Origin of the sequence: Paenibacillus sp. FSL R5-0519, from assembly GCF_037974275.1 — a bacterium.
GTDB lineage: Bacteria > Bacillota > Bacilli > Paenibacillales > Paenibacillaceae > Paenibacillus.
The window spans coordinates 980,413-1,211,098 of the sequence record NZ_CP150234.1 but is presented as its reverse complement, the minus strand read 5'-3'; the positions used below and the strand labels follow the sequence as shown (position 1 = coordinate 1,211,098).

Here is a 230,686-nt window from a genome sequence, read left to right as displayed (position 1 = left end):
GGGATCACATTTTCGCTGGCCGGAACACCGGGAGCGGCACCAACACCCATTGCTCCGTTAGTGCCTACACCACCCGCAGTATTATATGGTACCAATGGTACCATAACACGCGTGTCTCTACCTATCGCACTATCGAGTTGACCTACTTCCAAATGCTCTGTACGGAACGTCTGAAGTGAAGTTCTTGCTCCCTCCGCCTCGTCTTCGGTTCGAAAATACGCCTGAATATGTTTTGTCATGTCAAACCCTCCTTTTTCGGAATGAAATGCAAACGTGAAGTTTGTATAAGTCACGATGTAACGTAGTTACAATACTTCAATGTATGTCAGTTAAAACTGGTAAAGTTAAATCACTTTTAGCAGTTCACGCACAAATGCTGGCTCATCTTCAGGCGTTCGGGATGTAATATAGTTTCCATCCACAACAGCCTCATGATCCTTGAACTCTGCTCCTGCGTTTACCATGTCATCCTTGAGTGGTGGATAGGATGTAATGGTACGGCCTTTCAACAGACCGGCGCTAGCCAAAATCTGCGGACCATGGCAGATCGCTGCGATTGGTTTCTTCGCACTGTTGATCTCGGTGACAAACTTCAAGATGTGCGCATCACTTCGCAAATTCTCAGGGGATGATCCACCAGGAATCACGACTGCATCATACTCTGAAGCGGATGCGTCAGCGATCGCCTTATCTGTCGTATAGGAGGCTTTTCCTCCTTTACCTTTAAGGGTCTCACCGGCTTTTAAACCGATAATCTCCACTTCGTGTCCAGCTTTTTTTACTTCGTCATACGGCACCTGCATCTCCGAATCTTCAAAGTCATTCGCCAATAAAAAAGCAACTTTACTCATAATGTATGTTCTCCTTTCCGTGTTCGAACTTTCTTTATGAATCGGGCCTTGCAGTACATTGGCACTTCGTTGTGCCTCGTTTTGTTATTACCCTCACCAGAGCAATTTATAACAATCCGACGTAATTTCATTTTGTAGGAAAATCGACTAACGAGTATTTTATAAAAATCAACTCATGACAAAAAGACCTAATTCGGTGAGGAATCAGGTCTTTTTCAGAAGCTGTATAATCCAAATTTCAGATGTTTATACATGTGTGGAAAATTAAGATCGCGGAAGATGACTCTGTTTCCCTTTGTCGGAATCCTCAAGTGCCCAGATCGTTGCAACACACTCAGCCGCCGCACGGGCAAGATGCAATGATTCATACAGGTTGCCAGGGAGTAACAAAGGTTCTGTACGGATACGTGTTTCTTTCGCAGATTGGCGCATAATTGGCTGGATACTCCTTTGATCATGAAATAGTCATCAACGAATTATCCTTCATTATGGCCTGAATCCTAAGAAATTATGCGCGTGGTTCCTGACGAACCGGACTTTCGAGCATCAAAGTCACGGGTCCCCAGTTGGTAAATGTTACATCCATCATCGCTCCGAAACGGCCGGATTCAACCTGAATCCCTTTATCCCGCAAGAGTTGATTAAATGTCTCATACAAACGTTCTGCCGCTTCAGGTCGGGCCGCAGCTGCAAAGCTAGGACGCTTCCCTTTGCGACAATCCCCGTACAGGGTGAACTGGGAAACGGATAGTACAGCACCGCCTACATCAATTAGGCTGAGGTTCATCTTCTCCTGATCATCCTCAAATATCCGTAACCCGCTAATTTTGTCAGCCAGATACTGAGCATCCTTCTCCGTGTCCTCATGGGTAATACCTACGAGCAACATTAATCCGGATTCGATCTTACCCGTCAGTTCGTCTCCCACAGTCACCTGAGCCTCTTTACAGCGTTGAACAAGCACCCTCATCTTACAGGCTCCTTACTGCATAATCCGATGCACCGAATAGACATCTTTCACCCGTTTGATCCGATCTACAACGGATTGCAGATGATCCGTATTACGAATCAGAATGGTGACGTGCACCAATGCTAATTTATTTTTATCTGTCCGTCCGGTAACGGCAGAAATATTGGTTTTACTTTCAGATACAGCCTGAAGTACCTCGTTAAGCAAGCCATTCCGATCATGGCCTGTAATCTCAATATCCACACTGTAACTCGCTTCGATATTCTCTTCCCACTCAACCTCAATCACACGTGCTGCTTCTTCTCCGTCTGCACTTGTCGGAATATTCGGACAGTCACTACGGTGCACGGAAACACCGCGTCCGCGTGTAACGTATCCGATAATGTCATCCCCAGGCACAGGATTACAGCATCGTGCAAATCGAACAAGCAGATTATCGATGCCCTTGACACGAATGCCATTGGTTGGTCGATTTCTCCGTTCAGGTGCAGGTTTCAGCTCGCGCATCTCGGAATTCAATTCCAGCAAACTGGACTCTTCCTGCTCTTTACGGAGTTTTTCAGTTGCTTTCGTTACGATCTGTGCAGCAGTAATTCCACCGAAGCCAACAGCTGCAAGCATGTCCTCAATATCATTAAACGCATATTTTTTGGCAGCTTCCATCAACTTGTCATCCGTCATCCATGCAGAAGGATCAAGCCCCATGCGTTTCAGTTCACGCTCACAGCTCTCTCGACCTTTTTCAACGTTTTCTTCACGGCGTTCCTTCTTGAACCATTGTTTGATCTTCGCTCGTGCATGAGAAGATTTCGCAATTTTCAGCCAGTCCTGACTAGGTCCGTAAGAATGTTTGGACGTCAAAATTTCGATGATATCACCTGTCTTCAGATGATAGTCCAGCGGAACAATTCGACCGTTCACTTTGGCACCGATGGTCCGATTACCAACCTCCGTATGGATTCGATAAGCAAAATCCAAAGGAACAGACCCGATTGGCAATTCAATGACTTCTCCTTTTGGCGTAAATACAAATACCAGATCCGAGAAGAAATCCATTTTGAGCGATTCTACGAATTCTGACGCGTCCTGAGCTTCATTTTGAAGTTCAAGAATTTCGCGGAAGAACGTAATTTTATCTTCGAATTGCGGACCTGCCGCTGCGCCTTCCTTATATGCCCAATGAGCAGCGATACCAAATTCAGCAGTCCGGTGCATATCCCATGTCCGAATCTGTACCTCGGTTGGTTCGCCATTGGGACCGACTACGGTTGTATGCAGCGATTGATACATATTCGCCTTCGGCATTGCAATGTAGTCTTTAAAGCGTCCAGGCATCGGTTTCCATAACGTGTGTATAATTCCCAAGGTAGCATAACAATCCTTGATATTATCCACAATAATACGAATGGCAAGCAGATCATAAATTTCATTAAACTGCTTGTTTTTGGTCGTCATTTTCTTAAACACACTGTAGATATGCTTCGGACGGCCAGAAAGGTCTGCCTGAATGCCCATCTCATCGAGCTTGTTCGTAATTCCGTCCATAACCGTATCAATATATTGCTCACGTTCGGCACGCTTTTTGTGCATCAGGTTTGCAATACGGTAATATTGCTGCGGATTCAAATAACGGAGGGCGATGTCCTCCATTTCCCATTTGATCGCAGAGATACCCAGACGGTTCGCAATCGGACAGAAAATTTCCAGCGTCTCATATGAAATCCGGCGCTGGCTTTCTTCCGATTGAAACTTGAGTGTCCGCATATTATGCAGACGGTCAGCCAATTTAATCACGATGACACGGATGTCCTGCGCCATGGCGATGAACATTTTGCGGTAGTTCTCGTTCTGCTGTTCTTCCTTGGAGCGGAACTTAATACGTTCCAGCTTCGTCAAGCCGTCAACAAGCATGGCACACGTATTGCCGAAATGATTGCGGATCTCTTCAAGTGAGACCGTAGTATCCTCTACTACATCATGAAGAAGCGCTGCTATTATGGAGATGGTGTCCATCTGCATGTTCACAACAATGTCGGCAACCGCAAGCGGATGCAGAATATACGGTTCTCCCGATTTTCGCGTCTGTCCATGGTGGGCCTGATCAGCAAATTCGTAAGCTTCTCGTATGCGCACCAGATCGGGTTCTTTGATATATGCCCCGGCCTTCTCGAGTAATTGCTCTATGCCCATTCTGATCTGTTCCGTGTCCTTTCTATACCAAATGGAACCCGTGACATTGCTGCAACACAGGTTCCCCGTAAAAGTAATTTCCTATAATTATGACGCTTCGCCCGTTTCCCGTCAACTGCTGACGAATAAGAGCGCTTATCCATTTTTTATATTGGTGCTCTGTATTACTTTTAACCCGTTTCCCTATGACTCACAAGGGATTGAATGCATTTCTTATTTCTTATGTATTATTGCCGTTATTTGCTGAAATAGAAGGAAAATTCATGAAAATATAAATTCCATCGCTCTGCTGCGTCAAAAATGTTATTGCTTAATTAAGAGAAACTCTGTAATCTATTGAAAGTTTGTGTTTCGGAAAAGGAGATGAAATTCATTGCAACGCGAAATTCAGGTTAATCAAAAGATGCCACTTGGCTCAGGTTCACTGCTTAGCCTTCAGCATTTGTTCGCCATGTTTGGCAGTACGGTGCTTGTACCAAACCTGTTCGGTGTCGATCCAAGTATGATCCTGCTGATGAACGGAATTGGAACACTGTTGTACATACTGATGTGTAAAGGAAAGATACCCGCATATCTTGGTTCCAGTTTTGCCTTTATCGCACCGGTCACAATGGTATTAAAACAACATCCAGAGAACGGCTACTCCATGGCACTTGGAGCTTTTATCATAACAGGACTTGTTTTCTGTCTCGTGGCCCTCATTATTAAATTTGCGGGTACCGGATGGATCAATGTTGTATTCCCACCAGCGGTTATGGGTGCCATCGTTGCCCTGATCGGTCTTGAGCTTGTACCTGTTGCAGCTGGTATGGCTGGATTGATTAATTCTGATCCCGTGGCTAACCCCAATTGGGTGCCTCAAGCCAAACCCATTATTTTATCCTTGGCTACGCTTGGCATCACGGTCATTGGTGCCGTAACATTCCGTGGATTCCCCAAAATCATTCATATTCTAATCGGTATTGTAGTTGGTTATATTCTTGGTTACTCTATGGGTCTGGTTGATAAACAAGCTATCGGAAACGCAGATTTCATCTCACTGCCAACCGTAACCACACCTACATTTGACTGGTCCGTTATTTTCACCATTTTACCTGTAGCGCTTGTCGTTATCGTAGAGCATATCGGACATTTGCTTGTAACAAGCAGCATTGTGGGCAAGGATCTTTCGAAAGACCCGGGCCTTCATCGTTCCCTGCTTGGTAACGGGGTCTCCACCATTCTTTCCGGGTTTGTAGGATCTACTCCCAATACAACCTATGGTGAGAACATCGGTGTTATGGCACTGACTCGTGTCTACTCCACATATGTCATTGGTGGGGCAGCGGTTATTGCCATCGTGCTCTCCTTCTCAGGAACATTCTCGGCGCTTGTAGCCAACATTCCTGTACCTGTAATGGGTGGAGTATCCCTGCTTCTCTTCGGGGTTATTGCAGCATCGGGTCTGCGTATTTTGGTTGAACAGAAAGTCGACTTTGCCAAGCCAACCAATCTGCTTCTTACCACACTTGTACTGGTCATTGGACTGAGTGGTACTGAGGTTGTCTTCTACGGCGTTCATCTGAAAGGGATGGCACTGGCAACCATCGTCGGAATCCTGATGAGCTTGTTGTTCAAACTGTTTGAAGTAATGGGTTGGTTGAATGACGATTCGCAGAAACAGCCTATCACTGAAAAAACGCCTGATTAATTTCACCGTATCGTATATAAATCAAAAAAGCCTGTTCTATCCAACCTCAATGGTTGGATAGAACAGGCTTTTTTATAATCATTAATGCTGTATATTATTTCCCGGGAAAAGGGAAAAGCAATTCAGGTTTTAATCACAACACTCCAAGTGGAGATTTAAACTTAGTAGTTCATCAATGTGAATACATCGATTTTTTCAGGCAATTTAGCACGACCATTCAAATCAGTCAGCTCGATCAGGAATGCAGCACCGACAACGTTCCCACCCAATTGTTCAATCAAGTTGATGGAAGTTGCAATTGTTCCCCCCGTTGCGAGCAGATCATCTGCGATCAGGACATTTTGACCTTTCTCAATCGCATCTGTGTGCATAGCGAGTGTATCCTTGCCATACTCGAGATCATAACCGACTTCAATCGTCTCTCCAGGCAGTTTTCCACTTTTGCGAATCGGAGCAAAACCGACACCAAGAGCGTACGCCAGAGGGGCGCCCACAACGAAACCACGTGCTTCAGGTCCAGCAATGACGTCAATTTTGAGATCAGAAACCATCACTTTCAATTCATTGATCGCATTGCGGTACATTTCTCCATCTTTCAACAATGTCGTAATGTCCTTAAAGCTGATTCCCGGTTGTGGAAAGTCAGGAATGACACGAATATAATCTTTAAAATCCAAAATAATCTCCTCCTAAAATAAATACACAAACTTCCATCTAAGATACGCCCTTCATCCGGGATATCATCCATTGTGTCAGTTGCGGTGTGGCTGCATCCAGCATCACCTGTTCTATCTCGGCCATGTTTTCGAGCGCCTGATAGTGACGAGAAGCGGTTAGTTCACGCTTAGGCGGGTTATCCACAAACGCAATTTTGCCGTTATCACGGGTAATGAAGGAAAGCTCTTCGAATACATCCAACATCATCGTAATCATGCGCGGCGAACAACCACACTGACGACTGAGCACAGGAGTAATCTCTTGTTCCTCCACGGGTTCAGCTTTCCATTTCAACACCTGCATATAAATACGCTTAAAGAGATCTCTGGAAGGCATCTGAAGGCGATCTCGGCGGTTGCCTGATCCGTGCAGAAGGATGATATTCTCAGCTCCACTGAACAAAGCCAGCATGGCATCAAGTTGTTCCGGGGTTTCCGGCGTATCAAACACAAATAACGTCCGGACTTCTTCCTGTCCATAATGCTGTGCAGCAGCATTACACGGAAATAACCCGACCTTTCTATCATATACCCAAAGGCAAGGTTCATACAATGAATTTCCCTCGGAAACGTCTGTTTCTTTCCGAACAATAGCACCAACAGAACCTGATTTGTATCGCAGATGCACCTCAAGTGAGCTCAAAAATTGCTTCATCGCATTCAATGGCTCGGCATTACCACGCATATCAAACACTTGAACCTGAGGAACATGAATGTCCTGAAGCATCAGTTGCGGTTTTCTCATCCCATTCCATTCATTAATGGACAGTTCTCCCATTACATCAATAACGGAACCTGGGAGAAGGAACTCCGCTAATGCCCCCTTGCCAAAAGCGACAGTTTCCAGTTGCTGACCATCCTGTTCCAGAACCAGTTTCAAATGGCGTTTCTCTCGTCCCATCGTTCTGGTTTCCTTCACAGTCACGCTTCTCAGTACGAATCTTGGCGAAGGATTGCTCATCCCGAAAGGCTGCAATCTGTCGATCTCCTGGATCACTTTCAGCGGAACATCACTGATTCTGCATTCATCATCTGCAAGACGCTGAGGTACAAAGTCCTCTTCAGTCAATACAGATGCAGCAAACTCATTCAAGCCATCCTCAAGTTCTTTCAGCTGATCCCGATGCAAGGTCATACCTGCTGCAGCAGGATGGCCCCCGTAATGGTCCAGACTGTGTTTATTAACTGTGAGCGCCTCATAGATATCCAAGCCCTCAATGGAGCGCGCAGAGCCCTTACACACACCGCTCTCTGGATCAATTCCAAGAATAAGAGTAGGTCGGTAATAACGCTCCAACAACTTGGAAGCCACAATACCCACCACTCCAACATTCCAGCCTTCACCAGCCAATACGATAACATCCGGAACAGCTCCTGAACGTAGCTGTATCTTTTGTTCCAGCTGCGCAGTTGCTTCTTGTAGTATGCCCTCTACGACTTGCTGCCGCTCTCTGTTCAGTAGATCAAGTTGACCCGCGAGCGTATGAGCTTCATCCAGGTTCTCCGTGGTGAGAAGTGATACCGCTCTCCCGGCATGATCCAAACGTCCACTGGCATTAATACGAGGCGCCATGGCAAAGGCAATATTAATTGAAGTCACCTGACTTTGATCCACTCCACTGATTTCCAGTAATGCCCCCACACCTGGAAGACGTGAACCACGCATCGACTCTATTCCATAACTGACGATAACCCGGTTCTCCCCTTCCAAAGGCATCAGATCGGCCACGGTACCGATGGCAGCAATCTCCATCCATTCACCGGGCACTTCCCCGATCAGTGCCTGAGCAAGTTTCAGGGCTACTCCCGCTCCGGCCAAACCTTTAAAGGGATACGGACATCCCGGGAGTTTGGGATTAATAAGGGTAAAGGCTTCTGGCAAAATTTCAGGCGGCTCGTGATGGTCTGTCACAATGACTTCGATACCCAGTGTTGCCGCATAGGCAATCTGTTCAACAGCGCTGATTCCGGTATCCACGGTAATAATCAACGAAACACCTTGTTGATGGGCCCAATCCAATGCATGGTTGTGCAATCCATATCCTTCATTTGAGCGATGAGGGATATAGATATCGTACGAGGCACCAAGATGACGCATCAAATGGATCATGAGCGATGTGCTGGATACGCCATCGGCGTCATAATCACCATAGATCAAAATATGTTCTTCGCGCTCCAAAGCCAATTTGATGCGAGGCACAGCTTCATTCATGCCGAGTAGCAGATAGGGATCATGCATTTGATTCAGATCAGGATGCAGAAAACGTTCGGCCTCCTTCTCATTGTGCACGCCTCGACTCACAAGCAAACGTCCAACAAGTGGGGAAACGGAAAGCGCCTGCGAGAGTCCCGCAGCCGCCTCCAAATCGATATTCGGTGTATTCCACCGGTATTGCGAATAAAGCAAAGATAACGCTCCTTTCCTGATCTACTGGACCCGCGCTTCACTACTGAATTAATGTCGCTTCGTGATCGGGCAGTTCATGATTGGATTTATAGGGATAGCCTGGATCATAAGGCACCGCTTGAATCTGTACCTCTTTCACATGACTGAACCGGGTAAGCAATAGTGTCTTGGCCCGATTTGCAATTTCCTGTGCTTCCAGTATGGAGATTCTCGGATTCACACTAACGACTAACTCAATCGTAACGTCATGTTCCTGTTCCCGAGCAACCAAGTGCTCAATGGTAATAATGCCGTATACGCGCTGTACAGTCTCTTTGAAATCGGACGCATCCTCCTGCTCCAGTTCCTGAACAAGTGAACCATATACTGTGTCCACGATCATTCGGTAACCCTTATGAAGTACAAAACAAGAAGCAATCAAGGCAGCTGTAGGGTCCAGGTAGAGCAGCATGCTCAAACCCGTTTCTTCACCAGCCATCGATCCTATAATGCCGATCAACACGGTGAGAGAACAATAGAGCGCACGACGATGTTGCTGTGCATAGGATAAAGCCTGAGACTGGTTTCGTTTGCGAAAATATCTGTACTGAAATTGAAAAATCGCTTCTTTTACAGCCAGAGCTGCAACAGCCACCAAAAGTACCGACTTGCCGGGTGCTTCCGGTTCACTTCCGGAGAGACTACCCAATGCGGAGATGGCAAGCTGTAATCCACCCATGAGGATCAGCACAGATAACAATACGGAGATTCCCGGTCTGGCAACACGTGAGTGTTCTTTAAACCGCTCCCTGCGAGCCTTACCCTTATCACGTACAGACTTGGAGGGAAAGAGACCTGCCAGGGCAGAACCAGCTTCAGAAGCAGAATACAAGCCGTCAGCGAGCAATGATTTGCTGTTTGCCATATAACCGACTCCCGCTTTGATTACCGCAAGTCCCATATTACCAGCAATACCACTCCATGTGGCAGCCTGAGCAGATGGGATATGTTCTCTGGTCATGAATATTCCCCCTTATTTCTGTACATAAAGTTGCAAAACCGCGCCTGGCAGACGCGGCTTCACAATAAGATGTTTAGTTAGATTCTTTAGCCACTGTTTTTGGCTTGCTCGTTTGTTGTTTACCTTTAAGCGTAAACCATAATGGAGCTGCAATAAAGATCGAAGAATAGGCACCAAAGAATGTCCCGATCACCATCGCCAGAGAGAACATGCGAATAGACTCTCCACCAAAAATAAACAAACAGAGTGAAGCTATAAATACAGTAAATGTTGTGTTTAGCGAGCGCGTCATCGTTTGAGATAAACTCCGGTTTACCACTTCACGCAGATCAGCTTTTGTTGATTTTTTGGCAAAACGCAGATTTTCCCTAATCCGGTCAAAGATAACGATGGTATCGTTGATAGAGAATCCGACAATGGTTAGCACTGCCGTAATAAAGGTCAGATTCACTTCAAGACGGAATATAGAAAATACACTTATAACTACGAAGGCATCATGGAATATGGAAACAACTGCTGCCAAAGCGAATCGCCATTCGAATCGAATCGCAACATAGATCATGATTCCGATACTGGCAATCAGCACCGCATAGATTGCATTACGCTCAAGCTCTTTGGCCATCTCTGGATCAACGGTATTCACTTCATAAGAAGCAGTCTCATCCAGTTTGCTAAATTCTTGCTTGAATTTGCTTTCTTGGTTTTCATCCAGTACGTTCGAGAAACGAATATTAACCCGATCAGATCCTGTTGTAATCTGGACTTCCTTTGTGTCAACACCCAGTTCATTCACGATTGGATTAATTTGCTCCGCTGTAATGGCTTTGGATACGGTAATATCCACATTTGATCCTGAACGGAAGTCAACGGCGTAGTTTAATCCAAGTGAGAGCAAACTGATAATCCCTATTACAGTCAAAATAATCGAGAATGTATAGGCAATTTTACTCCCTTTAATATAATCGAAATTCCAATTAAAGCGCACGAATTTCACTCTCCTTCACTCCGAAGTACTTAGGCTTCTTCAACACGTTAGCCCGTACGAGCAGGGTCAGCAGGAAGCGGGAGAAGAAAATATTCGTGATAATACTGGTCACAATATCAAAAATCAGCACGAGGGCAAACCCTTTAACCGCACCTGTACCCAAGAAGAACATAACAGCGGCCGCAATAATGGTTGTGACATTGGAGTCGATGATTGTTCGGAAGGAATGTTTACCGCCCGCTTTAACCGAAGACAAGATCGACTTACCACTGCGCATTTCTTCTTTAATCCGTTCGTACGTGATGATATTGGCATCCACTGCCATTCCTATACCCAGGATAAACGCCGCAATACCTGGAAGGGTGAGCACGAATTCTCCTAAATAGAAGATTGCAAGTACCAGCCACGTATGTGTAATCAAGGCAAAACTCGCGATAATGCCAGGAATACGATAAAGCCCGATCATGAACACTAGAATAATAACGGAACCAATCAATCCCGCTTTAATCGTCTGATCCAGAGAAAGCTTACCGAGTGTTGCACCAACACTTTGTGAATACTTCTCTGTAAGTTTCAGTGGCAATGCACCCAGGTTAATGGTGTCACGAAGCTGATTTGCTTCATCACGAGTATAGGCACCCGAGATCTGAGCGGAACCATCTGTCAACTGTTGTCTAACGGTTGGAGCAGAGAGCAACTCATCGTCCAAATAAATAGCGAGAGGTTGTCCGATCAAGCGTTTGGTAATCTCTGAAAATTTGGCTTTGTCTTTCACTTGAATGTCAATCATCGGCTCATTCAATTGAGTGAATACAACTTTGGCTGCATTCTCAACAAATTCATTTCCGCGAAGTTCAATTTTGGTGTACTCGCCTTCCTTGTCATTCTCAGCTTTACTACGGAAGGTCAGAACAGCCGGTTCTTTCATTTTGGCTCTAACTTCAGCCTCATCCGTAACCCCTGCCAACTTCAATCGAATCCGGTTGCTTCCTTCAGTGGTTACCTCCGGTTCGCTTGTTCCGAGCGCATTGGCGCGGCTTTCAAGACTTTTGGCCGTTTGCACCAAAGATGCTTTGGTGACTTGTTGTCCTGCTTCGAGCGGCTCTGCTTCATATAAGATCTCGTAGCCTCCCTTTAAATCAAGGCCCAAGCGTATATTTTTGAGCAGTTCCGGGCTTGTTCCCACCATTACCCCTGTGGTGACAAGCACGACCAGAATGAAACTGATAATTCTTTTCATGCCGTTCCTAGATCCCCTTTCGTTCTCAATATTCCTATTATAGCGATGCCGTAAAAAGCAGTCAATTTTCAACAAAAAAGATCCCTTTCGTCTAGAAAGAGGACCCCCGGTATGCAGACACGGTCATAAAGTTCATAAAGCTTGTTGCTTTCAGTGACAAAATGTCGTTCACCAGCTGGTGAAGCGGTGGAATGCCCTGTTTTTCATATTTATGACTGACGCAATTCCAGACATCTTTGCTGGTGACATATTCGTAACCGACAAGCCTTAATTCCTCCGCCTTGCTTCGGCAGAGCATCTCTATTGACTGTTCCAACTCCACATCATTCATTTCTTCCAACGGGGAGCCTCCCTTCGTACATCCAAGCCTTTATGCGGCATCAATATTACATCATTCGACTTCGCCTGATCATATTCCTTCTTGCTGGTTATGGTTCTTTTTGTTAATCGTGTCCAAGTTGTCATGAGAAGATGAAGGACTGGCATAGGATGAAGAACAACGGCTTTGTCCCGTTTATGATGATAACCTGTACTTTCAACCGGGAAAGAGGGGTAGTCTTGAAGAAACAGACATTTATCCAGGGGGCCATGATCCTGCTCGCGGCAGGCATAATTAATCGAATACTTGGTTTCATCCCGCGTATTGCGCTGCCACGAGTCATCGGTGCAGAAGGTGTTGGCATCTACCAATTGAGCTATCCCTTTTTTATCGTACTGGTGACATTAATTACGGGTGGCATTCCGCTGGCCGTAGCCAAGCTCGTAGCCGAAGCTGACACTGGCGCCAATCGTTATTCCCCCCAGCGAATCCTGCAAGTAAGCTTAAGCTTTACGTTGACCCTGGGTGTGGTATTCATGTTTTTGTGCATCCTATTTGCACCCTGGGTTACCAAGTATGTGCTCACTGATGAGCGGGTGTATCATACGTTCGTCAGTATGAGCCCCATGATTGCCATTATCGCCGTATCAGCCGTCTACAGAGGGTACTTCCAAGGCAAGCAAAACATGATGCCTACTGCCATTTCATCCATTGTTGAAACGATTATTCGAATCGTCTGTGTCATTTGGTTTGCCTGGCTTCTCCTCCCCCACGGTATTGCACAAGCTGCTGCTGGTGCCATGCTCGGAGCCCTTGTTGGAGAATTTGGCGGGATGCTTGTACTCTTGTGGAAGTATAACAGGCAGAAGAAAGAGTTACCGCTCGTTATGCAACAGAACATGTCCAAACTCACAACCAAACCTTCAGCCAAAGCTTTAAACCCAGTTCCTTCAGTTATGAAAGAAACCACTACTCCACAGCCCGGTTTAATCCGGCGATTACTTGCAATCTCGATTCCCGTTACAGCAGGCCGATTGGTTGGTTCTCTATCCTATCTGGCCGAAACTATCGTTACTGCCCAGAGTCTGGCTCTGGCAGGCATATCCAAAGGAATCGCTACAGCACAATATGGTGCACTACAAGGTATGATTATTCCTTTGCTGCTGCTGCCGGGGGCACTGACTTCATCGCTTGCGACATCACTTGTGCCTTCACTGTCAGAAGCTTCTGCGCAGGGAGATCGCGCGCTGATTCACAAAAGAATGCATCAGGCATTACGTTTGGCGCTCGTGACTGGTGCTCCGTTTTCTGTGTTTATGTATGTGCTTGCCGAACCGATGTGTCTTGTTCTGTATAATGATGCATCGATTGGAAGCATGCTGAAGCTAATGGCTCCTTTTGCTTTATTCATTTATATTCAAGCTCCTCTTCAAGCTGCGTTGCAAGCCCTTGATCGTCCAGGTAAAGCACTGCTAAATACATTCATCGGTGCTGTTATCAAAATCACGTTAATTTTGACGCTCGCTTCCCGTCCTGAATATGGGATTTTCGGTGCAGTCATCGCCATCTGTGTGAATTCTACTGTCGTTACCTTGTTACACGCCCAAAGCGTTCGTAGTCTGCTACAGTTCCGCTTCAAAATTATGGATTGGGTCAAAACGGGTGCCGGAATGTTTATTATGGGAGCAGCGACCCTACTCGTGTACGAAGAGACTGCCATGATCTTGCCTTTTTGGCTCCGCATGATTCTCGCTCCTTTTGTCGGGCTTATTGTGTATTTCATCGTCATGGGCTGGACCAAAATGATTGACTTCCATGATCTGTCCCGTGCTCCTTTGATAGGTGCATGGTTCAAGCGTCGGTCAGGCAAATGAATTTCATTTTTTATCATCTTTTGGACTTACATAAATCTTACCATTATGGTCGATGGAGCATATAAATACATCTTTGAAATCCAGAATTCCATTATGTTGAATTTGATTCTTCAGCCAAAATCTTGTTTTCTGGATGATTTCCAGATTCTGATCCTGAACTTTACCGTCCATAATGAGGGGCAGCGGCAGACCTTCGTATTTGATATTTGTCAGTCCGTCAATCTGATTTTTCTCTGCTTTGGATTTACTGGAAGAAGTCCCTCCCGAATCAGAGCCTGAAGAATTGCTGTCGTTGGAAGCATTCTGATCCTTGGGAAAGACGGTCAACTTACCCGTAGTCTCCAAAATGGCATAATCCACCTCACCGATACTGTCAACATTCTGTTCGCGGAGTTGCTGCAATAGATCATCCAGATTATATCGTTGCTTCCGCATCTCATCTCGGTGAAGAACGCCTTTGGAGATCAAAACCGTAGGTTTGCCATCGATCATCAGGCGAAGACGCCGACTTTTAAGACCTATAAAGGCCATTCCGATCTGTACGATGATCAAGGTAAGCATGGGGGCAATCCCATGAGAGAGCGGTTTATCGATATCTTCAATGACAAAAGCAGCCATCTCGGCAAGCATAATGGACACGACAAGATCAAACATGGATAGCTTACCAATCTCACGTTTACCCATAACCCTCATTGCACAATACACCAGAAAGTACATGAGAATGGTTCGAAAGATATGTGATCCAACATCTGGGAAGTTCACAACAGGGCTCCTCCTTCGAAACTGAGTTATTAACAGTAGCTGAGTAGTGCAATCCATATTTTGACCTGAACCTTACAGGCTCATGCAGAAATAATCCGTTCATTTAATGGAAATCAGTTCATAAGTCAGAGGGCTTGACCATACACTGTATTAACTTCAAACTTGTACAAGGGGGTTGCTTCATGCAATTGATCCGCCGCTTGGTTTCGTTTCGAGTGTCCAATCCGATTCTGTCAGGCCTCTGTCAGGCTTTTGTATGGATGTTTATCGGAGCATTAATCCTCTCCTTTTTTCTCTGGGTGAGCGGAATGCGGGAACAGGACCTCTCGTTGTATACTTATGTTGTGCATGGCTTATCGTTATTGGTTGGTGGTTTTGTGGCAGGCAAACGTTCTGGTGAAAAAGGATGGTACTACGGAGGAATTACCGGAATCGTATACGGACTGCTCGTACTGTTAATCGGATTTCTAGCGTTGGATGCTTCATTTAATTGGAAAGATAGTTTGCAACTGCTCAGCGCTTTCTTCATTTCAGCTCTCGGTGGCATGTTCGGCGTTAATACACATCGCTCCTAGCAGACTGGTGAAGAACATCGACTTTCCCTCATAAAACAAAAAAAAGAGAACCGGGTCTCCAGGAGATCCGGTTCTCTGCCAGGGAATACGCCATATAAACGCACCCTCGTTATTCTATGTTACAGCAACTATTCAACAGCCGTATCACGAGTTACAGCACTGCTGATTGCATTACGATCAAACGTCAGTTTAGTTACATCGTTTACACGCAATACAACTACATCATCCGTAATCTCAGCGATTGTACCGTGAAGGCCGCCAATCGTTACAATTTTATCGCCCTTTTTCAATTGGCTCAGCATGGAATTCCGTTGCTTTTGCTTTTTGTTCTGTGGACGAATCATCAAGAAGTAGAAAATTGCAACCATGAGTACCAAAGGTACGATCAAAGATACAATGCCTCCGCCCGCTTGTGTTCCTGCTAGAGTCATTCCCTGAAACATTCAAACTCCCCCTTATCGACTATACGTACAGATATTGCTTGTTACGCAGGTTTCCCTAAAAACTCAATCAGAAACCTTTGTCATTGTCATGAAGACCATATTGATCGAAAAATTCATCCCGGAAATCAAGCAAACGATCTTCCATAATGGCTTTACGTACATTACGCATCAAATTCTGCAAGAAATGAAGATTATGGATCGTTGTCAAACGCAGGCCAAATGTTTCATCTGCTTTGATCAAATGACGCAGATAAGCTCTGGAATAGTTGCGACAAGTGTAGCAATCACATTCAGGATCTAATGGCCCAAAATCAGTTGCAAACTTGGCGTTGCGAACTACCAGACGTCCATGGCTGGTCATTGTTGTTCCGTTACGGGCAATCCGAGTAGGCAGAACACAATCGAACATGTCCACTCCACGAATGGATCCCTCAATCAACGCATCGGGCGAACCTACCCCCATCAAATAACGTGGTTTATTGGTTGGCAACAAAGGTAACGTATAATCCAATACTCCATACATCAAATGTTTCGGTTCTCCAACACTCAGTCCACCAATAGCATACCCCGGGAAATCCATGGAAGTCAAATCTGCGGCGCTCTGACGGCGAAGATCTTCATGCATGCCTCCCTGTACGATGGCAAATAGACCTTGGTCATGCGGACGAGCATGACTTTCGAGACAACGTTCTGCCCAGCGACTCGTTCGTTCGAGTGATTTTTTGACATATTCATATTCCGCTGGATACGGTGGACATTCATCAAATGCCATCATAATATCGGAGCCAAGTGCATTCTGGATTTCCATGGCCACTTCAGGAGAAAGGAACTTCTTATCTCCGTTCAGGTGAGAGCGGAAGTTAACGCCTTCTTCCGTAATTTTGCGCATCTCGCTGAGCGAGAACACTTGGAATCCGCCGCTGTCCGTCAGAATTGGACGATCCCAGTTCATGAACTTGTGCAATCCGCCAGCTTCACGAATGATTTCATGTCCTGGTCTCAGAAACAGGTGATACGTATTACTCAAAATAATCTGAGCATCCATGGCTTTTAACTCTTCAGGGCTCATTGTTTTGACGGTCGCCTGTGTACCTACAGGCATAAAGGTCGGTGTCTCAATCACACCGTGAGGTGTATGCACACGTCCCAGACGTGCGCCGGATTGTTTGCAAGTTTTGATATGTTCATACGTAATTGCTGCCATTGGTTTTAATCATCCTCTAAAAGTTAATCGTTATTCCGTTATATTAATATATCAACATGGCATCGCCGAAGCTGAAGAACCGGTATTGTTCTTGAATGGCTTCCTGATATGCCTGCATAATATGTTCCCTGCCTGCAAGTGCACTAACCAGCATAACCAATGTGGATTTTGGGAGATGAAAATTCGTAAGCATCCCATCGATCACTTTGAAGGAGTAGCCCGGATAGATAAAAATACTTGTCCATCCGCTGCTTGCTTGCAGTACTCCATCTTCAAACTTGCTGCCCACTGTTTCCAGAGTCCGGCAACTGGTTGTTCCAACCGCGAAAACACGGTGTCCATTCTCTTTGGTCTGGTTAATCAGATCTGCCGTTTCTTGTGACAAGGAGTAATACTCCTCATGCATGACATGATCTTCTACGTTGTCTACCGACATTGGTCTAAACGTCCCCAGTCCTACATGAAGCGTAATGAAAGCGACATTAACGCCCTTGGCACGAATCTGATCCAACAATTCATCCGTAAAATGCAATCCCGCTGTGGGTGCAGCCGCTGATCCTTCATGCTTGGCATACACGGTCTGATACCGTTCGCGGTCATCCAAAGTCTCTTTGATATACGGTGGCAACGGCATCTCACCCAGACGGTCCAGAATTTCCTGAAAGATTCCATCATACGTAAACGTAAGTGTACGTGCCCCCATCTCGCCTTCTTCTTCAATGATTGCCTTCAGTTCGTCTCCAAATACGATCACCGAACCGGCTTTCAGCTTTTTACCCGGCTTAACCAGTGCTTCCCACTTGTCGCCCTCCACATTTTTAAGCAATAAGACTTCCGCTTTTGCTCCGGTGTCTTCCTTTGTACCGAACAGACGGGCTGGAAGAACACGCGTATCATTCAGAATCAATGTATCCCCAGAATCCAGAAAATCGATAATATCAGGAAACGTTTGATGATTAATCTCACCACTATCTTTGTTCAAGGTAAGCAAACGGGAAGCCGTGCGATCAAGCAACGGCGTCTGTGCTATCAATTGCTCTGGTAATTCAAAATCATATAAGTTCACATTCATTTTAGTTTCATTCCTTAACAATAGTCGCATTTTGATAATAGTGTTTCAATATTGTCTGGTAATCATACCCTTCATCTGCCATGCCTTTGGCTCCCCATTGGGACAAGCCCAACCCATGACCATTGCCCTGGCCGATGAACATGAAGTTTTGACCCTGCGTTACCGCTCTCGCTTGACCATCACCATTCATCACCACAAGAGCATTACCGGATGATGAGCCTGTACCAGAAGCAGACATTACAGCAGCACCATTTGAACCGGTTTTGCTGGCTGTTTTGCCGTCAGCGCCTAATACAGTATAACTTCCGGTTCCTGCAATATCAAATAGAGTACTCGGTAATCCTCCAAGCGCAGAACGGTATGTATCAGCATATTTCACCGTCATAGCCTGACCGTTGGCAGTGACTTCAAGTGCTCTTCCAGAAGGTCCACGCTTGGTTACTTCCAAGGTTGAGATTGAAGCAGGAACAGGTGCTGTCGTTTTACCCTGAAGGGATTTAACCAACTGGGCAGACGTGAATGGTCCTCTCACCCAAGCATAGTCATTGGATTGAGCCACTTTTGCCAGTACAACAGCTTCATTGCCTGGATTCATTTTGGATACAGGTTCCACGGTGGACTGAATCAACGGAACAGGACGTACATTGGTGTTCTGAGCCGTTACCGTCACCTTTGCCAGACCCGCGTTGGTCTTGGTTGTTAATTCTTTGATGTTATCCTCACGAATGTACCCGCTAATGCCTGAACTGAGCAGCACATGGTACCACGTATGTAATCCTGCCTGCGCTGATGTATCCCCCGAGCTAATTACATTGGTGAACACACCTGCTCCGCCGTTCCATACCTCAGAAGGATGAGCCGTCTGACCGCCCGCATTGGAGGAGAATACAGCTTCGATGATTTTGCCACCGCTCTTAACCACTTCTCCGGCCGTTGCATCTACTGCACTGGTTACTTTATCGTTCTCCGAACCAATCCCGTTATAGGCTTGGCTGAGTGTCGTATCCACGACATTGGCAATTTTGAAACGATCTCCTTGTTGAAGCGCATAGGATCGAGCAGCTACTGCTTGAACTTTCAGAGCCTCAGCAGGCCAGGAGGAATATACCTCTGCCCCTACGACAGAGTACAGGTATTGTTCAAGTGGAACGACATTGACCAATGCCAGATCACCGCTGACGATGCTGATTTCCATATCTCCACGATACGTTCGCTGGGAACGTTCCACTACTTTGATGCCATTACTATTCCCTTGTACCAATGCTTTGGATTCAGTACCTGCAATCGTGTAATGCGGAGCTGTTTTAAGCGCATCCGCACTTAATCCCGCATCCTGACGGATGATGAGCCCTGCACTATTGTTAACAGGTAAAAGACTTATCCCTGGAGCTATGGCCTCCACACTTTTCTTCACTGAGGATAATTCCGCATCTGTTACAGCTTCACCTACCCATACCGCATATGCTTGGCTTCCTCCACTCAGTAGGAGGACCGGATAAGCACTACTAACTCCTGCTGATAAAAGGTTCGCTTGCATTGCCTCTGCTTCCTGAAGCGAACCATACGTTCCAGCAGACAGGCGCTTACTTCCGGTCACAGTTGGCTTTTGACCAGCCAATTGAGCTGCTGCTACCTTCTGTACCCGTGTAACAGCTTGTCCAGCCAGTGCCTCTGTTGCATAGTTACCTGTATAGAGTTGGTAGATGGCATTTCCATTCACAGACGTTGTAAACAGCAACGGCTTATCCGCGGTTGCCTGCAACAATTTGGCTGCTGCAGATGCTGCCTTGAAATCCCCTGTTTCCAACACTTTCACTCTGAATCCATCTGCACTGAAACGGACCTGTCCAGCCGGAAGACCTACATTTGCGCCACTTTCCGATTGGATACTCCATTGTCCCGTTGATTCAAGTGTAATAAGTGGTGTAGTTGATTTATACGTACTGCCCAGATTCGCAAACATGGCTACACGGATTGTCTGTCCATCATTACCTGCTGCATACGCAGGCACTTGAAGACAACCCACTGTCAAAAGAGCTGCCGCCAGTACCTTCAATCGACGACTCCACTTCTTCGTTCGTATTGCTTTTCCCACATTCAGACTCCTCTCCATGCAATGCCTTCACTTTATATCGGATTAACACACGTAATATTTCAATGTTTATGGTGAACCTTCAATTGGTAAATGTTCAAATCGTGAACTTTCACAAAATTCGATTATTTCCCGTCTCTTGGTGGAACAGGCAGACCTAAATGGTGATAGGCAAGATCTGTTACGATCCTCCCCCTTGGTGTACGCTGAATCATGCCAATCTGAAGCAGATACGGTTCATAAACATCCTCGATCGTCTGACTTTCTTCACCAATCGTAGCCGCAATGGTATCCAACCCTACGGGACCTCCCCGGAAGCTGTTGATCATCGATTTGAGCATCTTATGATCAATCTCATCCAGGCCACGTGGATCAATCTGGAGCCTTTGCAGTGCTTCTTCAGCCAATGTCTGCGTAATAATCCCGTCACCACGAACCTGTGCAAAGTCACGTACTCGTTTAAGCAAACGGTTGGCAATCCTCGGTGTCCCACGTGAGCGCAATGCAATCTCTTGCGCAGCATCTCCCACAATCTCCACACCCAAAATCTCGGTAGAACGCGAGACGATATAAGCCAGCTCATCAACCGTATAGAATTCCAAGCGGCTGATAACACCAAACCGATCTCGAAGTGGCGCAGACAGCAAGCCAGCACGTGTTGTAGCCCCAATCAGAGTGAATGGCGGCAGATCCAGCCGAACGGACCGAGCACTTGGACCTTTACCAATCATTATATCCAATGCCGAATCTTCCATGGCGGGGTACATGACTTCTTCAACCGTACGATGCAAACGATGAATCTCATCAATAAACAGCACATCGCCTTCCTGCAGATTGGTTAACAATGCTGCAAGATCACCCGGGCGTTCAATGGCCGGGCCTGACGTAGTTCGTAAATTAACGCCCAATTCGTTGGCAATAATATTGGCAAGTGTTGTCTTACCCAGTCCAGGTGGTCCATATAACAAAACGTGATCCAATGCCTCATTACGAAATTTGGCAGCTTCAATATATATCTTTAAATTTTCCTTCACCTGATTCTGCCCGATATATTCATTCAGATACCGGGGACGAAGACTCAACTCAACATTTTGGTCCTCCATCATCAGGTTCGCGGAAATAATCCGATCATCCATGTTCATCCCTACCTTTTTTGCAGGCTACAGCTATATTATAATATGCAATTTGTATTATCCCGTAAACAGCATTTGCAGCGCTTTTTTCATCAACACATCAACGGAATCCGCTGTAGTAACATCCTTTTTCAATATGAGCCATACTTTATCAAGTTCACTGTCAGTATATCCAAGTGCCTTGAGACCTTCACGTGCCTCATCCCAGGCTGAACCACTTCCCGATTCTTCCGATGGAGGAGCGAACAAACCTGTTGCATACGCTGCCGCCCCAAAACTATCCAGCTTGTCCTTGAGATCCAGAATCATGCGTTGTGCAGTCTTCTTGCCGATGCCTGGCAATTTGGTCAAGAACGTTAAATTCTCTTGGTAAATCGCTGTAACCACATGTTCTGGTGTACCTCCAGCGAGTATGCCCAGCGCCACTTTGGGACCAATACCGGATACTTCAATCAGTTTGCGGAACAAACGCTGTTCATCCCGTGTCACAAATCCAAACAGTAGCATCGCATCCTCACGCACATGATGGTGAGTGTACACGGTAATTTCGCCTTCTTGCTTAGCGAACGCAAATGGATTCGGACAAAATACGCGATACCCCACACCATGAACGTCCAGCACAATATAATCATTCTCTACATGAATGAACTGTCCTCTTAGAAAATCAATCATTTTCGCAATACCTCATTCAACTTGGAATTTAATGTATAAGAGTGCGCGTGGCACACAGCTACAGCTAATGCATCTGCTACGTCATCGGGTTTAGGAACGACTTGAAGACGCAAGAACATTTTGACCATCTCCTGTACCTGCTTCTTCTCTGCCTTACCGTACCCAACAACAGCCTGCTTGATCTGCATTGGCGTATACTCTGCAATAGGCAAACCCTTCTGTGCAGCAGCGAGTACCATGACTCCTCTGGCCTGACTAACAGACATCGCTGTTGTAACGTTCCGATTGAAAAAAAGTTTCTCCAGCGCTACTGCGTCCGGTTTGTATTTATCAATTAATTGCACCATACCTTCATATACATGAAGCAACCGTTCCTCTTCAGGGGTATGAGCTTCCGTCTGAATACATCCATATTGTACGGGTACCACTTTACTGCCGATTTTATCCACAAAACCAAAACCAACAATCGCAATCCCCGGGTCAATTCCCAAAAAACGCAAAACCATCTCTCCCTCACAAAAGCGAACATATGTATCGTTCATTTCATTATAACAAAAGATAGACCCTGCGGCAGGAAAAACTTTGTCTAACCCATTACTCGTCTTTATTCGTGATTTTTTTCATGTTTATTCGTAATTTTCATGTATTTCGGCACAAACGACAAAAAGGACATCGAAGAGATGTCCATCACCACATTCCACGTATATTGGATTTCTATCACTTAGTTTCGCGAAACACCAATGCCACTGGTCTCCAACCATCTAATTAGTACTACAGCATCTTAACGTTGTAAGTTAGCACAAAAGATTACCCGCCATTGCGGATTAAATGATGATCTTCATCCACCGCATAGTCACTAAACGTTGAGATTACGCTATCATACTCATCCTTGTCCTGAATCCGGATACCCTGCTGCAATTGCTCCAGCACCCCTTCAGGTAAAGAACTCTCCAACGTCCCCACATCCAATTGAAAAAACGTACGAATAACCTTCTCTTCTGCAGGCTTACCCTCGTACAAGTTAAGATTTCCTACAGCATCTATGCTAATATACGCCTGCTGTTTACAAAGCGGTGAAAGATCATCTACACGTTGCTTCAAATGCAACTCATCTGATGTTCCAACGGTAGCATCCCATTCCGGATGCTGAACCAGCAGCATCTTCAACTGTGGTCTAGCCATCTTGCCCAACTGTTCTGTCTCCACTCCGCAAATGTACTGTGTTTCCAAAACCACACTCGTTAAATGATCCGGATCAGTATTAAGTTGCCCTACTAACGCCTGAATCTCCTGATCAGATCTGGTCTCCGGCGTAACAGGTCCCATCACACTAGTTGCCTCACTAAAATTAGTGGTCAGCAAACGCTCAATCGCCGATGAGATAGACAATCCGCTGTATGCCAATATCGTAACTGCAAGCAAAGCAACCGTCATCCATACTGTTCGTTTCCACCGTCGCCAGCGTCTCTTGAATTGTTTCCTGAAGTTAAACGTGTTCACATGAACCCCTTCTATCACTTTTTAAACCTATTGTGACCTAAAGAACGAGGCTTTATGCAAAACTTGTCGTCTGAAGAGTAATCCGTATATTCATGAAGCAAGGGACCATGGGCCAATAGCTGATGGCATATTGAAAGTTATGTTAAGCACACATCTTAATCGTATTCCCTTTGTGATATCGCAACGTAATAAAGATAAACACAAAAAAAGTACTATCTATATGTTAGATAGTACTTTTTCGAGATCGGGATGACACGATTTGAACATGCGACCCCCTGGTCCCAAACCAGGTGCTCTACCAAGCTGAGCTACATCCCGTTATATATACCGGCGAGAGGACTCGAACCTCCACGGTTTCCCACTCGATTTTGAGTCGAGCGCGTCTGCCATTCCGCCACGCCGGCAAATTATGAAGTTATAATGGCGCGCCCTGAGAGATTCGAACTCCCGGCCTTTTGATTCGTAGTCAAACGCTCTATCCAGCTGAGCTAAGGGCGCAAATATTGGAGCGGAAGACGGGAATCGAACCCGCGACCCTCGCCTTGGCAAGGCGATGCTCTACCGCTGAGCCACTTCCGCATACGGTATTGATAGATATAAAATGGCGGAACCGACGGGATTCGAACCCGCGATCTCCTGCGTGACAGGCAGGCATGTTAGGCCAACTACACCACGGTTCCAGATCACTTTCCATTGGGAAAGTATAATTGCGGGGGCAGGATTTGAACCTGCGGCCTTCGGGTTATGAGCCCGACGAGCTACCGGGCTGCTCCACCCCGCGTCGTTATAAAAATCTTATGGTGGAGGCTGAGGGGATCGAACCCCCGACCCTCTGCTTGTAAGGCAGATGCTCTCCCAGCTGAGCTAAGCCTCCATAATATGACCGGTAGGGATACTCTCACTTCGTTCGAGACTGCGAAGCAGCTGCTAACGAAGTACATCCTCCGACGAACCTTTGGGATTCTCATCCCTTGTTGAAGCAATAGGTATTGCTATGACCCGTAGGGGATTCGAACCCCTGTTACCTCCGTGAAAGGGAGGTGTCTTAACCCCTTGACCAACGGGCCTTAATGGCTCCCCGAACAGGGCTCGAACCTGTGACAACTCGATTAACAGTCGAGTGCTCTACCAACTGAGCTATCAGGGAATAATATGCATTTGCAGGGCAAATGCAATCCATCGTACAATGTCCACATGCAGAGCTTGTTTTCTATGTATGATGAAAGAGTTCGCTTGGCGGCATCCTACTCTCCCAGGACCCTGCGGTCCAAGTACCATCGGCGCTAGAGGGCTTAACGGTCGTGTTCGGGATGGGTACGTGTGGAACCCCTCCGCCATCGCCACCAAACGCATAGCTTACATTTCAGAGTTCGTTCTCTGAAAACTAGATTCGAAACGAAACATGCGAATTATCACTTGCTATTGGATAAGCCCTCGACCGATTAGTACTGGTCAGCTCCATGCATTGCTGCACTTCCACCCCCAGCCTATCTACCTCGTCGTCTTCAAGGGGTCTTACATACTGGGAAATCTCATCTTGAGGGGGGCTTCACGCTTAGATGCTTTCAGCGTTTATCCCGTCCGTACATAGCTACCCAGCGGTGCTCCTGGCGGAACAACTGGTACACCAGCGGTACGTCCATCCCGGTCCTCTCGTACTAAGGACAGCTCCTCTCAAATTTCCTACGCCCACGACAGATAGGGACCGAACTGTCTCACGACGTTCTGAACCCAGCTCGCGTACCGCTTTAATGGGCGAACAGCCCAACCCTTGGGACCTACTTCAGCCCCAGGATGCGATGAGCCGACATCGAGGTGCCAAACCTCCCCGTCGATGTGGACTCTTGGGGGAGATAAGCCTGTTATCCCCAGGGTAGCTTTTATCCGTTGAGCGATGGCCCTTCCATGCGGTACCACCGGATCACTAAGCCCGACTTTCGTCCCTGCTCGACTTGTAGGTCTCGCAGTCAAGCTCCCTTATGCCTTTGCACTCTTCGAATGATTTCCAACCATTCTGAGGGAACCTTTGGGCGCCTCCGTTACTCTTTAGGAGGCGACCGCCCCAGTCAAACTGCCCACCTGACACTGTCCCCGCACCGGATTACGGTACCAGGTTAGAACCTAGATACGATCAGGGTGGTATCCCAACGTTGCCTCCACGCAAGCTGGCGCTCACGCTTCAAAGGCTCCCACCTATCCTGTACAGATCGTACCCAAATTCAATATCAAGCTGCAGTAAAGCTCCATGGGGTCTTTCCGTCTTGTCGCGGGTAACCTGCATCTTCACAGGTATTAAAATTTCACCGGATCTCTCGTTGAGACAGCGCCCAAGTCGTTACGCCATTCGTGCGGGTCAGAATTTACCTGACAAGGAATTTCGCTACCTTAGGACCGTTATAGTTACGGCCGCCGTTTACTGGGGCTTCGGTTCACAGCTTCGGATTGCTCCTAACCACTCCCCTTAACCTTCCAGCACCGGGCAGGCGTCAGCCCGTATACTTCGCCTTACGGCTTCGCACAGACCTGTGTTTTTGCTAAACAGTCGCTTGGGCCTTTTCACTGCGGCCCCCTCGTGCTATTCACACTACCGGGGCACCCCTTCTCCCGAAGTTACGGGGTCATTTTGCCGAGTTCCTTAACGAGAGTTCTTCCGCGCGCCTTAGAATACTCTTCTCGCCTACCTGTGTCGGTTTGCGGTACGGGCACCTTCACCTGGCTAGAGGCTTTTCTTGGCAGTGTGAGATCATGACCTTCGCTACTACAATTTTCGCTCCCCATCACAGCTCAGCCTTAATGATGTGCGGATTTGCCTACACATCAGCCTCACTGCTTAGACGGACATCCATCAGTCCGCGTCACTACCCTACTGCGTCCCCCCATTGCTCATAACGGCTTACGGTGGTACAGGAATTTCGACCTGTTGTCCTTCGACTACGCCTTTCGGCCTCGCCTTAGGTCCCGACTTACCCTGAGCGGACGAGCCTTCCTCAGGAACCCTTAGGCTTTCGGCGGATCAGATTCTCACTGATCTTTTCGTTACTCATACCGGCATTCTCACTTGTATAATGTCCAGCGCTCCTTACGGTACACCTTCAACCCTTATACAACGCTCCCCTACCCCTGATGCAAGCATCAAGCCATAGCTTCGGTGGTGTGTTTAGCCCCGTTACATTTTCGGCGCAGAGTCACTCGACCAGTGAGCTATTACGCACTCTTTCAATGGTGGCTGCTTCTAAGCCAACATCCTGGTTGTCTGTGCAACTCCACATCCTTTCCCACTTAACACACACTTGGGGACCTTAGCTGATGGTCTGGGCTGTTTCCCTTTTGACAATGGATCTTAGCACTCACTGTCTGACTCCCGGAAGTAAGTCTATGGCATTCGGAGTTTGACTGAGCTTGGTAACCCTTGCGGGCCCCGCACCCAATCAGTGCTCTACCTCCACGACTCTGTTTTCCGAGGCTAGCCCTAAAGCTATTTCGGGGAGAACCAGCTATCTCCGAGTTCGATTGGAATTTCTCCGCTACCCCCACCTCATCCCCGCACTTTTCAACGTGCGTGGGTTCGGGCCTCCAGTGCGTGTTACCGCACCTTCACCCTGGACAGGGGTAGATCACCCGGTTTCGGGTCTACGTCCACGTACTATGTCGCCCTATTCAGACTCGCTTTCGCTGCGGCTCCGGCTCTTCACCTTAACCTTGCACGGGAACGTAACTCGCCGGTTCATTCTACAAAAGGCACGCCATCACCCCTAAAACGGGCTCTGACTTTTTGTAAGCACACGGTTTCAGGTTCTATTTCACTCCCCTTCCGGGGTGCTTTTCACCTTTCCCTCACGGTACTGCTTCACTATCGGTCGCTAGGAAGTATTTAGCCTTGGCAGATGGTCCTGCCGGATTCATACGGGGTTTCACGTGCCCCGCACTACTCGGGATCCGTCTCGGAGGGAACAGACTTTCAATTACAGGGCTTTTACCTTCTTTGGCGGGCCTTTCCAGACCTCTTCGCTTAACCGGTTCCTTTGTAACTCCATGTGAGACGTCCCACAACCCCAAAGAGCAAGCTCTCTGGTTTGGGCTTCTCCGCGTTCGCTCGCCGCTACTGACGGAATCACTATTGTTTTCTCTTCCTCAGGGTACTTAGATGTTTCAGTTCCCCTGGTATGCCTCTACACAACCTATGTATTCAGTTGTGAGTAACTGGAAATTACCCCAGCTGGGTTTCCCCATTCGGACACCCCCGGATCAAAGCTTGCTTACAGCTCCCCGAGGCAGTTTCGTTGTTCGCCACGTCCTTCATCGGCTCCTAGCGCCTAGGCATCCTCCGTGTGCTCTTAGTAGCTTAACCAAATTGCTCCGGTTTCGATCGCTCGCTTCCCTTGTTTTGGACTGTGTCCAAAGCCAAAAGTCGCTCCCACTCGATACCATCGCAACAGCAATTAACTACCGTTTTTATTGAAACTTGTTATACACAAGTTCAGCTAAAAAGGAATGTTCTAATTCGCATTTACTTTCGTTTCGATATCTAGTTTTCAAAGAACAAGCTCCATGCAAAAGCAAGCTGTTTGAGAGTTTGAGCTCTCAAAACTGAGCAACGAGTGAGTGGTTTGCTCTTCATTTCATCCACACCGAAGTGATGGACCGAAATGAATCGCTGTGCAGGTTCGAAAGAACCTGCTTATTTGAATGTTTCCACGCGGGAAACGATTCTCCATAGAAAGGAGGTGATCCAGCCGCACCTTCCGATACGGCTACCTTGTTACGACTTCACCCCAATCATCTATCCCACCTTCGGCGGCTGGCTCCTTGCGGTTACCCCACCGACTTCGGGTGTTATAAACTCTCGTGGTGTGACGGGCGGTGTGTACAAGACCCGGGAACGTATTCACCGCGGCATGCTGATCCGCGATTACTAGCAATTCCGACTTCATGCAGGCGAGTTGCAGCCTGCAATCCGAACTGAGACCGGCTTTTTAGGATTCGTTCCACCTCGCGGCTTCACAGCCCGTTGTACCGGCCATTGTAGTACGTGTGTAGCCCAGGTCATAAGGGGCATGATGATTTGACGTCATCCCCACCTTCCTCCGGTTTGTCACCGGCAGTCACCTTAGAGTGCCCACCCGAAGTGCTGGCAACTAAGATCAAGGGTTGCGCTCGTTGCGGGACTTAACCCAACATCTCACGACACGAGCTGACGACAACCATGCACCACCTGTCTCCTCTGTCCCGAAGGAAAGATACATCTCTGTACCGATCAGAGGGATGTCAAGACCTGGTAAGGTTCTTCGCGTTGCTTCGAATTAAACCACATACTCCACTGCTTGTGCGGGTCCCCGTCAATTCCTTTGAGTTTCAGTCTTGCGACCGTACTCCCCAGGCGGAGTGCTTAATGTGTTAACTTCGGCACCAAGGGTATCGAAACCCCTAACACCTAGCACTCATCGTTTACGGCGTGGACTACCAGGGTATCTAATCCTGTTTGCTCCCCACGCTTTCGCGCCTCAGCGTCAGTTACAGCCCAGAGAGTCGCCTTCGCCACTGGTGTTCCTCCACATATCTACGCATTTCACCGCTACACGTGGAATTCCACTCTCCTCTTCTGCACTCAAGTCACCCAGTTTCCAGTGCGATCCGGGGTTGAGCCCCGGGATTAAACACCAGACTTAAATGACCGCCTGCGCGCGCTTTACGCCCAATAATTCCGGACAACGCTTGCCCCCTACGTATTACCGCGGCTGCTGGCACGTAGTTAGCCGGGGCTTTCTTCTCAGGTACCGTCACCTTGAGAGCAGTTACTCTCCCAAGCGTTCTTCCCTGGCAACAGAGCTTTACGATCCGAAAACCTTCATCACTCACGCGGCATTGCTCCGTCAGGCTTTCGCCCATTGCGGAAGATTCCCTACTGCTGCCTCCCGTAGGAGTCTGGGCCGTGTCTCAGTCCCAGTGTGGCCGATCACCCTCTCAGGTCGGCTACGCATCGTCGCCTTGGTGAGCCGTTACCCCACCAACTAGCTAATGCGCCGCAGGCCCATCCCCAAGTGACAGATTGCTCCGTCTTTCCAGTTTCCTTCAGGCGAAGAAAACAACTATTCGGTATTAGCTACCGTTTCCGGTAGTTGTCCCAAACTTGAGGGCAGGTTGCCTACGTGTTACTCACCCGTCCGCCGCTAAGTCTCAAAGAAGCAAGCTTCTTATCAACTCCGCTCGACTTGCATGTATTAGGCATGCCGCCAGCGTTCGTCCTGAGCCAGGATCAAACTCTCCAATAAAGTATTGAAAAGAGCGATAAGCTCATTTTGAATCTGACGAGATTAAAAATCTCATTTGTGCTCCAGCCGATCCAAGCCAAGGCTTGTTTCAAACTTTCGCGTTCATTCTGCAAGCAGAATGTTTACTCACTCGTTGTTCAGTTTTCAAAGATCAAACTTGTTTCTTCATTTATTGTGTTTCCCGTGTCAGCCGTGTGTTTCAGCGGCGACTTAAATAATATATCATACGGCTGAATCTAATGCAACAGTTTTTTTCATTTCTTTTCTTTACTAGTTTTGCATTAGCCAAAGCGATCATATCGGTTCCCTAACTTGTCCTATTATCGCGGTACGCTCATAGGGTACAACAAATATTTTAGCACATATATGAAAGGGTTTTCAACATTTCTCTACAAAATGCTCCCATTATTCCTGAAAAAATTATATCTCCTTTATATGCAATTCATTGTTCATTCAGAGTTAGCGGGAAGCCAGCTCCCTATTACAGAGTTAACTTCCCGCTAATATTATAGGTAACTTACTTCTCTATCAATCGCAGTCCTTTGGTTAGTTTTGTATCCATGGATTACGACGCTTTTTATTTGATTTCCGTTGGTTCGAAGTAGCTACACCTTCTCTGGATGTTTTTCCTGACACGGATACTTTGGATTTGTTCTTCAGAGGAGCCTTGCTCGTTCTGCGTTTTGCGGCTGCTGGCTTATTTCCGGTTTGCTTGGACTTCGCCACCGAATCTAATCCAACCTCTTCAATGCTTAACTGACTTAAGTTAGCGTCTTCACGCCCTCCCTTTTTTCCACCACTGCCTTGCCCTTGAGGAGGATACATTTCGCCAAATGCTCCAAGTGGGGACGGCGGAACCATGTTCTGTGTAGGATACGGATTCTGATATGCATACTCAATAGGCTGGTTTGGCATCGTTGATGTAGACATTTCAGGTGGCATACCATACGAAGGACCGTACATGTTCATGTTCCAAGCCGGTTCCTGATAACCATAAGAAGGATAAGTATACTGAGGAACATGTGTATGTGATCCACATCCGCATGGAGGATACGGAAGCATCGAGTATGGAGATATGAATGGTGGCTGATGATTCATATGACTAGGTGCTGCATACGTTGGAAATGGACTATTCACTTCGCCAGCTGGTGCAATCGGAAATGAGTTGTTTTGCATTTCTGGAGACAGATTTGGCATAACGTTATTGTGGTTATAGCCCTGCTCCGCACCAGTCCACGGGCTGTTAGTCATTTCACTGCCACTGTAAGGGCTAATTTCCGAAATCCCTGGAAACGGCGCATTATTACTCACTTCTGCCGTGTACATGTCTTGCTGGATACCATACACCTCTTGTGCAGGAACCGGAATTTGAACATAAGGATGCTCCGCTGGCGCATGATGCAACTTGTTACCACAACCACAGGGCTTTTTCGTTGCTGGTGCAACCTCAGTTGGAGGCTCGGTATTAGGCATTACAGGCAAAGGCATAATTTCAGGCGAAAGATTAGGCATGGTGTATTTCTTGGACTCCGCTACAGGTTTAACTTGAACTTCGGGTTTAACCTCTTCTTTTTTCGGCATTTCCTTTTCGGGTTTCACTTCAGGAAGCTCTGGCAACTGCGGTAGCACCTCCAGTTCAGGCTTCACATTCGGTTTTTCTGGATTAGCTGGTGGTGGAGCAGGTACTGGGACTGGAACCTCTGATACCGGAGCAGGAGGAGTTGGTGCAACTGGAGCAGGTTGTTCCGGTTCTTTGACTCCCGTGTATTCCTTACCTTCAGGCGACAATTTTTCATTTGCAGCAATGTTGCTGGCACCCGAGTTAGACATCGTGTTTCCTTGCGCATGCATCGAGGGAATGTAGACCGTTTCCCCCACCAGAAGAGCATTCGGATTTTTCAACTGTGGATTGGCATTGATCATATCTTTTAAAGGAACTCCCCAGGCTTGTGCCAACTTCCATAACGAATCTCCTTGCTGAACCTTGTGACTGTGGAGCATACCCTCCGGCTTCGGTGTTACTGGCTCTGCAGGGATTTTGACCTTCATGCCAATATCCAGCTTGTCGGGATTTGTGATTTGCGGATTAGCCGCGATCAATTTGTCCAGCGCAACATTGTATTTTTGGGACAGCAGATATAATGTGTCGCCTTTTTTCACCATGTGTATTTTCACAGGGAACTAACCTCCTAGACGTCATACTTGGGCAGTACATTCGCCCATACCGTTACTACATCCTATGCAGAAACCGGGCTAATGACATCAACTAAACAAAAAAAATCCTCCTGTCGTTAAAAATCCCCATACACCAGGTATGCTGAATTTTATCGGACAAGGAGGATTCCTGTTCCCTATGCTATACAATTCTTACTTAAGATTCCCACACTTTATAACCATCTTTGTCAACAATCTGACGGAATGCTTCCAGCAGTCTCAGCGTTACAGGACCTGCGACACCCGTACCAATTGTTCTTCCATCCACTTCACATGCAGCGATAACTTCTGCAGCTGTTCCGGTGAAAAAGACTTCGTCTGCGATATACACATCATGCAGGGTGAATGGCACTTCTTTTAATTCAAGCTCCAGTTCTCCACATAGATCGATAATGGCTTGACGTGTAATCCCTTCAAGAGCACCGAGATAACAAGGCGGCGTGTATACTACACCGTTTTTGATGATGAAGATGTTATCACTTGACCCCTCGGTAACGTAACCCTGGGAATTCAACATAATCGCTTCTCCAGCACCTGAATAGTTAGACTGGATTTTAACCAGGATGTTATTCAGATAGTTCAATGATTTAATTTTCGGATTCAAAGCGTCCGGGATGTTCCGACGTTGAGATACGGACACTGCTTTCAACCCGGTAAGATACGCTTCCTCTGGATAAATCGCTAATTGTTCCACGATGATAATCACGGATGCCTTCGGGCAACGAAGCGGGTCCAAACCAAGATTACCAGGGCCACGTGATACAATAAGACGAATATACCCATTGCGCATATCATTGCGGCGCACCGTTTCAGCCATCACTTCCAACATCTCATCCATGGACAGCGGGATGTTCAAACTAATGGATTTCGCCGAATCATACAAACGATCCAAGTGAGCCTTACATCTGAAAATATTTCCGTTATAGATCCGAATACCTTCAAAAATCCCGTCTCCGTACAAAAATCCATGATCATATACCGAAACGGTTGCGTTCTCTTTGGTCACATACTGACCATCCAAATAGATCCACTGCTCCGCCACTGATGACTGCACCTCCATAAAATATCCATTTCCTTAACTCCGAACGTTATAACTCGTCCATTGTACATCAAATGAAAAGCTCTAACTTGTTCATTCTATCCAGAATTATGACAACCTTCTAACATTCCAACCATCATACAGGTCGATTACCTCGAAGGATATGTATAACAAGGATAGCTACCAAGAACACGCACCTGACAATTCAACGCCTCTATCTCAGCCATGGCTGCAGTGAGCAATACCGAATCGACCGTTTCCACAACATCAATGTAGAAATAATAACTGCCCAATCGTTTCTTCGTTGGACGAGATTCAAGACGGGTCAGATTCAGCTTCCGCCAGGCAAATGCCGACAATACCTGATGCAACGCTCCCGGTGCATCTTCTGGCAATGTCACGAGCAAGCTGGTTTTCACATGATCCGGTTCACGAGGAATATCCACAGGTTCATGGCCGATAAGCACAAAACGGGTATAGTTGTTGTCATGATCTGTAACTCGTTCAGCCATAATGTCCAGACCATGCTTCTGAGCAGCAAGCTTGGTACCGATGGCTACCCAGCCCTTACCCGGATTTTTCTTCACAATCTCTACAGCTTCGGCTGTACTGTTCACACCTTCAAGATCGGCATCAGGCGAATGCAGCCGAATAAAGTTCTGACACTGCGGAATAGCCACAGGATGAGACATGATCTTGGTAATTTTACTAAAATCATACTCGCCGCTCTCCGTCCTAAATTCAGCCCCATGTCCAATGACATTCTGGATGGATGGGTATATCCACTCTGCTTGCATTGGAATGTCCACTTCATTCACAAGCCAGTCCATGTGAAGGCTAACGGAACCTTCAATTGTATTTTCCATCGGAATGACACTGTATTGTGTTTTTCCACTATCTGTTGCACGAAAAACATCTGAAATCAGCTTGGAGTGAAGCAACTCTAACGGTTCACTGTTAAAAAGGAAATCAATCGCCTCATGGGAAACTGAGCCTTCAGGTAATACTGCAATTCTTTTCATGCATTAACTTCCCCTTTGATTCTGTCCAAAAAAGGACGTTCGTCTTGATCAGGCAGCACGGTTACACCGTCCAAATCCGGATCGAGCCACAGTGCAGAAGCAGATATGCCCTCCCGCTCCATGGTGTTCAGCAAATATTGTTCCAATTCCGCTTTGCGGGTGTCATGACGATCTACCAAGGTTAATACGGTCGGTCCGGCTCCGCTCAGGGCAGCCCCCAACGCTCCATGATCGACAGCATGTTCCAATATCTCAGCCATGCCTGGCACCAATGATGCCCGGTACGGTTGGTGAATTCGATCTGACATCGCCTTCTGAATCATATCCAGTCGCCCACTCGCCAAAGCGGCAACGAGCAGCGAGGATCTGCTAATGTTATGCACCACATCAGACATGCCAAATTTCTCTGGAATCACATTTCTTGCTTTTGAAGTAGACAGTTGGAATTCAGGTACAACAACCAAAGCCTGCAAATCCTGGTGTGGCTCAATACGAATATGATCTACCCGCACACCATCCCATGCAGCCGTAATAATCCCCCCATAGAGTGATGCACCCACATTATCAGGATGCTTCTCGAGGGAGGTGGCCAGATCCAGAAGTTTCGCATCCGATAAAGGAGTACCAATTAATGCATTCGCTGCCGCCAGTGCACCAACGATGGCTGATGCACTACTGCCGAGTCCACGCGTTAGTGGAATATCGGAATACATGGAAATCTCCAATTCAGGTACAGACACCCCAGCTTCATTGAATACCATCTGTGCGACTTCGTAAATCAAATTCGATTTATCCGTAGGCAGGCCTGTCAAATGATCGCCGTAAAGATGAAATGTGGTCTGCTCGGCAGGTTTCATCTCCAACCAGGCATACAGAGACAATGCCATGCCCAGAGTATCAAAGCCCGGACCGAGATTGGCTGTGCTTGCAGGTATTTTTACAGTTACCTTTTCACGCAAACTCATACAGATTGCTGCTCCAATTGTGCAATGGCCGCCATTACTGCTTCTTCCGTATCTTCAACAACAAGCGGCTCAGTCGCTACTGTTTTGATCGCAATATTCGGATCTTTCAGGCCATTACCTGTCAGTACGCAAACTACAGTCTCTCCGCCTTTAAAGTACCCTTCGCTCTTCAGTTTGTATACACCAGCAAGGGAAGCCGCAGAAGCAGGTTCAGCAAAAATCCCTTCCCGAGATGCAAGCGTACGATACGCTGTCAGGATCTGTTCATCCGTTACATAATTAATCTGTCCACCAGATTCCTCAGCTGCAGCTACAGCCGTTTTCCAGCTCGCCGGATTACCGATTCGAATCGCTGTGGCTACTGTTTCAGGCTCAAGAATCGGTTCACCTTTGACAATCGCCATCGCACCTTCGGCTTCGAAACCAACCATGCGTGGCAGCGTGTTGGATTTACCAGCCTCTTTGTATTCTTTGAACCCTTTCCAATAAGCCGAGATATTCCCCGCATTACCAACTGGAATAGCCAGAACGTCAGGCGCTTCGCCCAGTTGTTCAATCACTTCAAACGCTGCTGTCTTCTGTCCTTCAATCCGGAACGGATTCACAGAGTTTACAAGCGTGATCGGATGCTTGGCTGTGATCTCACGCACAATCTCCAGTGCACGGTCAAAGTTACCATTAATCGCAATCACTTTGGCTCCATAAATCATGGCTTGGGCCAGTTTACCCAGTGCAATGTTATTATTAGGGATCAGCACGATACAATTGAGGCCGCCACGTGCGGCGTAGGCTGCTGCAGCTGCTGACGTATTACCTGTGGATGCACACATGATGGTACGGCTGCCCTCTTCCATCGCTTTGGCAACCGCCATAACCATACCGCGGTCTTTGAAAGATCCCGTAGGATTCAACCCTTCATACTTGAAGTATACTTTTAAGCCGAGCTCCTCAGACAGATTCTCTGCATAAATCAACGGTGTATTCCCTTCCTGAAGCGTAAGCAGTGGTGTATTTTCATTAACCGGAAGGTGCTCTCTGTACGTTTGCAAAAGTCCTTGATATCTCATTGTGGGTAAACTCCTTTATGTTTTAATAATCTGATATGATGACCTGATGATACGGGTATAATTTATAACGGAAATAATGAAGATGCAGTATGGGATGAGGACAATTATCCTTCGACCCGGTATACACTCTTAATGCGACGAATGACGCTGAGTGATTCAAAATGTTTTAACACCTTATCCATGCTTGCCTTACTTGCATTATGCGTAACGATAATGATCTCGGCATCCGGGTTGTGCTCATTCGGCTGTTGAACAACCGACGCCAGACTGACATCATATTCAGCAAAAATTTGTGTAATCTGTGCCAATACACCGGCTTTGTCGTCCACGTGCAGTAAAATAAAGTTTTTCGACACGATCTGCTCATCGCTTTGCATTCGCTTCTGCTTATAAGGAACAATTGCTTTGAGACCATTCACGCCAAGTTTGAGGTTTTTGGTAACCGCCACAATATCAGCTACAACCGAAGTTGCCGTTGGCAGTTCTCCCGCACCCGCACCGTAGAACATGGTCTCCCCTACAGCTTCACCGTGTACATATACTGCGTTGAACACACCATTGACTGAAGCAATGGGGTGATTCTGTCTAACCATTGTCGGCTGTACGCTAATCGTAATCTCATCGTCAATCCGGTCCGCAATACCAAGTAACTTCATCTCATACCCCAGTCTTCTGGCATACGTTATGTCTTCACGGGTAACGGAGGATATGCCTTTAACAGTTACATCCTTCAACTCCACATTGGTGCGGAAACCCAGTGTGCTCAAGATCGCCATTTTGCGAGCTGCATCAAGTCCTTCCACATCGGAGGTTGGATCCGATTCAGCGTATCCCAGCGCCTGTGCTTCGGCTAGCACTTCTTCATAGGATGCACCTTCCTGACTCATTTTGGTCAGAATAAAGTTCGTTGTTCCGTTCACTATCCCCATAATGCGAGTAATCCGGTCGGAAGAGAAACCTTCAATTAACGTACGAATGATTGGAATCCCTCCCGCAACACTCGCCTCATAGAACACATCACATTGCTTTTCCTGCGCCTTCGCCAAAATCTCTGTACCATGCAGTGCCATGAGATCTTTGTTCGCTGTTACGATATGCTTCCCACGTTCCAACGCTTCAAGAATATACTCTTTCGTCTGATCAATGCCACCCATGACTTCAACGATGACATCAATATCCGGATGACGAATGACTTCCCAAGGATCTTCAGTGAGCTTGGCACGGTCTACAGCAATAACACGTTCCTTCTCTGTATTTTTCACCGCGATCTTCTCAATGACAATCGGCGATCCAACCTGACTGCTCAGATCCTCCTGATTCCCTTCCACAATGCGAACGACTCCCGTTCCCACAGTTCCCAGACCCAACAATCCGACTTTTACTGGTTTCACTAACGATCTACCCCCTAATGTCTATTCTTGTCTGTCAGTCCTGTATGTTAAAGCCTCATTAACCTTGGCCTACAATACGTGTGCGTCTTACTCCAGGCATATCTTGCATTCGATCCAGCATTTCACCAATTTCGCCATGAAGATGTGTCGTTTCCACTGAAATGACAACATTGGCTCTTCCTTGAAGCGGTATACTCTGATTAATCGTGAGCACATTGGCTCCATAACCTGCTACATGTCCAAGCACACGAGACAAGATCCCTGACTGATGCTCCAGATCAATAGAGATCGTTACAATTCTCTCCCGTTCAAGCTGGTTGATCAGATGAATTCCATCCTTGTACTTGTAAAAGGCGCTCCGGCTTAATCCAACCTGTTCAACCGCCTCATGCACTGTTTTAACATCACCAGAAGCCAGTAGTTCTTTTACCTGCATGGTCTTCACCACAGCCTCCGGTAAAATATCTTCCCGTACCAAGTAATAGCGTTCGTTCACAGAACGTCCTCTCCTCAAAGACTCATGTATTCATATAGTGGACATTATATAGGATCTATGACAAAAGGGCAATACATGACATGCCTATTTTTTGAAATGTATTCCTCACAGTATACAAGTTTATGCCTCTCCCATGTCAGGAAAAAACAAAAAAAACGCAGAGCTGCGGGTCAACTTCCCACTTCTCTGCGTCTGTATATCAATCTGACTCTCCACGGAAGACGGTTACTTAGTAGTAGCTGCTGCCTTCCACAAATTCAAATTCAAAGTCTCCAATACGCACGATGGTGCCTTCTACAGCTCCACGCTTACGCAACTCTGCGTCCACACCCATATATCGCATTGTACGTGCGAGTTTCAATATAGCTTCATGCGAGTTCAATTGCATCCGTTTCATCATGCGATCAATCTTGGCACTTTCGACAACGAACATTTCATTCTCACGCAAGATGCGGAAACCATCGTCCTCTTTTTTGTCCAAGCTGTACACTTTACGTTCGGATACGTCTGCTACCTCTTCAACCACTGGCTCGTCCGGAATCTGATCCAGGAGATCAGCGGCACGATACAAGAGCTCTTGAATCCCTTTACGAGTCAGAGATGAAATAGGCATCACTTCAATATCCGGTTGCACCTCACGAACTTGCTGCAAAAATTGCTCCAGGTTTGCTTCGGAGTCCGGCATATCCATTTTATTGGCTGCTACAACCTGCGGTCTCTCAGCCAAAAGCGGATTGTACAGTTTCAGTTCATCATTAATTTTCTGCCAGTCTTCAAATGGATCGCGTCCTTCTGAACCCGACATGTCCACCACATGAATAATAATACGGGTACGCTCGACATGACGTAAAAACTCATGTCCCAGTCCGATTCCTTCATGTGCGCCTTCAATCAGACCAGGCAAATCGGCCATAACGAAGCTTCGGCCTTCTCCTACACCTACTACACCCAGGTTCGGTGTGATGGTTGTGAAATGATATGCACCAATTTTTGGCTTGGCAGACGAAACGACAGAAAGCAGCGTGGATTTCCCGACACTCGGGAAACCAACCAGACCAACATCTGCCATCACTTTTAGCTCTAATACGATGTAACGCTCTTGGCCTTCTTCACCATTCTCGGCAAGTTCAGGTGCAGGATTGTTCGGTGTGGCAAATCGGATGTTCCCCCGACCACCCCGACCACCACGAGCAATAACAACTTGTTGACCGTGACGTGTCATATCCGCCAGTACTTCTCCACTGTCTTCATCCAGAATGACAGTTCCTGGTGGAATGCGCACAATCATGTTCTCAGCGTTTGCACCGTGCTGACTTTTATTACGTCCCTTCTCACCACGTGGGGCCTTGAAGTGACGCTGGTAACGGAAATCCATCAACGTCCGCAGACCTTCATCCACCCGGAAAATGATGTCAGCCCCTCTGCCTCCATCGCCCCCGGCGGGTCCACCGTTTGGAACATACTTCTCACGACGGAAGGAAATAATTCCGTCCCCTCCGTCTCCGGCTTTTACATAAATCTTCGCTTTATCTACAAACATTGGTTAACCCCTTCTTCCTATATTCCACACGGCATTCTGAATTGTATAAACGTATCCTCAGACGGAAACTGCTCCGTTCTGACTTTTTTTCCTTGGAGTACGGCAGTAAGCTGCCGCAATGTTTCCGGATCGGGTGTTTGATCCCCATCCAGTCGGACAACCACATCTCCATGATCCTGCCCGAAGTTCAAGGTCAGTTTGCGAACCTCTCCCCAAGAAGACCGGCCGCCGCCATATTGATAGGCTCTGATTGCATCCGCAATCGCCCCGGTAAGTGACTCGCCATCCTCGGGAGAGACCAGAGCACTAAGCTGCAACTCTTCTTCTATTTCCACATGCAATTCCAGCGGCATCCCACTGGCCCGAAAAGATTGAAGATAAAATACGAGCGAGGGAATACCCAACCTGGAGATTCGACTCTCTTCCGTAACCCGCTCTTTTATTCTTTCCACACATTGCAGGGATTTATCAAGTTTGCCCATCCGAAGATATCCATATAACACCTGAAGGTCGTTCATCCAGTCGTGTCGATGATGATTTAATGAAGCAATTGCTGTCTTTTCCATGGATTGTATGATGGTTCTGCGTTCCGCCTCCGCCTGTTTCTTCATCGCATTCACAGAAATGAACAATACTGCGACGGACCACAATGCGCATACGACGCTTGAGATCATCGCCGGATACAACATAACGAAAACCAAAGGAATCAGAAGTGAACATGCCGCAATCCACGGCACTCTTTTCCAAGATTTCATGGCTTCTCCCCGTTCTACAAAACTCGGTTGGTCTACACCCACCGTAACCAAGTATAACATGTCTTTTCTGCCAGTTCATTACCGAATAACCGTTGAATACAAAAAACCTTCGGCAAAAATGCCGAAGGCTCCTTAGGCGGAATGCCGATATTACGCTTCTACTGCTGCTGCTACAGGAGCAACATTAACAGGATAGATGCTTACTTTTTTGCGATCGCGTCCCCAACGTTCAAATTTTACAACGCCGTCGATTTTCGCGAACAAAGTGTCATCTTTACCGATGCCAACGTTAGTTCCTGGGTGAATTTTCGTTCCGCGTTGGCGAACGAGAATGCTACCACCAGTTACAGTTTGACCATCAGCACGTTTAACACCCAGACGTTGAGCATTACTGTCACGTCCGTTCTTCGTGGAACCTACACCTTTTTTCGATGCGAATAACTGAAGATTTAATTTCAACATGATTGGTTGTCCTCCTTCTTTGCTTATTTGAATTGCTGTATTTTAATATACTTCCCGTATGACTCTGCAATATTAGAGAGCATAACCACCATGGATTCGAGTAACAGTTGTACCTGGGACCAGGTTTCCCCTCTCTCCAACAAAGGTAAAGAACCACTTAAAAAGCCATTCTTCATCTTGGCATCCATTTCGACACCGGTCAATGTTTCAATTGAGTTCACCGTACCCACTGTAACAGCGGATACCCCGGCACATACGATATCTTCTCCCCGCTTGGCAAAATTGGCATGCCCTTCGATGGAAAAGCGTTCGATGTTCCCGTCCTCATCACGAAAGATTTGAACGATAATCACTTATCGCACCTTCTTTACGCTTTGATTGTTTCGATAGTTACTTTAGTGTACGGTTGACGGTGACCTTGCTTCACATGGTAGTTCTTTTTAGGTTTGTATTTGTATACGATAACCTTTTGTCCTTTGCCATGTTTCTCCACTTTAGCCGTTACAGTAGCTCCGGAAATCAATGGTGTACCTGCTGTCAAACCTTGATCGTTAGATACAGCCAGGACACGGTCGAACGTTACGCTTTCGCCATCGTTCGCAGTCAATTTCTCGATGAACAGAACATCGCCCTCTTGGACTTTGTACTGTTTGCCGCCTGTTTCAATAATTGCGTACATTTGCCTTGCACCTCCTCATGTCTCAGACTCGCCCGTTCTCAGGTGACAGCCTCCTTGCGGAACTGTTCTTATACCCGGCCAGTGCGGTTACAGCATGTGCAAGACCAATAGGCTAAACACATACTTGAAGATTATATCACGCAATATATCAAAAATCAATGCAAAGGTGAAATATATCTTTTTCCCGTTCCATGACAGGAAGAACACGGCTCAACATAGGGCAACGTACTTTCTTCCCGCACTTTCTTTCGGGTAAGTTCGAGCAAACCCAGCTTGGTCCAACCCATTACAAACGCTTTGGTCCGATCCTTTTTGAGTTCACCCTCCAAGGTTGACGCAACTTCATGCCGATTCGAGGCTTCCTCCATATCAATGAAGTCGACAATGATCATGCCACCGATATCCCGCAGACGCATCAGACGGGCAATCTCCACTGCTGCCTGCATGTTGGTCTCCGTCACGGTCTCTTCCAGACTGTCACCGCCAGCTCCTGTATATTTGCCTGTGTTCACATCCACTACAGTCAGAGCTTCAGTATGGTCAATGACAATATATCCGCCGCCGGGCAGCCAGACTTTTCGGGCAAAATCCTTATTCAACTGTTCCTGTACACCATAGGCAGCAAAGATGGATTCTGTACCCCGATACACCTGAACTTTGGGTTGATGACCAGGACTAATCTCTTCCAGCAATGCTTTTACCTCACGGGCTTGTCCTTCACTATCGGTGATGACCTCATCACTGCCTGGTGTGTACACATCTCTGATGATTCGCTGCACCATGCTATGATCCCGATGCAGGAGGCTTGGCGAAGGCAAACTGTCCGCTTTTTCACGAATCAGGTACCACTGCGCACGTAATGTTTCCAGGTCTGACTTGATGGCTTCATGCTGCTCTTCTCCAGATACGGTTCGAATAATAAGTCCTTCTTCATCCCGCCTCAGCTGCTCCCCAAGTGCCTTAAGACGAGAACGATCCCCTTCACGGGCAATCTTCTTGGAAACCGCCACATAGTCGGCAACAGGCATGTAGACAAGCCAGCGGCCCGGAAGTGAATAATGAGTTGTCACCCGGGCTCCCTTGCCTCCTACCGGTTCTTTCAGAACCTGAACAATGACTTCCTGACCTGGACGAAGCAACTCCGAGATGGAAGGCTTCACCTTAGGTTGCTTCTCCAGATGGGGATGTAACACATCATCCACATACAGAAACGCATTCTTTTTCTGACCGATATCCACAAAAGCAGCCTGCATACCCGGTAGCACATTAACTACCCGTCCCTTGAAAAAGGAACCCAACAGTCCACGCTCGCGTGTACGCTCTGCTGTAAATTCCACAGCTTTGCCTTCTTCCAGAAGCGCCATTTGCATGAGGTTATGTTCATTATGTACGATCATTTGTTTCATGGCTTCACCTCTAGAAGACAATTCAATTCATCCACATCCATTTCAGCTCTCTTTACCATTCTCATTGTACATGTATTAACCCATTTCAGAACAGGTCCACCAGAACACTACAATTTATCGCCATTTTGTTGAAAATAGGAACCGATAATGCGTTGTTCAGGCAATACGGCCATAATTCGACCCTGGCTGTTCATCACGTATACCATATGGTATCTTTCTCTCTTTAATAGACGCAAAATAGTGTCCAAAGGTTTCGCCGGAAATGAGATTATTGGCTGCGCCAAACTGCCAGCAGCCGCGTGACGAGTGAACGCCCCTTCTCGATTCATCAGAAAACGAATAAAGCGGTAAGGTACATTTCGGTAATCAGTCAGATTGGAATAGAACAAAAAAAGACCGATTAACAGAATGTTTAACGGTAAGCCGTAGTCTCCAGTAAACCATCGGCAGATCGCATACAAAACAACTCCTACGCTACACAGAATGCTAATTCTGTAAGTCCACATTAAGGTTGTATAATAGGGTGCCCACAGACTGACAAGTGCCTGAACAATCTTCCCTCCGTCTAAAGGAAGTACTGGCAGCAGATTAAAGAGGGCGATGAGCAGGTTCCCCTGAATGATATAATTGAGAAAAATCGGATCGCCCAGGTGGCCATACTGTAACAGCATAACCACGCCAACCATCAGCATGTTTTGTAATGGACCTGCAAGAGCAATCATGATTTCCCGGTAGGCCGTGATCGTACCTCCATCTTCAATAACCGCTACTCCTCCAAAAGGAAGCATCTGGATTGACAAAACACGATAGCCCAGAAGGGCCGCCGCCGCAGCATGTCCACATTCATGAATGAATACGATGGCAAACAGCGTAATAAGTTCAATGAAATGTCCAGTCAGGAGGGAGGCCATCATGATAATTACAAAAAACGGATGAAACGTAATACGGACCCCCCACACCCTAATCAAGGGCAACAACTTCCGCTGGGTCTACGTACTCCTCCCCCTCTTTGATCGCAAAATAGAGCGTGGCCGGTTGCTCACCACCCGTAGCCTTGAGACTCCCCACTGGATTTCCCGCTTCCACCCAATCATTCACGTTCACTTCACTTTCGTTCAGCCGACCGTATATGGCCGTGACATTGCCTGTATGTTGAATCACAACGGTGAATCCACTTGCTGCATCTCCGATAACCTCCATGACACGTCCAGCATCCAAACTTGCGACCTGTACAAGTTCTGTACCAGCAGCATCCGGAACGATCTCAATTCCTTTCATGCTCAGTGCGAATGGCTGAACCACTGTTCCTGAGATTGGTTTACCCAGTAATTGTCGTATGCCTGAGCCATTGACAGCATCCGTCGTATGACCAAGAACAGGCAGAAACGAAGGCGTTCCTCCAAAATGGCGTTCATACCAGGCTGCTGCAGAGGCAAAATCCATATCTCGATGGAGTGCATCTGCTATGACTGTTTTGGGAGCTTTCGTCCACGATGTATCTAATTGAAACAGCCCCCATACTCCGCCGAATATGAAAGCGCTAATGACCGTTCGTTTTAAAAGTGACTTGATTAGGTTGAATCTCGAATGCCCCCCTGGAACGAAACGACCGTTCTCTTTTTTCCACAACCATTCTGGATCTCTTTCTTGTATCCCTACACTAGGCGTAAACGGTTTCCGGTGCATGTTCTCATTCTTGTCCAATAGTGAACCTACTTTTTGCTCCTGTAAGACCTCCACAGTGGCACCATCCATCAGTCGCCGAATGCGTTCTTCTCGTCTCTGCTTGATTCTGAGTTTCGTGTTCATGGAATATCCTCCCGCCGAGGCTTGTTTACTACATCCTATGAAGAGGTGGATGATAATATGAACAAGCCTGCCGGTCAGGTAACAAAAAAAGCCGGGCTATGCGCCACGGCTGTCATGTATTTAAAATTATGAATAAGTTCGTTTAACGAGTTAACCCATTCCGAAGAACTTTTTGAAGCGAGAAAAAGCACCCTTTTTCTGCTCCAGCTGCATTAATGGGACCGTATCTCCCAGAATGCGGCGTGCAATATTCCGATACGCAATCGCTGCAAGTGAATCCGGATTCATGACCGTAGGTTCTCCTGAATTGGCAGCTTTGATAACCAGTTCATCATCAGGCACGATACCAATCAGGTCAATATTAAGTACTTGTAAAATACCATCGATATCTAACATGTCACCCGATTTAACCATATTATTGCGAATTCGATTCACCACCAGTTTAGGTGATTGAATATGTGAACTCTCCAGCAGGCCGATGACGCGATCCGCATCACGTACTGCAGCATTTTCCGGTGTAGTGACCACGATGGCCTGATCTGCTCCTGCTACCGCATTTTTGAACCCCTGCTCGATCCCTGCGGGGCAATCAATAATGACGTACTCAAAATCTTTTTTCAATTCAAGGATAATATCCTTCACCTGTTCTGGCGATACCGAGTTTTTGTCTCTCGTCTGCGCCGCAGGCAACATGTATAATTCTTCGAAACGCTTGTCTTTGACCAAAGCCTGATTCAGACGGCAGCGGCCATCCGCAACGTCGCACAGATCGTAAATAATACGGTTTTCGAGTCCCATCACGACATCCAAATTACGAAGGCCGATATCGGTATCTACCAGACAAACCTTTTTGCCGAGCAGCGCCAGCGCTGTCCCGATGTTTGCCGAGGTGGTTGTTTTACCCACGCCGCCTTTACCCGAAGTGATCACGATCGCCTCTCCCATGAGCTACACTCCTTTAAACACATTAAAATCTCGGCGTAACCGAACGATATTGCTCATTTTGTCTATCTGCATCTGATTGTCCTGTAAGTAAGCAAATTCCATTCCGGTCTCTCGGCTCTCCCATTCATCGGGAGGACGACTGATGATATCCGCAATCCGTAGCTGCGTCGGTGCAAATACCGATGCCGCAATGATTGCTTCCTCGTCCCCGCCAATTCCGGCATGAGCCATACCTCTGAGTGAACCCAACACATATATATCTCCGGTACACGTCACTGTGCCCCCCGGATTGATATCCCCAAGAAACAGGAGATTTCCTTCATGATGAAGCACCTGACCTGAACGCACCATACCACACATGGTTACAATCGGCGGCGGTCCTTTAACCTCCGGTTGGAGTGCAGGTGAATCGATGGATCGAATAAGCAGATTCCCTTTTTGTTTCAATATATCGAGAATTGCTTCTTTCTGGTCCTCTGTCACTTCGCGGGCACCCAACTTGATATCCACATGAACAATCGGTCCGGTCAAAATATTTTGATGGCTGTGTTCCAGCTTATAGCGGAGCTCATAGAGCAATTCCTCGAATTCACATTGATCGTCCAACAGGAAAACCAGGCCGTCTCGGATGCCTTTAATCGTTACGTGATTCGATTTTACCGTCATAAGCCTGTCCCTCCCATCTCATTACATTTCGTGCCCGGGGCCCCAAGTTCCTGCTTTGCGCTCCATAAATGTATTTAGGAAGCTTCTTCTGTCTTGCTCCGTCTCTTGCCGATCCGCTCCAGTTGTTTCCGAAGCGGGACATATATGATCAAGGCAAACACAAAATGAATGAACAAATTAGGAATCATGTATTCAATCAACGCCCAGTCAAAGGTCACGTGGTTAAGTTGGAAGAGCTTATACAGGAAGAATAGCATGGTGTCATTCAGCAGACTTCCCAAAATGACAACCGATACCATAACGGGCAGTGGTGCACGAGGTGCTTGAAAAATGAGTCCCATCATGTACGCCGATAATCCCATCGAAAATCCATAAGGTCCAATCATCTCGCCGTAGAATACAACGTCATGCAATAGTCCAAAAAATATACCGAGCACTAGTGCCGTGTGTCGGTGATGATATACGGCGATAAACAAAATGACGATATAGACCAGATTGGCAGAAATACGCATCTGCCAGCCAGAAGGAATGAGCAGCGGCAAAATCGTGCCTTCCGCAATGAACAAAACGAATAACAACAGGAACAAGACTTGCTTGCGCGTTACCATTATTCTTTTACCTCAGGCGGGATAATGACAATCAACTCTTTCCAATCAAGGAAACTTGCATATGGCTCAATTGTAGCTGTTTTGGTTAAACCATACTCACTTTTTTCGACACTCTTCACTTTCCCAATCCGCATGTACTTCGGAAAATTGTTAATAATTCCAGAGGAGATGATCTCATCATCCTTTTGGATATTAGAATCTTCTGAGATTTTGGTCATCTTGAGCATGCCCGTCTTCGGATCATAACTCTCAATCATACCAAACACTTTCTCCTTACCTACTGCCGTTGCTGCAATGGCGTTGGATGTTGGATCATTGGCGTCCATGGACGTTAAAAGATTGACTGTTGATGTATAGGAGCTGACATGACTAATCACGCCGACCAGCCCTTCTTGCGAGGTTACAGCCATCCCCGGCTTAATTCCCGCATTTTCACCAATATCAATGTTAATGGTTCTGCTATTCGGATCTGAATTGGCACTGATAACCTGAGCAATTCGTGAACCGTAATTATACCGATTCTTCTGTTCTTCGGTGAAATTGAGCGCTTTCTGAAGCTGCTCATTCACTTGCTCCATATCATTGTACTTCAGCCGATCCCGGGTATAGTGACCCATCGCGATACGAAGCTCTTCATTCTCTTGATATACCGTACGCATGTTCGCTACATCTTTAAAAAAGCCCGCTACATAAGAAGCGGGCTTGTAAAATACGTATTGTACAAATCCAACTGAATCCTTCAGGAATTTCTCCGGCCAGGATAGAGTGGTTCGCGGACTGAGCGTAAAGCCCATTAACGCGATAAATGTAACAAGGCCCACCAGCAAAACAAAAAGTCTTTTGTTGCCTAGCAGTTTAAACAGTTCGAACACCCTCTAACATCCATATTCTCTTCCGAGCCATGCCCGGCGGGGAGACTGTCAGACTTGTAGTCCCTGCGAGAATATCAGCCGATCCTCCCCTGTTAAGCGGGTAATAGCTCATCCCCGGGGTTAACCGGGTCCTCTATAAAGATATCTTGCCACTTATTCGCAATGTCAAGTTAGGCAAATACCGATTAACGTTTGGAACGAACTGCCGAACTGCTTCTGCTTTTGAACAAATGAATATTCTCTAGCGCTTTACCTGTTCCGATCGCTACACAATCCAGCGGATTCTCAGCCACAATGACAGGCATTCCTGTCTCACCAGCCAGCAGCTTGTCCAGATTGCGCAGAAGCGCCCCACCACCTGTAAGAACGATTCCACGATCCATGATATCGGCCGCGAGTTCAGGTGGGCATTTCTCAAGGGTTACTTTTACCGCTTCAACAATTGCATTCACCGTATCAGCCAATGCTTCGCTGATTTCGTCCGAAGTAATCGTAATGGTCTTCGGCAGACCTGTAACGAGGTCACGTCCACGAATTTCCATCGTTTCTACTTGCTCCAATGGCATTGCTGATCCAATGTCCATCTTCAACTGCTCCGATGTACGCTCACCGATCATCAGATTGTATTGGCGTTTGATGTATTGAATAACGGATTCATCCATCTCGTCACCTGCTACGCGAACCGAACGGCTCGTTACAATACCACCAAGAGAGATAACAGCAACTTCCGTTGTACCGCCACCAATATCGACAACCATACTACCTGTTGGCTCCCATACGGGCAGATCCGCACCAATTGCAGCTGCAAAAGGTTCTTCAATTGTATAGGCTTCGCGTGCTCCAGCCTGTTTGGTTGCATCTTCAACCGCACGTTGTTCTACAGCCGTGATCCCGGACGGTACACATACCATCACGTTTGGATGACGTTGGAACATGGAGCGTTGTTTCTGCGCCTCACGGATGAAATATTTGATCATTGTTGCCGTTGTATCAAAGTCGGCGATAACGCCATCTTTCATTGGACGAATGGCACGAATGTTACCTGGTGTACGTCCAATCATTTTTTTGGCAGCTTCACCTACTGCTTCAATGCTTTTTGTATCTGTGCGTATAGCGACTACCGAAGGTTCGCGTACCACAATTCCTTTTCCTCGTACATAAACCAACGTATTTGCTGTCCCCAAGTCAATACCCAAATCTTTCGTAAAACCACCAAACATAACATAATCTCCTTTTCTGCCTCATATAGCCGCTCTATTCAGATCCAGAGCGTGATAATTTCATTCCCACGTAACACGTGGAGCTAATATTCGCATTTGTTTTTTTGCATTTGTAAAGTGAACCTATCTTTTACGGACAACGCCGTTAACATTCATAGGAAAACATCAACGCCAACCATTATATTATACTAAGCCCTTCTCCTTCAAACTTACGTACGTTCCATCTCCGATAATAATATGATCAAGCACGTCAATGCCAACAATAGCGCCTGCTTCAATCAGTCTCTTGGTTATTTGGATATCCTCCGGACTGGGCGTAGGATCACCGCTCGGATGGTTGTGTGCGCACACAATAGATGCGCTGCTGCATTTGATGGCAGCCCGGAACACTTCACGCGGATGTACAATCGAAGCGTTAAGGCTGCCCATGGAGAGTGTTTCCTGGGCAATAATATGATTTTTGCTATTCAGAAAGAGACACACAAAATGTTCTTTTTGCAAATAACGCAATTGTTCGATCAGGATGTCAGCTGCATCACGCGGTGTACGGATTGAAGCCGACTGTGTGAGTCTGCTCTTGGCAATCCGATGCCCCAGCTCAATGCCAGCTTTCAATTGTACAGCCTTGGCATTGCCAATCCCTTTCATCGCAGTCAATTCTTCCAGACTCAGATCCATTAACGAGCGAATGCCACCCGTTTCGGTCAGAATCCGCTGTGCCATATGCACCGCGGATTCCTGTCTTGTGCCTGTTCGAAGTAAAATGGCCAGCAATTCAGCATGGCTTAAGGCGCCCGCCCCATATTCCATCATGCGTTCTCTCGGGCGTTCTTCCTGGGGGATGTCGCGCATCATGTATTGAGGCGACTCCATATGTTCCCTCTTTTCATTTCACAACATTTGGCTTCATTCATGTTCGTGGCAACACATGTACGCCGAACCCGTCCAACATGTCACTTAGCAAGGATAGCGGCAAGCCAACCACATTAAAATAACATCCTTCAATACGGTCGACCAGAGAAGCGCCAATGCCCTGAATGGCATAAGATCCTGCCTTGTCAGAAGGCTCTCCTGTCTTCACATAAGCACGGATGGTCGCATCCGACAGTTCTTTCATCGTTACATCGGTCTGGCGGTAATGAACTAACGACTGTCCATTGCCCGCATCTATACAAGCGACGCCCGTAAACACCCGATGCACACGGCCCTGCAGCCGGGATAACATACGTTCAGCATCCGCTTCATCTACGGGTTTGCCCAGAATCTCACCATCCAGAACAACAACGGTGTCACTACCAACAATAATGGCTTCCTGCTCGCGGCCTTCAAGCCCCCGATACACAGCAAGCGCCTTACGCAAAGCAAGCTCCTGTACCGTCTGTTCAGGGGTCCACTCTGGAGGTGTATCTTCATTGGCATGACTTGGTATTACATCAAACGCTAGGTGGAGTGATGCGATCAGTTCCTTGCGCCGAGGCGATGTGGAGGCCAGAATAATAGGGCGCTGCTTTGTGTTATCCAAAATGAACGGCTCCTTATGCCACGGCAACATCCTGTCCGGATCACGATAATAGATGTCACTGGTTAATTTTTTTCGTCATAACTCGTCATTCTCCTACAGTCTGCGATATAGCCACACAGCGGCAATCATACCGATCAGACTCAGAAGGCTCATTTGAAATTGAAGTGAAATATCATAACTGATAATATCAAGATCAGCCTGCGGCGACCAACGTATGGTCGTGGCTTTCGTAAGAAAGGCTACTGCCTTAACAGGCTGCAGTGCCTTGGCGATCCACGCTCCGGCCATCCAGCCGAGCAGCAGAAACAGCAATAACATGCCGAAGTTTTTTTTCATCGGTAATCTTCCCTCGCCATTTTTTGACACCCACATTATTATACGGGGTTTTGTACGTCAATACAAACACAAATCCGGCAAGGGGAACTATTTCCAGTTCCTTGCCGGATGGGTAATTCCAAGCGTTGTTATGGGAAAGAGCATGTTACTGCTTAATCGCTTCGAGCCATTTTTTCTGCTGTAGTACATATTCCATCAGATCGGACTGCACAGACCACATGTGCACATCATCCGGATTTTTGTTGTACTCTGCAATAGCCGTTATTGCATCGTTCATTGATTTCTCCATTCCACCAACAATAGGCTGTACCTCCGCAGTCAGGCCGGGTGAGAGACTATTCAAACCGGTTAACCATGACTGGTGTTTATTCTGAATCGCGGTCATCGTTTCTGCAGAGACTGCTGTCGGTGCAGATTGTCCCAACTGCTGAATGGACAAGGTAGACAATTGTTCGACCAGTGCAGAACTGTTTGTGAAGAAAAGCTGCACATCCTCTTGCTTGCCACCGAATATAGCCGGATTGATCTCAGGGTTCACGATTTCCTTGACATACAGTTCGACTCCCTGAGCTTTTAGCCTGGAGCTAAGTAGCTTGGCCTCTTCACGATCAGCCGAAATGCCTGCATATACTCGATTACCATCTTCAGGATCAGACCCTGCGGCTATACCTGCCTGAGCCAGTTCAAGCTTGGCCTGCTCAGCTCGTTCAGGAGAACTGAACACGCCGTATTGAAGTGCATAATACGTGCTGCCAGTCGCCGCTGTCTGCTGTTCTGTACCTGCAGCCCCCTCCTGACCGGTCACAGTGGAAACTGCCTGATTGGCGGGCAGAAGATCGTCTGGCTTGACGGCTCCTTCTTTATTAAAAAATGAGAGAATCACCATGCCAAAGAGTGCTCCGGTAACAAGAGCCCCAGTGACAGAACCAATCATTCTCCAGCCCCTTGGAGGGCGATTGCGCTTATAGGAATAGTTCTCGGAATCTGCAAGCCAGTCGTGGCCCTGATCCTCTTGGGCAATAGACCGATAGCGACGCTCTTCCTCCGGATCTTCTGAATAATTATCATAACCGTAACCGGAACGGTTTCCTAGATAATGGCGCTCATCAAAGTTCGAGTTCGAATCAGGGCTCACCCGCTCGTCAGGTTCAGGTACAGTAGAGCTTGTCAGCACCGTCTCTCCCCAGTCTCCGGGAATATCCTCTGGCGTCCATGATGGGGTCGTATCCATCTGCTTAGGCGTTAGCAGTTGATTATGCGGTAATTCTTCACTTAACGACACCAATGGACTGGATGCGGAACTCCTCTTGTTTCCAGGCTTGTCCGACTCATGATCCCCGAAGCGAAACGTCATTCTAGCATTGCTCACCCGTACCCTCTCCTTTGTCCCATTTATATCAGCTATATGCAGAGAAGGCAGAAGACATTCCAATTAACGCAAAAAAACGCCTGCTTCATATCGAAGACAGGCGGTTTCGCAAATAATCTATTTTAAACCTTTGGCAAGTGTATCTCCTACTTTCCAGATATCACCTGCACCCATCGTAATCACCAGATCTCCTGGCTGCAAACGATGCTGCAGATCAGCTACAACTTCTTCTTTCGTAGGAAGGTACCGTGCAGAAGCATTACTGTTTTGAACGATTAGTTCAACCAGTTTGGCGGAGGTTACCCCTTCGATCTGTTTTTCGCCCGCAGGAGAATAGATATCCGTAATAAGCACCTCATCCGCTTCCGCGAAAGCACGACTGAACGCATCCAATAGGAAGAACGTACGCGTATAACGCTGTGGCTGGAATACCGCAATAATACGTTTGCCTGTCGCTTTGGCTGCACTAATAGTCGCTTCAATCTCCGTCGGGTGATGCGCATAATCATCGATGATCAGCATATCACGCGCCTCGCCCAATACCTGGAATCTGCGTTTGGCTCCGTGGAACTGGATGATCGCTGCCACAATCTTCTCAAATGGAATACCTGCTTCCAGACAGGTAATTACAGTAGCCATCGCATTATAAACGTTATGCTTACCTGGCACTGATAATTCCACCGTGCCCATAGGAGCACCCTGATGATTCATTGTAAAGGAGATACGGCGATCGCCCAATACAATATCCGTTGCCGTATAATCCGCAGCACGATCAATACCATAGGTTGTAATCCGTGACTTGAGTTCTGGCAAAATCGCTTGCACATTCTCGTCGTCAGAGCACACAATGGCTGTTCCTTCCGGACGAATCTGGCTCAAAAACTGCACATAAGCCTTTTTGAGTTCCTCAAAATCACTGTTGTAATTCTCCAGATGATCTGCCTCAATATTGGTTACAATACCGAGCCATGGATGGTACTGCAAAAATGAGCCATCGCTCTCGTCCGCCTCGGCAACTACCCAGTCGCCCTGGCCTGCCTTGGCGTTGGTGCCCACATTCATGATCTCTCCGCCAATGATATATGTCGGGTCCGTATCACATTTATCCATAACCAGTGCAATCATGGATGAGGTGGTGGTTTTACCGTGGGCTCCAGCCACAGCCACACCTTTACGTTCATTTAACAAACGTGCAAGCATCTGGGAACGATGCAGAATCGGAATGTTGAGCTCTGCAGCTGCTACCCGTTCCACATTATCAGCAGGCGCTGCCGTAGAGTATACAACCAGGTCTGCTCCAGTGACGTGCTCTGCTGTATGGCCGATATATATTTTCGCTCCCTTGGCTGCCAACTTCTCGGTCAACTCCTGTGAAGCGACATCCGATCCGGTAACGGTGTATCCCATTTCCAACATAACTCTAGCGATGGCACTCATGCCATATCCGCCAATCCCTATAAAATGAACGTGTTCCGATGTATTTAACAAAACTTTCACCAACCTTTTTCAGAATCGGTTTGATGCAAAAGGGCTGCCCGCACATCCGCAATCAGGTACAGTGTGCCGGAGACCACCCCCAGATCCTCCGCTTCCGTCCGTGACTTCAATAGATCAAGAGCCTTTGCCCATTCGGGCTCGACGATGATTTCCAGTTCCTGCTTCGCAAAGGCGGGACGTACCCGTTCGACAATCTGCAGCAATTCATCTGCAGCCATTTTGCGTCGGAAGTCTGGCTCGGTCAGGATCAGCGTATCCACTAGTGGCAGTATATGCTGCAAATATGATTCGTGATGCTTATTTGCCAACATACCCATCATCAAAATTAACTTGTTGTGAGCATAGACATCCGTAATGCTCTTGGCCAGCGACTCTGCCCCTTCCGGATTATGTGCTCCATCGAGCACAATTCGGGGTTCATCGACGACTTTTTCGAATCTTCCTGCCCAGAAAGCATTCTCCAGTCCAAGTGCGATATCGTTGTCATCCAGCATAAATGCCATGTATTGTCTAAGCAATTCGAGCACCATCAGTGCGGCCGCTGCATTGTCACATTGGTGTGAGCCCTGCATGCGGATGCGAACGTCCAGGTCACGAAAAGGGCCTGTAAAATGAAAAGATTGTCCGTTCTCATTACTCTCCAGTCGATGATAAGAGAATTGATCTCCAGCCAAATACAGGCTTGATTGAAGCTGCTGTGCTTTCTCCTGAATCACTTTCACAGCTTCGGGTTGCGTCGCGCAGGTTACAACGGGTACTCCCGGCTTGATAATGCCTGCCTTTTCTCCAGCGATCTGCTCAATCGTATCTCCAAGCACATCCGTATGATCCATACCAATGTTGGTGATGACGGACACAACAGGCGAAACAATATTCGTTACGTCCATCCTTCCCCCCAGCCCCGTCTCCCATACCACAACATCAGGGTAGCACTCTTCTGCATAATACAGAAGCGCGAGAGCCGTAGACACCTCAAACATCGTTGGGGAACCAAGCGGTGTAGATGCCATTTCCATAACCAGCGGTCGCAAACGGTTAGAGATCTTCAACAGTGTCTCTTCCGGAATATCCTCGCCGTTGTATTGAAAACGGTTCGTAAACTTGGTGATATACGGCGATGTAAAGGTACCCACATCATATCCAGCCTGAAGAAGCACTGACGTCAAAAAAGCGCAAGTCGAACCTTTGCCGTTCGTTCCCGCGACGTGAATAAATTTGAGACGTTGGTGAGGATTGCCTAACATAGACATCAGACCCTCGATTCGTTCCAATCCAGGTCGGATGCCAAAAGGAATAAGGCCATTGATCCAGTCCACGGCCTCGTTATACGTAAGTAAAGGAGCTGCTGCATCTGTCCCGTCTAATTCCGTCATCTGATTCACCTTCGGTTCCGAGTTTGAGTGAAAAAAGCGGCCGGATGGCATACTGTCTCTCCATCCGACCCAAATATATTAACCTTTCAGTTCCTTGATTCGTGCGATCACTTTATCCCGTTTATCGGAATAATCCGCTTGCTTGGCGCGCTCTTCCTCAATAACTTTGGCAGGCGCTTTGGCTACAAAGCCTTCATTCGACAGCTTTTTCTCCACACGGAGTACTTCGCCCTCAAGGTTCTGCAACTCTTTCTCCAGACGAGCCACTTCCTGTTCGATATCAATAAGACCTGCCAGCGGCAAGTATAGTTCTGCCCCTGTGATGATTGCAGTCATTGCCTTATCCGGGGAGCTCAGATCCAGCCCACTATCGAACTCGGACGTGTTACAGAAACGTTTGATGTAATGACTGTTACGTTCGATGATGCTTGACACCTCAGGGCTATTTGCTTTTACCATCAATTCGATCTTTTTGCTCATAGGCACGTTCACTTCTGCACGGATGTTCCGAACTGCACGAATGGTATCCATGAGCAGGTTCATCTCTGCAACAGCCTCTGGATTCTCAAAAGCAGGATCATATACCGGCCATGCTGCCAACGTAATCGTCTCACCTTCATGCGGCAGATGCTGCCAGATCTCTTCGGAGATGTATGGCATAAACGGATGAATCAGGCGCATGGTCTGATCCAGCACATAAGCCAGTACGGATTGTGTTTTCTTCTTGGCAACCGGATCTTCCCCATAGAAGGACAGTTTAGCGAACTCAATGTACCAATCACACAGGTCATCCCAGATAAAGTTATACAGCACACGACCTGTTTCCCCAAATTCATACGCTTCGATTAGACGCGTAATATCGCGGGAAGTTTCGTTCAGACGGTGCAAAATCCAATAATCCGCTGTACCAAGCTCTCCGCTGATGTCACGATCCTCATAAGTGAATCCTTCCAGATTCATCAATGCAAAGCGCGAAGCGTTCCAGATCTTGTTGGCAAAATTACGAGCCTGCTCCACCCGTTCCCAACGGAAACGGAGATCCTGCCCTGGCGTGCTGCTGGTTGAGATCATGTAACGCATTGCATCTGCACCATATTTCTCGATCACATCCAGCGGATCTACACCGTTGCCCAATGATTTGGACATTTTACGTCCATCTGCATCACGAACAAGACCATGCATCAGCACATCCTTGAACGGAATCTCATCCGTGAATTCCAGTGCAGTGAAAATCATACGTGCAACCCAGAAATATATGATGTCATACCCTGTCACAAGTACACTTGTCGGATAATAACGTTGCAGATCTTCCGTATCTTCCGGCCAGCCTAATGTGGAGAATGGCCATAAGCCGGAGCTAAACCAAGTATCGAGTACATCTTCGTCCTGTCTGAGCTTGCGTCCTGCATTCTCTGGTAGCGTTGTCGGATCTTCAGCAGATACGATGATTTCACCCGTTTCCTCATCATACCAGGCCGGAATACGATGTCCCCACCACAGCTGACGGGAAATACACCAGTCACGAACGTTCTCGATCCAGTTCAGATATGTTTTCTCGAAACGGTCTGGAACAAAATTAACCCCTTCGCCGCTCTGTTGTTTCTTGATCGCTCTCTCTGCAAGTGGCTTCATCTCAACAAACCACTGAGTAGACAGATACGGTTCAACAACAGCGCCGGTACGTTCACTGTGTCCAACCTGATGCGTATGATCCTCGATGTTGATCAATATGCCTTGCTCTTTCATATCAGCAACAATCTGCTTGCGGCATTCACTGCGATCCAGTCCCTGATACTTACCAGCTTCTGCATTCATTGTGCCACTCTCATCCATAACCGTAATCTGTGGCAGATCATGACGGAGACCTACTTCAAAGTCATTCGGATCATGTGCAGGCGTGATTTTTACTGCACCACTTCCGAACTCTTTATCCACATAATCATCAGCGATAATTGGAATTTCGCGTCCAATGATAGGCAGTACAAGGACTTTGCCAATCATATCTGCATAGCGTTCATCCTTCGGATGAACAGCGACCGCTGTATCACCCAGCATCGTTTCAGGACGCGTTGTTGCTACTGTAACGTAGCCACTTCCGTCTTTGAGCGGGTAACGCAGATGGTACAGGTGACCCTGAACCTCTTTATATTCAACCTCAATGTCAGACAGGGCTGTCCGGTTCACCGGGTCCCAGTTAATGATGCGTTTGCCGCGGTAAATAAGGCCTTTTTCATACAGTTGAACAAATACTTTGCGAACCGCTTGGGACAGACCTTCATCCAGCGTAAAACGTTCACGTGAGTAGTCAAGGGACAAACCCATTTTGCCCCATTGCTGACGAATGGTTGTGGCATATTGATCTTTCCAATCCCATACTTTCTCCAGAAACTTCTCGCGTCCCAGATCATAACGAGTCAGACCTTCTTCACGCAGCTTCTGCTCCACTTTGGTTTGGGTAGCAATACCTGCATGGTCGGAACCCGGAAGCCACAGTGCATCATAACCCTGCATCCGTTTGGTGCGGATCAGAATATCCTGTAGTGTAAAGTCGAGCGCATGCCCGATGTGCAGCATCCCGGTCACATTTGGGGGTGGAATTACAATCGTATACGGCTCGGCATCTTTACGTTGACCGGCTTTGAAATATCCGCGCTCCATCCAGGTGGAGTACCATTTGTCCTCTGCCGCCTTAGGATCGTAAGTGGTCGGCATTTCTGTTGCAGCTGATTTTTTTTCCTCAGACATGTGTCATTCCTCCGTTACTTCATCATCTTCGCCAAAAAAAACAAAAAAAACCTTTCATCCATCAAAGGACGAAAGGTTAGCTTTCGCGGTACCACCTTTGTTTCACGCCGACAGCAAGATAGACTTCCCCTTCTGTACATGACGTGACACTTCAAGCAGATAACGGCTGCTACCGGCCCATCCTACCTCAGCAATAAATGACGATACATCTCATTCATCCCTTGTATTCAAACAGGCAACTCCCGGGCGACTTCGATCAGTTGGTTCCTGCGGAATCTCACAGCGTTGCGATTCCACTCTCTGAAAGGTCATACTGTCTACTACTCCCGTTCCACGTTGTTCTTCAAAAAACCTACACACATCATACCTTGCTCGTGCGCGATAGTCAACCTGACAACAGCGGATAAAGTGCGCTGGAATGCAGGTTTAGGGCAAATCATGCAAAAACCCGCAATCCTCAAGGGGATCACGGGTTATAACGAAGGCTTTAACTACGGATTAAGGGATGTACAATATCTGACCTTCTTCCACAACTTGTTCAGATAATCGATTATACAACTGAAGTTCCCTCGTGCTCAATTGGTATCGATCCGCAATGGCATCCAGTGTATCTTCCCGCTGGACAATACACAGTTTCACCTTACGGAATGGCGTCTGGTCCACAATCGTCCCCAGGAACAGATTCTTCCATTCCACATCCTCAGGTGCATACGTTTCTTCCTGTATCACACCGGCTGGTACCTCTTCGTTTCTCTCCACTTCAGCATCTCGTGCTGATCTGCCGGAGGATAACAAGGAAGAGATCCCCACACCCTCCGCTTGTCTTGGAGCGGATTCCTTTTTACTGCCAAAAGCAACCTTCATCTCCGGCTTGTCTTCCGTCTCAGCAACAGGTTCAGGGACAGATGCTTCGTTCTGCACAAACTCATCTACCTCAGTCGCTTCAAAAGACTGGCGTTCTTCCTCTGCATTGCCTGCTTCGGACGTACCGAATACACCTTGCCAGTTCTCCGCTTGTGGTTCAACCGGAACATCAACTGCCTGATTCTCCTGCTGAGGTACAGATCTCGCTGATTCGAAATGCCATACGTCCGGTACATCTGGTGCTGCGAACTCATTAGATGATTGAGCAGCAGGTTCTCGGACTTCTTGATCTGAATTTCTAGGCTCTGTAGGCAATGCATCCACGGAAGGCTCGGACCACGCTGAAGACTCATCTTCCAGAGGAAGCAATGGTTCCGACTCTGGGTAAGAAGCTAACCGATCAGCCGTCTCAGCCATAAATGACGAGATGGGAGAAGGTTCACTGTATGGCTCCTGGGATGCCAGTTCATCTCCATTCGCTGTCAGAGATGCAGGATCTTCGTTTACATCAGGTTGTCTGTTTTCGTTAGCGTACTCCGCACTTTGCTCCGCCGATTGAAGTGGCTCCGCCGAGGATAAGTTCGCATATTCCTGATGATATTCCGGGGCACCATAGGCAAGCTCTGCTGCATTCGCAAGTCTCTCTTCCTCACTCCGCTGGAGCAGATACTCTTGTGCAAATGTGTTGGGATCGCTATCTGTCTGTTCTGCTTCATCGGAACGGTTGGATTGCTGAGCATCCGGTGAGTGGACTACTGTAAACTCATCTGCCGACCACATTTGCGGCTCTTCAGCATGAAAGCCCTCGATGCCTCGCAGCGACAACACGCCAGTAATGTTCAGACTGCGGTTGGACAACAGATCCACGTCAAAATTTTCGATCTCAATGGAAATATCCTCAATCGATCTGACTCGGTTCAGCGGCACTGTAATCTCCACGGGAATGAAATGTTTGAGCTCTTCTGAAGCCTCATTTTCTCCTCTGTACGCACCTGTAAGTAAAAGATGTCCTCTTAAGGTGGCATGATCATCCTGCCCTATGACTTGAATGCGCGGGTATAGTTCAATCTCCTCCAATTCCTCAATCGCAGGAACTCCCTCAGACAAATGAACGCGCTCATAAATATCGAACCGCAAACCATAAGGTTGATTCAACAAAGGTGGCGTCCTCCTTTCGGCATATGTTCACCATGATCCTTCTCATGGGACTGATCCATGGTCCAAATCCTTCGTTACCCCATCTATATGCCTTGAATGAGATGAGCATGCCACCTTTTGAAAAACCTTGCTATATAAAGCGAAATAGAGAATGTTGCACCTAGCCACTTCGATGACAGAATAACCTTCCGATCACTGTTATCCCCAGATTTTTTTGATTCCCTTCTTCAAAGGGAAAATCCGGGGATAGCGTATGCTTCCGAAGCAGCTTTCTTTCAGAAAGCTTTTAGGCGAACGCTCCGCTTCTTCACGTTATTTCTGTCCTCTCCGTTCTCGTGTCACTATTAAAGTTAGCTTTATATCATTTCTTTTCGCGCTCTGCCAGTTGTGTAAAATCGGACGGCCAAGGGTCATTTACTTCAATCATGGCTCCAGTTAACGGGTGGTTAAACTTCAACACTTCTCCGTGAAGCGCCTGTCGGCCAATGGCATCCGCTCTCCCACCATACAACTCGTCACCAATGAGCGGATGTCCTGCATAACTCAGATGTACACGAATTTGGTGTGTGCGTCCTGTGTCCAGCTTCAATCGTACAAGAGTTGCCCGTTCCCACACTTCGACGATCTCCACATGCGTAACAGCTTCTTGACCACCTTCAGAGACACGTCTGCGCTGTTTGTGATGTCTGTCCTTGCCAATCGGAGCATCAATTTTGCGCAGTTCTGGGGATAGTCGTCCCCCTGCAATGGCTACATAATGGCGACCAATCTCTTTGCGGCGCATCGCTTCATCCAGTTTGGCGAGAGCAAAAACATTTTTGGCATACAGGACAGGTCCGGTTGTATCCTCATCCAGTCGATGAACATGGCGTACACTTGCCTGTATTCCGTTCATCTCATAATAGGAGGCAACCACATGATCTAGCGTGATGGCCTGATCAGCGCGGCTTCCATCCGGATGCAGTTTCATGCCTGCCGGTTTGTGCATAACCAAGCAGAAATCATCCTCAAACAAGACCTCCGCCTCAGCCCAGCGTGGCTCGACATCGATTGGCTGGGACGCAAAAAGGGCCAGCCGAAGCCGGTCCCCTGCGAGTTGTATTCCTCGGTTTGCTTTAAGCTGACGTAGCAGTTTCTCCGGAAACTGAAGTTCAGACAATAGCCATTGCTCCGCAGCCATCTGTTTGTCCGAGCTGCCGGTTACGGTTTTGCCTGGCATCAGCTCAAGCCATTCCCCGCGGCGTTTCCAAGTTTTAATCGTCATAGCGATTGAAGAGCTTTACGATTCGCCTCGATCGTATCGTCAATATCCTGCTCCGTGTGCACACCAGAGACAAACATGCCTTCGTATTGCGAAGGCGCAACACTCACACCTTGATCAATCATGGCCGCAAAATAACGACGGAATTGATCCAGATTGCTTTCTTTGGCAATATCATAATTGGTTACCGGAACGGCACTGAAGAATGGACAAACCATGGAACCCACACGGTTAATGGTTATCTCGACACCCGCCTCAGATGCATTTTTCTCGAATCCGGCTTGCAGACGTGCAGACAGTGTCTCCAGACGGTCATAGACCTCTGGTGTTAACAATTTGAGCGTGGTATATCCTGCTGCCATAGCCAGCGGATTCCCGCTTAGTGTACCTGCTTGATAGATCGGTCCCGTAGGAGCAATCTGTTCCATCAGATCCCGGCGACCACCATAAGCACCAACCGGGAGTCCGCCACCGATAACTTTCCCCAGACAAGTCAGGTCAGGTGTAACCCCATATCGTCCCTGGGCACAGTTCAACCCTACGCGGAAACCCGTCATGACTTCGTCAAAAATAAGTAGGCTGCCATATTGCGTTGTCAAACTGCGCAAACCTTCCAGGAAGCCGGAAGCCGGAGGTACAACCCCCATGTTACCCGCCACAGGTTCCACAATAACAGCGGCAAGTTCTTCACCATAACGTTCAAAAGCAAGCGTCACGGACTCCAGATCGTTATAAGGTACCGTAATGGTATTCACAGCTACGCCTTCAGGCACACCTGGACTATCTGGCAGACCCAATGTTGCAACACCTGAACCAGCCTTGATCAGCAAGCTGTCCGCATGTCCATGATATGATCCTTCAAACTTCAGAATTTTACTGCGTCCGGTTACCCCGCGTGCCAGTCGAATGGCACTCATGGTTGCTTCCGTACCGGAATTGACCATCCGCACAATATCGATGGAAGGTACACGCTCACAGACCAGTTTCGCCATCTCGGTCTCCAGCAAGGTAGGTGCACCAAAGCTTGTTCCTTTAAGGGCTGTCTCACGCAAAGCTTCTACAACGTCAGGGTGTGCATGTCCCATGATGAGTGGACCCCACGATCCTACATAGTCAATAAAAACATTGCCATCAATATCGTAGATTTTGGACCCTTCGCCGCGCTCCGCATAGATTGGCGTAAGTCCCACCGATTTGAATGCGCGTACAGGGCTGTTCACCCCCCCGGGTATGTACTGCTTCGCTTCCTCAAACGCGCTGCGTGAGCGCTCATCATTACGACGATTACCTTGTTGTACAGTCATGTGTATCCTCCTCAATGTCGATTATTTTATTTCTCAGCCAACCAGCGAGAAGCGTCTTTTCCGTAGTAGGTAATGATCATATCTGCACCTGCGCGTTTCATGCTGAGCAAGATTTCCATGGCAACTTTTTTCTCATCAATCCAGCCTTGAATCGCCGCCGCCTTAACCATGGCATACTCGCCACTTACATTATAGGCAACAAGCGGAAGATCAAATTGATCCTTGATGGTGCGCATAACATCCAGATAGGAAAGGGATGGTTTTACCATCAACATGTCGGCTCCTTCCAGCACATCCGTTTCGGCTTCACGCAGAGCTTCTCGTGCATTGGCCGGGTCCATCTGATACGACTTGCGGTCCCCGAATTGTGGCGTTGAATCTGCTGCCTCGCGGAATGGGCCATAGAATGCAGAAGCATATTTTACAGAGTAGGACATGATCGGAATGTGACTGAATCCATTCTCATCCAGCCCGGCACGGATCGCTTGTACAAATCCATCCATCATGTTGGATGGTGCAATAATGTCCGCTCCTGCTTTGGCTTGGGACACTGCCGTTTGCACGAGCAGATCAAGTGATTCGTCATTTAACACATCTCCGCAGATGTGACCGTCAATCTCCACGGTGTGTACCATACCGCAGTGACCGTGATCTGTGAATTCACACAGACAAGTATCTGCAACAACCAGCAGTTCTGGGTACCAGGATTTGATCAATCTCGTCGCTTCCTGCACAATGCCATCTTCAGCGAAGCCAGATGAACCCACACTGTCCTTCGTCTCAGGAATACCGAACAATAACACGGCTGGAATTCCCAACTCGGCAATTTCTGTTACTTCTTCCTGAAGACGATCCAGCGAGAAACGGAATACCCCAGGCATGGATTTGATTTCGGATTTAACATTTTCTCCATACGTTACATAGATCGGTTGAATAAAATCATCCACGGTTAGATGGGTCTCTCTGACCATATTGCGAATACCTGTGGATTGGCGTAAACGGCGATGCCGTACAATTGGAAAACTCATACGTGTAAACCTCCCTGAAAGTGTAATAGAGCAAAAAGGGAAGCGCGCTGGTATCCTATCGAATTCAGCACGCTTCATATGTCAACATATTACATGTGTATTAATTACGAAGAGCGCCTTCTTTGGTGCTTGTCCGTTTCCAGTCGCATAGAACGGTGATCAAGCTATCCATCGTTGCTTCCTCTGCCATGAGTGTAACACGCAGTCCAGCGGCCTCTGCTGTCTTCGCTGTAACCGGTCCGATACATGCAACCTCCACATCTTTTAACAAAGGCAGCGGATCTTGCAATCCCATCCGTTTCAACATACTCATGAAGTTGGTAACCGTCGATGAACTTGTGAAGGTCACCGCATGTATACCGCCTTCTTCAAGCAGCTTGAGCAGTTCATCATCATCTTCACCAGCGAGGATCGTATCATAGATGATGGCTTCGGTGACTTGAAGTCCTCGTTCTCGCAGCTGGTCACGTAACCACGTACGAGCCAGATCACCGTGCGGAAGCAGGACTTTCTGGCCTTCCTTCAATTCACTCTCAAAAGCCTCAAGCATGCCTTCGGCCTGGAAAGGACCTTTGACAACCTCTGCAACGATGCCATGTTTGCGCAAAGCGTCTGCTGTGGATGGTCCTACGGCAGCAATTCTTGCCTGATGAATCGAGCGAATATCCTTGCCTTCCTGTTCCAGATGGCGGAAGAAGAACTCCACGCCGTTCACACTTGTGAAAAATACCCAGTCATAGGTATTTAAAGCACTGAACGCGTCTTTGACACTTTGCTGTGCAGATTCACTGGAAGGCATGACCGTCTCAATGACCGGAAACTCATACGGTTCGCCGCCGAGTTCCTCAATGCGATTCACGAGTTCACTCGCCTGACTGCGAGCACGGGTCACCAGAATTCGTTTGCCAAACAGCGGCAGCGCCTCTGCCCATTTCAACTGTTCCCGTTGATTCACGACATCCCCTACCACAATAACAGCAGGCGGTTGGAAATTGGCTGCGATCACTTTCGCTTCTATATCTTCAAGGGTACCTGTAATGGTATCCTGTTCCGCTCGTGTTCCCCAACGAACCAGTGCTACTGGTGTTTGTGCTGGACGACCATGACGAATCAACTGTTCGCTGATATAGCCAATTTTGGCAACACCCATCATAAATACAAGTGTACCCGTCGCATTCGTCACTTTATCCCAATGGATGCTGCGATCGAGCTTGTCCGGACTTTCATGCCCCGTAATGATGGAGATAGAGGACGCATAGTCACGGTGTGTCACGGGAATTCCGGCATACGCGGGCACACTTATCGCAGCTGTTACCCCAGGCACAATCTCAAATGGAATGCCGTTTTTGTGCAGCAAATCCGCCTCTTCGCCCACGCGTCCAAAGATCGTCGGATCGCCACCTTTAAGCCGTACCACAACTTTGCCTTCCAGAGCCAGATCAACCAACAGTTGATTGATCTCTTCCTGTTTCATCGTATGCCGATCCGGGCGCTTGCCCACATAAATCTTGACCGCGCCAGGTTTCATTTGTTTCAACAATCTCGGACTTGCCAAACGATCATAGACTACAGCATCGGCTTTACCGATGGATTCCCACCCTTTTACCGTAATCAGCTTTGCATCCCCAGGACCTGCTCCTACCAAAAAGACCTTCCCCACCATGTCTTCATCCCCTAACTTCTGCCAGTATCTGCTCTGCTCCCCGTTCGATCAATCTCCAAGCCACTTCTTCTCCCAGACGAACCGGGTCTTTGCCAGTCAGAGCTTCCTTAAGAATCAGTCCACCATCCGGTGTACCGACCATACCTGTTAATTGTAACGTGTTTTTGCCATTCAGGGAATCTGCATCTTGCTGAGGCACCCACACCGCATGAGCACCAATCGGAACCTGACAACCCCCATTCAATACACTGAGAAAACGGCGTTCCGCCTGTACAGGAAATGCTGTCTCGGGATCATTATACAGCTGCAACAAGTGCAACAATTCCTCATCGTCTTCACGGCATTCGATACCAAGCGCCCCCTGGCCCACGGCCGGAAGGCAAGCTGTCTCGGTCAAGTACTCGGTAATCCGGTCTTCCCAGCCCATCCGGTACAACCCTGCAGCAGCCAGAATAATCGCATCAAGGCCTTCAGTCTCCAGCTTCCGCAGACGGGAATCGATATTGCCGCGAAGCGATTCCAATTGCAAATCTGGACGATAGGCTTTTAATTGACTGGATCGGCGCAGACTGCTTGTCCCAACTCTTGCGCCTTCTGGCAATTGATCCAGCGTAAGTCCATCATTGGAAATGAGCGCATCCCGTGGATCTGCACGACGGGGAACAGCGCCATTAATTAATCCTTCGGGTAACTCGGAGGGCATATCCTTCATGCTATGCACAGCCATATCAATGGTACGATCAAGCATCGCCTGTTCAATTTCTTTGACAAACAATCCTTTGCCTCCCACTTTTGACAGCGTTACATCCAGAATGAGATCTCCCTTGGTAACAATCTTATGTACTTCAAAGTCAAAAGCTAATCCTTCCCGCTCACAAATGTCGCGTAAATCCTGAATAACATGGCCTGTCTGGGTTAGCGCAAGCGCGCTCTGTCTACTTCCAACTTTAATTGTACGCATATCTATACTTCCTCCTGATTACGGGATATCCAGTCCCCGATTTCTTCTTCGGTCCACCACCGGAAATGGCCTGTACGAATATCTTCTAATATGTGCATTTCAGTTAACTGCCGAAGCAACGTACTTCTGAGACTAGAAGAAGATACGCGTGACTTCACCTCGGTCCTCATCTGGTGCAAAAACTCTAGATACGTCTCATACTCATCACCAAACTGTCGTTCAAGTGTGGCACGTATCTCAGCAGCTGCTGCCGGCCCCGCTCCTGCTGTGGATATCGCTATGCTTAATCTCCCGCGCCTTACCACGCTTGGCGTAATAAAGCTGCTGTGCTCCGAAGACATCGCGTCATTCACTAATATGCCCACAGCCTCCGCATCCCGAACCACAGTTGAATTGACCTCTGACCGGTCAGTCGCTGCATATACGAGAAAGGCCCCCCGCAAATCTCCATTGCGGTAGGACCGGTCTATCCATTGAATTCGGGATTCATGATGCAGTTGTTGTAATACGGGAGTAAGCTCGGGACTAATGACCGTAATCTGTGCCTCGGCATGCAGCAATCCCTTAATTTTACGCTCGGCCACACGTCCACCACCAACCACGCAGCACTTCTTGCCTGAAGTATTCACAAATATCGGTGTGTAACGGTCCATCCTCTTCACTCTCCCGTCCAACGATGAAACGCTGAATACGCATTGGATAAAAAACTTATAATGACAAATGCGTACCCGATCAGAGTCCATCTTGCCATGATGATCGTAGAGAACTGTTTCCTTCTCTTGGATACGAAGTAACCCACATAGATGGCTATAGCAAGACCTGTCGAAATAACTTTGAGATCCAAGAGTAGAATCCAGCGTCTTTCCGCCACAATGGATAATACGGCAAGCATCACAGAAACCCCAAGGAGCGGTGTTCCTATCAACGTAGCACCATCCATATACTTACCGATCACTTCCAGGCTTGGCAGCCGGCGCATCGTATCATTCCACTTTTTTTTCTTCAACTTACGGTGCAAGAACAGATATAACAAGGCAAATACCGTAGCAACGGTTAACGATGCAAAACCAAGATTCGCCAGGGTAATATGCATGATGAGTAATCCATGTACCGTTTGCCAGTTATGCAGTGATATCTCTCCGGCCGTAAACCACAGTCGGTTTAATACCGTAACGGAGAAACCTACAACATTCAGCAACAAAATCACAAATTCGGAACGCTGGATGCGAGTCATGACGAGAGACATCAACACAATACTGAATGAAAATATAAACAAAAAATCAAAGGTGGTATAGATGGGGAAATGGCCTTCAGTCCACATGCGCATAATGACATGTGTGACCTGCAGTCCCCAAACAACAACAAGAAACCCTGTGCCTGTCCGCTTCGCCCCCGCATTGCGTCGAATGCAGTCCGAGAAATAGAACAGTAGGCTCAGGGCATACATATAGATTAGAGCTTCATAGACTTGTTCAGCAAGGGTCAAGCTGCCCACCCGCCTTATACGCCTGCCGGAGCATAAGCCGGCACGGGGTCTTGCCGGTTTTCGTTAAGGTGTGCGGCTGGTTTCGCCAGAGCTGTGGCATCACTCTGACTCACTTTTTCAGCAGCCATCTCTACTGCATCTTCCAGAGCGAAAATCTGAGTAAACATGCGCAGAGCTTCATCACCTTGCTTCGTGCCTGCCATTTCCTTAATCCGATTAATCGGATCTGTTGTCATTTGATTCACAATACTCTTGGTCAAACGACGAATGACTTTACGCTGATGTTCATCGAGCTCAGGCAGTTTATTAAACAGGCTATCCATCGTTTCTTCATGAATGGAGACCCCTTTTTCCTGCAAAGCGCGAATAACGGGACGAACACCCAACGTTTTGAGCCAATGGTAATAATCCTCCATCTCAAGCTCGATCATTCTCTCAATCTTGGCAGCTTCCACCTTACGCATCTCCAGGTTGCTCTCCACGATTCCTTCCAGATCATCAATGTCATAGAGAAATACGTTGGATAATTCACCAATCGCCGGATCAATATCGCGTGGGACCGCAATATCAATCAGGAACAATGGACGAGATTGACGACGCTTCATGCTCTCCCGTACCACTGCCGCATCCATGACATAACGTTCAGCTCCAGTGGAACTAATCACAATGTCAACTTCATTAAGTCGATCTAATGCCTGTTCCATCGTACAAGGTGTACCCCGGAACTTGGCTGCCAATTCTTCGGCTCTTGCGAGCGTACGATTCGCCACGATGACTTCGGATGCCCCGTTGGCATAGAGATGTTTCACGGTTAGTTCACTCATCTTGCCGGCACCCAAAATGAGCACCTTCTTGTCTGTGAACATGCCAAAGATCCTCTTACCGAGCTCAACAGCAGCATAACTGACAGATACGGCGCTCTCCCCGATGGAAGTCTCCGAATGTGCCCGTTTGCCCAGCGTAACTGCCTGTTTGAACAGCTTATTAAACCAGGTGCCTGTTGATTTCTCTTCCTGAGCTTTAAGAAAAGCCTGTTTCACCTGTCCAAGAATCTGAGTCTCACCAATGACCATGGAATCCAGTCCGCAGATCACACGGAACAAATGTCGCATGGCTTGGTCATCTTCATATATATATAAGTGTTGCGTAAATTCTTCCCGTGGTACATTAAACCATTGTTCCATGAATGTTCGAATAAAATAACCACACATGTGAAGACGGTCCACCACAACGTACAACTCGGTACGGTTACATGTGGCTACGATTACACCTTCCAATACACTCTTGGTCAGCTTGAGCTGCTGCAGCGCTTCAGACAAGTCCTTTTCTGCAAATGTGAATCGTTCCCTAACCTCTACAGGCGCCGTGCGATAATTCAAACCAACGACAACGATGTGCATTGCAAGTTCACCTGCCTAATAAATTTCCAATCAAAGTGCTTACTGCATATGTCTATCCATTTATGATTGACATGGTTAATTATATCACACATCATAGCCCTGACCGGGTCATTTTTATGAAATGTTTATGAAATCCCCATGTTCATCATCATATGCACTGTCATTTATTGTAGTGTCTCACCAAAGTTCACCCTTATGCGTTAAAATGTGTCGATTATGAATATTCATAACGATATGGATATTAAAACAAATAGCCATGGAATTATTCCATGACTATTAGAGTTTGGGAGGTTATGCGTCCATCCCGATATGTGAACATTGTGTATGCAATATACTATTTATTTAAACCCGTTCAATCTGGTTGTTCATCTCTGGAGTTTCAACTTGCAATTCGCCCAATCCACGTACCAGCTTCTTTGCATACGTTTTTTCAGGCTTTAATACGGATACCAGGTAGTCAATGGCCAGTTGTGGGTCAACGGTATCTCCACAAGTGTAACAATCAATCGCTGCAAAACCTCTCTCAGGATACGTATGAATGGAGAGATGGCTCTCAGACAATAGTAGAAGTACGGTCGCTCCCTGTGGGTCAAACTGCTTGGACTGCACGGACATTACTGTCGCGCCACATGCCTCCGCTGCTTCAATCATTTGGGCTTCCAGATACTCTGCATTGTTCAGTAGATTAAAGTCGACACCCCAAGTATCAATAGCAACGTGTCTTCCGAAAGTTGAATATTCCATCCTTCGGTTCCCCCTTCCTAGGAATAAAATGTTTGAAAAATTTCATCCGCTAGGACCTACGTCATTCACTTCCCGAGGGAAAAATCTCTCGCAACATATAATGTCCTGAGTGAATCCTGGTTCCTATATTCTTTTCAACGAGATTAAAAATAACATTGAATCAGAGTGAAATCAACCCTTTTCCAGAAGATTGTAAAATAAATATTTTCAATGCGGAATATTTGATCTCACATCAAAAAATCCCCCTGAAACCTCCGCATTGGCAAGTGCCACAGCCCGGAAGAAACAAGGGAATTCATTACATTCATATACGTGTATAAAGATACACTTTCAGGTTAATAAGCTTCAATCTCAAACAACCGTTTTTGATAACGAGCAAGGCTCTCATCAATCTGATGAAGCTGATCAGCAGTCGCATCTTTTCTAGTGTCCAGCAGTGAATCAATCTCGGCATACACACGGTTGATTTCGCGTTCTACATCTCTGGCCTGGAACAGCTGTTGCAATTCAAGCAACGTATTTTTGTATTCATAGATCACTCGGGTGTTCTCCCCGGTTTTCTCCACAATTTTACGGACAGTGCCTTGAGCATAAACATACGTCATGGTGAACCCTTTATAGATCCGATGAACAACCCCGTCACCCTTAAATGTCATAAAGAGCTTCCGGACCACATTGGTAAGATGCAGATTCACCAGGCGGCAAGATAACTCACAGATATAAAATCCTTCTATGCGGTCAAAAGGGAAATGAACCTCTTCTCCACTTACATCCCCCAGCACAACCTCCTGACACCCATTGTCCAACACCTTAACCCGATGATGGAGTCGGCCGTCTTCTGTCATGCGCAAAAACTGATGCATCTGGGGTTCTGACAATTTCATAGTGGCCTTAACATACTCTGTGGCTAACCGCTGAGCCATACAAATCCCTCAATTCTTTCCCGATTGTTTTGCCTTCCTGCACATGAAGCAGTAATCTCAAAATTCTTCAGGCCGGCAAAGCCGGTGTTTTGGGTACTGCTGGCAACATGCACCTATGCTCATTATACACTAGCTTAACGCTATTTTTCTCCAGACCCAGATGATGAATTCTCACGAAATTCCATAAAAAACCGGATTAATCTTGATCTCATCAAAGATTCACTTAACATGCTCACTTTCCCGCACTAAAACAGTATACTATCTCGGTTATCCGTTAATTTCGTTGTTTTCTTCCTCTTCAGAAGCACCCTCTGCATCCAGCACTGGTGCATACTTATCGATGCGGGCATGGCGGGTAATGATATCCCATAATTCTTCTTTCCCCAATCCCTCTTCGGATGAAAACGGCACAAACAAATCCCCTGAACGTAGACCCAGTGATTCCTTAATGACTTTGATATGTTTGGCTCTGCGTGTTTTTGGAATCTTGTCCATCTTGGTTGCTACGACAACCATAGGCAATCCGTTATGACGAAGCCACTCATTCATCATCTTGTCATCCTTGGATGGCTCATGTCTCATATCCACCATCTGCATAACCAGTTTCAATTCCTCACGTCCGAGCAAGTATTTCTCCATCATTTTACCCCAGGCAAAGCGTTGCTCTTTGGAAACTTTAGCGTAGCCATATCCCGGGAAATCGACAAAGTAGAGATCCTGATTAATTTTATAATAGTTGAGCTGCTGTGTCTTACCCGGTGTTGAGCTTGTCCGAGCCAAATTTTTGCGATTGATCAAACGATTGATCAGGGAAGATTTCCCCACATTGGAGCGTCCCGCCAACGCAATCTCTGGCAGACCGTCATCTGGGTATTGTTCAGGCCGAACGGCACTGATAATAAATTCAGATTGATTTACTTTCATATTGTATCTTTCCTCTCTTGAACGCCTTTACTATGCATAACCCACTGATGGTATTATGCCATGGATTGTTCTATCATACCAAAAAAACCGTTCCAGCGGATGCCGAAGCCTCCGCAGAACGGTCTACTCTTCATACGAACCTTTCGGATACGTGGATTACAGGTGGATTCCTGCCTGCTCAACAAGCGCATGCTGCAATACCTGATCCATATGGGCGACCGGGACAAACTCCACATCTTCCTTGATGCTGTCTGGAATGTCACGCAGATCCCGTTCGTTATCCTTAGGCAATAATATTTTTTTATAACCTGCACGATGGGCTGCCAGTGATTTCTCTTTCAAACCACCAATTGGCAACACCCGTCCACGCAATGTTATTTCACCAGTCATGGCGATATCCTTGGATACATGTTTGTTCGTCAGAGCTGAGATTAACGCTGTTGCCATCGTAATCCCGGCAGATGGACCATCCTTCGGAATCGCTCCTTCCGGAACGTGGATATGAATATCGTTCTTCTCATGGAAATCAGGCGCGATCCCAAGCTGCGTAGCTTTGGAACGTGTGTAACTGAATGCGGCTTGTGCCGATTCCTTCATGACATCCCCCAGTTTACCTGTCAGAGTCAATTTACCTGTTCCAGGCACAACAGTCACTTCAATGACAAGGGTATCTCCGCCAACTTCCGTCCACGCCAGACCCGTTACGGTACCAATCTGATCTTCCAGTTCGGCCATGCCATAACGGAACTTGCCAGGTCCAAGATAGTCTTTGATCTCATCTGATGTGATGTTAATCTGACCTTCCACACCAGACACGATATTCTTGGCAGCTTTCCGGCACAACGAAGCCATCTGCTGTTCCAGATTACGTACACCTGACTCCCGTGTATATTCACGAATTACACGCAACAACGCGTCATCCGGGATTTCCAGTTGTTCTTCTTCCAGACCATGGTCCTGCTTCTGTTTGGGCAACAAATAGTTTTTCGCAATTTGCAGCTTCTCCAGCTCCGTGTAACCAGGGATGTTGAGCATTTCCATCCGATCCAGCAATGGACGCGGAATATTGTGTACCGTATTGGCAGTTGTTATAAACATAACGTTGGATAAGTCAAACGGCAATTCTACAAAGTGATCACTAAACGTATTATTCTGTTCCGGATCAAGGACTTCAAGTAACGCTGCAGAAGGGTCTCCGCGGAAATCTGAAGCCATTTTATCAATCTCGTCGAGCAGGAATACCGGATTAAGTGATCCCGCCGTTTTCATTCCCTGAATGATACGACCAGGCATGGCTCCTACATAGGTGCGTCGGTGTCCACGAATCTCGGCTTCATCGCGCACGCCGCCAAGAGAGATTCTGACAAACTCCCGTCCCAGCGATCTCGCGATCGAACGGGCAAGTGATGTTTTACCGACCCCTGGAGGTCCAACCAAGCAGAGAATTGGCCCTTTAAGCTTCTTGACGAGCTTCTGGACCGCCAGATATTCAAGCACACGTTCTTTGGGCTTTTCCAATCCGTAATGATCTGCATTGAGCACATCCTCGGCTTTTTGGATATCCAGATCATCTGCTGTCATCTGGCTCCAAGGAAGGCCGAGCAGCCAATCGACATAGTTGCGGATGACTCCGCCCTCGGCTGAACTTGCAGGCATTTTCTCCAGTCGATCAATTTCTTTCTCAACCTTTTCTTTCACCTTGTCCGGCAAGCCGAGTTCTTCCATCTGCGTGCGAAGTTCCTCAACCTCACCCGCTCGGCCTTCTTTTTCACCCAGTTCTTTCTGGATTGCTTTCATCTGCTCACGCAAATAATATTCCTTCTGCGTTTTCTCCATCTGTTTCTTCACACGTTGGCTGATCTTGCGTTCAAGCTCCAGCACTTCGCGCTCATTGTTCAGGATATCCAGCAATTTCTCCAGACGTTCCCGAACGTCGATGGTCTCCAGAATTTCCTGTTTATCCTTGATCTTCAAGGACAGGTGACTCGTGATGACATCGGCCAAACGCCCTGGTTCTTCGATGTCAGACACCGCAGCAAGTGTCTCTGGTGTCACTTTTTTGGACAGATTAATATAATTCTCGAACTGGTTCAGAACGGTACGCATCAAGGCATCCGTCTCCGGATGGGTATTCTCCTCTTCAGGCAGCTCTTTTGCCAGTACTTCATAATATTCCTCGTTGTCCGTATATTCAATAATTTCAGCCCGTTCCAAGCCTTCCACGAGTACACGAATCGTACCATTCGGAAGCTTCAGCATCTGTCTGACCTTGGCCACGGTTCCGATTCTGAAAATGTCTTCTTGTGTTGGTTCTTCAATATTTACTTCGGCTTGGGAACATAGGAGAATCAGATGTTCTTCTACCATCGCTTTTTCTAAAGCCTTGACCGATTTCTCCCGGCCCACATCGAGATGCAGTACCATACTCGGGTAGACGAGAAGTCCTCTTAAAGGCAGTAAAGGAAAACGACGACCTTTCGCTTTGCTCGGTCCCATCGCTTTCGCACCTCCAATGGCTCTCAGGTTGTAGTCATTCATTATTCTATCAAATGTTCACATAAAAAACCAATGAAGGGAAGCGTTTAGCAGCTTCCCGAATCTGTAACCTGTCCTGGACGAGGCACGTCAGCACGCAAATAGGAAGCAGATGCCGGTGGAAAAATCTCCGGTGTAGGGGTAACTGTCTCCTCTGCAAGCTTCGTCTGTTCCATCTGTTGTTCCGGAACCCAGGCGAACACTTCACGGAATACGTCCTGTACCGTATCTACCGGAATAACGCGCAAGCCATCCAAGTTCTCGAAAATGGACTGCCAGTTCTCGGCGGGAATAATAACCGTCTTCGCTCCCGCCTGAAAAGCAGCCTCCACCTTGGCCAGCACGCCACCAATTGGCTTGACCCGACCATGAATACTGATCTCGCCAGTCATCGCTGTCTCATGATCCACAGGACGTCCCTGAATGGCTGATGTAATGGCAGTCGCCATGGCAATTCCGGCTGATGGACCATCAATAGGCGTCCCACCTGGGAAATTCACGTGTAAATCGTAATCATTCGGACGAATACCCATGGCTTTTAATACGGTTAACACATTTTCAACCGAGCCTTTAGCCATACTTTTCCGCCGGAGTGTACGCGAACCGCCTCCAATCTCTTCTTCATCCACAACGCCTGTGATGTTAATTCGGCCTTGATCTTTAAGAGCCGGAACAGCAGACACTTCAATTTCCAAAATGGTTCCCATATTCGGTCCGTATACCGCCAAGCCGTTAACAAACCCCACCTGAGGCTGTGAAGGGACCTTCCGGTCAGGCCGTGGCTGAATCTGACTGCTACCAGCCACCCACTCTACATCGGACGCTTGGAGCGTCTCACGCTTCTCTGTCAGCGCAAGTCCAGCAGCCAGCTGGATGATATTGACCGCTTCACGTCCGTTGGTTGCATATCGCTTAACCACCTCAACGGCATCCGGACACGGACTGAACCCTATTTTCTGAACAGCATCTTCTGCAATTCGTCCAATCTCTTCAGGCAACAAAGGACGGAAATAAACTTCCATGCAGCGCGAACGCAAGGCCGGTGGCAGTTCATGAGGGGAACGTGTCGTTGCTCCAACAAGGCGGAAATCGGCCGGCAGGCCATTTTGAAAAATATCGTGGATATAAGCAGGAGTATGCGTGTCTTCCGAGTTATAGTACGCACTCTCCAAAAACACCTTGCGATCCTCCAACACTTTCAACAGCTTATTCATCTGAATCGAATGCAATTCACCAATTTCATCAATAAAAAGCATTCCCCCATGCGCTTTGGTCACAGCCCCCGGTTTCGGTTGAGGAATACCTGCAACGCCCATGGCTCCTGCTCCCTGATATATCGGATCATGAACCGAACCAATTAAGGGGTCCGCAATACCACGTTCATCAAAACGGGCTGTTGTTGCATCCAGCTCGGTGAATTTCGCGTCTGGTTTGAAAGGGGAAGATGGATTCTTCTTCGCCTCTTCCAGCACAACCCTTGCGGCAGCTGTCTTCCCGACTCCGGGAGGGCCATAAATGATAACATGTTGCGGATTCGCACTGCATAATGCAGCTTTAAGGGCACGAAGCCCGTCTTTTTGCCCAACAATATCATTAATGGTAGCTGGACGTGTCTTCTCCGACAGCGGCTTGGTGAGTGAGATCGAGCGCAGCTTGCGCAGTTTCTCCAGTTCCTTGCGAGATTCACGCTCAACAGCACTGCGGTTCGTTTTCTGGCCACGCAGCAGGTTCCAGAAATACAAACCAATCACCACTCCAAAAAATAACTGAATCAACATTATGAACATTCCGAAATCACCCATGTCTCAACATCCTCCTTCTGTCCCTATTCTCATATGAGATCATGCTAATACTTGGTAGTATAGCCTTTTCAACGAGACGTAAACGGGCAATGCGGAATTTGTAGACGAGAATATAAAAAGCCCGCCATTGCTGGCGAGCTTTTGTTGTGACAGGATATGAATCAATCAGTGCGAACGACCAGGAATAACACCTGTCTCTTCGTAAGCTTCGACGATTTTGTCGATCTCTTTTTTCAATTCCTCAACCATGATTTCTTCAGGCACTTTACGGATCATCTTGCCATGACGGAACAAGAGACCTTCTCCACGAGCACCAGCAATCCCGATATCCGCTTCTTTGGCCTCACCTGGACCGTTAACCGCACAACCCAATACCGATACTTTAATCGGTACCTTAAGTTTGGAGATATACTCTTCCACTTCGTTGGCAATGGAGAACAGGTCGATATCCAAACGTCCACATGTTGGGCAAGAGATCAATGTGGCTGCATTCGTAATAAGTCCAAATGTTTTGAGCAGATCACGAGCAACCTTGATTTCTTCTACCGGGTCCGCACTCAGTGAGATCCGCATCGTAGAACCAATACCCATGGACAACAAGGCTCCCATACCTGCAGAGCTTTTGATCGTACCGGAGAACAGTGTACCTGCTTCGGTAATCCCGAGGTGCAGCGGATACGGAATAATCTGAGCTGCTTTGGTATACGCCTCAATGGCCATCGGCACATCCGATGCTTTGAGTGACACGATGATATCGTGGAAATCAAGCTCTTCCAGAATACCAATGTGATACAATGCACTTTCTACCATAGCATCAGCCGTAGGATACCCATACTTCTCAAGAAGATGGTTTTCCAGAGACCCCGCATTTACCCCGATCCGAATTGGAATACCGCGCTCTTTACATGCTTTCACGACTTCTTCCACTTTGGAACGTTTACCGATGTTACCTGGATTAATCCGTACTTTATCAATACCATTCTCAATCGCAAGCAAAGCCAGCTTATAGTTAAAATGAATGTCCGCTACGAGCGGTATATTAATGCGTTTTTTGATTTCCTTGATGGCTGCGGCAGCTTCCTCGTTATTCACCGTGACACGTACCACTTGACAGCCCGCTTCTTCCAGTCGCAGAATCTCTGCAACCGTTGCTTCAACATCTGCCGTTTTGGTTGTACACATACTTTGGATAATGACTTCGTTACTGCCGCCGATCGTTACGTTTCCCACTTTCACGGGACGTGTATCCTGTCTTAAATACATGAGTGATTTCTCTCCCCACAACGTCAAAGCTCCACCCTGACAGAGACATGAATTCGCCTTCTGCCAAAGTGGAGAACTGACAAGTCTATATTTCAGAGTTCAACGGGATTCAAGCCTTTATTAGGCGCTTTCTTCCTGCTTATCGTCCTTCGATTGGCTTAGTTCAGGCACAACTCTTTTCTCAACCACTTCTTCGGTAATGACACAATTCGTAACATCTTCACGTGAAGGCACTTCATACATGATTTCAAGCATGATCCCTTCAATGATGGCACGTAATCCACGTGCACCTGTGTTACGTTTAATTGCTTCTTTTGCAATCGCAAGCAATGCAGCTGGTTCAAATACCAGATTCACATTATCCAGCTCAAGCAGTTTTTGGTACTGTTTGGTAAGCGCATTTTTTGGTTCGGAAAGAATCCGTACCAAGGTATCTTCATCCAGCGGCTCCAAAGTGGAGATGACTGGCAAACGGCCTACAAACTCCGGAATCAGACCAAATTTCAGCAAATCTTCCGGCAATACCATGCCCAGGTATTCGCCTGGTTTCAGATCTTTTTGCTCGGAAACGGTATTGAAGCCAATGACTTTTTTACCGATACGGCGTTTGATCATTTGCTCCAGACCATCAAAGGCACCGCCGCAGATGAACAGAATGTTCGTTGTATCGATCTGAATGAATTCTTGATGAGGGTGTTTACGACCACCTTGTGGTGGTACAGAAGCCACAGTTCCTTCAAGAATTTTCAAGAGAGCCTGTTGCACACCTTCGCCCGATACATCACGAGTGATGGATGGGTTTTCGGATTTACGCGCTACTTTATCAATCTCATCGATATAAATAATGCCACGCTCTGCTTTTTCCACATCATAATCAGCAGCCTGGATCAGTTTGAGCAGGATGTTCTCTACATCCTCACCTACATAACCTGCTTCTGTTAATGACGTAGCATCCGCAATCGCAAAAGGTACATTCAAAATTTTTGCCATCGTTTGTGCAAGCAACGTTTTACCAGAACCCGTAGGTCCTAACAGCAAAATGTTACTCTTCGACAATTCAACGTCTTCGATCTTGCTTTGTGTGTTGATCCGTTTGTAGTGATTATACACCGCAACAGACAATGATTTTTTCGCTTGTTCCTGTCCAATAACATATTGATCCAGAATATTACGAATTTCTTTTGGTTTCGGAATATCTTTCAGGTCTATTTCTTCATCATGACCGAGTTCTTCCTCAACGATTTCGGTGCAAAGTTCGATACATTCATCACAAATGTACACGCCTGGTCCAGCGACCAGCTTACGTACCTGCTCCTGAGATTTACCGCAAAAAGAGCATTTCAGTTGCCCTTTCTCATCGTTAAATTTAAACATGAAACCACCCCTTTAGGAATTGATCGGTCTACTGAGCACCTGGTCAATAATGCCGTACGTCTTAGCTTCTTCAGCGCTCATGAAGAAGTCACGGTCTGTATCCCGCTCAATTTTCTCAAGAGGTTGACCCGTACGATCGACGTATATTTGATTCAGTTTCTGACGTGTTTTAATAATCCATTCTGCGTGTATCTTAATATCCGCAGCCTGTCCTTGAATACCGCCAAGTGGCTGATGAATCATTACTTCACTGTTCGTCAGCGCATATCTCTTGCCAGGTGCACCGGCTGTTAGCAATAACGAGCCCATGCTTGCTGCCATCCCTACGCAAATGGTAGATACATCCGGCTTGATAAATTGCATCGTATCGTATATACCCATCCCTGCGGTGACAGAACCACCAGGTGAGTTAATGTACAAGCTGATATCCTTTTCAGGATCGTCGGCTGCCAAAAACAAAAGCTGTGCTATGACAAGATTGGCTACATCGTCATCAATCGCACTGGTTAGAAAGATAATGCGATCTTTCAGCAAACGTGAATATATATCGTAAGACCGCTCGCCTCGATTGGTTTGTTCTATAACCATTGGCACCAGACTCATGAGACCAACCTCTTTTCTACATGTAATTAGACATAGGCCACCTGTAAAGCAAACCCAAATTCATTCTAACACTTTCCTGTGACAATGTCATTTTTCACAAGAGGGGTCAGATATCAGTTTGATTACTTTTTAGCCTGATCATATTTAACCATGTTTTCTATGTATGTGCAAATTGAAGCCATCCTATGCCGTCTTGCCGTTTTTTATTTGCTTGAAGTACATAGGTATGTAAAAAGTGTACACAGATCAGTAAAATTAGTTTACACCCATATAATTACTTCATTTTCTATAAAATGGATGTAATAATTTAAAAATAAGGCACGCAATAATTCACGTGCCTTATCGTTTATTCAACTGACAAGTTGATCACAGCTTGTCTTATTTTTCGTCAGCTTCTGCAACAACTTCTTCAGCCGGAGCTTCAACCGGTTCAACAACTGTGCTGTTCTCAACAAGAACGTCAATCGTTTTACGCAGTTTCACTTCATCGCGAAGGCTGTCCAGGGAACCATTACCTTCGAGGATGCCACGGATCTCTTCAGCAGGACGCTTGTAAGATTCAGCCATTTTCTCGAGTTCTTGATTCACTTCTTCATCAGATACTTCAATGTTCTCCGCTTTACCTACAGCTTCAAGCACCAGGTTGTTGCGAACACGTTTGGAAGCATCTTCTTGCATTTGTCCTCTCAGGTCAGCTTGAGTCTGGCCAGAGAAGCTCAGGAACATTTCAAGGTTCATACCTTGGTTACGCAGACGGTTGTCGAAATCACGCATCATGTTTTGTACTTCGCTGTCAACCATTGCAGCTGGAATGTCCACTTCAGCGTTCTCAGCCACTTTTTCTACAACTGCATTTTCTTGTGCAGCTTTAGCTTCGTCTGCTTTACGGGATTCCAATTGTGTTTTCAGGTCAGCTTTGTACTCTTCAAGCGTGTCAAATTCGCTAACATCTTTAGCAAACTCATCATCCAATGCAGGAAGCTGTTTGCGCTTGATTTCGTGAATTTTCACTTTGAATACCGCTTGTTTGCCAGCAAGTTCTGCTGCATGGTAGCTCTCTGGGAACGTCACTTCAACGTCTTTGAAGTCACCTGTGGACAGACCCACAACTTGCTCTTCAAATCCAGGAATGAAAGTGTTGGAACCCAGTTCCAGGGAATAACGCTCAGCTTGTCCACCTTCAAAAGGTACACCATCAACGGAACCGTCGAAGTCGATTACTGCAACGTCGCCGTTAGCAGCGGAACCTTCGTCAAGTACAACGAGTTCAGCGTGACGTTGTTGAAGACGCTCAAGTTCTTCAGTCACGTCTGCTTCAGTTACTTCACCTTTTGCTACAGCAACTTCGATTCCTTTGTACTCACCCAGAGTAACTTCAGGTTTCACAGTTACTTTCGCTTTGAACTTGAATGTTTGTCCTTTAGCGAATTGTTCAACATCTACGTCAGGACGATCAACCGGGAAGATATCCGTTTGGTCGATTGCTTCTGTATAAGCTTCAGGAAGCAAAATGTCGATTGCTTCTTGATAAAGACTCTCTACACCAAAACGTGCTTCGAAGATGGAACGTGGTACTTTACCTTTACGGAATCCAGGTACGTTTGCTTGTTTAACCACTTTATTAAAAGCTTTGTCGAGTGCTGCGGTTACACGATCCGCATCCACTTCAACCTCAAGAACCCCAAGGTTCTTCTCTATCTTTTCCCAAGTTGCTTTCATTGTATACTTTCCCCTCCAAAATTCACATGTTCACGTAGGCAATCACGTACAAAATAACCATTTTAGTATAAACAAGATTAGATTCTTTTTCAAGGGGAATCCCTTGATAGAGTTTAAGGAAAACGTTTCCGGCCTCGATTACCCGTCCAAACCGGCAGATACAAACTGTTTCATGGAACGATAAGCCTGCTCGAGTCGAAAGCGCATCGCCCCTGTCACAGCATACATTGAGCGTGTATTCTCCTCATCATGCGAACCACCTAGACTGTCTGCAACGGTCATATGTAGGGCTGCTGCCCATATATCTGTCATGGAATCATTTTCTTCCAGCATCGATATATAATCCCGGGTTCCATACACCGCCATGACATATTGTATCCACAGTTCCTGGGCAAAGTAAAAGAGCGTAGGTTCGTGAACCTCCGTCTGATCTGCCACTCGTTCCAGAATCTGAACAATTTGTAGCGGGAATTCCTCTGGTTTAAGAGGCACCGTATCGATCTCGACTTCAACCTGTTCTTCGCCTCTTGTAAACTGGATCATACCTTGAACACCTCGGCGACGCAAGGTTTGCAACACCCGAAATTGAAGCAAAGGGTGAAGCGTCTTGTCTTTTAACCAATGGGTAAGTGCCTCGTCAATCTTCGGTAGATCCAGATAAGCCAGCTGCTCCAGGGCCAGCATCGTCTGTTCGGATAGCGGCTCCTCCATTACAGTACGAAGCATCTTATCTGCATATCCATCATCCTGTTCAAGCTTCATTCGAGCATGATGCCGTGCCATGTCATCCTCACTGATCTCTTCTTCCTCTTCCCGTTCAAGAATGGCAGGCGAGGTTTCTTCATATTGAGGGAACGCTGCCTGAAGCCATTCGAGCAGGGCCCGCCATTCATCATAATGGCGCTCTTCCTGTCCCTGACATTGCAGCAAAAAGTGAAGCAATTTCATCGCTTCACCATACCGTTCATTTTCAAGCATAACTGTCAATTGAATCTGGTAATAGTCCAGCGTCTTAGGAAACAGCACAATATTGTTGTTATGCTCGGTTTCCGGGGTCGTGGATTCCTTAATGGGAGCACCTCCTCTATATCCTGAATCTCCAGTTGGAATCAACTTAAATAGATGTATATATTAAAACGAATGTCGATCTATTTTTTGAGTTCTCCTGATATTCTAACATAACCGTAAATATAATGAAAAAAACGTTACTGCCGCCAAATATCATATACGAAAAGCAGATTAAAATAAAATGCTTGATATTCCTGTATGCATATGATAAAATCAATTTTGCTTGAAAAAATTCATGTCTCAGTAGCTCAGCTGGATAGAGCAACGCCCTTCTAAGGCGTCGGTCGGGGGTTCGAATCCCTCCTGGGACGTAAAAAAGAAAACTTCCTTCGGGAAGTTTTTTTTGCGTTCCGGGGATGAGAACCCCAACGGTTCATCGAAGCATTCACTTCGTTACATATCTATGTCGCTTCATCAAAATGTTTGCATTAGCTCATTCCATGGTTCACCATTTCTTAATATCGATGTTAGTATCGAAGATCTAACGAATCTAGGACACTTTATTAGACCCAAACACAGCATCATGGAATTCTAACGAATTTTAGAGAGCTTATTTCACCATTCCGGCAGATTAACTCACTCAGATTGCAGTAAATTACCTGATTAACGTTGCTGAGGTTCATTAGAATCTGCGCATAGCGGTTAACCATTACTATAAGACCTCTGGGATTCGTTAGAAGTTTGTCAGCCCATGATCGTCAGAGCTCCGCATTCTTGTGGGTGCTTTTTTTTCATTTCATTGCTCAATATTGACACGGAATGTTATGCTTGCGAAGTGGATAATGTAACAATCCATACATATCAACTTCATAGAAAACAGGAGATTTTATCAATGTCATCTTCAATACAGCAGCACTCGTCCCTCCATGCCGAGGAAGAACATTCTTCGACATCCAAAAGATTCGGCCTGTTATTAGCAGGCATTATCGTTATCGCCACTACCATGAGGTCACCGATCACAGCAACCGGACCTGTAGTGGAGATGATTCGCTCAGATACAGGTATCGGCCATACGATGGCCGGGCTTCTGACCTCACTACCTTTGCTCGCCTTTGCAGCAGTCTCTCCTTTTGCACCACGTCTTGCCAAACGGTTAGGACTGGAATCTGCTCTGCTATTGGCTGTTATCATCGTGACCATCGGGGTGGCCTTACGTTTGTTGCCTTCCGTTCTCTCTTTATATACCGGAACCGCAATATTGGGATGCGGCATTGCATTAAGCAACGTGCTTTTGCCAAGTTTGATCAAACGTGATTTTACATTGCGGGTGGGGATCGTAACCGGGTTATATTCTGTATCCATGAACATATTTGGCGCCATCGCCTCAGGCGTGAGCGTACCCTTAGCTGGATCTACATCTATGGGTTGGCGAGCTTCGTTAGGTATGTGGGCCCTGTTGTCCCTACTTGCGCTTCTCTTGTGGCTCCCCCAGATCGCAGCAGGACGCAAGCAGATGTTATATGTTACCTCCCAGAGCGAAGGGACACCCGTGCGTCTAAGGACTTCTACACTAGCCTGGTTCATTACTTTATTTATGGGTCTGCAATCTCTAATATTCTATACGACGATTACCTGGCTACCCGAAATTCTCGCTGAGCAAGGGTTCAGCCCCACTTCAGCAGGGTGGATGCTCTCCTTGATGCAGATGGTTAGTGTACCGGCTACCTTTATCGTTCCGATCCTGGCCGGCCGAACGCAGAATCAGCGTGTTCTAACCACGATAACGTGCTCTTCATTAATTGTCGGGTATGCACTATTATTAAGTGGCATCGCTTCGCTCGTTACCATCGGCGTCACATTGGCTGGAATCGGTGCCGGAGCTTCGTTTGGACTGGTAACCATGTTCTTCGTCCTTCGCTCAAAAGATGCCAGACAAGCTGCGAGCCTGTCCGGTATGGCCCAGTCCTTCGGATATATGCTGGCGGCAGTGGGACCTCTACTGTTCGGCATGCTTCATGACTGGACAAAAGGATGGACCCTTCCGTTGCTCATTCAGGTCATTCTGGCCATTGCTTTATTAATCGCAGGGCTTCAAGCCAGTAAAAATCGGATGATCGGTTAGTCATACCATTCATTAACAAAAAATAAATTAAAACAAAACGGCCTCTATCCTCGAAAATCAGGATGGAGGCCGTTTATGCTAGAACAATTCCTTCATTAAATTACTCAGCTTCAATGAGGAAGAACTTACTTCACTTTTACCTTAATCGTGTCTGTGCTGGTAACTCCAGCTGCGTTAATTAACTCGGCCCGATACGTATACGTACCCGATGCTTTGCCGGACAGTTTAGTCACAGCACTTTGCGCAAGAGGTGATACCGCACGGAGTTCTTGCGTGTCGATCAACTTATCATTCTCATAGAGACGATACTCGGTAGCATTGGTCCCCCACCACAAGTTCATGGTCACCTTATAATTGCCATCGCCGTCCCAGTTATCCTGAGATAGAACTGCTTTGCCTGGTGCTGCGTTGGTAACCTTAACAGTCAACGTCTGACTCCGCGTTGTTCCCTTGTCGTTAGTGAGCTCAGCCACGTACGTATATGTGCCATTGGCTTTGCCTGTGATTTTCGTCTGAGCAAACTGCGCCCAAGGCGCGTTGTAAGTCAACTTCTGCGTATCAATTAGAACCCCGTCCTCATATAACTTGTAGCTAGTCCCGTTCTCGCCCCACCATAGGTTCATTGAAACGATATACGAACCCTCTGGCAGGCCGTTACCTATCCAGTTATTGTGAGACAATACAGGTGTACCCGGAGCCTTGGTAGCCGGAGTTTCAGGTTCGGTCTCCACAGCTTCCAACTTCAGTACCGTATTGGATGTACCCGAAAGCCCCTGTTGGTCTTTTACCGTAAGTTCAACGGTATACTCACCTGCTTCTATTCCTTCCAAAGGAAGGCTAAAGGTGCCATCAGCTTGTACCTCAAAGCCTCCCTCTTTATAAACCGAACCATCCTCTTTACTCACAACATACGTTGCTTCCAGGGAAGCTGCCGCATCAAAAGCAATGTCCCATCCGCTGGCAAGCGCAGGCGCAACACGGAAGTACAAATCTTCCACGCTACCACTAAGGACAGCAGACTCATCCGCTTTGAACTCCAATGTTTCTGGTGCAGTTACAGCCGGAGCTGTCTTTTTCACCAAAAATGGCGAAGTGTCTTCCTTATAGGTTTTGCCGTCCGTTCCAATAGTCGTGATATCAACGGTGTATAAACCATCCGGAATCTCTGTCACTTCATCGGATGTGTAATCCGCATATGTGCCATCCCAGGCAAGATTATATCTTGCGTTAGCATTGAAATTATAATAGTTACCGAAAATGGAGCCGATATAACCATCTTGATAATATCCACCTTCCGGATTAAGACCATCAAAAATCTCAATCAGGGCGAATGTCATCGGATTGTAGAATTCCATCGCTACATTAAGCGTATCCAACGTACCATCAGCCTTCAATGGATAGTGGAAAGGATTTTTTTCAGTGCCTTTTACGGTTTCAATATATTTAACCCCACTCAACGTAACGTTGAAATGAGCAACATATGGCACAGTAAATGTATTGGTTCCGTTCGAGAACTCAATGTATCCTTGTGCTTCTGTAGTCGCAGTAACCCCTCGTGGAACGGTAATTGTCACTGCAAGCTCTTCCTCACCATTCAGTGTGAAGGAACTCTTGTCTACCGCAACGGATACACCAGCAACATTACGAGTTGGATTCACATTTACAGTGTAATCCCCTCCACTGCCATTCCGCGCTTCAACTTTAATCGTTTTGGTAATCGTCTTTTCATCTGTGCTCAGGAAATTACCGTAGTTGATACTTCCGGTGATATTCTCCTTTTCAACAACAGCGCCACTTTCGGTATATTGAGTTACATCAAGCACTTTGACAAAAGCAGCAGGATCAATAGTATTCACTGCTTGAATACGGCCAGCACCTTGATCAAATACATCAAATTGGGTTGTATCCAACACTTTACTATTGTTCATCAGCGCAACTTTGATATCAAATGGCGTCCAGTCCGGATGTTTCTCAATCAACAGTGCAATCAATCCTGCTACATGAGGTGTAGCCATACTTGTACCTGATTTACGGTCATAAGCTTGTGCATAATCTGCGTCTGGCTCATCCTTGCCGTAGGCAGGAATCGTAGACAGAATGCTTGTACCTGGTGCAACAATATCCGGTTTGATGTCCAGTGTTACCTTGGCAGGTCCGCGTGAACTGGATGAATTCATTTCATCACCCGGCGTTTGGCTGCGTTCAAAATCACTAAAGCTCACTTCAACGGCTTGGCCTGCGTCCAACTTAGCCTTGATAACCTCTCCATCTTCCTTGGACATGCTCAGTGTTGGAATGAGTTCAAAGTTATCCCCCAGACTTACACCGATTGGGCCCGGAATGTTGTTATATACAATAACAGCCACGGCTCCAGCCGCTTTGGCATTGGCGATTTTCTCTACAAATGCGAGTTCACCACGCTGTATTAATGCCACTTTGCCTGTAAAATCCTTACCTTCAAAATCAGTGGGCTTACCCAGTGCTGCAAATTCAAGCTCATATTTCCCAGTCAAAACAGTCTCAGGGTCTGCTGACAGGCTCCATCCCATCACATCCAAACGGTAAATCGACTCTGTAACAACCAGTGGAGCTTCAGTTGGAGCAATTACAGGCTCTTCTTCCACAGGAGCAGCTTCAGGAGAAGCTTCAACTGATGCAGATGGCGTATTTTCTTCAGTTGCAGCCTCTTCTACATTCGAAACTCCAGCTTCGTCAGAAACCACATCCTCCACAGCTGCTGCACTATCTTCAGTAGCAGTTGCGGGTACACCTTGCTCCGAACCTTCAGGCTCTTCTGTTCCAGATGCCGTCCCCAGTTCAGGAGATGATTCAACCTCTGGCACCGGTTGTTGCTCAGGCAGAGTCTCTTCGCCTTCCTCACCAATCCAGAAGTGAGTATCCGCTGTAATAAGCTGGCTAGGGCCCGTGGAGTTACCTACAGTGATGGCCATGGCAGATGCCCCCGGAGAACCGAGTGTATAGCGGTTGGGTCCGTCATTGCCACTGGCAACTACTGCTGTCACACCAGACAGCATCGCATTATTCAGGGCTACCGAGGTAATATAACTTGGATCGTTAGCGGCATTCCCCAAAGAGAGATTAATTATATCCATGCCATCTTCAACGGAACGATCAATTCCGCCGAGCACCCATGAGGTTTGACCACTACCATACGGCCCAAGTACACGGTATGCATAGATATCTGCTTCAGGAGCAACGCCAACAATCCCGTAATCCCCTGCTTCACGAGCAGCAATGGTACCGGCTACGTGCGTACCGTGGGATGTGTAAAAGGCACTTCCCCTTTCGTTAAACTCAGGTTCCCCTGAACTTTTCCATTCCTGATATGTCGCTTCATACGGATCATTGTCGTTACCAACAAAGTCCCATCCGCCTTTGTAAGCTTCCTGCAAATTAGGATGCTCATAGTCAATCCCTGTATCGATGACGCCCACTTTGATGCCATTTCCTTTGTAACCTAGATCCCATACTTCAGGTGCACCAATAAAAGGCGCCGTGTCTTTCATGTACGGGTTCACTTCATCGGTCTCAGGCGCTATTGTAACTTCAAGGTCAGGATATACGCTGACCACGCCAGGTATTTGAAGCAATTGTCCCACTTGGTTTCCTTTAAGCTCAATCGCTACACCATTTAGGGCATATGCATACTCTTCCAATACTTCATGTTTGATTTTCTTCTGAGTGAGGCTATGTACAAATGACTGTTGTTGTTGCTCAACTTGAGTCACAGCCTTTGTTTCCATAGAGGAGGTAAAAGATTTTCCGGAGAGGGTTGATTCACCTTGCGCTACTGCAACAGGTTTATTGGAAAGCTCAACGATGACTCGGGTGTTCTCTCCACCCAGCCCTTCCAGGCTTTTATCCAAAAATGGATCTGCGGCAAGTTTGGCTTCCCGTCCTGCAAGAATTTCTCTCCATTGTTTGGCTTCGGCTGTACTCGGTAAGTTTTCAAGCTGAATAAATGAATCTGCGGGAGCGGCTCCAGCCGCGGGGAGAATAATGGAAAAGACCATCAGAACACTTAATAACGTGGATATCAATCGTTTACTCAAGGCTTTGCCCCTCCTTTTAAATGTGAATACCTCACCAAATGATGGGTTCCTGCTGTTCGTGCGTACTGCAATACGCACTCCAATTTCACCACCTATCTGCAAGAAGATTGACCCTTGGTAAATTATTCTATCAAAATACCACATTTTCCTTCTAAATACTTACATAAATGATATAAAAATTACTTATATGGGTCTTGAGTATGATAAAAATATACATTTGTAATTATTTGTCGTTCGAATATTTTATTTTTAAAATAATGCATCAAAAAAAAGACCAAGCGCCTCTTTGTCAGCAAGAGAATCTTGGTATATGGTGAAGTTATTTAGTGTACAAAGCATAAAATCAATTCGGTTAACATTGATAACTATCACAAAATCAACTTCATTCCGGCTTCACGGCTTCAATACGCAGACGCTTGTAATCTGCATACAAAGCATCACCCTTCCAAAGTTTCGGTACCACGATCCGACTGGTTTCATGGCATATTTGTTGTATCTCATCATGACTGAAACCTTCAAAATAGTCTCCGCCAAAATGAGCCAACCAGCCTACTATACCCTGCTCACCATCTTCCAATCTGGTAGGACGGTCATAGTGATAGGCATGACGTACCAGAAATCCGGCTTGTTCTAGAATATGGCTATATTCTCCGATCGACGGAAAATACCAAGGATTACGTTCAGAAGCACGAATGCCCGTGTTTCGCTCGATAACCTCTTCCAAGGCATTCACGATAGTCTGCACGTTCCCTTTACCACCGAATTCTGCGACAAATCGCCCTCCGGGCTTCAAAGATTTCCATATACTGTCCACCACTAATCTCGGACTTCGCATCCAGTGCAAGGCTGCATTGGAGAAGACGGCATCATACAGTCTATTCGTCTCAAACTGATGACCGTCTCCTTCCACGAACTCAATTCCAGAGAATTTCTCCCTCGCACGGCGAATCATGTCCGGCGATGCATCCATACCAACAACTTCAGCTTCGGCGAGAGAAATTTCGTACGTCAAATCCCCCGTACCGCAACCCAGATCAAGAATATATTCCCCTTTTTGAGGTTGAAGCCAAGAGATCAGGTTTTTGCCATATTCGGAGACAAAAGCCAGTTTGTTGTCATAGTCATCTGCTTGCCATTGATTTATTGATTTCATGGATACCACCGTCGCTTCCGTTATTGATATCCTCATTGTGGCACAGAATTGTTTATTATTTAAATATATAAATTCTATATTGTTTATAGGTATAACCAATAAATAAATTTAGGAGGGATACTCTCCTTGCAGTCGAAACTGCGAAGTGGTGCTAACGAAGTGAATGCTCCGACGAACCATCGGGGTTCTCTTCCCCTGAACACAAAAAAACTTCCCGAAGGAAGTTTTCTTTTTTTACGTCCCAGGAGGGATACTCTCCTTGCAGTCGAGACTGCGAAGTGGCGCTAACGAAGTGAATGCTCCGACGAACCATCGGGGTTCTCTTCCCCTGAACACAAAAAAACTTCCCGAAGGAAGTTTTCTTTTTTTACGTCCCAGGAGGGATTCGAACCCCCGACCGACGCCTTAGAAGGGCGTTGCTCTATCCAGCTGAGCTACTGAGACAAATATGTATTATAAATTTTCGGCGCGGTTCTTATTATACTCTGATTTCTATATTTTTCAATAGTTTTATAAAAAAATTAATAATTATACTTCAATGCGAGTTCCACAGGCATCCTTCGTAATCAAATTCGGAATTTTTGCATACTCCATTCCCTTTAAGAATATGATTGCTTGAACCAGGTTATATTGAGGAGATGGGGACATTTAGAGCAAGATTAACATAAGACATGTTCAATGTTAGAATTGCTGGGTAATCTTTTGCATACATACATTTCAATGATGCATTGAAGGAGAGAATCGTCATGAGACAACTTTTATCAGCCCTATCCTACTTTAGTATTTTCTTTGCCCCGTTCCTGTTTCCAATCATCGTATGGATTGTTGCCAAGGATGCTTACATTGAGGGACATGCAAAACGCGCCTTATTCTCACATGTATTCCCCTTTCTTGCTGCCATCCCGCTATTTTATTTCTTCGTGACTGCACATAGTTTGGGTTCAGCCGTCGGCTTTGTCGTTCTATTCTTTGTGATCTACGGATTAAGCTTTGTATATAACGTGGTCAAAGGGATTCAAGTGCTGCGTGAGTACGCTTAATCACCTATCCACCTGGACTGACTTGCATAACAAAACCCCGCTGTTTATTAACAGCGGGGTTTTCCAGTTGCAGTTTCTCTGGTTAGAACAATTCGTTTACTATCGATGTATGCTCGACATGAAACTCCTATTCTGCCATCCATCAATCCAACTGATGCAAACGTTCCCGGTTAAGCCCTTCCGATCAGATAACGCTGAAGCGTTGGACCAAGCAAACCAAAGGCAAACAACTCATTTTGAAACTGAGCCTTATCTTCCTCCACCGTCATACCTTCGCTGTTCTCAAAGGCGGTTTCTGTCGCCTCTTCAAATGCGGTGTGCATATTATTGTTATACCAGTCGATCGCTGAATCAGAGTGATTGCGTACAATCCGAACGACTTCCAGCGAATTTCCAGGTTGAGTAGAGGCCACGTATACAAGTAATGACGGATCTCCGGCATTTCCGGGCTGCACTTCCACTTCTGCACAAGATAATCCATCTACCTCGGTTAATCTGCGTATTTTAGCATCTTGAATGGCATACATTGCTCATCGCGCTCCTTTTCTTTTGTGCTTATCATGTCGTTTGTTCAATCTGGTATCGTGTCTCCGGTGTGCCCAATCGATAAATCTCCCGATACACCTGCTGTAATATCGTTTCATACGCCCGGTTTACGGACTCCTCCGGTGTATCTGGCCATGGGAACACCATGCCAGGAAAGGCCTCTTCCTCCTTTTCCTGCATGAGGCTCAGCAGTCCCAGTAAGTGCTCCGCTTCCTGCGGCGTTGCCTGAATGATCCATTCATACGATGTTACCGACGGATCCGGAATAACGGAGCGGCCCATGACAGACACATAATACTTCATACTGTCCATTGCACGTTCTCTCCTTCACAGGCATGTTTAGGTCGTTGTCCCTAGAACTAGTTTCCGAAGAGGACAGACATTTTATGCCTGCTTTCGGCATATATTTGTTACGACCTCTGACGAAAAAGACAACATTTGCTGGTTGCCCTTAATTAAGCAGCCATCCGGATGAATGACTCGACCAAGAAAGGATGAACAAACCATGTGCGGTATTACCGGCTTCATACAGTGGAATCGGGATCTGACCCAGGAATCAGAGCTGCTGGTCCGTATGACGGATAGCTTGTCGAACCGGGGGCCCGACGCTTCAGGTACATGGATCTCCAATCCTTGTGCCTTTGGACATCGGCGTCTTAGTGTAATGGACCCCGAGAACGGGGCACAGCCCATGCATGCGTTACAGGGAGATACCTCCTATACCGTCGTGTATAACGGAGAACTATACAATGCACCCGAGTTGAAAAAGGAATTGCTCCAGCGGGGGCATCCGTTCCGCACGCAATGTGATACGGAAGTGTTGCTCGCCTCTTATATCGAGTGGGGACCGGCATGCGTTGACCGGTTTAACGGTATTTTCGCTTTTGCCATATGGGACGGGGGACGCGAACAGGTTTTTATGGCACGAGATCGCCTTGGCGTGAAACCTCTGTTCTACAGTAATGCCAAAGACACACTCGTATTCGGCTCAGAGCCTAAAGCTCTGCTCATTCATCCAGATGTAGAAGCCGCGGTTGGCCCGGAAGGGTTGGCCGAAGTATTTATTGTAGGACCTGCGCGGACACCAGGACACGGTGTATACTCTTCACTGAGTGAACTCAAGCCTGGGCACGCGCTAATCTACAACCGAAACGGAATCCGAACCTATGCCTACTGGAAACTGGAAAGCCTGCATCACGAACATAATCTGGAAGAGACAGCAGCCGAAGTGCGAACACTCTTGCAAGATACACTGGAGCGCCAGTTGGCTTCGGATGTCCCAGTATGCTCTCTTTTATCAGGAGGACTGGACTCCAGTGCCTTGTCTGCTTTAGCCGTGGATTATTACAACCGGACCGGGCAAGGCCAAGTCAGTACGTATTCTGTCGATTATGTGGATAACGCCAAGCATTTCCAGGCGCATTCCTTTCAGCCAGGTGCAGATGGCCCCTGGATTAAACGAATGGTAGATGAACTCAAGACCGATCATCACTGGATTGAGATCGAGAACGGAGAGCTGGTTCATGCCCTGACACAGGCCATGCTAGTAAGAGATTTGCCAGGCATGGCAGATGTAGACTCCTCGCTCTATCTGTTCTGTAAAGAAATCAAAAAAGGGGCCACGGTTGCCATTTCAGGCGAAGCAGCGGATGAAGTGTTTGGCGGTTACCCCTGGTTCCATCGAGAAGATATGCTGAACTCCGGTACGTTCCCGTGGTCTGTAGCACCTGACATGAGAGCAGCGCTATTATCCCCGGATATTCGGGAATGGATTCGGCCACTCGACTATTTGGCAGACCGCTATTCTGATGCAGTGGCTGAAGTGCCTCTTTTGGATGGGGAAACGGGTAAAGATGCACAAATGCGGGTGATGTCCTACCTGAACATTACACGTTTCATGCCTACACTTCTGGATCGCAAAGATCGGATGAGTATGGGGGCAGGATTGGAAGTGCGGGTTCCATACTGTGACCATCGCCTGATTCAATATGTATTCAATATCCCTTGGGAGATGAAAATAACGGGCGGGCGTGAAAAAGGTATTCTGCGAAAAGCACTCGAAGGTGTCCTGCCTGATGATGTGTTATATCGCAAAAAGAGTCCTTACCCGAAAACACATAATCCGCAATATCTGGCCGCGGTTAAACAACAGGTCCTTGACATACTGGACGATCCAACCTCGCCAATTTTGCCTTTGATCGACAAAGCCCAAATTCGCAACTTAGCTTCTTCTGCAGATGCCGCATCCAATCTCCCATGGTTCGGACAATTAATGTCTGGTCCACAACTGTTCGCCTATCTAACGCAGATCAATACCTGGTTGCGGACGTATAAAGTCGCTATTCGTTAACCTATCTTATCTTGCAGCACATTGTTCTAGATCAAGACCAAAAAGGGTGCCCAGACAGCAGTTAGCTGTACGGACACCCTTTATTATGCGAGAGGCTACTTAAGCCTACGTCCAACCTTTCACCCCCACTTTACTCTTAAGCCGGAATTTATTGAACTTTAAATTGACGGACAGTCTGTTGCAACTGCTCTGCCATGGACGAGAGATCATTGGCTGCGGAAGCGATCTCCTGCATTGCAGACAACTGTTCCTCTGAAGAAGCACTCACCTCTTCCGTTCCCGCTGCTCCACTTTCCGTCACTTCCATAATGGTTTTCATGGAAATACTAATCTGCTCTACACCTGCTGACATCTGCTCGATTGAAGCAGAGACTTCTTGTGTTTGACCCGCTACATTACCAACTGCTTCCCGAATTTCATTAAATGTAGCACCTGCCTGGTGAACAAGTTCAATTCCCTCTTGCACCTCTGCCGTCACTAAACTCATGGATTGAGCAGCGCTCCGCATCCCCTTCTCCATGGAGGCTACCAAAGGCACAATCTGTTCCGCTGAACGTGCTGATTGTTCAGATAATTTACGAACCTCTGTGGCAACAACCTGGAACCCTCTCCCATGTTCACCAGCTCTAGCGGCCTCAATGGCAGCGTTAAGGGATAAAAGATTGGTCTGGGCTGATATTTCAGAGATGCTCTCCACCATTTTCACAATATCCCGAGAATGTCTGCTCAATTCTTCGATAACTGCCGACAGACCTGAGACCGTATCATGTATGGAATTCATCTGTCCTACAGCGGATTCAACGGACTCACTGCCAGATACCGTCTTCGCTGAAACTTTCGTGGCTTCCTCCGACATATTTAAGGTGTTCACCGTAACCTGCTGAAAACCCGTCGTCAACTCAGTCATCGTCTGGAATCCGTCACTGACCATCCGTACCTGGGTATCCATTCCCGTCGCAATCCCCCCCATCGTGATGGCCACTTGTTCCGTGGCGGTGGATGTCTGCTCCGTACTTGCGGTCAGTTCTTCGGAAGAAGCAGCTACGTGTTCTGCGCTATTCCCAACCTGATGAATAAGTGTACGCAGATTCCCAGACATGATGTTGAAGGCTTGCGCCAGATCACCAATCTCATCCTTGTTACGAACTGTAATAGGTTCACCAGTCAGATCCCCTTCCGCAATGCGACTTGCGGCTTGAGCAACTGAAGCGACAGGCAGGGAGATCAGTCTGCCTATGATGAACGCAACGAGTGTTCCAATGAGAATGGAAGCGACCCCAATAATAGTAATCCAACGAAGAACTTGAGCAATCTGAAGATTGGCATTCACAACGCCAGCATCCATGGAGTCTTGTTGATGTTTCTCCATATTATTGACAATGGCTTCAAACTCACCGATCAGAGCTGGACCTGTATCCTGCATTAATCTCGAGATCTCGCTGTTATCCCCCTGTCTTGTCAGTGTGATAATATTCTTGGCAAATTGATGATACTTACTCATCGCTTCATCTGATTGGGTGAGGTAGTCTTTCATGCTCTGACTTGTAACCGTTGATTGTAACTCCTTGCTTAACGCTATGTAGTCTTCATATGCCTTATTGAATTCATCCTCGTTAACCTCATTGTCTTCCATCACAAAATTCCTCAAAGCAATCTGCTGTGTTTTAAGATCTATCGTCATATTTTTGATGAGCAATAGTTTACTTGTTCTATTATTAATTAATTCTGTATACGTTTTCTCAATGGATACAAATTGGGTATACGCTATAACCGTTACAGCCACCAGTAATAACAGTACCGATGAGAAACCCATAAGTAACTTGCGGCTAATTGATATTCTTTTCATGTCTATTCCCCCGAGATTCAAATAACGTGCGCGTTTCCCCGACATCGGTCCCCCTTCCTCAGATTAATAGAAATAAGACTTTAGACCTATAAATAGATACATATACAGATTGTATGTATAAATACTATTTGAAACAGGTCTTTTTTCCTATTTATATTAACCCAAAAAACACAGGATTTGAATCATAAACCCGGAAAATATTTCAATAAGAATAGTCAAGACCCTTTTTCATCAAAAATATTAAACAATATGTAACTGAGAATATCAAAAAAAAACACTTTTCAGCATAGCCTGTTCAAACCCAAGGTCTGATCCCGCTTACACTGAAAAATGCATTTCAGAGTTATACTGACATATGAAATTCGGATCAAGGAATCAGGACCGGATTACGCTCCAACAGCCCACTACCAAATGTTTCTCTGAAGGGAGAATCCTCCATATGAATGTAGCCGATATAACAGCCACATTTTTTCATACGGCAAGGCCGATCCTCGGCCAAAGCTTGCAGACCATCGCGATAGAGATGCCCAATGATCCGACGATCCTTATAACACCGCTTCACATGCCCTGACCCTTGTACATAAAATACTTCCGAACCGGCAGCACAACGTTTGCCCAAACTCTCATAGTCCTGCAGATTACCTTCAAAAAGCGGATCGATCCCACGTAAAAACTGAATTTCCTCCGGCGTGTAATACTTGGGCCGATCTTTGAAGGCATTAACCCACATATACACTTCATCCGGCAAAGCCTGTCTCATGGACTCAATTGCGGGGAAAGCACTGCGGAGTCCTACAGTACCGACACTAAAAGCAAGTCCCATCTGACGCAAGGTCAGACATTGTTTTACAAAGGAAGCCTCTTTGGTCTCACGAGGATGATACGTCGCCCAAAAAGCTGCTTTATTCGCATCCAGCTCCCTCGCCCAATCCAGCTTGACGGACAGATTGGTTTGGATCGCAACTTTATCCACATGTGGCATATGTGACAGCTCAACCATAGCTTCCCGATACCAGCGTCGTACCAACGCTTCACCATAAGGATTGAAGAAAATAGAGAAGTGGTGACCTTCGTCTTCCTGCGCCTTAACCCAATTCACAAATTGACGCAATTGTTGTTCATCCACTTCTAGCGTCTCTTTGGAATCAACGGTTTTGCTAAAAGGGCAGTATGGACAGTCATAATTGCAGGAAGACAACTTGCCGCGATAATACAAAGTCGCTCTCATGAGAAAACAAACCCTTCCATCTGTTCACGAATTTCGGCGGATATAAGCCAATCTCCAATTGCATCGGAGTAACCCAGTCCTTCTTCTGTCAGACGTAATACACGTTCGCCTTCCTCCAGTTCAACCCGCCCCATATCTTCCGTAAACAACTCGCTAAGCCAAGGATAATCAGCCATCACATCGGTACCGAAGCGCTGTTGGTAGTCAGACAACGTCAATCCCTCTCGATGCAGCAAAGCTTTCAGAATAAAGCGACGTCTCTGTTCCTCACGACTTAACACGATACCATAATCCGCCACATCGTAGCGCTCAGTCGCCACATAATCGGCAATGATGCTCTGTGTGGCCTTGTAACTCACACCGTACTTGGAAGCATAGTGTACCTCACTCGTATAAGAGCGTGCGCCGCATCCCAGACCAACCATGCCCTCCTCCTGACAGCTATAAGGCAGAAGCACTTTGGAGGACGATTGTTCCTTGGCAAATCTTCGCATCGAATACTGCACATACCCTTTACTTTTTAAAGTCTCACGTGCAGCAATATACAGCTCCATCCGAATGTCAGGTCCCTGACGACGAATATCATCAGGCTTCACGATCGTATTTTCCCGCGTATACAAAGGATAGATAAAGACTTCGCCCGGCTCGTAAGCCAAAACTCTTTCCAGTGAATAGATCCACGATTCGACCGTTTGACCTGGCAGACCATAGATCAGATCCAGATTCAACAATGGGAAATCATAACGGGTAAGCTTCTCAAGCGCTTCTTCGACCTCCTGCGGTTTTTGTGGACGATAGATGGCAGATGCTTCAGCTTCAATGAAACTCTGGATACCCATACTAATACGATCCACACTTCGCTCCTTCATAATAGCCAGCTTGGCTTCCGTAACGGTATCCGGGGACGTTTCCACCGAAATCGATGCTTGCGCAGGGTCCAGCCCCATCACATGTTCAGCAATATCAAACAGACGATTCAACTGAACTTCATTTAATAATGTAGGCGTTCCTCCACCAATCGCGAACCGCGAATACGGTCTTCGAGATGTAATGGGTGCCCACTGTTTCGCCTGGCGTTCCAGCGCATCCACATAACGTTCATGCGTATCATTCCGTCGATCCGGCAGGGTGAACAGATTACAGAATCCGCAACGTGCAGCACAGAAGGGAATATGCATATATAAAAAATACGTATCGGTATTTTCTCGTTCCCACATTGGTCCCAGCGGCAGTGGTGGGTCAAGCTCCCGATATGCGGTCTTGTGCGGGTATGAGTACAGATACGAACGATAAGGGAATGCGAGTACTTCACGAAGACCTGTAATCGTTGTATTGGATCCGAACTGATCGGAATCGCCTGTTGTCATGGGTTGTGAATGATTGTCCATCGGTCTCCTCCTGTCTCCGGTTGTTATCATCATCATAAGATTAATACGTTAAGAGCAATACGTTCTATACGAAAAATTCACGGTATGGCACCGTCCAGACGACATCATGTGCAAGCCGGTGTCCTTGATACCCGTCTTCACCGTAAGCTGTACCATGATCGGAAAAAGCTAAACAAAAGGCAGGCCGGGAACGTTTCCTCATCGCCTCGAACAATGGCCCAAGTGCCTCATCTACATATCGAAGTGCAGCTCGCTGAGTCTCCACCGAGTCCTCCCTGGCACCTTCCACAAAGTAACGATTGGGGCCATGAATGGCAGACACGTTCAAAAACATAAATATCTTTTCATCCGGCGGCGTCTGTTCAAGCAGCTTTAATGCATGCTGTACCTGATGTTCTGTCGATTTGGGGTTGGTTACCCCAAAGTTCATTCGCCAGTAGCTCTGTTGGAAATAGCCGGGCAATACTTTCGCAAGCGGGTTTTTTTTCGTAAAAAAAATGACGCCGCCAATACAGATGGTACGGTAACCTTCAGCTGCGAACCCGGACACGATATCCGGCGTATCAAACAGCCAGGTATGCGGATGTGTCTTGAGTCCGGTATTCCGGGAATGGAACAATCTTTTATGCGATGCCTTATCCGTATTGGCAGGGGTCGGCATAAAACCACCAAAAAAGGCATGGTGTGCCGCATATGTAAAACTGCCTGGGGTATGACGCTTCTCCCACGGACCGGAACCACACAGATTGGGACAATTCGCCTCTTCCAGCTTGGCTACGTCATAGCGTAACGTATCCAGCGTAATCATTAACAGATCATGGGAGCCCACAATGGTGTTCATATCAGGCATGTTGATTAGGCTCCTTTCGCAAAAGTTCCATTTCCCACTCATAGGTTCCGAGGCCATGATGCTCAACCCTGTATAACAGATCTCCAAACGGATTCACATCCAGCACATAGGCACGCGGATTCGAATCACTTGTAAGCATCACATCAATCCCGGCTGACCACGAGTTGGGAAAAGCAGACATGGCTGCCTGCGCTGCCGTCCGAACCAGCGACATCCGCTGTTCATCCAGACCAGCTTCAGCAGGCAACATACGTTCATTGCGCAGATGCAGATTGGTTATAGGGGTACGACTTAGTCGCATAATCGCATGGCCTGCCTGTCCACCCGCAACCAGTTGGCGAATATCATAGGCCCGCTGATCAAACGTGGCTTTGGGCATCCACCGTTCAATCTGTGCGCCTTCTGCACATAACCAGTTCATTAACGCAGCAACCTCGCCATTACGGAAATACTTGCGCAAACGTCCTTCATTATAAAAAATTGTCTTGCCTTGCGCCTGTTCCATTCCCATCGTCGTTATGGCGATTTCGTCACCCGTACGTGGGTTAATCTGATACGCGACAACACCTGAGGCACCCGAACCACTCGCAAGCTTCACAAATACACGGTTCATACCGGCCGATTGCATCGCTGTACGCAAGTCAGTGTAACTTCGAATCGGCTGTGAAGACTGGAGCGTAGGAGGTACATGAACCCCCTGAGAGTATAGATGCTGCTGACATGTTCTCTTGTCAAACATCAATTGGATGTCAGCAGGATCATTCATGAATTGAACTTCAGGCCATATTTCCCGAGTCTCACGGCCGATTCGATCCAGACATGCTTTCCAGCCGCGGAACCACTGAGCAGGGGCATAGATTCTTCCCCACTCCTGTTCCAACGCAAGTACCTGCTCTGCTGAGAATGCCTCTGCCGCCATTTCTTTTGTTAAACATGACGTATCATTCATAACTCCGAGGAATAACAATTCACGCTCTACTTCCCAATCCTCACCAGGAGCGTCAATCCGAACGAGGGGCACAGGCAGATTGGAATCTACTATATCAACGATCGTTCCCCCCTGTCTCCAGTTCTGGAGCAATTGGGCATAAGGCAATACAACGGCAGGTTTCATCCCTAATTTATGCCTGGCCTCTTGCATCCCTTGCGTTCGTCGGTTATGAGGATTTCCGATCAATAATAATGGCTGCTCCCGATCCAGATCAGGAACATCATCTGATTGATGCAGACTTTCAACTATTTTCGTAAAACCTGACATCCTCTACTCCGTTAATGACGGGTAACGCCAGTCATCCTCATCACTTTGTTGCTGGTCGCTAACGTCTACGGATATACCCGATTGGTTCCAGCGACGGATCATTTCATCCGTCATGTAATGGTAACTTAGATCGAGATGTTTCAGCTGCTTGATCTTGTCACTGGCAAGTAAGGCCTCTGCCCCTTCATCGGACAACGTTCCTTCCGATAGATCCAGTACTTCAAGTTGATCCAGAATAGGTGCTTCCGCTGCTGCTTTCGCAATCTCATCCTGAATTTCACTGTCTTTCAGACCCAAGTAAACCAGCTTTGGAAATAATCCTTTCTCTAACAAAGGCAGTATATCTTCAATTGAACCATTGAAGCCATAATTATCGACGCCAATATATAATTCCAGTTTACGCAATTCAGGCAATTTGGCATGGGTGATCGAAGATAACACTTCTTTCGGGAGACCGCCACAGATAATAATCAATTCTTCAAGCTTGGCATGCTGGAGCGGTTCCAGACTAAGGCCGCTACTGCCCTTGATCGAGAATGATGTTAATTCCGGAAAGGCACCCAACAAGGGGGTAAGATTCGTCTGAATAATCCACGACACTTCACATTCTTCGAATCCCATATCCCCGATGAACAGTTTCTTCAATGACGGAAAGCTTGAAGCCGACTGGATGAGTGTGCTCATGAACTCTTGAGGTGAATTCTCATAAGCCTGTCCCCAATCTCCGACGACCAGACTTTCCAATGAGCCGGCCTCTGGTTTAGCCGCCAAATCCTTAATTAATTTTTCCATACGAATGCCGTCCTCATAATCATCGTAGGATACAACAAGCTTCACTTCTTGCATGAGCAAATCCCTCCGTTTAAGGTTCATATATGATTCGTTAATTTGAATGTTAACCCATACCACACACAGCTTGCAACTTCTTCCAACTCCAGTCCCAATGAGGTTCCCAATCATGCAATGTTAAGCATTTCTTATGTAGGTACAGGAACATACGTTCTGAAACAAAGTCGCGGAAGTAGCCCCCATCATTAGGTATATGGAAGGAGCTTACCTAACCCCGTTGGACAACTTCAATTCATACAAAAAGCGTTAATGGCTGGTGAATCATTCCATCGGAATGCTCCTTTCCTTCCATTAACGCTTTTGATGTTCACATCTGATACGCTAAATCAAAAAGTCTCGTTGCGACTCAGCCTTCAAGTCTGGATACGAGCGCTCTCAGCGCATGACCACGGTGGCTAATCGCCTGCTTTTGCTCCAGCGTCAGCTCTGCCATTGTCATTTCGTATTCAGGTACATAGAAGAGAGGGTCATATCCAAAACCACCAGCACCCGCAGCTTCAGCTGTAATCCAGCCTTCCGCAGTGCCTTCCGATTCATATTTATCACCAGTTGTCGGATCGTACAGGACCAATGCGCAGACGAATCGAGCGGGACTTAGGAGCGGCTGCTCGGTGTCCTCACCGGATTTCAACGATTCCAGCGTCTCCAGCAACTTCGCATTATTTTGTGCATCCGTTGCTCCTTCGCCTGCATATCTCGCTGAATAAACTCCGGGCTCCCCGTCCAACAGATCTACACAAAGTCCAGAATCGTCTGCCAGTACGGGCAAACCAAGCGCGTCGCCTACCGCCTTCGCTTTCTTCCAGGCATTTTCCGCAAACGTTATGCCATCTTCCACCACATCCGGCAGCTCCGGATAGTCAAACATGCTCTTGACCTCTTTGCCAAGCGGTGCGAAAGCATGTGCGAACTCACGGACTTTACCCGCATTGCGGGTAGCAACAATGAGGATTGGGCTGTCCAAACTCATCTTAGGCTTCTCCTAATCCACGCGCGCCAATCTTGAGCGCAATCGGTCCAAGTACTTCTTTTTGACGCTCGATCATCTCCAAAATTCCCTGCTCGCCCAGTTCCAGCATTGCGTTCAGCTCACGGCGATCAAATGGCGCTTCTTCACCTGTTCCCTGGAGCTCGACGTATTTGCCGCCGCCTGTCATTACCAGATTCATATCCACCTTGGCTTTGGAATCTTCATCATAGTTCAGATCCAGTACAGGCTGTTCACCCACAACACCTACACTTACTGCTGCTATGAAATCCGTAATCGGGAATACTTGCAGTTTGTGTTGTTGAGAAATCTTGTTCACAGCGAGCGCCAGCGCTACAAACGCACCGGTAATGGAAGTTGTGCGTGTGCCTCCGTCGGCTTGAATAACATCACAGTCCAGCGTAATCGTACGCTCACCAAGCGCCTGCAAATTGACCACTGAACGCAGTGCCCGACCAATCAGACGTTGGATTTCCATGGTGCGTCCAGTCAATTTGCCGCGATTGGCTTCACGTTGGTTACGAGTATGTGTTGCACGTGGCAGCATGGAATATTCAGCCGTTACCCAGCCTTTCCCTTGCCCTTTCATAAAGGGAGGAACACGTTCCTCCACTGTAGCTGTACAGATCACCTTTGTATCTCCAACTTCAATCAGTACAGAGCCCTCGGCGTATTTATTCGTGTTCACTGTTAAATTCAGCGGGCGCAGCTGTTCGCTGTTTCGTCCGTTTGATCTCATTTTTTCTGCCTCCTACGACTTAAGCATCCTGTAATGTTGAGCTTGTTAACAATTTTACGAATCCCTTATATTTTACCAAAGAGTTCGGTTAAAAGCATCCTTATGCATTCTGCGTTCATTAAATCGGAATTTCGTTGATATATTCAGGCTTGGAAACAGGCGTACTGTAATCCCGGTTATCATCACCCATGACCGTTTTTTGGCCGTTCCATTCGATCTGCACTTTGGCATCCTTGCCGGCTGTATTCTCCGCAGTGGTTAATACAACAGACTGTAACAGCTCGCTAGGTACGATATCCCCTTCGGCAAACATATCATCTTTCAAGGCAACTGTTACTGTGCCATCCTCGGCCGTTTTGACCGATTGCAGCTCTGTTCCGCCTGTCATGACTTCTTCCAGTTCGCCGCCTTTGTCAGGTCCCTTGATCAGCTCATTCAATGCTGCCTGCACCCGATCTTCGCCAGGGGTAACGAGACGTGTAACTGGAACATAATATTGGATGCCTGCTGGTGAAGCTGCTGAGAAATAGACCGTGACCGGGCTGCTGTTCGCCACCAATGTATCCCCCAGATCCAGATTGATTCCCACAGCCCGATTCAGCGGTTCAGGCAACGGCGTACTGTTTACCGGCATTTGTGTTAACTTTTTGCCATCCACCCAGATCTGCACATTCTCCACATCTGGTGTTCCCGTCAATGTCCAGGTGACAGCTTCTAGCATTTTCCGTTCTTCCTTCGCATCATACTTGGCAAAATTACCCGAGAACTCCACGACCGCCAGCTTGTCATCCGCATGAATCGTTACATTCTGTACAACCGTTCCCTGCGGGAGAACGCCCTGGAATCCTTCTGGCAGCATACCCGCGTAGGCCCCGCCTGTGACAAGTGTATCCAGTGCCGTCTTGGGACTGCTGGCATCTGTTCCAGAAGGTAGAGTCAGGGATACCGGAGCGAGCAGCCCCTGCTGGTCTTGCAGATATACAGTCGTTAACGGGAGCGTTGCGAGTGCCCCATTCCCTTCGGCTGCCTGAATCATGGCTGCTTCCTGAATGGGCGGTGGCGGATCAACAGCTTCGGAAGACTGGGCTCCAAACATGCCACAACCTGACAACACCATAGGAATGCTCAGCAGCGCAGCTGCCGATACCGTACGCAAAGATTGGATCTTTCTCATGATCACGTTCCCCCTCATCATTTTTACAGTTTGTACTACCATGTATACGAGCCTTTGTCCAAAAAATAACTAAAAGATAAAAGCTTCGCTGAAAAGTTATACGTTCGATGATCTTAAAGAAACGTAAAACCGGTTAATACGTATTAGGAAGCAAGAGTAGGGACATTGCTAACTTCAGAGGAGGAATCGCCCATGGAACATCCTGAGCAAGAAAAAATCCCTTACAGCCTGAATAGCCGCAAGGTCGCGGAGGCAACTAGGGAATGGCTGCATAAGCGGGGCGTCACGATCCCTGAGATCGCAGAACTGGTCATGTTATTGCAGAAAAAATATTATCCTGGTCTTACGATGGAAGAGTGTATCGAAAATGTGGAGATGGTTCTCCGCAAACGTGAGGTACAGAACGCCGTCCTGACCGGGATTCAGCTTGATATTCTGGCGGAACAGGGGCAGCTCATATCTCCTTTGCAGGAGATGATTGAGAATGACGAAGGGCTGTATGGCGTGGATGAGATTTTGGCATTCTCCATCGTCAATGTATATGGCAGTATCGGATTTACGAATTATGGCTATGTGGACAAGCTGAAGCCAGGGGTGCTCGAACGACTGAATGACAAGAGCCTGGGTCCTGTCCACACCTTTTTCGATGATATTGTCGGTGCAATTGCATCGGCAGCGAGCAGCCGGATCGCCCATCGCAAACAATCCGAGCTTGAAGAAGCACTGGGAGAAAAACCGGTCAGCGATGACACGGTATAACACGTAACTCGTTTCGTACTTGAAATCATGTGGAAGATTGGACATGTATGTAGATGCTTAGTGCAATAACTGTTTGAAGAAATAACTGTTCATGGAAAAAGCGGCCTAATGGCCGCTTCTTTTGCATGTGTACCATAATTTTGGATGATCCACATGTTATTATTTGAGATGTTTAGGACGTACCGTTCCCGCCAGACCATAACCTTCAACCCACTTCTGCTCGGCAGCTGGCTCAGCGGATGTCCATTTCGGTCCAATCGTGATCTCCGGGCCCTTGCGTTCTCGCAACATGCCACGTAATACGGTGATACCAAGTATACTGAGTCCGGTAAATACATACATCATTCGCATGATAATGTTGCCAGAATCCGATCCTGTTACCATGCCGTGAACCAGCAGACCAATGAACACGGGGTAGGACAGCATGTGGAACAAGAACCACCATTTGCGGCCCAATTTGCTCCGCAAGTCACTGGATAACAGGACGATCACTAATCCGTAGAAGGATAACGTTCCCAGACCACTGCCAATCGGATGCACGGAGGCGGTAAAAGGAATCAGAAGTTCTCCCCAGCTAAATGGGCTGTAATGATCAATATATAACGTTAACGCATGCACGAGTCCAAGTCCGAAGGCAAGCCAGGTCGTTCGAGTATGCCATTTGAACATGGCTGCTTTTGGTTTGCCTTTGGCCATAGGCATCCCTTGAGCAATGCCCAGAAATACACCGACAAAGAGCAGCACATAAGCAGCAATTCCACTAATTCGAATAATATTCCACGTCGGCAGGTAATCTACAATCCATTGTGCCATAACCGGCTCCCCCATATCTGTTAGACTTGTCCTCGTTTAAATCAGACTGAAGCGATGATCCGGATCAAAACCGGGCCAGTGCTCAGCGAGCGTATCCGTATTTCCTCTAAAATAAGTGCTTCCCTCCTGTGTTATCCACAGGACGTCATGACGATCATAGTGTCGGTTTAACCAGCCCACCGCCTCGGCACTCCCCAGAATGCAGACCGTCTTGGCAATAATCTCGCATTGCGATGCATGCTGTCCCAAAACGGTACACTGTAGCACATCCGTATCCGCCGGTTCCATTGTCCGGGGGTCAATGAGATGATGCGCAAGGCTTCCGTCTGAATTTTGCCATTGCCTATGCGAAATACCCGAAGTGGCAACAGCTCCTCGTTGTAACCGAATCGTACCTGACACATCCCCCTGTTCTTGCAAAGGATCTGTTACTTTCAAGGTCCACTGGGGATAGTCCGGTGTACCCCATACCTGAATATCTCCACCCGCGTTAATCAAACCCGCCGGGATATGCAATGTTCGCTGCAGCCAGTCCGCAATACGCTCCACTGCCCATCCCTTAACGATTCCTCCCAGATCCAACTCAGCTCCAGGGTCCAGATGAACCATCCGGCTACCTTCCCGCTGAATCCATCCCGGACGACTGTGGTCATGCCGATCTTCCATCATTCCTGAACTTTCAGGTGTTCTCGTTCGCAAAATGCGTTCAAGCAGCGGGCGCTGCAGTTGTCGTTGTTGCACTTTCTCGAAGCTTAGATCATATCCCGAAGCCTGAAGAGCCTGCGAGATACCCGGTTGGAAAATCCCTTCAGTCAGTCCAATATACCCATAGGCCAGACTCAATACTTCATCCATCGCAGCGGAAATGGGCATCCATCCGGTTGCATGATTCAGACGATTCAGTTCACTATCTGCGACAAACCGGCTAAAGCGCTGCTCTTGCGTCTCGAACCAATTCTTCACTAAGTTTGCTGCATGTTCAACTTGTTCCTTCCCAGCAGACAGCTGTACTTCAACATCCGTGTTCATCGCACGGAATTGAAACCGGAGCGGACGAGCAACTTGCACTGTGCGGCTCATGATGCACCTGTGCGTGACTGATAGTTGCCACTGCTATATCCGGAATCTGAATCCTGATTATGTTGGCTCGGACGTTCAGAATCTGAGTACCTTCTCTCGTTATTCATGCTCTGATCAGGCCCAGCAGATTGTGTGTTATCGGTTGTTCCATTATATTGACTATTATCATTATCATTGTCCTGCGTATTCCAGTTGCTGCTGTCCGTTGTGCTGTTGAACCATTCATCCATCACATCATCCCGCGTATCCACCTGGCTTGAAGCAGTAACGCTTGTGTCTGTACCATTCGCTGCTGCGTAGGCTACATCAAAGGCATCCGAAGTTCTTACATATTGAAAGAGTGCAGCCACAGTCAACGTTGCTGCCGCTGAAGCTTGCCATTTTCTCCATTGATTTCGTTTTTTTCTGGTCATCGCTCATCCCTGCTTTCTTTAGGGTGTGTCTCATAATCTGCTTCCTTCGGAGTTCTAAGACACGCCCTAGCGAAGTTCATAGTTGTATGATAGACGCGATGGCTTAAAAATAGATGAATGAACTGTTAAGACAGGCTAAAAAGACCCCGAACAGGTGAGTTTCCTGTCCCGAGCCTCTATATAAGATCGAATTATCATTTCTTAACGATATCATCATTCCGTTTAGATTTGAAAATAGAGCGTACCATCCGATTGCTGCACTTGCTTCACTACTTCACGTCGAATTAACTCCTGCAAATGAGCCAACGTCTCACTCATGGCAAACCGCAGTTGATGGGTACCAAGCCGATTGCCAAACATGTATAGACAGATGTCATAAGCATTCGCGGGTGACTCCTGCATTCGATCCGCCAGCTTCTGAAGTCGTTCCTCATGGTGTTCAAGCAGTTGAACGGTCCGTTCGTTGAATGTGAAAAATGGATTCCGATGCCCCGGATATGCCTGCTTGACGTCCAGCTCTCCGAGACGTTGCAATCCTTCCATATAAGACAATAATGGCTGAGGGTCACTGCCGGGTTGCAGACTGATATTCGGTGAAATCTGTGGCAAAACTGCATCTCCGCACAGAATCTCCATGGACTCCGGCGCATAAAAGGATAAATGGCCTGGGGCATGTCCCCCCGTCTCGACAGCAACCCAACGTTTCCCGCCCATATCGAGCCACTCACCATCTTCAACAGGTATGACATTCGGAAGTGGCGTGATCTGCGAAGTAAATGTCTTCATATGTTCATATATCTGTTCAGTCTTGTCTACCGGCATACCATGACGACTATAGTAATCAGGTAATATTGTATTAATGTGTGAATCAGGTCCCCACATATAATCGGCTTCTTCGCGTGAGCGTGTGGACATTCGGACGGGTGCCCCCGTCATCTGTTGCATCCAACCCGACAACCCAAGATGATCGGGGTGATGGTGGGTCAGTACAATTTGACGAATATCGCCAAAGGTCAGACCGAGATCTGCCAGCGCTTCACTCCACTCCTGTTCTGTTTCAGAATTACGCGGTCCGGGATCAATAATGGTTATCTTTCCATCCGGTTCTGATAACACATAACTGTTCACCCATCGCAAGGGAAACGACATGCTGATCTTGACCCGGTATATGCCCTCTGTCATGAACATCTCTTCTGTTCGCTTCATATGATCCCCCTTCCTGACGATCTCCGTTCACTCCACAGGACGACGCCCCACAAAAATCATGCGTGGAGAAGTCTGCTCGTCATATTTCTCTTCATCATAGCCGCCGTGAACCTGATCTACCCGGAGCCCGGCTGCACTTAACATCTGACTCAGTTGATCACGTGTGTACAACTTTACACGCTCCTGATATACTCGCGGTTCATGTCCGGATGTGGTGTCGGTAATACGAATTTCCTTTTGCACAAATCCATCTTCAATCTTGCGGAATTCCTCAATTCGCTGCCCTTCATCCTCTCGGACGGAGTGCGGCACCAGATGACGAGTCACATACGCCATATTCATAAAATCAATAATATAGCTGCCACCCGGCCGAAGCATCCGATGAATGGCTCGTAATACTTTCAGTTGTTCTCCGTCCTCCAGGAAATAACCAAACGATGTGAACAGATTAACTACGGCGTTGAAACCACCTTTCAGCGGCAGTTCACGCATATCCGCATGACACCACGATACTCGGTGTTCGGTGTCTGTTAGGCGCGCTTCGCGTAAAAGCACATCGGACAGATCAACTCCGGTTACTCGCAATCCTGCATCAGCAAGTGCCAAGGAGTGTCGCCCCATACCGCAGCATAGATCCAATACTTCAGCATTAGGCTTAAGCTTCAACCAATTGATCATTTTATGTACTTCATGATAGGCACCCTGTACATCCCGGTGCTTGTATACGAGAAGATAATCTTCTCCAAAACTCTTTTCATACCATTCCGTCATTCAATCTCGCCCTCCACCTGGTCCTCGGCCCTCTATCTGTAGTGCGCTTTGTACAGGCCTGGTCATTTCCCCTAGCTTTAATGTATTGTAACGTCTTTATTCTGCAAACTCAAAAAAATCCCGGTACATTGCCTACATTGAAGAGCCAAAATGTACACGATATAATATTAATCATACGCATACCCCTGCGAATCGGTTAATTATAAGAGGTTGTTCAATAAGCAACAGGAGGTGTTCTTATGATTCACATCGGACTTACCGGATGGGGGGATCAGGAAGATCTCTATCCGAACCGTACCAAAGCCAAAGACAAGCTCAGTCTATACGGACAATATTTCTCTACCGTGGAGGTGGATAGTTCCTTCTACGCCGTACAGCCGCGGGATCGCATGGCACGATGGGCTGCTGAGACACCTGAATCCTTTGCTTTTATCATCAAAGCCTATCAGGGAATGACCGGACATCTTAGAGGCAAACCCTACTTCACCAGTACGTCGGAGATGTATAAAGCCTTTCGGGAATCACTGGAACCCGTCATAGAGGCGGGCAAAATGCAGGCAGCCTTATTTCAATATCCGCCCTGGTTCGAATGTAATAAGGACAATGTGAAAGAGCTTCGTGAAGTGAAGCTTCGAATGGAAGGCATTCCGTGCGCCCTGGAATTCCGCCATCGCAGCTGGTATGAAGATGACATGCGTGAGCGAACACTTGCGTTCATGAAAGAGCAAGGCTGGATTCACAGCGTCTGTGACGAACCTCAGGCGGGTTTGGGTTCCATTCCCATCGTGCCCCAGGCCACGGATTCGGACATGACACTGGTTCGCATGCATGGGCGCAATGTGTCCGGCTGGCATCAGAATGGTGCACCCAATTGGCGCGAGACCCGTTATCTGTACCGTTACAACAAGGAAGAGCTGTTGGAGTGGAAAGATTATCTGGAGCAATTGCAGGAGCAGAGCAAGGATGTCTATGTTATTTTTAATAACAACTCCGGTGGCGATGCAGCGGCGAATGCACAGATGATGATGGATCTGCTGGATTTGCCAGTGAAGCCTTTTCCTGACCGTACTGAACCGGAGAAGGAAGAAGGACCGGAGCAGTTGGAATTATTTTGATCCGTGTTTGGGGTCAACTAAAAGCGGCAAGCCCGAGGGCATTGCCGCTTTTTTCATCTCGTTAACTATAGCCACTATGTCGATTGACTTCATTTGAATTTATCGAGCTTTCGTTAATTATTCAGGGATCTAAGGAAGGTCAATGATTCATATAATGGGCATATAGTTGCTCGAAGGTTGTAAATCGTTCGACTTCTCTGCCGACCTTATCATATTCGTCTAGATATTCATCCATCACTTCAAGGAACTTTTCTTTCACAACTGGTAAATTACTTGCATCAAAGTACTGCATAATATCAAATTTCTTAGTTCCTTTCTCCAGAGCCATTTCATCAAGATACCCTTGTGCTCCATAGACCGAAAGAAAGACGTAGGAAGCATCGTTCGTCATAACACTGTTCAGAATTTTATTGCGGTAGTTGCACCACAATTCTTCATATGTTCCCCTCAGATTATCAAAAGTCGGAGCAGATTTAATTATGAAGTTATCACACATCGTGCTATATAACCTCGTAACACTATTCAACATATTAAAGGAGGCTATTCGAATATCTTCAATAGTATGAGCTTCGATGATTGACATGTATAAGGAATCGAGATCATCAGGAACATAGCGAAACGTACGAATCTCTTCCAAATATCGCTTGATTCCTCGTTGTATGCACGTGTTATTCATACTAACCAAGGCATTGACTAAATTAAACAGAACGTCGGCAGATGCATGTCGCACTGAACCGATATCTTCACCTAGCATCGTATCACTGTATGCTTGCTTAGCCAGATCGATCCATTTATTTGCTCGATCAAGACACGCTTCTCCTATCGGGTTCGCAAGTGCATCAAGTGCTTTTTGCCTGAAGTCGTTCAATCTCTCCAAATCCTCAGGCTTTGCATAGTAGAGTATTTTGAGCTCAGTTAAGCTCGATACGTTGGGACTCTCCAAAGTGGATTGCTCTTGTATTCTTGAATTCCATGGCGTGCAATAGATGTCATATCCAACGTCATCTAAGATAAAGCAATCGGATATTTCCCATCCTTTTTCTGTATTATTAATGATAATTAAATCAAGATCGCTCTTCTCGTGAAAGTCTCCCGTGCTAAATGAACCCGTAAGCCCAATAATTGCGATATCGTCTATAAAATCTCTTTTTGCGCGTTCAATCACCATGTTAATGAGTCGTTCATTTTTGTCCAGTAACTTCTTCTTTATGATTTCGTCCATTCGTTGCACCCCTTCGTATGATCGGGCCGTTCTTTATCACAACAACCTTAACTTGAGTCTATCGATTTAGATGTGCGGTTACTATGTATAAGTTGATTTAATTCATCTTTGAACAAAATCCGCTAAACCGTCGATAGGACGATTTAGCGGATTTCATTAGTTCTTTGTATAGACAATTTTCTTTATGCTTTCGCAGGACAAGAAATATCGCCCCGCCAACTCCTCTATGCTGACTCCATTGTGGAATAAAGATTTAATCTCAGCGTTTCGAGCAGAGACTCTACTCTTGCTGTTCGTTTTCTCGCCCCATTTTAAATGTGCCTCTTTGGGTTTGGGGATATAAACCAATTCCCCTTGAACGTATTCTTGAATGATACGTAGCAATTCTTCCGGAAAAATAGACTCGGCTTTTGAATATTTCACGGGCCTCACTCCCTTATTTAATAAATCAATAAGGTGCAAAGCCAGTTAGCAGAATATTACGATTCTTCGTTGGCAATATGATTGTTTCTAAACTCTATGCAAAGCATTGCCATATCCTCCACTGGCTTTGCATAGAGCCGTGCATGTAAGAATCCTACCCCGATTGTTTTCAATAGCCTCACCTCCATGGAAAACAGATAGTTGTTATGTGCTATTATATCAGAGCCTGTTGTTCAAGTGTTTAACGGATGAGTCGCCCTAATGCAAATTGACGGCACCAAAATTCTAAGTATTTTCTGAAATACTTATAGGTAATTATCCGATCCTTTTTTGGTTAAGCCTCAGATAGACGCCTTGCGCAGCTGCTGGTTCATCTTATGTGCTTCAATACCTGCCAAGAGCACAATGCCAATCCCATGGGTGTCGTTCAGATTCCAACCCAGATCATCGCGATAATACAATGCGGTAAACGAATACCCGGAACCCCGGCATACCCCATATACATTGCCCTTATAGTCAATTGACAAGCGCGTCATTCCCTCCCATCCTTTGCGTACCGCCTCCAGATAAGGCTTTGGCTGTTCCAGCCAGCCTTCGCGAATACCACGGGCATAAGCGTAGATGAACATGGATGTGCAGGAGGTTTCTTCATAGGAATCCGGGCGATTCAGCACCTGATGCCAAAGTCCATTTTCCCCTTGCAGCGCCAGATAACCTTGACTTAGATCACGATAGAAACGTAACAGTTCCGGCCTCTTCGCATGATCATGTGGCAAGATCGTTAACAGTTCGGTCAATGAAAAGAGTACCCACCCGTTCCCGCGTCCCCATGGAATACCTGTTGCCCGACCACGCACAAAATCATACACATGGGACATGATCTGTTGTTCGGGAAGGTATAGGTATTTACGAAACATCAGGAATTGATTGATCGCATCATCCCAGTACGCGCTATCTCCTGTCAACTGACCATAACGCATCAGAAATGGTGTACTCATATACAAGTCATCACACCACATCGTCTCCTGACGCATCTCCCCACTGCCACGAACCCGGTAAAAGGCGCCATCCTCCAGACGTTCCTGCTCATCCGTAATGTAACCCGCAATCCGTTCCGCCGTATCTCTTCCTCCGTGAATATCACCCAACTCCATCGCAGCAAGCAGCGTGGACCCAAACGACCCACAATCATCCAGACTGTCTATCGCAGACAGCTGATTATTGATTCCTGCTGCACCATACCCTTCCCGATCCCACAGACCATAGCGGTCAAATGAAGTACTGAGTTCAATATGTTGCCGTACATACTGAATGTAATCATCCCGTCCCAATTCCTGTCCCGTCTGGAGTAGTCCAAGCAGGGTAACGCCAAGCGGATAATTCCACTTTCCGTAATGTGTATTCTCCAGGTAAGGACGAACATGGGTATCAGGAAGATCTACCCGCCAATACACACCTTTTGTACCATCATCAAATACGGTATCGGTTCGCACGATGTCGGCGTGGAATGGTTCAGCACCGGTAACAAACGTACCTGTGTATAGCCAGGGGTCAGAGCATCCCGCAACCGGATGAGGCGGTTTCAGTCTCCAGCCTGTAGAACTCGAATGCTCGGCATCTTCCAACGTGAATCCCCATGAGCCACCTTGTGCCTGGATTTCACCTTTCACGACTAGATCCCAAGAACCGTAACGGCGCGGGAGTTCAACGTGCAATTTAGCACTGCTTCCAGCAGAGTATATTTCCTTGCCATCCACATACAGAGTCAAAGCACCATCATGATTGCCTTTTAAAATAATTGGCGTTGATCCTGGTAAGGTTACATCCAGCCTCGTCCAAGCATAGGCCACAGCAGACTGTTCCGTACCATAGATGCGTGCAAATGAACCCTTGCTCTGTTCCTCCCCTGTCCAGTTCCTGCTTGGATACCAGATAAGACCTGTTTCTTCTTCCGCCATGCCATCACGAGGAAGAGATAGTACAGGTTCATCGACAGGTTCTGAATATAACCAGCCTTCCTGACCCTGACGATCTGTCCCAGGAGTAAGGAAATGCAGCGGAAAATTTTTGAATGAGGCTGTTCCGTAGACACCGCCGAATCCCACTTCTGTTTTGACAAAACAAAGCAACACATCATTCCATCCATAGCTCATGGAGATCGGAATCTGGGTTCTTCGCTCGGGAAATAATTCCTGCAACAACTCGGACTTGAATACCTCTTCGCCGTTCACATAGATCGTCACTGGACTATAACAGTTCAGGCCTGTATTTAACGTTGCATTCTGCTCGCTCCATAACTTGCCCCATACATACACGTACTGCCCTGTACGCGCCTCTGCACATTTCTCATTCAGATTCAGGTCGTAGCGATAATCCCCCAGTCTGCGAAAACCTCCCTGATGATAAGCTCTGAACAAAAAGGATTGTTGCGGGTGATCGCCAATATAACGCTGAGCCACCGTGGTCAATATATCCGGAATTGAATCGTACACCTTGCCTGCAATCGCCTCGTTCTCATGGAAATAACGAATGATCGTCAGCCCCTTCCTTATACCTTGATTCGTTCGCTTAGCCGCAATGTCTCCCCACCCTGCACTTCAACTACCTGCTGATCTGCCGTGAACCAAACCGGGATGGCAGACGGATTATGAATGATGGATCGATCGGCTGAACACTCCAGTCGTTGCACCGCTTTCCAATAGGCAATCACTTCGATGTTCGTGGCGTACCAGATGTCGTTCCTGCGACCAATCTTCTCACCAAATTGTTCGATGATCTCCCAGTTGTCGTTATCATTGAACTCATAACTGTGGCCCCAGACGTAGAGTAAAAGTGGCGTACCTGTTTTGGAATGTTGGATAAAACGTTCAGCATGCCCCGCCAGATCATGGTTATGATGACAGGTCGGATGCCATTCAAGCGGCCGGTCTGGCAGTGTGTATTTGCCATGAGATTCAACGGTACGAGCATAGTCGATGCCGAGCCACGCAAGCTTTGTGCTTAACGCACGGTCGTATCCTCCATTGGGATAAGCCATACCTCGAACCGGATAACCGACAAGCTTCTCCAACGCTTTTCGGTCCTCGATAATCTCTTCGGTCAATAGTTCATTCGGAACATAAGGCAGCGTAGGGTGAGTAACCGTGTGAACGGCCACTTCATGACCCGCATACAGTTCAGCAACTTCCCCCGCCTCAATGCGGCCTGGATTACCCAGGGTACCGGAGTTCAGATTAAAGGTTCCCCGCAGTCCATACCGATTACATATCTCCACCAGTCTGCGATCATGCACCACTCCGTCGTCATAACTGAGCGTTAACGCTTTCATCACACCACCTGGATAGCGGTCAAACTGAATACGATGTCCCATCCCTTACTTCCACTCCTTTATCCTAATTCTTCAACAGGTACATGACCTGCATCCTGTAATTGATGATGTTCTGAATCAAAATACGTACCTTCCAGCAGGCCGATCAATGTGTTGGTAATCCGCACTTCAATGTCGTTGTCTCCCGGACGCAACCAGGGGGCCTCTCCCTTCCAGCGATACGGAGACCAGCATCTCACACCCAGACTATGTCCGTTCACCCGCACTTCCACCACATCCTGCACACGCCAATCGCTAAATTCCAGTTCAAACGAAGTAATATCTTCCTCTGGCTCATCTAGCCAGAACGTGCGTTTATAACTCATCTCCCCGGCAAAATGAGGATACAGCGGCTGAGGTTCAGGTCCGATGCGAAGGGCTGTGTCTGACTCCCGCACGAGCGAAGCGATGCCTTCATGATGAAACTCCACCCCGAATCTCCCTTGCAGATACAAGGGATCAACGATACCATCCTCATCTTTCGTCACCTGCACAATCACCGTCATTTCATTGAGACCGCTGTGTAGCCATTCCGTAATATCACAAGCGATATTATTGTGGTCGGTTATTTCGATTGGATCGAATTGTTCTTTTTCAAGTGGTTGCCCATTAATCTCCATCGACCAACTGCCCGAAATCGCCGCTTTATCCATGAATAACAGGCATGCAGGCAACGCCGTTCTTAACTCAAATGTGGTCGTATAACGGCACTCAATCGGGTAAGCAACGGATGCCTTTTTCGGTGTGCCAAATACCTGACTAAACTGGACTGGCAGATGCTGCTGCTCCGATAATTCTGCTGCCTGATCAATAAACGGTTTCACAGCTACATGCTGGCTTTCCAGTATTATTCCGTTAGCATTGGTTGCCTGAAGATGGAATTGTCCCATTCGCAGGATGTTAGGCTGCACCGTTTCCAGTCGCCATGGCCCTTCGGAAGAAACTCTGATTGTACGGGCTTGCTCAGCTCCTACCGTTCCATCTGCTCTCAACGTCGAACCCGTTTTGTCTGCTACATCCACCTTCGTTAGTCCCGTCTCTACCTTCACTGGTTGTAAAGTAAGGCGTACAGCATGCGCTTCGTAAGGCGCCAGCGTTAGTGAAATGCACCATTCCCCGCCACTGCTCGTATACGGCAATGCCTGAAGCTGTCCCGTCTCCAGATCGAGTCGTTCTGCCACCAGACAAGCATCATCTGTCAGCTCCGCTCCATCCCACAGCTGTCGGGCAATCAACTTCAATTGCCCCTTCAGCTCCTGCCCCTCCTGATTAGTCAAGAAAACCATATGCTCCCCAGCCGACAATTGACGGGTGTGCATCAGCAGAGAGGCACTTTCCTCCTCCATGATCCAGCAGATGGGTTCAGGCAATACCTGATCGAGCAGGAGAGAGATTAACTCCAGCGAAAAGTCATCTCCCTGCCCTGTTCCTGCGGGTAGAAAATAGGCATTCCCCTCACCTTGATGCCACATGGTTTCACGGTTATCGTGATCGGTTGTCACGCTACGGCCCCAGTACACCTCTTGCGGCTGCTCGCCCGCACCAAAGAACTGGGCAGCTTCATCTCCCTCCGGACTTCCCGGCTGGATGGCAATATGCGGAGGCATCCCAACAGAAATGGCGGTTCCTCCCTGCTGAACAAATCGCTTCACCTGTTCCCAGGCCGCGACCTCCAGATTCAGCATCGGTGGCAGAATCAATACGTCATAACGGGCGACGCCAATCTGAATGATGCCATCCGTTAAGTCAGCTTCAGCCAACAATTCGGGATCAAGGTGGTCATAGTCACATCTGTTCTCGAGCAGATGTGTCGTGATTCGCATCCAGTCCCTCGTCAGACGATTCAATTGCACCCGTTCTGCTTCGTCTTCGCCGCTATACTCGAATCCATGCAGCGGATTACCCATCAGACTCCAGAATGTCGTCGTTGGGTCAAGTACAGCAATACGAATGTCTGCTGCTCCGGTGCTCATGAGATAGCTCAACCGTCCGGTGTAATCCCCCAACTGCCGGAAATGCTTCCAGTAGGGATTTTGCAAAAATTGAGACGGCGGTGCATCATGTTTCGCAAGCCCACCGATTGTATAGAAAAAGGCGTGAAAGTTATAGAAATTGGTGCCCATGGCGGCCATTCGGTCAATCATCCACTTGGCATCCTGTAGCGTCATGGACCAGCCTACACTGTGAAAACATTCAATCAGATTGCGACTTCGCCCCAGTTGTCTGGCAAGCGAACTGACCATCTTGGGATTGTCACGCATCTTTTGACCGTAACGTTCCAGAATCCACGATAAGGATCGTCCGATTTTCTCATGTGCTGAATCACCGCCTGGCATATGGCTGAACAACTGGGTGGTCATCCGTACGCCAGGTACCTCTGCCGCGTACTGGATTCCCGCTTCCTCACACCAGTCATGCACCTGTTTGTGATAGGACTCCCTGAGAAGCAGATGCAGGGACTGATAGTAGTCATACCGAATCCGGTACGCGTCCGGAACATCAGCATATAACAGGGCCGGTAGCGAATCGATCAGACTATAACCACAACGCTCACTGAAATAACAGGGAAGCTGTTGGGACCAGGGGATACGGCCCAGCGGTGCGATCTCATCCGAGAACATGCCTCTGATTACGCTCTCAAATTGATCTCCAACCGCTGCCTTATAACGCTCATGTGTCAGTTCAATAAATCGGCTCATCGCTTCCTTGTGACAAGGATCAACAAAGTTGCCGTAATATTTGAAATCATCAATCTCCATCTCTTGAAATATAATCAACTCCCAATCACCCTCGGGCACATCCCACAACAATCGAAACGCTGTTCGGTAGGTGAAGAACCTCTTCCGGTTATACGAAGTAAGTCCGGTCTCCTGATACACCTGATCCGTCTGGATATTACCGATTTTGCTGCGCAGATCGATGGATTCATGCCATAACCGTTTACCCTGTGCATCCTTGGGAATCGCCTTGGCAACCAATACTTGTCCCCATGACAGCTCCAGATTCACAGCTTCTCCGCCCTGAACCATCAGTTGATGATGGATGAGCTGACGCTGCTTGGCTTCAGGAAAATCAAGAGTCACTTTCCCGCCAGCCATCCCGCTTGGATATGGATATTCGTCATATAACCATACCTGCATGCCGTGCGTGGCCGCCGCTTCCACTGCAATCCGCACCTTATCAAACCACGCTTCGGAGAGATAGGGAATTTGCAGTCCTTGACGTGGACAGATAAAGAATCCACCCACGCCTTGCACGGCCATCTCAGCCACCTGCCGCTTCATCTGTTCTTCTTCCATATCCCCGTTCCAGAACCAAAAGGGATGAACCCGGTACTGCGCCTCGGGATTACTAAATGCATCCCCGTTCCACATGTCGCCTTCCTCCCTGCCTGTTCAAGAGTATCGTTGGTCTCCAACTACTTCAGTGCAGCGTACAGTTCATTGACTTCTTTCACATAATCATCTCCGCCGTTGTTCTTCCACAGGGTAACAGCATCTTCGAATCCTTTCTCATCAATCTGACCTACGATATATTTGATCCGTGCATCGTTAATGATATTGTCCAGCTGCGGTCCTTTCTGAGCATAAACATCAGAGATCAGCGGTTCACCAGGATTGGCGATGACAATCTCTTCGTTGGCCTTTTGCACCTGTGCAACTTTTTCACGCACAGGTGTCTGCTGCACGCGAAGCGTTTTGTCCTCGGGAACAAACATCAAAATCTGGTTTAAGCCCTGCAGATCGCGGAGTGCAAGCTTATCAGTGGATGGGATAATGTAGTCCCCTTTTTTCTCATACTGCTTGCCTTCCAGTCCATTCCCAAGCAGCGCCTGCAATTCTGGTTCATTGAGTTGATCCAGGAAACGCAGTACCTTCTTCAGTTCCTCTTCCGTTTTGACACTGCCTTTGGAGATGGCAATCATTCCGGAATATCCGGACGTTGGCATATCACGCAGCCCCTTCGGACCTTCCATGGCTTGCAGCACATCGACACGTCCTGTCGCATTCGGGTCTTTATCCAGTATTTTCTGGTCCATGCGCTGGGCATTATCTGCTACATCCACCATGACACCCGCTTGCCCATTCACAAATGGATCAGGCAGTTTCGTTGCATCCATCACGGCAAAGTCCTTGTTCACCAGACCCTCGCTGTAGATCTGACGGAAAAATTTCAGGGCTTCCATGTATTCTGGTGTCTCATGCGCAGGGATTAGCCCCCCGCTGCCATCCTCTCCCCATTTGTTGGGGGCACCGAACCACACCTGCATATTATCCCATGGGCCCGTGAATTTGCTGGCCACCAGACCGTACGTATCATCCTTTCCGTTACCGTCCGGGTCATCCTTCGTGAACGCTTTCAATACATTGTAAAATTCATCAATCGTCTTCGGCTCTTCCAGCCCCAGATTCTCCAGCCAGTCCTTACGGATCGTCACCCCATTACGTCCCAGAGGGCGAGCCCGATATATCCCATACGTTTTGCCATCGATAGAGGCATTATTGGTGATGATTTCATTCATTTGGCTCAGGTTCGGATAGTCCTTCAGATAAGGACCCAGTTCCCAGAACGCTCCGGTTCGTGCCGCATTAATGAAACTTGGAGACTTCCCTAACACCACCATAATCTGAGGCAGCTTTCCCGAGGCCAGTGTAATGTTGAATTTGTCTTCATACGAGCTGCTTGGCACCCACTGCAGGTTCACGTCCACCTTGGTCAGTTCTTCAAGCTTCTGTATGACCGGGCTGTTGTCCGGCGGATTCTCCGCTTCAAAGTTCGGCAGCATAATCGTGAGCTGATCGGTGCCACCCGCAGCGGTTCCTGAATCTGCCTTGTCCGTGGAGCATGCGCCCAGAATTGTACTAAGTACCAGTGACGCAGAGAGCAGCAGTGCCCCTTTTTTGAATCCCGTTTTTTGTCCCATACGTTCTCCCCCTTGGCTTTAGCCTTTGATTGAACCTAACATGACACCTTTGGCAAAATGCTTCTGCAAAAACGGATACACCAGCAAAATTGGAATCGTGCCTACAACGATTACCGCCATTTTGATCGACTGCTCTGGTGGCTGTACAAAATTGGGGTCCATGTTCGCCATATCTCCGACACTGGCTTGCGAGAGCAATACGATCTGTCTCAGCATGACCTGCAGCGGCCATTTGTCACTGTCGGAAATGTACAGAAGTGCCGAGAAAAAGTTGTTCCAATGACCCACGGCGTAAAACAAGGCAAACGTGGCAATGACCGGCTTCGATAAAGGCAGTACGATTCGCCACAGCACGCCGAGATCCGAACAGCCGTCGATGCGGGCCGCTTCCTCCAGCCCGGGCGGCATTTGCTGAAAAAAGTTTTTGACTACTATTAAGTTAAAAGCGCTGATCGCGCCAGGAAGCATAAGGGCCCAGTAAGAATCGAGCAGTCCCAGTCCACGAATGACAAGATAGGTTGGGATCATGCCACCGCCGAATAACATGGAGAAGATCACCATGTTCATCATGACGTTACGACCCCAGAAGTCACTTCTGGATAGGGGATAGGCCATCGTCAGGGTGAAGAACAGATTCACCAGTGTACCTGCCACTGTGATGAAGATGGAAACGCCAATGCTGCGAAAGATCGTGGAAGAAGAGAAAATATACTCATATGCGCTGAAAGAAAACACCTTCGGAATAAGGAAAAAACTCCGTTCGGTGATCTCGGCTTCCGTTGCGAAAGAATTCCCTATAATATACAGGAAAGGAAGGACAGTTAATATGCCCAGAATCCCCAGCATGACGTAATTGAAGATATCAAATACCTTGCCAGCAGGGCTGTTGTATAGACGGCTGTTCATGGGCGCTCCTCCTTAATAAATTCCGGGGTGACCGAATTTTTTCGCAAGTTTATTACTGCCAAGCACCAGAATGATGCCCACCACAGACTTGAATAGTCCAACAGCGGTACTGTAACTGAATGCCCCTTGCGTAATCCCCACCGTGTACACATACGTATCAAATACGTCTGCGACATCCCGGTTGAGGGAATTGGTCATCAGATAGATCTGCTCAAATCCGGTATCCAGAAAATTCCCCAGTCTGAGAATGAGCAAGATGACTATGGTCGTACGAATCGCGGGAAGCGTAATATGCCACATTCGCCGCAATCGTCCTGCTCCATCCACAATGGAGGCTTCATACTGTTCCGTATCCACACCTGCGAGGGCCGCCAGGAAGATAATTGTGCCCCACCCCATCTCTTTCCACATCATCTGAACAATAATGAGTGGTCGGAACGAACCCGGACTGGAGAGCACATCAATAGGTTTGCCTGTAATCCAGGCGATCAGATCATATAAGACTCCGCCCTGCGGGGTCAGAAACACGTACGTGATACTCGCGATAATCACCATGGATACAAAGTGGGGTACATAGACCAGCGTTTGAATGGTTCTTTTGAAGAATGCGACCCGAATTTCATTTAATAACAAAGCGATAATAATCGGTGCCGGGAAAAAGAAGATCAGATCATACAGCGCAAGAACCAGCGTATTGCGTAATAGTCGGAAGAAGTCCGGGTTGGAGAAAAAGTTCGTAAAGTTCTCCAGCCCCACCCAGTTGCTCTCCCGGATGCCCAGAAAAGGCTGATAGTCCTGAAAAGCAATGATGATTCCCCACATGGGCAAGTATTTAAAGATGACAAAGTACAAAAAGCCGGGAAGCACAAGCACATATAACCATTTGTTTCGTTTGATCTGCCTTTTCCAGTTCGACTCTCGTCTCATGGGCCTTGTTGCCATATCCGCTTGAGCAGTTGCCGTGGCGTTGGTATTCCAGTTCGTCTTCCCGTTCATCACGTCTCCCCTTTCGCAACATTGTAAGCGCTATCAACATATCTGATACTCAGACTATACAGCCCTTCTTTTTCCGGCAACCTTCATTTTTTGCATGGCTACGACATGATGGTCTAGAAGCCCGCTATAACGCCATTCTTCCTTGATATTGGACATATCGTAGCAGATAGAATTGCACATTTTTGCAGGTTTATCCTTCTTTGTATTACAGTAAAAAAAAGAAAAAAACGACATCCGCTAATGCTGGATGCCGGTCACAAATGACAGACAGATGAACGGTTATTGTCCAAACCATTGTTCGCGATACTGACTCGGGGTAACTCCCTCCTGTTTCTTGAAGATCCGATTAAAATAACTATGCTGGTATCCTACAGCCACGGCAACATCATTGATTTTCATCGTTGTCTCCCTTAACAATTGCTTTGCCGCATCCATTCTCACACGTGTCAGATAATCAATAAAATTGATGCCTGACACTTGTTTAAAAGCCTTGCTCAGTGCATAGGGTGTCATCTGCTCCGCGTCAGCGCAGTTTTCCAGCGAAATATCGCTGCGGTAATGCGTATCAATATACAACATTGTACGTTCCACCACCTGTTTCAGCGGTTCCTGGGATCTTGCTTCGATCTCTTGGATATACGGTGTGAATACCTCATTCATCATCCATTGTCTCATCTGAAAAGGTTCACGAATACCGGATAGTCGTTCATACATGTTGCAACCACCAAACAGCTTATAAGGTGTCACTCCCGTTTGCAGCATCATGTGCTGAATACTGCCGAGTAATTGAAGCATCATCTGCTGCACCTGAAATTCGGTACTACCCGTCCGCGTAATCTCGCTCATGAATTGTTCCAGCACACGTTCCGCTTCGTCCTGCTTGCCCAGCCTGATCGCCTGCAGCAACTCACGTTCCAGTCCAAGCGGATAGGAAGCTGCTTCGTTTCTGCGGAAACACGCCTCATCCTCCAGATCGAGTATCTGACTTCCTTCCTCCACACTGCGATATGCCACGGCCTGTTCCATCTCGACGAATCGTCCGGGCAGTTCCTGAAGTGAAGCTGCTGGGCGACTGATCATCAAGGTCACCTTCATTCTGAGTGTTCGTCCAATGACCTCCACAAGCTCCTGTCCCCATAACATCGCTTGTGACTTTACAGGTTCGTCCTGAGGAGCGATCACAAGCATGGCGGAAGACAGGTCATGAAAGTTCATGACACTGATCTGCCTGAAAACATTTTTTGCCACTTCCTGTGTAATATTCACTGCTGCAAAGGTGACCAAACCCGTGTCCTGGCTTCCAAATCTGCCTTGCAGCTGCTCATATCCCGTAAAATACATCTGCACCAGTAAATACTGCTGACCCTCCAGCTCAAATCCGAGATGACGCATCCGCTGCTGAAGATCCTGCTCGTTATAGGCATATAGATGTCCCTGCACAAGTTGTAAGACAAAGCTGTCGCGCAGATGGGGAAGCTGCTCCTGCAGCTGGCGATGTGCCGTTACACTGCGGGAGGTCAGTTCGTTCCATTGTTGCTCCAGTAGCTCAAACTCGTCCAGCTTCTCATCCGTTGGTGTAGTTTCGTTTCTGCCAGGTGTAAGCAGGTGTAGCATCCGTGCTACAGGCGAATAGATGCGGCGGGAAGCAAACCAGGATAACAACAATCCCAGGATGAGACTGCCTGCACTCGCAATGACGATGATCTTGGATACCAGCTTGACGGGCGAAGTGACTGAGGTCAAAGGTGCTGCGGAGACGTACGTCCAGTCCGAATCAATCCGACTCAACGAGCCATATGAGACAGAATAGGTCTGATCCTCATATCGGAACAGGAATGAGCGGCTATCGGCATGCAGGGCCACTTCTTTTTTTAGCTGCTGTTCAAAAGCAGAAGTCTCCCCCGCCGTTCCCGGATTCCCGGTAACCAGTGTGTTACCTTCCTGATCCATAAGGAACGTTAAACCTTCATCATAAGGCGTAAGCGTTTTCAATAAACTGGCGACTTTCTCGTTATCCAGCGTAATAATCAGTGCACCAAATGGATTCATGCTCTCCCCTGGGATCTTATGTACGAGAACGAGTGCATTGCCTGCATCCGTATGCAGTAGACTATTGTTGGTCGAAGGGACGGTATCTCGGTTGATGCCCGAAACCCAGTCTGTCCAGTACACGTGGTTGCCCATGGAGAGATAACGATCATACGCTTGTACTTTGGCATCATCATTCAACTCGTTATAATCCCGATTAAACAAGATCGGCTTCGGTTCCTGCAAATACAGCTGTGCTGACTTGATCAACGGGTGGGAACCTTGTAGTACATATAATGTAGTGACAATCTCCTGCGTTTCATTAAAATAATACACAAAATCCAGCGTTCGTAACGCATTGCCAAACCTCGGTTCAAAAGCCCAATGAGATAAGTTCATCTCCAGATAGGCCAGTTGATCATCCACATTGCGTGCCCGATTCTCGATCTGGTTCTGATGCATCCGATTGAATTCGGTTTCCATCCGGCCAACCACCTGTTGATACATCACGATACCTGTGATTAACCCGGGAATACTGGCAATGAGTAAAATAAGCATCAGGCTGTTTCGATAAAATCGTCCTTTATGTCTTCCTGCTTTGAAATCGGATAACCGCTTGAATCTGCCCATTATTCGATCATTCGTCGTCGGTTCCATCGCTACTCACCTGCCTGCTTGCATCGAGTCTGACTGTCATGGAAACTTCCTCAACTCCCTTGAGAATATATGGATGAAATCCTTTTCTTGTATTATACGCACAATCATCAGGTGAATGAAATGATCTGTAACCGATCATTTTTTTAACCAATGTTTTATTAACATGACAAAATGGATTACAATGAGATAAAGCAAACATCAAGGAGGCCTTTTTAATGAAAGAACAGACTTACTTTGAACAAAATAGAGAAAAACACCTGGCAGAACTGAATGAATGGTTATCCATTCCAAGTATCTCCGCCATTTCAGAGCATAAAGAGGATGTTAATCGTGCAGCACAATGGGCAGCAGATGCGCTCACACGTGCAGGCATGGAAAACGTAGAGGTCATTCCAACGGCTGGACATCCGATTGTCTATGCAGATCACCTGCATGCACCCGGCAAACCGACAGCTCTAATCTATGGTCATTATGATGTACAACCTGTAGATCCCCTTAATCTATGGGACACGCCTCCTTTCGAACCTACCATTCGTGATGGCAAGCTGTTCGCTCGTGGTGCAACGGATGACAAAGGACAGATCTTCCTACATATCAAGGCTGTAGAAGCCATTCTCGCCGAAAACAAAGAACTTCCGGTTAACATCAAGTTCTGTATCGAAGGTGAAGAGGAAATCTCCAGTCCGAACCTGCCCATCTATCTGAATGACAATACGGACAAGCTGCGTGCAGACATGATACTGATCTCGGATACGTCCCTGCTTGAAAAAGGGAAACCGGCGATCTCCACTGGCCTGCGTGGTCTATGTTCGCTTCATGTGGATCTGAACACAGCCAATACCGACTTGCACTCCGGTTCATTTGGTGGTGGTGTACCCAACGCACTTCATGCACTCGTATCCCTGCTCGCATCGTTGCATGATGAGCAAGGCCGTGTGAGTGTAGATGGATTTTACGATGGCGTTCTGCCACTGTCTCCTGAGATGAGAGAAGAATTTGTGAAACAGGGCTTCAATGAAGAACAGCTTCGTCAAGACCTCGGACTGGAGCAATTGTACGGCGAAGAAGGTTACTCGTTCGTGGAACGTGTTGGCGCTCGTCCAACATTGGAACTGAATGGGGTATGGGGTGGTTTCCAGGGTGAAGGCAGCAAAACGGTTATTCCGAAGGAAGCTCATGCCAAAATCACCTGCCGCCTCGTAGCGGACCAAGACCCACAACATGTATTGGATCGTATCGAAGCACATCTGCGCGCTCACGTTCAACCGGGCGCAACCCTGCATGTGAAACAGATCGAGAAAGCTTTTGCTTTCAATATCGATCCTGCCAATCCCATTCTGCAAAAAGCGGCAGATGCATATGAGCATGTGTATGGCGTTCGTGCCCTCTTTACCAAAGATGGCGGTTCCATTCCGATTGTTGAGAAGCTCTCACGTGTACTCGAAATCCCTGCAGTCATGATGGGCTTTGGTTTGCCCGATGAGAATCTGCATGCACCGAACGAGCACTTCAACCTGGAGAACTTTGATAAAGGGTTGTTGACGATTGTTCAGTTCTTGAAAAGTTTGTAAACACTCTTACACGGAGGTCACTACGCAGGGAGAATAAGCTTCCGATCGCTGTTATCCCCCGATTTCTTTGATTTCATTTTCTAAAGGGAGAAATTCAGGTGATAAAGGCGAACGCTCCGCTTCTTCAGCTTTTTTCTCCCCACTCCGTTAACGTGTAAATTATTTACTCAACTTCATAGAGGGGCAGGTAGATATTACAAAAACGGTGGCCTACAGTCATCGTTTTTATTTGAATCGATTTCGTCCCCTTCACTACCTTGCAGCTTGTCGCATGACTGATTTTGGATTGAGCCTACTTTACAAATGTAGGGTAGTAGGTAGGTATAAAAGTATACAAAAGGGGTGTGCCGTCCAACTTCATGACGGTACACCCCTTTTGTAATTGGTGATTTAGATCTATTTCGTTTCAATGTACGTTTATTAGCCCCTATAACTAGAAGGAGTAACCCACTTTCGGGACATCCTCCAGATTCTACTCCCCTCATTCCTTTATGTGCGGAAAGTCGTGAATTTCAGCATGTGCACAAGCTTGGATAAGTGTGCGATTTCCCGTTGGACGCCAGAAGTATCAGTCCCCGACATGGCCTGATTCGCTCGTAATGTTCTACGGGTGTTCAGCATACCTTCGATCAGTTTCATGACCGTGTTGCGTCCACGATGATCAACAATCATATACTTTTTGCGTGCATCCAGCTCTACCCACACGATGTTGCTGAATGATGTGAACAGATGCTTGCGGTACTGCTCCATATCGGTTTCATTGTAATGCTCGCCATAAAAGGCATAGTATCCGTGTATGTGCAACTTCTCCGCCAACACTGTGATGAACGGATCATGTTCGAGCATAGCGTTACGTTCCATGTTTCACGCCTCCGTTATGCGTGATCCGCAGATCCCGTCTTTTTGAGATCTATTTTAACATATTACGCAAGCTGTTGCCTCTCTTGCCTCTCCGCAAACATGTCCACGCTACAACTTACTCGCCGACCCGTCTGCCCTTCACCCATACACCCTCAATATCCAGCTCCGCATTCAGCAAAACGATATCTGCCTGTTTTCCCTGAGCCAGGGAACCTGTCCGGTGATCAATGCCCAGCAGGCGTGCGGGGGTCAGACTTGCTGCACGTGATGCAGCCTTCAGACTCAAGCCCACTTCCTGTACCAGGTAACGGAAACCGCGAATCATCGTCAGTGTGCTTCCGGCCAGTGCGCCGCCGTCCTTAAGTCTGGCCTCACCGTGCTTCACGATGACGGGCAGGTCGCCGATCTTGTATTCCCCGTCATCCAATCCCGCAGCAGACATGGCATCTGTGATCAACACGAGTTGATCATCCTGTTGCTTCAGCTGAGCGAGGATCGAGATCGCCGCAGGGTGTACGTGAATACCATCGGCAATCACCTCGGCACTGATGCGTGGATCACTTAACACAGCTCCGGCAGCTCCAGGTTGCCGATGATGCAACGGTGTCATGGCATTGAACGTATGTACCGCATGATGCAGTCCTGCTTCCACTGCCCGCTCCACCTCTTCATAGGTCGCATCCGTGTGGCCAAGTGCCGCTGTAATCCGCTGTTCTCGCAGCCATGAGATGACCTCCAGTGCGCCTTCACGTTCCGGTGCCAACGTAACTTGACGGATTAGGCCGGGATATTGCTTCTCCCATGTTTCAAGCCAGGATACATCAGGTAGAATGATATGTTCGGGATTTTGCGCACCAGGCCATTTCGGACTGAAAAACGGACCTTCCAGGTGCACACCCTCAAGCTGTGCATACCGCATCTCACCGGAACGATAACGAGCTACTTCAGCAAGTACGCTGTCCAGTCGCTCTTTCGGAGCGGTCATGGAAGTCGCAAGCATCGCTGTTGTGCCCTGTGTACTATGAAAAGAAGTGATTTTGTCCAGCACCTCTAGGCTTGCGTCCATAAAGTCTTCTCCGTTCCCACCATGCACATGGATATCAATGAATCCAGGCACAATGAGGCCGTGGTCCGGTACAGACAGCTGCAAAGCTTCTCGCCGAATCTGTTCAGGAAGACCTTCCGGTACCCCAGCATAGAGGATTTTTCCATCCCTCCAGGCTAATACACCGTCTTCCAATATCTCATTGGAAAGGAGCAGCTTGCCCCGAAGAAGAGAAATATTTTGTTCACGCTGGCTCCCAGATTCATGATTATTCGCTCTGGTCATCTCACCAGCCTCCCTGCTGCACGGTCCAGCAATACCACCACATTTGGATGACATTGCAATAGCGATGCAGGACAGGCCGTTGTAATTGGGCCCATGAACGCTTCGCGAATAATCTCGGCTTTTTCCTCGCCACGGGCAATGAGCAGAATCTGTTTGGCTTTCAAAATGGTTCCAACACCCATCGTGATCGCCTGAGCCGGAACCTCATCGATGCTGTCGAAGAAACGTGCATTTGCCTTACGTGTCTCTTCTTTGAGATCCACAACATGCGTTCGTCCTGTAAGTTCGGTTCCCGGTTCATTGAAGCCAATATGACCATTATGTCCAATGCCCAGCAGTTGCAGATCCACAGGTCCACGATCATCCAAGCGCTGTTCATAAGACTTACATTCCTGTTCCAGATCGGCAGCCTGACCATCAGGTACATGCGTTCTCGCAAGATCCATATCGATATGATGAAATAATTGTTCGTTCATGAAACTGCGGTAACTTTCACGATGCTCTGTTGGAAGTCCTACATATTCATCCAGATTGAATGAAGAAGCCTGCGAGAAACTGACCAATCCCTTCTGGTACAACATGATAAGCTGTTTATATATGCCTACAGGCGAACTTCCTGTTGCCAGACCGAGGACTGCACGTGGTTTGGTCTGCAATAAACTCGCAATGACACCAGCACCCGTGGCATTCAAATCTTCTTCATTTTCAAAAATACGTATATTCATCTGTTTAAGCACCTCCGTTGTGTTGTACGCGATAGGACTGCACGTTGTGATAGGATTGTTCCAGTCTCGGGATAAAACGGTCGAAGTCGGCACTTACCATGCCTGTGAACAAAATATCGACCACATGCAGCAGTGCAATACGTGAAGCCATATCTCCACGCCTCATGCCCTCTTCCAGAGAAGAGGTGAACAGTGGGATATCAGATACCGTTGCGAGTGTATTACTTCCATAGGAAGTCAGTGAAATCGTAGAAGCTCCGGCTTGTTTGGCACAATGCAGGGCATCAATGGTTTCGGGTGTTTCGCCTGAATAGGATACGGCCATTGCGACATCCCCCTCAGCGAGCGAAGATGCGGATGTGATCTGCATGTGGGAGTCGGAGAAAGCAGTACAACTTTTGCCAATCCTCACCAACTTCTGATAGAAATCCTGTGTCACAATCGACGAGGTCGCCACACCGTACAGATCAATACGGCGAGCCTGGCACAATAATTGCACCGCCTGCTCCAATCTGCCCAGATCCAGCAAACGGGTCGTATCAGCAATAGACGCGAGGTGGTTGGCTTCGATCGCTTCAACAATTTTGGATAGTGAATTGCCTGCTACAATGTCCTGATACGCCGTTTCATCAGAAGCGTGGGACAATTCTGCGGCGAGCTTCATTTTGAAATCGGGGAAGCCTTTGAAATGAAACGACTTGCAAAAACGGGTCACCGTTGCCGCACTTGTACCACTCTGCTCTGCCAGATGACTAATTGTCCAGCCGGGAATGTCCGACGGAGATTGCATAATGACTTCGGCAATACGTCGCTCCTGAGACGGAAGGTTATTCAGTTCTTGCTGCAACGCACGTAATATGGCTGCCATAAGGACCTCACTTGTATGAAAATTATTTTTATATATTTTTAACTTAATAAGAAAATCATTTTTATAACTTCATTCTAATCAAGACGATCCTGCAAATCAAGAGCAATTTCTCACGACTTTCGCAATGATACTGAACTTGTATAGACACTCACCTGCTTGATACACATCATAGGTATCCTTTATATTGAGAATCGAGATATGATCGTATTAAAAAAAGGAGCGATTCAATGAATCGAAGACAACGGAACAAACTTATTCCTTCCATCTGGATTATTGCTACCAAACCAACAGAAGGACACGTCTATTATGCCCTCTATGCCATCGACTGGAAACGCAGAGGTCGGCTCAGTTGGGAAGGCTGGGATCACTTTGAAGACCTGCTGCAATTTCATATTCCGATCAAACGAAAAGCTGGAGGACGGAAATCTTCTTCCACGCCTGCCGCCAAAATAGCGAAAAGAGCGCTCCATCTTCATCTGAATGAAGCACAGTTCGAGGAACTGGAGCAGCTCTTTTATCAGCCATTTTCGAAGAAAAGATGGAGGACGTTCCTTCAAATGCAGGGGAATCAACAAGTGATAAAGTGATATGAATGCTTGTTTCATTTTTTCACGCTAAAAGAAAAAAGCCTCTTCCCTTCTTTAGATAAAATAAAGAATTAGGAGAGACTTTCGCGGTATTAAAATTCAATTCGTTTTGATTCAATTTGCATTTAACTCAAAACTCAACTCAAGTTAACTCGTTCTAGTTCATGTCATCATATCGCTTTAGGAACGTGCTGACTAAGCCGGGTACCGTCATTTGATGAACCGATTGATTCTCAATCTCCTCCGCCAGATCGTCATCTGTTAGGGAAACGAAGAACGTAATGTCTGCTTTAGTTTGTCCATATCGAGCAAAAACATCATCGGCTGTCTCATTCACGACTTTAGCGATGATTCGAATGATCTCATTCTTATACTCCCTAACCTCTTCTGTTGCATACAACAATCGGCTGATGTGGTTAAAGTGCGTATCCTCGCCATACTGATATTCGGAGCAGCCCCATCTGTAATAGATCTCGTCCTCCTCACTGTCGCATAGCCCTTGCTCTTTCATTCTCGAAATGTGCGTTGCCAGGGATTCCTCGGTATTCACCGCCATAAACAGCGTTACCCAATCACTGTCCGTTCCAAATGCACAAACATATACTTTTTCATGTTGCACTTTAGCCAGCGTCTGTTCCAGATCGGATAGAAATCCCGCTCGAAATTGTTCTTCGAATTCATTCAAGAAACGGTCCATTCAGTTCTTCCTTTCATTATTTATTATAAGTTGAAATAGCGAATCGTTACACTTGACACTTCGATGACAGAATAACCTTCCGATCACTGTTATCCCCAGATTTCTTGAATCACTTTTATAGAAGTGGAAATCTGGGGAAAAAGGCGAACGCTCCGCTTCTTCAGGTCATTTCTGCCCTCCCCGTTCTAGTGTAAATATGTAGTTTAACTTACATAGATGTAGTACAAAAAAATCCCAACCAATTTGTTCAAACCATTGTTTCACTTTAGAGCCTTACCTACTGCCTTATCTGCTTGATATATGTAATCATTATGGTCTACCAAAATAATGAAAACAAGCGATGCTACATTTCGGATCTTCCCTCAATTTATTGTTAGTTCCCTCAATCCATGGTCCATACCAGCAAAAAAGCCTTGCCCCATTCTTCATGACAAAGAATAGAGAAAGGCTCTCATGCTGCTACTTAATCCTAACTGTAATTCGCAACTAAATCTTCAGTTCTCCAAGCTTAATCAGCTCGACAACTGCTTGCGAACGACCCTTAACATTGAGTTTCTGCATCACATTCGAAATATGGTTTGAAACACAAAAAAAACTATAGCCTACCCAATACGGAATGGATCTCAACATTGTTTGCTTTATCAACTGTAATGTTTGAAACTAATTTTTTCAGGATTAGGTTCACTTGGTCTACTTCAGAAAATTGTCCTAGGTCTGATAATTCATCAAGTGAGATGTTTATCTCCTTAAACTGTTCACTGTCATTCAAAGCTCGTTCTAATTCAGATTTCATTTTGGACAACCGTTCTTGTTTCTGTTTAATCTCTTGTTCATACTGTTCCTTCTCAAACTCATATTGCTCATCATCAATCTCATCATTTAACTTTTGCTTTCGGATTTCAAAAAGCAATTTACGTGCATTCTGTATCTGCTTCTCATATTTAGCGACTAACTTTCCGGTATCTTCTCTCGCTTTTTTAGTGAAGGTTACAGTCTTCCCCGACTTTGTTTTACTTCTCAGTTTCTCGCTCAATCTTTCAATAAGAGCATCTTTGAAATCATCGTATGGAATCCTATTGTGATTGTCACATCCAGTTTCGCCCTGTCTTCTTCTCTTAGAACAAACTAAGTAACGATAGCTGTTCTTCTTGCCATTAGAGGTCACAATATTCAATGAAGATCCACAATGCTTACACTTGATTATGCCAGCAAATACATTAACCTTGTTTCTTACCCCTCCACGCTTTCCACCGCCACGCTCTAACCGTATCTCCTGTGCCTTTCTAAATAGTTCCTCACTAACAATTGCTTCATGAGTCTGCTTACCGCTTTCTTCCCATAGCTCCTTGTCACGCTTAACCAACTTTCTAGATTTATCAGAGATATTGTTGATATCGTTATAGACCTTTACAACTGTAAATTTATTAAATATGTTTTTACCTGTATATATCTCATTCGTTAGTATACGCTCTACAGACGTTACTCCCCATTTCCCTCCTCTGTAAGAGGGAATTTTCTCTTTATTCAGATACTTTGTTATAGCTTTCTCACCCATCTTTTGATTGACATACATATCAAAAATGAGTTGAACGATCCTGGCACGTTCATTAGGTATAATGGTTTTCCTATCCTCGACCTTTATTTTGTCATAGCCTAATGGTGCAATAGTACCTAAATAATTTCCTTTCATTCCAGACTGACGTATACCTCTTCGTGATGATATGCTAATTTGCTCACTCAACTTTTGGTTAACTGCGGAGAATATTTGAAATTTAAACTCGTCATGATCAACTTGTGAATCATAGTTCTCGTCCAAGGATACAACCCTTAAACCAAGTTTATCCACAAGAGTTCTCTTCAAACCTAACGAGTCATACGTATCACGAGAGAATCTAGATAAAGAAGAAAAGAGGATGGTTTTAAAGTAACCCTTACCTGCATCCTCAATTAGTGTCTGAATAGATGGTCTTCCAACAATGGATGTACCACTATCCCTGTCTACATATATGTACTCTTCACGAACCTTTAAACTTAGCTGTCTGGCTTTTTCTTCACAATCCATCCGTTGGTGTTCTGGACTGAACTTTTGTGACTCCTTTGTTGTGGATACCCTAACATATATTGCTGCATCCTCATATCTCATGTGACTTTCCCCTCAGTCTGTAGATTTAATTGTGATATCATAGTCTGTAGCAGGGAAATTTTTGATCGCTCTTTGTACTACAGTATCAACTACAAATTGAATTGCTGCTTTTGCTTCTTCTTCGCTACGGTTATCGTCTATAAAAATAAAGTTGAATGATTTAGATTTTTTCTGCTTGTTTGTCTCCTTCATCCGTTGTACACCACCCGTATGACTTTCGTATGGATAATGTATGCGATTGCTGCTTGGACGAATGACAAACAATGTTTTTGCTGCACTTTGGATGTTCACTCACCTCCTCACCTTGTATATTCGATGTGATAGTAATTGTCACCCTGACACCCACGAGACTACTCAGTATTCTAAGACGTGTTCCATTTGTGTTTAGTGTAGTTTAGAGTGCTATGAATAGATGGATTGCGATTGAGTCTAGAGATAATCTTGCATGTTCTTTTGTTATGTACTTCTATTCTTGATCCTTCAACTTAATTTGCATTTGTTCAAAGGTAAACGGTTGATGCACATTGTATATTTGACCCTCAATCTCTATCTGTCCTATTGGTATGTATCCTTTATACACTTTCTGTTCATTCTCATTACTGTCTACTTCAATGCTTTTTTGACCAGTCGTTGATTGCTTCGATTGAATCAAAACTATTTTTCCATCTTGAGTGTTTGTAAAAACTCCAGTGTCGTTTTCTAGCTTAGGTAACCCCAAGTCTTTCTTTGCATCTGTTATCGAATCATATCTTCTAAATGTGGGGATTACATTGGATTGCTTGTTTCCCATCTCCAATGCATAAACTGGCATAGCCTGTGCCTTATATGAATTTTTCCCGAAAGTTAATATGGTAACACTGGGAATCCTTTAATCAGAAATGATTCCTACGTCTCTAATTCGGTCGACTTCGATAAGCTTAAGTGGGTAGTTGAATCCCCCCCTCCTACATGGGAGAGTATTGAGAACCTTTATCCTCAGATGTTGAAAATGTACAATGAAGACTTGCTAGTTTTGAACAAATTGCAGAAGCCACTAAAACAGACTGGTGGACTATAAAGCAAATGTATAAGGATAACCAAGCCATTTTGCTTACAACTAAAGAAAGAGGAGTAACAAGACGTGCTCGTGACTTTGAGAGGATATATGATTTGCACTTTGTTGATGGATTAGCTTTTACTCAAATTTATAAGGGATATGAATTTAGTCCAACTTACTGTGAACAGGTGCTCCAAGAAAACATACACAAGTTTAAGAAATGAAAAAATACCCCTCAAGAGAATAATATCTCAAGAGGGGTTAAGTTTTACCTATATTTGTTATTCATTTATATTTGAGTGCTAAATTGCTGAATATTAGAACAGTTACAATTCTTCATCTCAAATTCATTCAGTGTATTATCATGTTACTTATAAGTGTATAACCTATAATTTAACAAGTAAACATCATTAACTCCTTGTATTTATCACCATGCCATTATTCTATTATTAAAACGCCACCCAACCATTGGTAGGTGTCATATTAGAATGACTGGTTGTAAAAGAATAATATCTATGAGATGGCGTTGAAGCTTTAATATTTATTCCTAATGTATCGCTTATAAAGCCTGCAGCCCCTGTTGCTCTCATAGTCCAAGTGCCCGATGCATTGAAGTAGCCTTCAGAAATGAAACCAGGACTGTTGTTTGATGTTTCACTCAAAAGGTATAATGGGTTCTTATTCGTATGACCTTGTATAACTTGAAGAGGTTTTACTGCCACGCTTCCATTATGTTCCCAACTTACTGTCAGAGTGATAGTGGTTGTATCAATTCCGAAAACTGCTAATTTAACAGAGCGGCTAACTGATGCACGTTGGTTGGCTTGTGCGGCTAAAGCATTCGGTGAAAAATGATTTGATTGACTATCTTCTGTTGTGATAGTTTCAACATCAATAGAAATTTCCTTATACTTGTCTTCATATATTGAACCCTCCTTACCTGATAACATTTCGCCTACCGCATTTACATAATCTTCTGAAGCGATGAAGTTAAGGAAAGCGTTTTGTTTAGAGGGATCTAAGTTGGTAAATTGTTCTAGAGTCTCAGTTGCTCCTGTACTTCCCTCACTAATAAGTTGATTTAAATAATTTACATATTCCTCAACAGTGTATTCTACTGGTTCTGATGATGCATCTGCAAATGCCATAGATGCAAATAACATTGTTACAAGAAATAGTACGAGTGAACTTTTTGATAATTTCCTTAACATTGAATCAATTCCCTTCAATTGGTTATATAGTAGTATAGGCAAGGTGATATTAATAAGTTACCATCAATAAGGAATATTAAAACAAATATCTCAAAATATCTCAAAAAGGTGATGATAACTTGAAAAAAAATGGACTTATGTGGATTTTAATAGTTGTAGTAGCTATATTGGTCGTAATGGGAATTTTATATTTCTTCGTTGAATCTGCGTAAACAATAAGGGAGACAGCTGAGATACTATCTCTGATCTCCCTTTGATTTTATAGTCTAAAGATAATTGGGTCATTTCACTCTAAGATATAGTTCTTTTATAAAATCACATTTATTAACATAGAAATACCAAAGTATAAAAATGTAAGTTGATTAATTTTTTAACTGTCTTTGTCTTATTGAGAGATGGCTGATGGAGGGTTATTTTGTGTAGATCGGATGGCAGCATGGTGAGTAAATTATTCATATTATATGTATTGGGCTTCATATCTAGTTCCTTCATTGCGGCAACTGCTGTAATCCTTCCATGTTTCCATTCTGTGCATGCTTGCTTAAACTCCTCGTTGATTGCTTGCTTTGGTCTGCCGAATACGACACCGTCATTCTTAGCAACCTCGATACCTTCAGCTTGTCTACCGTTTATCCTCTCACGTTCGACTCAGCCATATATGATAAAAGTTCTAACACAATACTGCTTATAACCTTCTCTAATCCATTCTTTTATTGCCGTTTATCTAACAGTTGCATGTCAATCATGAAAATGTGAGCACATATGTTCTGGGCAATATCACGCTATTCATTCTTTATCTCTTCTGCATTCCGTCCTAATTGATCCAGCTCTTTAACGAAGAGAATATCACCATTAGGAAGCACATTCTTCATAGCTTGATAATATGTTCTGTCGAAATTCTTTCCACTCTGTTTGGGACTAGATACTAAGCGCCTTACTCTGCTTCTCTGTGATGTCTACTGTAATTACAATTACTCAGATTAGTATTTTTCCTATCACTGCACCCGTATCATTCTTTTGATTGTCCCTCTTGATGCATGGTTACAACCTGCCTAAATGTTATAATATTTTGCTTTCATTCCTATTTTCCAGATATCCGCTATAAATCAGTAAAAGTGCATATTGTTTGTGTCAGATTTATGCCGCTCAGTGTCATCCTGATTTCGGGTTTATTGACTCATTCTGATATTTGGACAGTCCATCTGGACAATCACTATGATGAAAAGATAATTAAGCAAGATTGGAAATTAACCTAATTAAGCCATTCAAAATGGAATTAGGACTTCAAAGGTTTTCCTTTGGTACTACAGCATGGACTAAAAAGCGCGAATCACAGTGCTGAATTCGCCCCTGTAACCCGCGCTTTTTTATGCTTCTGTACATCAATCACTGTCCTATAGAGTAAAAAATCAATTTATAACATCCATTAAGCTCTCATACCCACATAATCAATGGACGTTGAAACTCCGCTCACTTTAAATGATACATTAGATACTTAGACATAAACTTTACAGATGGAGCGCTGAATTAGCAATGAGGACACCTATCAGCTTAGTACGAGGTATGGTAAGAGCGGAAAATTCATGTCGGAAGGATCTTTTCATACAGACTTCAATTAGTTAATTATTCGCTATAACATCAATATTATTCCATATATCAGGATTATTGATCGTTTGATTTTCTCCACGTACAGTGAAATCATAACTATCCTTTGCATTAGTATACCAGTCAACAATGACTAACTTTCCATTCGCACTTTGCACAAGAAATTCAGTAGGTTCAGCAAAACTGCCTACATCCTTTTTAACTTGTGCATCTAATTTAAGATAGAAAAAGTTCTTACCCTCTCCAACATACTTTACTTCTGCTGCATCAACATCAACGCCTGTCACCAAATTTTGAGTAAGATTGTTCTTAAGGAACAAATCGTATTGAGAGGTGATTTTTTTTTGCGTATATTGTTTAAGGTTTTCGTTATCTATATAAGTATCCAATTCAATGTCAGAACCGTTCCAGATCGCCCTATAATATTCAGACAGAGCATCCGTACACATTTTGTATGCTGTTTCAAAATCTGAAGCGGTTAGACCACTTTCGTCTTTCGCCAAAAAATAGGAGGAATCTTCTGATAAATTTCCTTTTGTTACAGGCGAAACTCTTGTGTTTTCAGCATTATCTCCAACAACGGGAACATTGTTATTTTCATTGTCACTAGTACTAGTCTGTTCGCATGCACTAAGAGTTAATAAAATCAATAATAACAGGTAAGCACGTTTCATTAAGTTTCCTCCTATGAAAATATTCTCGAACTCCAGATAATTAAGGAGGAGAAATTAGTTTGATGCACAACGCCTCAAAAAACCAATGAAGTGTTGTGCATCTCCCCTCAAATTTTTCACTTGTAATAACCAGTCAATTTTATAACCCTTTTGCTATCACCAGGATAAATTTCCTCCGCCTTTTGGTTGTTGTTATAACTATTTTTACCAGAGCGTCCTGTAACCAATGCTCCAAGAACTGACATCGTATTAGTTTCGTAGTATTCAGTAATAATAGTCGAATGCCGCCAGTTATTGTAAGATCCGCTCAAATAAAATTGCAATACATCTCCAATTTGATATGGATAGCCTGCACTAGCATTATATTTGAACGTTGAGTATGTAGTACCCGTCCCTGCCGGACCCTTCGTTGTATTATTAACCAAAAAATTATACAGGTTTGGTACGCCTGACCAGGATGAAGCTCGATTGCTCAAACTTCTATAATACCAGCCTGTAGAGGCAATACCTGTTCCATTAGTATCGTAGGTAATTGCACCACCAGCGAGTAATGCATGAGATACGAAGTTTGTACAGTCCCAATTTCCAGTTATTTGTGAGAAATCGTAGTAAGAAACATTCGAACCACCACTTGCAGGCTGATCTTTTGCTTTATTATTTTTCGCGTAATTTGCTATCGCTGTCTTATTTAATGAAGATAAGGTTGCAAAAGGCGTAATAACCTGATTAGATGATCCGTCATTTTCTAAACTGTTGATCTGTACTGGAGCTTCGCGATCAACAGAAAAATAATCGGTGATTTTATCATTTAATTCCTCTTGTCTTTTAGCGGTATAAGAGCTATCCAGCTTAGAGTTGATATTAACGAGATTACTTATATGATCCCCTTCACCTCTAACATATTCATCATAATAGTCATATGGCATATACCAATCTGAAATAGTAAGCCCTGCATCTGTATTGCGAAATAACATTTTTGACACTTCGCCAAATCCAGACTCCACTTCCATTCCCACGTAATTGAATGAGGCCTCAGTACCTATTGTCAAGAGGATGCCTTCTTCGGTAACTTCAGAGGACAGTAAATTAAATTTCAAGACGTAGTTTTCTTTCTGTGCATTTGCGGCATCTACCACAAATTGTTTTGTTTTCATTTTCTTTTCCAAGTAATCAGACAGTTCGGAATCAATCAATTCTGTCCTGACAGTTGATTTGTTATCTAATCGCTTTGTTCCGAGATCGATATTTTCATAGTAATTCTTCAACAATTCTTTTGCAAGGGAATAACTAGTTGTCACGGCAGATAAGCTAATCGCTCTATCCTGAGTGTTCAATTCAATTTGTAGTGGACTACTGGGTTCAACATACGAATCATCAAAATTATGGTCTGGTAGAATAATATCTTGAGTATCAATCTCAGGTGGGTTACTTTGAGCCTGAGCAGTTGGAATATTCATGGAAAGTACAAGTGCACCTACAATCACATTGCTCATTATTTTTTTCAAAAAAATCATTCCTCTCATCTCACTTGTATAAAAAAACAATACTACAAACATGAAATTAAAGTTTTTTTGCAATCACACCTCCTAGAACGATCATTAATAATAATCCTAACAATCGTTTCAATCAGCTATTTTCACGGTCTTAAAAAAGTAAAACATTACATTTTTTTGCAATCTTTTCCAATATAAAATATTCCCTTAAATCTGTCAATAATAATAGAGAAAAACAAACTTCTACTCTGTACCACCCGTTAATTCTGCCTATTTTATAAATAATTTCAAACTGCATCACATTCGAAATATGGTTACGCACCGTTTTCTCGCTGATGAATAACTGCCCTGCGATGTCACGCGTTGTTTTGTCTTGAACCAGTAATTCGAATACTTCGCGTTCACGGTGGGTCAACAAAAATTTGCTTTTATGATCGATACCCTTCAATGTTCACCCCTCCTTGCTCGGGTTGTGTTGGTGTAACAAGGTTAAGGGGATACAGTCAACTCATCTTATGTCAGATCAAGGGCGTTGGTTCAGTTTTATAAGAAAAATGGGCAGTTGAATGAATAAGTGAATGCTGCATGCTTGCGATAGTTCAAATCGTCCTTCCTCTTTTAGTCATTTTCTCCCCACGATAACCGATATACCTAAAACAACTAGTATTAAAAGCCATCACGAAAAGGAGCCATACATTAATGGACATCATCCAAGCACTAATTGAAAGCATGCCTTATTTCCGGGCAGCCATCCGACAAGATGTAACGTTATCCATAATTGATCGAGAGAAATATCTGTACTTCTCTTCAGGAGAATCACTGAAGCAATTGAATTTTAAAACAGGAGATCCACTCCCTGAGGCAAATCTGAATTTTGCCGATCTGCAAAACGGCACAACAACGACATACAGTCACTTTCCGAAGGAGGTATTTGGCATTCCCTTCGATGTTTCTTTCATCCCTGTCAAAAACTCCGCTCAGGAGATCGTAGCTGTACTCACCCTCGTATATAGCATGGAAAACCAGGAAAAGCTGCAACAGCTAATGAACATCGTTGAAGGACTTATCAGCCAATTGGTCAACAGTGTACAACACGTTGCAGCCCATTCGGAAGAACTGAGCGCTACCTCCGAAGAGATGCTGGGCAACACTAAAAAAGCTGTTCAGACCTCCGGCGGTGTAACTCAGGTTGCTGGATTTATTCGTGAGATCTCCGAGCAGACGAACTTGTTGGGCCTTAATGCAGCCATTGAAGCTGCACGTGTAGGAGATGCAGGAGCAGGTTTTGGGGTAGTAGCCAAGGAGATTCGCAAACTGTCTGTCGATACCAAAAATGCCACGAACGAAATTGAGAAGTCCTTGCTGACGGTGAGACAGTCCATCCAATTGTTGGATAACGATCTTGGCGAAATTACGGCAAGTTCACAGGAGCAGGCTGAGCTCGTTAGCGAATTTATGGAGACGATTAACCACCTGAACGAAACCACCAGAGAGTTAAAGCAATTCTTGCATCAATTCGTTAGTATTAATGAATCTTAAATAGATATTTAGTGTTTCTCGAACAATTACATATTTATGTACAACCAAACATGCCTCTGCAGCGGATGTTACCATCTTCGCAAAGGCACGCTTGTTCAACTGTCTTAAGAACTACCGATTCATTCGATTCATGACCCCACCGTCGTGATTACGGTTCATCAGGCCATCGTCAAGGATGCCATCGCGGTGATTCATTCCTGCTCCGTTGGTTGGGAAGATACGCTCCACCATCGATTGGAACGTATCGATCATGCCACTAACGGGCTTACCATTACGAATATCTGTGGCATAGTTCTCGACATGCTGCACAAATTCCGGATTGGCTGATACATATACATTCTCGATGTTCGGCGCAAACTGCTTGATTTTGGCTGAAATCTTGCCTTTAATCTCAGCTGATGTGTTATCATCCGTGCTATCTACACGTTGTCCTTCACTTTTCATTCCATAATGACCATCGTTCGTCCCACGTGCTTTGCCGCTGTTTGTGAGACCACGCATCATTCCAACCGCTCCTGTACCCATCGTGCCGTAGATGCCACGATCATTGCCCATATGGCTGCGATCCGTTGCCGAATTCGTATTCAGCCCTGGAGCAATTCCGCTGGTGCTGTAAGGAGACATTGTGCCCGTTCCGCCATGGACACGCAGACCACCCATATCATGGTTCATATTGCCACCACGCATGGTATCACTTGCATGATTACGCATCGTTCCATCCAGCATGCTTGTACGACCATTGGACTTACTTTCTAGCTTCCCTGCATGACCATCTGCCAAACGAACCGCGACATACGCATTACGATCCGTTAACATGACACGGGCGGATTTCACTTCCTTCATCTCCGTAATGCGTTTAGCCAGCTCCTCACTCGATTTCAGGTCAGTGACATTATGCATGCGATAACTTTTCGCACGGATGCCATCCATGCCATTCGTTTCTACACCATAGCGGTTAATGCCATGCGCTTGTTCGCGGACACTTTGCGTGTGCATATTGTTGGTATCCCGATTCGTACCACAACCTGTCAATCCGGCCATTACAAAGAGTGCAGTAGACAGTGATAACGTAATAGCTGTTGCCTTTTTGACTGCTGGCATGTACTCATCCTCCAATGTATGTTGGTTTTGGTCACAAAGATAGGATGCGCTTCTGTACGTACCGATATGCTGAAAGGATATGGTACCTTTGCCTGTAGACTTGAGTGTTTGGGTTGGATTTCACCTAAAAATAAAATAACAGTGCTGCTTGTTCGCAACACTGTCTACATGTAACATCTTTTAATTAAAATTGAATCCATTCCAAGTGAGTTATTTTCATCTATCTTACGCCTCTTTCATTCTCCGTCGGATGAGGGAGTCTTCGACTCATTGGCTGAACTGGAGCTCGATGACTCTTCCGAAGAAGTTGTTGATGCCTTAATCGTATCCGGGAACTTCTCAGCTTCCTTCAAACTCGTCGCATCCATGGCATATGCCCATTGACCATCCGGCGTTATGACCCAGATCTGATCCGGTTCCGATGGCACTGTAAGTCCCCGATACACATCTCTAACTTGTTGCCCATTGACCGTCTGTTCCACAGACAGGGTGAATCGTGGAACAGTACCTTTCAGCTCAGACGCTTTGCGCACATCATCTGCTGTTGACAGGTTTTTGATTTTACCGATAAGGGATACAGCGTCTGCGGCTTCAATCGTTTTACCATTCAGTGTCCATGTCTGCTCTGCAGCACCGTTCTCCGATGTCGATGTTAACATCCAGGTAGCGGCTTCACCTTCCCACTCCAGAGACCCCACATTTGTCTCATCCATGTTGAACGGTGTAGTATCCAACAGATCACGACGTGAAAAGGCTATGTTATTAATCGCCTCTGTCTGCACGGCAACTACGGGACCCTCATCTACGCGCACATATCGTGCGTCATCTGCTGGAAGCTGGCCACCAATCGCCAGTTTGATCTCCCGATGATCTTTGAGTTGGATATCCATACGTGTCGCATCTGTTCCTAATCCGTACTTATCCAGATCTGCCGGCGCTTCTTCCACCACCATTTCCTGGTTCGCGCCACTCAGAGCATCTAACCAACTGCTAACACTATAACCGTTCAGAGGATAGGACTTTGGCTCAACCATCTGCCATACGCCATTTTCAAGCGTCAGGATCGAAGATGCTGCTGTACCGGATGTCTCCGCCGTTGTGTCATGTATCGTGATGGATTGAATATCCCCGGTTTGAATTCCGAGCAACTTGGCTTGCTCTGCTTCTTCTTCGCGAAAATAATTTTGATTGGCCGCGTACACCCAGCCTACAATTAAAACGATGACCACCAGAATTGTTGGTACCCATTTTCTCATACCCGTCTGCGCCTCCACCATAAGAGTACACCGATTATAACAAAGATGAGTGGGAACGCTACTATAGCCACAAAGAAAATCGTTCTGGCCTGTTCGCCATTCAAATATGCCGTCTCATATCCGGCTTGTACCCGTGGACGAATCGTCAATCCATTTTCTTTCTCACTCAAATAGTTCACTGTATTCAAAATAAAGTCCCGATTGCCGCCATTTGCAATTTCCGAATCCTGCATGAAAATGGACGAGCCCAGAATAACCGCCTTTGGTTTGCCATCTGTCGTATCGGCTGCATATCCTAATTCCACGGGTCCCTGAATGTCCTCTTCAGCATCATTGGTTGTTTCATTTTGCAATAAGCCGCCAATATTCCTCTCCCCATAACTGTCATTCGAAGAATGAATTAAAGGTGAAAGAGTATATTTATCCTGTTCTTTGCTGGTCAACGCAATCGACAGCGACAACATCGGGTACAACTGGCTCGCAGCAAGTTTATCCGTGATTGCATGTGTTCCATACTCCGGTACCACCCAGAGTGGTCCCATCGTACTGGCTTGTTGATTATCAACCATGACGGCATGTTCATCAACGACGCCATAGTCAGCCATCAGAGCATCGATGTTTTTCCAACTGGATTTCATATCTTCTACAAATCCGAGGGATAATAACAGCTTGCCTCCATTACTCAGATAGGTGCGAATGGCCTTCATTTCTGCATCACTGAGATCACGTTGTGGACCTATAATGGCAAGCACATCTGCATCTTCCGGAACTTTCCCGGCCTGATTCAGCTGCAACTCTTCCGTCTGCACATTATTTTGTTCCAATGAGGATTGCAGCGTAGTCATCTGATCGAGACTCAGCTCCTCATGTCCGGTCAGGAAGACCATTTTGTGCATCTCCGTGGATGACATATTCATGAGCGCCTGTGTCAGCTTTTCCTCACCCGTAAATTGATATGATCCGTCACTGCCATCACCTGTCGCGGTGAACAAACTGGCGATATCAATCACTTTGTGTTGATCGCCCTGCTCCAGCACAATGGAGCTGCCTGTTATGCCGTATTTGGATGCAAGTGCAGGTTCCTGCGTCAGATTATACTGTTTTAGCTTCAACTTGCTGTTACGTTTCGTATATTCCTCCACCATATCCGTGACCTCACGGTTCAGCACGGTGTTGTTGGCATTTTCAACGGTTAACACCAGAATGTTGACGTCATCCTTCACATCTTTGATCGCAGTAAGGGACTGGTCAGACAACGTGTATTGTTTGTTCGAGGTCAGATCGAGCTGTAAGCCGCCAAGTGAATTCAGGAACAGTGTCAGCAAAATAAAGATGCCAATCACCGCTACAGACAGCACGGTACTGTTGGTATGACTTAACCATTTTTTCATCTTCTCACCTCCACCGCTTCCGTTCCACAATTTGAATGCTTAACAGCAGAAACACACCTGAAAGTGTGACATAGTACAATATATCCGGTCCGCTAAGCACGCCTTTCATGAAGCTGTCAAACCGGTTAGTCAGGGCAAACGGATCGAGCCACTGCTGCAAAGCAGATCCGGTATTACCTGCGAATGAATCAAGCATCCACAAAACGAGCAAGATAATAAAACCCGCCACCGCAGACACCATCTGATGCTGGGATAATGTAGAAGCGAACAGTCCAATCGCCATCATGCTTCCGCCCAAGAACAATAAACCCAGCGCAGACATCCATACCGTCGTCATATCCAATGTTCCATAGAACGACATGATGAACGGGTACACCAGACTGCACAGGATGAGTACGACCAGAATGGCGAGAGAAGCGAGATATTTGCCGAAAATGATCTCAGTGACACGTGCTGGAGATGTCAGCAACAATTCATCCGTTCCCTGTCTGAATTCCTCTGCAACCAGCCGCATCGTTAACAAAGGCACGACAAACAGCAGCATGGATAACGTATCCCCCAGCACGAGTCGATAATCGACAATACTCGGCTGGTAATATACGAAACTGGAGTAGAACAGCAAGCTGGTCATCAGTACATATACGGCAAAAGCAAAATAGGACGTTGGAGACAGAAAATAAGCTTGCAGCTCTTTGTTACATACCGCCATCATTCGTCTCATTTGGAGTCCTCCCCTTTGCGCGAATGGGACGAAGCATCCGTTGAAGTATTCGTTAATGTACTACTTGTTGGACTCGGTGATGTTCCCGATACACTCGACGAGTCGTTGTCGGAAGTTACATTCGCCTGATCCATCACTGCCCCAGCAACCTGATCCCCATCTGCCGAATCCGCGTTTGTATCTTTTATATCTGTTGTTGTCTCGGTTGTGGTGAGCTTCAGGAAAATCTGTTCCAGGCTGAGATTCTCCTTCTTCATCTCCAGAATCGGTAATCCTGCTCCAGACAAAAGGTAGAACAGCTCCTCCCGGAAATCTTCCGAGTCCTCTCCAGTAAGAAGCATTTTAACCGTATTCGCTGTATCAGAAGTAAGTGAAGTATCTCTGGTGGTATTCGCATCTGATGTTTGAATGACTTCACTCCGCACTTTCTCCCATGGTATCAGCACATTATGTAATTGCTCCGCAGTGGCCTTCACTTCAATCGACACCTTGAACTGATCCCCCATTGCTGATCCGAAATGCTGAGGCGAACCATCCAGCACGAGTTGTCCCTGATTAATGATCAACATCCGATTACAGAGTGTGCTCACTTCAGGCAAAATATGCGTACTGAGCAGTACCGTATGGTTCTCTCCCAGTTCGCGAATCAGATCTCTGATCTCGATAATCTGGTTGGGATCCAGGCCCGATGTTGGCTCATCCAGGACCAGCAGGTCCGGCTTGTGAATAATGGCTCCTGCCAGCCCGAGACGTTGCTTGTATCCTTTGGATAACCCACGTACCATCTGTCTTTCGCGCCCCTGAAGTCCCAGTCTGCTAACCATCTCGCTGACCCGCAGCTTAACCTCACGTGCCGGAACATCTCGCAAATTCGCTACGAATTTAAGGTAGGACTGCACTGTCATATCGGGATAAAGTGGCGGCGTTTCAGGCAGATATCCAATCTTGGAACGAACACGCTGACCCTGCTCATGCACCGATACCCCATCGACCATGATGGAACCCGCGGTTGGATGCACATAGCCCGTAATCATGCGCATCGTTGTTGTTTTTCCGGCACCATTTGGCCCGAGAAACCCGACAATCTCACCACGTTCCATGGTGAAATCCAGCTGATGTACGCCGCGTTGCCCTTCGTAAACTTTGCTGACCTGTTTCACTTCGAGCACATCATTCATCCTTTCCCGTTAAAATACCCATGCACCATCGTTCGTTATATAAATTCAACTGAAAATATTTACACTTGCACTCCGATGGCAGAATAACCTTCCGATCACTGTTATCCCCAGATTATTTTGATTCCTTTATTCAGAAGGAAAAATCCGGTGATAGCGTATGCTTCCGATGTAGCTTTCTTTTCAGAAAGCTTTCAGGTGAACGCTTCGCATCTTCAAGTTATTTCTGCCCTCTCCGTTATCGTGTAAATGTTACGTTGAACTTATGTAATAAAATGATGTACACGGGAAGTTCCTTGTATCTTACTTGAGCTATCCTAGCCTCAGCTTAATGTCACTTAAATGCAAGCTTAAAAAAATGTGTCCAAAATGTGAACACACTGAACAACACCCACACCCTATACTTCAAGCCAACGTAACATAGAGTACAGGAGAATGTGCTCCTGACCAAAAGTCAGAGGGTGAATCGTGTGAAAGTATTATTCACGTTTTATGTTCCAAGCGGTGGCGTGGATACGTTAAACCGACTGCGCACCGCTGTTCTGAAACGCCATGGCATTGAAGCGCACCTACTTTATCTCAACACAGGCTCGGGATTGCAGAACAACAGTAATACCCCCATTTTCACCGCATCCAGTGACGAGGATATCCATCATATCATTCATACTCATCATTATGATGCCATCATCGCCACTTCAGACATCGCTATGCCAGGCCGCTTGAGAGCGCTTGGCTATACAGGAAAAATTATTTTTGAAGCGCAGGGACTCGGAACACGCGATCAGGCTCTGGAAACGATACAGATGGGTGTACCTTACCTCCAGGCCCATTGCGATGCTGCCGTTATCCCTCCCACAGACCACCTTCTGGATATGTTCATTCATATCTGTCCTTGGCTACATCGGTTTGTTATTCCCAATATGCTGGATACAGACTCCTTCGCACCGGTTCTGGTGGATACTCCACCCTATCCAGTGCTGGCTTGGGTAGGACGACTTGAACACAATAAAAACTGGCGGGAATATTTAATCATTTCGAGTGAAATCATCAAAAAAAATCCGAAAGCCAGACTATGGTTATTCCATGATCCCACTTTGGCCAATCCAGAAGATGAAGTCATGTTCCGGCACATGTTGGCAGAATACGGGCTTGAGGATCGGATCGGCATCTTCGTCAATGTTCCCCATTCTCAGATGCCCACACACTATTCGATGATTGCTGCGTCAGGGGGAATCATGTTATCCACTTCCCTGCTAGAAGGATTCGGCTATGCCGTCGCTGAAGCCATTAGCTGCGGTTGCCCAGTGCTCAGCACAGATTCGGATGGTGTGCGCTCATTCATCACACATAATAAGACTGGAAAGTTTTATCCCATTGGAAATATAAAGGCTGCTGTAGACGAAGCAAGAGACCTCATGAAGAACAAGAAACTGCGGGAGTATATCCGCATTCAGGGCAGACAGCATATGAGCTTGTCTTTCTCACCTGATCGATATGCCCATTCTTTCCGTGAAATGATGACAGCACTGCGAATTTTTCATTGAGCATAACAAAAAGGCAGTTCAGCAAGATTCTCTGAACTGCCTTACTATGTCACTTTAAAAAGTCTTAGTGTCCCATCATCATCGCGGGATCAGGCTTGTCGCCATTTTGAAGTTCTTCTTCCGGCATCGGTTTTGGTTTGCGCAGAATCAGACTGAGCAGACATCCAAACAATGCAATACAAGCGGCCAGGAAGAACGTATCATTGAAACCACTAACCAGGCCTTGAACTATAGCGGTCGGCTCTGCACTCGTTGTATTGCCTGCGATTCTGGAAGTAAGGAAGCCTGTGAGCCCTGCAACCGCAAAGGACACGACCACTTGCTGTGCAGCGGCCGTAAGCGGTGTAACCCGTCCAACCAGCTTACGTGGTGCAGCATTCAATACATGCGTATTGAGTGGCATCATGGACAAGCCCATACCCAGACCCATCATGATCAGGGCCGTGATTATCAGGCCAAGGCCTGTCTCTGCCGTGATGGAGGACAGAATAAACAAGGCTCCCGAGATAATTCCCAGACCCACGAAGGCCAGAGGTCTGGCACCGATTTTATCAAACAATCGGCCGCCGAGCGGCATACCCACGCCGGAAGCCAGAGCCTGTGGAAGCAGAATTAATCCCGTTTCCAGTGCAGTGTAGCCTTTGATCTGCTGCAAATAAAGCGGGATCAAGATCATCGCACCGAACAGCGCCACTTGCGAAACCCATGCGAGAATAATCCCACGCGAGAAATCAGATGATTTGAATACCCGGAGTTCGAGCAATGGATTTTGATGACGAAGTTCCACAATAATGAATAAGATGAGCGCCACGCCACCTACGATTACACCAGTCAGTGTTGTTGTAGATGTCCAGCTCGTTCCCCCCTCACTCACACCGTAAGCGAGCATTGAGAATGCGATTGGCGCCAGAATCATGCCGAGCAGATCCAGTGCAGGCGTGCGTCCACGATCTGTATCAGGCAAAAATTTGATACATAGAATGAAAGCTGCAATACCAATGGGCAAGTTAATCAGGAAGATCCAGTGCCAGCTCAGTGATTCAATAAACCAACCGGACAATACCGGGCCCAGTGCAGGGGCAAGCAGCATGGGAATTCCGAGCATGCCCATGATGGAACCTCTTCGTTCAGGAGGAGCCAGTCGAAATACCATCGCCATACCAATAGGAGCAACCATGCCTCCCCCAAGGCCTTGAATGACACGGTAAATGATTAATTGCTCAGGTGATTGGGCAATGGAGCATAACACAGAACCCAAGGTAAACATGGCAATGGTGAACAGGAATACTCTTTTGGCACCGAAACGGTCAGTTAACCAACCTGCCAGCGGAATAACTGCAGACAAAGCCAAGGTATATCCTGTAACCGTCCATTGGATGGTCTTCAGATCCGTCTCGAAATATTGAACGAGATTCGGAATGGCCACATTAACAACGGTACTGTCCAGAATAACCATGATCATGCCGACGATAATAGCCAGGAGTGGCAAAATAATGGTTTTAATCGAAAACTCTGCCGACTCCTGTGATACTGCTGTTTGTTCTTTCACGTTCTCCACACTCTTTTCCGGCAGAAGAATCACAGGCTGCTGCCTGCGTCTCACTAGCCTATATTCTCTCGACTGATTTCAAACTATCGTTTTAAATCGTCGTTTTAAACTTTCGTTTAACACTGATCTAATTCTAATGAAAATACCTTTGCTGTCAAGCTATTTTTTCAGAATTTTCTACTATGGATGCAATATAAAAAAATGGAACAGGTACTTCCCTGCTCCACACGTGGGTTAATCACGACTATTCAATGATGTCCATATCAATCTGCAAGCTTCATCATCTGATATTCTGACATTATGCCCAATGTCTGACCGTGAATACTTCTGTAATACATGCGAATAACCAGATGATTCGGTGAAGAGCTGTTGCTGATAATCCTCAGCTCATAAGGATCGGAAGATACATCCAGATTATGAATGACTTGATTACCACCCGCTCCCCCTGAATTTGAACTTATATGAAAAAGATGTCGATACAGTTCTCCGTGCCTACTGGCTCCGCCAACAAATACATCTGTCCCTTCATCGCTCCCCACATAGGCCAACTCCACGTCCATGTATTTGACGGGAACAAACGTCTGTAACAAATTTTCATGGATATTTAGCACATATACAGCCACTGTAGATCCCTCCTTCGGCGTATGAGCCTTTCTATACATAGGATATGCTCCCCCTTGTCTATTGTCATTTGCATTCACCCATTTTCAACCAGATACACAAAAATGCCCGACCTTCCGGTCCTCTTTTTTCATAGAATAAAAGCATAGAAGCTCGGCCGGTGCAGGCCGTGACAAGGGGGTAGCTATGAGAGTTCTGCTCGTTACGTATTGGGAGCTTACACATATGGGAGGCATATGGACATATGTTAAACAACTGGCCGACAGGCTGATTTCACTTGGTGTAGAGGTTGATATCATGGGCACAAATGGTGCCAAAAACGAGGTATATGTTCGTAATCTGAACCGCGCTTTCTCCAAGGATACGGTGTGGCCCATGCTGCAAGCCAAACTCAATCCGACCGATCTGCCACAATTCACTGCCGATCCGCTTCTCGCTTATTATGAACTGAACAGATACGCCTTCGAGATGGCCGCCGCTTATCTGGGAGTAAACCACTATGACGTAATCCATGCGCAAGATCCCGTAGCCGCCGTAGCCATAAAACGCATCTTGAACCGCAATATCCCACTGGTCACCAGCTATCATGGGGCACTTGCCCGCGAGGCCTTTTACGATGCTCAAAATTCCAACCCGCAACTTACTCTTTCTTCCTATCTGCAATCCAAACGCGGACGTTATTTTCTCTCATTGGAAGAGCGAAGTGCAGCACAGTCTGAGCTGATTCTGGTGTCCAGTCACTGGATCAAAAGTACACTTACAGAACTCGCGGTTCCAGAGTCGAAGTTCAGGCAAATCCCCTATGCTATCGACCTGCCAACCTACCGTGCCTCAGCAGCCGTGAAATTTCGCCAACGACCACCCGCGGGCAAGAAAGTCATTGCCTTTACCGGAAGGCTTGAATACATCAAGGGTGTACATGTGTTAATCAAGGCTTTAGCCAGTCTGAAAAGCAAACGTACCGATTGGGTATGTTGGATCGCAGGAGAAGGCAATCTATCTGATGCGTTGCGGGCACAGGCCACGGCAGCAGGCATTGGCGCTGATGTTGTGTTCTGGGGCAAACTCGACAATATCCCTTCCTTCCTGCGCCACGCAGACATCTATGTCCAGCCCAGCCTGCAGGATACTCAGCCGTTCTCCGTGACCGAAGCACAACTGGCGGGTATACCTGTTATCGTCAGTGGTACAGCCGGCATGCCTGAGATGGTTGAACCGGGACGTACAGGATGGGTTGTTCCTCCACAGGATGTCGACTCGCTCAGCGAACTGCTGAATGCATTACTGGAGGATAACGGTACCCGAAGAACAGTGGGAGAAGCGGCGAAAGCCTGGGCTGAACAACATCGGTCACTGGAAGAAATGGGAATGCGCACTTTTCAAGTCTACCAGGAGGCTATTTACAGAGGAGGACAACCGATATGACGTTGCTTGTACCGAGTGATCTATACAATCGCTGGTTTTCGACTCCGGTTTCTACACCCCACATCGACGTGGATTACGCTGTCATGAATCAATTGATGCAGAAGCTGCCCAAAGGCTATGTATTACCCGACCCTGCATCGATGGCGATCATGTATTCAAAGGATTAAGTTGTCCCATTCCATGCTGTCTTCATGTAACATGCCGGAATATCAAACAAGGGGTGTACCATTTGTCATATGAATGACGGTGGACACCCCTTGTTTGCTTCAAATGTGTTTTAACGGACCGAGAACACGTTATTACAGATCTCTCTAATCTGTCGCCAACTTGGAATACATATTCAGATCTTTGAACGTTTCGCCTGCCCTTTCGTAGGCTATGAGGGTACCTTCGTATGTGAAATTAAGCTTTAATAGCTTGATAGAATTCACATGATCGGGGTCAACCTTTGCTCAATTCGATTCAGCTTCATCGTCGAGAAGGCATGAGCTAACAAAGAAGAGATCCCTTCTGTCGCATATCCTTTTCCCCAGTGTGATCTGGCAATGTCATACCCAATTTCTGCTTTGAGATTGTCATAATCCAGCAAGTTATAACCGCATGAACCTATCATTTCATTATACAGAGACTTCGGCAACCCTTCTATCTACCTGTCCGCGGATCGTCATAGAGCAAAAAAAGAGCTCCCCCACTTATAGCACATTAAACGTGCTTCATACGGGTGCTCTCATATCCATTTAACCACCTATTCCATTCAAGCCATCATTGTCAAATCCATCTACTTCCAATACCCGCCGACCTGAAGCAAATTGAGCAAAATGGGTCTATGCTTCGCCTGAACACGTTCCAACTCGGCCACCAGTGCCTTGAAGTGACGTTTGGTCCCCATTGAATCATGCAGACGATAACATATCAGGGGTTCATTGTAATAGAACAGCTCATACATCGGAAACAGTCGCAACCACATCTCGTAGTCATGAGTGTAGCGAAAATCGGTATCGAACATGCCAAACCGCTCAAATGCATCCATCTCCAACATGACAGTACAGCCGTTGATCGGACAACCTTCAAGCAGTACCTGCAACATCTCCAGACGACTGCCCACTTCCGGCTGCACCGTATCCAACCACTCACTCTTCTCATTCACATAGTGGTAGGCACCATGACAGAATGAAGCCTTGACCTCACGCATAAACTTCAACTGTTTCTCCACACGATCCAGCAGCATCACATCATCTGAACTGAGCCAGACAAAGTAATCCCCTGTTGCCTGTTTGATACCCTCATTCAATGCCGTTGCGGTACCACCGTTTTCTTTGCGGATATAATGGATAGAATCCATGAAAGGCTCTAGTCGCTCCACGTGCTCGGTTGACCCATCATCCACCACGATCACTTCAATATGCGGATAGGTCTGGTGAGTGGCACTGTGAACAGCCTGCTCGATATACGCACAATTATAAAAAGGGATGACGATCGATACTTTCGGCTCCATCCGGGGCCCCCTTCCTCCGCTTATCTCTGCATAGCGATTGCTTTCCTACATTTTATGAAGATCCATTCGATCGGCATTGGACATCCGCGGTGTTACGGAAGCACATTTCATTCTAATACCACCTTTACTGTCATCGGGTAAAATGCTGCGCAAAGAGGGCGTCACTCCGCCAACTTGTGGCTTCATAACTGCCCTCCCAACGCTAACCCCCAAGCGCCGCTATGCGCTGCAACAACGGTTCGCGATATCTGGACCACACCATGGATGCCTCTCTGCCGATCACATCCGCATGACGAAGTGAACCCATACCTCCATGCCAACGATACGCAGTAAGTGGCTCATTCAGGTATGGAAAACGATGACCGTTCAGAAGAATACGCAGCCAGAGATCCAGATCGTGCGTGTATGGCAGAAGCTCATCGAACAGCCCCACTCCGCTAAAGAGATCCTTGCGAATCATGACCGTGCAGCCATTGACCGGATTGCCGTTAACAAACCGACGAAGTAAGTCCAGATCCGACATCGGTTCAGGTCCACCATGCATTTGCGTAACAGCCGAATGCTCGTTGATATAGTGAAAATTCGTGTATGAAACGAGTACATTCTCGCGCTGCATAAACTCGAGCTGATACCGGATTTTATCTGGATACAGAAAATCGTCCGAACTAAGCCAGGCTACATAATCACCGGATGCATGCCGGATGCCGTGATTAAGTGCCGAAGCCGTTCCACCATTGCTTTTGCCAAGCACATTAATATAAGGAAGATAAGGCTGAAGCAGCTCTGCATGCCGGGTGGAACCGTCATTCACAACAACGATCTCCACATCCGAATATGTCTGGTTCAGCGCACTTTGAATCGCCTGAGGCACATAAGGGCAGTTGTAGAATGGAATGACAATGGATACTCTTGGACTCAACCTGTCGTCCTCCCTTGCTGGGCACGAACATCACTCAGGATATCCTGAAGCGATGTGGCAAATGGAATCATCGGCTGCCAGCCAAGCTTGCGCAGCAGTGATAATTCCTCCTGTTTCCCCGAACCGTCCGGACCAGAAGATGCCCCATCCCAGCGAACAGGGACTTCCGCTTCTGTCATGGACAACAGCAGATCTGCAACTTCACCAAGACTCCGCTCGGTGCCAGACACCACCGGGTATACTGTACCGCTGGCCCCCTGTATCAGGAGGGTTGCGTACGCTCTGACTGCATCCCGCACATCCAGAAAGTCACGGGTATTGTCCCGTCCGGACAGGCGGAACGCCTCCGTTTTGCCCGCCTGCTCACAGGCAACAACATGGCGTGCAAGCAGTGAACAGATGCCTGTGGAAGGACCTGCACCAATCAGATTGCCCGGTTCCGCCAGCATGATCTGTTGTCCGAAGAGTGACATCCACGACAAGGACACCATCTCTTCCAGCGCTTTGCTGAGGCTATATGGATGTGGAGGCTGGGGAATACGGCCAGGTTCCTGCGTATATTTTAACCTCGATCCTACAATAACGGTTCGTGCTGCCGGACAACTGCGAAGCGCATCCAGCAAATACAGCACGGCCATCACATTGGTCTCCAGGACCAGTAACGGATCAGACCATGAATCAGGCACTGAATTTTTGCCAGCGAGATGCAGCACATAGTCGGGCTGCACCTCGCCGATCAGATGACGCACTTGCTGTTTATCATTCAGATCACAGACATGGACTTGGGTACCTATTCCAAACGAATGTACATCCGGTCTCCGGACTACCGCTGCAACCACTGCACCAACTTCCCGAAAATAAGATACCGCATGTCGCCCGGTAAAACCGGAGGCGCCTGTAATCAGCACTTTCTTGCCCGTCAGCTCTGCTCCATCCATAATGCCAACTCCTTCAGCATTGTAGAATAATCCGGCAGGTCTGTCTTCACGTCCTCGCGAGTGGACACCAGCGTACGGTCCTGCACTACACTGTCATCACGTACAATCGTCACATCCTGCTTGTTCCAGGTCTGCTTGAACAACACAAGCAGGTCATGCTTGCTGACAGGTGTTGGATGAGCTAGATGGATCAGACCACTAATGGATGAGGCCAGGTAATGGTCAACCCATTTGGCCAGCTCAAGTGTGGTCACACCATTCCAGAATACGCGGGTATACCCGCCGACTTCACCTGTGCGGGACATAAACCATTGCATCAGACCAATGCCGCCCTGCCGAATTTCGGGTCCAATGATGGACGTACGAATCGTCAGATGACCTTCATCCTGGACTTCACCAAGTGCTTTGGTAATGGCATAAGCTGAAGTCCCATCCGTAACATCATCTTCCCGGTATGCTCCCCGATCTCCGCTGAACACACAGTCTGTGCTGATATGAATCAGACGTGCACCAATCGTATCCGCAACCCGCCGCAGACGATGCGGCAGAAACCCATTGATATGATAGGCCGTAATTTTGTCCTCATCTGCAAAGCTGTTCAACACACCTACTGCATTAATAATCACATCCGGGTGCACCGCTTCTAGCAATCGATCAACCATGAAGCTGTCGTTCACATCCAGGAGCAGACCATTGGGGTCCGTTACATCACGAGTTGTGTAGAAGACGCTGTGTACACCTTGACGGCGGAAATAGTCGACCAGAATATGGCCGGCCATTCCGTTTCCACCAAGTATCAGCAGTTTCATGACAAAAATCCTCCGCGCTTGAGAATTTCACGAATCTCCTCTTTGGTCATCAGTTGGTGTTCAGAGCTGAAGCTGTTAAAGGAGACCGGTGGACAATTGGTATAATGTTCACGCAGACCTGGAATGCCCAGGGTAGGAAGAATTACCAGATACTGCTCATCGTAGACAACGGTAGTCATGCTCTCGAATTCACTCATCAATATTTCATGAATTTTCTCACCTGGACGAATGCCCTGTTCCACAATGGCCACATTCTCCACACCGGAATCCTCAATTAACACTTCCGCGAGATCCACGATTTTGCAGGTTGGCATCGTCATGACAAAGATCTCTCCGCCGACACTTTCCACCGAGGCTTTGAACAGCAGGGTAATTGCATCCTTCAGTGTGAGGAAGAACCGGGTCATGCTCATATCCGTGATGGAGACCTGGCCTTTCTGACGAATCTGATTCTTGAACAGATGTACCACACTGCCGTTCGTTCCCAGAACATTTCCGCCCCGTACCGTAACAAACTTGGTTTCACTGTGTAACAAATTGGCATATACAATTAATTTCTCGCCGATTGCTTTGGTCATGCCGTAGAAGTTGGACGGATTGGCAGCTTTGTCAGTCGAGATATAGATTACTTTTTCCACCTTATTTTCAATGGCAGCCTCAATCACGTTTTGTGTACCAATCACATTGGTTTTGAGCGCTTCGTACGGCTGGTCTTCACACACCGGAACATGCTTGAGTGCTGCCAGATGAAACACATAGTCCACATGCTGGCAAGCCGCCGTCAAGGCATCCTTGTCACGAATATCTCCAATCCGGAAATGAAGACGCGGGTCTTCAAATTCACGACTCATGGCCACTTGGCTGGACTCGTTCCGGGAATATACAATAATTTCTTTGGGCTGCTGGGGCAGCAGTTGAGCCACAAGTTCATAACCCCATGATCCCGTACCGCCAGTCACGAGTATACGCTTATTTTCAAACATGCATTTTCCCTCCAAGCAGAAATTTAACTACTTTACCGGATACATCTGTTGCTTTGTAACCTTGCGGGCAATCCCAATCAGTGGACATCTGCGTCATGACTTTCACGCAATCAGCGATGCGTGCCGCATCCAGACCGGAGACCACATTGCTGCCGCAATCCACCGTTTCCGGACGCTCGGTAGTTCGGCGCATAGTTACGGTCGGCACGCCCATAATGCAGCACTCTTCCTGCACCGTACCACTGTCCGTGAGCGCACAACGTGCATGACGTTCGAGCATCACAAAATCGAAGAATCCAAACGGCTCGTGAAACTCTACCAACGGGTTCATCTCCAGTTGCAGATGCTCCGCAATCCGAATTGCTGTACGCGGATGAATGCTGCAGATTACACGCAGCCCGTGTTCCTCTGCGACCTGATTAAGTCCTTTCATAATCTCCAGCAGATGAGGGGCATGATCCACATTCTCGGCTCGATGGGCAGTAACCAAAAAATATTGCCCGGACTTCAGCTTCAGCTTTTTGAGGATTTTGCTGGAGTTCACCTGTGCGTCATAGTGCTGCATCACTTCATAGATGGGATTGCCCGTGAGCACAATGCGCCTGCTTGGTACACCTTCGCTGACCAAATGTTTCTTGCTCTGTTCCGTGTAAGGCATATTAATGGTGGAGATGGCATCAATAACCTTGCGATTCTTCTCCTCAGGCACATCCAGATCAAAGCAACGATTGCCTGCTTCCATATGAATAACAGGAACACCCATGCGCTCAGCCAATACTGCACATAATGCACTATTGGTATCCCCGAGCAGCAGCAGTTTATCGGGCTTCTCCTGCAATATCAGATCTTCCATTTGCGTAAACATCGAGGACAGCTGTCGTCCCAGAGAGGCTGCTTCATCCTGAAGAACGTAATCCGGTGCGCGCAGGCCCATTTCCTTGAAAAAGAGACCACTGAGACTTTCCGTGAAGTTCTGTCCCGTGTGCACCAGAATATGTTTGGACGCATACTGGTCCAGCTTGGAGATGATCAGGCTGAGCCGTATGATCTCAGGTCTCGTACCCAGCACCGTCATGATCTTCATCGTAATCCCTGCCTTCATCTTGTATTGGAACCCTTGCGCCCTGCTCGGCTGCGTCCCGCCTTGGCAGATTTGCGTCTGCGGGTAGCTGATTTGCCCATATGCGGACGCGGTCCCTTCGTTGTACGGGATCTCCCTTTACGTCGGCCAGTTCCGGAAGTACGTTTCAGCCCCTCACGGTCTCGGCGAGAATGAGATGCAAGTGACTTACGACGGCGTTTCCGCGTTTTGCCCCTCTGTTGAATCAGCTTTGCAGCTGGGCCAGCACTTGAGGCTACAGGGGCATCTTGACCCAATGCGATCGGAGGTAATGAGGAATGTGGCAACGCCTGTATGACCGTCAGCGGGAATAACAGTGCCCGAACCGTAACTGGCTCCAGAACCAGTACCGTGCGTAGTCCTCCCTCCCCATGGGTATACACAGGTCCATTCGGAGGTTGGATATAAGCAAACCATCCGGGAAAACGCAATAACCACTGTGTCACCATCGTATGCAATTTCGTTCGGTAGGTTTCAACCCCGTAGAGCTTTTCCGCTTCTGTCCGATTGCGCCACCCCGTATTCGAGGCCAGCTCCGAATCATTCAGCAAGGTTGTCGCCAAGGTGACAAGTGCTTCGGTATCTCCCGGCGGGGCCAAAAATGCACCACTGCCTACGGATTCCATTAATTCCTTCAGTCCACCCTGAGCGAAAGCGATGACCGGTTTGGCAAAATAGAGACCCTCCAGTGCGGTCATGCCAAATCCTTCTTTGACCATGCTTGGGATGACCACGATATCCATGGCGCTATACGCCAGAGATACGTTCTCTTCAAACGTAGTGAAGGTAAACCGGCGTGAATACCCGGATTTTTTCACCCGTGATACACACTCGTCGTAATACTTTTTATCCGATGGTGCCCCGATGATCCAGAAGCGACAGCGCGAATGCGTTTCACAGATCCTCAAGGCCATATCCACAAAAGGTTTCAACCCTTTGGCATCATATATAAAGGAAGAAATATAACCGATACAAGTCTGTGATGCCTTAAGACCAAGTTCCTTGCGCTTGCGCTCACGCAGATGAACCCAGCGGTCCGGTGCGGGCAGAGCCGGTTCCCATGTCGGCGAAATGACGGTTAGTTTGTCACTCATGCCAGCTTGATGGAATGGAGCGACCGCTGTCTCTGAGATACCGATAATCCAGTCTGCATAACGACCAATCATCTGAATCGCCTCGGTTGTATGTTCATTCGTATGAATGATCTCGGTAATCTTCCAGATAATCGGAATCTGAAGCGACTTCGCCGCTACAGCCGGCATCACATTGACACAGGTATTCGTTAACACGAGATCGGGAGCAGTCTCCCGTATGAGGGAGACCACTTCCTGATATGCTGGTGTATGGCGAAGTTGCTCCGCATCATTTGCAATGCCCAGGTAAGGTGTGTACACACCGTGAAGCATCGGCAGATTGCATATTTTGACCTGAATGCCGAATCTTCGTGCAAGCCCTGCCAGCTTCCCATCCTGGGGAACAATGAGCACACACTCAAAGATCGTACCGATCTCTCTCATAAAATGAAGCAGCAGCTTCTCTGCACCTGTAATGCTGCGAGTATTGCACACATGTGAAAATAACATCATCTTTGGTTTCGTTGCCATGGCCGCACGGACCCTGTATGCGGATATCCGATACAGGGTACTGTGCACACCTCCTCCCGGCCAGGATTAAGGAAATATGATGGTTAACATTTCATTAATTCTTTTGCCATACGTGTGGTCTTTCAGGGTACGCTCGAGTCCACGAAGGGCAATCTCACGGCGTTCCTTTTCATGCGTAAGATAATATTCCACCTTTTCGAGTAACTCCTGCGGCGAGGAATACGTCTCAATCTCCACACCCGGTTTGTAGAAACGCGTAATGTCATCCCTTGCGTCGGTCAACTGTAGCGTTGTGGAAGCGGCAATTTCAAACGTTCTTGGGTTCGGTGAGGCTGGCGGTATTTTGAGGTGATTATTATTGACGGAATCATCTTCGTGGGATCGGTGCAGGTTAATGACAATTTTGGTGCCATTGTACACATCATTGGTCTCCTGTGGACTCATCCAGCGGCCAAGTTCAATCTTCTCGCCATAGGCAGTATAGTCAGGCAGACGGTCCCACCAGATTCCGTTAAATACTGTATTGTGTGACATCAACTGAGGCATGATCGGATTAAAGAAGTATACCCGGTTCCAATAAGCCGAGCCGATAAAGCTGACATCCCGTTTTAACGGTGAAGGGGTTGTAATCGGAAAATAATGATTGGTGAACGCGGCAAAAGGGAGATAATGGACTGACGCGCAGCCGTTTTGTCGATATAGATCGATACAGTTCAGTTCCAACGTGAAGATATGGTCAAAATGTTTGACGATATCAAGCGTCATGTCTGTATAGTACGGATCATCGGTCAGCCAGATGGCCGTCTGAATGCCGGCTTGGCGGATCGCATCGATATGCTCGATGGGTATATCCATTCCATCCAACACAAGCACCAGATCAGGACGCGTCTGCAGCGCAATCTCAGAAACCGGTTGACGCGGATCCGTGAGGGTTACCTGAGCTACCATTCCCTGTAGCGTGGCCATGATGGCCTCATCCAACGGGGAGTATGGGAAACCTTTACCCGAAGATACATACAGCACGTGAACTTGTCGGAAAGGCAACGGTTCCTGTGCACAATTTACAATATAGTTGGCGCGACCGCGCAGATATCCTTCTTCCTTACCTGCGTCATATCCGGCATGTTGCCCATTTTTGCGCGCTTGATCAGCCAGGCTCAGTACCGGTGCATGAACCTTTTTGGTTTTACGGTGTTTGAGAGACATACCGCCACTCCTTTATTTTTTGGGATAGGTTACTCGTTGTGCTGTTACTTCAGACGGGGGTTACAGATGTTCCAGCAACTGACCGATGCGGCGAGTGAACGTGTGCTGGTTCATCGTGGTGAGAAGTCCCCGCCATGCCATCGCCTGTCGTTCTTCTTCATGCTTCAGATAATAGTGGATCTTGCGCTGAAGTTCTGCTGCGTTGGTGAAGGTCTCGATGTCATATCCCGGCTTATAATAACGGGGCAAATCCGCACGTGCATCTGTAATCTGCATGGTGCCGCAGGCACTAATCTCATACGTGCGCGGGTTAATGGAATGACCTTCAAGATGATGTGTGTTGCGATTGTCTTCCCCATTCTCGCAAGTCCGGTGAATGTTAATGACAATCTTGGCGCCATTGTAATAATCGACTGTCTCTCCCGGAGCAATCCATCCTTCGTGGATGAAGCGGCCCAGTACATCAAAACGTGCCAGCCGGTTCCACTGACTACCTGCAATGAATACCTTTTTGTCCGCAAGAAATGGAGCCAGCTCATCAAACAAGGCAATCCGGTTCCAAAATCCGGTACCGATAAAACAAATATCATGCTGATGCTGCGGTGCCGCGCGACGCGGTTGAAACATCCCCGGATTCACTGCGAGTGGCATATAGATAACCCGGCTGGCTCCATGTCCTTGATAGAATGGTACAGCGGCCTCTTCATGTGTGAACACGACATCATAGTGTTGACACAGGGACACGGTATCCTCGGTAAAATACGGATCATCCACAAACCACACAGCTGTTCGAATACCGAGTTCACGTATGCCCTTCACCTGCTCCAGATGATCCGGGGGAAACACATGCAGACCATTCATAACGAGCACAACATCTGGCCGATGCTGACTGGCTTCCTGCAACATTGTTGCTGGCGATCCAACAACGCATTCACGTACAGACTGCTGCAGGGCCAGGGTGACACCTTCATCGATGGCATCGAACCCTTGCGGAATATACAGCACCTTCATGTCCCGCAGAGTTGGTTCAAACATCTGTACCCGCTCCATCATGGCTTGACAGCCGCCAAATCTGCGGCCTTCTGCATATCCGCCGCGGTAAGCTGTCTCCGCTTCAGTTAGCGGACGGTGTCTTCGTTTTGCCACATTCTTCACCCTGTCTTCCTTCAGGAGATCTCACTTCCAGACTCTCCCCGAGATTGGTCTTCCCTCTAAAGGATATGCCTCGGGGTCAGATGCATCATGGACGGGTGTCCTGCAAGGCGCAAAATTGGCGCTTGCCCTCCACATCCGCCTGAACGGGCATGTCCGCTTTTGCGGCGATGCAAATAACCCGGGGGGATCTGTCCCCCCGGGCTATCATCATTTGTTCGGCATTACCAGCATCGAATATGGAATACAGCGGAAATAAGCCGATGCTTACGAAGGTTGCTTCGGAAACAGTGCAGTTGCTCACGTAGTCTTCCCTACGCTCCGCTGCTCCATTTCTAGCTTCATCCCATCTTTTCGATTACTGTGCTTTGTACGCCAGCTGATGTCCGTCCTCGAATCCCTTGGCGAAACCCGCGTTGAATCCCTCGTTGTACGCCTCGTTGTATCCCTGGCTGTATGCACCGTCCGGATTCGGATCGGTAGGGGTAGCCGGGACGAATGGTTGTACGGGCTTCGGACTCCGGTGCCGCCGTACCGTACGTTTCTTTTTTTTGAGCCACGCACTGCGTCCTTTAAGTGGGCGTTTGTGAAGAAGACGTTTGGCTCTGAGGGCACGCAGCTTGCGAATTTTGCGCAGACGGGCTCCACGAGTGACCAAAGCTCTTTTGGTTCTCAGTCGTATTTTCTTCTTTTTTAACATGTCATCATTCCTCCTGTATGTCCCGAACGATACGAATTGCACACTCGGGGTCTTTGAGCCACGGCAAGCCTGGCTCCCCATGCTGGATTCGAGCCAGCCTGATTCCCGTTACCATGCGAGACATCTCTTCCTGATAGCGACTCAGCAGACGAATGTTCTCGGCCAGACTGCGGGCGGATACTTCCGAATGAGCGGTTACACTGGCTACACTGTCCAGAATGCGTGCCAGCGCCTGCTGACTGTGTGCAATGGATTCAATGAGGGCCAGTTTAGCTTCCTGCTCACGCCGCATCAGACTCATTTTCCCATGTCTCCCAGATCCATGCCGCCAAACATGCCACCATCCATACCGCCGCCATCTTCGCTGTCGTTCTGTACCATCACCGCTTTGAGATTGTTGCACAGTCCGGTCTCCATCCGGGTTAAACCTTCCAGCAATTCCACCAGCTGATCATGCATTTTGAGTGGCTCGCCGACCTGATCTCCATGCGTCAGAAAGGTATCCCCATTCAAATGATTCAGCGTCCAGTTCCGTACCTTCTCGGCCTCAATCGCTTTTGCCTCCAGGATCAGGGCAATATTCCACTGCATCTTGGCTGCTGCGTCCAGCATCAGAATGAGGCTCTGTTCTCTACTCATGTTCCTTCACCCGCCTTCCGGGCTTATTCTTCCTCTTGAACCGCGATCTCCCGCATGACTTGGGTCAGCGTTTCGGCTACAGCCTCTTCCAGATCTGCAAGGCCTCCCAAGTAAGAGATAATGCTTTTGTTGATTTGCCCAGAGCTATCCAGCAGACCGTCAACGCCATCCAACTCCGGTTCGATATCTGGCAAATGATTGATGATTTCAGACATGCGTACAGCGACTTGGCGTTTGGCATCCAGCACACGTGCGATCTGCTGGTGAGAGTGTGCAATATGTGTGATGATTTCATCGATTTTGCTCTGCATGGTCCTCCTCCTTACCGTCACGGCCTGCTTCACCCATAGAAAAACCCGGCCTATCAGCATTTGCCTGTTACAGCATATGCCGGGCCGGGATCGTCAGTTACTACAGCTTGCGCCTATATCGTCAGATGACATAACTCCAGTCAGAAGAATATCGACTGAGGAATTGGCGAGTCCGTTCCTGCTTGGGACGCACAAATACCTCTTCCGGGGTTCCTTCCTCTACAATGGAACCTCCATCCATGAAAACAACCCGATTGGCCACCTCACGGGCAAACCCCATTTCATGGGTGACCACAATCATGGTAATCCCCTCTTGAGCAATGGAGCGGATGACAGACAACACCTCACCCACAAGCTCGGGGTCCAGCGCTGAGGTCGGTTCATCAAACAAAATTACTTCGGGATTCAGTGCCAATGCTCTGGCGATACCCACCCGTTGCTGTTGTCCACCGGACAACATACTCGGATACTCATTGATTTTGGCAGACAATCCGACTTGTTCAAGCACACGCAAGGCACGAGTACGGGCATCGGCTTTGGACATTTTCTGGGCAATAATTAAACCCTCCGTGACGTTATCCAGCACCGTCTTATGTTTGAACAGATTATAATGCTGGAAGACCATCGCCGTTTTTCGTCTCAATTGCACAATGTCATGTTTGCGTGCATGCTTGCAATCTACGGTTAACCCACTGATCTGAACCTCGCCCTCATCGGCACGTTCCAGAAAATTGACGCAGCGCAGCAACGTTGTTTTACCTGATCCACTCGGTCCAAGGATCGCAACGACATCACCCTGCTCCACCGTCAGATCAATCCCCTTCAATACGTCCTGCTTGCCAAATGTTTTGTGTATGTTCGTTAGTGTAATCATGACACGCCTCCTTTGCTGTACACGGCAACCCGACGCTCAAGCACAGCGGTGATCCGCTCGGCAATGAGGGTCAGCCCCCAGTAGATGAACGCGGCGGCGATAAAGGCCTCCAGAAATTTCAGACTGACGGATGCCACCACATCCGCTTTACCGAGAATGTCCATCTGTGACACGGTAAAGGCGAGTGTTGATCCATGCAGGAACCCGACAAACATGCTGCACAGATTAGGCAATACCGCCCCGATCGCTTGAGGAATGATGATGCGCCTTAAAGCCTGGAATGTGCTCATACCCACAGCGTGTGCAGCTTCCATCTGACCGATATCAACGGCAAGAATGCCTGAACGGATAATCTCGGACATATAGGCGCCCGCAGTAAGCGAGAAGGCAATGAGTACAAATACGAGAATCGGGATCGATGAAGATTGGAAAGCCCAACCGTAACGTTCCGCCAGCTTATCAATAATCATCGGAATACCATAATAGATGAGGAATAGATGCATCAGCATCGGTGTTCCACGCAGGAAAGAAACGTAGAACTCAGCAATACGGTGAATCCACCGCACACGATAAATACGGATCAGAGCCGTAGCCAGACCGATTCCGAAGCCTGCAATCAACGGCACAATCGTAATGACGAGTGTCAGTGGCAATGCCTTCAGAATTTGAAAAAAAGAGGTATAGATAAACTGGAGATCAATCGACATATGCTCACCCCGCTATTCGTTTCAATGCAAGTTCAAAAAGTCTGGTTTTCAGTACCGAGAAGATGGAATGAAGTTAGAAATGGAGTAGCGGAGCGTAGGGAAACCTACGTGAGCAACGGACATTTCGGCTGAATTTCATCTTCGATGCTGATGATGCCGCCAGGCATGATTCGTAATCAAAAGCGGACTTTTTGAACAACCTCTTTCAGGCGTTTGGCGCGAACGGCCGGTTTGTGTACAACCCTCTTGCGTTCATGACGCTGTAGTCTGCGTTCTGCAACGGCAAATCCTTTTTCGAGTACAATGACAATGACATAATAGACCACAGACAGACTGATGTATACCTCAAGTGCGTGGGACGTGGCGGAGATTAACGTCTGCCCTCTACCTACCATATCCATGACACCAATGGAGAAGGCCAAAGAAGTATCCTTTAATGAACCGATTAACGTATTGGCCATGTTCGGAAAAGCAACAATCAGTGCTTGCGGAACGACAATCCGCCGAAAAGACTGGAATGTCGTCATCCCCGCAGCGTAGGCTGCCTCCGTCTGACCTTTATCCACACTGCGCACTGCTCCGCGAAAGATCTCGGCAAAGGATGCCGCATCACTAAGCGCATAGGTCACAATGACAAATAACAACGGGTCGGTTCTCGACAGATCGATGCCAATCGGTTTGAGCAACTCGGGAAGTCCGTAATACACCAGGAATAATTTGATCAGGATCGGTGTGCCCCGCATGAATGAGACGTACAGGGTAGCCAGCTGGCTTAGTACCGGAATCCGATACAGACGGGGAACGGCCAGAAGCACGCCGCCCACCAGTCCGAGCACGATGGAGCCCCCTAGTACAATCAGTGTTATATGCAAATATCGTAGCAGTTCCGGGATGAAATCCAGAACCAATGACAGATCAAATGATTTTCCCATTACCGCTGCACACCTCTCTCAGACTACTCTTCAACCGTATAGTCAGCTCCAAGCCACTCTGTGCTCAGTTTGCCTAATGTTCCATCTTCTTTGATCGATTTGAGCGCTTCGTCCACTTTGGTTTTGAGCTCCTGCTCATCTTTGTTCAGAATGAAATACACTTTGGAGTTGGAGAGGGCATCTCCCACCGTTTTCAACTGGGCATCAACCGCTTTATTCTGATAATCAATGGCAAACTGAGTGCTGATGGTTGCATCCACCCGGCCTGTTTTGATCTGGGTAATGGTATCCTCACCTGCTCCGGAATATACGATATCAATCCCGTTACCGTTCGATGCATTCCATTTCTCAGCAAGTACAGCCGCATTACTCGTAGCACCAACGATCAATTTTTTACCCTTCAGATCCTCAATCGATTTTACTTCCTCATTTTTCTGACTTACGACAATTTTATTTGGGAAAATATTATAGGCTTCATCATTAAACAGGAACTTGGCCTGTCTCTCTTCGTTCACTTCCATCTGGTGCGCGATCAAGTCAATTTTTTTCGTTTCCAGACTCAGCAGTAGGTTTTTGAAATCCATGGTGCTGAATTCGAATTCATACTCAGGCAAACGTTTGTCGATCTCCCGGATCAATTCCACATCATAACCTGTTAACTTGCCATTCTCATCAATGAAGCAGACATTCGGGAACTGTGTACCTGTTCCTACAATGATTTTTTTCACTTTGGTGTCGCCTGCTGCTGAAGCAGATTCTGACTCATTGCTTGCAGTACCTGTGCTGCATCCAGCCAGGACCGCCAACATTGTAATGAACAGCAGTGCTGTCCGGAATTTTTGAATCCCCCGTTTTTTAACCATTCCCAATCTCCTCCACAGGCTGTTATCACAGCAAATATGATGTGTATTCCTATTCCTCTAATTCATTAACAAACCATTCTTACTTGTATAGTCGGAATTAGGTTGAACAAAGAATATCATCACAAGTCATCTTTGAGCAATAACTTAACTAATAGGACATCCTGATATGGTTATAGAACTTCTCTATAGTACACGAAAAAGCCATCCCCAATATCCATTGGCGGACGGCTTCTTCATGTATGAATCTCGTTCGATTATATCCTGTTGGCGTTACACCACGTTGTGCTTTGCTCTCTCATCTATCTGCGACTTGCCCATTTAATTTTACGCGCAACTTCCACTCGCTGTAATTGCAAAAGGCCGATCCGTTCCTCGAACTTCTTGCGTTCATCCATGGAATGAGCGGCATGAATCTGATGGCACAGACCAGTAAGTTTGCTGTTAATGTAATCGAACCTTGTCCATAATTCCTCTTCAGGTGTGCGCTGCTGGTCCGTCGCCGTCTGAAATATTTTAAGTTGGTGGATTAAGGATTGCTGCCATTCCTGATCTTGAATTTGAATGGCAAAATGCAAAAGATCCAGATAGTCATCGATTTGCAACGAAACGCCGCAATCAGGTTTAGTGTTCATCGTCGTCTCTCCTTATTTCAATACTTGGCTGGAATCAATTACTTCTATCTTACAGGAACAAGCCCACTGAAAGCGAGTGCTGAATGATTAAATTTTGGTATTTTTTTTATTTTTTTATGTTAAAACAGCTTTACATTTCCATTCGTTCCAATTTGGCAGGTTGTTGGTATTGGTGCATATCAAATCTGTGATAAAAACCCGTATTAAAGGAAAAAAGCTCGTTCCTTAATACGGGTTTTTCGTCACGTTATATATTATATTAACGCATATAAAATCAGGTATTTTTACCATCTCGCTGCTGTCTAGTCATCAATAACATGATAAAAGAGATGATGATAATGGAAACAGTCCATGCCCAGGCCATGGTCTGATTGCCTGAATCAACAGCGACATAAATTGCGGTGGGTACCGTTTGCGTTTTGCCCGGAATATTGCCTGCAATCATCAGTGTGGCTCCGAATTCCCCGAGTGCCCGGGCAAAGCCAAGGATGAAGGCGGTCATCAGTGCTCTGCCTGCGAGCGGCAAAGAAATGTAACGAAAGACCTGCCACTCATTCGCCCCAATCGAACGTCCTGCATCTTCCAGATCCCGATCCACACCGCCGAATCCTGATTTCATGGTCTGATACACGAGTGGAAAAGCAACCACCACCGAAGCAATCACCGCAGCCCACCAGGTGAAAATAACCGGTGCGGAGAATATGGCTTCAATCCATTGTCCAAACAGACTTTTACGTCCCAGTATGACAAGCAACAGAAATCCAACCACCGTCGGAGGCAGAACTAGCGGCAGCATAAATGCCGTTTCCAGCAGTGTCTTTCCCCGAAATGATGTACGTGACATCTTCCAGGCTATCGCGATTCCGAGCACAGTGGCAACCACACTGGATAACAGCGCAACCTGAAGCGACAGGCGCACCGGGGACCAGAATACGGACCAGTCTATGGCGTTCACATTCATTGCGGAATCGTAAAGCCGTATTTCGCGAAGATATCCAATACTTCAGGGGTTTGCAAATACGCATAGAATTGTTCGGCCTCTGTGCGGTGTTTCGTTCCTTCAATAATGCCTATCGGATAATTGGCGGGTGTGTAGCTGTTCTTGTCCACCTCAAACGCAATGTTCACTTGGTCTGAAGTAAGAGCATCCGTTTTATATACAAATCCTGCATCTGCATTGCCTGTCTCCACATATTGAAGCACTTGTCTAACATCTTTCCCCTGCACAAGTTTGCTCTCCAGTTGATCCCACAGCTTGGCATTAGTCAAAGCTTCCTTGGCATAGGTTCCCGCAGGCACACTTTCCGGAATGCCAATCGCTACCGTCTTAATCGACTCGCTGGTGAGATCCTTTTCGCTGGTTACGGTATGGGTCCCATCTGCTGGCACAATGGCCACCAGTGAATTCTGTAGCAGATTCTTCTGATCACCAGTTGCAATCAGGTTCTCATCCACCAGGGCATTCATATTTTTCGTTGCCGCCGATACAAAGATATCAGCCGGGGCACCCTGTTCAATCTGCTGTTGCAAGGCACCTGATGCACCAAAGTTGAAATTAAGTTCTATATAAGGATTAGCTCGCTCATAATTGGTTTCAATCTCTTTCATCGCATCGGTCAGACTGGCAGCCGCAGAGATCGTCAGATCTACCGTTTCCTGAGGTTCACTATTTCCCGCTGATGAACTTTCACCTGATGCCGCTGGCGTTGAAGTCGTTTGTTCTGCACTTGTGGATGTATCCGTAGAGCCCGTACTTGCACCACAACCAGCCAATACAAGAGCCAGTCCCAGTGACATGCTCCCCAATACATATCCGATTCTCTTTCTCATTCATTTCTCCCCTAACGTTATATTCAGATATAACTAGTTATAATTAATTATATCTAATTATACACAAGACAAAAAAAATGGGAAGGTGATTTCAATCACATTTGATTTTGTTACCCGATCCTATGGGTTTCTTCCGCGTGCTCAGGTTTATGCCATCCCTCAATTAATGGTATAGTACAAGAAACATTCCATTACGATGAATGATCGGATCTATATCTTTGAAGGAGGATCTTCACTTATGACGGAGGAGCAATCCTACACAACCGAAGAAATATCCAAGCTGCTCAAAATATCGAAACTGACAGTCTATGACCTGATCAAAAAGGGAGACCTTGTCGCATACCGCGTGGGTAAACAAATGCGGATTGATGCAACGGATCTGGAGGCATATAAACGTCGCTCCAAGCAACTTCAATCTTCAAATCAACGCATCCCGGCTTCGGATCAAACCTCGGCATCGGCTAATCAGCCAGGTCATGGTGATTCTCACGGAACTTCCTTACTGTCAGCCAACCCCGCCGGGTCTGCGTATGCAATTCCTCCAGCGAATTCTACCCATACCATGACTGCTGCACCAAGACATCTGGTCATCACAGGTCAGGATGTCAGTCTGGATATCCTAATGCGCCATATGGAAAAACAGACCCGGGACATCCGTCCGCTGCGCTCGTTCATGGGGAGTCTGGACGGGCTTATCTCGATGTATCGTGGTGAATCCGATCTGGTCAGCACCCATCTGCTCGACGGAGATACCGGTGAATATAATCTGCCGTATATTCGCAAAATCCTGACGGGACGGTCTTATGTAGTGGTGAATTTACTGTCCCGACCAGCAGGATTGTATGTTGGGCGAGGCAACCCGCAGAACTTGCAGCATTGGACCGATCTGAGCAAGCCTGAACTAAGACTAGCTAATCGGGAGAAAGGTTCTGGTGCGCGCGTATTGCTGGATGAGCAGCTTCGGCTGCATGGAATTCCTGCCGCGAATCTGATCGGATATGAAGCCGAAGAAACCAGTCATATGGGTGTGGCTGCCAAAGTCAGTTCAGGTGAAGCCGATGTCGGAGTTGGCATTGAGAAGGCTGCACGACTTGTGGGCCAGGTTGATTTTATCCCGCTCGTTCAGGAACGCTATGATCTGGTCATGCTGAGGAAGCAAGGTAATGAAGCCTGGACCGAATCGGTGCTGCGAATTCTCCAATCGCCTGAGTTCAGGCAGGAACTGCAATCATTCGAGGGATATGATGTGTCCCGAACAGGCGAAATTTTGTACGAAGCTTAAGTGTATGATGTACAGCCCTTCAGTCCGTCCATGCTAAACGTATGGCGCACATGATGCATATACCAAACGCCTTGCAATGGCTGCAAGGCGTTTTTTGGATTCTTTCTATATATAATCACTCATCAGATCCAAGGATGGGCTGCTCATTGCGGCAGATCGATCTCCAAGATAAATACACCATACGCGGGTAGGTTGACCTCATTCTGAAGCGTTGTACCCGATAACAACTCTTTGGCTTGCTTTTTAAGCTGGATGGCCACTTCGTGGTCCGAGTAGTTGAGTAAAAATACATAAGCTTTATCCTTACCGGAACGGATCCCAAGCTCAACTTCGGACGGCACCTCTACAAGGTCATCCACAGGCGAGACTAGCCCGATCTCTTCCAGAAGAGCATCGACGACCGGTTCATTATAAGCTGCACCATAATACCACACATGCCCTTGACCTACCGCGCGTTTGGTCATAGCAGGACTATCTGCATAATATTCGGATGCATACTCGGCTACGACCTGCACGTCAGGATACTCCACATGAAGGACTTCGTTAAATCCGGTCGTTGTTGTTCCCTCCTGAAGTCGCCCTCTCGTCCCGCTCCATTGCAACGTGGATGCGGAAACGGTTCCTTTGATTAATGTGAAGTCTTCTACGGTTACACCACACAACTCAGCAACAGCGCCTGGGAATGGTCTCATATAACAATGTCCCTTAAGGTCCTTATAACCCGTGCGCGCACCGAAAAACAGAGTTCCCCCTTGACTGACATAAGCTTGCAGCAGTTCTGCTGTCTCGTCTGACATGATGGCCGGGTGAGCATAGATGATCACCTTATATTGGGATAACGCCTCCAGTGTTGTCGTGGATTGCAGGGTAACCAGATCCGTCGGAATATGACGATACTGGAGCTGCTTATACCAGGAGCGTACGCTCTGCTGATGAAGCGGTCCGTGCCATTCGTCCAACTCTCCGTCCCAGATGTTATCGTAATCCTGCAGGATCGCAACGTCGGCTTGATAGGTAGTGCCCGCAATAACACGCCCGATCTTGGCAAACTCCTCCCCTACTTGCGCAACCTCGCGTACCCTTCTGTTGGGTTGATTATGGTAATCATTGATGCCATGCCAGTACATCTCCGTGCCAAATGTTGCCGTCCGCCAGCGGAAATAGACGAGCAGGTCTGTTCCGTGAAGAACCGATTGATACGACCATAATCGGATCTGTCCCGGTCTTGGCGTACCCATGCCTATGCTGTCGACCCAGCCTCCTGGCCCAGACTGTTGCTCCATTACGCAGAAGTTCGGTGACATGTTGCGTACGTTGGACAGTTTCATGCTCCAGGCCCGGTCTTGTAACGAATTATCATCTGTTCCCGGGAAGATCGTGGCAAACTGCGGATACGAATCATAAGAGAAGAAATCGAGCAGCTCCTCTGTCATTTCATGATTATCCAGGTGTCCAAACGTACCGTTCGTTGTGATCCAATGTTTCGGGTCCAGTTCCCGAATGATGTCCACCTGAACCTTGGCAAATGAAATGGTATTGGCTGAGATGAATCTCTTTTCATCCAATGCCAGGTGAGGATTTGGCGATGGACTGACCATATTTCGGGTAAGGTGGACTTGCTCCCAGTCGGTATAGGTCTGACTCCAGAAAACGGTTCCCCAAGCCTGGTTCAGATTCTCTAATGATTCATAACGATCCTTAAGCCATTCACGGAAAGCGTCATGATCTGCCTCAGCGTAGAACACATCCATATGGCAATTGAATTCGTTATCGATCTGCCAGCCAATGAGAGCCGGATGATCTTTATAGGCAATCACCATATTACGCACGATTTTTTCACATTGCTGTCTGTAGATGGGGCTGCTGTAGTTGGTATGGCGTCGCATGCCGTGTTGATACAATACGCCGTCTTTATTCGCATTTAATACTTCAGGGTATTTTGAGGTTAACCAAGCTGGTGGAGTTGCAGTTGGTGTTCCCAAAATAACGCTCAAACCATATTGATGTGCCAGATCCATTGCCTTCTGGAAAAAACTAAAATCGAACTGGTCTTCTTCCGGTTCAAAGATGGACCATGCGAATTCAGCCATCCGAATAACCGTAATATTCATCTCTCGCATTCTGCGGAAATCGTCCTCCCACAACGCTTCCGACCAATGCTCAGGGTAATAACAGACCCCCATTTTCAATTCATCCATATGTATAGACTTTGCCATCTTCATTTGCCTCCTTAACCTGCCATATTGCCTCCATTCTATTGGAACCTTCACGTATAATAAATGACAAGATTATGCGACTTATAATAAAATATTGTCATTGTCTACGACTCAAACGACAGTTGAATGAATCTATTTGGATTCATTACATAAAAATATTGCGTTCAGATGGAGGATGCACGTGAAAGAACACATCTTTCTCCCCAAGCCGATTTTCCCCAGACATGTATGCTTTCCCGATTTTATTGGAGGGTACAGTGACTTTCCGAAGCATCGTGTGCATCGAGAATATGGCACGACTGAAATTAACTTGGATCGATGTTACAACCTGCACCTTGTACTCAGCGGCAAAGGATTCCTTGACACCGGAACCACACGATATGAGTTAATGCAAGGGCAGGGATTTCTCTATGGCCCCGGTCTCAGACAAACGTACTACTCCGATTCGGATGATCCTTGGAGTATTCGTTGGATTCACTTCTACGGCGTTCGTCTCGAAGAATTGTTAAATGGAAAAGGCGTTGACGAGCCATGGCTGTTTCAATGTTCCAACTTCCCGGTGGTTACTGCGCTCATGGATCGGTTAATGGGGCTCGGAAGAGGTTATCAAGTGGAAGACGAACACAGCATGGCGGCAACGCTATACGAACTTCTGACCCGATTGCAATCCGCAGCGAGTCGAATCAATGTTTCGCTTAATCACACTTCAGAGCGAATTCGTGAAGCGGGGAATTATATTCGGTCCCATAGTAACGAGCATATTACACTTGAACACATTGCCGGGATTGCCGGATACAGTACAACCTACTTTAGCCGCAAGTTCAGTCAGACGTTCGGCATCTCCTTCCCGGAATTCCTGATGGAATCCAGGTTATTGCATGCCAAGCAACTGCTCGCGACAACGAACCTTTCCATTAAACAAATTACGCTTGAAACGGGATTCTCACAGTCGAGCTACTTCATCCGATGTTTTAAAACCCAGGAAAACGTAACACCCATGCAGTTTCGAATGATGCACAATCATTCGTTATAGGCACAAGTTACTTCATTATGCTGACGCAAAAAGAAGACTCTGCATACAACATGCAGAGTCTTCTTCACTCATTTTAATAGATGTTCATTCGGATCTTCATCCTCATTAACCTCACTCACGCCAGAATACCCCGGCCTCATCCCGTTCGACCTGCTCGAGCACATCCTCAAAATCAGAACAAGGTGTAATCACATCTACCGGGTTCCAGCTGCTCTGTTCATCTCTGGCATACACCTTCCACCGATGATCTTCCCAGTAAAATCGGGCAATATGCATCTTGTCCCATTGATACCGTTCCTCGGCGGGTCTTTCTTCAGTGAGGATCAGTTCATTGTCATTCATCTCATACGTCAACTTCACCATCGTACGCAGTGGCGCGGGTACCTTCTCATGAATATAACCGTTCATTACGGACTGAATCCTTTGGAGTGTAAACAAGTCCAGCATGAAGATGCACATCCTTTCAGCAAAATACGCCCCCTTGATCCATTTACCAACTGGATTTTGTTACGCCAGGGATCTGCCCTTGATGAGCCAGTTCTCTGAACTTGATTCGAGATACCTTGAACTTGCGTAGATAACCCCGCGGGCGGCCCGTCACTTCGCAACGGTTCTTCAGTCTAGTCGGAGATGCATTACGCGGCAGTTTCTGCAAGGCTTCGTAATCCCCTTTTTCCTTCAATTCCCGGCGCAGATCCGCATATTTCGCCACGATCGCTTGGCGTTGCATCTCACGTACCACTTTTGATTTTTTAGCCATGAAATCCAGCTCCTTTATCCCTTTAATTTATGTTTAAACAGAACAACCTTCCGACTTATACAGCCTCCACAGGCCATGGCAGTGGATTGTCGAAATGACCCCAGTCGACCAGCATTTCTTCATCACTAAGCAGGCACTGGTCCAGCTCATCTTCAATACTGGCACGTTCCATGTCGATTCCAATCATGACAAGCTCCGTCTGGCGATCTCCCCACTGGGCATCCCATTTCTCCAGAACATCTGGCTCGTTACGCAAAATTTCTTCTTTGTCCGCTTCCGGCAACGCCGCGACCCAATGCCCCGCAGGACCAAATTGAATGGATGGTCCTGCCTGACTCAGGCTTGCAGCAACATCTCCTTGGGCGGCAAGCCATACCAAACCTTTGGCACGTACCACTTCTTCCGGCCAGTAACTCATGAATTCAGCCAGACGGGAAGGGTGGAATGGCCTTCTGCGGCGATAAACGAAGGAAGCAATGCCATATTCCTCCGTTTCCGGTGTGTGCGACTCCTTCTCCAGCTCCTGAATCCATCCAGCGGACATGCTCACCTTTTCAAAATCAAAACGGCCTGTATTCAGAATCTCAGACGGATTCACCTGTCCACTCTCCGTGCGAATGATTTTGGCATTAGGCTGTAGCTTGCGGATGATGCCTTCCAGTTTATTCAGCTCGGTGTCATCGACCAGATCACATTTGTTCAGCAGCAGTACATCACACGTTTCGATCTGATCAATCAACAAGTCTACGACGTCGCGGGTGTCCTCATCTCCGGTCGCCTGATTACGATCCAGAAGACTCTGTCCTGATCCAAAATCATGCCAGAAACGATTGGCATCCACTACTGTTACCAGACAATCCAATCGGGCTAAACTTGTCAGATCAATACCCGACTCCTCATCGGCGTATGTAAAGGTCTGTGCAACGGGAACAGGTTCACTGATACCAGTGGATTCGATCAAAATATAGTCATACTTGCCTTCGTTCACCAGCTTCTCAATCTCTTGCATCAGATCATCCCGCAAGGTGCAACAGATACACCCGTTGGACAACTCCACCAACTTCTCTTCAGTTCGAGACAAGGTTGCCTCCCCCTTAACCAGCGCAGCATCAATGTTGACTTCACTCATGTCGTTAACGATCACGGCAACCTTAAGCCCTTGTCTGTTGTTCAACACATGATTCAAAACGGTTGTTTTCCCTGAACCGAGGTAACCACTCAGTACGGTTACCGGAACTTGCTTTTGTGTCATAGAAATCTACTCCTTATATGTGCAGTCTGTGTAATCTGGACTTTAATAGTAATTATTACGATTAACAACATTGACTATAATCCTGTTGCACAGTCGTTGTCAAACTATTTTTACGAAATACTCCAGAAAAATGGATAAGAAAAACATCTATCGACGTACTTTCAGAGAAGGTAGACCGTGTTCAGTTAAAGTTTTTCTTAAGATAATTGAACTGTTCAGATCCTTTGAAAACTTATAAATTCTAAGATATAAAAAAGACCCATGATCTGTCTCCTGCCGCTTGTATCCTGATGATACGTGCCGGAAAATTCAGTTCATGAGCCTTTACTTTACTATTCAGCTTGCTGCCACAGATCTAGCCTTATTCCCCGCTTCCATCCGTTGCCTGAACACCAACACCAGAACCATCGCTGCAACAGACAGCAACGTGCAGATCATAAACATGGTCGAATACGAACTCACTTGCACAATGAGCCCCATTGCCAGTCCACCCAGAGAGAATCCAAGGTCATACGAGGACATGAAAATCCCCATGAGTACATATCTGGAATCCGCAGGCAGCACAAAGGACAGATATGTGGTTAATGTCGGGTACAACAATGCCAGGGCAAAACCGCTAAACACCGCGGAGAGATACACCAATGGCCCGATGGTCTCCATTAGACTGAGCAACTGGGTTCCCAGTGCAGCACATAGCATTAACCCTGCCATCAGCCAGGTATTCCAGCTACCATCGGAAGGAATTTTTTTTCGCAAAATAAACCTGCACAGGATCACAACCAATCCCTGAATCGTCAGAAATACGCCTGCACTCGCCATTCCGGTGGATACCATATACAGGGGAAGGAAGGTCGCTGTTGCTCCAAAAACGCAGGACGCAAACAACATCACCACACTGCTAATCAGCAGTGGCGTGCTACGCCAGATGCCGCCGAATGAACGAAACATATCACCCAAGGTATACGATTTGTTCTGCAAGGTACTCCGGGGCAAATCCACATTGTACCCGATCAAAAGTGGCAGCGCCGCCAGTCCGATCATCAGCAGCGTAAACGCCAGATCACTGGCATTTTCCCAGATTTGTATGGCGAGGATCGGAATGACCAGAGAAGGAACCATCGTAAACAGGGTGTACATGGACAGCCCTTGTGCTCGGTCTTTGTCCTCCAGCTTTTCCACAATGCCTGCCTGCATGGTCATAGAGAAAAAGGCCGTAGCCACCCCTTGCAAGGCCCGCAGCCACAGATACGTCTCCACACCAAAAACAACAAATAACAGCAGCGTTCCGGCATGTAAAAGCAATAACCATTGCATCACACGAAGTGGGCCATGCTTACCCAGCAGCTGTGCTGCGAAAGGTCTCAAGAGCATACAGGTGAACATATACGCCCCCATCATCAGACCAATCTCAGCCTGATTCAATCCGGCGGCTTCACTTCGCAAAGGCATAATAATCGTCAAAGCCGAATTCGCCGCAAAAAATAAAAAGGCCAGCATATAAAACCGGATAAACGAAAAGGATACCGGATTTAATTTTCCATTGGATGTTGCCGTCATCGAAGACTTCAAACGTTCGTCACCACTTTCTCTTCTGGCAGTCAACTCACAGATGTACCTGTCACGGGTCTACGCCGTTCATAGGCAAAAACGATCATTACCGCTCCTAGGATAGCACAGATCATGTACATAAATGAATAGGAAGAGAAGTCAGCGACGGGTCCCATAATCACACCACCCAGAGAAATACCCAGATCCGCCATCGCGATAAATAAACCGATCAGGACGTTCCGGTTCAGCTTAGGCAGGACAAAAGACAAATAGGTCGTGAGTGTCGGATACAGGATCGCCTGACCGATTCCCATGAATACAGCACCCACATAGAAAAAGACCACCCCGCCTGTTACGGCAAAACTGACACATTGCGCAGCTACGGCGAGCAGACACATGGTACCCATCATGAAAGGAGAATGCCAACTGCCATCGGAAGGAATCCTTTTCCTAAGCATAATTCGAGCCAGTACCACCGTTCCTGCCTGAAGCATCAGATATACGCCCGCATTCCCGTTTGGTACTTGGCCGGCGTACAGCGGAATGAAGGTTGTAATCGCGCCAAATACAACGGAAGCAGCAAGCATTAACACACTGCAACGAAATAAATACGGATTCTTCACCAACTGCCCAAAGGATTCCCACATGCTCACATTCTGCTCCGATGGATTCTCAGCAGGTTGCTCCTTGTTTGGTTCCATTTTGGCGGTATATCCGAAGATACCCGTACAGACAGCAATGCCGATCAGAACCACTGTAAAATAATCCATGCCTCCCGCCTGCCATATCCCTAATGCGAGCACTGGCCCCACGATCCCCGGGATATAACTGAATAGCGAATAATACGAAATTCCCTGAGACCGATCTTTCTCCGGAAGGGCATCAATAATGCCAATCTGCAAAGCCATAGAAAAGAACGCTGTCGATACCCCCTGCAAAATACGAGCAACCAAATAACCGCCGAGTCCCGTAAAGGTATATAAAATCAGCGCAAATCCATTGATAATCAGAATCAGACGTAATATTTTGATCGGTCCATGCTTTTGAATAATCCGACCTGCCCATGGTCTGAAGAACATCGTTGTGAACATATAAGCGCCCATGATCAGTCCGATCGTTGTACCGCTCGCGCCCAAGGACTCCCCTTGCAATGGGATGATCACATTAAGAATGGCATTGGCACTGAAATAAAGAAGGACTAATATGTACAAACGCAGAAAAGGCCAAGACATCGCTCCACTCACAATGGGTGATCCCCCTAAAATGTTATTAAATGCTTCAATAATCGCTTTGCATAGTCGGACTGTACGTCCTTGAGTTGCTTGGTCGGAACGATCTCTACAACCTGCCCCTCTCTGAAAATGATTACCCTGTCGCAGATATAGGCTGCCGCCTGTATATCATGCGTGATAAAAACATAGCTCAGCTTGTAGATTTCTTTCAGCTCTTTCAACAATTGCAACACCTGAATCTGAACAGATACGTCCAATGAGCTGATCGCTTCATCAAACACAATGCATTTAGGGGCGGTGGAGATGGCCCTGGCAATGCACACTCTCTGAGCCTCCCCGCCCGATAGTTCATGCGGATATTTGGATCTATAAAAAGGGTCCAGTCCAACTTGGCTCAGCAACAGATCCACCTTCTCTGAATTACCCTGATCCTTTCGCAGCTTTTGCTGTGCTTGCATCGGTTCCATAATGGCAGCTTCCACGGTAAGAAATGGATTGATGGAGGATGTATAATTTTGAAAAACGGCGCTGATGTTACCCATCCGTACACGTCGATCTTGTACGTCTTTACCATCGAGCGAGATCGTTCCACGATCCGGGCGTTCAATGCCCAGAATCAGACGGCCCAACGTAGATTTACCGCTTCCGCTTTCACCGATGATACCGAGACACTCGCCCTGCTGGCATTCAAAGGTAACCTGTTTCAAAACTTGTTGTTTGTGCTTGGAGAACAGTCCGCCTTGGTTATATGATTTTTCGATACCTTCCACCTTTAGCATCTATACGTCCCCCTGCATCAACGCCTTAAAATGATTGCTTAGCTCCAGCCGGGTAGAGACCAGATACTGCGTATAGGCATGCTTCGGCTCTGTCAAAACAGAATGCATGCTGCCACGCTCAACGATCTTGCCGTCTTTCATAACCATCACGTCATCTGCAATCTTCTGGACAACGCCGAGATCATGGGAGATGAACATCATGGAACAGCCCATGCGTTCACGTAATTGAATCAATTGCTCCACCACTTCATATTGAGAGATCGTATCCAGTGCCGTTGTCGGCTCATCCGCAATAATCAGATCGGGCTCAAGCACCAACGCCAGTGCAATCATGATTCGTTGCAGCATCCCACCAGACAGTTGATGTGGATATTGATTCAGAATCTCGCGTGGGTTTCTGAGCATGACGCTTTCCATGGCATGGATGATTTTCTGTTCAATCACGCGGGTGTTCCAGCCAAAATGCTGCTGAAGCGTCTCCCGGATATGCACACCAATGACACAGGAAGGATCAAATGCACTCATGCCATTCTGCAAAATCATACACAGATGCTTGCCCCGCTTACGCCGCATCTCCGGTTCCGAAAGCTGGTTCAGGTCTTCGCCCTGAAATAACATTGTGCCCGATTGGCGAATCCATGGCTTGTTCAGTCGCATGATAGCCCTGCACGTAACGGACTTCCCACTACCACTTTCCCCCACGATGGCCATACAGCTTCCCTGTTTGACTTCAAATGAACTGTCATGAATAATCACTTTGCCTGTATTGCTGTCCCATACTTTTAAATGTTTAACCTCGACTATATTCATAAGCGGCCTTTCTCACCTCACTTTCGTAAGACTTGTCAGACTTACCTTGAGAGGTCATCAATTTGGGGTCCAAAGCCACTTGAAGCGCATCCGATAAAAAATTAAAGGCAGACACCACCACCACAATGGCCAGGCCTGGTCCCAACATCAATTCAGGTCTGGAGAACATGACTTCCCTCGCCTCATTGAGCATCATGCCCCACTCCGCATGCGGAGCCTGGATTCCAAGCCCCAGAAAGGAAAGGCCGGAGATCTGCAACATCATCGAACACATGGAACCGCTGGCAATGACAGCAATATCGGCAAATGTAACCGGAAAAATATGTTTGGTTATAATTCTCAGATTAGGCGTGCCGGAGGCTTTAGCGAATTTCACATAATCCATATCAGAGAATTGCATCACAGATGTTCGAATAACGCGGGCAAACCAGGCCCATTTCATCCACACAAAGGCAATCAAAATGTTCTCCAGTCCTGCACCCAAAATGCCAACCACCGCCAGTGTCATCACGTATCCGGGAAAAGACAGCATAATGTCACAGACTCTCATAATCCATGCATCCACTTTCCCCTTGAAGTAACCCGCAATGAATCCAACAATAGCCCCAATCAGAACAGAAAGGCTCAGCGCAACCAGAACCCATAACACACTTGGACGGATGCCATAGATAAGCCGGGATAATACACATCTACCCAGATGATCATTGCCTAATAGATAATCCCAGGATGAGGAGGCATACCGAAGCTTCATGTTCACTTGTCCAGGATCATGCGGCGCAATAAGCGGAGCCAGTACGCCCGCCATAATCGTGACCATAATCACTACCAAAGAGGTCATCGCAAGCTTGTCTTTGCTCAGATTTTTCAGTATTCGCATCAGAATTCCTTTCTCAAACGGGGATTCATCGCCGCATTAATGATGTCGGATAACGTATTAAACAAGACAAAGGTTACAGCCAACATCAGAACATACGCCTGAATAATCGGAAAATCCCTGCTTAAAATGGATTTTACACTGAGCCTTCCGAGCCCCGGCCAGGCAAATACATTTTCAATGACAACCGTACTGCCTAGCACGATAGGGATCGCCATACAAAAGATGGATACAGCCACCTGTAAGGAATTTCTTAGAATATGCAGGGTTACTTTCCTCTCGCTCAGACCGCTTGCCCGTGCATATAACACATAGTCCTCATTCATATTGCTCAGCATGGAGCTTCGAACTGTTCGAAAATAAATGCCTGTATAACTCACCGTGATCACAATCACCGGCAGAATGTAGCTTCGATACGAGTCCATGCCACTGGTAGGCAGCAGATCCAACTTGACGGAAAAATACCAGATCATCATGGCTGCAAGCCAGTAGGATGGCATAGCTGTGAGGAAAAAGGAAATACCTCTGACCGATCGATCCAACAGCTTGCCTTCTCTCATCGCACAGATCACACCCAGCAGAATGGACAGCGCAATAATAAATACCGATGAGACGAGTGTTAACTTCAATGTGTTCATAAAAGCTGGCCCCATCAATGACCACACAGGTTCACCCGATACATATGAGTTGCCGAAGTCCAACTGTAAAACAGCTATAATCCAGTTCGCATACTGGATCATGAACGGCTGATCAAACCCTAATGCCCGGTTGGTCTGGGCGATCAGTTCATCCGTAATCTGCGGAACTTCCTGTGCCTGTAACACAACAACGGCCGGTTCCAAGGGAGATAGATTAATCAGAACAAACGTTATAAATGAAATGATAATCAATAAAGGGATGGCTAACAGAATTCTTTTGACGATATAACTTCCCATATCCATCTCCGCTCTATTTAAAATTCAACTTTTCAAAAGGTAGTTCATATTGGGTCTGCTTGAATGAGATTCCTTCGAGATTATCAGGAGCGACTACAGTGACACGTCCGTTGGTAATTGGGATGAAGACCGCTTCATCATGGACGATCTTCATAATGTCGGCATACAGGGATTGGCGGGAGTCCTCATCCGTGGAGATCATGACCGCATCAATTTTCTGGTACAATTCATCTGCTTCAGCAATTCCGCTTGTCGTATGTTTGTATGCCGAATCTGACGTAAAAGCAGCGATGGTACTCTGAGGATCATAGGCCAGCCCCCAGGTTTGATTAAAGAGCAGATCATATTCCCCGGTTGCTCTCCGATTCGCAATGGAAGTGGACTCTTCGCCCAAGATTTCAAGCTGAATTCCCAATTCTTTCATGGCATACTGGATCAATTCGGCCTGTATTTTCTGTGAAGACGAATTGCTGTCATAATATAATTTCATGGCTAAAGGCTGACCGTTCTTCGTTCTCACCCCTTTACCATCTGCCAATGCCCAACCAGCTTGGTCCAGAAGCTTTTTAGCCAATTCCGGATCATACTCCCGTTTCTTCAGGTCCACCTTGGCATAATTGACATTGGCTGAAAATAGCGTATCCGCTACCGTCTGCGTTCCGTTGAAAATATCTTTACTGATCGTTTCCCGATCAATGGCAACCCATAGCGCTTCCCGCACTGCCGTTTCCTGAACCGGACTATTCTGGCGACTGCTGTTGGCTACGATCATATTGGTGTTCATCGCTTCACTTCGAACCACTTGATAATCACCGGATTCAGCCAACTGGTCCATGGCTTCGACATCGATACTATCTGCTCCCCGGTCATCGGTGAACACAAAGTTAATCTCTCCTTTTTGCAATGCCAGAAATGTTGTTTCTCCTGCCGGAAGAACCTTGGATGTGATCTTCTGGATTGCAGGTGCACCACCCCAATAGTCTTCATTGGCTTCAAACGTGGCATTTTCTTCGACTTTATGAGCAGTAAGCTTGTAAGGTCCTGTGCCGTGGAAACCACTTACTCCGTATTTGGTTCCGCCATCCTTGAAATCCTTGGGGGATAAGAAGACGTAAGGTCTTGTCATGGACAATTCCACCAGTGCCGGATAATAGGGTTCCGAAAGTGTGAGCTCCACTGTATGCTCATCGATAACCTTCACATTGGTGATTTTGGTAGACAGCTTGATCCAGGCATGTTTCTCGGCATTGGCCTGAACGGCATCGATATTTTGTTTAACCGCCTCTGCGTTGAATGGCTCTCCATCATGGAATTTCACATCTTGTCGCAGATGAAAGGTATAAATCTTGCCATCCTCGGAGATATTCCATGATTCTGCCAGCAATGGCTTGATTCCGTCAGGCGTGTTTTCCACCAGTGACTCGTATACCATCCCTTGTGCAGGCATGGAGCCTGTGTACAGATGGGGATTCATATCATTAATATCTTTGGCAGAAGCATAGATAAGCTCGGTTTGTACCTGGCTATGGGCAGTCTCCGTTTGGGTGCTCTCTTTCTCTTTTGTGCTCTGGGCGCATCCGGTGAGTAGCGTAATGGCTGACACCAGCAATAATATGGATGTAAACGTAGGACGTTTTTTCACAACATTTCCTCCTGATGATTAAGTTACAAGCAGACCTTGTAGGTTACATCGGACCACTCCGATTGCAGTACCATCTTCCGATCGCTGTTATCCCCAGATTTTTTTGATCCTCTTTTTCAAAGAGAAAATCCGGGGATAAAGGCGACCGCTTCGCTTCTTCAGATTGGTTCTGCACTCTTCGTTATGATGTAAACATCAGGTTCAACTTGAATAATTTGAGATGTAATTAGACCCTTAAAAGTCCGGTGCAGATCATGCGGATGTCTTCATCAAAGGATTGGATCACAAAGGCATTGGACAAGCGTTGATCTGGATGTGCGTCTGCCACTTCCTGAAGCTTCGCCTCATATCTGGCGATGAATTGATCAATCGTTGGACAGCTCACATCCAGGTGTCTGGCAATGCCCTGAATGATTTTGATGCGGTAGTAATCTTCCTTGGGCATCCGCGGGATGTCCAGCTCTCCTTCGCGGTTCATGAATATTTTTCGAAATGGCACCGCTGAAAAGTCGAAATATTTCCCTGCCGAATCGGGTTCCGAGAATGGATCAATCAACAGCGAGGTGTACCGTATGTATAATAAATACTCTTGATGAATGACCTGCAGCTGATTGAAATTCTCGATATCCTGGCGTGATATACTCTCTAATCGAACCGGATAGTTGTCATCCGTCATGAATTGAAGCAGGTTCACTCCCTGGATATGGAGTCGGTCCGTAATATTCATAATCTCCTGCCACTGTGCCCGCATTTGCCGTATCAACACTTGTGTTATCGGACCTTCAGGATACATCTTGTATACATATTTCTGAATATCCGATGCTCCAAAGATGGCTTCTAATGAGAAGTCATTCATGAACAAGGGCGGGTGTACGTACAACGAAATATTTCTCGTTTCCGCTTCCAATGGAGATCGCATCACTTCCAGTGCAACACCCAAACGTTCATACACTTGGCATAGTCTGCTAACCTGTTCAGACGGGGATTGAGTGGAAGCGATATAGACCTTTTTCTTCACCCCTGTTGTGATCACATGATTAGACGGATGTTCGTGCATCCAACGGGTATCTCCGAGGTAGGTCGAGAAACTGATCACTTCAGGCACTGTACTACGCTCTCTCATATAATGGGTCACTAATCGATTCGACCCAAACGTCGGAGAGACCAAAACGATACATTTCAGTTGTTTGATGAATTGTTCACTCATTTGTTCCAATACATCAATATAAGCATCCGTAGTTACAGCCAAAATGAGTGTGTCCCACTCCCCCTGAATGGTGTCATATCCCTTGAACACATGATCTACGAAACATTCACCTGCAAGCGGTTGATGTTTCTCATTTTGAATGCTGACCTCAACACGCCCATTGCTCTGTTCAAGGGCTACGAATACGGACGCTGAACGAACCGATGGTCTCCCCGCAATACCAATGCAGCAGTTGAGATAATCTTTGAATGTTACCGCAAGCTGAATGGATGCTGGGCCGGTTCCAAGTATCAGAATTCGCTGAAGATTGCTCATATTAACCTCCTAAACTCAGAATTTAACCTGGAATCTATTTACTTGAGATTTACTTGAATGACTTGGATACACTTGGATGCATTTGCATCCTATGCTTTCTGGTATAAGGCTATATCGAACACATCATCCGGGCGCAGGATCTGGTCCACCAGCTTCCATTTGCTAGGGTCCGTCTCCTTCATGGGATAATTAAATAAGGACTTTAACTGGTCACCATATCTCATGGCTACAACCACCTGTGCATTTGTCAGGGCATGCAGTTGATCAAGCAGATCATATTTAGGGGCCACGGTAGAGCTAAAAATGATATGTGTTGCTTCCTTGGTATACGCCAGATTTTCCAGCAAGGTTGACTCCAGATGAATCTTCAAACCTACGCCCAGCCTCTTCACCACCTTCTGCCCGAGTGTAATGGATTCTTCATCAATATCGATCCCGACAACCTGTGCACCTGTTCGCTTGGCGATGAGTAATGGGGTCATGGGGAACGAACCGGAGCCTACCAGCAATACGTTGGAATCGGAGGTAACCTTGAAGCTGCCGAATTCTTTATCGATACACTCTTCGATGTTTCTGAAATAATCGGCAATCTGTACATCCCCCTTCTCTAACTTCAATGCACGATATTTCTCCATGATCGCCACACACTGGGCGGATTTATTTCTTAACTTCCATATAAGCGAATCCAGTTCTTCCAACTCTGAATGCCCCAACTGTTCCCAAGCTGCCTTATTCTCCGAATCGGTCACAAAGAGGGAGTAGTCATTGATCACAGCCTCCAGCTCTGCACTATGCTGAATCGTATGATCATACTTGTTCGCAAGCTGGTCGAATTTCTCTGCAAATTCACTCAAACATGTCTGAAAATGGATCAATGTGATCATTTCTTTTCCCCCTATTTGTTGTCTCGATCATCTATCATGTACCTCATGCGTTTACAACGCTCCATTCTGCTGGAGCATCTATGAAGGCTTTGCCTTGTGCGACAACGCCAACCGATCCCTCAATCGTAATACTCTCAAGTTCCGCGCCATTCCACTGGGCCATCACTTTAATTGCACCACCAGGCTGTTTGATATATTGCGTAATCCCCCTCTGCTGGCTCCATGCGAGATAGGCTCCCACAGAGGCTGTACCCGAGCCACACCCTCTCTCCCAGATCAGACTATCCAGCTCCGGAACATAGATGAGCGGGGCCATCTCTGCGGAGTGTGATTGATATAACAGGATACCGATCAGCTTATCTCCCAGGGTTAAACCCAGTAATCTTGCAAGGGTCTGTGCCCTCTTCTTCATCGGATCGTCGAAGTCATCCACTTCAATCACGATATGGATGAACTCTGCGTACCGGATGATTACCATATCTAGCTCGATGCCTTCGTACCTGATGGTTCGCTGTTCAATCTGCTCTGGAACCGGCATGGTTACCTGGCAGTCATATTCATTCTGCTGCTTCTTCACATGGCACATGATCAATTGATCGATTCCGGAAACTTCCAGCACGATGTCCATAGATTCCTCTTGTGCCAGCCCTGCTTCAGATGCGTGGTGTGCTGCAAGTGCCATGCAGGCATTGCCACAGAACTCGCCGCCGGCCATTTCCAGACGGGCCACAGCTTCCGGTCTCCTCGTTGGTTCAATGAATCCCACTTGCTCGGCGTAAACGTTATCATACGACATTAGGCGGGTAGCAATATGACTGTATTGCTCGGCTGCATGATCCGTTTTAACCAGAATCGTCATGTTTTGAGTGGGACTGAACTTGATAAAATCGATCTCCTGTTTCATCGCAGCGACTACTCCTGTTCTTCTTTTTTTGTTTAATAGTAATTATTACGATTAAAAGGTCGTGAAAAATATAGCACATCCTTTTGGGAAGCGTCAACAAATATTTCCATTTAAAAAATAAAATTTCGTAAACCCTTTAGCTGCCCATCCTGTAAGAAAACCCAAACAAAGCTGACGCTTATGCGCCAGCCCTAGCCATAACTACACCGTCTGATCAAATTCAAGAACGCTTCGTTCCTACCCCTCTCTTACTATAAAAAGAAATACAAAAAACGGTTGCCGTAGAACGGAACCGTTTCGCTCCGGACATGATCCAGAGTTCAAAACATGTCTTACTCTTGATGTGCTTGCACATTGTGCAGTGCTTGCTCAGCTAATGCAGCCAGAAGATGTGCTCCCAGCGGCAATGCCCGTTCATCCACATCAAAGCCAGGGTGATGCCACTCATGCGGGCCAGAGGTGCCCAGGAAGAGGAACAGGCCGGGAACTTCTTTTTGATAAAAAGAGAAGTCCTCCCCTGCTGGAGAAGGAAGCGGTCTAACATGATTCAGCCCAATCTCACTTGCAACTTGCTCCGCCGCAGATGCGAGAGACGCATCGTTGACCACGGCAGGTGGTCCCTGAATCCAGCGAACCGTAGCCCGTGTGCCATAGGCCGCCGCTACACCCGACACCACCTGATTGAAACGCTCGCGAATCCGTGCACGCACTTTCTCATCAAAGGTACGTACTGTGCCATCGAGTATCGCTTCATCCGGAATGACGTTCCAGGCTGTGCCGCTGTGGAGCTTGGTAACGCTAATGACGGCGCTCTCCTGTGCGCCCACATTACGACTCACAATCGCCTGTAAAGCCGTAACGATATGTGCGGCAACCACGATCGGATCAATGCCTGCTTCAGGCACGGCTGCATGGGTGCCTACACCTTCCACTTTAACAACAAAACCGTCTGCCGCCGCCATCAATGCGCCTTCCCGAATACCTACCGTACCCACCTGAAGGTCAGGCTTGTTATGTAACCCGAATACGGCCTGAACATCGGATAATGCACCGCTCTGGATCACTTGCCGTGCACCCGTTGCTTTTTCCTCCGATGGCTGGAATAACAACCGTACTTTTCCCGGCAAACTGGACTCGCGCTGCTTCAACAATCGTGCAGCACCAATCAGAATAGCAGTATGTGCGTCATGTCCACAGGCGTGCATCTTCCCAGCCACCTGCGAGGCAAATTCCAGCTTCGTCTCTTCTTGAATGGGCAACGCATCAATATCTGCTCTTAGGGCAACCACTCGGCCATCCCCCTGACCTACTTCAGCGATGAGCCCTGTCCGCAGCACATATTCGTCTGCAATACGGACGCCTTCCTCTTCCAGCCAACTGCGAATGGCAGCCGTCGTTTCCCTTTCCTCACCGGACAATTCCGGGTTGCGATGCAGATGTCGCCGAATGGTGATTAAACGTTCCGCGAATTCTTCCGCCCGTTCACCGTGAAGCTCATGTTCGGGGCCCTGTACTTGCGCTTCAGCCTGCTGCTTGGGCTGTTCCAGATCACTTTTCATCACATGACCTCCCATTCGTAAATATTCTCTGCTACATTAACTGCCTACTTCTATCCGATTGCGGCTTCCTGTGTCTCGGATTCCAGTGCAAATTCGCTTAGTCCCTGCTCTGCCAGAATTTCACGCAACAATTCAAATGAACGAATTCGCTTGGCAAAGTCCCGTGTCGCTGTAGTCACAATGAACTCTTCCACCGCAAAATCCTGCTGGAACTTCAGCAGTGCCTGACCTACGGTTTCTTTTGTGCCCCGGGTCACGCTTGGTTCAAGAATTTCAAGTCGGTACTTTTCGTTGGATTGACGTCCGAATTCTTCCGCCTGTTCCACAGAACCGACCGTCAACACCTTGCCGCTCTCCATGTGAATTCTCACCAGCTTATGTTCACTCGCAAGCCCTTCCGCTTCTTCCTCACTCTCAGCCACAATCAGGGATATCGCCAGTGCAGCGTAGGGCTCCCGTCCTTGGGAACGATCAAATTGTTCACGATATACACGGATGGCCTCAAGCGCTACATCGATATTACTGTTAATGAATAGTGAAAAGACATATGGAAGTCCCAGTTCCGCAGCCATACCCGCACTGTCAACACTGGCTCCAAGCATGTACAGTTCCGCTGGAATGTCCGATACAGGAGAAGCAGTAAGTCCCGCAAGTGGATGAGCTGGATCTGCATGTGGTTCATTATGGATGTATCGCTTCACCTGAACAATTTTCTCTTGAAGAGAAGCCGCACCCTGAATACCTTCCTGTAACGCCTGTGTTGAACGCGGTAATCCACCTGGTGCACGACCGATTCCCAGGTCAACTCTTCCTGGTCCGAGTGCTGCGAGGATATTGAAATTTTCGGCGACTTTGTATGGACTGTAATGCTGGAGCATCACTCCGCCAGACCCCAGACGAATGCGCTTCGTATGTGCAAGCAAGTGGGAGATGAGTACCTCCGGGGAGGAACCTGCAACATTCCCGGAATCATGGTGCTCCGATACCCAAAACCGATGGAATCCAAGCTGCTCAGCCCGCTGTGCCAGCTCAATCGTATGCCGAAAAGCATCCACCGCCGTTTCCCCTTCATAGATTGGGGTCTGATCCAAAATGCCCACACGAATACTCATATCCTTCTCCTCCTTGATTGTGCTGAACCGCTGTTCTTGATCACTGTTAAGTTGAACTAGAGAAGTTACACGTTATCACTCCGATTGCAGTACCATCTTCTGATCGCTCTTACCCCCAGATTTTTCCCTTGGTCCAAGGGAAAAATCTGTTGATAAATGCGCACGCTTCGCTTCTTCAGATTGGTTCTGCACTCTCCGTTTTGGTGTAAAAGTCGGATTCAACAAGACGCTCTATAACTGCCGCAGCAGTTCCCCGAAGGGCTCTGCCAATGGCGAATATTCTTCCTTTAACGTGACAACGCTGATCTGCAACGATACACCTGCGACCTCATGTACCTGAATAGGGAACAGCTCCTGATTCTGCACTTCCTTCTTCACCGTAAGTCCCGGGAGAAAGGCAATGCCTGCCCCCTGCATAACCAGTTTCTTCGCTGTCTCCGAATTATCGACATGGTATGTAATATTCGGCGGATGTTCCAGCGAGTCGAAAGCCCGGTGAATGCGAAGCCAGTCCAGTGAACCACATTCGAAAAAGACCAGTTGCTCATGCCGGATCGCTTCCATGCTGACATGCCCGCTCTCAATGAATGGATGTCCTTTGTACACATAGAGCTGGATCGGATCTTCATAAAAAGCAACCGTACGGATCGCGGGATGCATCACCTTGCGTACAAAAGCAAGATCGATCTCCTGACCAAGCAATTTGGCAATCAGCTGATCCGTCGTTGCCGTCGTCAGTTTGATATTAATTTCGGGGTAAGCTTCTTTGATCTTGGGTAGAAAATCGGGAATGACATAATTTGATACCGATACTGTACTACCCAGTCGAAGCGCATCCGGTGTTGTCCGGCGCTGCTGAATCTTCTGCTTGCCCTTCTGAATGACTTGCAGCACTTGCTGCGCATATGGCAGGAATTTCCGACCTTCTTCTGTCAGCACGATTTGCTTGCCAAGCCGATCAAACAACTTGCAGCCCAGCTCCCTTTCCAGTGACTGAATGCGAGCTGTGACCGAAGGTTGGGACAAGAAGAGTACTTCGGCAGCCTTATTGAAGCTTCCATAATGATTGATATATACAAATGCTTCAATATTCTCGATATTCATGAGTGCCTCCGTATCCACGTCCGCAGACGTTTGATCTTATATCTATTTATCCAATACACTTACTTGGTTTTATGATATCGTAATCCCATCCTTTTCCAGTGTCAATCTCAATTCATCCAGCGAGCGATCCAGACGTGTAGTAATATCTGCCGAGAGTACGAATTGTCCATCATCCAGTCGTTCGATTCCCTGATCCACAGCATACACGCCACCCAGAATATGTCTTCCACCAAGGGCTGCCAGTACAGGCTTCAATGCATAATCAATGGCGAGCAGATGAGCAATAGAGCCACCGATAACGAGTGGAAGTGTCAACTTGCCCCGTAACCCTTCTTGCGGGATCAGATCCAGGAACAGCTTGAGCACTCCCGAGTATGATGCCTTGTATACGGGTGTAGCTACAATGACTGCATCCGAGGCTTCAACGACAGCAAGGGCATCCCCAATGAATGAGCTGTCGAACCGGGCTTGCACCAGATCCTCAGCGGGTAGATCCGCAACATGAATGACTTCAACGGTGATGCCTGCCTCCGTTAATTTCTGACTGCTGTAATCCGTCAGACCTGTCAAACGCGAACGTTTGGAAGGTGATCCGGCAATAATGGCAACATGTGGCATAACATATCTCCTCCTTCGAATAGCGGTCAAGTCGCTCCTTTTACTTTGGGGTCCAACCGATCGCGAATATCGTCTCCAATCAGATTAACCGCCAGTACAAACAACGTAATCGCCAGCCCCGGGAACGTACAGATCCACCAGGCAACCGTCAGATAACCTCTCCCTTGCGAGAGCAATGCACCCCAATCCGGAATTTCTTTCAATACCCCAAGTCCAAGAAAACTCAGTCCGGAGCCCGTCAAGATCGATGTACCTACGCCCAGCGTGGCCATAACCAACAACGGTGACAACGAATGCGGCAGTACATGTTTCCAGAAAATACGGGCATTGGAACCGCCCAGTGAACGTGTCGCTGTAATGAAAGGCAGTCCTTTGACCGATATGACCTGCCCGCGCATGACCCGTGCGTACCCCGGAATGGAGGAAACGGCAACAGCCAGTGCAATATTCATCAGTCCTGGGCCGAGAGCAGCGGCAACAGACAATGCCAGGAGCACACCGGGTACCGCCATCAGAATATCAACAGCCCGCATGGTGATTGTGTCAACAATGCCTCCGGCATAGCCGGAGATAATACCAAGCGCACTACCGACAATACCACCCACAAGAACCGAAGCGAATCCAATGAGCAACGAATCCCTGCTTCCATGCACAACCACACTGAAGATATCCCTGCCAAAATAGTCCGTCCCGAACAGGTGCGCAGCAGAGGGAGCCTGCAGAATGGCATCCGTCATCATCTGCGTTGGATCATAGGGCGCAATCCAGTCTGGCACAATCGCACATGCCACGGTAAAGACCACCACCAGCAATGCTGCATAAAAGAATAATCGGGATACCGCCAAAGAGAGGCGATAACGCCAAGGGCGGCGATTCCATAGACGGATATGTCCTGCACCGCCTGCCCATGCTTTTTTGTCACCAGCCAAAGGTTTCATGCTCATGAGCAACAACGCCTCCTTCCATACTCATTGTCAGGCCACTGCTGACTGTTCCAACCAATATCATGTTCGGACTGCACGCCGAACCCGGGGATCAATGTACGAATACGATATATCCACCAACAGGTTCAAGACAACATAGATAATGGATGTGAAAAAGACGACACCTTGCACCACCGGCAGATCCTTGGCCATTAGCGCATCTGCAATAATTCGGCCAATCCCCTGTCTGGAGAAGACGGTCTCCACCACAACCGTTCCAGCAAGCAGATCACCGATCAGCATGCCGATTACTGTTACAGCAGGGATTAGCGCATTACGCAGTGCATGACCATACATGATAGCTCGTTCCGAAAGGCCTTTGGCCCGCAAGGCCACGATAAACGGTTCATTGATGACTTCCAGCATACTGTTCCGTACCATCCGTACAATAAATCCTGCACCCACGAGACCCAGTGTAGCCGCGGGAAGAACCAGTGAACTGAAACCGTCGGAACCCATGGCCGGAAACCAGCCAAGCTGTACCGAGAATAACAGGATGAGCAGGATCCCCGTCCAGAAGGTTGGCATGGAGATGCCGAACAGCCCAACGAGCCGGGCGACGAAATCAATTACGCCATTGCGATGAATGGCAGACAATACACCGAGTGTAATTCCGATTGTAATGGCAATGATTGAGCTGAGAGCAGTCAAAGCCAGTGTCGCTGGAAAATGTTCCAGTATCTTCGGCAAGACCGGATCCGAATTGATCATGGATTTGCCAAAATCCCCACGCAGCATATCACCGAAATAATTCGCAAACTGGATGTAAAACGGCTGATCCAATCCAAGCTGCACCCGCAGATTCTCGATCATCTCCGGGGTAGCGGAGGACGGGTCCAGCATGAGCAGCACCGGATCACCCGGCAGGAGATACATGATGCAGTACACCAGCACCGAAGCTCCGAATATAACCAGAAGCGATGTTGCAAGTCTCGACAGTATCGTTTGAACCATACCGGGATATCTCCTTCCTGTATCTGGATTGGTCGTTACTATAGTGCGTGTTCAAAAAGACCAGTTTTCAGTACCGAGAAGATGGAATGAAGCTAGAAATGGAGTAGCGGAGCGTAGGAAACTACGTGAGCAACTAAAATGTTTCCAAAGGAAACATACTTCGTAAGCCTCCCGCTTATTTCGGCTGAATTTCATATTCGATGCTGATCATGCCATTAGGCATGACTCGTAATCAAAAGTGGACTTTTTGAACAACCTCTGTTAGGGCTGAATGCGGACGTCGTTGAAGAGCGGATAGCCCAGTGAATCGAACTTGATGCCTTCGACCTTTTTGGATGCTGCAATAGTGTACGGGAATACATAGATCGGCAAAATGACCGCTTGCTCAATCAGGTATTGTTGAATCTGATTGTAGATCTCGACACGTTTATCCGGGTCACTCTCCACGGCCCCCTGCTCCAGCAGTTCATCGATCTTCGGATCAGACAAACCGGACAAGGTCGGACGCTGCCCCTCTGCACTCGTATGATAGAAGGCGTACAAGGCATTTGGATCGGAATTGACCTGGCTATTGCCATAGAGATCATAATCCCAGTTCTGATAGATGACCGTTGCTACGTCTTTGGTAATCTCCACTTCAACGGCAATGCCTACCTGTTTCAACTGTTGCTGGATAATCGCAGCAATGTCATTGCGTTTCTCCCGATTGGGTGAACCATCGACATAACGCAGGGTCAGCTTCTGGCCATCTTTGGCACGAATACCGTCTGCACCTTTCACCCAGCCTTGTTCGTCCAGCAGCTGATTGGCTTTGTTGATGTCCGGGTTGATGCTTCCTTCCAGCGATGCATCATATCCCAGGATTCCAGGAGACAGTGCAGACCACGCTCGTTCATAGTTGCCCAGATACAATGTTTTTACAATCGATTCCACATCTACAGCGGATTGCACTGCCTGCCTTACTTTCACATCATCCCAAGGCGCTTTGCGCAGATTGAAAAAGAGTGTATATGGCAATCCAACGGTATTGGCCTGCAACAATTGTTGGTTCGGATCGTTCTTTAATGCAGCGATATTTTGCGGCGGAACGGTCTCGGCAGCAAGTACCTGGCCACTCTGAACACTTCCGATGCGTGTCGCTTCTTCCGGTACGATCTTGAATGTGATCGTATCCACATGAGGTGCGGCTTTATTTTCAACCGTCTCAGGTCCCCAGTTGTAATCCTTGTTTTTGGCAACGACGATATCCGCATTTTCATCCCATTTCACAAAGGTATACGGACCTGTGCCTACCGGATTTTTACCCAGCTGATCGCCATATTTTTGGGCAGCTGTAGGGGATACGATCCCCAGAAGTGCCTGACTCAGATTGCCGAGAAAAGCTTGCGATGGTGAATCCAGATTCACCTTGATGGTATATTCATCAATGACCTCGGAGGAGCTGTAGGGTCTAATCAGGGCTAATGAATTGGCAGCTTTGGTGGCCGGATCAATCACTCGGTCCAGATTGTATTTCACGGCTTCCGCATTAAACGGTGTACCATCATGGAACTTCACGCCTTCACGCAGCTTGAACGTATAACTCTTGCCGTCCTCGGATACGCTCCATTCCGTAGCGAGCCAAGGTTTGATGGAACCGTCAGGCAGCTGCACGACCAGATTATCGTAGATCGTCCGGATCGCACGTACCGCCACGGCAAGACCACTGCGATGAGGGTCCAACGTATCCGGTGAAGTCGCGAGTGCAAAAGTCAGGTTGCCTCCTTCGGTTTGCCCGCCCTGTTCTCCGCCTGATGCCTGTGCTGAACCATTCGTGTTGCCTCCCGCCGCGGCTCCGCAACCGGATAATACCATCACCAATACTGCTGCCAATGCCATATATTTCATCCATGAGATAGACCTGTTCATATCGCTTCCCCCTCTGTGTATACAGGTGTCATTAAATTGATGCTTATACCAATAATCTATATTTCCTATGAGTTAAGTCGGTTTTAAGATAGTGCAAATGGTTGAGCTCATCTCAATTATGCCAGATCAGATACAACTTGCTCCCTGGCAGCCGTATAACGGTTAACCGGAATTTTCACCCCAAGGTTCCCCCGCAATGTATCGTGCTCATACTCCGTACGATAAAGGCCGCGCTCTTGCAGAATCGGAACAACCAGTTCTACGAAATCAGACAATCCACTTGGCAGTTCAGAAGCAATAATGAAACCATCTGCCGCTTCCGTCTCAAACCATTCCTGAATTTTGTCAGCGACCTGCTCCGGTGTGCCCAGGAATTTGCTGCGTGGTGTTGCTGCCCGCAGAGCCACTTCACGCAAGGTCAATCCCTGCTCCTTGGCATCCTTCTTGATCTTGTCTGTGCCACTGCGGAAACTGTTGCTTCCGATTCCGTTCAGCTCAGGGAAAGGCTCATCCAATGGATATTGGGAGAAATCATGATGTTCGAAGAAACGTCCCAGGTAATCCAATGCCTTGTCAATTGTGACCAAGCTTGCGATCTCCTGATATTTCTGTTCAGCTTCTTCCTCTGTCCGTCCAACAATAGGATTGATGCCTGGCAGAATGACAATATCCTGTGAAGAACGTCCATAGGAAGCTGCCCGCGTTTTCACATCCTTATAGAATGCCTGTGCATCTTCAATTGTATCGTGTCCGGTAAAGACAGCATCCGCTTCTTGTGCAGCCAGGTTTTTGCCATCTTCCGAAGAACCTGCCTGGAAAATTACCGGCTGTCCTTGCCGTGAACGGGCAATATTGAGCGGACCCTGTACGGAGAAGAATTCTCCTTCATGATTAAGGGTGTGCAGCTTGGATGGGTCGAAGAATACACCGCTCTCTTTGTCTCTTACAAAGGCATCATCTTCCCACGAGTCCCACAATCCTTTGGTTACCTGCAGATATTCCGTAGCGATACGGTAACGTTCCGGATGTGTTGGATGATTACTCTTGCTGTAGTTCTTCGCTGTACCTTCCAGTGGAGAGGTCACAACGTTCCAGCCTGCACGACCGTCACTGATCTGATCAAGGGAACCGAACTGTCTCGCTACAGTGAACGGATCACTATAGGATGTCGAGAGTGTACCCACCAGTCCAATCCGTGAAGTAACGGCAGCCAAAGCGGACAGGATACTGATCGGTTCGAAGCGATTCAGGAAATGAGGAATGGATTTCTCGGTAATATACAGACCGTCTGCGATAAATACCAGATCGAACTTGCCTTCTTCCGCTTTCAGCGTCTGACGCTTGTAGAACTCAAAGTTAACGCTGGCATCTGCCTGAACTTCCGGGTGTCTCCATGTGGTATTGCTGCCTCCAACGCCGTGTACAATTGCTCCGAATTTCAAACTGCGTTTCGCTGTCATCTTCATTCCGCCTTCCTTGGATTAAAATCTTCAAATGAATGTTCAAGGGACATTCTGAACTGATTACATATGCGAATTAACTTAAAAGTTAACTATTCCTATGAGTTTGGTTTGTTTTAATTTCACAAATCTTATCACTGCCCCGTAAAAGGGTCAACAGCGTGACTAATAGATTTTTTCTATATGCGTATTGAAGATGTGAATTAGAACTTTTAACATCTCATCAAGCATTTGCGTTATGAACGTTCCAAACTGCTGTACATGTGCGATCTTGCATCATACAGCAGCCGGAACGACTTGTTCCAAGGCGTGATATCGGCTCCCGTCAGACCGCCGCTGCTTCGTCCGGTTGTGCCAGAAGTTCAGCCAGTTTCTCCAGATCAGGTTCCAGCAAAGCTTCAAACTTGCCGTCCCCTCCCACTTCAATAACGGGTACATGCCGAATGCCATATTTTGCTTCAAGCACATCTCGGAGCACGTCATTGCCCTGCACTTCAATGTTTTCGAAAGGCTGGTTTCGCTCTGTCAGAAATGCTTTCACTTCCCCGCAGAAATGACAGCCTGTTTTGCTCCACAGCACGACTTTTTTGGTTGATGATGACATCGACATACCTCCTGCTAGGTTTTAAAATTAAGGTCCGGGAAATCCCTCCGAATGCCCTAGACCTTCAATTCCCATCTGTTAAATAAGAATTATGGCTATAAATGTACTCCTGCGCCCTTCATGCGTCAATGGATCTGCTAATAGAATAATCCTATAGTTAAATAGAAAGATTAAATTTTATATTTGAAAGAGGAATGATTTTACAGGAAGGAAACGCTCTGCTTCAGTCATCCAGCTACTCACTCATATGTAATATTCGGATGCGGAATGAATCAGAGCGATTACACAGGATATCGCTGCATCTTCCATTCCGCATCATGCTGCTGATCCGGTACAGATTGCCTGACATTACAGATCCGGGTTCAAGAGCTGAGGTGGGGCGATAATCGGCCATCCTTCTTCCAATGAATTCAGCTGTTCCGCAGACACGCTGATCATATGCCCGGAATGTATACCCCAACGTTCTGCGGCATAGACCGATACAAATCGTCTGCGCTTGCCTCCGCTGATCTGATATCGAATCTCGGGTGCATCCACTGGGGCAACAATACTTCCTTCTGCCAAGACATGGGGAGAACCCTGAACAGATGTTGTGTGCACCTGTTGTGCCTCGATCGGCCAGCTGTGCACTTCCCCTGCTGATATCAATGCTTCTCCGGCAGGAATGGCGAGCAGATCCGGTTTGGCCACCTGAACAGGAGATATTCCACGCGGTACAGGAATGTTCAGCTTACGCCGCCGACCGCCAGTTAAAGTAAAGACATCTCCTTTGGCATCGGACAGGAACGAGCCTTCCGGGTAGAAGTCATAACTGTGTCTGAACTGTAATGCTGGATCTTGGCTGCCCTGCGTTGAGATTTGCTGACGCGGATCGATTGTGCTTGTGTCTCTATCCTCTTGTTGACCGGATAAGTTACCCGAGGTTTGTTGCTTCGCCAACCGGGATGTCTCGGCAACCAGCGCATGGGGATCTCCCCACTTTTGGCTATAAAACTGCTCGTTATCCTTATTCACCACAGCAAAGTCCTGCTCCCCCAATGCTTTCATACTGACACTTCCGAAGTGGTGGATAAAAGCATCCCCGGCTACCGCTAACTGGTATCCTGCCAGCTTCACCCGGATGATCCAGTCATCATCTTCAAAATTGCCAACCGCGTACCCTTCGTCCAGATAACCCACCCGTTCCAGCAGCTCCCGTGAGAACAGCCAGCAGAATCCGACCAGGCGATCGGTTATTCGATGTTTGTCTGCATCCGGACGATTATGTGTGGCGGCAAAAGACCACATCTCTTCTACCTCACGATACGGAACCTCAATCTGCTGATCCCCGCCAATATAGTTGGTCACCGGACCCACCACACCAATCTTTGGATCACTGGCAAGACAAGTCATCATGTTATCCAGCCAGCCCGGCGTAACCAGGGTATCGTTGTTCAGCACGATGATATGTCTTCCTCTCGCCATCATCAGCCCATGATTGACACCTCCGGCAAACCCGCGGTTCTGATCCAGGGCAGCAACCCTCACCATGCCGCCTTTGCGGAGCATGGCCTTGGCAGTTCCATCCTTGGAGGCATTATCCACGACGATAATTTCGAAGGGAGCAGGTGTATGCTTTTCGATACTGGACACACATTGCAGCACATACTCCCGCTGATTGTACGTGGGAATAATGATGCTAACTCCTTCAAAAACAAGCCCAAATGAACTCTGTCCCTGGCGCACACCTTCGTCGTAACCTCTATGATAACCCTGTTTGTAGAGTCTGGCTCTGGCAGTGCGGCTGCTTTTACCTTTGCGTCTGGATTTCCGCGTTGAGCGACGACCTGCTGCATGCAGGACTGCCATCGCAGGTCGCGAGACATCGCGCTGCGCGGCAGGGCGGGCCGCTTTTTTTTCGCTGCTTACGCTGCCATTCCGGTTGTTTTCACTGCGGCTGTTGTCACTGCGAGTGCTGATATTTGGAGTGATGTTGTGATAACTGTGACCATTTCGACGGATGACGTTTCGAGCATTAACCTTGTTGCTGCGGCCATGACGTTTTTCCCCGCGCTGTTGTTCGGGTGTACTCATGTTGCTCCCTCCATTTCCACTCGTCCGTGAGGCCAACGTGCACATAACCAGCCCCCGGACGGTCCACTAGAGTTGAAGATCTCCCTTTACCAGTTTGTCAGCCAAATGTCCAAAATCAAGAGCAACCTTGCCAAGTTCACCTGCGATTCGCCGACACAGAATGACCGCCGGAATACCCGCTGCCACCAACGCGATATCGAAGGCATGTTCTGCGGTTAGCTGCATCACTCTCTGAATATCCATCACTCCCGCCACAGAACCAATGATGCCTGTGACATGAATCCCCCGGTTATGCAGCAGTGCCCCAAGCTCGGCAGCCTGACTGCCTATAAGCAGAACCCGCCGCCCTTGCAGCACCGGTAGCACCAAGCCGGACTGATGCAGACTGTAATTGATCGTGGAGCTGGTCAACTTCAGCCGGGACCAGTCGATCCCGAAGTGGCGCAATACGGGGAAGAGCAGCCCCTGGAATGTAGGCGCCCGTGAGATCGGGACGCCAACCCAGTCGGCGGCCTGTATGGCTTCCGCAAGCATCGCGCGGATGTCGGGGGTTGAGCATGGCACCCCTGCATAGGGCAGAAACGGTGCCAGCTCCTGCACTTCCTGACCGGGCAGCACCGTATCGGCTGCCAGCGTCAGCAGTTCGCCATCTCCGAGGCGAACGACAGACAAGGGGCGCTGTGCATCCAGCGCCGCCACGATGTGTCCAGCCATCTCATGCGGGCTGGACAGCCGGGTCAGGCTGGGCGCGTATTGGCGAAATCCCGCCGCGATCAAATCTGCCGCCGCCACGGCAGGCAGAATGTGATCCGGCGGGATGTGCTGCGCCACCAGCGCCTCACCGCCGGCGAATACGCCGTCGCGGTAGCCCTCGGCATAGCCGCCGGGCACGGCCTGCGCCTGCACTGCATGCTCCGCGAGCGGTGCAGGCGCAGGCAAGCCCTTTGCGCTGCCCGCATGCGCGGCGGCAGCGCCTCCCCGCCCCGCGGGAGCGACACCCTTCGGGTGTGTCGCTTGGCGCGGGGCGGGGCCAGCACCGCTGGCAGGCATCGCCTGTGGCGTGCTGGCTTGCGGTGCTGGCATGGGCGCACGGCGCATCGCCGTGCGCTGCTTGGCGCGGGCAGCGGCACGCCCGCCCCGCGCGGGTGCAGGCTTGCGCCAAGCAGTGGCCTGGCGCGGGCCGGCTTTGCCTTTGCGAGTGCGGCTGGCTCTCGCCGCTTTGCTCGCGCTCGCAGGGCCAGCTTTGCCTGCTCTGCCAACAACAGTGCCTGGGCTGCTCGCTTTGCCTGCACGGACCTTATGCGCTGCGCCGGCAGATGTCCCCGCTTTCGTCAGGGTACTGCGTTTCCCTGACTTCACACCTTTGACTCCAGCAGGCCCGGTACCTGCTGCTGTCGGAGTGCCACTGCCCATTAATACAGCCGGGTGGATGCCCCGGGGCTTACCTGACACAGTGACCTCAGCAGACCCGGTGCGTGTCACTACTCTCACGCCATTCCCTCCTTTGGCATGCACGAGGATGGTCGCTGCGCAAAGCGCCGGAGCATCCTTCCAGCTCCGGCGCAGGGTGTTCTGCTCCCATGGGGCACCGCACAGCGGCAGCATCAGGCGCATTCATTTTAGGGCAATTGTCCTTTCATGCGAACGGCTGCTTCCTGGAGCGAATCAAATGTACCTGCATCACTCCAGTATTTCTGCAAAATGTCGTATTCCAGTCCGCCAGCAGACGCGTAGTGATTATTCACATCCGTAATTTCGAGTTCTCCGCGCGCAGACGGCGAGATATTGCGAATCAGGTTAAAAACATGATCATCATACATGTATATTCCCGTCACACAATAAGAAGTTTTCGGCTGGTGTGGCTTCTCCTCAATATACGAGATTCGCTGCGGATGCTGTGGATCAAAGACAGGCACCCCGTAACGACGTGCATCATCCACCTCTTTGAGCAGGACTCGTGCTGTACCCGCAGGTTGCTGCATGTAGCGGTCCACATAAGGCTTCAGATCATCACTGAAGAGATTATCGCCGAGAAGCACAACGAATTTTTCGCCAGGAAGAATAAAGGATGTCGCCAGGTCCAATGCTTCCGCGATCCCGCCTGCCTTTTCCTGAATACGATAAGTCAACTTGACCCCATGATCCGCTCCGCCACCAAGATACTCTGTATATAGCCCGGCGGAATGTTTGTTAATCACAATCAATATTTCATCAACACCTGCCTGGCGGAGCCTGTCAATGCCGTACATAATCATCGGATGTTTTCCGACTGGAAGCAGATGTTTGTTAATGAGCCGGGTCAGCGGATACAGTCTAGTTCCTGTTCCGCCGGCAAGAATTACACCTTTCATTCCACGTTCCCTCCTTCATCGGATATGTCCATATATTCAAGCGGATCGACATGCCATTTGTTCATAAAAATCGAACGATTACGCTCAAGCAGTTGTTTCCATGCTATCGGATCTGTCTTCTGGAAGCTGGCACTTCCCTGATGATGCACGAGAACATCTCCACATACCAGCAAGCGATAACCCTGCAATCTTGCTCTATAACAATAATCATCATCTTCATAGTGTCCCGGAGAATAGGCCTCGTCAAGCAGTCCAACCGATTCCACGACATTTCGTTTCATCAGCATGCACAGACCGACGATTCGGCAAACTTCCCTCCACCTTGAAGAATCCGCAATATTATTGGAATTGGCCAACTCCTGAAAATGTTCCATGTCACGGAACGTCAGTTCAATCTGCTGGATGCCGCTTGCATAGTTCGTAACAGGACCCGTGATCCCAATACTTGCGTCACTGTACAGAGCCATTCGCAGATTCTCCAGCCAACGGGGCGTGACCGTAACATCATTGTTCAACAGCAGCAGCTCATCACCGCAAGCTGCTCGAAGTCCAGCGTTACACGCGGCCGGAAATCCCCGATTGTCCGGAAACCTTACAAATCGAATTCGCTCCAGCGCGCAATATTCAGCCGTTCCATCCGTCGAGCCGTTATCTACAACGATAATTTCATACGACGCAGGATCGCCTGAGTATTGACGTATGGCATCGATGCAGGGCCTGATCAGATCCAGACCGTTGTACGTTGGGATAATGATACTCGTCAGTGTCATCTGGCGTTCCTCCTGTAAGCCACTTCTGCACGGGAGAGTGTGTGAGCCTGAGCTGAATTCCAACCTGTACCCAGTAAGGTAGCCAGTGCCTCCAGATGATCTCCGATGATCAATCTGGCGACATCATTCCCACTTCCCGTGTTACCAGGACGCAACCGATTGGAACGAATAACATCCACCTGACTTGGTGCGGAGACGTTCATTCCATGCTGAATAGCCAGACTTTGTGCTTTAGGTGGAACGGCCAGTGATGCTGGCTTCACCGTCTGAATCATACGACGAGATAATGCATGAGGCACGGCTGTCATGGAATTGGAACCGAGATCTGCCCGGCCTAATGTTCGGTTCAGATATGCTTTGATCCGGCTTACCTCATCCTGCCCGGCAAACGCAGGAAGCAAAGACGTCAGATTATTCAACGCCACATCCTGTCCCCGATCAACGGCGAACAGAAAGGGTGCGAGCTGTTCAGCCGGGACGACCATATCTCCATCCACAAAGAGTACCGACTCCGCATCCGTCATCTTGGCTCCAAGAGCCCGCCCGACATCATGTCCTGCCCGATCCGGTTCATAGACTACTGTAAGACCAGGCTGCTTTAGTACCTGTTTCAAACTGTCATCTGTCGTTCCATTCAGTACGACAATGATATCCGTCAGAGGCAATCGCTTTAATTGCAATAACACCTGCCCCAGTGTGTGTTCTTCATTACAGGCACAGACAACGGCAGCAGCCGAATGATGAAGAGGAACTGGCACAATCTGCAATGAATGTCCCGAGGCATGAGCATAACCCTGCATAAATGCCTTACCAGCCTTCAGGGCTAGATCGAAGTTGCTTAGTTCCGTAACGTTCACCGCGTGTGCATTCCATACGAGACGTGCGTGTTTGTCTGATGCTGTATTGTTCGCTTTCGCCTCGTTTCCTGCAACTTGCCCCGCTTCACACATCAAGTACAGATCCACTTGGCCAGACGTTGATCGGCTTTTTCTTGTTTTTTGAAGCTCCACATGCTTCTTGTTCCCATGACGCCTGTTAATTCCTATTCTTGCTGCTCTCGTTCGTCTATTTGTTGTCCGCCTGCGGCGGGCAATCCCTGAACGTTCCTTCATTTCCTCACCTCCAGCATGTTGCATCATCGGATGCGACATGCTTACCTCGCCAGGTTGCGAACACGTTTCAGATCGGTATACCCTCCGCGGGGGCCGAGCGTATCCGTAATCCACTTGATCGCTGCCATATGATCATTCAGCACCACTTGACTTAGCGGATCAGGTCCGCTTCGCTTTTTGATTCGTACTGCATTCATTCTACCCACAGGTACGTGGTGAACAGCGCGTACCCGAAGTCCGCCGATCACAGCCTTGGCTTGTGCGAGTGGCGGAACTTCCAGTGAGGATATTCCCATGACCTCAAGTCCTTTTCGGCTTATTGCATGTGGGATAGCTGTCATGGATGCCCCCCGGAGATCGGATCTTGCGAGTATGCTGTTCAACATGTGTTTGGCCTCCACGACCGGATGAACAGGATGACGAGTAACAGGCCCATGGTAGTCGTTAAGTGCCACATCCGTTCCCTTCAGCACAGCCTTCACATAAGGTGCAAGGTGCTCTGCGGGAATGGCAATATCTGCATCAGTAAAAAGCAAAACCTGACCACAGGCCGCCTCTGCGCCTACTTTTCGTCCTCCATCATGCCCCAGTGCTTCTGCATACGTAAGCACGCGTGCTCCAGCTCGTTTGGCTGCGTTAGCCGTGCCGTCTGTTGAGCCATTCACAATGACAAGCACCTCAGCATCACGGCATATCCGCAGCGCTTCACGTACAACTGCACCAATCGTTTTCTCCTCATTCATAGCAGGGATAATCACCGAGAGCAGCGGACGCTGAGAACCATCCCAATGGGCAGGTGCATCACTCATGCCATTTTCCGCTCCATTCTCTACTCCATCCCTAGCCTTTGACATCAGCTGTCTGGATGGAATAACGAACGTATAGGCCTTTGTACCCTTTTTGTGTCCAGACTTCCCTCTTCGTTTCTTCAGCACTGTTTTTCTGCGTGTCTCATTTGAGCGGGCTGCATAACGTGCTGTGGTACGGGTTTTGCGCAACAGTTTCACCTCCCGCATTCAATCATCGGCATGCCAAGGGAGTACACGTTATTCTATGTATTCGTGGAGCAGTGGAAACGGCGTATGTCCTTGCACGAAGCAGGTTCTCTCTGTGAACACGAGGGTACAGGCCTTGATTTTAGACAAAATACGTCAAAATATGTGAAAAACGCTACCTCTCCCCTACTTCAGACACAATTTTAAAAAAAATCTAAATTTGTATCTTTTCCAAAGTTTTACACTGTGATAATATACGTTCCAAGCAGTTTCATTTACAAAAATAACCTTATGGTGAACATAAGTTCCCATTTGTCTTTGTGAATCTATTTATTGACCTTAGGTTGATTAGATGATGATCTCATTCACAGCACCTGTTAAACCGATTCATTCTACTCTTGAGAGGAGTGATGCCGTTCAGAACACACTGCCTTCGTCATTTATGCAAACCCGGATTGAACACCCCAGTTTTTCGTAAACGAATCTTCTGCCCGCGCAATTGGACAACCCCCGGCTTTCTGAAAGTGGAGCACAATAGACGATTAAACCTTCGGACTGAACTGAATAAAACGGTCACACAGGCCCAAGCCAATTTTGTTCCAATCGTTTCTTGTCTGATTCCACGCTTCAGGTTCAGCCCCACGCTCCGCGCTGCCCAAGTTGCAGACGGAATTCCAACCGAGATTGGCATGATCATTTTCCAACCAAAAATATAATTTAAGAATGGGAGAGTTTACTATGAAATTCGCCAAAGTTATGCCAACAATTCTTGGAGGAGCTCTTTTGCTCGCTTCCGTATCCTCTGCTGCTGCAGCTCCATTGTCTGATCAATCCATTCCACTTCAGGCCCCTTATGCCTCCGAGGAGGGTATTCCATTGAACAGTGGAACAGATGACACCATTTACAATTACCTTGGACAGCAGGAACAATTCCTGAATTCGGATGTGAAATCCCAGCTCAAAATTATCAAAAGAAACACAGATACATCTGGTGTGAGGCACTTCCGCCTGAAACAGTATATTAAAGGTATCCCGGTATATGGTGCAGAACAGACGGTTCACCTGGACAAGACCGGAGCCGTGAGCTCTGCACTTGGCGATCTTCCACCGATTGAAGAGCAGGCCATTCCGAACGATGGTGTAGCCGAGATCAGCGGAGAAGACGCAATCCAGATTGCAACCGAAGAAGCAACCTCTCGGATTGGAGAGCTTGGTGCTGCGGAGATCACACCTCAGGCTGAATTGAACATCTATCATCATGAAGAAGATGGTCAGACGTATCTGGTTTACATTACGGAAGTAAACGTACTGGAACCTGCCCCGCTACGGACCAAATATTTCATCAATGCAGTAGATGGCAGTATCGTATCCCAGTTTGACCTCATTAACTTTGCCACTGGAACAGGTACAGGCGTACTCGGTGATACCAAAACACTGACAACCACCCAATCCGGCAGCACCTACCAACTGAAAGACACCACTCGCGGCAATGGCATCCAAACGTACACAGCGAACAATGGCTCATCGCTTCCTGGTACCTTGCTCACGGATTCGGATAATGTATGGACCGACCGTGCAGGTGTGGATGCTCACGCCCATGCAGCTGCCACGTATGATTTCTACAAAAGCAAATTCAACCGTAACGGGATTAATGGTAACGGATTGCTGATTAGATCCACCGTACACTACGGCTCCAACTACAATAATGCCTTCTGGAACGGAGCACAGATTGTCTTTGGTGACGGAGATGGAACCACGTTCCGATCCCTGTCTGGTGATCTCGATGTTGTGGGTCATGAATTGACGCATGGTGTCATTGAATATACAGCCAATCTGGAGTACCGTAATGAACCAGGTGCACTCAACGAAGCCTTTGCCGATATTTTCGGTAATACGATTCAAAGCAAAAACTGGCTGCTCGGTGATGATGTCTACACACCTAACATTCCAGGAGATGCACTGCGCTCCCTCTCCAACCCTACATTATATGGTCAACCTGACAAATACAGCGATCGCTACACAGGCACACAGGACAACGGCGGTGTCCATATCAACAGTGGTATCATCAACAAAGCCTATTACCTTGCTGCTCAGGGCGGAACACATAATGGTGTGACTGTTACCGGAATCGGCCGGGATAAAGCGATCCAGATTTTCTACAGCACACTGGTGAACTACCTGACACCAACGTCCAAATTTGCCGCTGCCAAAACAGCTACCATTCAAGCAGCCAAAGATCTGTACGGAGCGAATTCTGCTGAAGCTACTTCCATTACCAAAGCGTATCAAGCTGTAGGCCTGTAAAATCTTACTTTATCGTGATTGAACTTATAATGTACTCATCCTAATGGTATCCAAACGTTCAGACACCCCCCACCGTCCGAACGGATTAAGCTTAGTTCAAACCAAAAGCGGTGTCCCGGACAACTCTGGACACCGCTTTTGTCATTCGTGTAATAAGGATACAACAACCTGCACTATCCTTGCGAAGGTCCCGCAGCAATCCATGACAATAACCCGTACGTATGCTTGCAATCTGCCGTACGTGACACTTCAAGTACCGCTTCGTCCTCACTTTGCGAGAGCAGGGAAATCTGGAATCCCCGATCATTGCTCATGCCCACAATCACATAATGTTCTGAAGCAAATGACTCTTCAAAAACAACGGTTACCTCTGTGCTTCCTTCACTCTCTGGCAGTACAAAAGCTTCCATGCCGAATTGTTGTACAACCGGTTGCTTGCTTACGCTGCGAACGGGTTGGAAGGCCAGATGTTTGGCCTGAACTGCCCCCGATTGCAACTGGCTGCTGCCCACGGCATCATTACACAGATGCTCTTGTGTAATCGATTGTTCACTTAATATAAACTCTGTCGTTCCAGGGATCTCCTGTAACTGTTCAAGCTGCAGTTGCTGAGTCTGATCTGCCTGTTCTGTCGTGAACAAAGCTGCCTCTGGTTCGCCAGGCTGATCGGTTTGGGATACCAGCTCTTGCTGTTGCTCCAGCTCCTGATTCGATGTCTCGAGAATTTGTGATTCTTCCAGAACAGCACCGGGCACTCCATCGACCAGGATCTGCTGTAAAGGCTTTGCTGCTTCGCTCTCCGTTTGAATTAATCCCTCTTGTCTTCGGATCGCTGCCAGTTGCTCCAGCGTTTCTCCACTGAACTGACGAATCGCATTCCATATCTCTTCGCTCAAATGCGCCGGACCTACAATCCCTGCATTCAAGTGATTGGAAGTAATACTCTGATCACTCAGCTTGCTGCCGTTCACACTGCCATCAGCCAATTTGGCACTTGTGACGGACCCATTTTGCAGATGAACCCCGCTTACTGATTCCTCTTCCAGATGGGTTGTGCGAATGCTGCGTTCTTGAATATGTTCAGCAAGGATCGATCCATCCTGAATATGCCGAGATTGCACACTGTTGTCTGCCAAGTGGATAGCCGATACCGCACCTTCAAGCAATTTATTACCGTTAACACTGCCGTCCGCCATTTTGGCACTTGTTATGGAACCATTGTGCAGGTGAATCGCACTTACCGATTCCGCTTTGAGGTGAGAGATCCCAATGCTGCGCTCCTGAATATGGTCAGCATGTATGGCTCTCTCCTGGATATGACGGGATTGTATACTTCCATTTGCAATGTGGACATCCGACACCGCATCTTCAAGCAATTTGCTGCTGCTTACACTGCCATCGGTCAGTTTGGCACCCGTAATGGACCCATCTTGCAGATGAACCGCACTTATTGCTTCTTCCTCTATATGGGACGTACCGATGCTATGCTCCTGAATATGATCAGCAAGGATTGCTCCTTCCTGGATATGGCGAGTTTGCACACTTTCGGATGCGATATGGCTCCCGCATACAGCATCTTCGAGCAATTTGCTGCCGTTTATGCTGCCGTCAGCCAATTTAGCACTTGTGACCGACCCATTTTGCAGATGAACGGCACTTACCGCTTCCTCTTCCAGATGGGTTGTGCCGATGCTTCGCTCCTGAATATGATCAGCATGAATGGCTCCTGCCTGAATATGCCCGGATTGTACACTGTCCGATGCGATATGAATCCCCGATACCGTGCCTTCGAGTAACTTGCTTCCCGTTATACTGTTATCCGCCAGTTTGGCACTCGTGACAGATCCATTTTGCAAATGAATAGCACTTACCGCTTCCTCTTCCAAATGTGCCGTGCCGATGCTCCGCTCTTGAATATGATCAGCATGAATGGCTCCTGCTTGAATCTGACGGGATTGCACACTATCATCTGCCATGTGGATATCCGATACCGATCCTTCAAGCAGCTTGCTGCCCGTTACACTGCCGTCGGCCAACTTGGTACTTGTGACAGATCCATTTTGCAGATGAATGGCACTTACCGCTTCCTCTTCCAAGTGATACATGCCGATGCTGTGCTCCTGAATATGGTCAGCCAGGATTGCTCCTTCCTGGATATGGCGGGATTGCACACTTTCAGATGCGATATGGATTCCCGACACCGCATCTTCGAGCAATTTGCTGCCGGTTACACTGCTGTCGGCCAGTTTGGCACTGACGACGGACCCATTTTGCAGATGAACGGCACTTACTGCTTCCTCTTCCAGATGGGTTGTGCCGATGCTTCGTTCCTGAATGTGTCCAGCATGAATGGCGTCTGCCTGAATATGCTCGGATTGCACGCTTTCGGATGCAATATGCATCCCCGATACCGTACCTTCGAGTAACTTGCTGCCATTTATACTGCCGTCCGCCAGTTTGGCACTCGTGACAGATCCATTTTGCAGATGAAACTCACTCACGGACTCCTCATCCAGATGAATTGAGCCAATACTGCATTCTTGAATATGATCAGCAAGGATCGCTCCTTCTTGGATATGACGGCTTTGCACACTTTCGTTGGCAATGTGAGTAGCTGATACTGCCCCTGCAGCTAATTTGCTGCCATCAACACTACCGCTTGCTAGTTTGGAGCGTGTTACGGATTCATCCTGCAAAATAATCGTGCTTACCGCTTCTTCTTCCAGATGAGACGTTCCGATGCTGCGTTCATGGATATGATGAGGAAGAATTTCACCATCCTGAATATGACGGGAATGTACAGCTCCTTGCTGCAGATGAACAGCACTTGTCGACTCTGCCTGGAGATGCAAACCACTGATCAAACCTGGCTGAAGATGAGCCGCTGTAATGGATAAAGGGGCCAGATGGTCTGTTTCGACAGATCCAGGTGCCAAGTGATGTGATGTGACCACCTGTTCAGCAATATGCTCCGCATGAATGATGTCTGCCTTCAGATGCTGTGAGCTTATTACTTGAGTTCCCAAATGTTCAGCTTTCACGCTGCCTTCAGCCAAATGCACGGATTGTACTACAGATGGCTGCAAGTGCTCGCTACCTACAGCACCCTGTTGCAGTTCTGTCCCGGATACCGAGTCTGCTGCCAAATGGTCCGCACTTACGGACCCGTGCCGAAGTTTATTCCCCGTAATACTTCCATCAGCAAATAATTCCGGTGTGCGTATTTCCTCCGACAAATGTTCCAGGGAAACGGCATGCTGCTTCAGGTGATATCCGCGAATCGTTCCGGCTGGGATATGTTTGGCGTTAATACTTTCTGCCATAATTTTGGAAGAAGTCACGCTCCCGTCTGCCAGTTTAGCTGACGTAACTGCAAAATCCGCCAGTTTATCTGTGGCAACACTCTCTGGTGAGAGCTTCGGTGAGGTAACCGCATGATCAGTTAGATGAGGTGGAAAAATGGACCCGCTAGCCAACTGGGCTGAAGTTATACTGCCAGGAGCCAATTTTTCCGTTGTGACCGCCGCCCGTGCAATAGCATCTGTTTCAACACTGCCTGGTTGAAGATGAGGTGCGCCTACGGCATGTTCTGTCAGATGATCTGATTTCACTGCATACGGCCTCAGAGCCTCGGAACCCACGCTCCCTGGAGCGAGATGTGTACCTGTGACTCCACCGTTCGCAAGATGCGAGGAACTAACACTTCCCGGGGCAAGCACTCTGCTGCTCACCGATGCCGTTCCAAGCTTTTCTGTTGTCACACTTCCATCCGCGAGCTTAACATCTGTAACAGCAGCATCCTGCAATTCATACGTACCTACGGAGGACTCTGCAAGATGCCGCTCAGATACTACGCCATCTGCGAGAGCATCTCCGGATACACTTCCTGTCGACAGATGAGTTGCCTCGATGCTTCCACTAGCAATATGAATGGAATGAATTGCGGAATTATCCACATGTACTGGCGTGATTCCCCGATTTGCAATATGTTCCGCGCGAATGGAACCTTTGGCAAGATGTTTACCCTGTACGGCTTCATCCGCAATTTTGGAAGAAATGATGCTTTGATCTGCGATCTTGGAAGCCGTAATGGATTGCTCCAGCAATTTTGCTGTTCCAACAGACTGGTCTGCCAGTTTGCTGCTGGTTACTGCACCTTCCGTCAAATGCTCACTGCCCACTTCTCCATTGCCAATCTGTTCCTTGCCAACGGCATGAGCACGAATCTGGCTTGAACCGATTGAACCGTCCAGTAGATGTCTTCCACTTAGTGAACCCTCAGCCAAATGTCTAGTTTGTATGGACCCATCCTCAATCTGGTCACTTCCAATACTGCCACTCGATAGGTGTGAACGGCCGACAGCCCCTTCTGCCAGATGAGTCTGTTTGACAGCACCTGCCTGAATATGGTGAGACTCGATGGATAGTTCTTCAATTTTGCTGCCTGTGACAGCAGCTTCACGGATTTTGGATGTAGTTACCGCATCATCAGCCAGTTTGGAAGTATGCACTGCTCCTCCGGTGAGGTGCCTTGTATCCACGCCGCTAATCGCGATCTTGTCTCCAGTTACGGCATGATTCTTGATTAACTCTTCCGTTACCAGCATGCGGCTGAGATGTCTTGTGCCAATTGAACCATCGGCAATTTTGGTCGAATCGATGACCTGATTGCCAAGCTTCTGAGAAGTAATACTGCCATCTCTGATTTTCTCACCGGCGATGGAAGCATTTCGTATTTTGTGACCAGATACAGAACCATCGATTAGGTGTTCCTCAGATACCGACGCTTCTGCAAGTTTCGCGGAAACAATGGCCCCGTCTGCAATATGAATGCTGGTCACTGCATAATCCTGCAATGCTTCACTGCCAACCGCATCCGGTTTCAGCTTGGAGGCATCCACAGAGAAAGGAGCCAGTTTGCTCTCCGTAACAGCAAATTCACTCAAATCATCCGTGTAGATGTAATGTCCGGTATGACCCGGCATCTGGTTCTGGTTCAGGATCTGCAGCCGATCCCTGTTTGTGATCTCTTGATTGTTGATGTCCTGCTTGTTAATGTCCTGCTCTTCTACCAGAGCGGGCGGAGCCACGCTGCTAACCTGAAGCTGCTTTTCGGAGTCATCTTGCGCCTCCACTTCCTTGCTAGCCGACTCTACAGGTTCGGGGTTGATTTTGGCTGTGCTCTCCAGCTCTTCCAGCTCGTTCGTTGTAGCAGGAAGCTCTGTTTGTTCCAATTGGAATTCTTCCGAGGCCTGAACAGCTCTCGAATCCCTTTTATTCGTACTCAATCGCTCTTCCCTATTCACAGTGAAACCTGAATTCATCTTATCTGCCCTGCGATCCGTCAGTTCCAATTCCTTGAATTTTGGGCTCACATGCCGCAGTTTCGGCGTCGGAACCTTCTTTTTGCCATTTTTACTCATGCAGCTTGCTCCTTCCTCAAACGTTCATCTCCGGCATCATATGCTTCTATATGGGCATCTGCCACTTCATTTATGACTTTTGCGAATGCCAGAGCACCAATGTATAGGCGCATCAAGACAGGAAGGTTCGATGAACTTCGTGGAAATAGGCGTGTCAGGATGGTAGAGGAAAGGCGGCTGTCCACGCCCCCGTCCCAATCATGTCATAGAATATTATGTCTATGTCGTGTCTGAGAACTCCTGAAGTACATCGTTCACCGTCTTTTCTCCCCGTGCTGCGGCACTTTCCCTTGCTTGGAACGAAAATTCGGCCAAACCTGCTTCCTTCGGAGTTTTCAGTCATGACCTGAGCTAACGCTCGTGCATAGCGATGCACTTACACACCGGTCTGCGTTATCGCGATGTCTGAGCCATGCGGTGACAGGCCGGCATTCCATGAATGGACGATCCATGGTCGCGATAACATCGAAGGAGGAACGGTCATGCTCCAAGAAACGATCGGTATTATGTTCGATTCACGCATGTACCGGGGGATACCGGCCGGAAGGACCGGTCAGGAATCACTCGCGAATTATGAACAGGCAGCGGCCAGTTATGGATTAACCCCCTGCTTTTTGCGGCTGGAAGATATTGATTCGGATCAAAAAACATGTTTAGCCTATGTAAAAAAAGAAGGCAGATATGTTCGCGAGCGCATGTTATTGCCCTCCGTCATTCATAACCGTTCACTTCAGCTTCGACGGACGGAACAGCATCAGATCAGCAAGCTGATGTTGCAGGGCATTCAGGTATTCAACGTTCGCAATCGGTACCGCAAAGATCATATTCATGACATGCTTCATCAGGATCACATCTTAAGAGAACACCTGCCCCACGCCGTTAAAGCTACGCCAGAATCTCTGGCCTATATGATGGAACATTATGATGACCTGGTCATCAAACCATGCAGCGGTAGCATCGGTCATGGTATTATGCGTGTCTTTGAACGAGATGGACAGTGGAAACTAACCTGTGAGACGAAGGCTGCAATTAGAGGATGGGCAACCTTCCGATTGAGCAAAGGACAGCTTCCTTCCTCCACCCTAAGGCGGATCTTTCGTCATGCCTACCTCATTGAACAGCGTATCCCTCTGGTGCGTTATGAGGGCAGACCGGTCGATCTGAGGGTATCCGTACAGCGTGGCGGTGATGGCTTGTGGGGAATTACAGGCATGTTTGCCAAAGCGGCTCCTGTGCATACGTTTGTCACCAACATCGCCCAAGGCGGTAAAGTCATGAAACTTGCAGATGCTCTTGGTGGGGCAGTGGAATCCGAATTCGACCTAGCCCGACTGGAGCACAGAATTGAATTCGTTGCACTCCGAATTGCCCGTGTATTAGCGGCCAGTCTTCCACATCTGGCTGATCTGGGCCTTGATCTCGGGATAACGCGCAATGGCCAGATCTATTTTATTGAATGTAATGGACGCGACCAGCGTTATGGATTTCGCAAGGCGGGAATGTCGGATCATTGGAAGACAACGTACAGCAATCCTATGGCTTATGGTCGTCTGCTGCTGGAACAGAATTCGAGAATTCCAAGACAACCGCAGACATACGATAGGAGATCATATTGATTTCGTGTGCATTCTGTGTCAATATTATGCAGAACGGCCGGTCTTGCCGGCCTTGAAGTTCGCATTAACCCTAAGGGGGATATTCATGGCAAAAACGCTGTTGCGATTAATGACCGAGCTTTCTTCGCGCAAATGGATCTCCCGGACTGTGGGAGCCTTCTCCAAAAGCCGGGGAAGTAAGGCATTTATCCCTTATTTTGTCCGGACCTACGACATCCCTGTTCAGGAGGCCGAGAAAGATTGGAAGGAATACCGTTCACTGAACGATTTCTTTACCCGCAAGTTAAAGCCGGGCATGCGCCCGTTGGAACTTTCAGAGCATGCACTGATCAGCCCGGTAGATGCCAAGATTACGGCAGCCGGTCCAATATCTGCAGGGACACTCCTGAATGTTAAGGGACAAAATTATACACTTGCTGAATTATTAAACCATTCTCCCCATTTGGAGAAGTACAAGCACGGATACGGATTCGTTCTCTATCTCAGCCCTCGCGACTATCACCGCATTCATGCACCTGTCAGCGGCCGCAAAATAGAGAGCGAACACATCAAGGGCAAAGTTTATCCCGTGAATGACTTTGGGCTGACCCATATGAAATCCGTGCTTAGTCGAAACGAGCGGCTCATTACGTATATCGCACACGATTACGGTGAAGTGGCGGTTGTCAAAGTGGGTGCAATGAACGTGAGTAGCATACAGTATGCTAACGCGGACACAAGTACCTGGGCACAAGGCGATGATCTGGCCTATTTTGAATTCGGTTCCACTGTTGTTCTGCTCACGCAGAGTGGCACATTTGAACCAAAACCAGGCTTACAGCCAGGCGATTCGGTCAAAATGGGTGCATTGCTTGGACGTTTGAAACCGAAGAATTAATGGTCCATACGCAAATAAAGAGGATGGCGCAGCACCTGTAACCAGGTATTGGGCCATCCTCTTTATGTCTTCATATCGATCCATGTATACATGCAATACGAAGCTTCGCTCCGTCATTATTGGTCTGCTGAGTTCTCCTCAAAACCACACATCTTGCAAGTCTTCTGCCGGTTTGACGCGACGCAGACGGTTCCGGAAAATATTGCACCCCTTCGTAGAGCATCCCCGGTTGCGGACCCGACGTTTTCCGTTCATCACAAGTTCCCCCCTTTTGGTCATCTGGAATGCTAGATATTTACCCTTGCGTTCCAGACTTGAAACGTTGTCATGTTCTTCCCATCCGAATTTTAACGGATCTCGGACGGGCTTTTGCCTGTATACTGCTTGAACTGACGACTGAAGAAGAAAATATCCCGGTATCCCAGAGCATCTGCCACTTCGGTCACATTCATGCCGGTATGCACCAGCAGATGTTCTGCCCGTTCAATACGCATGCGGATAATATAAGATTGCACCGATGATCCGACCAGTTCCTTGAACTTGATCGAGAAGTACCGGGGCGATAAGCCCGCTCGGGCAGCCAGATCTTCCACCCGATGTGTAATCCCTGGATGCTGACGCACATAATTGGCAACCTCCTGGATAACATCGGACAACTGGTTGCTTACCTTTTTCTCCACAGGTTCTTCCGTATCGGCGCGCAGCAAATGAATCATCAACTGCTTCAGAATCAATCGACTCTCTTCATCACGTCCGTACACATCCGATAAGAACAGTCTTACATAACGTGCCAGCAAGTGCTCAAATTCCACCGTTTCCTGTACCTCACGATAAGACTGAGGCACATCAGTCACAGGTCCGTCCACATCGAAGTGAATATACGTAAGTACCAACGGTTTTTGTTTATTATGTGTTGCAGTAGGATGATCTCCTGGCCTGAATAAAAAACAACTCCCCTTGCCAACTTCATACGACTGGTCATTCAGTACAAGCGTTCCTTCACCACTCCATACATAAAATAAATCATAGTTTTGCATCGGTTTTTCCCGCTTCTGCCACTTCCAGCCCGGTTCACAGACAATTTTGGCGACAGCGGGCAAAATAACAAATGATGACGGCGATGCCTGCAGCATGTCGCCACTCCCCCTTGATAGTTAATCTCTCTGCATATGGCATCATTCTGATCTGAATCTCACATCTTCAATCAAGGCCATATGTATTTCAGCATCTATATAAGTTGAACTAAAGAATATTTACACTTGCCACTGCGATGACAGAACAACCTTCCGATCGCTGTTATCCCCCGATTTTTTTGATTCACTTTTACAAGGTGAAAATCTGGCGATAAAGGCGAACGCTCCGCTTCTTCAGGTTATTTCTGCCCTCTACGTTTCGTATAAATGGTTAGTTCAACTTGTATAGCATCATTCAATCCAACTTGCTCATATATGATCTCTGCTCCTAACGGAGCGAAATGTCTTATCCCATTATACAGCGGAATTCACCGAAACGAAAATGTGCACTTCTCCCAGGCTATCCGCATTCGCCGGATTCCCTCTGTCATCTCTTCTTTCTCCAGATGTGCAAACCCAAAACAGACCGCCGGATGAGCAGAAGTCAGCCAATATCGCTCTGCATCACGAAACAGGACGCCATCCTCCTGAGCGAGCTTTTTAAACCGCTGATAACTGTCTGCATCGCCACTCCAGGTAGCGTAGATATGCAGTCCTGCATCACCAAGCTGCATCTTGAATGCTTCCGGCAACTGTAGCTCCATCTCTCGGACAAAAAAATCATGCCGTTCCCCGTATAAACGGGTTAACCGTCGCAAGTGCCTCAGGTAACCTCCTCTGGTCATAAATTTGGCCAGTGCGCGCTGCTCCAACAGCGCAGGAGGTACCGGTTCATACAGCGTCTTGGCTGCAAGCAGAGGTTCTACCAGGCCAGGTGGCAGTACAGCATAACCAAGTCGGAACGAAGCAACCATCGTTTGTGAGAATGAACCGACATAGATGACACGCTGTTCACGATCAAGCACTTTGAGGGGTTCAATCGGTCTTCCGCCCCATCGGAATTCACTGTCATAATCATCTTCGATAATGACCGCATTCCGCTTCGAGGCCCACGCAAGCAAGGCACGTCTTCTGTCCAACCCCAGCACGGCACCTGTTGGAAACTGCCGGGTAGGGGTGACGAATAAGGTCTGTGCCTCCCAAGGCTGCGGAATAATGCCTGCGGTATCCACATCTGCCGGGATGATGTACCCACCACAGGACTTGACGGCATGGGCGATACCCGGATAACCCGGATTCTCCAATACAACTGCTGCATTCTCCGTAATCAGCAGTTGAGACAGTAAGGTTATGCCTTGCATTGACCCACTGAACAATACAATCTGAGACGCTTCAGCCTGGATGCCACGTGTCCATCTGAGATGGGAGGCGATGGCCTCACGCAGTTCCGGATCACCGGCTGCACCGCTCGATTCTCGCCAACCACTGCGATGAACAGCAGCGAGCGCACTCTTCCATTCCCCTAGCGGGAAATGTTCGGCAGGCATGCGCTGCATTTGAAAATTAATGACGGACGGGTTCGGTGAAGACATTGGAGTCCGCAGGACATCATGTTGCTTATTCAACCTCTGTACCCGCTCGCCCCATGGAGACAGCCTGAGAACGGCTTCCTGTTTATCATTTTCCTGAGTGGATAATGTTTCGGTTACAAAGGTACCTCTTCCCCGATGTGCATGGACATAACCATCCGCAAGCAGCATATCGTATACCTGAGCTACCGAACCACGTGACATCTCATATTGCCTTGCCAACTCACGGGTGGAAGGAAGTCTTGTGCCTCCCACCAATGTGCCTGCATGTATGGCATCACGTAACGCATGGTACAATGCCTCATACTTGTATCGATGCTGACGTTCATAGGTATCCATCGGCAACCACAATTCCATCATGCACCTCTCTTCATTCGTCTTCATTATGTATCCTGACCAATTGGCCTACTAAAGTGAATCTAAATTGGATCTATTTCATTGTCAATGTATGAACTATTGTTATCCATAAGATATGGCGTTCTATTATACATTTCATTGATGGGGGAATACACGTGAGACGGAAAGAATTCACAGTAGATGAAGAACAAGAAATTACGGCATTTCTGGATCAGTGCTCCTTCGGGTTTCTGGGGACGGTCAGTCCGGATGCACAACCACGGGTTACGCCACTGAATTTCGTTTATATGGACGGTTGCTTTTACTTCCACGGCAGTCTGGCTGGAGAGAAGATGAAACAGATCAAACAGGATTCCTCGGTCAGTTTCACGGTCGCTGAAGAGTTCTCCCTAATCCCCTCCTATTTCAGTGATCCCGAGCTTGCTTGTCCGGCGACTTCATTCTTCAAAAGTGTCATGGCCTTCGGTCAGGCAGAACCGGTTAAGGATCTGGACATTAAGGCTAAGGTACTGCAACGATTCATGGAAAAACTCCAGCCGCAAGGCGGATATGTACCGATTGATGCTACTGACCCGCGTTACACAGGCAACCTCAAAGCTGTAGCCGTTGTAAGAATCATCCCCGAACGAGTCACTGCCAAATTTAAATTTGGACAAAATTGGTCCATTGAACGCTTGGATCATATACAGGGTGAACTGGAACAGCGCAATGAGGGACGAGATGCTGAAACCGCTGAGATGATGCGGAAATATTGTCCATTTCATAAGCAATAAATTTCATTTTCAGAGGATTCATCCAATGATAAATTCAGCTAATTCCCACCTCGAAACCCTCTGCAACAACGCGGTAAAGTGATATAACTGTCATATTGCGTAATTTCCGTGACGGGGGCATGTCAAGGTGATATAATGTTAGGCAGTTGAATCACAAAGACTTGGAAGGATGAAAAGAATGAATCCACTGGCTGAACAGTTGAACGAAAGTATTCAGACAGGCAGCAGTCACGTCTACTCCATGCTGTCACAGCTTGGCAAAGAAATTTATTTTCCAAAAGAGGGGATTTTGAGTCAATCTGCTGAAGCAGCAAGCTTGGCCAAGACCCATAATGCCACGATTGGTATCGCCCTGGAGGGTGGTGTGCCGATGCATCTTCAGGTTATTCAGGAGAAGCTGTCTGCATTCCAGCCAAAGGATCTGTATCCTTACGCTCCACCTGCAGGCAAACCTGAATTGCGGACCGTCTGGAGAGACAAGATGCTGAAGGAGACGCCTTCCCTGGAAGGCAAAACATTCGGCAATCCGATTGTAACCAATGCATTAACCCATGGACTAAGTATCGTAGCCGACCTGTTCACCGATGAAGGGGACGCTGTCATATATCCGGATAAAAACTGGGAAAATTACGAGCTGACCTTCGGCATCCGTCGTCATGGCCAGTTGGTTCATTATCCCCTGTTCGATGATCAATTGAACTTCAACAGTGACGGTCTGCTTCAGGCGTTGCTTGATCAAAAGGACAAAGGTAAAGCCATCGTGCTGCTCAACTTCCCGAATAACCCTACGGGTTATACGCCTGGAGCCAAAGAAGCAGATGCCATTGTAAACACGATTCGTCAGGCAGCTGAAGCTGGCGTGAACGTGGTTGCTGTAACAGATGATGCGTACTTTGGGCTGTTCTTCGAAGATTCCATTCATGAATCCCTGTTTGGCAAGCTTGCCAACATTCATCCACGTGTGTTGACCGTAAAAGTGGATGGTGCAACCAAGGAAGAGTTCGTATGGGGCTTCCGCGTTGGATTCATTACGTATGCCCATGAAGATGCAGCCGTTCTGCATGCATTGGAACAAAAAACACTCGGTATTATCCGGGCAACGATCTCCAGCGGCCCGCATCCTTCCCAGACTTTTGTATTGGATGCACTCAAAGCACCGGAGTTTGAAGCACAGAAACAGGAGAAGTTCGAGATTATGAAAGGCCGCGCCAATAAAGTGAAGGCCATTCTCGATAGCGGAAAGTATGATGATGCTTGGGATTATTATCCGTTCAACTCCGGTTACTTCATGTGCCTGAAGCTGAAAGAAGTTGGCGCTGAAGAACTTCGGAGCCACCTACTTCACAAATACGGCGTGGGTACAATCGCGCTTGGTGAAGCGGATCTGCGCATCGCATTCTCCTGTATTGAAGAATCCGGATTGGAAGATCTGTATGAAACCGTCTATCGTGGAGTTCAGGATCTGCGGACGACTTAGTTAAAACAGACCTGAACCCTGAATGATATAAGAACCCTCTGTATGCCGGGACGACGTTACATGTCTCCGAATATATAGAGGGTTCTTTTGGTTCTTTGGTTCTTTTTGTGTTTTACAACTCGCCAGATATCACTGCTACACCCGGACAGCTGCCCAAAAGCTCGAAATTCTGGCTTTACCGGGCATCGGCCCAATCAGCCCACCCCCAAGGCACATAGTATACGATGTACGCAAGGGCGTGCCAAACAACCACTTGAAAGGGGAATGACCATGTCTGGAGTTGAAGATACAAGAGGCGGTTATGGATGCGGCGGTTACGGAGGATTTACTAATACAGGTGCCATTCTCGTTCTGTTCATCTTGCTCGTCATTATCACGAAATCATTCCTCTGTTAGTACCAATACACACATGCGCGGGAACCAAGTGATCTGATCGCAACATGAAGAAGGGTATTCCGGGACACAGCCCGGAATACCCTTCTTTGTTGATTGAATAATAATGATCACCGTCCAACTCAAACCACCATCCGGGCTGGCAAGAGGTACGTAGGTTCAACCACTCATTTACTCGTCTTCTTCTTCCTTCAACCACTTGTTGCCTTGCGAACGGCGCATGATCACAATCACCAGTATGCCCAAAATAAGGGCTATCCCGGTGACCGTCAGTCCACTCGCTCCAGCAGCCAGCATTGGCAGCCACATGAGCAACGCAGTCAGCGCATGTAGATGGAATATGAATCCCAACACCTGAGAACGACGACTTTCTCCCGAGATCGGATAGATCATAATCCAGAACGATTCACTATGACTGCGACGCAGTGCACCAAGCTGTACACCTGCAAGCAACAGGAAGAACAGATACACGCCGACACCAAAGTAGCTGCCTGCTGTCCACCAGGATAGTAACATGCCCAGCACAACTAGGCGTAACACGATGGAGAACACTTCGGTTCGAATAAACGTTTTGGTCATCAAATAACGGTAAGCTTTCCCCGCATTCCAGGGAAGACCGCTCCCCCATTTGCTAAGCCAACGACGCGAACTTACTTTTTGTCCGGATGAAGGTACATCCACGAACCAGCCGAGCGTCCGCATCACCCTGCCAGCCTGCCCCTGCTCCACCTGAATCAAACGTTCCCATGCCACCCGATGTTTCACTGGTATACGCAAAGCGACGATGTAGACGACAGCCAGTAACAGCAGGAACCATACGCTACGTTGAGGTGGCTGCCATAGCCATGCACCAACCGCCAGAACAGCCAGTGCCCATCGCAAGAGACGATATCCTCTGGATGCCCCAACCTGAACCATTCTTAGCTCTTGCCATGCTCCATAACTGGACAGCCCTTTCCACAGCAGCAGGAATACGATGAACCAGCCAAATGGCCGTGCATCCAGATCTGCTCTGACATAGAGGGGCCACAGCGTAACAAACACAAGCAGCAAACCCAGACTTTTATAAATGATGCCCCGAGCAAAGCTGTTCTTCAAATATTCCTGCATCCGGTATTCCTGTGGTCGCAGGAATACAATATCTGCCGGAAGCAGATATGTACGATAACTGCTGAACATCACCAGTGGCGCGAGCAGTAACAATGCAATCCAGCGAATCGGAAATTCGGCGGGAATGTTCTGAACAAACGATGTATACCAGGCAGAGAACGCAATGACAAGAAATAAAAAGACCATAGCTACACCGCTCTGGATGACATATCCCAGATAAGGAAGAATTTCGTTCCAGAATCCTGTGCGTCTTTGCTTCCATAGCTGCTTGAGATCCATGCTCAATCCCTGCCTTGTACGAGGGAATAGAACATATGCTCCAGCGTGGCATCCGATTCCCCGAATTGGGAGCGCAATTCATTCAGCGTACCTTGAGCAATAACCTGCCCACGGTGAAGAACGATAAAACGGTCACAGTAATTTTCAATCGTGGACAGGATGTGTGAGCTGAGCAGGATGGATGATCCCGAAGCTTTCATCTCGAGCATAAAATCAAGCAAAGAGCGAATACCCAGCGGGTCCAGCCCCAGGAAAGGCTCATCAATGATGTACAGTGGCGGTCCTGCCACAAATGCACACATGATCATGACCTTTTGCCGCATCCCCTTGGAGAGGTGAGTCGACAGACTTGTACTTTTCTCATTCATACGAAACAGCTGTAGCAGTTTCTCCGTACGTTGCTTGAAGTCTGCTTCCGACACATTGTACGCTCTTGCCGTAAACTCCAGATGCTCCATCACCGTCATCTCATCATACAGTTCAGGTGATTCCGGTACGAATGCCATGGCGGATTGGTAGATCTGCGCATCCTCGTCCCGCTTCTTACCCATCACTCGTACTTCACCCTGTTGAGGTGTCATCAAGCCGAGAATATGTTTCATGGTTGTACTTTTGCCAGCACCGTTTAAGCCGATTAGTCCAACCATCTCTCCACGTCCGACTTCCAGATCGATGCCGTGAAGGACCGGCCGTTTGGCACTATAACCTCCGCTTAGCCCGCTGATTTGCAGAACAGGCGATTGAACATTTTCCATCTATCCCTGCACCCCTTTCGTCAGATTCTATTCTTCGGAGCGTGGCGTTTTGTCTTTACTCCACTTGGGTGCTCCCTTGTTTTTACGATCCTGATCTCGCTCCGTACGTCCTGTATTGCCAGCAGGTTTGCTGCCCGATGGACGCGAATTGGAAATCGTAGCTCGGGTACCGCCATTGCGGCTGCCCTGACCTGGTTTACGATCTCTGGATTGTCCTGGTTTTCTGGAGAACGAATGTCCCTCAGGACGCGTATCCGGACGCGGATCAGCCTCCAATACTTTACCGCCGAAGAGTACACGTTCTGACAGTTCGATTCCGAGCTCGCGAGCGAATTTGCGCATAATGAAAATCTGAGTTTCATCCACAATGGAGAGTACAATACCCGAACGTCCCATTCGGCCTGTACGACCTGCGCGGTGAACATAGTGCTCCGAATCAAAGGCAGGATCATAGTTAATGACCATTGGCAATCCTTCGATATCCAGTCCTCTGGCAGCAACTTCGCTGGCGATCAGCAATTGCAGTTTGCCATTACGGAAGGCAGACAATACGTTACTTCGGGTCACTTTGTCAGCATCCCCATATAGTGCAGCAGCGGACAAGCCCAGATGATTCATTTTTGCTTCCACTTCACCAATATCTTCGGTTGCATTCACAAATACGATTGCGCGATCCGGATTGTACTGTCTAACCAGACGACGCAGCATGTCGATTTTGTTACGATTTTCTTCTACAAAATAATAATGCTCAAGGCCCGCAGCCGTAGCGCGATCCGGTTCGATGCCAATCTGAACAGGCTCTTTCATCTCACGCTTCGCGAGTCCAGCCGTATGCTCATCAATCGTTGCGGACAGGAAGATCAACTGACGGTCCCGCAATGCGCTCTTGAGTACAAAGTTTACGTCACTTACGCCGCCAAGTTGGAACACTTGGTCCGCTTCATCGATAACAATTGTAGAGACATTGTGCATTTTCAGTTTTTTGAGTGTAATCAATTCCTTCAGACGTCCCGGTGTGCCCACAACCAATTGTGGATGCTCACGCAGCTTCTCGATCTGACGTTTTGCCGCCGCGCCACCAATTAGACCCAGTACACCAATTTTGCGTTCTTCCCCGTAGCACTGTGCCTCACGTACAATCTGCATCGCCAGCTCTTGTGTAGGTGCAATAACGAGTTTCTGCGTACCTTTGACATCCATTTTGATGGATTGTAGCATTGGCAGGAGATATGCCAGCGTTTTCCCTGTTCCCGTCTGGGATTTGGATACAACATCCCGGCCTTCCAAAATAACCGGTATGGTCTGAGCCTGTACAGGTGAAGGTTCGTTAATGCCATGTTTCGCCAAAACGGCCTCCAGATCCTGTTCCACGCCAATTGAAGCAAATGTTTGATTCGTCATGTATGTCCATCCTTTTAAATTATTCATTTTGATGTGTACGGATATAACCGAAGCCTGTCATCACATTACCTTTCATTATATGCGAAAAAAGCCCGTGTACCAAATCTTATTCCAGGATTGTATGTAAACACGCCAAAAAAAAGAAAAGCCCCTCGGCGGAGCCTTTCTCTCATCCCGTATATGATGCCTCGTATCACATTTACTTCTGATTCATTACACCGTGCGACAATCGATCTGCAAGACGAGGAAATAGCTGGTACAGCCATATGCCAGCAGAAGCAAGTCTTGGCAGATTCACTTCTTCCTTGCGCTTTTTCATCGCCCGAATCATATGACCCGCAACGTCCTCCGGTTTCAACATCATCCAGCGTACATTATTCACATAATTGCCAGATGGGTCCGCCCGATGGAAAAAAGGTGTATCAATCGGACCAGGATTAATCGTTGTCACCATAACGCCAGTCTTGCGAAGCTCTTGACGCAGCGCATTACTAAATCCGAGTACAGCATGTTTCGTAGCTGTATAGGAAGCGGATTTGGCTGTACCGATTTTGCCAGCCATGGAGGCCACGTTCACAATCTGACCTTTGCCCCGTTCCAGCATTTGTGGAAGCACTGCTTTGGTGCAACGGACAATGCCCATGTAATTAACGTCCATCATCTCATCGAATTCCTGTACAGACATCTCTGTCATCGCTGCGAATTTCCCGTAACCTGCGTTGTTCAGCAAAATGTCAATTCGTCCGTATTTATGCAATATCGCCTCCACAGCTGCCTGAACTTGCTCACTATCCGTAACATCGAGCGTGAGTAATTCATGCGGCCCTTTCAGCGAGGCACCAATCTCTTCCAGCTTGTCCCGCGAACGGGCAGCCAGAATCGGGATGGCTCCTTCTTCTATCAGCATCTGCGCACACAGCGCACCGATACCACTCGATGCACCTGTAATAAACACTACCTGATCTTTCAGCATACCCGATGTCCTCCCGTATTGAACACATATGCCTCTTGAGGCGTATGGCTCTATTCTACGAGATCATGACCTGAATATCCATCTCACCAATGCCGTCCATCAGCAAAGGAATGCTCAGTGCTTTCGTTGCACTAAATGTAGTCAGATGTTCGGACTTCATCACTTGTGGAGGTGTAATATCGACCACAACACCCTGGTTCGACAGAATAGTGCTGGCATTACCACTGATCATATTACCCAGTTCCGAAATCGCACTTTTGCTCATTTCATCCATTTCTGTAATGACAAAACCGCCCATCATCGCAGATACAATTTTCAATGCAACTTGTTCATTGATTCCAAATACAATGTTTCCGCTAAGTTGTCCGGTCATTCCGATCACGATCCAGACATGGTCTGCAATGTACTCTACATTTTTCACGCCAAGACTCCCGGTGGAAGGCGAAACCTGGATGAGCTGTTCGAATACGTTCCGTGCCGATTCCAGGAAAGGATTAATCACTTCCGCTTTCACTGTCTATGTCCCCCTCACACTGGGTTATTGGTCACACACCAAAAGTCCCATATTCATTAAATTTATTATACTTTATCACGTACAAGAATTCATTAAGAATTCGTCAAATCATGTGTACTATAATTTATCGTCATCTGTGGGGCAAATGTTTATAGCTGATTCTAGCGAATAAACAGAGCTTTTCACTTCTTTTGAAGAAAGCATTTCAATCATCGTGCATGGCAAAAGGCGTTTAGGACTTTATTACTGCTTTTTCACAACTGTTAAAAAAATCAAATTTTTGTATTCACGTTTTTTTCACAGTCTCTTGAACTACTTTTACTCCCGATAATTCCCTTCATTGCTCTGCTGTCCTGAATCACCTATAATTTAAGATAACGGAACAATAACCAGTTACGGGTTTTCATCGCACCACATCTACATATCGAAGATACTTTTCCTGCAAGGAGGTCACCTATGAACATAAGCCAACTGGAGACACTAATTACCATTTCCAAAACGATGAGCTTCCGCAAAGCGGGTGAACTTCTCAATTTGACTCAGCCTGCCGTCTCAGCCCAGATCAAAAGCCTCGAAGACGAATTCAGCACCGTTCTTGTGGATCGTAACCAACCCGTTACCCTCACAGACCGTGGACAGGTATTTCTGGAACATGCTGAACGGATGCTCGACATCGTTGATGAGTTGAAACAAAAATTATCCGATCTCGATGAAACGCCTCAGGGACGGATTGTGTTAGGCACAACGACTTCCATTGCTATTCAGATCTTGCCAAGGGTGTTATCCTATTTCCAAGATCAATTCCCGCTGATCAAAACCAGTATCCAATCTCTTCCTTCATCACAGATCTATACCCAGGTCGAGAATGGTCTGGTTGATATTGGTATCGGTTATCTCACAGAGCGTAATCCCAACCTGAATACATCTGTGCTGTACTATGACACATTTGAACTCGTGGTATCTCCTTCCCATCCGCTGGCGAAGAAAAAACATGCTGCAGTGGATGTGCTCCGGAGTACACCATTGATTCTGCTGTCCCCTGATACCGTAGGACGACGGTTTACGGAAACCATTTTTAAGAAACATAATATTGAACCTAATATTGTAATGGAGTTGTCGAGCAGCGAAGAAGTGAAACGGATGGTCGAGATTGATCTCGGGGCAGCTGTCATCTCCAAACAATCTGTTGCGCATGAGTTGCGTCAAGGTACATTGCGAATGATACCCTTAAGTGAGCTGGAGGTCAGTCACCCTGTTGGTGTCATCTATAAGTCCAGTCGGTACCTCAACTCCGCGATGCAACAATTCATAAGTGACCTCAAAGGCATGCCGGAAACCCAGTTCATCAGTTCAGAATGACAATGAGCCATGAGAAAGGAAGGATTCCATATGAAATTCGATCTTCACACACATCATTTTCGTTGTGGTCACGCAGACGGCAACATCCGCGATTATATAGAGGCAGGTATTGAGGCAGGACTTCAGGCCATCGGCATCTCGGATCATACGCCATACTTTGGCAGTGAGCTTGAGCAGGCATTTCCACGGATCGCAATGGGCAAGTCTGAATTGCAGCATTATGTGAAAGAAGTCCTTGCTCTGAAAGAGGAGTACGCTGGTAAAATCGATGTGTTACTCGGCATTGAATCGGATTACTTCCCTGTTCATGCAGAATTGTACCGTACCACACTGGGTCAGTATCCTTTTGACTATATTATTGGTTCCGTTCATCATACCGAGGATGTAAGCATCTTCAACAAAACGCGGTGGAACGGACTGAGCGATGCTCGCAAAGTTGAAGTGAAAGAAAGCTATTATTCATTAATCCGGCAATCGGCACGCAGCGGCATGTTCCAGATTCTTGGACACATTGATGCGATGAAAGGAAATTATCCACCGTTCTCCGAAATTATCGCGGATCAAGCCATTGATGAAACGTTGCAGGTCATTGCAGAATCCAATGTAGCGATTGAAATTAACACATCTGGCAAAACCAAACTCAGCGGTGGCTGGTACCCTTCAGATGCCATTCTGGAACGCGCCCATCATTACGGGGTGAAGGTGACTTTTGGATCGGACGCTCATAAACCACAGCGGGTTGCAGATGAGCTGGATGACGTTCGTACACGCCTCAAGGAGATCGGATTCACCGACTGGGTATATTTCAAGCAGAAACAGATGCAGGTTGTATCACTGTAAAAAATATAGAACCACAGAGAAACCCCCACAGCGCGCTTGTTCACGCTGTGGGGGTTTTGGGTTTAATTCTAAATTAAAAATATTATATAAGTTCAACTGAACATTTACACGATAACGGAGAGGACAGAAATAACTTGAAGAAGCGAAGCGGTCGCGTTTATCAACGGATTTTCCCTTTTCAAAAGGGAATCAAAAAATCTGGGGATAACAGCGATCGGAGGGTTATTCTGTCATCGGAGTGGCCAGTGTAAATCCCCCACAGTTAACTTATATGGACAAAAAAAATGAACCCGCTCGCGCGGGTCCCAACAGCATTATCTATTATCAAAAAGGGGGTCATGAGATAAGTTTACCCCCTGTCTGTTAGAGTTCAATTGCAGCTATATTTCAATTGTGTAACAAATGATTGAAGTTCAATTCATTCACGTTTTACTACTCTTACTCTATGTTATTGGGGCTTGTCAGATACCAGTGTGTGCAAGTCTTTCTCCTGAAGCGGGCGTACGTATTGTTCCCGATACATGCTATACACTTTAACATCCATCAGAGATTCTGATCCTTCGTCATCCTCATCATGCAGTCCAAATGAGGGAAGACTCCGTTCGTAAGTCATTCCTATTTTGCCTAGCACCCGTTGTGATGAAACATTGGCCTCATAACAACGTGCCTCCACCCTCCACAGATGAAGATCGTCAAATCCAAACTGCAGCAGCCGCTGTACCGCCTCGGTAGCCACCCCTCTGCCCCAACAGGACCTGTTCAGGATATAACCAATCTGTGCGGTACCATTCTGATCATTCCAGTGCTGGAACGAGGTAATCCCAATGACCTGTTCCTTACCTCTCCAGCAGATCCCATAATGTAACGAATCCAGCTTGGCACTGCTGCTTCGTATCTGGTTCAATAACCGTCTCGCCCTGATCGGTGTGGGCTGGCTTCCCCGATTCACATATCGTATGACTTGAGGATCGGAAAAAAGTTCCGATAATGTGCTGTAATCACTTTGACGTAATGCTCGCAGGACAAGACGCTCTGTCCACAAAACCGGCAGACCTTGAACCAGCATTTTTCGGGTAAGCATGACAATCGCTCCTTTTGCCTAACGGGCTTGAGTCCGGTAAGACAAGCATGCTCTGAAGGTGATCCGGCGTAATATCATATAAACGGGTCCACGAACTTTAGTATTCGCATTATAGTATTAACATATTGCATCATTCGATTCCTAACGCTAAAGAGCCCAGGTATTGACTACTCCTGCAACCCGCGGTAGATGCCCGTACGAATCTCACGGATATAGAAATCCAGTGCAGGAACATTCGCGGACTGCGCAATCTGTACTTCTCGCTCAATATCATAAGGTACCCGCACAAATTGAACATTGAACGGGGTATCGTTATCGTTGCTATCTTCACCCTCCAGAATACAGTAGGAAGCCTGGGGAAGATCGAGCGGATTACCGACACTGCCTGCATTAAACAGTAATTTTCCATTCATATACTGCAAATATGCATTATGCACATCCCCATAACCTACAACATCTGCAACACCTTGCGCAGACTCATCAGTCGGAGAATCAAACATCGCCAATCTCTTTTCCATTGCGTCCCAAGGCTGCACACGATGGTACACACTTTGAGGTGATGCGTGGACCAGACGAATGGTGCGACCGCTCAGTTGAAATTGATGACTGAAGGGCAGGCTCGCCAAATACGCCAATCGATCCTCACCCAACCGTTCTGCTTGCCACGTAAAGTTCTCGTTGTCCTGGTTAACCGCAACCAGTTCATCCCAGTTACCGCGGATGACAATTTCGCACGCCGCTCTAATCCCATCCACAACCTGTACCGGTTCTGGTCCCTTGCCCACGAGGTCACCAAGACAAAAGATTCGCTTTACGCCACGACTTTTGATATCTTCCCGCACTGCTTCCCAGGCAGTCATGTTGCCATGAATGTCGGATACAATCGCAATTCGTTCCATCTGGATAACCTCCATTCATGTTGAATCGTTCACTGTTGTACGTTTACACTTGCCACTCCGATGACAGAATAACCTTCCGATCGCTGTTATCCCCAGATTTTTTGATTCCCTTCTTCAAAGGGAAAATCCGGTGATAAAGGCGAACGCTTCGCTTCTTCACGTTATTTCTGTCCTCTCCGTTCTCGTGTAAAAAGTTTAGTTGAACTAATATGATCTCATATTCCTTTTATGTGGTTGATCCTTTAAGCTCAAACACCGTTAATTCCGGTCTGCACAGAAAACGAATGGGTAGTTGCGTCATGCCAAAACCACGATTCACATACACGGGCATCTGTGTCTGAGCGGAGTAATATACCCCCTGGACATTCGTGTAATACAGCCCCTGAACATACATGTGTGAACCTCGGGGAGTTGTCAGTGCCCCTACCCATGGAAATCGTACTTGGCCACCATGGCTATGACCGGAAAGCTGCAATCCGAAACCATAGGGCGTGGCAATGTCGGCATAATCCGGTTCATGCATAAGCAGCAATTTCCACACATCTTGATTCAATCCCTTGATGGCTTGGGCAGGATCAGGCCTGCCTGTAAGTGCGTCATCCAAACCAGCTATGGCCAGACGTTCGCCCCCTTGTTCAATCACCACATGTTCGTTCCTTAACAACTTGAACCCTGCTTCATTGAACATGGCAGCCACTTCATTCTGCTGTCCGCCCCGATAATCATGATTCCCCAAAACAGCAAATTTGCCATACTTGGCTTGCATGGAGGCGAGTACCGGAATACATTCACGCATTGGCTCTGATTCCCTCTCGACGATGTCTCCGGTAAAACAAATCAAGTCCGGTTGCTGCTCCTCAATCGTTGCCGCCAGCTTTCTCATCTCTTTCACTCCGGTATGAAAACCAAGATGGGCATCACTGAACTGAACTACACGCAATCCGTCAAACGCCTTTGGGAACTTCGGAAGTTTCAGTTCCACTTGCTTGATTTCCAGACGATGCGGCTCCCAAAGCCAGGCATAACCCCCGGTGAGCAAGCTCGCACCCGCCGTCATCAAAATCATGCGCAATAAGAAACTTCGGCGAGAGGGATCATGATCCTTTTCCTCTCCAGGAAACACAGACTCTTCTGATCCCGGTGCCTTGTACGAGCGCTGGGACGGCGAGTTTTTGCTACCCTGACGCGGTGTCTCTGCCATATCTCCCCCTCCTTCTACGCTCCATATCCATCCCCTTAGTATATCATATTCTTCATGGGTAGCCCGGTTCCTC

General features: G+C 47.4%; 197 protein-coding genes, 11 tRNA genes, 3 rRNA genes, 2 pseudogenes and 2 other annotated features (1 of these 215 cut by a window edge). Of the genes and pseudogenes, 25 read left to right on the top strand and 188 right to left on the bottom strand.

Features of this window, described 5'->3' with window-relative positions:
* The 5 genes from MKY73_RS05335 to MKY73_RS05315 form a co-directional block, all read right to left on the bottom strand.
* Window positions 1-239: the 5' portion of a hypothetical protein gene (locus MKY73_RS05335; protein ID WP_339306037.1), read on the bottom strand. The gene continues 208 nt to the left of window position 1, outside the view; the window shows 239 of its 447 coding nt (coding positions 1-239); the start codon lies at window positions 237-239; the stop codon falls past the left edge of the window.
* 105 nt (window positions 240-344) lie between these two features.
* Window positions 345-851, bottom strand: a complete 507-nt coding sequence (locus MKY73_RS05330; RefSeq protein ID WP_091020462.1) for a type 1 glutamine amidotransferase domain-containing protein — start codon at window positions 849-851, stop codon at window positions 345-347.
* A gap of 264 nt (window positions 852-1,115) precedes the next feature.
* A complete protein-coding gene (locus tag MKY73_RS05325; protein ID WP_253440218.1) occupies window positions 1,116-1,283 on the bottom strand; it encodes a hypothetical protein in 168 nt (55 codons plus the stop codon).
* A 76-nt stretch (window positions 1,284-1,359) separates the two neighbouring features.
* Entirely contained in the window at window positions 1,360-1,821 is a 462-nt protein-coding gene (gene dtd, locus MKY73_RS05320; RefSeq protein ID WP_339306035.1) for a D-aminoacyl-tRNA deacylase, read from the bottom strand.
* A gap of 12 nt (window positions 1,822-1,833) precedes the next feature.
* Window positions 1,834-4,011: a bifunctional (p)ppGpp synthetase/guanosine-3',5'-bis(diphosphate) 3'-pyrophosphohydrolase gene (locus MKY73_RS05315; protein WP_339237014.1), complete on the bottom strand. Its 2,178-nt coding sequence runs from the start codon at window positions 4,009-4,011 to the stop codon at window positions 1,834-1,836.
* A gap of 373 nt (window positions 4,012-4,384) precedes the next feature.
* On the opposite strand from MKY73_RS05315, the gene uraA reads away from it, so the two are divergent.
* Window positions 4,385-5,701 (top strand): uracil permease, encoded by a 1,317-nt coding sequence (gene uraA, locus MKY73_RS05310; RefSeq protein ID WP_339257005.1) that lies wholly within the window; start codon window positions 4,385-4,387, stop codon window positions 5,699-5,701.
* Between the two features lie 161 nt (window positions 5,702-5,862).
* Here the strand turns inward: uraA and MKY73_RS05305 are convergent, their stop codons facing one another.
* From MKY73_RS05305 to MKY73_RS05280, 6 genes are all read right to left on the bottom strand, one after another.
* Window positions 5,863-6,378 carry an adenine phosphoribosyltransferase gene (locus MKY73_RS05305; protein ID WP_124115601.1) on the bottom strand — a complete coding sequence of 172 codons (516 nt, stop codon included), beginning with the start codon at window positions 6,376-6,378 and terminating at the stop codon, window positions 5,863-5,865.
* Window positions 6,379-6,415: 37 nt separating this feature from the next.
* Window positions 6,416-8,824, bottom strand: a complete 2,409-nt coding sequence (recJ, locus tag MKY73_RS05300) for a single-stranded-DNA-specific exonuclease RecJ (RefSeq protein WP_339306034.1) — start codon at window positions 8,822-8,824, stop codon at window positions 6,416-6,418.
* Between the two features lie 40 nt (window positions 8,825-8,864).
* The gene (locus MKY73_RS05295) at window positions 8,865-9,824 is read right to left on the bottom strand and encodes a cation diffusion facilitator family transporter (RefSeq protein ID WP_339306033.1); all 960 of its coding nucleotides are present in this window, start codon (window positions 9,822-9,824) and stop codon (window positions 8,865-8,867) included.
* Window positions 9,825-9,897: 73 nt separating this feature from the next.
* Window positions 9,898-10,809 (bottom strand): protein translocase subunit SecF, encoded by a 912-nt coding sequence (gene secF, locus MKY73_RS05290; RefSeq protein WP_339306031.1) that lies wholly within the window; start codon window positions 10,807-10,809, stop codon window positions 9,898-9,900.
* Window positions 10,799-12,049 carry a protein translocase subunit SecD gene (gene secD / locus MKY73_RS05285; protein WP_091020478.1) on the bottom strand — a complete coding sequence of 417 codons (1,251 nt, stop codon included), beginning with the start codon at window positions 12,047-12,049 and terminating at the stop codon, window positions 10,799-10,801. The genes secF and secD overlap by 11 nt, the downstream gene beginning before the upstream one ends.
* A 91-nt stretch (window positions 12,050-12,140) precedes the next feature.
* Window positions 12,141-12,380, bottom strand: coding sequence for a post-transcriptional regulator (locus MKY73_RS05280; RefSeq protein ID WP_036617497.1), 240 nt, complete (start codon window positions 12,378-12,380; stop codon window positions 12,141-12,143).
* Between the two features lie 227 nt (window positions 12,381-12,607).
* Here MKY73_RS05280 and spoVB point away from each other — a divergent pair, with 227 nt between their 5' ends.
* Complete coding sequence (gene spoVB, locus MKY73_RS05275; RefSeq protein ID WP_339306028.1) at window positions 12,608-14,242, top strand: stage V sporulation protein B; 1,635 nt, start codon at window positions 12,608-12,610, stop codon at window positions 14,240-14,242.
* A 3-nt stretch (window positions 14,243-14,245) separates the two neighbouring features.
* Here spoVB and MKY73_RS05270 read toward each other — a convergent pair whose 3' ends face one another.
* A complete protein-coding gene (locus MKY73_RS05270; RefSeq protein WP_339237033.1) occupies window positions 14,246-15,004 on the bottom strand; it encodes a DUF421 domain-containing protein in 759 nt (252 codons plus the stop codon).
* A gap of 182 nt (window positions 15,005-15,186) precedes the next feature.
* Between MKY73_RS05270 and MKY73_RS05265 the strand changes: the two genes are divergently transcribed.
* Window positions 15,187-15,579: a TIGR04086 family membrane protein gene (locus MKY73_RS05265; protein WP_339237035.1), complete on the top strand. Its 393-nt coding sequence runs from the start codon at window positions 15,187-15,189 to the stop codon at window positions 15,577-15,579.
* A gap of 128 nt (window positions 15,580-15,707) precedes the next feature.
* On the opposite strand, the gene yajC is transcribed toward MKY73_RS05265, so the two are convergent.
* The 66 genes from yajC to MKY73_RS04935 form a co-directional block, all read right to left on the bottom strand.
* Entirely contained in the window at window positions 15,708-16,022 is a 315-nt protein-coding gene (yajC, locus tag MKY73_RS05260) for a preprotein translocase subunit YajC (RefSeq protein ID WP_339237038.1), read from the bottom strand.
* A 67-nt stretch (window positions 16,023-16,089) separates the two neighbouring features.
* Window positions 16,090-17,226, bottom strand: a complete 1,137-nt coding sequence (gene tgt / locus MKY73_RS05255; protein ID WP_339306027.1) for a tRNA guanosine(34) transglycosylase Tgt — start codon at window positions 17,224-17,226, stop codon at window positions 16,090-16,092.
* Between the two features lie 43 nt (window positions 17,227-17,269).
* Window positions 17,270-18,298, bottom strand: a complete 1,029-nt coding sequence (gene queA / locus MKY73_RS05250) for a tRNA preQ1(34) S-adenosylmethionine ribosyltransferase-isomerase QueA (protein ID WP_339237042.1) — start codon at window positions 18,296-18,298, stop codon at window positions 17,270-17,272.
* A 7-nt stretch (window positions 18,299-18,305) separates the two neighbouring features.
* Window positions 18,306-20,393, bottom strand: a complete 2,088-nt coding sequence (locus tag MKY73_RS05245; RefSeq protein WP_339306026.1) for a SpoIID/LytB domain-containing protein — start codon at window positions 20,391-20,393, stop codon at window positions 18,306-18,308.
* 122 nt (window positions 20,394-20,515) lie between these two features.
* Window positions 20,516-21,526, bottom strand: coding sequence for a Holliday junction branch migration DNA helicase RuvB (gene ruvB / locus MKY73_RS05240; protein ID WP_091020485.1), 1,011 nt, complete (start codon window positions 21,524-21,526; stop codon window positions 20,516-20,518).
* 54 nt (window positions 21,527-21,580) lie between these two features.
* Complete coding sequence (ruvA, locus tag MKY73_RS05235) at window positions 21,581-22,195, bottom strand: Holliday junction branch migration protein RuvA (protein ID WP_339306025.1); 615 nt, start codon at window positions 22,193-22,195, stop codon at window positions 21,581-21,583.
* Window positions 22,192-22,695 (bottom strand): crossover junction endodeoxyribonuclease RuvC, encoded by a 504-nt coding sequence (ruvC, locus tag MKY73_RS05230; protein ID WP_017686765.1) that lies wholly within the window; start codon window positions 22,693-22,695, stop codon window positions 22,192-22,194. The genes ruvA and ruvC overlap by 4 nt, the downstream gene beginning before the upstream one ends.
* A 307-nt stretch (window positions 22,696-23,002) precedes the next feature.
* A complete protein-coding gene (locus tag MKY73_RS05225) occupies window positions 23,003-23,695 on the bottom strand; it encodes a BofC C-terminal domain-containing protein (RefSeq protein WP_339306023.1) in 693 nt (230 codons plus the stop codon).
* 244 nt (window positions 23,696-23,939) lie between these two features.
* Window positions 23,940-24,013 (bottom strand) — tRNA-Pro (locus tag MKY73_RS05220).
* A gap of 7 nt (window positions 24,014-24,020) precedes the next feature.
* Window positions 24,021-24,099: transfer RNA gene (locus MKY73_RS05215), tRNA-Leu, on the bottom strand.
* Window positions 24,100-24,116: 17 nt separating this feature from the next.
* Window positions 24,117-24,193 (bottom strand) — tRNA-Arg (locus tag MKY73_RS05210).
* A gap of 6 nt (window positions 24,194-24,199) precedes the next feature.
* A tRNA-Gly gene (locus MKY73_RS05205) sits at window positions 24,200-24,274 on the bottom strand.
* Window positions 24,275-24,297: 23 nt separating this feature from the next.
* Window positions 24,298-24,375, bottom strand: a tRNA-Asp gene (locus MKY73_RS05200).
* A 27-nt stretch (window positions 24,376-24,402) separates the two neighbouring features.
* Window positions 24,403-24,476: transfer RNA gene (locus tag MKY73_RS05195), tRNA-Met, on the bottom strand.
* 17 nt (window positions 24,477-24,493) lie between these two features.
* Window positions 24,494-24,569: transfer RNA gene (locus MKY73_RS05190), tRNA-Val, on the bottom strand.
* A gap of 121 nt (window positions 24,570-24,690) precedes the next feature.
* Window positions 24,691-24,762 (bottom strand) — tRNA-Glu (locus MKY73_RS05185).
* Between the two features lie 4 nt (window positions 24,763-24,766).
* Window positions 24,767-24,842: transfer RNA gene (locus MKY73_RS05180), tRNA-Asn, on the bottom strand.
* An 84-nt stretch (window positions 24,843-24,926) separates the two neighbouring features.
* Window positions 24,927-25,043: ribosomal RNA gene (gene rrf / locus MKY73_RS05175) — 5S ribosomal RNA — on the bottom strand.
* Between the two features lie 74 nt (window positions 25,044-25,117).
* Window positions 25,118-28,043 (bottom strand): 23S ribosomal RNA (locus MKY73_RS05170).
* Between the two features lie 369 nt (window positions 28,044-28,412).
* A 16S ribosomal RNA gene (locus MKY73_RS05165) occupies window positions 28,413-29,964 on the bottom strand.
* The 16S, 23S and 5S rRNA genes sit together here with 9 tRNA genes alongside, the layout of an rRNA operon.
* A 546-nt stretch (window positions 29,965-30,510) precedes the next feature.
* Window positions 30,511-32,139: a LysM domain-containing protein gene (locus tag MKY73_RS05160; RefSeq protein WP_339306021.1), complete on the bottom strand. Its 1,629-nt coding sequence runs from the start codon at window positions 32,137-32,139 to the stop codon at window positions 30,511-30,513.
* A 196-nt stretch (window positions 32,140-32,335) separates the two neighbouring features.
* Entirely contained in the window at window positions 32,336-33,220 is an 885-nt protein-coding gene (ilvE, locus tag MKY73_RS05155) for a branched-chain-amino-acid transaminase (protein WP_339237053.1), read from the bottom strand.
* Between the two features lie 146 nt (window positions 33,221-33,366).
* Entirely contained in the window at window positions 33,367-34,239 is an 873-nt protein-coding gene (pheA, locus tag MKY73_RS05150) for a prephenate dehydratase (protein ID WP_339306020.1), read from the bottom strand.
* A complete protein-coding gene (thrB, locus tag MKY73_RS05145) occupies window positions 34,236-35,204 on the bottom strand; it encodes a homoserine kinase (RefSeq protein WP_339306018.1) in 969 nt (322 codons plus the stop codon). Before thrB ends, pheA begins: the two co-directional genes overlap by 4 nt.
* Window positions 35,201-36,271: a threonine synthase gene (gene thrC / locus MKY73_RS05140; RefSeq protein ID WP_339306016.1), complete on the bottom strand. Its 1,071-nt coding sequence runs from the start codon at window positions 36,269-36,271 to the stop codon at window positions 35,201-35,203. The genes thrB and thrC overlap by 4 nt, the downstream gene beginning before the upstream one ends.
* Window positions 36,272-36,375: 104 nt before the next feature.
* A complete protein-coding gene (locus MKY73_RS05135; RefSeq protein WP_339237060.1) occupies window positions 36,376-37,662 on the bottom strand; it encodes a homoserine dehydrogenase in 1,287 nt (428 codons plus the stop codon).
* A 58-nt stretch (window positions 37,663-37,720) separates the two neighbouring features.
* Window positions 37,721-38,158, bottom strand: a complete 438-nt coding sequence (locus MKY73_RS05130) for an ACT domain-containing protein (protein WP_017692625.1) — start codon at window positions 38,156-38,158, stop codon at window positions 37,721-37,723.
* Window positions 38,159-38,387: 229 nt separating this feature from the next.
* The gene (obgE, locus tag MKY73_RS05125; protein WP_339237061.1) at window positions 38,388-39,698 is read right to left on the bottom strand and encodes a GTPase ObgE; all 1,311 of its coding nucleotides are present in this window, start codon (window positions 39,696-39,698) and stop codon (window positions 38,388-38,390) included.
* 17 nt (window positions 39,699-39,715) lie between these two features.
* Window positions 39,716-40,513 carry a Spo0B domain-containing protein gene (locus tag MKY73_RS05120; protein ID WP_339306014.1) on the bottom strand — a complete coding sequence of 266 codons (798 nt, stop codon included), beginning with the start codon at window positions 40,511-40,513 and terminating at the stop codon, window positions 39,716-39,718.
* A 90-nt stretch (window positions 40,514-40,603) separates the two neighbouring features.
* Window positions 40,604-40,915 (bottom strand): 50S ribosomal protein L27, encoded by a 312-nt coding sequence (gene rpmA / locus MKY73_RS05115; protein WP_017692622.1) that lies wholly within the window; start codon window positions 40,913-40,915, stop codon window positions 40,604-40,606.
* Between the two features lie 23 nt (window positions 40,916-40,938).
* Window positions 40,939-41,268 (bottom strand): ribosomal-processing cysteine protease Prp, encoded by a 330-nt coding sequence (locus tag MKY73_RS05110; RefSeq protein ID WP_036605912.1) that lies wholly within the window; start codon window positions 41,266-41,268, stop codon window positions 40,939-40,941.
* Between the two features lie 14 nt (window positions 41,269-41,282).
* Window positions 41,283-41,594: a 50S ribosomal protein L21 gene (gene rplU, locus MKY73_RS05105; protein ID WP_017692620.1), complete on the bottom strand. Its 312-nt coding sequence runs from the start codon at window positions 41,592-41,594 to the stop codon at window positions 41,283-41,285.
* 14 nt (window positions 41,595-41,608) lie between these two features.
* Window positions 41,609-41,693: a sequence feature (ribosomal protein L21 leader region), on the bottom strand.
* 56 nt (window positions 41,694-41,749) lie between these two features.
* The gene (locus tag MKY73_RS05100; RefSeq protein WP_339237066.1) at window positions 41,750-43,000 is read right to left on the bottom strand and encodes an Rne/Rng family ribonuclease; all 1,251 of its coding nucleotides are present in this window, start codon (window positions 42,998-43,000) and stop codon (window positions 41,750-41,752) included.
* Between the two features lie 107 nt (window positions 43,001-43,107).
* Window positions 43,108-43,968, bottom strand: a complete 861-nt coding sequence (locus tag MKY73_RS05095; RefSeq protein WP_339306012.1) for a site-2 protease family protein — start codon at window positions 43,966-43,968, stop codon at window positions 43,108-43,110.
* Window positions 43,961-44,809 carry a M23 family metallopeptidase gene (locus tag MKY73_RS05090; RefSeq protein ID WP_339306010.1) on the bottom strand — a complete coding sequence of 283 codons (849 nt, stop codon included), beginning with the start codon at window positions 44,807-44,809 and terminating at the stop codon, window positions 43,961-43,963. The genes MKY73_RS05095 and MKY73_RS05090 overlap by 8 nt, the downstream gene beginning before the upstream one ends.
* Before the next feature lie 150 nt (window positions 44,810-44,959).
* Window positions 44,960-45,754: a septum site-determining protein MinD gene (minD, locus tag MKY73_RS05085; RefSeq protein ID WP_024633965.1), complete on the bottom strand. Its 795-nt coding sequence runs from the start codon at window positions 45,752-45,754 to the stop codon at window positions 44,960-44,962.
* 3 nt (window positions 45,755-45,757) lie between these two features.
* Window positions 45,758-46,420 carry a septum site-determining protein MinC gene (gene minC, locus MKY73_RS05080; RefSeq protein WP_017692615.1) on the bottom strand — a complete coding sequence of 221 codons (663 nt, stop codon included), beginning with the start codon at window positions 46,418-46,420 and terminating at the stop codon, window positions 45,758-45,760.
* Between the two features lie 74 nt (window positions 46,421-46,494).
* Complete coding sequence (mreD, locus tag MKY73_RS05075; protein ID WP_036605906.1) at window positions 46,495-47,028, bottom strand: rod shape-determining protein MreD; 534 nt, start codon at window positions 47,026-47,028, stop codon at window positions 46,495-46,497.
* The gene (mreC, locus tag MKY73_RS05070; RefSeq protein WP_339237077.1) at window positions 47,028-47,900 is read right to left on the bottom strand and encodes a rod shape-determining protein MreC; all 873 of its coding nucleotides are present in this window, start codon (window positions 47,898-47,900) and stop codon (window positions 47,028-47,030) included. Before mreC ends, mreD begins: the two co-directional genes overlap by 1 nt.
* Before the next feature lie 185 nt (window positions 47,901-48,085).
* Window positions 48,086-49,120, bottom strand: coding sequence for a rod shape-determining protein (locus tag MKY73_RS05065; protein WP_024633969.1), 1,035 nt, complete (start codon window positions 49,118-49,120; stop codon window positions 48,086-48,088).
* 183 nt (window positions 49,121-49,303) lie between these two features.
* The gene (gene radC, locus MKY73_RS05060; RefSeq protein WP_339237080.1) at window positions 49,304-49,993 is read right to left on the bottom strand and encodes a DNA repair protein RadC; all 690 of its coding nucleotides are present in this window, start codon (window positions 49,991-49,993) and stop codon (window positions 49,304-49,306) included.
* Window positions 49,994-50,030: 37 nt separating this feature from the next.
* Complete coding sequence (locus tag MKY73_RS05055) at window positions 50,031-50,672, bottom strand: Maf family protein (RefSeq protein WP_339306009.1); 642 nt, start codon at window positions 50,670-50,672, stop codon at window positions 50,031-50,033.
* 63 nt (window positions 50,673-50,735) lie between these two features.
* On the bottom strand, window positions 50,736-50,978 hold the full coding sequence (locus tag MKY73_RS05050; protein WP_047841183.1) for a DUF4321 domain-containing protein: 243 nt from the start codon (window positions 50,976-50,978) through the stop codon (window positions 50,736-50,738).
* Between the two features lie 145 nt (window positions 50,979-51,123).
* A complete protein-coding gene (locus MKY73_RS05045) occupies window positions 51,124-52,347 on the bottom strand; it encodes an SPOR domain-containing protein (protein WP_339306008.1) in 1,224 nt (407 codons plus the stop codon).
* A gap of 117 nt (window positions 52,348-52,464) precedes the next feature.
* Complete coding sequence (gene murC, locus MKY73_RS05040) at window positions 52,465-53,784, bottom strand: UDP-N-acetylmuramate--L-alanine ligase (protein WP_339308491.1); 1,320 nt, start codon at window positions 53,782-53,784, stop codon at window positions 52,465-52,467.
* Window positions 53,785-53,840: 56 nt separating this feature from the next.
* Window positions 53,841-55,217, bottom strand: a complete 1,377-nt coding sequence (locus MKY73_RS05035) for a folylpolyglutamate synthase/dihydrofolate synthase family protein (protein WP_339306006.1) — start codon at window positions 55,215-55,217, stop codon at window positions 53,841-53,843.
* A 78-nt stretch (window positions 55,218-55,295) separates the two neighbouring features.
* Window positions 55,296-57,962 carry a valine--tRNA ligase gene (locus MKY73_RS05030; protein ID WP_339306004.1) on the bottom strand — a complete coding sequence of 889 codons (2,667 nt, stop codon included), beginning with the start codon at window positions 57,960-57,962 and terminating at the stop codon, window positions 55,296-55,298.
* Window positions 57,963-58,023: 61 nt separating this feature from the next.
* Window positions 58,024-58,305 (bottom strand) — a binding site (T-box leader).
* 155 nt (window positions 58,306-58,460) lie between these two features.
* Window positions 58,461-59,984 (bottom strand): LysM peptidoglycan-binding domain-containing protein, encoded by a 1,524-nt coding sequence (locus MKY73_RS05025; RefSeq protein ID WP_339306003.1) that lies wholly within the window; start codon window positions 59,982-59,984, stop codon window positions 58,461-58,463.
* Between the two features lie 361 nt (window positions 59,985-60,345).
* The gene (locus MKY73_RS05020; RefSeq protein WP_339306002.1) at window positions 60,346-61,248 is read right to left on the bottom strand and encodes an RluA family pseudouridine synthase; all 903 of its coding nucleotides are present in this window, start codon (window positions 61,246-61,248) and stop codon (window positions 60,346-60,348) included.
* Window positions 61,245-62,549: a glutamate-1-semialdehyde 2,1-aminomutase gene (gene hemL, locus MKY73_RS05015; RefSeq protein ID WP_339306001.1), complete on the bottom strand. Its 1,305-nt coding sequence runs from the start codon at window positions 62,547-62,549 to the stop codon at window positions 61,245-61,247. The genes MKY73_RS05020 and hemL overlap by 4 nt, the downstream gene beginning before the upstream one ends.
* Before the next feature lie 26 nt (window positions 62,550-62,575).
* Window positions 62,576-63,577: a porphobilinogen synthase gene (gene hemB / locus MKY73_RS05010; protein ID WP_017692601.1), complete on the bottom strand. Its 1,002-nt coding sequence runs from the start codon at window positions 63,575-63,577 to the stop codon at window positions 62,576-62,578.
* A 100-nt stretch (window positions 63,578-63,677) separates the two neighbouring features.
* Window positions 63,678-65,240, bottom strand: a complete 1,563-nt coding sequence (gene cobA / locus MKY73_RS05005; RefSeq protein ID WP_339305999.1) for a uroporphyrinogen-III C-methyltransferase — start codon at window positions 65,238-65,240, stop codon at window positions 63,678-63,680.
* Window positions 65,241-65,244: 4 nt separating this feature from the next.
* Entirely contained in the window at window positions 65,245-66,201 is a 957-nt protein-coding gene (gene hemC, locus MKY73_RS05000) for a hydroxymethylbilane synthase (protein ID WP_339305997.1), read from the bottom strand.
* 2 nt (window positions 66,202-66,203) lie between these two features.
* The gene (locus tag MKY73_RS04995; protein ID WP_339305995.1) at window positions 66,204-66,854 is read right to left on the bottom strand and encodes a bifunctional precorrin-2 dehydrogenase/sirohydrochlorin ferrochelatase; all 651 of its coding nucleotides are present in this window, start codon (window positions 66,852-66,854) and stop codon (window positions 66,204-66,206) included.
* A 5-nt stretch (window positions 66,855-66,859) separates the two neighbouring features.
* Window positions 66,860-67,648: a cytochrome c biogenesis protein CcsA gene (ccsA, locus tag MKY73_RS04990; protein ID WP_339308489.1), complete on the bottom strand. Its 789-nt coding sequence runs from the start codon at window positions 67,646-67,648 to the stop codon at window positions 66,860-66,862.
* A gap of 53 nt (window positions 67,649-67,701) precedes the next feature.
* Window positions 67,702-69,087, bottom strand: coding sequence for a glutamyl-tRNA reductase (gene hemA / locus MKY73_RS04985; RefSeq protein ID WP_017692596.1), 1,386 nt, complete (start codon window positions 69,085-69,087; stop codon window positions 67,702-67,704).
* A gap of 342 nt (window positions 69,088-69,429) precedes the next feature.
* Window positions 69,430-69,831, bottom strand: coding sequence for an adenosylmethionine decarboxylase (gene speD, locus MKY73_RS04980; protein WP_339305993.1), 402 nt, complete (start codon window positions 69,829-69,831; stop codon window positions 69,430-69,432).
* Window positions 69,832-70,166: 335 nt separating this feature from the next.
* Window positions 70,167-70,754, bottom strand: a complete 588-nt coding sequence (locus tag MKY73_RS04975; protein ID WP_339305991.1) for a non-ribosomal peptide synthetase module — start codon at window positions 70,752-70,754, stop codon at window positions 70,167-70,169.
* A gap of 267 nt (window positions 70,755-71,021) precedes the next feature.
* Entirely contained in the window at window positions 71,022-71,678 is a 657-nt protein-coding gene (gene yihA / locus MKY73_RS04970) for a ribosome biogenesis GTP-binding protein YihA/YsxC (RefSeq protein ID WP_339305989.1), read from the bottom strand.
* 156 nt (window positions 71,679-71,834) lie between these two features.
* Window positions 71,835-74,174, bottom strand: a complete 2,340-nt coding sequence (lon, locus tag MKY73_RS04965) for an endopeptidase La (protein WP_339305988.1) — start codon at window positions 74,172-74,174, stop codon at window positions 71,835-71,837.
* Window positions 74,175-74,260: 86 nt separating this feature from the next.
* Window positions 74,261-76,015: an ATP-dependent protease LonB gene (lonB, locus tag MKY73_RS04960; RefSeq protein ID WP_339305986.1), complete on the bottom strand. Its 1,755-nt coding sequence runs from the start codon at window positions 76,013-76,015 to the stop codon at window positions 74,261-74,263.
* Between the two features lie 165 nt (window positions 76,016-76,180).
* Window positions 76,181-77,278 carry a flavodoxin-dependent (E)-4-hydroxy-3-methylbut-2-enyl-diphosphate synthase gene (gene ispG, locus MKY73_RS04955; protein WP_339237119.1) on the bottom strand — a complete coding sequence of 366 codons (1,098 nt, stop codon included), beginning with the start codon at window positions 77,276-77,278 and terminating at the stop codon, window positions 76,181-76,183.
* Between the two features lie 120 nt (window positions 77,279-77,398).
* A complete protein-coding gene (clpX, locus tag MKY73_RS04950; RefSeq protein ID WP_253440333.1) occupies window positions 77,399-78,652 on the bottom strand; it encodes an ATP-dependent protease ATP-binding subunit ClpX in 1,254 nt (417 codons plus the stop codon).
* 12 nt (window positions 78,653-78,664) lie between these two features.
* Window positions 78,665-79,255 carry an ATP-dependent Clp endopeptidase proteolytic subunit ClpP gene (clpP, locus tag MKY73_RS04945; protein WP_036605886.1) on the bottom strand — a complete coding sequence of 197 codons (591 nt, stop codon included), beginning with the start codon at window positions 79,253-79,255 and terminating at the stop codon, window positions 78,665-78,667.
* Between the two features lie 378 nt (window positions 79,256-79,633).
* On the bottom strand, window positions 79,634-80,974 hold the full coding sequence (tig, locus tag MKY73_RS04940) for a trigger factor (protein ID WP_339237122.1): 1,341 nt from the start codon (window positions 80,972-80,974) through the stop codon (window positions 79,634-79,636).
* Window positions 80,975-81,112: 138 nt separating this feature from the next.
* Window positions 81,113-81,952, bottom strand: coding sequence for a hypothetical protein (locus MKY73_RS04935; protein ID WP_339308487.1), 840 nt, complete (start codon window positions 81,950-81,952; stop codon window positions 81,113-81,115).
* Between the two features lie 327 nt (window positions 81,953-82,279).
* Between MKY73_RS04935 and MKY73_RS04930 the strand changes: the two genes are divergently transcribed.
* A tRNA-Arg gene (locus MKY73_RS04930) sits at window positions 82,280-82,353 on the top strand.
* A 521-nt stretch (window positions 82,354-82,874) separates the two neighbouring features.
* Window positions 82,875-84,104 carry an MFS transporter gene (locus tag MKY73_RS04925; RefSeq protein ID WP_339305984.1) on the top strand — a complete coding sequence of 410 codons (1,230 nt, stop codon included), beginning with the start codon at window positions 82,875-82,877 and terminating at the stop codon, window positions 84,102-84,104.
* Window positions 84,105-84,229: 125 nt separating this feature from the next.
* Here MKY73_RS04925 and MKY73_RS04920 read toward each other — a convergent pair whose 3' ends face one another.
* The 3 genes from MKY73_RS04920 to MKY73_RS04910 form a co-directional block, all read right to left on the bottom strand.
* Window positions 84,230-88,177 (bottom strand): S8 family serine peptidase, encoded by a 3,948-nt coding sequence (locus tag MKY73_RS04920; RefSeq protein ID WP_339305982.1) that lies wholly within the window; start codon window positions 88,175-88,177, stop codon window positions 84,230-84,232.
* A 382-nt stretch (window positions 88,178-88,559) separates the two neighbouring features.
* Window positions 88,560-89,330 carry a methyltransferase domain-containing protein gene (locus tag MKY73_RS04915; protein ID WP_339305980.1) on the bottom strand — a complete coding sequence of 257 codons (771 nt, stop codon included), beginning with the start codon at window positions 89,328-89,330 and terminating at the stop codon, window positions 88,560-88,562.
* 370 nt (window positions 89,331-89,700) lie between these two features.
* Window positions 89,701-89,774, bottom strand: a tRNA-Arg gene (locus tag MKY73_RS04910).
* A gap of 302 nt (window positions 89,775-90,076) precedes the next feature.
* Between MKY73_RS04910 and MKY73_RS04905 the strand changes: the two genes are divergently transcribed.
* Window positions 90,077-90,370, top strand: a complete 294-nt coding sequence (locus tag MKY73_RS04905; RefSeq protein WP_253440343.1) for a DUF4870 domain-containing protein — start codon at window positions 90,077-90,079, stop codon at window positions 90,368-90,370.
* A 170-nt stretch (window positions 90,371-90,540) separates the two neighbouring features.
* Here the strand turns inward: MKY73_RS04905 and MKY73_RS04900 are convergent, their stop codons facing one another.
* Both MKY73_RS04900 and MKY73_RS04895 read right to left on the bottom strand, forming a co-directional pair.
* On the bottom strand, window positions 90,541-90,897 hold the full coding sequence (locus MKY73_RS04900) for a hypothetical protein (RefSeq protein ID WP_339305978.1): 357 nt from the start codon (window positions 90,895-90,897) through the stop codon (window positions 90,541-90,543).
* Between the two features lie 31 nt (window positions 90,898-90,928).
* Window positions 90,929-91,228 carry a hypothetical protein gene (locus MKY73_RS04895; RefSeq protein ID WP_339237137.1) on the bottom strand — a complete coding sequence of 100 codons (300 nt, stop codon included), beginning with the start codon at window positions 91,226-91,228 and terminating at the stop codon, window positions 90,929-90,931.
* Window positions 91,229-91,421: 193 nt separating this feature from the next.
* On the opposite strand from MKY73_RS04895, the gene asnB reads away from it, so the two are divergent.
* Complete coding sequence (gene asnB, locus MKY73_RS04890; RefSeq protein ID WP_339237139.1) at window positions 91,422-93,266, top strand: asparagine synthase (glutamine-hydrolyzing); 1,845 nt, start codon at window positions 91,422-91,424, stop codon at window positions 93,264-93,266.
* A 148-nt stretch (window positions 93,267-93,414) separates the two neighbouring features.
* On the opposite strand, the gene MKY73_RS04885 is transcribed toward asnB, so the two are convergent.
* The 9 genes from MKY73_RS04885 to MKY73_RS04845 all read right to left on the bottom strand — a co-directional run bounded on the left by MKY73_RS04885 (window position 93,415) and on the right by MKY73_RS04845 (window position 103,586).
* Window positions 93,415-95,112: a methyl-accepting chemotaxis protein gene (locus MKY73_RS04885; protein WP_339305976.1), complete on the bottom strand. Its 1,698-nt coding sequence runs from the start codon at window positions 95,110-95,112 to the stop codon at window positions 93,415-93,417.
* 367 nt (window positions 95,113-95,479) lie between these two features.
* Window positions 95,480-96,340, bottom strand: coding sequence for an STM4011 family radical SAM protein (locus MKY73_RS04880; protein ID WP_339305974.1), 861 nt, complete (start codon window positions 96,338-96,340; stop codon window positions 95,480-95,482).
* Complete coding sequence (locus MKY73_RS04875) at window positions 96,337-97,728, bottom strand: STM4012 family radical SAM protein (protein WP_339305972.1); 1,392 nt, start codon at window positions 97,726-97,728, stop codon at window positions 96,337-96,339. Before MKY73_RS04875 ends, MKY73_RS04880 begins: the two co-directional genes overlap by 4 nt.
* A 64-nt stretch (window positions 97,729-97,792) precedes the next feature.
* Window positions 97,793-98,578, bottom strand: a complete 786-nt coding sequence (locus tag MKY73_RS04870; protein WP_339305970.1) for an STM4013/SEN3800 family hydrolase — start codon at window positions 98,576-98,578, stop codon at window positions 97,793-97,795.
* Entirely contained in the window at window positions 98,571-99,836 is a 1,266-nt protein-coding gene (locus MKY73_RS04865; RefSeq protein ID WP_339305968.1) for an STM4014 family protein, read from the bottom strand. Before MKY73_RS04865 ends, MKY73_RS04870 begins: the two co-directional genes overlap by 8 nt.
* A gap of 3 nt (window positions 99,837-99,839) precedes the next feature.
* Window positions 99,840-100,682 carry an STM4015 family protein gene (locus tag MKY73_RS04860; RefSeq protein WP_339305966.1) on the bottom strand — a complete coding sequence of 281 codons (843 nt, stop codon included), beginning with the start codon at window positions 100,680-100,682 and terminating at the stop codon, window positions 99,840-99,842.
* Window positions 100,683-101,031: 349 nt separating this feature from the next.
* Entirely contained in the window at window positions 101,032-101,655 is a 624-nt protein-coding gene (locus tag MKY73_RS04855) for an XTP/dITP diphosphatase (RefSeq protein WP_339305964.1), read from the bottom strand.
* A gap of 1 nt (window position 101,656) precedes the next feature.
* Window positions 101,657-102,412, bottom strand: coding sequence for a ribonuclease PH (rph, locus tag MKY73_RS04850; RefSeq protein ID WP_253440370.1), 756 nt, complete (start codon window positions 102,410-102,412; stop codon window positions 101,657-101,659).
* Window positions 102,413-102,530: 118 nt separating this feature from the next.
* Window positions 102,531-103,586, bottom strand: a complete 1,056-nt coding sequence (locus MKY73_RS04845; RefSeq protein WP_339237159.1) for a GerMN domain-containing protein — start codon at window positions 103,584-103,586, stop codon at window positions 102,531-102,533.
* A gap of 192 nt (window positions 103,587-103,778) precedes the next feature.
* Here MKY73_RS04845 and MKY73_RS04840 point away from each other — a divergent pair, with 192 nt between their 5' ends.
* Entirely contained in the window at window positions 103,779-104,345 is a 567-nt protein-coding gene (locus tag MKY73_RS04840) for a phosphatidylglycerophosphatase A (protein WP_105601152.1), read from the top strand.
* Window positions 104,346-104,504: 159 nt separating this feature from the next.
* On the opposite strand, the gene MKY73_RS04835 is transcribed toward MKY73_RS04840, so the two are convergent.
* From MKY73_RS04835 to MKY73_RS04815, 5 genes are all read right to left on the bottom strand, one after another.
* Window positions 104,505-105,158: a ferric reductase-like transmembrane domain-containing protein gene (locus MKY73_RS04835; protein WP_339257066.1), complete on the bottom strand. Its 654-nt coding sequence runs from the start codon at window positions 105,156-105,158 to the stop codon at window positions 104,505-104,507.
* A 36-nt stretch (window positions 105,159-105,194) separates the two neighbouring features.
* On the bottom strand, window positions 105,195-106,238 hold the full coding sequence (locus MKY73_RS04830) for an FAD:protein FMN transferase (RefSeq protein ID WP_339305963.1): 1,044 nt from the start codon (window positions 106,236-106,238) through the stop codon (window positions 105,195-105,197).
* Window positions 106,235-106,651: a hypothetical protein gene (locus MKY73_RS04825; RefSeq protein WP_339305962.1), complete on the bottom strand. Its 417-nt coding sequence runs from the start codon at window positions 106,649-106,651 to the stop codon at window positions 106,235-106,237. Before MKY73_RS04825 ends, MKY73_RS04830 begins: the two co-directional genes overlap by 4 nt.
* A gap of 222 nt (window positions 106,652-106,873) precedes the next feature.
* A complete protein-coding gene (locus MKY73_RS04820) occupies window positions 106,874-107,857 on the bottom strand; it encodes an MBL fold metallo-hydrolase (protein WP_339305960.1) in 984 nt (327 codons plus the stop codon).
* 27 nt (window positions 107,858-107,884) lie between these two features.
* On the bottom strand, window positions 107,885-108,628 hold the full coding sequence (locus MKY73_RS04815) for a methyltransferase domain-containing protein (protein ID WP_339305958.1): 744 nt from the start codon (window positions 108,626-108,628) through the stop codon (window positions 107,885-107,887).
* Window positions 108,629-108,867: 239 nt separating this feature from the next.
* Here MKY73_RS04815 and MKY73_RS04810 point away from each other — a divergent pair, with 239 nt between their 5' ends.
* Window positions 108,868-109,743: a DUF72 domain-containing protein gene (locus tag MKY73_RS04810; protein ID WP_339305956.1), complete on the top strand. Its 876-nt coding sequence runs from the start codon at window positions 108,868-108,870 to the stop codon at window positions 109,741-109,743.
* A gap of 139 nt (window positions 109,744-109,882) precedes the next feature.
* Here the strand turns inward: MKY73_RS04810 and MKY73_RS04805 are convergent, their stop codons facing one another.
* The 9 genes from MKY73_RS04805 to MKY73_RS04765 form a co-directional block, all read right to left on the bottom strand.
* Window positions 109,883-110,965 carry a nucleotidyltransferase domain-containing protein gene (locus MKY73_RS04805; RefSeq protein WP_339305954.1) on the bottom strand — a complete coding sequence of 361 codons (1,083 nt, stop codon included), beginning with the start codon at window positions 110,963-110,965 and terminating at the stop codon, window positions 109,883-109,885.
* A 156-nt stretch (window positions 110,966-111,121) separates the two neighbouring features.
* Window positions 111,122-111,388, bottom strand: a complete 267-nt coding sequence (locus MKY73_RS04800; protein WP_339237191.1) for a CD3324 family protein — start codon at window positions 111,386-111,388, stop codon at window positions 111,122-111,124.
* A gap of 341 nt (window positions 111,389-111,729) precedes the next feature.
* On the bottom strand, window positions 111,730-113,880 hold the full coding sequence (locus MKY73_RS04795) for a glycoside hydrolase family 88 protein (protein WP_339305952.1): 2,151 nt from the start codon (window positions 113,878-113,880) through the stop codon (window positions 111,730-111,732).
* A gap of 56 nt (window positions 113,881-113,936) precedes the next feature.
* Entirely contained in the window at window positions 113,937-114,758 is an 822-nt protein-coding gene (locus tag MKY73_RS04790; RefSeq protein ID WP_339305950.1) for a polysaccharide deacetylase family protein, read from the bottom strand.
* Between the two features lie 17 nt (window positions 114,759-114,775).
* Window positions 114,776-118,129 (bottom strand): glycosyl hydrolase, encoded by a 3,354-nt coding sequence (locus MKY73_RS04785; protein ID WP_339305948.1) that lies wholly within the window; start codon window positions 118,127-118,129, stop codon window positions 114,776-114,778.
* Between the two features lie 44 nt (window positions 118,130-118,173).
* Window positions 118,174-119,679, bottom strand: a complete 1,506-nt coding sequence (locus MKY73_RS04780; RefSeq protein WP_339305946.1) for an extracellular solute-binding protein — start codon at window positions 119,677-119,679, stop codon at window positions 118,174-118,176.
* Window positions 119,680-119,697: 18 nt separating this feature from the next.
* On the bottom strand, window positions 119,698-120,585 hold the full coding sequence (locus MKY73_RS04775; protein ID WP_017692544.1) for a carbohydrate ABC transporter permease: 888 nt from the start codon (window positions 120,583-120,585) through the stop codon (window positions 119,698-119,700).
* A gap of 12 nt (window positions 120,586-120,597) precedes the next feature.
* The gene (locus MKY73_RS04770) at window positions 120,598-121,527 is read right to left on the bottom strand and encodes a sugar ABC transporter permease (protein WP_339308485.1); all 930 of its coding nucleotides are present in this window, start codon (window positions 121,525-121,527) and stop codon (window positions 120,598-120,600) included.
* A gap of 333 nt (window positions 121,528-121,860) precedes the next feature.
* Window positions 121,861-124,266, bottom strand: coding sequence for an AraC family transcriptional regulator (locus MKY73_RS04765; RefSeq protein ID WP_339305944.1), 2,406 nt, complete (start codon window positions 124,264-124,266; stop codon window positions 121,861-121,863).
* Between the two features lie 215 nt (window positions 124,267-124,481).
* On the opposite strand from MKY73_RS04765, the gene MKY73_RS04760 reads away from it, so the two are divergent.
* Complete coding sequence (locus tag MKY73_RS04760) at window positions 124,482-125,837, top strand: dipeptidase (protein ID WP_339237208.1); 1,356 nt, start codon at window positions 124,482-124,484, stop codon at window positions 125,835-125,837.
* Window positions 125,838-126,326: 489 nt separating this feature from the next.
* On the opposite strand, the gene MKY73_RS04755 is transcribed toward MKY73_RS04760, so the two are convergent.
* The 4 genes from MKY73_RS04755 to MKY73_RS04740 form a co-directional block, all read right to left on the bottom strand.
* Window positions 126,327-126,698, bottom strand: coding sequence for a hypothetical protein (locus MKY73_RS04755; RefSeq protein WP_339305942.1), 372 nt, complete (start codon window positions 126,696-126,698; stop codon window positions 126,327-126,329).
* A gap of 115 nt (window positions 126,699-126,813) precedes the next feature.
* Window positions 126,814-128,028, bottom strand: a complete 1,215-nt coding sequence (nagA, locus tag MKY73_RS04750; RefSeq protein ID WP_339305941.1) for an N-acetylglucosamine-6-phosphate deacetylase — start codon at window positions 128,026-128,028, stop codon at window positions 126,814-126,816.
* Window positions 128,025-128,753, bottom strand: a complete 729-nt coding sequence (gene nagB, locus MKY73_RS04745) for a glucosamine-6-phosphate deaminase (RefSeq protein WP_339305939.1) — start codon at window positions 128,751-128,753, stop codon at window positions 128,025-128,027. The genes nagA and nagB overlap by 4 nt, the downstream gene beginning before the upstream one ends.
* Window positions 128,754-128,757: 4 nt before the next feature.
* The gene (locus MKY73_RS04740) at window positions 128,758-129,621 is read right to left on the bottom strand and encodes a MurR/RpiR family transcriptional regulator (protein ID WP_017692537.1); all 864 of its coding nucleotides are present in this window, start codon (window positions 129,619-129,621) and stop codon (window positions 128,758-128,760) included.
* A 227-nt stretch (window positions 129,622-129,848) separates the two neighbouring features.
* On the opposite strand from MKY73_RS04740, the gene MKY73_RS04735 reads away from it, so the two are divergent.
* The gene (locus tag MKY73_RS04735; protein WP_339305937.1) at window positions 129,849-130,208 is read left to right on the top strand and encodes a hypothetical protein; all 360 of its coding nucleotides are present in this window, start codon (window positions 129,849-129,851) and stop codon (window positions 130,206-130,208) included.
* A 157-nt stretch (window positions 130,209-130,365) separates the two neighbouring features.
* Here the strand turns inward: MKY73_RS04735 and MKY73_RS04730 are convergent, their stop codons facing one another.
* The 9 genes and pseudogenes from MKY73_RS04730 to MKY73_RS04690 form a co-directional block, all read right to left on the bottom strand.
* On the bottom strand, window positions 130,366-130,905 hold the full coding sequence (locus MKY73_RS04730) for a DUF4303 domain-containing protein (RefSeq protein WP_339305935.1): 540 nt from the start codon (window positions 130,903-130,905) through the stop codon (window positions 130,366-130,368).
* A 486-nt stretch (window positions 130,906-131,391) separates the two neighbouring features.
* Window positions 131,392-131,490: pseudogene (locus tag MKY73_RS04725) on the bottom strand (LuxR C-terminal-related transcriptional regulator); the annotation flags it as partial.
* 10 nt (window positions 131,491-131,500) lie between these two features.
* On the bottom strand, window positions 131,501-133,048 hold the full coding sequence (locus MKY73_RS04720) for a recombinase family protein (RefSeq protein ID WP_339305933.1): 1,548 nt from the start codon (window positions 133,046-133,048) through the stop codon (window positions 131,501-131,503).
* A gap of 12 nt (window positions 133,049-133,060) precedes the next feature.
* Complete coding sequence (locus MKY73_RS04715; RefSeq protein ID WP_339305932.1) at window positions 133,061-133,339, bottom strand: hypothetical protein; 279 nt, start codon at window positions 133,337-133,339, stop codon at window positions 133,061-133,063.
* 175 nt (window positions 133,340-133,514) lie between these two features.
* Window positions 133,515-133,859 carry a hypothetical protein gene (locus MKY73_RS04710; RefSeq protein WP_339305930.1) on the bottom strand — a complete coding sequence of 115 codons (345 nt, stop codon included), beginning with the start codon at window positions 133,857-133,859 and terminating at the stop codon, window positions 133,515-133,517.
* A gap of 674 nt (window positions 133,860-134,533) precedes the next feature.
* Complete coding sequence (locus MKY73_RS04705) at window positions 134,534-135,295, bottom strand: hypothetical protein (RefSeq protein ID WP_339305928.1); 762 nt, start codon at window positions 135,293-135,295, stop codon at window positions 134,534-134,536.
* A gap of 1,619 nt (window positions 135,296-136,914) precedes the next feature.
* Window positions 136,915-137,574 (bottom strand): hypothetical protein, encoded by a 660-nt coding sequence (locus MKY73_RS04700; RefSeq protein ID WP_339305926.1) that lies wholly within the window; start codon window positions 137,572-137,574, stop codon window positions 136,915-136,917.
* Window positions 137,575-137,690: 116 nt separating this feature from the next.
* Window positions 137,691-139,151: an amidase domain-containing protein gene (locus MKY73_RS04695; RefSeq protein WP_339305925.1), complete on the bottom strand. Its 1,461-nt coding sequence runs from the start codon at window positions 139,149-139,151 to the stop codon at window positions 137,691-137,693.
* Between the two features lie 67 nt (window positions 139,152-139,218).
* A complete protein-coding gene (locus MKY73_RS04690; RefSeq protein ID WP_339305923.1) occupies window positions 139,219-139,515 on the bottom strand; it encodes a helix-turn-helix transcriptional regulator in 297 nt (98 codons plus the stop codon).
* 251 nt (window positions 139,516-139,766) lie between these two features.
* Here MKY73_RS04690 and MKY73_RS04685 point away from each other — a divergent pair, with 251 nt between their 5' ends.
* Entirely contained in the window at window positions 139,767-140,606 is an 840-nt protein-coding gene (locus tag MKY73_RS04685) for a methyl-accepting chemotaxis protein (protein ID WP_339305921.1), read from the top strand.
* Between the two features lie 111 nt (window positions 140,607-140,717).
* On the opposite strand, the gene MKY73_RS04680 is transcribed toward MKY73_RS04685, so the two are convergent.
* From MKY73_RS04680 to MKY73_RS04660, 5 genes are all read right to left on the bottom strand, one after another.
* Window positions 140,718-141,707 (bottom strand): YhcN/YlaJ family sporulation lipoprotein, encoded by a 990-nt coding sequence (locus MKY73_RS04680; RefSeq protein WP_339305919.1) that lies wholly within the window; start codon window positions 141,705-141,707, stop codon window positions 140,718-140,720.
* A 236-nt stretch (window positions 141,708-141,943) separates the two neighbouring features.
* Window positions 141,944-142,963: a DUF4340 domain-containing protein gene (locus tag MKY73_RS04675; RefSeq protein ID WP_339305917.1), complete on the bottom strand. Its 1,020-nt coding sequence runs from the start codon at window positions 142,961-142,963 to the stop codon at window positions 141,944-141,946.
* Window positions 142,960-144,354, bottom strand: coding sequence for a GldG family protein (locus tag MKY73_RS04670; RefSeq protein ID WP_339305915.1), 1,395 nt, complete (start codon window positions 144,352-144,354; stop codon window positions 142,960-142,962). Before MKY73_RS04670 ends, MKY73_RS04675 begins: the two co-directional genes overlap by 4 nt.
* A gap of 4 nt (window positions 144,355-144,358) precedes the next feature.
* Window positions 144,359-145,075: an ABC transporter permease subunit gene (locus tag MKY73_RS04665; RefSeq protein ID WP_339237259.1), complete on the bottom strand. Its 717-nt coding sequence runs from the start codon at window positions 145,073-145,075 to the stop codon at window positions 144,359-144,361.
* Window positions 145,072-146,244, bottom strand: coding sequence for an ATP-binding cassette domain-containing protein (locus tag MKY73_RS04660; RefSeq protein WP_339305913.1), 1,173 nt, complete (start codon window positions 146,242-146,244; stop codon window positions 145,072-145,074). The genes MKY73_RS04665 and MKY73_RS04660 overlap by 4 nt, the downstream gene beginning before the upstream one ends.
* Window positions 146,245-146,720: 476 nt before the next feature.
* On the opposite strand from MKY73_RS04660, the gene MKY73_RS04655 reads away from it, so the two are divergent.
* A complete protein-coding gene (locus tag MKY73_RS04655) occupies window positions 146,721-147,794 on the top strand; it encodes a glycosyltransferase family 4 protein (protein WP_339305911.1) in 1,074 nt (357 codons plus the stop codon).
* A gap of 64 nt (window positions 147,795-147,858) precedes the next feature.
* Here the strand turns inward: MKY73_RS04655 and MKY73_RS04650 are convergent, their stop codons facing one another.
* Together MKY73_RS04650 and MKY73_RS04645 are read right to left on the bottom strand one after the other, a co-directional pair.
* Window positions 147,859-149,343, bottom strand: coding sequence for a DHA2 family efflux MFS transporter permease subunit (locus tag MKY73_RS04650; protein WP_339308483.1), 1,485 nt, complete (start codon window positions 149,341-149,343; stop codon window positions 147,859-147,861).
* Between the two features lie 263 nt (window positions 149,344-149,606).
* Window positions 149,607-150,005 carry a hypothetical protein gene (locus MKY73_RS04645; protein ID WP_339305909.1) on the bottom strand — a complete coding sequence of 133 codons (399 nt, stop codon included), beginning with the start codon at window positions 150,003-150,005 and terminating at the stop codon, window positions 149,607-149,609.
* 145 nt (window positions 150,006-150,150) lie between these two features.
* Here MKY73_RS04645 and MKY73_RS04640 point away from each other — a divergent pair, with 145 nt between their 5' ends.
* Together MKY73_RS04640 and MKY73_RS04635 are read left to right on the top strand one after the other, a co-directional pair.
* A complete protein-coding gene (locus tag MKY73_RS04640) occupies window positions 150,151-151,389 on the top strand; it encodes a glycosyltransferase family 4 protein (RefSeq protein ID WP_339305907.1) in 1,239 nt (412 codons plus the stop codon).
* Window positions 151,386-151,556, top strand: a complete 171-nt coding sequence (locus MKY73_RS04635; protein ID WP_339305905.1) for a hypothetical protein — start codon at window positions 151,386-151,388, stop codon at window positions 151,554-151,556. The genes MKY73_RS04640 and MKY73_RS04635 overlap by 4 nt, the downstream gene beginning before the upstream one ends.
* A 144-nt stretch (window positions 151,557-151,700) precedes the next feature.
* Here the strand turns inward: MKY73_RS04635 and MKY73_RS04630 are convergent.
* The 22 genes and pseudogenes from MKY73_RS04630 to modA all read right to left on the bottom strand — a co-directional run.
* Window positions 151,701-152,008 (bottom strand): annotated as a pseudogene (locus MKY73_RS04630) (GNAT family protein); the annotation flags it as partial.
* 159 nt (window positions 152,009-152,167) lie between these two features.
* Window positions 152,168-152,884 (bottom strand): glycosyltransferase, encoded by a 717-nt coding sequence (locus MKY73_RS04625; RefSeq protein ID WP_339305903.1) that lies wholly within the window; start codon window positions 152,882-152,884, stop codon window positions 152,168-152,170.
* A 45-nt stretch (window positions 152,885-152,929) separates the two neighbouring features.
* Window positions 152,930-153,070, bottom strand: coding sequence for a hypothetical protein (locus tag MKY73_RS04620; RefSeq protein ID WP_339257109.1), 141 nt, complete (start codon window positions 153,068-153,070; stop codon window positions 152,930-152,932).
* Between the two features lie 16 nt (window positions 153,071-153,086).
* Window positions 153,087-153,803 carry a glycosyltransferase gene (locus MKY73_RS04615; protein ID WP_339305902.1) on the bottom strand — a complete coding sequence of 239 codons (717 nt, stop codon included), beginning with the start codon at window positions 153,801-153,803 and terminating at the stop codon, window positions 153,087-153,089.
* Window positions 153,800-154,741 carry an NAD-dependent epimerase/dehydratase family protein gene (locus MKY73_RS04610; protein ID WP_339305901.1) on the bottom strand — a complete coding sequence of 314 codons (942 nt, stop codon included), beginning with the start codon at window positions 154,739-154,741 and terminating at the stop codon, window positions 153,800-153,802. The genes MKY73_RS04615 and MKY73_RS04610 overlap by 4 nt, the downstream gene beginning before the upstream one ends.
* Window positions 154,723-155,550, bottom strand: a complete 828-nt coding sequence (locus MKY73_RS04605; protein WP_339305900.1) for an SDR family oxidoreductase — start codon at window positions 155,548-155,550, stop codon at window positions 154,723-154,725. The genes MKY73_RS04610 and MKY73_RS04605 overlap by 19 nt, the downstream gene beginning before the upstream one ends.
* Complete coding sequence (locus MKY73_RS04600; RefSeq protein WP_339257113.1) at window positions 155,547-156,533, bottom strand: polysaccharide biosynthesis protein; 987 nt, start codon at window positions 156,531-156,533, stop codon at window positions 155,547-155,549. Before MKY73_RS04600 ends, MKY73_RS04605 begins: the two co-directional genes overlap by 4 nt.
* A complete protein-coding gene (gene wecB, locus MKY73_RS04595) occupies window positions 156,526-157,617 on the bottom strand; it encodes a UDP-N-acetylglucosamine 2-epimerase (non-hydrolyzing) (RefSeq protein WP_339237292.1) in 1,092 nt (363 codons plus the stop codon). The genes MKY73_RS04600 and wecB overlap by 8 nt, the downstream gene beginning before the upstream one ends.
* Before the next feature lie 14 nt (window positions 157,618-157,631).
* The gene (locus MKY73_RS04590) at window positions 157,632-159,257 is read right to left on the bottom strand and encodes a glycosyltransferase family 4 protein (protein ID WP_339305899.1); all 1,626 of its coding nucleotides are present in this window, start codon (window positions 159,255-159,257) and stop codon (window positions 157,632-157,634) included.
* Between the two features lie 66 nt (window positions 159,258-159,323).
* Window positions 159,324-160,463, bottom strand: a complete 1,140-nt coding sequence (locus MKY73_RS04585; protein WP_339237296.1) for a glycosyltransferase — start codon at window positions 160,461-160,463, stop codon at window positions 159,324-159,326.
* 60 nt (window positions 160,464-160,523) lie between these two features.
* Window positions 160,524-161,618 (bottom strand): glycosyltransferase, encoded by a 1,095-nt coding sequence (locus tag MKY73_RS04580; RefSeq protein ID WP_339305897.1) that lies wholly within the window; start codon window positions 161,616-161,618, stop codon window positions 160,524-160,526.
* 355 nt (window positions 161,619-161,973) lie between these two features.
* The gene (locus tag MKY73_RS04575) at window positions 161,974-162,315 is read right to left on the bottom strand and encodes a hypothetical protein (protein ID WP_339305895.1); all 342 of its coding nucleotides are present in this window, start codon (window positions 162,313-162,315) and stop codon (window positions 161,974-161,976) included.
* A 4-nt stretch (window positions 162,316-162,319) separates the two neighbouring features.
* Window positions 162,320-162,616, bottom strand: a complete 297-nt coding sequence (locus MKY73_RS04570; RefSeq protein WP_339237302.1) for a hypothetical protein — start codon at window positions 162,614-162,616, stop codon at window positions 162,320-162,322.
* Window positions 162,613-162,954, bottom strand: coding sequence for a hypothetical protein (locus tag MKY73_RS04565; RefSeq protein ID WP_017692510.1), 342 nt, complete (start codon window positions 162,952-162,954; stop codon window positions 162,613-162,615). Before MKY73_RS04565 ends, MKY73_RS04570 begins: the two co-directional genes overlap by 4 nt.
* A gap of 23 nt (window positions 162,955-162,977) precedes the next feature.
* On the bottom strand, window positions 162,978-163,265 hold the full coding sequence (locus MKY73_RS04560) for a hypothetical protein (protein WP_017692509.1): 288 nt from the start codon (window positions 163,263-163,265) through the stop codon (window positions 162,978-162,980).
* Window positions 163,266-163,386: 121 nt separating this feature from the next.
* The gene (locus MKY73_RS04555) at window positions 163,387-164,139 is read right to left on the bottom strand and encodes an amino acid ABC transporter ATP-binding protein (protein ID WP_339305893.1); all 753 of its coding nucleotides are present in this window, start codon (window positions 164,137-164,139) and stop codon (window positions 163,387-163,389) included.
* Window positions 164,136-164,846 (bottom strand): amino acid ABC transporter permease, encoded by a 711-nt coding sequence (locus MKY73_RS04550; RefSeq protein WP_339305892.1) that lies wholly within the window; start codon window positions 164,844-164,846, stop codon window positions 164,136-164,138. The genes MKY73_RS04555 and MKY73_RS04550 overlap by 4 nt, the downstream gene beginning before the upstream one ends.
* Before the next feature lie 176 nt (window positions 164,847-165,022).
* Entirely contained in the window at window positions 165,023-165,778 is a 756-nt protein-coding gene (locus tag MKY73_RS04545) for an amino acid ABC transporter permease (protein ID WP_339305890.1), read from the bottom strand.
* Between the two features lie 23 nt (window positions 165,779-165,801).
* Window positions 165,802-166,641 (bottom strand): transporter substrate-binding domain-containing protein, encoded by an 840-nt coding sequence (locus tag MKY73_RS04540; protein ID WP_339305888.1) that lies wholly within the window; start codon window positions 166,639-166,641, stop codon window positions 165,802-165,804.
* A 299-nt stretch (window positions 166,642-166,940) separates the two neighbouring features.
* Window positions 166,941-167,273: a hypothetical protein gene (locus MKY73_RS04535; protein WP_339305886.1), complete on the bottom strand. Its 333-nt coding sequence runs from the start codon at window positions 167,271-167,273 to the stop codon at window positions 166,941-166,943.
* 274 nt (window positions 167,274-167,547) lie between these two features.
* Window positions 167,548-168,234 carry a molybdate ABC transporter permease subunit gene (gene modB, locus MKY73_RS04530; protein WP_339305885.1) on the bottom strand — a complete coding sequence of 229 codons (687 nt, stop codon included), beginning with the start codon at window positions 168,232-168,234 and terminating at the stop codon, window positions 167,548-167,550.
* The gene (gene modA / locus MKY73_RS04525; RefSeq protein WP_339305883.1) at window positions 168,231-169,103 is read right to left on the bottom strand and encodes a molybdate ABC transporter substrate-binding protein; all 873 of its coding nucleotides are present in this window, start codon (window positions 169,101-169,103) and stop codon (window positions 168,231-168,233) included. The genes modB and modA overlap by 4 nt, the downstream gene beginning before the upstream one ends.
* Before the next feature lie 238 nt (window positions 169,104-169,341).
* Between modA and MKY73_RS04520 the strand changes: the two genes are divergently transcribed.
* Window positions 169,342-170,385 carry a helix-turn-helix transcriptional regulator gene (locus MKY73_RS04520; protein WP_339305882.1) on the top strand — a complete coding sequence of 348 codons (1,044 nt, stop codon included), beginning with the start codon at window positions 169,342-169,344 and terminating at the stop codon, window positions 170,383-170,385.
* 143 nt (window positions 170,386-170,528) lie between these two features.
* On the opposite strand, the gene MKY73_RS04515 is transcribed toward MKY73_RS04520, so the two are convergent.
* A complete protein-coding gene (locus tag MKY73_RS04515) occupies window positions 170,529-172,601 on the bottom strand; it encodes a beta-galactosidase (RefSeq protein WP_339305881.1) in 2,073 nt (690 codons plus the stop codon).
* Window positions 172,602-172,782: 181 nt separating this feature from the next.
* Here MKY73_RS04515 and MKY73_RS04510 point away from each other — a divergent pair, with 181 nt between their 5' ends.
* Window positions 172,783-173,634 (top strand): AraC family transcriptional regulator, encoded by an 852-nt coding sequence (locus tag MKY73_RS04510; RefSeq protein WP_339305879.1) that lies wholly within the window; start codon window positions 172,783-172,785, stop codon window positions 173,632-173,634.
* Between the two features lie 111 nt (window positions 173,635-173,745).
* Here MKY73_RS04510 and MKY73_RS04505 read toward each other — a convergent pair whose 3' ends face one another.
* The 28 genes from MKY73_RS04505 to MKY73_RS04370 form a co-directional block, all read right to left on the bottom strand.
* Window positions 173,746-174,081 (bottom strand): DUF3024 domain-containing protein, encoded by a 336-nt coding sequence (locus MKY73_RS04505; protein ID WP_339305878.1) that lies wholly within the window; start codon window positions 174,079-174,081, stop codon window positions 173,746-173,748.
* A 43-nt stretch (window positions 174,082-174,124) separates the two neighbouring features.
* Window positions 174,125-174,394 carry a 30S ribosomal protein S14 gene (gene rpsN, locus MKY73_RS04500; protein WP_339305877.1) on the bottom strand — a complete coding sequence of 90 codons (270 nt, stop codon included), beginning with the start codon at window positions 174,392-174,394 and terminating at the stop codon, window positions 174,125-174,127.
* Between the two features lie 55 nt (window positions 174,395-174,449).
* Window positions 174,450-175,646 carry a GTP-binding protein gene (locus MKY73_RS04495; RefSeq protein WP_339305876.1) on the bottom strand — a complete coding sequence of 399 codons (1,197 nt, stop codon included), beginning with the start codon at window positions 175,644-175,646 and terminating at the stop codon, window positions 174,450-174,452.
* Between the two features lie 336 nt (window positions 175,647-175,982).
* Window positions 175,983-177,248, bottom strand: a complete 1,266-nt coding sequence (locus MKY73_RS04490; RefSeq protein WP_339305874.1) for an MFS transporter — start codon at window positions 177,246-177,248, stop codon at window positions 175,983-175,985.
* On the bottom strand, window positions 177,245-178,438 hold the full coding sequence (locus MKY73_RS04485) for an MFS transporter (protein ID WP_339305873.1): 1,194 nt from the start codon (window positions 178,436-178,438) through the stop codon (window positions 177,245-177,247). Before MKY73_RS04485 ends, MKY73_RS04490 begins: the two co-directional genes overlap by 4 nt.
* A 14-nt stretch (window positions 178,439-178,452) precedes the next feature.
* Entirely contained in the window at window positions 178,453-179,205 is a 753-nt protein-coding gene (locus MKY73_RS04480; protein WP_339305872.1) for an ABC transporter ATP-binding protein, read from the bottom strand.
* Window positions 179,206-180,015, bottom strand: a complete 810-nt coding sequence (locus MKY73_RS04475; RefSeq protein WP_339305871.1) for an ABC transporter ATP-binding protein — start codon at window positions 180,013-180,015, stop codon at window positions 179,206-179,208.
* Entirely contained in the window at window positions 179,996-180,892 is an 897-nt protein-coding gene (opp1C, locus tag MKY73_RS04470) for a nickel/cobalt ABC transporter permease (protein WP_339305869.1), read from the bottom strand. Before opp1C ends, MKY73_RS04475 begins: the two co-directional genes overlap by 20 nt.
* Window positions 180,892-181,824: a nickel/cobalt ABC transporter permease gene (gene opp1B / locus MKY73_RS04465; RefSeq protein WP_339305868.1), complete on the bottom strand. Its 933-nt coding sequence runs from the start codon at window positions 181,822-181,824 to the stop codon at window positions 180,892-180,894. The genes opp1C and opp1B overlap by 1 nt, the downstream gene beginning before the upstream one ends.
* Window positions 181,825-181,837: 13 nt before the next feature.
* Window positions 181,838-183,466: a nickel ABC transporter substrate-binding protein gene (gene nikA, locus MKY73_RS04460; RefSeq protein WP_339305867.1), complete on the bottom strand. Its 1,629-nt coding sequence runs from the start codon at window positions 183,464-183,466 to the stop codon at window positions 181,838-181,840.
* A gap of 226 nt (window positions 183,467-183,692) precedes the next feature.
* A complete protein-coding gene (locus MKY73_RS04455) occupies window positions 183,693-184,988 on the bottom strand; it encodes an opine metallophore biosynthesis dehydrogenase (RefSeq protein ID WP_339305864.1) in 1,296 nt (431 codons plus the stop codon).
* Window positions 184,989-185,077: 89 nt separating this feature from the next.
* Window positions 185,078-185,872 (bottom strand): SAM-dependent methyltransferase, encoded by a 795-nt coding sequence (locus tag MKY73_RS04450; protein WP_339305863.1) that lies wholly within the window; start codon window positions 185,870-185,872, stop codon window positions 185,078-185,080.
* Between the two features lie 43 nt (window positions 185,873-185,915).
* Window positions 185,916-186,776, bottom strand: coding sequence for a diaminopimelate epimerase (locus MKY73_RS04445; RefSeq protein ID WP_339305861.1), 861 nt, complete (start codon window positions 186,774-186,776; stop codon window positions 185,916-185,918).
* A 332-nt stretch (window positions 186,777-187,108) separates the two neighbouring features.
* Window positions 187,109-188,335, bottom strand: a complete 1,227-nt coding sequence (locus MKY73_RS04440; RefSeq protein ID WP_339305860.1) for an amidohydrolase — start codon at window positions 188,333-188,335, stop codon at window positions 187,109-187,111.
* Between the two features lie 50 nt (window positions 188,336-188,385).
* Window positions 188,386-189,447, bottom strand: coding sequence for an LLM class flavin-dependent oxidoreductase (locus tag MKY73_RS04435; RefSeq protein ID WP_339305858.1), 1,062 nt, complete (start codon window positions 189,445-189,447; stop codon window positions 188,386-188,388).
* 231 nt (window positions 189,448-189,678) lie between these two features.
* Entirely contained in the window at window positions 189,679-190,551 is an 873-nt protein-coding gene (locus MKY73_RS04430; RefSeq protein ID WP_339305856.1) for a LysR family transcriptional regulator, read from the bottom strand.
* 69 nt (window positions 190,552-190,620) lie between these two features.
* Entirely contained in the window at window positions 190,621-191,169 is a 549-nt protein-coding gene (gene ssuE / locus MKY73_RS04425) for an NADPH-dependent FMN reductase (RefSeq protein ID WP_339305854.1), read from the bottom strand.
* 26 nt (window positions 191,170-191,195) lie between these two features.
* Window positions 191,196-192,113: an ABC transporter permease gene (locus MKY73_RS04420; RefSeq protein WP_339305852.1), complete on the bottom strand. Its 918-nt coding sequence runs from the start codon at window positions 192,111-192,113 to the stop codon at window positions 191,196-191,198.
* A gap of 60 nt (window positions 192,114-192,173) precedes the next feature.
* Entirely contained in the window at window positions 192,174-193,106 is a 933-nt protein-coding gene (locus MKY73_RS04415) for an ABC transporter permease (RefSeq protein ID WP_036605816.1), read from the bottom strand.
* Window positions 193,107-193,367: 261 nt separating this feature from the next.
* On the bottom strand, window positions 193,368-195,014 hold the full coding sequence (locus MKY73_RS04410; protein WP_339305850.1) for an ABC transporter substrate-binding protein: 1,647 nt from the start codon (window positions 195,012-195,014) through the stop codon (window positions 193,368-193,370).
* A 116-nt stretch (window positions 195,015-195,130) separates the two neighbouring features.
* Window positions 195,131-196,474, bottom strand: a complete 1,344-nt coding sequence (locus MKY73_RS04405; protein WP_339305848.1) for an LLM class flavin-dependent oxidoreductase — start codon at window positions 196,472-196,474, stop codon at window positions 195,131-195,133.
* A gap of 325 nt (window positions 196,475-196,799) precedes the next feature.
* Window positions 196,800-197,078: a glutaredoxin family protein gene (locus MKY73_RS04400; RefSeq protein ID WP_253440555.1), complete on the bottom strand. Its 279-nt coding sequence runs from the start codon at window positions 197,076-197,078 to the stop codon at window positions 196,800-196,802.
* Between the two features lie 348 nt (window positions 197,079-197,426).
* The gene (locus MKY73_RS04395; RefSeq protein ID WP_339305847.1) at window positions 197,427-199,151 is read right to left on the bottom strand and encodes a glycosyltransferase family 2 protein; all 1,725 of its coding nucleotides are present in this window, start codon (window positions 199,149-199,151) and stop codon (window positions 197,427-197,429) included.
* Window positions 199,152-199,217: 66 nt separating this feature from the next.
* Window positions 199,218-199,865: a GT-D fold domain-containing glycosyltransferase gene (locus MKY73_RS04390; RefSeq protein ID WP_339308482.1), complete on the bottom strand. Its 648-nt coding sequence runs from the start codon at window positions 199,863-199,865 to the stop codon at window positions 199,218-199,220.
* 905 nt (window positions 199,866-200,770) lie between these two features.
* Complete coding sequence (locus tag MKY73_RS04385; protein ID WP_339305846.1) at window positions 200,771-201,502, bottom strand: sugar phosphate nucleotidyltransferase; 732 nt, start codon at window positions 201,500-201,502, stop codon at window positions 200,771-200,773.
* On the bottom strand, window positions 201,499-202,272 hold the full coding sequence (locus MKY73_RS04380; RefSeq protein ID WP_339305844.1) for a glycosyltransferase family 2 protein: 774 nt from the start codon (window positions 202,270-202,272) through the stop codon (window positions 201,499-201,501). Before MKY73_RS04380 ends, MKY73_RS04385 begins: the two co-directional genes overlap by 4 nt.
* A complete protein-coding gene (locus MKY73_RS04375) occupies window positions 202,269-203,384 on the bottom strand; it encodes a glycosyltransferase family A protein (RefSeq protein WP_339305842.1) in 1,116 nt (371 codons plus the stop codon). Before MKY73_RS04375 ends, MKY73_RS04380 begins: the two co-directional genes overlap by 4 nt.
* A 41-nt stretch (window positions 203,385-203,425) precedes the next feature.
* Window positions 203,426-204,391, bottom strand: coding sequence for a glycosyltransferase (locus MKY73_RS04370; protein WP_339308481.1), 966 nt, complete (start codon window positions 204,389-204,391; stop codon window positions 203,426-203,428).
* A 726-nt stretch (window positions 204,392-205,117) separates the two neighbouring features.
* Here MKY73_RS04370 and MKY73_RS04365 point away from each other — a divergent pair.
* Window positions 205,118-206,683 carry a M4 family metallopeptidase gene (locus MKY73_RS04365; RefSeq protein ID WP_339305840.1) on the top strand — a complete coding sequence of 522 codons (1,566 nt, stop codon included), beginning with the start codon at window positions 205,118-205,120 and terminating at the stop codon, window positions 206,681-206,683.
* Between the two features lie 173 nt (window positions 206,684-206,856).
* On the opposite strand, the gene MKY73_RS04360 is transcribed toward MKY73_RS04365, so the two are convergent.
* Window positions 206,857-212,106 (bottom strand): WIAG-tail domain, encoded by a 5,250-nt coding sequence (locus MKY73_RS04360; protein ID WP_339305838.1) that lies wholly within the window; start codon window positions 212,104-212,106, stop codon window positions 206,857-206,859.
* 482 nt (window positions 212,107-212,588) lie between these two features.
* Here MKY73_RS04360 and MKY73_RS04355 point away from each other — a divergent pair, with 482 nt between their 5' ends.
* Both MKY73_RS04355 and asd read left to right on the top strand, forming a co-directional pair.
* A complete protein-coding gene (locus MKY73_RS04355; RefSeq protein ID WP_339305836.1) occupies window positions 212,589-213,722 on the top strand; it encodes a YheC/YheD family protein in 1,134 nt (377 codons plus the stop codon).
* Window positions 213,723-213,807: 85 nt separating this feature from the next.
* On the top strand, window positions 213,808-214,599 hold the full coding sequence (gene asd / locus MKY73_RS04350; RefSeq protein ID WP_339237400.1) for an archaetidylserine decarboxylase: 792 nt from the start codon (window positions 213,808-213,810) through the stop codon (window positions 214,597-214,599).
* A gap of 347 nt (window positions 214,600-214,946) precedes the next feature.
* Here asd and MKY73_RS04345 read toward each other — a convergent pair whose 3' ends face one another.
* Both MKY73_RS04345 and MKY73_RS04340 read right to left on the bottom strand, forming a co-directional pair.
* On the bottom strand, window positions 214,947-215,732 hold the full coding sequence (locus tag MKY73_RS04345) for an AraC family transcriptional regulator (RefSeq protein WP_105601246.1): 786 nt from the start codon (window positions 215,730-215,732) through the stop codon (window positions 214,947-214,949).
* Between the two features lie 368 nt (window positions 215,733-216,100).
* Window positions 216,101-217,561, bottom strand: coding sequence for a PLP-dependent aminotransferase family protein (locus tag MKY73_RS04340; RefSeq protein WP_339305835.1), 1,461 nt, complete (start codon window positions 217,559-217,561; stop codon window positions 216,101-216,103).
* A gap of 152 nt (window positions 217,562-217,713) precedes the next feature.
* On the opposite strand from MKY73_RS04340, the gene MKY73_RS04335 reads away from it, so the two are divergent.
* The 3 genes from MKY73_RS04335 (at window position 217,714) to MKY73_RS04325 (ending at window position 220,204) form a co-directional block, all read left to right on the top strand.
* A complete protein-coding gene (locus tag MKY73_RS04335) occupies window positions 217,714-218,331 on the top strand; it encodes a pyridoxamine 5'-phosphate oxidase family protein (RefSeq protein WP_339305833.1) in 618 nt (205 codons plus the stop codon).
* A 178-nt stretch (window positions 218,332-218,509) separates the two neighbouring features.
* Entirely contained in the window at window positions 218,510-219,808 is a 1,299-nt protein-coding gene (locus tag MKY73_RS04330; RefSeq protein ID WP_339237406.1) for an aminotransferase class I/II-fold pyridoxal phosphate-dependent enzyme, read from the top strand.
* 270 nt (window positions 219,809-220,078) lie between these two features.
* Window positions 220,079-220,204, top strand: a complete 126-nt coding sequence (locus tag MKY73_RS04325) for a YjcZ family sporulation protein (RefSeq protein WP_206759599.1) — start codon at window positions 220,079-220,081, stop codon at window positions 220,202-220,204.
* Window positions 220,205-220,372: 168 nt separating this feature from the next.
* Here the strand turns inward: MKY73_RS04325 and MKY73_RS04320 are convergent, their stop codons facing one another.
* The 5 genes from MKY73_RS04320 to MKY73_RS04300 form a co-directional block, all read right to left on the bottom strand.
* Complete coding sequence (locus MKY73_RS04320) at window positions 220,373-221,590, bottom strand: ABC transporter permease (protein ID WP_339305830.1); 1,218 nt, start codon at window positions 221,588-221,590, stop codon at window positions 220,373-220,375.
* A gap of 2 nt (window positions 221,591-221,592) precedes the next feature.
* On the bottom strand, window positions 221,593-222,345 hold the full coding sequence (locus MKY73_RS04315) for an ABC transporter ATP-binding protein (RefSeq protein WP_091020857.1): 753 nt from the start codon (window positions 222,343-222,345) through the stop codon (window positions 221,593-221,595).
* A gap of 27 nt (window positions 222,346-222,372) precedes the next feature.
* Complete coding sequence (locus MKY73_RS04310) at window positions 222,373-223,746, bottom strand: DEAD/DEAH box helicase (protein ID WP_339305828.1); 1,374 nt, start codon at window positions 223,744-223,746, stop codon at window positions 222,373-222,375.
* Window positions 223,747-223,945: 199 nt separating this feature from the next.
* Entirely contained in the window at window positions 223,946-224,719 is a 774-nt protein-coding gene (locus tag MKY73_RS04305) for an SDR family oxidoreductase (RefSeq protein WP_017692466.1), read from the bottom strand.
* Window positions 224,720-224,774: 55 nt separating this feature from the next.
* The gene (locus tag MKY73_RS04300; protein ID WP_036605799.1) at window positions 224,775-225,233 is read right to left on the bottom strand and encodes a chemotaxis protein CheX; all 459 of its coding nucleotides are present in this window, start codon (window positions 225,231-225,233) and stop codon (window positions 224,775-224,777) included.
* Window positions 225,234-225,689: 456 nt separating this feature from the next.
* On the opposite strand from MKY73_RS04300, the gene MKY73_RS04295 reads away from it, so the two are divergent.
* A complete protein-coding gene (locus tag MKY73_RS04295; protein ID WP_036605798.1) occupies window positions 225,690-226,592 on the top strand; it encodes a LysR family transcriptional regulator in 903 nt (300 codons plus the stop codon).
* A 30-nt stretch (window positions 226,593-226,622) separates the two neighbouring features.
* Window positions 226,623-227,432, top strand: coding sequence for a histidinol-phosphatase (locus tag MKY73_RS04290; RefSeq protein ID WP_339305826.1), 810 nt, complete (start codon window positions 226,623-226,625; stop codon window positions 227,430-227,432).
* Window positions 227,433-227,880: 448 nt separating this feature from the next.
* Here MKY73_RS04290 and MKY73_RS04285 read toward each other — a convergent pair whose 3' ends face one another.
* The 3 genes from MKY73_RS04285 to MKY73_RS04275 form a co-directional block, all read right to left on the bottom strand.
* Window positions 227,881-228,513 carry a GNAT family N-acetyltransferase gene (locus MKY73_RS04285; protein WP_339305824.1) on the bottom strand — a complete coding sequence of 211 codons (633 nt, stop codon included), beginning with the start codon at window positions 228,511-228,513 and terminating at the stop codon, window positions 227,881-227,883.
* Window positions 228,514-228,680: 167 nt separating this feature from the next.
* On the bottom strand, window positions 228,681-229,412 hold the full coding sequence (locus MKY73_RS04280; RefSeq protein ID WP_339305823.1) for a metallophosphoesterase family protein: 732 nt from the start codon (window positions 229,410-229,412) through the stop codon (window positions 228,681-228,683).
* A 226-nt stretch (window positions 229,413-229,638) separates the two neighbouring features.
* Window positions 229,639-230,613, bottom strand: coding sequence for a metallophosphoesterase (locus MKY73_RS04275; protein ID WP_339305821.1), 975 nt, complete (start codon window positions 230,611-230,613; stop codon window positions 229,639-229,641).
* Between the last annotated feature and the right edge of the window lie 73 nt (window positions 230,614-230,686).

Bases quoted from the DNA above. Each gene is read 5' to 3' on its own strand.
- MKY73_RS05330 (WP_091020462.1), bottom strand. From the start codon at position 851: ATGAGTAAAGTTGCTTTTTTATTGGCGAATGACTTTGAAGATTCGGAG.
- MKY73_RS05325 (WP_253440218.1), bottom strand. From the start codon at position 1,283: ATGCGCCAATCTGCGAAAGAAACACGTATCCGTACAGAACCTTTGTTA.
- dtd (WP_339306035.1), bottom strand. From the start codon at position 1,821: ATGAGGGTGCTTGTTCAACGCTGTAAAGAGGCTCAGGTGACTGTGGGA.
- MKY73_RS05315 (WP_339237014.1), bottom strand. From the start codon at position 4,011: ATGGGCATAGAGCAATTACTCGAGAAGGCCGGGGCATATATCAAAGAA.
- MKY73_RS05295 (WP_339306033.1), bottom strand. From the start codon at position 9,824: ATGACCAGAGAACATATCCCATCTGCTCAGGCTGCCACATGGAGTGGT.
- secD (WP_091020478.1), bottom strand. From the start codon at position 12,049: ATGAAAAGAATTATCAGTTTCATTCTGGTCGTGCTTGTCACCACAGGG.
- MKY73_RS05280 (WP_036617497.1), bottom strand. From the start codon at position 12,380: ATGAATGATGTGGAGTTGGAACAGTCAATAGAGATGCTCTGCCGAAGC.
- MKY73_RS05265 (WP_339237035.1), top strand. From the start codon at position 15,187: ATGCAATTGATCCGCCGCTTGGTTTCGTTTCGAGTGTCCAATCCGATT.
- yajC (WP_339237038.1), bottom strand. From the start codon at position 16,022: ATGTTTCAGGGAATGACTCTAGCAGGAACACAAGCGGGCGGAGGCATT.
- tgt (WP_339306027.1), bottom strand. From the start codon at position 17,226: ATGGCAGCAATTACGTATGAACATATCAAAACTTGCAAACAATCCGGC.
- queA (WP_339237042.1), bottom strand. From the start codon at position 18,298: ATGAATGTGAACTTATATGATTTTGAATTACCAGAGCAATTGATAGCA.
- ruvB (WP_091020485.1), bottom strand. From the start codon at position 21,526: ATGGATGATCGGATTATTTCCGCGAACCTGATGATGGAGGACCAAAAT.
- ruvA (WP_339306025.1), bottom strand. From the start codon at position 22,195: ATGATTGATTTTCTAAGAGGACAGTTCATTCATGTAGAGAATGATTAT.
- pheA (WP_339306020.1), bottom strand. From the start codon at position 34,239: ATGAAAAGAATTGCAGTATTACCTGAAGGCTCAGTTTCCCATGAGGCG.
- thrB (WP_339306018.1), bottom strand. From the start codon at position 35,204: ATGAGTTTGCGTGAAAAGGTAACTGTAAAAATACCTGCAAGCACAGCC.
- thrC (WP_339306016.1), bottom strand. From the start codon at position 36,271: ATGAGATATCAAGGACTTTTGCAAACGTACAGAGAGCACCTTCCGGTT.
- obgE (WP_339237061.1), bottom strand. From the start codon at position 39,698: ATGTTTGTAGATAAAGCGAAGATTTATGTAAAAGCCGGAGACGGAGGG.
- MKY73_RS05120 (WP_339306014.1), bottom strand. From the start codon at position 40,513: ATGTTATACTTGGTTACGGTGGGTGTAGACCAACCGAGTTTTGTAGAA.
- rpmA (WP_017692622.1), bottom strand. From the start codon at position 40,915: ATGTTGAAATTAAATCTTCAGTTATTCGCATCGAAAAAAGGTGTAGGT.
- rplU (WP_017692620.1), bottom strand. From the start codon at position 41,594: ATGTACGCAATTATTGAAACAGGCGGCAAACAGTACAAAGTCCAAGAG.
- MKY73_RS05100 (WP_339237066.1), bottom strand. From the start codon at position 43,000: ATGAAACAAATGATCGTACATAATGAACATAACCTCATGCAAATGGCG.
- MKY73_RS05090 (WP_339306010.1), bottom strand. From the start codon at position 44,809: ATGAACACGAAACTCAGAATCAAGCAGAGACGAGAAGAACGCATTCGG.
- minD (WP_024633965.1), bottom strand. From the start codon at position 45,754: ATGGGAGAGGCGATCGTGATCACTTCGGGTAAAGGCGGCGTGGGTAAA.
- minC (WP_017692615.1), bottom strand. From the start codon at position 46,420: ATGACGGTAAAATCGAATCACGTAACGATTAAAGGCATCCGAGACGGC.
- mreD (WP_036605906.1), bottom strand. From the start codon at position 47,028: ATGGTAACGCGCAAGCAAGTCTTGTTCCTGTTGTTATTCGTTTTGTTC.
- MKY73_RS05065 (WP_024633969.1), bottom strand. From the start codon at position 49,120: ATGTTTGGTGGTTTTACGAAAGATTTGGGTATTGACTTGGGGACAGCA.
- radC (WP_339237080.1), bottom strand. From the start codon at position 49,993: ATGGAGTCGCCTCAATACATGATGCGCGACATCCCCCAGGAAGAACGC.
- MKY73_RS05055 (WP_339306009.1), bottom strand. From the start codon at position 50,672: ATGTTGCCGTGGCATAAGGAGCCGTTCATTTTGGATAACACAAAGCAG.
- MKY73_RS05050 (WP_047841183.1), bottom strand. From the start codon at position 50,978: ATGAAAAAAAACTTCGGCATGTTATTGCTGTTTCTGCTGCTCGGCTGG.
- murC (WP_339308491.1), bottom strand. From the start codon at position 53,784: ATGAGTGCCATCGCTAGAGTTATGTTGGAAATGGGATACACCGTTACC.
- MKY73_RS05035 (WP_339306006.1), bottom strand. From the start codon at position 55,217: ATGACGGAATTAGACGGGACAGATGCAGCAGCTCCTTTACTTACGTAT.
- MKY73_RS05030 (WP_339306004.1), bottom strand. From the start codon at position 57,962: ATGTCTGAGGAAAAAAAATCAGCTGCAACAGAAATGCCGACCACTTAC.
- MKY73_RS05020 (WP_339306002.1), bottom strand. From the start codon at position 61,248: ATGACGATTAAAACTTGGAAACGCCGCGGGGAATGGCTTGAGCTGATG.
- hemL (WP_339306001.1), bottom strand. From the start codon at position 62,549: ATGACTGTACAACAAGGTAATCGTCGTAATGATGAGCGCTCACGCAGC.
- hemB (WP_017692601.1), bottom strand. From the start codon at position 63,577: ATGAGTTTTCCAATTGTACGGCATCGCCGTTTACGCCAATCCACAGGT.
- cobA (WP_339305999.1), bottom strand. From the start codon at position 65,240: ATGGTGGGGAAGGTCTTTTTGGTAGGAGCAGGTCCTGGGGATGCAAAG.
- hemC (WP_339305997.1), bottom strand. From the start codon at position 66,201: ATGCGTACAATTAAAGTTGGAAGTAGACAGAGCGCGCTTGCGCTAACC.
- MKY73_RS04995 (WP_339305995.1), bottom strand. From the start codon at position 66,854: ATGGACCGTTACACACCGATATTTGTGAATACTTCAGGCAAGAAGTGC.
- ccsA (WP_339308489.1), bottom strand. From the start codon at position 67,648: ATGTATGCCCTGAGCCTACTGTTCTATTTCTCGGACTGCATTCGACGC.
- hemA (WP_017692596.1), bottom strand. From the start codon at position 69,087: ATGCACATCGTTGTCGTTGGTTTGAATTATCGCACGGCGCCTGTAGAG.
- speD (WP_339305993.1), bottom strand. From the start codon at position 69,831: ATGGAATATTCAACTTTCGGAAGACACGTTGCTATTGATACTTGGGGT.
- MKY73_RS04975 (WP_339305991.1), bottom strand. From the start codon at position 70,754: ATGGCTCAGCGGTTAGCCACAGAGTATGTTAAGGCCACTATGAAATTG.
- yihA (WP_339305989.1), bottom strand. From the start codon at position 71,678: ATGAAAGTAAATCAATCTGAATTTATTATCAGTGCCGTTCGGCCTGAA.
- lon (WP_339305988.1), bottom strand. From the start codon at position 74,174: ATGGGACCGAGCAAAGCGAAAGGTCGTCGTTTTCCTTTACTGCCTTTA.
- lonB (WP_339305986.1), bottom strand. From the start codon at position 76,015: ATGGGTGATTTCGGAATGTTCATAATGTTGATTCAGTTATTTTTTGGA.
- ispG (WP_339237119.1), bottom strand. From the start codon at position 77,278: ATGTATTTAAGACAGGATACACGTCCCGTGAAAGTGGGAAACGTAACG.
- clpX (WP_253440333.1), bottom strand. From the start codon at position 78,652: ATGTTTAAATTTAACGATGAGAAAGGGCAACTGAAATGCTCTTTTTGC.
- clpP (WP_036605886.1), bottom strand. From the start codon at position 79,255: ATGAGTCTGGTGCCAATGGTTATAGAACAAACCAATCGAGGCGAGCGG.
- tig (WP_339237122.1), bottom strand. From the start codon at position 80,974: ATGAAAGCAACTTGGGAAAAGATAGAGAAGAACCTTGGGGTTCTTGAG.
- MKY73_RS04935 (WP_339308487.1), bottom strand. From the start codon at position 81,952: ATGCTTGAAAATGAACGGTATGGTGAAGCGATGAAATTGCTTCACTTT.
- MKY73_RS04925 (WP_339305984.1), top strand. From the start codon at position 82,875: ATGTCATCTTCAATACAGCAGCACTCGTCCCTCCATGCCGAGGAAGAA.
- MKY73_RS04915 (WP_339305980.1), bottom strand. From the start codon at position 89,330: ATGAAATCAATAAATCAATGGCAAGCAGATGACTATGACAACAAACTG.
- MKY73_RS04905 (WP_253440343.1), top strand. From the start codon at position 90,077: ATGAGACAACTTTTATCAGCCCTATCCTACTTTAGTATTTTCTTTGCC.
- MKY73_RS04900 (WP_339305978.1), bottom strand. From the start codon at position 90,897: ATGTATGCCATTCAAGATGCTAAAATACGCAGATTAACCGAGGTAGAT.
- MKY73_RS04895 (WP_339237137.1), bottom strand. From the start codon at position 91,228: ATGGACAGTATGAAGTATTATGTGTCTGTCATGGGCCGCTCCGTTATT.
- asnB (WP_339237139.1), top strand. From the start codon at position 91,422: ATGTGCGGTATTACCGGCTTCATACAGTGGAATCGGGATCTGACCCAG.
- MKY73_RS04885 (WP_339305976.1), bottom strand. From the start codon at position 95,112: ATGAAAAGAATATCAATTAGCCGCAAGTTACTTATGGGTTTCTCATCG.
- MKY73_RS04880 (WP_339305974.1), bottom strand. From the start codon at position 96,340: ATGAGAGCGACTTTGTATTATCGCGGCAAGTTGTCTTCCTGCAATTAT.
- MKY73_RS04875 (WP_339305972.1), bottom strand. From the start codon at position 97,728: ATGGACAATCATTCACAACCCATGACAACAGGCGATTCCGATCAGTTC.
- MKY73_RS04870 (WP_339305970.1), bottom strand. From the start codon at position 98,578: ATGCCTGATATGAACACCATTGTGGGCTCCCATGATCTGTTAATGATT.
- MKY73_RS04865 (WP_339305968.1), bottom strand. From the start codon at position 99,836: ATGTCAGGTTTTACGAAAATAGTTGAAAGTCTGCATCAATCAGATGAT.
- MKY73_RS04860 (WP_339305966.1), bottom strand. From the start codon at position 100,682: ATGCAAGAAGTGAAGCTTGTTGTATCCTACGATGATTATGAGGACGGC.
- MKY73_RS04855 (WP_339305964.1), bottom strand. From the start codon at position 101,655: ATGAGTTTGGACAGCCCAATCCTCATTGTTGCTACCCGCAATGCGGGT.
- rph (WP_253440370.1), bottom strand. From the start codon at position 102,412: ATGAGATCAAACGGACGAAACAGCGAACAGCTGCGCCCGCTGAATTTA.
- MKY73_RS04845 (WP_339237159.1), bottom strand. From the start codon at position 103,586: ATGAGAAAGATCCAATCTTTGCGTACGGTATCGGCAGCTGCGCTGCTG.
- MKY73_RS04840 (WP_105601152.1), top strand. From the start codon at position 103,779: ATGGAACATCCTGAGCAAGAAAAAATCCCTTACAGCCTGAATAGCCGC.
- MKY73_RS04835 (WP_339257066.1), bottom strand. From the start codon at position 105,158: ATGGCACAATGGATTGTAGATTACCTGCCGACGTGGAATATTATTCGA.
- MKY73_RS04830 (WP_339305963.1), bottom strand. From the start codon at position 106,238: ATGAGCCGCACAGTGCAAGTTGCTCGTCCGCTCCGGTTTCAATTCCGT.
- MKY73_RS04825 (WP_339305962.1), bottom strand. From the start codon at position 106,651: ATGACCAGAAAAAAACGAAATCAATGGAGAAAATGGCAAGCTTCAGCG.
- MKY73_RS04820 (WP_339305960.1), bottom strand. From the start codon at position 107,857: ATGAAGCGAACAGAAGAGATGTTCATGACAGAGGGCATATACCGGGTC.
- MKY73_RS04815 (WP_339305958.1), bottom strand. From the start codon at position 108,628: ATGACGGAATGGTATGAAAAGAGTTTTGGAGAAGATTATCTTCTCGTA.
- MKY73_RS04810 (WP_339305956.1), top strand. From the start codon at position 108,868: ATGATTCACATCGGACTTACCGGATGGGGGGATCAGGAAGATCTCTAT.
- MKY73_RS04805 (WP_339305954.1), bottom strand. From the start codon at position 110,965: ATGGACGAAATCATAAAGAAGAAGTTACTGGACAAAAATGAACGACTC.
- MKY73_RS04790 (WP_339305950.1), bottom strand. From the start codon at position 114,758: ATGGGACATCGTATTCAGTTTGACCGCTATCCAGGTGGTGTGATGAAA.
- MKY73_RS04785 (WP_339305948.1), bottom strand. From the start codon at position 118,129: ATGTGGAACGGGGATGCATTTAGTAATCCCGAGGCGCAGTACCGGGTT.
- MKY73_RS04780 (WP_339305946.1), bottom strand. From the start codon at position 119,679: ATGGGACAAAAAACGGGATTCAAAAAAGGGGCACTGCTGCTCTCTGCG.
- MKY73_RS04775 (WP_017692544.1), bottom strand. From the start codon at position 120,585: ATGAACAGCCGTCTATACAACAGCCCTGCTGGCAAGGTATTTGATATC.
- MKY73_RS04770 (WP_339308485.1), bottom strand. From the start codon at position 121,527: ATGGCAACAAGGCCCATGAGACGAGAGTCGAACTGGAAAAGGCAGATC.
- MKY73_RS04765 (WP_339305944.1), bottom strand. From the start codon at position 124,266: ATGGAACCGACGACGAATGATCGAATAATGGGCAGATTCAAGCGGTTA.
- MKY73_RS04760 (WP_339237208.1), top strand. From the start codon at position 124,482: ATGAAAGAACAGACTTACTTTGAACAAAATAGAGAAAAACACCTGGCA.
- MKY73_RS04755 (WP_339305942.1), bottom strand. From the start codon at position 126,698: ATGGAACGTAACGCTATGCTCGAACATGATCCGTTCATCACAGTGTTG.
- nagA (WP_339305941.1), bottom strand. From the start codon at position 128,028: ATGACCAGAGCGAATAATCATGAATCTGGGAGCCAGCGTGAACAAAAT.
- nagB (WP_339305939.1), bottom strand. From the start codon at position 128,753: ATGAATATACGTATTTTTGAAAATGAAGAAGATTTGAATGCCACGGGT.
- MKY73_RS04740 (WP_017692537.1), bottom strand. From the start codon at position 129,621: ATGGCAGCCATATTACGTGCGTTGCAGCAAGAACTGAATAACCTTCCG.
- MKY73_RS04735 (WP_339305937.1), top strand. From the start codon at position 129,849: ATGAATCGAAGACAACGGAACAAACTTATTCCTTCCATCTGGATTATT.
- MKY73_RS04730 (WP_339305935.1), bottom strand. From the start codon at position 130,905: ATGGACCGTTTCTTGAATGAATTCGAAGAACAATTTCGAGCGGGATTT.
- MKY73_RS04720 (WP_339305933.1), bottom strand. From the start codon at position 133,048: ATGAGATATGAGGATGCAGCAATATATGTTAGGGTATCCACAACAAAG.
- MKY73_RS04710 (WP_339305930.1), bottom strand. From the start codon at position 133,859: ATGCCAGTTTATGCATTGGAGATGGGAAACAAGCAATCCAATGTAATC.
- MKY73_RS04705 (WP_339305928.1), bottom strand. From the start codon at position 135,295: ATGTTAAGGAAATTATCAAAAAGTTCACTCGTACTATTTCTTGTAACA.
- MKY73_RS04700 (WP_339305926.1), bottom strand. From the start codon at position 137,574: ATGAAACGTGCTTACCTGTTATTATTGATTTTATTAACTCTTAGTGCA.
- MKY73_RS04685 (WP_339305921.1), top strand. From the start codon at position 139,767: ATGGACATCATCCAAGCACTAATTGAAAGCATGCCTTATTTCCGGGCA.
- MKY73_RS04680 (WP_339305919.1), bottom strand. From the start codon at position 141,707: ATGCCAGCAGTCAAAAAGGCAACAGCTATTACGTTATCACTGTCTACT.
- MKY73_RS04675 (WP_339305917.1), bottom strand. From the start codon at position 142,963: ATGAGAAAATGGGTACCAACAATTCTGGTGGTCATCGTTTTAATTGTA.
- MKY73_RS04670 (WP_339305915.1), bottom strand. From the start codon at position 144,354: ATGAAAAAATGGTTAAGTCATACCAACAGTACCGTGCTGTCTGTAGCG.
- MKY73_RS04665 (WP_339237259.1), bottom strand. From the start codon at position 145,075: ATGAGACGAATGATGGCGGTATGTAACAAAGAGCTGCAAGCTTATTTT.
- MKY73_RS04645 (WP_339305909.1), bottom strand. From the start codon at position 150,005: ATGTATAGAAAGGCTCATACGCCGAAGGAGGGATCTACAGTGGCTGTA.
- MKY73_RS04640 (WP_339305907.1), top strand. From the start codon at position 150,151: ATGAGAGTTCTGCTCGTTACGTATTGGGAGCTTACACATATGGGAGGC.
- MKY73_RS04635 (WP_339305905.1), top strand. From the start codon at position 151,386: ATGACGTTGCTTGTACCGAGTGATCTATACAATCGCTGGTTTTCGACT.
- MKY73_RS04625 (WP_339305903.1), bottom strand. From the start codon at position 152,884: ATGGAGCCGAAAGTATCGATCGTCATCCCTTTTTATAATTGTGCGTAT.
- MKY73_RS04620 (WP_339257109.1), bottom strand. From the start codon at position 153,070: ATGAAGCCACAAGTTGGCGGAGTGACGCCCTCTTTGCGCAGCATTTTA.
- MKY73_RS04610 (WP_339305901.1), bottom strand. From the start codon at position 154,741: ATGGATGGAGCAGAGCTGACGGGCAAGAAAGTGCTGATTACAGGCGCC.
- MKY73_RS04605 (WP_339305900.1), bottom strand. From the start codon at position 155,550: ATGAAACTGCTGATACTTGGTGGAAACGGAATGGCCGGCCATATTCTG.
- MKY73_RS04600 (WP_339257113.1), bottom strand. From the start codon at position 156,533: ATGTTTGAAAATAAGCGTATACTCGTGACTGGCGGTACGGGATCATGG.
- wecB (WP_339237292.1), bottom strand. From the start codon at position 157,617: ATGAAGATCATGACGGTGCTGGGTACGAGACCTGAGATCATACGGCTC.
- MKY73_RS04590 (WP_339305899.1), bottom strand. From the start codon at position 159,257: ATGGCAACGAAACCAAAGATGATGTTATTTTCACATGTGTGCAATACT.
- MKY73_RS04585 (WP_339237296.1), bottom strand. From the start codon at position 160,463: ATGTCTCTCAAACACCGTAAAACCAAAAAGGTTCATGCACCGGTACTG.
- MKY73_RS04575 (WP_339305895.1), bottom strand. From the start codon at position 162,315: ATGTTAAAAAAGAAGAAAATACGACTGAGAACCAAAAGAGCTTTGGTC.
- MKY73_RS04570 (WP_339237302.1), bottom strand. From the start codon at position 162,616: ATGAGTCTGATGCGGCGTGAGCAGGAAGCTAAACTGGCCCTCATTGAA.
- MKY73_RS04565 (WP_017692510.1), bottom strand. From the start codon at position 162,954: ATGAGTAGAGAACAGAGCCTCATTCTGATGCTGGACGCAGCAGCCAAG.
- MKY73_RS04560 (WP_017692509.1), bottom strand. From the start codon at position 163,265: ATGCAGAGCAAAATCGATGAAATCATCACACATATTGCACACTCTCAC.
- MKY73_RS04555 (WP_339305893.1), bottom strand. From the start codon at position 164,139: ATGATTACACTAACGAACATACACAAAACATTTGGCAAGCAGGACGTA.
- MKY73_RS04550 (WP_339305892.1), bottom strand. From the start codon at position 164,846: ATGTCGATTGATCTCCAGTTTATCTATACCTCTTTTTTTCAAATTCTG.
- MKY73_RS04545 (WP_339305890.1), bottom strand. From the start codon at position 165,778: ATGGGAAAATCATTTGATCTGTCATTGGTTCTGGATTTCATCCCGGAA.
- MKY73_RS04540 (WP_339305888.1), bottom strand. From the start codon at position 166,641: ATGGTTAAAAAACGGGGGATTCAAAAATTCCGGACAGCACTGCTGTTC.
- MKY73_RS04535 (WP_339305886.1), bottom strand. From the start codon at position 167,273: ATGAACACTAAACCTGATTGCGGCGTTTCGTTGCAAATCGATGACTAT.
- modB (WP_339305885.1), bottom strand. From the start codon at position 168,234: ATGAATGTGAACGCCATAGACTGGTCCGTATTCTGGTCCCCGGTGCGC.
- modA (WP_339305883.1), bottom strand. From the start codon at position 169,103: ATGAGAAAGAGAATCGGATATGTATTGGGGAGCATGTCACTGGGACTG.
- MKY73_RS04520 (WP_339305882.1), top strand. From the start codon at position 169,342: ATGACGGAGGAGCAATCCTACACAACCGAAGAAATATCCAAGCTGCTC.
- MKY73_RS04515 (WP_339305881.1), bottom strand. From the start codon at position 172,601: ATGGCAAAGTCTATACATATGGATGAATTGAAAATGGGGGTCTGTTAT.
- MKY73_RS04505 (WP_339305878.1), bottom strand. From the start codon at position 174,081: ATGCTGGACTTGTTTACACTCCAAAGGATTCAGTCCGTAATGAACGGT.
- rpsN (WP_339305877.1), bottom strand. From the start codon at position 174,394: ATGGCTAAAAAATCAAAAGTGGTACGTGAGATGCAACGCCAAGCGATC.
- MKY73_RS04495 (WP_339305876.1), bottom strand. From the start codon at position 175,646: ATGACACAAAAGCAAGTTCCGGTAACCGTACTGAGTGGTTACCTCGGT.
- MKY73_RS04480 (WP_339305872.1), bottom strand. From the start codon at position 179,205: ATGCTAAAGGTGGAAGGTATCGAAAAATCATATAACCAAGGCGGACTG.
- MKY73_RS04475 (WP_339305871.1), bottom strand. From the start codon at position 180,015: ATGAATATAGTCGAGGTTAAACATTTAAAAGTATGGGACAGCAATACA.
- opp1C (WP_339305869.1), bottom strand. From the start codon at position 180,892: ATGCGAATACTGAAAAATCTGAGCAAAGACAAGCTTGCGATGACCTCT.
- opp1B (WP_339305868.1), bottom strand. From the start codon at position 181,824: ATGGGAAGTTATATCGTCAAAAGAATTCTGTTAGCCATCCCTTTATTG.
- MKY73_RS04455 (WP_339305864.1), bottom strand. From the start codon at position 184,988: ATGAGCAATCTTCAGCGAATTCTGATACTTGGAACCGGCCCAGCATCC.
- MKY73_RS04450 (WP_339305863.1), bottom strand. From the start codon at position 185,872: ATGATCACATTGATCCATTTTCAGACATGTTTGAGTGAATTTGCAGAG.
- MKY73_RS04445 (WP_339305861.1), bottom strand. From the start codon at position 186,776: ATGAAACAGGAGATCGATTTTATCAAGTTCAGTCCCACTCAAAACATG.
- MKY73_RS04440 (WP_339305860.1), bottom strand. From the start codon at position 188,335: ATGAAAAGTGATCTGGAACAGCCCAAGCAGCAGGCTGAAGCGCAAGTA.
- MKY73_RS04435 (WP_339305858.1), bottom strand. From the start codon at position 189,447: ATGAGTATTCGTGTGGGCATTTTGGATCAGACCCCAATCTATGAAGGG.
- MKY73_RS04430 (WP_339305856.1), bottom strand. From the start codon at position 190,551: ATGAATATCGAGAATATTGAAGCATTTGTATATATCAATCATTATGGA.
- ssuE (WP_339305854.1), bottom strand. From the start codon at position 191,169: ATGCCACATGTTGCCATTATTGCCGGATCACCTTCCAAACGTTCGCGT.
- MKY73_RS04420 (WP_339305852.1), bottom strand. From the start codon at position 192,113: ATGAGCATGAAACCTTTGGCTGGTGACAAAAAAGCATGGGCAGGCGGT.
- MKY73_RS04415 (WP_036605816.1), bottom strand. From the start codon at position 193,106: ATGGTTCAAACGATACTGTCGAGACTTGCAACATCGCTTCTGGTTATA.
- MKY73_RS04410 (WP_339305850.1), bottom strand. From the start codon at position 195,014: ATGAACAGGTCTATCTCATGGATGAAATATATGGCATTGGCAGCAGTA.
- MKY73_RS04405 (WP_339305848.1), bottom strand. From the start codon at position 196,474: ATGACAGCGAAACGCAGTTTGAAATTCGGAGCAATTGTACACGGCGTT.
- MKY73_RS04400 (WP_253440555.1), bottom strand. From the start codon at position 197,078: ATGTCATCATCAACCAAAAAAGTCGTGCTGTGGAGCAAAACAGGCTGT.
- MKY73_RS04395 (WP_339305847.1), bottom strand. From the start codon at position 199,151: ATGAGTACACCCGAACAACAGCGCGGGGAAAAACGTCATGGCCGCAGC.
- MKY73_RS04390 (WP_339308482.1), bottom strand. From the start codon at position 199,865: ATGGCTGGACACATCGTGGCGGCGCTGGATGCACAGCGCCCCTTGTCT.
- MKY73_RS04385 (WP_339305846.1), bottom strand. From the start codon at position 201,502: ATGAAAGGTGTAATTCTTGCCGGCGGAACAGGAACTAGACTGTATCCG.
- MKY73_RS04380 (WP_339305844.1), bottom strand. From the start codon at position 202,272: ATGACACTGACGAGTATCATTATCCCAACGTACAACGGTCTGGATCTG.
- MKY73_RS04375 (WP_339305842.1), bottom strand. From the start codon at position 203,384: ATGAAGGAACGTTCAGGGATTGCCCGCCGCAGGCGGACAACAAATAGA.
- MKY73_RS04365 (WP_339305840.1), top strand. From the start codon at position 205,118: ATGAAATTCGCCAAAGTTATGCCAACAATTCTTGGAGGAGCTCTTTTG.
- MKY73_RS04360 (WP_339305838.1), bottom strand. From the start codon at position 212,106: ATGAGTAAAAATGGCAAAAAGAAGGTTCCGACGCCGAAACTGCGGCAT.
- MKY73_RS04355 (WP_339305836.1), top strand. From the start codon at position 212,589: ATGCTCCAAGAAACGATCGGTATTATGTTCGATTCACGCATGTACCGG.
- asd (WP_339237400.1), top strand. From the start codon at position 213,808: ATGGCAAAAACGCTGTTGCGATTAATGACCGAGCTTTCTTCGCGCAAA.
- MKY73_RS04345 (WP_105601246.1), bottom strand. From the start codon at position 215,732: ATGCTGCAGGCATCGCCGTCATCATTTGTTATTTTGCCCGCTGTCGCC.
- MKY73_RS04340 (WP_339305835.1), bottom strand. From the start codon at position 217,561: ATGATGGAATTGTGGTTGCCGATGGATACCTATGAACGTCAGCATCGA.
- MKY73_RS04330 (WP_339237406.1), top strand. From the start codon at position 218,510: ATGAATCCACTGGCTGAACAGTTGAACGAAAGTATTCAGACAGGCAGC.
- MKY73_RS04325 (WP_206759599.1), top strand. From the start codon at position 220,079: ATGTCTGGAGTTGAAGATACAAGAGGCGGTTATGGATGCGGCGGTTAC.
- MKY73_RS04320 (WP_339305830.1), bottom strand. From the start codon at position 221,590: ATGGATCTCAAGCAGCTATGGAAGCAAAGACGCACAGGATTCTGGAAC.
- MKY73_RS04315 (WP_091020857.1), bottom strand. From the start codon at position 222,345: ATGGAAAATGTTCAATCGCCTGTTCTGCAAATCAGCGGGCTAAGCGGA.
- MKY73_RS04310 (WP_339305828.1), bottom strand. From the start codon at position 223,746: ATGACGAATCAAACATTTGCTTCAATTGGCGTGGAACAGGATCTGGAG.
- MKY73_RS04305 (WP_017692466.1), bottom strand. From the start codon at position 224,719: ATGCTGAAAGATCAGGTAGTGTTTATTACAGGTGCATCGAGTGGTATC.
- MKY73_RS04295 (WP_036605798.1), top strand. From the start codon at position 225,690: ATGAACATAAGCCAACTGGAGACACTAATTACCATTTCCAAAACGATG.
- MKY73_RS04290 (WP_339305826.1), top strand. From the start codon at position 226,623: ATGAAATTCGATCTTCACACACATCATTTTCGTTGTGGTCACGCAGAC.
- MKY73_RS04285 (WP_339305824.1), bottom strand. From the start codon at position 228,513: ATGCTTACCCGAAAAATGCTGGTTCAAGGTCTGCCGGTTTTGTGGACA.
- MKY73_RS04280 (WP_339305823.1), bottom strand. From the start codon at position 229,412: ATGGAACGAATTGCGATTGTATCCGACATTCATGGCAACATGACTGCC.
- MKY73_RS04275 (WP_339305821.1), bottom strand. From the start codon at position 230,613: ATGGCAGAGACACCGCGTCAGGGTAGCAAAAACTCGCCGTCCCAGCGC.